This window comes from Polyangiaceae bacterium, from assembly GCA_016715885.1.
Lineage (GTDB): Bacteria > Myxococcota_A > Polyangia > Polyangiales > Polyangiaceae > Polyangium.
This window is the reverse complement of the sequence record JADJXL010000003.1, coordinates 115,344-346,029: the sequence shown is the minus strand read 5'-3', so window position 1 is coordinate 346,029 and position 230,686 is coordinate 115,344. Positions and strand designations below refer to the sequence as shown.

General features: G+C 60.3%; 182 protein-coding genes, 1 tRNA gene and 1 pseudogene (2 of these 184 only partly in view). 90 read left to right on the top strand and 94 right to left on the bottom strand.

Translation table 11 applies throughout. The annotated features are described in order from the left end of the window. Positions 1-1,404, bottom strand: partial view of a DUF4215 domain-containing protein gene (locus tag IPM54_07915; protein MBK9259753.1) — the 5' portion only. Its footprint begins 2,256 nt before the window's first position; 1,404 of the gene's 3,660 nt are visible here — the first part of the coding sequence; it begins with the start codon at positions 1,402-1,404; its stop codon lies beyond the left edge, outside the window. Between the two features lie 218 nt (positions 1,405-1,622). Continuing rightward, entirely contained in the window at positions 1,623-2,720 is a 1,098-nt protein-coding gene (locus IPM54_07910; protein MBK9259752.1) for a hypothetical protein, read from the bottom strand. 271 nt (positions 2,721-2,991) lie between these two features. On the opposite strand from IPM54_07910, the gene IPM54_07905 reads away from it, so the two are divergent. Next, a complete protein-coding gene (locus IPM54_07905; GenBank protein ID MBK9259751.1) occupies positions 2,992-7,032 on the top strand; it encodes a M36 family metallopeptidase in 4,041 nt (1,346 codons plus the stop codon). Between the two features lie 64 nt (positions 7,033-7,096). Here the strand turns inward: IPM54_07905 and IPM54_07900 are convergent, their stop codons facing one another. Further along, positions 7,097-8,044: a hypothetical protein gene (locus IPM54_07900; protein MBK9259750.1), complete on the bottom strand. Its 948-nt coding sequence runs from the start codon at positions 8,042-8,044 to the stop codon at positions 7,097-7,099. A gap of 222 nt (positions 8,045-8,266) precedes the next feature. Between IPM54_07900 and IPM54_07895 the strand changes: the two genes are divergently transcribed. Further along, on the top strand, positions 8,267-8,440 hold the full coding sequence (locus IPM54_07895) for a hypothetical protein (protein ID MBK9259749.1): 174 nt from the start codon (positions 8,267-8,269) through the stop codon (positions 8,438-8,440). Positions 8,441-8,448: 8 nt separating this feature from the next. Here the strand turns inward: IPM54_07895 and IPM54_07890 are convergent, their stop codons facing one another. From IPM54_07890 to IPM54_07880, 3 genes are read right to left on the bottom strand one after another with little or no spacing between them, the layout of a single operon-like run. Next, a complete protein-coding gene (locus IPM54_07890) occupies positions 8,449-9,249 on the bottom strand; it encodes a dienelactone hydrolase family protein (GenBank protein MBK9259748.1) in 801 nt (266 codons plus the stop codon). Further along, on the bottom strand, positions 9,246-10,064 hold the full coding sequence (locus tag IPM54_07885; GenBank protein MBK9259747.1) for a hypothetical protein: 819 nt from the start codon (positions 10,062-10,064) through the stop codon (positions 9,246-9,248). Before IPM54_07885 ends, IPM54_07890 begins: the two co-directional genes overlap by 4 nt. Before the next feature lie 4 nt (positions 10,065-10,068). Then, positions 10,069-12,693, bottom strand: coding sequence for a hypothetical protein (locus tag IPM54_07880; protein MBK9259746.1), 2,625 nt, complete (start codon positions 12,691-12,693; stop codon positions 10,069-10,071). Positions 12,694-12,942: 249 nt separating this feature from the next. On the opposite strand from IPM54_07880, the gene IPM54_07875 reads away from it, so the two are divergent. The 6 genes from IPM54_07875 (at position 12,943) to IPM54_07850 (ending at position 21,395) form a co-directional block, all read left to right on the top strand. Further along, positions 12,943-13,548: a DUF4142 domain-containing protein gene (locus tag IPM54_07875; protein ID MBK9259745.1), complete on the top strand. Its 606-nt coding sequence runs from the start codon at positions 12,943-12,945 to the stop codon at positions 13,546-13,548. Between the two features lie 264 nt (positions 13,549-13,812). Then, positions 13,813-14,622 (top strand): HAD hydrolase family protein, encoded by an 810-nt coding sequence (locus IPM54_07870; protein ID MBK9259744.1) that lies wholly within the window; start codon positions 13,813-13,815, stop codon positions 14,620-14,622. Positions 14,623-14,831: 209 nt separating this feature from the next. Further along, positions 14,832-16,412: a hypothetical protein gene (locus tag IPM54_07865; GenBank protein ID MBK9259743.1), complete on the top strand. Its 1,581-nt coding sequence runs from the start codon at positions 14,832-14,834 to the stop codon at positions 16,410-16,412. Positions 16,413-16,431: 19 nt separating this feature from the next. After that, entirely contained in the window at positions 16,432-17,997 is a 1,566-nt protein-coding gene (locus IPM54_07860; protein ID MBK9259742.1) for a VWA domain-containing protein, read from the top strand. 317 nt (positions 17,998-18,314) lie between these two features. Continuing rightward, entirely contained in the window at positions 18,315-18,641 is a 327-nt protein-coding gene (locus IPM54_07855; GenBank protein ID MBK9259741.1) for a rhodanese-like domain-containing protein, read from the top strand. Between the two features lie 210 nt (positions 18,642-18,851). Then, positions 18,852-21,395, top strand: coding sequence for a serine/threonine protein kinase (locus IPM54_07850; protein MBK9259740.1), 2,544 nt, complete (start codon positions 18,852-18,854; stop codon positions 21,393-21,395). On the opposite strand, the gene IPM54_07845 is transcribed toward IPM54_07850, so the two are convergent. The 7 genes from IPM54_07845 to IPM54_07815 form a co-directional block, all read right to left on the bottom strand. Then, entirely contained in the window at positions 21,396-22,412 is a 1,017-nt protein-coding gene (locus IPM54_07845) for a pyridoxal-phosphate dependent enzyme (protein MBK9259739.1), read from the bottom strand. 13 nt (positions 22,413-22,425) lie between these two features. Continuing rightward, complete coding sequence (locus IPM54_07840; protein MBK9259738.1) at positions 22,426-24,744, bottom strand: GH92 family glycosyl hydrolase; 2,319 nt, start codon at positions 24,742-24,744, stop codon at positions 22,426-22,428. A 98-nt stretch (positions 24,745-24,842) separates the two neighbouring features. Next, positions 24,843-25,838 carry an NAD(P)H-quinone oxidoreductase gene (locus IPM54_07835; GenBank protein ID MBK9259737.1) on the bottom strand — a complete coding sequence of 332 codons (996 nt, stop codon included), beginning with the start codon at positions 25,836-25,838 and terminating at the stop codon, positions 24,843-24,845. Positions 25,839-25,856: 18 nt separating this feature from the next. Further along, positions 25,857-27,446 (bottom strand): ABC transporter substrate-binding protein, encoded by a 1,590-nt coding sequence (locus IPM54_07830; GenBank protein MBK9259736.1) that lies wholly within the window; start codon positions 27,444-27,446, stop codon positions 25,857-25,859. 68 nt (positions 27,447-27,514) lie between these two features. Continuing rightward, complete coding sequence (locus IPM54_07825) at positions 27,515-28,573, bottom strand: hypothetical protein (GenBank protein MBK9259735.1); 1,059 nt, start codon at positions 28,571-28,573, stop codon at positions 27,515-27,517. A gap of 104 nt (positions 28,574-28,677) precedes the next feature. Next, entirely contained in the window at positions 28,678-29,616 is a 939-nt protein-coding gene (locus IPM54_07820) for a hypothetical protein (GenBank protein ID MBK9259734.1), read from the bottom strand. Between the two features lie 56 nt (positions 29,617-29,672). Continuing rightward, positions 29,673-31,097 (bottom strand): serine/threonine protein kinase, encoded by a 1,425-nt coding sequence (locus tag IPM54_07815; protein MBK9259733.1) that lies wholly within the window; start codon positions 31,095-31,097, stop codon positions 29,673-29,675. Between the two features lie 192 nt (positions 31,098-31,289). On the opposite strand from IPM54_07815, the gene IPM54_07810 reads away from it, so the two are divergent. Both IPM54_07810 and IPM54_07805 read left to right on the top strand, forming a co-directional pair. Further along, positions 31,290-32,336, top strand: coding sequence for a Glu/Leu/Phe/Val dehydrogenase (locus tag IPM54_07810; GenBank protein ID MBK9259732.1), 1,047 nt, complete (start codon positions 31,290-31,292; stop codon positions 32,334-32,336). A gap of 257 nt (positions 32,337-32,593) precedes the next feature. After that, positions 32,594-33,376 carry a hypothetical protein gene (locus IPM54_07805; GenBank protein MBK9259731.1) on the top strand — a complete coding sequence of 261 codons (783 nt, stop codon included), beginning with the start codon at positions 32,594-32,596 and terminating at the stop codon, positions 33,374-33,376. Positions 33,377-33,404: 28 nt separating this feature from the next. On the opposite strand, the gene IPM54_07800 is transcribed toward IPM54_07805, so the two are convergent. Further along, positions 33,405-34,697 (bottom strand): aminotransferase class I/II-fold pyridoxal phosphate-dependent enzyme, encoded by a 1,293-nt coding sequence (locus tag IPM54_07800; protein ID MBK9259730.1) that lies wholly within the window; start codon positions 34,695-34,697, stop codon positions 33,405-33,407. A gap of 98 nt (positions 34,698-34,795) precedes the next feature. Next, positions 34,796-35,323, bottom strand: a complete 528-nt coding sequence (locus IPM54_07795; protein MBK9259729.1) for a hypothetical protein — start codon at positions 35,321-35,323, stop codon at positions 34,796-34,798. 162 nt (positions 35,324-35,485) lie between these two features. On the opposite strand from IPM54_07795, the gene amrB reads away from it, so the two are divergent. The 11 genes and pseudogenes from amrB (at position 35,486) to IPM54_07740 (ending at position 47,957) form a co-directional block, all read left to right on the top strand. Next, positions 35,486-36,289 (top strand): AmmeMemoRadiSam system protein B, encoded by an 804-nt coding sequence (gene amrB, locus IPM54_07790; protein MBK9259728.1) that lies wholly within the window; start codon positions 35,486-35,488, stop codon positions 36,287-36,289. Further along, the gene (gene amrA, locus IPM54_07785) at positions 36,264-36,836 is read left to right on the top strand and encodes an AmmeMemoRadiSam system protein A (protein ID MBK9259727.1); all 573 of its coding nucleotides are present in this window, start codon (positions 36,264-36,266) and stop codon (positions 36,834-36,836) included. Before amrB ends, amrA begins: the two co-directional genes overlap by 26 nt. Positions 36,837-36,870: 34 nt before the next feature. Beyond that, a complete protein-coding gene (gene amrS / locus IPM54_07780; protein ID MBK9259726.1) occupies positions 36,871-37,953 on the top strand; it encodes an AmmeMemoRadiSam system radical SAM enzyme in 1,083 nt (360 codons plus the stop codon). Between the two features lie 66 nt (positions 37,954-38,019). Continuing rightward, positions 38,020-38,211 (top strand): hypothetical protein, encoded by a 192-nt coding sequence (locus tag IPM54_07775; protein MBK9259725.1) that lies wholly within the window; start codon positions 38,020-38,022, stop codon positions 38,209-38,211. A 42-nt stretch (positions 38,212-38,253) separates the two neighbouring features. Next, complete coding sequence (locus tag IPM54_07770) at positions 38,254-39,519, top strand: hypothetical protein (protein MBK9259724.1); 1,266 nt, start codon at positions 38,254-38,256, stop codon at positions 39,517-39,519. Further along, positions 39,516-40,967 (top strand): serine/threonine protein kinase, encoded by a 1,452-nt coding sequence (locus IPM54_07765; protein MBK9259723.1) that lies wholly within the window; start codon positions 39,516-39,518, stop codon positions 40,965-40,967. The genes IPM54_07770 and IPM54_07765 overlap by 4 nt, the downstream gene beginning before the upstream one ends. Positions 40,968-41,022: 55 nt before the next feature. After that, the gene (locus IPM54_07760) at positions 41,023-41,979 is read left to right on the top strand and encodes a tetratricopeptide repeat protein (protein MBK9259722.1); all 957 of its coding nucleotides are present in this window, start codon (positions 41,023-41,025) and stop codon (positions 41,977-41,979) included. Positions 41,980-42,102: 123 nt separating this feature from the next. Then, positions 42,103-43,200, top strand: a pseudogene (locus IPM54_07755) (serine/threonine protein kinase). A gap of 1,793 nt (positions 43,201-44,993) precedes the next feature. Then, on the top strand, positions 44,994-46,601 hold the full coding sequence (locus tag IPM54_07750) for an FAD-binding oxidoreductase (protein ID MBK9259721.1): 1,608 nt from the start codon (positions 44,994-44,996) through the stop codon (positions 46,599-46,601). Between the two features lie 117 nt (positions 46,602-46,718). Continuing rightward, entirely contained in the window at positions 46,719-47,225 is a 507-nt protein-coding gene (locus IPM54_07745; protein ID MBK9259720.1) for a hypothetical protein, read from the top strand. 36 nt (positions 47,226-47,261) lie between these two features. After that, a complete protein-coding gene (locus IPM54_07740; protein ID MBK9259719.1) occupies positions 47,262-47,957 on the top strand; it encodes a DUF4215 domain-containing protein in 696 nt (231 codons plus the stop codon). Positions 47,958-47,970: 13 nt separating this feature from the next. Here IPM54_07740 and IPM54_07735 read toward each other — a convergent pair whose 3' ends face one another. The 4 genes from IPM54_07735 to IPM54_07720 form a co-directional block, all read right to left on the bottom strand. Then, a complete protein-coding gene (locus IPM54_07735) occupies positions 47,971-48,897 on the bottom strand; it encodes an SDR family oxidoreductase (GenBank protein ID MBK9259718.1) in 927 nt (308 codons plus the stop codon). Then, positions 48,894-49,766 (bottom strand): acyltransferase family protein, encoded by an 873-nt coding sequence (locus IPM54_07730; protein ID MBK9259717.1) that lies wholly within the window; start codon positions 49,764-49,766, stop codon positions 48,894-48,896. The genes IPM54_07735 and IPM54_07730 overlap by 4 nt, the downstream gene beginning before the upstream one ends. A gap of 259 nt (positions 49,767-50,025) precedes the next feature. Next, positions 50,026-50,592, bottom strand: a complete 567-nt coding sequence (locus tag IPM54_07725) for a hypothetical protein (protein ID MBK9259716.1) — start codon at positions 50,590-50,592, stop codon at positions 50,026-50,028. Between the two features lie 22 nt (positions 50,593-50,614). Next, the gene (locus tag IPM54_07720; protein MBK9259715.1) at positions 50,615-51,124 is read right to left on the bottom strand and encodes a DUF4199 domain-containing protein; all 510 of its coding nucleotides are present in this window, start codon (positions 51,122-51,124) and stop codon (positions 50,615-50,617) included. A gap of 194 nt (positions 51,125-51,318) precedes the next feature. Here IPM54_07720 and IPM54_07715 point away from each other — a divergent pair, with 194 nt between their 5' ends. Then, positions 51,319-52,647, top strand: coding sequence for a peptidylglycine alpha-amidating monooxygenase (locus IPM54_07715; protein ID MBK9259714.1), 1,329 nt, complete (start codon positions 51,319-51,321; stop codon positions 52,645-52,647). A gap of 19 nt (positions 52,648-52,666) precedes the next feature. On the opposite strand, the gene IPM54_07710 is transcribed toward IPM54_07715, so the two are convergent. After that, on the bottom strand, positions 52,667-53,416 hold the full coding sequence (locus tag IPM54_07710) for a serine/threonine protein phosphatase (protein MBK9259713.1): 750 nt from the start codon (positions 53,414-53,416) through the stop codon (positions 52,667-52,669). A gap of 11 nt (positions 53,417-53,427) precedes the next feature. Then, positions 53,428-55,611, bottom strand: coding sequence for a S9 family peptidase (locus IPM54_07705; protein ID MBK9259712.1), 2,184 nt, complete (start codon positions 55,609-55,611; stop codon positions 53,428-53,430). A 129-nt stretch (positions 55,612-55,740) separates the two neighbouring features. Here IPM54_07705 and IPM54_07700 point away from each other — a divergent pair, with 129 nt between their 5' ends. Further along, the gene (locus tag IPM54_07700; protein ID MBK9259711.1) at positions 55,741-56,682 is read left to right on the top strand and encodes a hypothetical protein; all 942 of its coding nucleotides are present in this window, start codon (positions 55,741-55,743) and stop codon (positions 56,680-56,682) included. 97 nt (positions 56,683-56,779) lie between these two features. Next, on the top strand, positions 56,780-57,235 hold the full coding sequence (locus IPM54_07695) for a VOC family protein (protein ID MBK9259710.1): 456 nt from the start codon (positions 56,780-56,782) through the stop codon (positions 57,233-57,235). Position 57,236: 1 nt separating this feature from the next. Here the strand turns inward: IPM54_07695 and IPM54_07690 are convergent, their stop codons facing one another. Further along, the gene (locus IPM54_07690) at positions 57,237-58,190 is read right to left on the bottom strand and encodes a hypothetical protein (GenBank protein MBK9259709.1); all 954 of its coding nucleotides are present in this window, start codon (positions 58,188-58,190) and stop codon (positions 57,237-57,239) included. Between the two features lie 10 nt (positions 58,191-58,200). Here IPM54_07690 and IPM54_07685 point away from each other — a divergent pair, with 10 nt between their 5' ends. The 3 genes from IPM54_07685 to IPM54_07675 all read left to right on the top strand — a co-directional run bounded on the left by IPM54_07685 (position 58,201) and on the right by IPM54_07675 (position 60,265). Then, positions 58,201-58,482, top strand: coding sequence for a hypothetical protein (locus tag IPM54_07685; protein MBK9259708.1), 282 nt, complete (start codon positions 58,201-58,203; stop codon positions 58,480-58,482). Between the two features lie 133 nt (positions 58,483-58,615). Further along, a complete protein-coding gene (pssA, locus tag IPM54_07680; GenBank protein ID MBK9259707.1) occupies positions 58,616-59,212 on the top strand; it encodes a CDP-diacylglycerol--serine O-phosphatidyltransferase in 597 nt (198 codons plus the stop codon). A 132-nt stretch (positions 59,213-59,344) separates the two neighbouring features. Further along, a complete protein-coding gene (locus IPM54_07675) occupies positions 59,345-60,265 on the top strand; it encodes a DNA adenine methylase (GenBank protein MBK9259706.1) in 921 nt (306 codons plus the stop codon). Positions 60,266-60,293: 28 nt separating this feature from the next. Here IPM54_07675 and IPM54_07670 read toward each other — a convergent pair whose 3' ends face one another. Together IPM54_07670 and IPM54_07665 are read right to left on the bottom strand one after the other, a co-directional pair. Beyond that, positions 60,294-60,614: a type II toxin-antitoxin system RelE/ParE family toxin gene (locus IPM54_07670; GenBank protein MBK9259705.1), complete on the bottom strand. Its 321-nt coding sequence runs from the start codon at positions 60,612-60,614 to the stop codon at positions 60,294-60,296. After that, the gene (locus IPM54_07665; GenBank protein ID MBK9259704.1) at positions 60,611-60,853 is read right to left on the bottom strand and encodes an addiction module protein; all 243 of its coding nucleotides are present in this window, start codon (positions 60,851-60,853) and stop codon (positions 60,611-60,613) included. The genes IPM54_07670 and IPM54_07665 overlap by 4 nt, the downstream gene beginning before the upstream one ends. A gap of 118 nt (positions 60,854-60,971) precedes the next feature. Between IPM54_07665 and IPM54_07660 the strand changes: the two genes are divergently transcribed. Continuing rightward, on the top strand, positions 60,972-62,363 hold the full coding sequence (locus IPM54_07660; GenBank protein MBK9259703.1) for an FAD-binding oxidoreductase: 1,392 nt from the start codon (positions 60,972-60,974) through the stop codon (positions 62,361-62,363). On the opposite strand, the gene serA is transcribed toward IPM54_07660, so the two are convergent. Beyond that, complete coding sequence (serA, locus tag IPM54_07655) at positions 62,360-63,607, bottom strand: phosphoglycerate dehydrogenase (protein MBK9259702.1); 1,248 nt, start codon at positions 63,605-63,607, stop codon at positions 62,360-62,362. The two genes, IPM54_07660 and serA, sit on opposite strands and share 4 nt — an antisense overlap. 181 nt (positions 63,608-63,788) lie before the next feature. On the opposite strand from serA, the gene IPM54_07650 reads away from it, so the two are divergent. Further along, entirely contained in the window at positions 63,789-64,388 is a 600-nt protein-coding gene (locus IPM54_07650) for a hypothetical protein (protein MBK9259701.1), read from the top strand. A gap of 168 nt (positions 64,389-64,556) precedes the next feature. On the opposite strand, the gene IPM54_07645 is transcribed toward IPM54_07650, so the two are convergent. The 3 genes from IPM54_07645 to IPM54_07635 all read right to left on the bottom strand — a co-directional run bounded on the left by IPM54_07645 (position 64,557) and on the right by IPM54_07635 (position 72,640). Beyond that, the gene (locus IPM54_07645; GenBank protein MBK9259700.1) at positions 64,557-66,398 is read right to left on the bottom strand and encodes an OmpA family protein; all 1,842 of its coding nucleotides are present in this window, start codon (positions 66,396-66,398) and stop codon (positions 64,557-64,559) included. After that, positions 66,395-68,482, bottom strand: coding sequence for a hypothetical protein (locus tag IPM54_07640; protein ID MBK9259699.1), 2,088 nt, complete (start codon positions 68,480-68,482; stop codon positions 66,395-66,397). Before IPM54_07640 ends, IPM54_07645 begins: the two co-directional genes overlap by 4 nt. Positions 68,483-68,770: 288 nt before the next feature. Then, positions 68,771-72,640 carry a protein kinase gene (locus tag IPM54_07635; GenBank protein MBK9259698.1) on the bottom strand — a complete coding sequence of 1,290 codons (3,870 nt, stop codon included), beginning with the start codon at positions 72,638-72,640 and terminating at the stop codon, positions 68,771-68,773. Between the two features lie 335 nt (positions 72,641-72,975). Between IPM54_07635 and IPM54_07630 the strand changes: the two genes are divergently transcribed. The 4 genes from IPM54_07630 to IPM54_07615 are packed head-to-tail and all read left to right on the top strand — an operon-like array spanning position 72,976 to position 74,102. After that, positions 72,976-73,203 carry a hypothetical protein gene (locus tag IPM54_07630; GenBank protein MBK9259697.1) on the top strand — a complete coding sequence of 76 codons (228 nt, stop codon included), beginning with the start codon at positions 72,976-72,978 and terminating at the stop codon, positions 73,201-73,203. A gap of 11 nt (positions 73,204-73,214) precedes the next feature. Next, complete coding sequence (locus IPM54_07625) at positions 73,215-73,505, top strand: hypothetical protein (GenBank protein ID MBK9259696.1); 291 nt, start codon at positions 73,215-73,217, stop codon at positions 73,503-73,505. 17 nt (positions 73,506-73,522) lie between these two features. Then, positions 73,523-73,789: a hypothetical protein gene (locus IPM54_07620; protein MBK9259695.1), complete on the top strand. Its 267-nt coding sequence runs from the start codon at positions 73,523-73,525 to the stop codon at positions 73,787-73,789. Between the two features lie 16 nt (positions 73,790-73,805). Continuing rightward, complete coding sequence (locus tag IPM54_07615) at positions 73,806-74,102, top strand: hypothetical protein (protein MBK9259694.1); 297 nt, start codon at positions 73,806-73,808, stop codon at positions 74,100-74,102. A gap of 48 nt (positions 74,103-74,150) precedes the next feature. Here the strand turns inward: IPM54_07615 and IPM54_07610 are convergent, their stop codons facing one another. The 3 genes from IPM54_07610 to IPM54_07600 form a co-directional block, all read right to left on the bottom strand. After that, positions 74,151-75,452 carry a sigma 54-interacting transcriptional regulator gene (locus IPM54_07610; protein ID MBK9259693.1) on the bottom strand — a complete coding sequence of 434 codons (1,302 nt, stop codon included), beginning with the start codon at positions 75,450-75,452 and terminating at the stop codon, positions 74,151-74,153. Positions 75,453-75,530: 78 nt separating this feature from the next. Continuing rightward, positions 75,531-75,902 (bottom strand): PAS domain-containing protein, encoded by a 372-nt coding sequence (locus IPM54_07605; protein MBK9259692.1) that lies wholly within the window; start codon positions 75,900-75,902, stop codon positions 75,531-75,533. Between the two features lie 123 nt (positions 75,903-76,025). Beyond that, a tRNA-Lys gene (locus IPM54_07600) sits at positions 76,026-76,101 on the bottom strand. Between the two features lie 208 nt (positions 76,102-76,309). On the opposite strand from IPM54_07600, the gene IPM54_07595 reads away from it, so the two are divergent. Both IPM54_07595 and dut read left to right on the top strand, forming a co-directional pair. Further along, the gene (locus IPM54_07595) at positions 76,310-77,092 is read left to right on the top strand and encodes a S1 RNA-binding domain-containing protein (GenBank protein MBK9259691.1); all 783 of its coding nucleotides are present in this window, start codon (positions 76,310-76,312) and stop codon (positions 77,090-77,092) included. A 2-nt stretch (positions 77,093-77,094) separates the two neighbouring features. After that, on the top strand, positions 77,095-77,544 hold the full coding sequence (gene dut / locus IPM54_07590) for a dUTP diphosphatase (GenBank protein ID MBK9259690.1): 450 nt from the start codon (positions 77,095-77,097) through the stop codon (positions 77,542-77,544). Between the two features lie 192 nt (positions 77,545-77,736). Here dut and IPM54_07585 read toward each other — a convergent pair whose 3' ends face one another. Next, on the bottom strand, positions 77,737-79,152 hold the full coding sequence (locus IPM54_07585; GenBank protein ID MBK9259689.1) for a hypothetical protein: 1,416 nt from the start codon (positions 79,150-79,152) through the stop codon (positions 77,737-77,739). Between the two features lie 96 nt (positions 79,153-79,248). On the opposite strand from IPM54_07585, the gene IPM54_07580 reads away from it, so the two are divergent. Beyond that, complete coding sequence (locus tag IPM54_07580) at positions 79,249-80,163, top strand: SGNH/GDSL hydrolase family protein (GenBank protein MBK9259688.1); 915 nt, start codon at positions 79,249-79,251, stop codon at positions 80,161-80,163. 16 nt (positions 80,164-80,179) lie between these two features. On the opposite strand, the gene IPM54_07575 is transcribed toward IPM54_07580, so the two are convergent. The 6 genes from IPM54_07575 to IPM54_07550 all read right to left on the bottom strand — a co-directional run bounded on the left by IPM54_07575 (position 80,180) and on the right by IPM54_07550 (position 83,746). Continuing rightward, positions 80,180-80,893 (bottom strand): 1-acyl-sn-glycerol-3-phosphate acyltransferase, encoded by a 714-nt coding sequence (locus IPM54_07575; protein MBK9259687.1) that lies wholly within the window; start codon positions 80,891-80,893, stop codon positions 80,180-80,182. Continuing rightward, complete coding sequence (locus IPM54_07570) at positions 80,890-81,264, bottom strand: hypothetical protein (GenBank protein MBK9259686.1); 375 nt, start codon at positions 81,262-81,264, stop codon at positions 80,890-80,892. Before IPM54_07570 ends, IPM54_07575 begins: the two co-directional genes overlap by 4 nt. Beyond that, a complete protein-coding gene (locus IPM54_07565; GenBank protein ID MBK9259685.1) occupies positions 81,261-81,695 on the bottom strand; it encodes a YjbQ family protein in 435 nt (144 codons plus the stop codon). Before IPM54_07565 ends, IPM54_07570 begins: the two co-directional genes overlap by 4 nt. Before the next feature lie 91 nt (positions 81,696-81,786). After that, positions 81,787-82,614, bottom strand: coding sequence for a putative DNA-binding domain-containing protein (locus tag IPM54_07560; GenBank protein ID MBK9259684.1), 828 nt, complete (start codon positions 82,612-82,614; stop codon positions 81,787-81,789). Then, complete coding sequence (locus IPM54_07555; protein MBK9259683.1) at positions 82,604-83,461, bottom strand: DUF692 domain-containing protein; 858 nt, start codon at positions 83,459-83,461, stop codon at positions 82,604-82,606. Before IPM54_07555 ends, IPM54_07560 begins: the two co-directional genes overlap by 11 nt. A gap of 15 nt (positions 83,462-83,476) precedes the next feature. Further along, entirely contained in the window at positions 83,477-83,746 is a 270-nt protein-coding gene (locus tag IPM54_07550) for a hypothetical protein (protein ID MBK9259682.1), read from the bottom strand. Between the two features lie 73 nt (positions 83,747-83,819). Between IPM54_07550 and IPM54_07545 the strand changes: the two genes are divergently transcribed. Further along, positions 83,820-84,773: an SUMF1/EgtB/PvdO family nonheme iron enzyme gene (locus IPM54_07545; GenBank protein MBK9259681.1), complete on the top strand. Its 954-nt coding sequence runs from the start codon at positions 83,820-83,822 to the stop codon at positions 84,771-84,773. A 16-nt stretch (positions 84,774-84,789) separates the two neighbouring features. On the opposite strand, the gene IPM54_07540 is transcribed toward IPM54_07545, so the two are convergent. Genes IPM54_07540 through IPM54_07530 form a run of 3 tightly spaced genes read right to left on the bottom strand, consistent with a single transcriptional unit; the run spans position 84,790 to position 86,756 of the window. Further along, a complete protein-coding gene (locus IPM54_07540) occupies positions 84,790-85,554 on the bottom strand; it encodes a hypothetical protein (GenBank protein ID MBK9259680.1) in 765 nt (254 codons plus the stop codon). 48 nt (positions 85,555-85,602) lie between these two features. Beyond that, positions 85,603-86,037 carry an EVE domain-containing protein gene (locus IPM54_07535; GenBank protein MBK9259679.1) on the bottom strand — a complete coding sequence of 145 codons (435 nt, stop codon included), beginning with the start codon at positions 86,035-86,037 and terminating at the stop codon, positions 85,603-85,605. Positions 86,038-86,093: 56 nt separating this feature from the next. Then, entirely contained in the window at positions 86,094-86,756 is a 663-nt protein-coding gene (locus IPM54_07530; protein MBK9259678.1) for a L,D-transpeptidase family protein, read from the bottom strand. A 122-nt stretch (positions 86,757-86,878) separates the two neighbouring features. Here IPM54_07530 and IPM54_07525 point away from each other — a divergent pair, with 122 nt between their 5' ends. Continuing rightward, positions 86,879-87,874, top strand: coding sequence for a sigma-70 family RNA polymerase sigma factor (locus IPM54_07525; protein MBK9259677.1), 996 nt, complete (start codon positions 86,879-86,881; stop codon positions 87,872-87,874). Positions 87,875-87,882: 8 nt separating this feature from the next. Here the strand turns inward: IPM54_07525 and IPM54_07520 are convergent, their stop codons facing one another. After that, the gene (locus IPM54_07520; GenBank protein ID MBK9259676.1) at positions 87,883-91,281 is read right to left on the bottom strand and encodes a serine/threonine protein kinase; all 3,399 of its coding nucleotides are present in this window, start codon (positions 91,279-91,281) and stop codon (positions 87,883-87,885) included. Between the two features lie 142 nt (positions 91,282-91,423). On the opposite strand from IPM54_07520, the gene IPM54_07515 reads away from it, so the two are divergent. Next, positions 91,424-92,647, top strand: coding sequence for a hypothetical protein (locus IPM54_07515; GenBank protein ID MBK9259675.1), 1,224 nt, complete (start codon positions 91,424-91,426; stop codon positions 92,645-92,647). On the opposite strand, the gene IPM54_07510 is transcribed toward IPM54_07515, so the two are convergent. After that, the gene (locus tag IPM54_07510) at positions 92,644-93,051 is read right to left on the bottom strand and encodes a hypothetical protein (protein ID MBK9259674.1); all 408 of its coding nucleotides are present in this window, start codon (positions 93,049-93,051) and stop codon (positions 92,644-92,646) included. The genes IPM54_07515 and IPM54_07510 overlap by 4 nt on opposite strands. A 52-nt stretch (positions 93,052-93,103) precedes the next feature. Then, the gene (locus IPM54_07505) at positions 93,104-94,474 is read right to left on the bottom strand and encodes a SulP family inorganic anion transporter (protein ID MBK9259673.1); all 1,371 of its coding nucleotides are present in this window, start codon (positions 94,472-94,474) and stop codon (positions 93,104-93,106) included. Positions 94,475-94,880: 406 nt separating this feature from the next. Between IPM54_07505 and IPM54_07500 the strand changes: the two genes are divergently transcribed. Then, on the top strand, positions 94,881-96,374 hold the full coding sequence (locus IPM54_07500) for a HAMP domain-containing histidine kinase (protein MBK9259672.1): 1,494 nt from the start codon (positions 94,881-94,883) through the stop codon (positions 96,372-96,374). Positions 96,375-96,393: 19 nt separating this feature from the next. Further along, positions 96,394-97,863 (top strand): sigma-54-dependent Fis family transcriptional regulator, encoded by a 1,470-nt coding sequence (locus IPM54_07495; protein ID MBK9259671.1) that lies wholly within the window; start codon positions 96,394-96,396, stop codon positions 97,861-97,863. A 20-nt stretch (positions 97,864-97,883) separates the two neighbouring features. Here IPM54_07495 and IPM54_07490 read toward each other — a convergent pair whose 3' ends face one another. Next, positions 97,884-98,489, bottom strand: coding sequence for a hypothetical protein (locus tag IPM54_07490; protein MBK9259670.1), 606 nt, complete (start codon positions 98,487-98,489; stop codon positions 97,884-97,886). Positions 98,490-98,665: 176 nt separating this feature from the next. On the opposite strand from IPM54_07490, the gene IPM54_07485 reads away from it, so the two are divergent. The 5 genes from IPM54_07485 to IPM54_07465 all read left to right on the top strand — a co-directional run bounded on the left by IPM54_07485 (position 98,666) and on the right by IPM54_07465 (position 105,974). Further along, positions 98,666-100,411 (top strand): peptidase M14, encoded by a 1,746-nt coding sequence (locus IPM54_07485; GenBank protein ID MBK9259669.1) that lies wholly within the window; start codon positions 98,666-98,668, stop codon positions 100,409-100,411. Between the two features lie 69 nt (positions 100,412-100,480). After that, positions 100,481-101,827, top strand: coding sequence for a hypothetical protein (locus tag IPM54_07480; GenBank protein MBK9259668.1), 1,347 nt, complete (start codon positions 100,481-100,483; stop codon positions 101,825-101,827). Beyond that, complete coding sequence (locus tag IPM54_07475; GenBank protein MBK9259667.1) at positions 101,824-103,023, top strand: hypothetical protein; 1,200 nt, start codon at positions 101,824-101,826, stop codon at positions 103,021-103,023. The genes IPM54_07480 and IPM54_07475 overlap by 4 nt, the downstream gene beginning before the upstream one ends. Beyond that, a complete protein-coding gene (locus tag IPM54_07470) occupies positions 103,020-103,967 on the top strand; it encodes a GNAT family N-acetyltransferase (GenBank protein ID MBK9259666.1) in 948 nt (315 codons plus the stop codon). Before IPM54_07475 ends, IPM54_07470 begins: the two co-directional genes overlap by 4 nt. A 48-nt stretch (positions 103,968-104,015) precedes the next feature. After that, complete coding sequence (locus tag IPM54_07465) at positions 104,016-105,974, top strand: FTR1 family protein (protein ID MBK9259665.1); 1,959 nt, start codon at positions 104,016-104,018, stop codon at positions 105,972-105,974. A gap of 10 nt (positions 105,975-105,984) precedes the next feature. On the opposite strand, the gene IPM54_07460 is transcribed toward IPM54_07465, so the two are convergent. After that, the gene (locus IPM54_07460) at positions 105,985-106,926 is read right to left on the bottom strand and encodes a metallophosphoesterase (GenBank protein MBK9259664.1); all 942 of its coding nucleotides are present in this window, start codon (positions 106,924-106,926) and stop codon (positions 105,985-105,987) included. A 68-nt stretch (positions 106,927-106,994) separates the two neighbouring features. Here IPM54_07460 and IPM54_07455 point away from each other — a divergent pair, with 68 nt between their 5' ends. The 11 genes from IPM54_07455 (at position 106,995) to IPM54_07405 (ending at position 120,140) form a co-directional block, all read left to right on the top strand. After that, positions 106,995-108,740: a phosphoenolpyruvate carboxykinase (GTP) gene (locus IPM54_07455; GenBank protein MBK9259663.1), complete on the top strand. Its 1,746-nt coding sequence runs from the start codon at positions 106,995-106,997 to the stop codon at positions 108,738-108,740. Between the two features lie 158 nt (positions 108,741-108,898). Beyond that, a complete protein-coding gene (locus IPM54_07450) occupies positions 108,899-109,462 on the top strand; it encodes a hypothetical protein (protein MBK9259662.1) in 564 nt (187 codons plus the stop codon). Between the two features lie 64 nt (positions 109,463-109,526). Beyond that, a complete protein-coding gene (locus tag IPM54_07445; protein ID MBK9259661.1) occupies positions 109,527-110,603 on the top strand; it encodes a polyprenyl synthetase family protein in 1,077 nt (358 codons plus the stop codon). A gap of 6 nt (positions 110,604-110,609) precedes the next feature. Continuing rightward, the gene (aroF, locus tag IPM54_07440; GenBank protein MBK9259660.1) at positions 110,610-111,596 is read left to right on the top strand and encodes a 3-deoxy-7-phosphoheptulonate synthase; all 987 of its coding nucleotides are present in this window, start codon (positions 110,610-110,612) and stop codon (positions 111,594-111,596) included. Continuing rightward, complete coding sequence (locus IPM54_07435) at positions 111,596-112,813, top strand: hydroxymethylglutaryl-CoA reductase, degradative (GenBank protein ID MBK9259659.1); 1,218 nt, start codon at positions 111,596-111,598, stop codon at positions 112,811-112,813. Before aroF ends, IPM54_07435 begins: the two co-directional genes overlap by 1 nt. Next, positions 112,810-113,562, top strand: a complete 753-nt coding sequence (gene ubiE, locus IPM54_07430; protein ID MBK9259658.1) for a bifunctional demethylmenaquinone methyltransferase/2-methoxy-6-polyprenyl-1,4-benzoquinol methylase UbiE — start codon at positions 112,810-112,812, stop codon at positions 113,560-113,562. Before IPM54_07435 ends, ubiE begins: the two co-directional genes overlap by 4 nt. Further along, positions 113,559-114,956 (top strand): isochorismate synthase, encoded by a 1,398-nt coding sequence (locus IPM54_07425; GenBank protein ID MBK9259657.1) that lies wholly within the window; start codon positions 113,559-113,561, stop codon positions 114,954-114,956. Before ubiE ends, IPM54_07425 begins: the two co-directional genes overlap by 4 nt. Further along, the gene (menD, locus tag IPM54_07420) at positions 114,953-116,734 is read left to right on the top strand and encodes a 2-succinyl-5-enolpyruvyl-6-hydroxy-3-cyclohexene-1-carboxylic-acid synthase (GenBank protein ID MBK9259656.1); all 1,782 of its coding nucleotides are present in this window, start codon (positions 114,953-114,955) and stop codon (positions 116,732-116,734) included. Before IPM54_07425 ends, menD begins: the two co-directional genes overlap by 4 nt. Then, positions 116,731-117,636 (top strand): 1,4-dihydroxy-2-naphthoate polyprenyltransferase, encoded by a 906-nt coding sequence (locus IPM54_07415; GenBank protein ID MBK9259655.1) that lies wholly within the window; start codon positions 116,731-116,733, stop codon positions 117,634-117,636. The genes menD and IPM54_07415 overlap by 4 nt, the downstream gene beginning before the upstream one ends. Before the next feature lie 3 nt (positions 117,637-117,639). Next, on the top strand, positions 117,640-118,710 hold the full coding sequence (locus tag IPM54_07410; GenBank protein MBK9259654.1) for an O-succinylbenzoate synthase: 1,071 nt from the start codon (positions 117,640-117,642) through the stop codon (positions 118,708-118,710). Then, positions 118,692-120,140 (top strand): AMP-binding protein, encoded by a 1,449-nt coding sequence (locus IPM54_07405; GenBank protein ID MBK9259653.1) that lies wholly within the window; start codon positions 118,692-118,694, stop codon positions 120,138-120,140. Before IPM54_07410 ends, IPM54_07405 begins: the two co-directional genes overlap by 19 nt. A 14-nt stretch (positions 120,141-120,154) precedes the next feature. On the opposite strand, the gene IPM54_07400 is transcribed toward IPM54_07405, so the two are convergent. Further along, a complete protein-coding gene (locus IPM54_07400; protein MBK9259652.1) occupies positions 120,155-120,415 on the bottom strand; it encodes a hypothetical protein in 261 nt (86 codons plus the stop codon). Between the two features lie 184 nt (positions 120,416-120,599). Between IPM54_07400 and IPM54_07395 the strand changes: the two genes are divergently transcribed. Next, entirely contained in the window at positions 120,600-122,288 is a 1,689-nt protein-coding gene (locus tag IPM54_07395; GenBank protein ID MBK9259651.1) for a glycosyltransferase family 39 protein, read from the top strand. 117 nt (positions 122,289-122,405) lie between these two features. Here IPM54_07395 and IPM54_07390 read toward each other — a convergent pair whose 3' ends face one another. Next, entirely contained in the window at positions 122,406-126,278 is a 3,873-nt protein-coding gene (locus tag IPM54_07390) for a hypothetical protein (GenBank protein ID MBK9259650.1), read from the bottom strand. Positions 126,279-126,490: 212 nt separating this feature from the next. On the opposite strand from IPM54_07390, the gene IPM54_07385 reads away from it, so the two are divergent. Beyond that, positions 126,491-127,699: an adenylate/guanylate cyclase domain-containing protein gene (locus IPM54_07385; GenBank protein ID MBK9259649.1), complete on the top strand. Its 1,209-nt coding sequence runs from the start codon at positions 126,491-126,493 to the stop codon at positions 127,697-127,699. Positions 127,700-127,724: 25 nt separating this feature from the next. Here IPM54_07385 and IPM54_07380 read toward each other — a convergent pair whose 3' ends face one another. Then, complete coding sequence (locus tag IPM54_07380) at positions 127,725-128,195, bottom strand: acyl-CoA thioesterase (protein MBK9259648.1); 471 nt, start codon at positions 128,193-128,195, stop codon at positions 127,725-127,727. A 50-nt stretch (positions 128,196-128,245) separates the two neighbouring features. Between IPM54_07380 and ychF the strand changes: the two genes are divergently transcribed. Then, positions 128,246-129,316 carry a redox-regulated ATPase YchF gene (ychF, locus tag IPM54_07375; protein ID MBK9259647.1) on the top strand — a complete coding sequence of 357 codons (1,071 nt, stop codon included), beginning with the start codon at positions 128,246-128,248 and terminating at the stop codon, positions 129,314-129,316. A 45-nt stretch (positions 129,317-129,361) separates the two neighbouring features. Here the strand turns inward: ychF and smc are convergent, their stop codons facing one another. Continuing rightward, a complete protein-coding gene (gene smc, locus IPM54_07370; GenBank protein MBK9259646.1) occupies positions 129,362-132,961 on the bottom strand; it encodes a chromosome segregation protein SMC in 3,600 nt (1,199 codons plus the stop codon). A 278-nt stretch (positions 132,962-133,239) separates the two neighbouring features. On the opposite strand from smc, the gene IPM54_07365 reads away from it, so the two are divergent. The 3 genes from IPM54_07365 (at position 133,240) to IPM54_07355 (ending at position 135,879) form a co-directional block, all read left to right on the top strand. After that, a complete protein-coding gene (locus tag IPM54_07365) occupies positions 133,240-133,578 on the top strand; it encodes a zinc ribbon domain-containing protein (protein ID MBK9259645.1) in 339 nt (112 codons plus the stop codon). A 144-nt stretch (positions 133,579-133,722) separates the two neighbouring features. After that, positions 133,723-134,814, top strand: a complete 1,092-nt coding sequence (locus tag IPM54_07360; protein MBK9259644.1) for an ACT domain-containing protein — start codon at positions 133,723-133,725, stop codon at positions 134,812-134,814. 21 nt (positions 134,815-134,835) lie between these two features. Beyond that, positions 134,836-135,879 (top strand): hypothetical protein, encoded by a 1,044-nt coding sequence (locus IPM54_07355; GenBank protein ID MBK9259643.1) that lies wholly within the window; start codon positions 134,836-134,838, stop codon positions 135,877-135,879. 20 nt (positions 135,880-135,899) lie between these two features. Here the strand turns inward: IPM54_07355 and IPM54_07350 are convergent, their stop codons facing one another. Continuing rightward, positions 135,900-137,078: a hypothetical protein gene (locus tag IPM54_07350; GenBank protein MBK9259642.1), complete on the bottom strand. Its 1,179-nt coding sequence runs from the start codon at positions 137,076-137,078 to the stop codon at positions 135,900-135,902. A 19-nt stretch (positions 137,079-137,097) separates the two neighbouring features. Next, a complete protein-coding gene (locus IPM54_07345; protein ID MBK9259641.1) occupies positions 137,098-137,967 on the bottom strand; it encodes an N-formylglutamate amidohydrolase in 870 nt (289 codons plus the stop codon). Positions 137,968-138,146: 179 nt separating this feature from the next. Between IPM54_07345 and xerD the strand changes: the two genes are divergently transcribed. Further along, on the top strand, positions 138,147-139,037 hold the full coding sequence (gene xerD, locus IPM54_07340) for a site-specific tyrosine recombinase XerD (GenBank protein MBK9259640.1): 891 nt from the start codon (positions 138,147-138,149) through the stop codon (positions 139,035-139,037). Between the two features lie 55 nt (positions 139,038-139,092). Here the strand turns inward: xerD and IPM54_07335 are convergent, their stop codons facing one another. From IPM54_07335 to IPM54_07320, 4 genes are read right to left on the bottom strand one after another with little or no spacing between them, the layout of a single operon-like run. Beyond that, a complete protein-coding gene (locus IPM54_07335; GenBank protein ID MBK9259639.1) occupies positions 139,093-140,103 on the bottom strand; it encodes a DUF4340 domain-containing protein in 1,011 nt (336 codons plus the stop codon). After that, on the bottom strand, positions 140,100-142,058 hold the full coding sequence (locus tag IPM54_07330; protein ID MBK9259638.1) for a Gldg family protein: 1,959 nt from the start codon (positions 142,056-142,058) through the stop codon (positions 140,100-140,102). Before IPM54_07330 ends, IPM54_07335 begins: the two co-directional genes overlap by 4 nt. Next, positions 142,049-142,771, bottom strand: coding sequence for an ABC transporter permease subunit (locus IPM54_07325; GenBank protein MBK9259637.1), 723 nt, complete (start codon positions 142,769-142,771; stop codon positions 142,049-142,051). Before IPM54_07325 ends, IPM54_07330 begins: the two co-directional genes overlap by 10 nt. After that, entirely contained in the window at positions 142,768-143,838 is a 1,071-nt protein-coding gene (locus IPM54_07320; GenBank protein MBK9259636.1) for an ABC transporter ATP-binding protein, read from the bottom strand. The genes IPM54_07325 and IPM54_07320 overlap by 4 nt, the downstream gene beginning before the upstream one ends. Positions 143,839-144,109: 271 nt before the next feature. Here IPM54_07320 and IPM54_07315 point away from each other — a divergent pair, with 271 nt between their 5' ends. Together IPM54_07315 and pbpC are read left to right on the top strand one after the other, a co-directional pair. Beyond that, complete coding sequence (locus tag IPM54_07315; protein ID MBK9259635.1) at positions 144,110-149,848, top strand: Ig-like domain-containing protein; 5,739 nt, start codon at positions 144,110-144,112, stop codon at positions 149,846-149,848. 128 nt (positions 149,849-149,976) lie between these two features. Further along, positions 149,977-152,289: a penicillin-binding protein 1C gene (gene pbpC / locus IPM54_07310; GenBank protein ID MBK9259634.1), complete on the top strand. Its 2,313-nt coding sequence runs from the start codon at positions 149,977-149,979 to the stop codon at positions 152,287-152,289. Here the strand turns inward: pbpC and IPM54_07305 are convergent, their stop codons facing one another. The 3 genes from IPM54_07305 to IPM54_07295 form a co-directional block, all read right to left on the bottom strand. Beyond that, complete coding sequence (locus IPM54_07305; GenBank protein MBK9259633.1) at positions 152,290-153,156, bottom strand: hypothetical protein; 867 nt, start codon at positions 153,154-153,156, stop codon at positions 152,290-152,292. Between the two features lie 75 nt (positions 153,157-153,231). Next, positions 153,232-155,427, bottom strand: coding sequence for an OPT/YSL family transporter (locus IPM54_07300; protein ID MBK9259632.1), 2,196 nt, complete (start codon positions 155,425-155,427; stop codon positions 153,232-153,234). 43 nt (positions 155,428-155,470) lie between these two features. After that, on the bottom strand, positions 155,471-156,661 hold the full coding sequence (locus IPM54_07295) for an N-acetyltransferase (protein MBK9259631.1): 1,191 nt from the start codon (positions 156,659-156,661) through the stop codon (positions 155,471-155,473). A gap of 304 nt (positions 156,662-156,965) precedes the next feature. Here IPM54_07295 and IPM54_07290 point away from each other — a divergent pair, with 304 nt between their 5' ends. Then, positions 156,966-158,648, top strand: a complete 1,683-nt coding sequence (locus IPM54_07290) for an AAA family ATPase (GenBank protein ID MBK9259630.1) — start codon at positions 156,966-156,968, stop codon at positions 158,646-158,648. Positions 158,649-158,692: 44 nt separating this feature from the next. Here IPM54_07290 and IPM54_07285 read toward each other — a convergent pair whose 3' ends face one another. The 8 genes from IPM54_07285 to IPM54_07250 form a co-directional block, all read right to left on the bottom strand. Next, positions 158,693-159,763 (bottom strand): STAS domain-containing protein, encoded by a 1,071-nt coding sequence (locus IPM54_07285; GenBank protein ID MBK9259629.1) that lies wholly within the window; start codon positions 159,761-159,763, stop codon positions 158,693-158,695. A gap of 78 nt (positions 159,764-159,841) precedes the next feature. Next, a complete protein-coding gene (locus IPM54_07280) occupies positions 159,842-160,882 on the bottom strand; it encodes a hypothetical protein (protein ID MBK9259628.1) in 1,041 nt (346 codons plus the stop codon). A gap of 27 nt (positions 160,883-160,909) precedes the next feature. After that, positions 160,910-162,457 carry a protein kinase gene (locus tag IPM54_07275; GenBank protein ID MBK9259627.1) on the bottom strand — a complete coding sequence of 516 codons (1,548 nt, stop codon included), beginning with the start codon at positions 162,455-162,457 and terminating at the stop codon, positions 160,910-160,912. Between the two features lie 169 nt (positions 162,458-162,626). Next, positions 162,627-163,103: a DUF1566 domain-containing protein gene (locus IPM54_07270; protein ID MBK9259626.1), complete on the bottom strand. Its 477-nt coding sequence runs from the start codon at positions 163,101-163,103 to the stop codon at positions 162,627-162,629. A gap of 111 nt (positions 163,104-163,214) precedes the next feature. Further along, positions 163,215-163,898 carry a DUF1566 domain-containing protein gene (locus IPM54_07265; GenBank protein MBK9259625.1) on the bottom strand — a complete coding sequence of 228 codons (684 nt, stop codon included), beginning with the start codon at positions 163,896-163,898 and terminating at the stop codon, positions 163,215-163,217. Between the two features lie 192 nt (positions 163,899-164,090). Beyond that, on the bottom strand, positions 164,091-164,699 hold the full coding sequence (locus IPM54_07260) for a hypothetical protein (GenBank protein MBK9259624.1): 609 nt from the start codon (positions 164,697-164,699) through the stop codon (positions 164,091-164,093). A 206-nt stretch (positions 164,700-164,905) separates the two neighbouring features. After that, positions 164,906-166,609 (bottom strand): hypothetical protein, encoded by a 1,704-nt coding sequence (locus tag IPM54_07255; GenBank protein ID MBK9259623.1) that lies wholly within the window; start codon positions 166,607-166,609, stop codon positions 164,906-164,908. Positions 166,610-166,706: 97 nt separating this feature from the next. Next, on the bottom strand, positions 166,707-168,023 hold the full coding sequence (locus IPM54_07250) for a universal stress protein (GenBank protein ID MBK9259622.1): 1,317 nt from the start codon (positions 168,021-168,023) through the stop codon (positions 166,707-166,709). Positions 168,024-168,189: 166 nt separating this feature from the next. Here IPM54_07250 and IPM54_07245 point away from each other — a divergent pair, with 166 nt between their 5' ends. Genes IPM54_07245 through IPM54_07235 form a run of 3 tightly spaced genes read left to right on the top strand, consistent with a single transcriptional unit; the run spans position 168,190 to position 172,069 of the window. Then, a complete protein-coding gene (locus tag IPM54_07245; protein MBK9259621.1) occupies positions 168,190-169,515 on the top strand; it encodes a M18 family aminopeptidase in 1,326 nt (441 codons plus the stop codon). Positions 169,516-169,546: 31 nt separating this feature from the next. Further along, on the top strand, positions 169,547-171,277 hold the full coding sequence (locus tag IPM54_07240; protein MBK9259620.1) for an SUMF1/EgtB/PvdO family nonheme iron enzyme: 1,731 nt from the start codon (positions 169,547-169,549) through the stop codon (positions 171,275-171,277). A 33-nt stretch (positions 171,278-171,310) separates the two neighbouring features. Beyond that, positions 171,311-172,069, top strand: a complete 759-nt coding sequence (locus IPM54_07235) for a ribonuclease Z (protein MBK9259619.1) — start codon at positions 171,311-171,313, stop codon at positions 172,067-172,069. 12 nt (positions 172,070-172,081) lie between these two features. Here IPM54_07235 and IPM54_07230 read toward each other — a convergent pair whose 3' ends face one another. The 5 genes from IPM54_07230 to serC form a co-directional block, all read right to left on the bottom strand. Beyond that, positions 172,082-172,390 carry a hypothetical protein gene (locus IPM54_07230; protein MBK9259618.1) on the bottom strand — a complete coding sequence of 103 codons (309 nt, stop codon included), beginning with the start codon at positions 172,388-172,390 and terminating at the stop codon, positions 172,082-172,084. A gap of 933 nt (positions 172,391-173,323) precedes the next feature. Further along, positions 173,324-173,770, bottom strand: coding sequence for a helix-turn-helix domain containing protein (locus IPM54_07225; GenBank protein ID MBK9259617.1), 447 nt, complete (start codon positions 173,768-173,770; stop codon positions 173,324-173,326). Between the two features lie 59 nt (positions 173,771-173,829). After that, positions 173,830-174,849, bottom strand: a complete 1,020-nt coding sequence (locus tag IPM54_07220) for a hypothetical protein (protein ID MBK9259616.1) — start codon at positions 174,847-174,849, stop codon at positions 173,830-173,832. A 37-nt stretch (positions 174,850-174,886) separates the two neighbouring features. Next, a complete protein-coding gene (locus IPM54_07215) occupies positions 174,887-176,305 on the bottom strand; it encodes a serine/threonine protein kinase (protein ID MBK9259615.1) in 1,419 nt (472 codons plus the stop codon). Between the two features lie 178 nt (positions 176,306-176,483). Then, entirely contained in the window at positions 176,484-177,572 is a 1,089-nt protein-coding gene (serC, locus tag IPM54_07210) for a 3-phosphoserine/phosphohydroxythreonine transaminase (protein ID MBK9259614.1), read from the bottom strand. Positions 177,573-177,666: 94 nt separating this feature from the next. Here serC and IPM54_07205 point away from each other — a divergent pair, with 94 nt between their 5' ends. Next, positions 177,667-178,770 (top strand): pyridoxal-phosphate dependent enzyme, encoded by a 1,104-nt coding sequence (locus IPM54_07205; GenBank protein MBK9259613.1) that lies wholly within the window; start codon positions 177,667-177,669, stop codon positions 178,768-178,770. Between the two features lie 42 nt (positions 178,771-178,812). Here IPM54_07205 and IPM54_07200 read toward each other — a convergent pair whose 3' ends face one another. From IPM54_07200 to IPM54_07190, 3 genes are all read right to left on the bottom strand, one after another. Next, positions 178,813-179,415 (bottom strand): hypothetical protein, encoded by a 603-nt coding sequence (locus IPM54_07200; protein ID MBK9259612.1) that lies wholly within the window; start codon positions 179,413-179,415, stop codon positions 178,813-178,815. A gap of 3 nt (positions 179,416-179,418) precedes the next feature. Beyond that, on the bottom strand, positions 179,419-180,504 hold the full coding sequence (locus IPM54_07195) for an acyl-CoA dehydrogenase family protein (protein ID MBK9259611.1): 1,086 nt from the start codon (positions 180,502-180,504) through the stop codon (positions 179,419-179,421). A 186-nt stretch (positions 180,505-180,690) separates the two neighbouring features. Further along, a complete protein-coding gene (locus IPM54_07190; GenBank protein MBK9259610.1) occupies positions 180,691-180,894 on the bottom strand; it encodes a hypothetical protein in 204 nt (67 codons plus the stop codon). A gap of 90 nt (positions 180,895-180,984) precedes the next feature. Here IPM54_07190 and IPM54_07185 point away from each other — a divergent pair, with 90 nt between their 5' ends. Then, positions 180,985-182,196: a hypothetical protein gene (locus IPM54_07185; protein ID MBK9259609.1), complete on the top strand. Its 1,212-nt coding sequence runs from the start codon at positions 180,985-180,987 to the stop codon at positions 182,194-182,196. 2 nt (positions 182,197-182,198) lie between these two features. On the opposite strand, the gene IPM54_07180 is transcribed toward IPM54_07185, so the two are convergent. Continuing rightward, a complete protein-coding gene (locus IPM54_07180; GenBank protein ID MBK9259608.1) occupies positions 182,199-183,047 on the bottom strand; it encodes a rhomboid family intramembrane serine protease in 849 nt (282 codons plus the stop codon). Between the two features lie 294 nt (positions 183,048-183,341). Here IPM54_07180 and apaG point away from each other — a divergent pair, with 294 nt between their 5' ends. Next, the gene (apaG, locus tag IPM54_07175; protein ID MBK9259607.1) at positions 183,342-183,731 is read left to right on the top strand and encodes a Co2+/Mg2+ efflux protein ApaG; all 390 of its coding nucleotides are present in this window, start codon (positions 183,342-183,344) and stop codon (positions 183,729-183,731) included. Here the strand turns inward: apaG and clpA are convergent, their stop codons facing one another. The 3 genes from clpA to IPM54_07160 all read right to left on the bottom strand — a co-directional run bounded on the left by clpA (position 183,732) and on the right by IPM54_07160 (position 188,991). After that, positions 183,732-186,050 (bottom strand): ATP-dependent Clp protease ATP-binding subunit ClpA, encoded by a 2,319-nt coding sequence (gene clpA / locus IPM54_07170; protein MBK9259606.1) that lies wholly within the window; start codon positions 186,048-186,050, stop codon positions 183,732-183,734. Further along, positions 186,050-186,373 (bottom strand): ATP-dependent Clp protease adaptor ClpS, encoded by a 324-nt coding sequence (locus IPM54_07165; GenBank protein ID MBK9259605.1) that lies wholly within the window; start codon positions 186,371-186,373, stop codon positions 186,050-186,052. Before IPM54_07165 ends, clpA begins: the two co-directional genes overlap by 1 nt. A gap of 104 nt (positions 186,374-186,477) precedes the next feature. Continuing rightward, a complete protein-coding gene (locus tag IPM54_07160; GenBank protein MBK9259604.1) occupies positions 186,478-188,991 on the bottom strand; it encodes a glycogen/starch/alpha-glucan phosphorylase in 2,514 nt (837 codons plus the stop codon). Between the two features lie 132 nt (positions 188,992-189,123). Between IPM54_07160 and IPM54_07155 the strand changes: the two genes are divergently transcribed. From IPM54_07155 to IPM54_07145, 3 genes are all read left to right on the top strand, one after another. Further along, a complete protein-coding gene (locus IPM54_07155) occupies positions 189,124-189,867 on the top strand; it encodes a hypothetical protein (GenBank protein ID MBK9259603.1) in 744 nt (247 codons plus the stop codon). A 108-nt stretch (positions 189,868-189,975) separates the two neighbouring features. Continuing rightward, entirely contained in the window at positions 189,976-191,025 is a 1,050-nt protein-coding gene (locus tag IPM54_07150; GenBank protein MBK9259602.1) for a hypothetical protein, read from the top strand. Continuing rightward, positions 191,025-192,167, top strand: a complete 1,143-nt coding sequence (locus IPM54_07145; GenBank protein ID MBK9259601.1) for a hypothetical protein — start codon at positions 191,025-191,027, stop codon at positions 192,165-192,167. Before IPM54_07150 ends, IPM54_07145 begins: the two co-directional genes overlap by 1 nt. 65 nt (positions 192,168-192,232) lie before the next feature. Here the strand turns inward: IPM54_07145 and IPM54_07140 are convergent, their stop codons facing one another. Both IPM54_07140 and IPM54_07135 read right to left on the bottom strand, forming a co-directional pair. Further along, positions 192,233-192,823, bottom strand: coding sequence for an OmpH family outer membrane protein (locus IPM54_07140; GenBank protein MBK9259600.1), 591 nt, complete (start codon positions 192,821-192,823; stop codon positions 192,233-192,235). A gap of 329 nt (positions 192,824-193,152) precedes the next feature. Beyond that, positions 193,153-197,085, bottom strand: coding sequence for a protein kinase (locus IPM54_07135; protein ID MBK9259599.1), 3,933 nt, complete (start codon positions 197,083-197,085; stop codon positions 193,153-193,155). 250 nt (positions 197,086-197,335) lie between these two features. On the opposite strand from IPM54_07135, the gene IPM54_07130 reads away from it, so the two are divergent. The 3 genes from IPM54_07130 (at position 197,336) to IPM54_07120 (ending at position 205,774) form a co-directional block, all read left to right on the top strand. Then, positions 197,336-198,493 carry a DNA alkylation repair protein gene (locus IPM54_07130; protein ID MBK9259598.1) on the top strand — a complete coding sequence of 386 codons (1,158 nt, stop codon included), beginning with the start codon at positions 197,336-197,338 and terminating at the stop codon, positions 198,491-198,493. A gap of 45 nt (positions 198,494-198,538) precedes the next feature. Beyond that, positions 198,539-200,260: a tetratricopeptide repeat protein gene (locus IPM54_07125; GenBank protein ID MBK9259597.1), complete on the top strand. Its 1,722-nt coding sequence runs from the start codon at positions 198,539-198,541 to the stop codon at positions 200,258-200,260. 198 nt (positions 200,261-200,458) lie between these two features. Then, a complete protein-coding gene (locus IPM54_07120) occupies positions 200,459-205,774 on the top strand; it encodes a M36 family metallopeptidase (protein ID MBK9259596.1) in 5,316 nt (1,771 codons plus the stop codon). A gap of 114 nt (positions 205,775-205,888) precedes the next feature. Here IPM54_07120 and IPM54_07115 read toward each other — a convergent pair whose 3' ends face one another. Together IPM54_07115 and IPM54_07110 are read right to left on the bottom strand one after the other, a co-directional pair. Further along, positions 205,889-206,953: a metallophosphoesterase gene (locus IPM54_07115; GenBank protein ID MBK9259595.1), complete on the bottom strand. Its 1,065-nt coding sequence runs from the start codon at positions 206,951-206,953 to the stop codon at positions 205,889-205,891. A gap of 50 nt (positions 206,954-207,003) precedes the next feature. After that, positions 207,004-208,170: a hypothetical protein gene (locus IPM54_07110; GenBank protein ID MBK9259594.1), complete on the bottom strand. Its 1,167-nt coding sequence runs from the start codon at positions 208,168-208,170 to the stop codon at positions 207,004-207,006. Positions 208,171-208,518: 348 nt separating this feature from the next. Between IPM54_07110 and IPM54_07105 the strand changes: the two genes are divergently transcribed. The 3 genes from IPM54_07105 (at position 208,519) to IPM54_07095 (ending at position 211,155) form a co-directional block, all read left to right on the top strand. Beyond that, positions 208,519-208,788 (top strand): hypothetical protein, encoded by a 270-nt coding sequence (locus tag IPM54_07105; GenBank protein MBK9259593.1) that lies wholly within the window; start codon positions 208,519-208,521, stop codon positions 208,786-208,788. Beyond that, positions 208,785-209,816 (top strand): collagen-like protein, encoded by a 1,032-nt coding sequence (locus IPM54_07100; GenBank protein ID MBK9259592.1) that lies wholly within the window; start codon positions 208,785-208,787, stop codon positions 209,814-209,816. The genes IPM54_07105 and IPM54_07100 overlap by 4 nt, the downstream gene beginning before the upstream one ends. Before the next feature lie 67 nt (positions 209,817-209,883). Beyond that, positions 209,884-211,155, top strand: coding sequence for a tetratricopeptide repeat protein (locus tag IPM54_07095; GenBank protein MBK9259591.1), 1,272 nt, complete (start codon positions 209,884-209,886; stop codon positions 211,153-211,155). A 3-nt stretch (positions 211,156-211,158) separates the two neighbouring features. Here IPM54_07095 and IPM54_07090 read toward each other — a convergent pair whose 3' ends face one another. Further along, the gene (locus tag IPM54_07090) at positions 211,159-212,592 is read right to left on the bottom strand and encodes a multicopper oxidase family protein (protein MBK9259590.1); all 1,434 of its coding nucleotides are present in this window, start codon (positions 212,590-212,592) and stop codon (positions 211,159-211,161) included. 149 nt (positions 212,593-212,741) lie between these two features. Between IPM54_07090 and IPM54_07085 the strand changes: the two genes are divergently transcribed. After that, on the top strand, positions 212,742-213,350 hold the full coding sequence (locus tag IPM54_07085) for a hypothetical protein (GenBank protein MBK9259589.1): 609 nt from the start codon (positions 212,742-212,744) through the stop codon (positions 213,348-213,350). Positions 213,351-213,358: 8 nt separating this feature from the next. After that, complete coding sequence (locus IPM54_07080; protein ID MBK9259588.1) at positions 213,359-214,018, top strand: hypothetical protein; 660 nt, start codon at positions 213,359-213,361, stop codon at positions 214,016-214,018. A 75-nt stretch (positions 214,019-214,093) separates the two neighbouring features. On the opposite strand, the gene IPM54_07075 is transcribed toward IPM54_07080, so the two are convergent. Further along, the gene (locus IPM54_07075; protein ID MBK9259587.1) at positions 214,094-215,392 is read right to left on the bottom strand and encodes an adenylate/guanylate cyclase domain-containing protein; all 1,299 of its coding nucleotides are present in this window, start codon (positions 215,390-215,392) and stop codon (positions 214,094-214,096) included. Between the two features lie 33 nt (positions 215,393-215,425). Then, positions 215,426-217,423, bottom strand: coding sequence for a hypothetical protein (locus IPM54_07070; GenBank protein ID MBK9259586.1), 1,998 nt, complete (start codon positions 217,421-217,423; stop codon positions 215,426-215,428). 95 nt (positions 217,424-217,518) lie between these two features. Between IPM54_07070 and IPM54_07065 the strand changes: the two genes are divergently transcribed. The 6 genes from IPM54_07065 (at position 217,519) to corA (ending at position 224,056) form a co-directional block, all read left to right on the top strand. Then, positions 217,519-217,884, top strand: a complete 366-nt coding sequence (locus IPM54_07065; GenBank protein ID MBK9259585.1) for a copper-binding protein — start codon at positions 217,519-217,521, stop codon at positions 217,882-217,884. 233 nt (positions 217,885-218,117) lie between these two features. Then, positions 218,118-219,653 carry a MoxR family ATPase gene (locus IPM54_07060; GenBank protein MBK9259584.1) on the top strand — a complete coding sequence of 512 codons (1,536 nt, stop codon included), beginning with the start codon at positions 218,118-218,120 and terminating at the stop codon, positions 219,651-219,653. Then, positions 219,650-220,522, top strand: a complete 873-nt coding sequence (locus IPM54_07055; GenBank protein MBK9259583.1) for a hypothetical protein — start codon at positions 219,650-219,652, stop codon at positions 220,520-220,522. Before IPM54_07060 ends, IPM54_07055 begins: the two co-directional genes overlap by 4 nt. Continuing rightward, on the top strand, positions 220,519-222,264 hold the full coding sequence (locus tag IPM54_07050; protein MBK9259582.1) for a hypothetical protein: 1,746 nt from the start codon (positions 220,519-220,521) through the stop codon (positions 222,262-222,264). Before IPM54_07055 ends, IPM54_07050 begins: the two co-directional genes overlap by 4 nt. Then, positions 222,236-222,826: a hypothetical protein gene (locus IPM54_07045; GenBank protein MBK9259581.1), complete on the top strand. Its 591-nt coding sequence runs from the start codon at positions 222,236-222,238 to the stop codon at positions 222,824-222,826. The genes IPM54_07050 and IPM54_07045 overlap by 29 nt, the downstream gene beginning before the upstream one ends. A 48-nt stretch (positions 222,827-222,874) precedes the next feature. Further along, a complete protein-coding gene (gene corA, locus IPM54_07040; GenBank protein ID MBK9259580.1) occupies positions 222,875-224,056 on the top strand; it encodes a magnesium/cobalt transporter CorA in 1,182 nt (393 codons plus the stop codon). A 7-nt stretch (positions 224,057-224,063) separates the two neighbouring features. On the opposite strand, the gene IPM54_07035 is transcribed toward corA, so the two are convergent. From IPM54_07035 to IPM54_07000, 8 genes are all read right to left on the bottom strand, one after another. Continuing rightward, positions 224,064-225,008, bottom strand: coding sequence for a hypothetical protein (locus IPM54_07035; GenBank protein ID MBK9259579.1), 945 nt, complete (start codon positions 225,006-225,008; stop codon positions 224,064-224,066). 291 nt (positions 225,009-225,299) lie between these two features. Beyond that, positions 225,300-225,674 (bottom strand): zf-TFIIB domain-containing protein, encoded by a 375-nt coding sequence (locus IPM54_07030; protein ID MBK9259578.1) that lies wholly within the window; start codon positions 225,672-225,674, stop codon positions 225,300-225,302. Between the two features lie 22 nt (positions 225,675-225,696). Further along, complete coding sequence (locus tag IPM54_07025; GenBank protein ID MBK9259577.1) at positions 225,697-226,392, bottom strand: LamB/YcsF family protein; 696 nt, start codon at positions 226,390-226,392, stop codon at positions 225,697-225,699. 86 nt (positions 226,393-226,478) lie between these two features. Continuing rightward, positions 226,479-227,480 (bottom strand): hypothetical protein, encoded by a 1,002-nt coding sequence (locus IPM54_07020; protein ID MBK9259576.1) that lies wholly within the window; start codon positions 227,478-227,480, stop codon positions 226,479-226,481. A 78-nt stretch (positions 227,481-227,558) separates the two neighbouring features. Further along, a complete protein-coding gene (locus IPM54_07015) occupies positions 227,559-228,269 on the bottom strand; it encodes an amino acid ABC transporter ATP-binding protein (GenBank protein ID MBK9259575.1) in 711 nt (236 codons plus the stop codon). Between the two features lie 14 nt (positions 228,270-228,283). Then, positions 228,284-229,846, bottom strand: coding sequence for an ABC transporter permease subunit (locus IPM54_07010; GenBank protein MBK9259574.1), 1,563 nt, complete (start codon positions 229,844-229,846; stop codon positions 228,284-228,286). A 71-nt stretch (positions 229,847-229,917) separates the two neighbouring features. Then, complete coding sequence (locus IPM54_07005; protein ID MBK9259573.1) at positions 229,918-230,388, bottom strand: acyl-CoA thioesterase; 471 nt, start codon at positions 230,386-230,388, stop codon at positions 229,918-229,920. Between the two features lie 6 nt (positions 230,389-230,394). After that, positions 230,395-230,686, bottom strand: partial view of an iron-containing alcohol dehydrogenase gene (locus tag IPM54_07000; protein MBK9259572.1) — the end only. Its footprint extends 1,016 nt past the window's final position; 292 of the gene's 1,308 nt are visible here — the last part of the coding sequence; its start codon lies off the right edge, out of view — the gene reads right to left on this strand; it ends in the stop codon at positions 230,395-230,397.

Here is a 230,686-nt window from a genome sequence, read left to right as displayed (position 1 = left end):
CGTCGGCACGCCGGTGCACGTGAAGCCCGTTTCCGGCGCACAATTCGAATCGCAGCCGTCGCCGCTATCGGCATTTCCGTCGTCGCAGGTTTCCGCTCCCGTTATCAGGCTATCGCCGCACAGCGAAATGACGCAAATGCTCCCCGTGCAGATGTTGCTCGAGCAATCGCCATTTTGCGCACATGCCTTTCCAAGGTCGCACCCCGGACAAGCGCCGCCGCCGCAATCGACGTCCGTCTCCGTGCCATTCATGACCATGTCCATGCACGACGGCACCTGACAAACCATTCCGGAGCAGACGCCGCTTTCGCAGTCACTCGCTTCGTTGCAACCGAGGTTATCAGCGCACTTGTTACACGTCGGTCCGCCGCAGTCGGGCCCCGTTTCCATTCCGTTTTGCACTCCATCGGTGCACGTGGGGACCAGACAAACGCCATTGTCGCAAACTTTGCTTTCACAGTCCGAATTGACGGAACACGTTTCGCCATCGGCGCACGGGGTGCACGTTGGTCCACCACAATCGACGTCGGTTTCGTTGCCGTTCGTGATGTCATCCGTGCACGTCTCGAGACAAACCGATCCCGAACATGCTCCGCCGACGCAATCGGTATCCTGGTTACATCCGAGACCCGGGCCGCAAGGCATGCACGATCCGCCACAATCGATGTCCGATTCAGTGCCGTTTTCGATGCTGTCGGAGCACGTCGGGACTTGACAAACGTTCAACGTGCACACCTTGCTCGCGCAGTCCGCAGCCACGTTGCAAGCGAGCCCGTCGGCACATCCGGCACAATCCGCGCCGCCGCAGTCGACATCGGTTTCCGAGCCGTTTTTCACCACGTCGGCGCATGCTGGCGGAACGCACTGGTTCGCGGTGCACACGAGACTCGTACAATCCGACGGCGCCGTGCACTCGACACACGCGCCCGCTCCGTCGCACACGTTTCCGCCGTTCGACGAACACGTGGCGCCCGCTGCCAAAGGCATATTTTGCGGCTGGCCAAGAGCGCAAAGGTCGGTCGTGCAATCGTTTTGATCGTCGAGGATGTCCGCGTCGTCAGGCTCGGTCGTCACGGTACCTTGACCGTCACACACCTCGCGCAAACAGTCCGCCATCGTTTCATTGCCCGTCGCCGTTCCCGCCGGGGCATCGGCAAACCCGCACACACCCGCGACACATGTTCGAGTTCGACAAACCGTGTCGGTTCCGGGACACTCGTCCGCCGTCGCGCATTCGCTGCCGGCTCCACCCGTTCCACCGGTGCCACCAGCGCCTTCGGGAATCTCCGAACGATCCACACGCGTAATGAACTCGCAGCCTGCAGACGAACCGAGCAGCATGGCAAGGAGCCCAAAGCTAGATGCCGCAAGGGTATTCGAAGCAGAACGTCTCCATCGACTCATGCTGGTTCTCTCCACATCGGCGCTGCGCGCTCAAGACGTACCGACTTTCGCTTGGTCGGCACGGTTTGGACCATCGTGTCCGCACCAGACCACAATCGGAAAAACGGGTCAAGAGGAGAGAGTGGGTTCGGAAGAAGAATCCAGAGGTTCGTCCTCGTCTCGGATAGCAGCGCGCGTCATGCGGCGTACGGCCCGCGAGCGCACATCGCCCGGCTGAATCACGGAAGAGCTTTGCGCCGCAGGTAGAAGAAGTCGCGCGGCGCCGGCTTCGATACGTAGCCGTCTTTGGAGTATGCGACTTTCTCAATCAACGTCGACACCACCTTGGGCGGCGTCGAACGGTCGTACAGGAGAAACCGCGTGTACGACCAGTTGATGTCGAGCTCCGCAATGTCCACCGCCCCAGCCGACTTCATTGCCAATGCGATGTCTCTTGCCCATATCCATTCACCGATGCCGAAAAAAAGCGTTTTTCCTGTCGCATCGAGCCCAATGGCGGTACGACGAATTTCCCGTTTGCCACCAATGGCCGCGCCCCATAAACGCGCGGTGTCTTCGTGAGCGAGGCGCGGATCGAGCGTCCCGCCTTCTGCAAGACACGGCGGAGTTTGGCGGTACGAACGAAGGCGCGATGCGATGGGCAAAAGCGTTCGGTGCGTGGCAATTCGAAGCGAACCATCGTCGACAAAAGCGACCGTACACGCGTCTTCCCGTGCCGGGACAAACTCGTCGCCATCGACTTTCATGCCCCATTGACCGTGCTTGGTCAGAAATCCTCCATTGAACACCGCAATGAGCGACGGAATATCGGCGGCGGGAACGAGCCCCGGTCGTTTCTCCACAGGCACCGTCTTGGACACCGGCTCCTCGGTGCCCGCCATCGGCACGAGATCCACCCGGCGAAGATCCACGGCCAAGACGACCACGAACGCATCTCGTTTGTACGGATGCGGATGAACGGTCGTTCGCGCCAGAGCTCCCGTGCCCGCTGCAGCACCTTCTTCGACGAGCGTGAACGTGCCGTCACCCGGGGAAGCGGTGCGCTGGTGTGGCGGGACGAACGCGGGCGGTGGAAACGGTGGCCCTGACAAACTCGGATCCGGTTCGGCCGGTGGCGGCGTCGTCGGAGGCGCTTCGGGCGGCGCCGCCGCGGCCGACGAAGAAGGCGTTGCGGAAGCGATGGGCACCGCCGTTTGCACGGGTGTGACCACACTCGGACGAGGCGGAGCGGATGTACCATCCAAACCCGCCGGCGCTCGTGGCCCGCAAGCTCCCAAGACAGCGGCACAAAATCCCCAAGTGTACCATCGATTCATGCGCGGGCGCGCATTAGCACGACAAAGGCATCCATGCACCTCGGCAAACGCACCCTGGACATTCCCACACTGCACGAAGATCGCGGAAGATGAAATCTTCCACCATCGTGCGAATGCGTGGGCGAGCCATCGACCAAGCGCCGCTTTCATCTGAAATCAGCGCATGAACCGCTTCCCACCCGGTCGATAAACCGCTACGGCTGGAGACGCTCGGTGCTTCGCCAGTGACTCGTTGCGCGGTGCACTGGCACCTACGTCGTTGGAGGATTCGATGAAGCGTTCTGCTCGTTGTCTTACCATGCTCGGGGCGCTGCTCGGGGCTTCGTTTGCCCATGCAAAAGAGCTGCCGAACTTCGATGCTTCTTATCAAGGAGCATCCAATCGAGGAGCGTTGACGAAACCTGCGCCCATGCAGGTTCTCCGTTCGAATGCAGGCCAGCCCATCTCCGTGACATCGGTGGATCCGCGGCGTGGCATTCCGTCCTTCATTTGGGGCGTTCGTGATTCGTCCGCGCCGATTCCTTTGAAATCCGTGACGGCCCCCGATATAGCGGCTCGCGCTGCTTTGTCGAATACCCTTCTGCGCATTGGTTTGCCCCAGGCAGCCGCCGATTCTGCAGTCATTCGCGAAATCGACGATTCTGGCGAAGGCGGAATCATCGTACGGTTCGCCCAAGAGCTCGAAGGAATCGAGGTTTTTCGCGGTCGAGCCACCGTCATGCTCGATAGGGCCCATCGCATGGTGGCCGCGTCGAACAACCTGCACCCGGAAGCCATCGCAGGCAGCAAGCGGATTTCGCGGACGTTTGCCATTACCCCCGGCGATGCCATCGCGAGCGCGCTCGGCGATCTCCACGAAGTCGTCGTTCCGGTCGAGCGAGTCGTTTCGACCGGACAATCGGGTCGTTACGATCTTTTCGATCTCCTCCCCGTCAATGACCTCGAGTTCGCCGGCCCCGCGCGCATAAAAAAGGTGTATTTCCCATTGGGTGATCACCTCGTTCCTGCCTATTTCCTCGAAATGCGCCCCAAGCCTATCGACGAGCACGACGCCGACGCTTATGCCTACGTAATCGCGGCCGACGATGCGCGGGTCCTGTACCGCGAAAACCTGACCCATGCCGCAGCTTTCAATTACCGCGTTTGGGCGGATCCGAAACATCAAAATCGCCCGCTCGATGGCCCCCAAGCCGATTACAATCCGCATCCTACGGGAATGGCGGATGGTTCGTCGCCCGCGTACATTGCCCCGGTCCTGGTGTCCATGGACGGATTCAATACGAATCCGGAAGGCACGTTCGATCCATGGCTACCTGCCAATGCCACGACCACGAACGGCAACAACGTCGACGCGTATGCCGATAGGTCGCAAGGCGATGGATTCACGCCAAACTCGAACGACGTGCGAGCAACCACGACGGCGCCGGCCACGTTCGACCGGACGTACGACACTTCGTTGTCACCCACGTCGAGCCAAAATCAAACGATGGCGGCGGTCACGCAGCTCTTCTACGTCAACAATTACCTGCACGACTATTGGTACGACTCGGGCTTCGACGAGGCCGCTGGCAACGCGCAAGTGAACAACTTCGGTCGCGGCGGCGCCGGCAACGATCCGCTGAAGGCTGAAGCCCAAGACTACAGCGGCACCAACAATGCCAACATGCAGGCCATGGGCGATGGCCAATCGCCCATCATGCAGATGTACGTGTGGAGTGCCGCGTCGAGTGGCAGCGCGAGCCTTTCGGCGCTCAATCAAAACTTCAACGTCGGTGTCGCAGACTTTGGACCGACGAACTTCAATACGATGGGCGTCCTGTCGACGGTCAACGATGGTTCCAATGCCGATTCGCAAGGCGGAATGAACGGCACGGTCTCCGATGGATGTCAGGCCATTCAAAACAACATCATGGGGAGAATCGCCTTCATCGATCGCGGCGCGTGCACGTTCGAACGCAAAGCGCTCAATGCGCAAAATGCGGGCGCCATCGGCGTCATCATCGCCAACATGCCGAACAGCCAGAATCCCGACACTCCACCAGCGATGGGCCAAGACAACAACATCAACACGCCCATTACGATTGGTGTCCTGTCCGTTTCGGTCACCGCTGGCAACACGCTGAGACAAGGCATCCAGGCGGGCAACGTCAACGCGACGATGACGCGATCGGGCGCCTCCAACGTGCAGCGCGATGGCACCATCGACAACCTCATCGTCGCCCACGAATGGGGCCACTTCATCCACCTGCGCCTCGTTCCTTGCGGCTCCAACATGTGCGGCGCGGAAAGCGAAGGCTGGGGCGACTTCTTCGCGATGCACATGAACATGCGTGAAGGTGACAACCTCGACGGCACCTACGCCATCGGCACCTACGCAACCGCAGCGCTCGGCGACAGCGGCTACTTCGGCATCCGCCGCATCCCGTACTCGGTCGACATGAACAAGAACGCGTTGACGTTCAAGCACATCATGAACAGCGAGCCGTTGCCGAACACGCATCCGGTGCAGCCCATCGGCGCACCCAACGCCGAAGTGCACAACGCCGGCGAAATCTGGGCAACGATGATGTTCGAAGCGATGGTGGGCATCCTGAAGCGTTCGCAGGAGCCGGGCGCTCCCTACACGTTCGAAGAAGGCCGCCGGCGCATCGCGAACTACGTCGTGCGCGGCATGAAGCTCGCCCCGGCCAACCCGAGCTTCCTCGAACAACGCGACGCGATCCTCGCAGCAGCCGCCGCTGCGGACATCGAAGACATGAAGATCATCGCCAACGCCTTCGCCAAACGCGGCGCGGGTAGCTGCGCCGTCTCCCCCGACGTGAACTCGAACGACTATGCCGGCGTCGTCGAAAGCTTTGAGGTCAAAGCAAGAGTCGGCAAGCTCGACGGAGCCATGGATGATTCGATTCAGTCTTGCGACAGCGATGGCAAGCTCGATGCGAAAGAGACGGGGCGCATCACCGTCGAGCTCGCGAACACGGGCATCGCCGACTTGACGGACGCCGTCGTCGACGTTTCCGCATCGAAACCCGGCCTTACGTTCCCCAAGGGCACGCAGGCTCAGTTTGGCTCCATCGCTCCTTTCGCGACTGGAAAAGCGACCATCGATGTCACGCTCGATGACTCTGTGCTGAACATCGACTCGGTGGAACTGAACATCACGGTGACCAGTGCTCAAACGTGCATCTCGAAGACCACCGTCGTCGAAGTGCCCTACATCCACTACGACAACGTGCCTGCTTCATCGACGACCGACACCGTCGAGAGCGACATCGAAGCGTGGACGCGGACGGGCGCGTCGTCCGACGCGGTATGGTCTCGCAGGCTCGATGGGCCGCCGAATCACGTTTGGCACGGCGACAATACGCCTGCACCAACCGATACGTCGCTCGAGTCGCCCACGATCATCGCTGGCGGTGGGCCCGTATCGATTACGTTGAAGCATCGTTGGGACTTCGAAATTGGCCCGCCCCCAGGTGGTGGTGGAAACGTCAATTACGACGGTGCCGTCATCGAAATCTCCACGGACAACGGGCAATCGTGGCAAGACGTCACGGCATTCGGGGCAGACCCGTACAACGGTACGATCACCGATATTTCCGGCAACGTGTTGGGAAATCGCCAAGGGTTTGTCTCGACGAGCCCCGGACATCCGGCCTTCACGACGACGACGCTCAACCTGAACAGCGCCATTGCCAATCAATCGTTCAAGATGCGTTTCCGCATCGGAACCGATCCGGCAGCGGGTGAAACCGGCTGGGACATCGACGAAATCGCGGTGCAAGGTGCAACCAACAAGCCGTTCCCGTCCATCGTGCCGAATGCGACGAATTGCGCGGGATTGCCCCTCGCCGATGCAGGTATGGACGTCACTGTCGCCAGCGGCGTCACCGTGAAGCTCGATGGTTCGAACAGCAAAGATCCCGACGGTGATCCGCTCAGCTACAAATGGGTTCAGGTCGATGGGCCCTCGGTTTCTCTCGACCAACCCGAGAGCGTATCGCCTTCGTTCGTCGCGCCGGACGTCATGACAGCGACGAAACTCACGTTCCAGCTCACGGTCTCCGATGGCAAAGGTTCGTCTTCGGATACCGTCTTGATCACGGTCGACCCGTCTGCGTCGAGCGGAGTGGGAGGAGCTGGAGGTGATGGAGGGGCTGGCACGGGTGCGGGCAGGCCTGGTCTCGTTCTCGACGAGGGCGGCTGTGGTTGCAAGGTCGCGGGTTCCTCCACGACAAACCCGGTCGCGGCCTTCTCGGTGCTCGGCATGATCGGGCTCGTCGCAGCGCGCCTGCGTCGTCGCCGAAGCTGAGCATGCGCGCGGGGCCGCATCCAAGCGATGCGGCCCCGTTCTTGTCAACGAACCGATTGAGCCTCTAGCGAGTGCGGTTGCGCCACTGCTCGCGATTGGGATCACGATCCCGCCGTCGGTTGCGGTCTCGATTGCGCAACCGATCGCGCCTGCGGTCTTCGAGCGGTTCGCCGAACCAACCAATCATGGCCGTTGCGCGAAACGCCGGCGTGCCGATCGCATCGGTAAAGCCCGGTCCTGCCGCCAAACCTGCCCACAAGCCCGATGCAATGCGCACCCGAGCGCTTGCATGAAGCTCGGCGTTGCTCACGCGCCCGCGCAGCAACGTCACGCCTCCAGGAAGCGTGGCGACGCCGTCTTGGAGCGGCGTCGAACCGATGTATTCAAGGCCGATTTGCAGCCGATCCTCTTCGGTCAGATAGGCGAGGGCGACACCATAATCCAAAGAAATCGGACTCGTCGACGCGCGAAGCATTGGACGAATGTTGGCGCTCCAGACCAAACGCCAAATGTGACCCCCAGCAATGAGCTCCGGCGCTAGACGGAAAGCTTCGCCGGTGTACGTATCGTCCGGTGAAGTAGGGATGTAAAACGAGGTTCCCACGCCAATTTGAAGGGGTTGTCGAGCTCCACCCGTGAGCCGCACGCGACCCCCAATACGCAAATCGCCCGCTTGCTGGCCGGTTGGAGACGGAAAATGAACACCACCTACCGTCGGATCATCGCCGGCCTGTGCCAATGCAATGGGCATGTGCGCCGACACGAGCAGGCGATTCCACAATGAAAATGACAGGCCAACGTGCAAAAATCCCTGCGACGACACGACAGCACGCGACCCGGTCGCATCTTTTACGACGAGCGGATTGTGAGCATAATCGAAAAGCGCGATGACTCGCGGCTCGAGATGTCCCCGCGTATAGGGGGACGGCACACCGAAAAATCGATCCCCCGCAGGTGCGGGGTCGAACTGGTTGAGCGCAGTGCTTCCTTCAGCCGCTTGAGCATGCGCCATTCGCGGGCTGCATAGAAGAAGTATTGTAAAGAGGACGGAAGGGCCGAGAAAGCGATGTGGGCGCATTGCGTTCATACGCATACCGCATTGACGCAGAAGTGTCCACCGCAAACTGCGACTGCAAGGAGCCTCGGTGCAGCAATATCCCGACCCTCGAATCCGGCAATCCCCGATATCGACGCGCGTCGGTTTCGTGCGATGGGTTGTGCGGGGGATCCAGCCATGTCGACACGCGACTCGATAGCTCTCGATTCGTCGGACCTTGCCGATCGAGCCATTCGCGACGGAGCGGCGCTTGCCGCGTGGGCAACTGCAGTCACGATGCTCGTAGGTGCCGTCATGGTGGCCGGTGTCGCGATGACCGCATTTCGTCTCCGAATCACGAAATGGATTTAGCCTCTAGCTCACGGGTTCGCTGCGCGTTTGACCGCGGACTCGATGGCTGCCATCCAATCTCGCCGCATGTCGGGGTAGATTGCGTGCGGCACGTTCGGGTATTCAGTCAATTTTGCGGAAAACCCTACTTTAGAGAGCGCGCTTATCGTGTCGCGTGCCCCCGCGATGCGCACGATATCGTCCGCGTCGCCGTGAAATGCGACGACGGGCGGCGCAATTCTTCCCATGGGCCATGACGACGGGAAAAGCGGCGGCGGTAGCATGCCCGCAACGGGAATCGCTTCGCCAATACGATCCGGATGGAGTACGGCGAGCGTGAAGCTGAGCATTCCACCTTGGGAAAAACCCGTGACGATGGGTCTTCCCTGGATCGGGCGCGTCTTTTCGATTTCCGTGATCATCGAGGCAAGGGCATTCGACGCGTGGGTCATGCCTTCCGTTAGAATTTGGGCCTCGAATCCGCCAAGCGCGAACCAATAAAACCCACCATCCGATTCGCGGACGAACATTCCATAAGGCAAAATGAGGCGCGCGCGTGCCGATAAGCCTGCGAGAGATCTCGCGAACGATTCGGGACGATCACCGTATCCATGAATCGCTACCACGACCGGAACGGATTCGGTCGTCTCCGCACCGCCGGTCATTTTTTCGATGTACCGAATGCGTGGTACGACGGCCCCGGCAGACGGCGCTGCAAGTGTCGACGGGGCAGGGGATGCTGCGGGAAGTGGTTCGGCTGGTTTGTCTCGGCTGCAAGCCATCGCGGCGAAGGCGAGCAACAATCCGGATAGCAACATATTCGTTTTCATGCCGATATCGCCTGCTGCCCACGGCCTGCTTGCCATGGAGGTAGAATCGAAGCGCCAAAAAGCACGCGAGAAAAACCGCCCTTTCGAGGTTCATGGTTGCTCCATGCACCCACCCAATCGGCCCACGTGATGTGTTGGTCGCGGAACATGATCTTGCGCAGATCAATGGGTTTTGCCGTAGCTGTCGGCGCGCGTCCACGTACCGTCGGCTCCACGATCGGGTCTTCGTATCCGGTATCCAAGCGATAAATGATTTCGGTTTGATAATTTCCGTCCGGCCAAACCACGAGGCCCTCGTCCGAAATGTCGTACGCTACGTCCTCCCCGAGCACCGCACGAATTTGTTCGCGCACGAGATCGACGCCTGCCACGCGGTAAAACCCTGCGAGCGCATTCTCGAATAAAATTCGTGTCGCATTGTCCGGAAAAACATCGATGAATCCAGGGTCGGTGACACTTGCCACGATGAGCCCGCTTTGTTCTTCGAACGCCACGACCGTGTGCGATTTCGAAAGCTTTTCGCAACCGAGCTCCACCGTGACGCGGTTCGATCCCAATTCGATGCCGACGACGGAAATGGAACCCGCTTGAAAATGCGGACATTCCGCCAAAAGCTCACCCACTTCGCGTTCGACCGCGCGCCGTATCGTCTCCTTCAAGTCTTCCAGCGTCTGCTGTAATCCCCGCAGCGCGCTATGAGCATGCGTTTTCCCCAGCGATTCCGCAAACTCGGCTTGACGAGCGGCTTTGCGCAATTTTGCAAAATGTTTCGGAAGTGTCCCTGAATGAAACCCTGGACGCATCAGCGTGCCCACGGTTTCACCGCGTTGTCCAATGGGAACGGGCTGCAGCTTGCGCGCGCGGTTTTCCCGATACAAACGATAATTTTCTTTGAGCTCCCAAACGAGAAACCCGAATATGCTGGGAAATAAAAATACCGTCGTCCCCGCGATCGTCCCGCCAATCACCGGCCCGAGCGGCGCGAGCGCTCGATTCAAGAATGCCAACATGTCGGCCGCAATCGATAAGGTCATTTTTTGCGCGACCGTCACGACCGGAAAGTGTTTGACCGGGTTGATCTCCGGCTCGATGAGCAGCGTCACGTACAAGCGAATGACGTACGCCACGAAAAACCAGACGAGCCCGAGAAATGCTTTGATGGGAATCGTGGCGCGATGTTCGCCATCGCGGAAACGAAGCCATTCGTCCACTCGGTAGAGCATCCGCTCGGACACTTCGAGCATGGCGCGAAACGTCGCCAAGATGAGCCGAAATATGCCTGGAAGTGCGCGTTTTCCAAGCATTTCCCACCCGCGCGCAAGCTGATCGACCGCGATCTCCTGCACGACCAAACCCACTCGTGTGTTGAGACAAACCGCGGCCGCGGCGAATACCCCCGTCGCGCCAATCACGCTGATCCCACCACCGAGCTGTCGCAGCGGCGTCAAGAAGTACAAAAGAAGCGTCACGACGAGCGGCGCCACGATGGTTTGTCCAATCGTACGAGCCAAACCACTCTCGAGCATGAAGCGAATGGGCCGCAGACCGATGAACCACTTGAAGGCCCCGGACAAACCCGCCCACAATGCCGACCCGAGCTTCGGAAAGCGCGCGCAACGCGACCATGCGTAACGATTCGCTGTGGATCAGGCAGAAGATCACGACGCTCGTGATCACCATCGACGGCCAGTTGACGATCGCCGGTGGCGTCGCTTCGAGCTTCTTCGCCACGGGCGCGATCATGTGCGCCAAACCTTCGAGGCCCACGAACGCGCTGCCAATCGGCAGGATGAAGTAAAGCGTCGCGAACCGACCAAGCTTGGTTCCGAAGAAAACGCTCGACACTTTCTGCAAGATCCGCAGGTAGATCTCGCCTCGGCGATACACGCCGTCGAGCTTCAGATCGAGCAGTTGATCCGCGCGAAGCAGCGCATCGTCGAGCACGATCTCGCGTGGGAACGCGACGTTGCCGAGCTTCAACTGGTTGCGCGACAGCGCATCGCGAAGCTCGGCGATGCTCAGAAATCCGCGACTGACCGCCTTGTCACACAGTTCCTCGACGAGCTTCTTGCTCGCGACGCGCTCGGGCAAACTCTCCGGAGCGAGCCCCACCGTCGCGAGCGTCTCCTGAAGCGCGGGGCGCAGCGTTGCGCGCACGTTGTCCTCGGCGCGCTTCGTCGCATGACGCAAAAGGCGCGCAAGAAGCCTGCGATCGGCCGACGGAAGCTCGGCGTGACGGAGTTTGTCGAGGGCGCTGCGCATGTGCCGCGCGATGCGCAAAGCTCGCGTCGTCGGCAGCTTGCGCACCACGGGGCGTTTGCCCAAGGACAGCGCCCACTTCACGACATCCACGGCCGATGCTCCACGCTCGTGCTCCGTGCACGCTCGCTGCAAGTCGTACAGAAGCCGCGCTTCGACCGGATACCGCAGCGCCTGCCGTTCACTCGCCACGGTTGCCAGCGGCAAGAGCGACGACGTCCACGGAATCGGCGGCGTGTCCTCCGCGCTATCGGGCGGCTTCAACGCCTTTTCGAGACGCGCACCGAGCGCATCGAGGTCTTGGCGAACGAGCGTTCGTAGTGACAACTCTTGATCTTCGCCCGCGGCGGGAAGGGCCGCGAGGCAACACAGTGCGCTGCGCACATGGTTGCCTTCGACGCGAGCTTCAGCGGCCTCCGCGATGAGCTTCTTGGCCTGAATGCTCGTCGTCACTCGGCGCGAAAAAAACGCGGGCAGAATGTCGAGCGCAGGCAACGCCGAATAGGTTGGCGTCGTCGACTCTTTCACTGCTCCGCGTGGCTTCGGTTCTTCGGCTCCTCGAGGCTTGCAAGCAGCCATGAGCCGCGCTGCGTCGACGTCTTCGGCGATGACGGAAAGAGCCTGAGCCGGATGTCGCAACGAGGGGAACGTGCGCGCCACGAGACTCGGCGCGAAATGGTGCAGCTCGAGCAAAAGCGCGGCAAATTCCGTGTAAACCTCGGCGTCTCCACCGGGCGGAAAGATCAACTCGTCGGTGTCGAGCACGCGGCGGATCTCGTCGAACTCCGTTTGTCCGATGCGATCAATGCGAGATCGGATGGCGGCGTCGTCGAGCTTGCCCTGCTTTCGCAACGCTTCGATGGCGACGTGCACGTGCCCATGAAAAGCCGATCGCCAGAGCCACCGTAGGACGTCTCCAGGAGCCGCACCACGCACCTCCGATGCTTTCGGGCGCGGCAGGACAATGACGTGCTCGGGCAGGTGTTTCGCTTCGGTTCCGAGCAGTTGCGGCGTTACGAGTTGAAGGAGTTTGTCGCGCTCGATCCAGTAGCAGTGCGCGTGCGGAACGCCGAGCCGGATGAGCTCGCGATCGCGCTTGATGACGCGGGCGACGATACGTTCGTCGACCGCGATCACGCCCGTTTCGGAACTGCGGAGGCTTCGTTCGATCAGGGACGTTTCCATGCGAGTCGCGGTCGTGTGCACGTGCAGGCGGCCGAAACGAGCGCCTCATCCATGGCAACGCCGCGCCTTATACCACGGGTTGCCCTTCCGGCATTGCCGTACGCAGAGGCGAAGCGGTTCCTGACCAGCAGTGCGGGCTCGGCGGACGATGCGGTCCGCAGATCATGGCTCCATGGGCAATGAGTCGTTTCGTCGGAGTTCGGGGAATGCATCCCGACCAGGGCGAAACGGGTGACCGAGGGGGGACTCATGGCTCTTGGAATTCATCCATTGCAGGGACGCGTGCTTCTCGTCGCAGTGTTTGCACTTTGTGCCGCTGCAGGGTGCGGCACTGGCGGTGAAGTCACGGTGGATAATGGGCGAAATGAGCGGGAACGTGGCTTCGAATCGTTCTCGGCGGGGCAGATCGCCGGAGCCGTATCGGTGATCAATGACACCGAGCAAATGCAGGCCAAGCGAGCGCTGTCTCGTTTGCAAGACGAATCCGTGCGGGCATATGCCGAAAGACTCATTCAGGACCATCAAGCGGCGGAAGCCGAGCTCAATCGGATCCTCGGACAAATGCAAATCAGCGAGCAAGGGAGTCCCGTGCAGGACGAGATGCAATTGCTTGGAGAAAACATGCGCCGGCATATCGAGCGGGAGACGCCGCAGCTCGTCGATCAGACCTTTCTCGAAGTGCAGCTTTTCATGCATCGAAAAAGCATCATCATTGTGGAGCAGCAGCTTCTTCCGCATGCGGGTCAGTCCGAAATGCAAGCGTATCTCGAGAAATTCCTTGGCACCTTGCGCCAGCACCTCGGCCAAGCGGTTCAGCTTCGCAAGGAATTTCCGACGCTCGACCCCGGCATCTGATCGTCTGCGCAGGTCATGAGAATACCCACTCGTGACGATCGGACGAAATATGTCCGATCGTCATAGGGATCTCATCGATCGTTCGACCTCGACATGATAACCTCTCAATGTTCGCTCGATTCTTTCGGAGAGCGATTGACAGAGGAGCGTGCGTGGCGAGGCCCGTTCGCTCTCAGGGCATTCGTCCATTCAATGCCGGCTTGGCCGGTTCGAGAGGTATTGTCAATGCACCCGCTCGGTGATCGAAGGATACACCTGCCTCGCGTGGACGCTCCCAGGTGGCTGGTTTTTTCTGATTTCGACGAAACGTACTTGGCGCACGACGGGTCTCCCGAGCGGCGTCGCGATCGTCGGGCGCTCGAACAATTCCTCATCGAATATGCGCGCCCGCTCGGAATCGTATTCGGTTGGGTGACCGATGGTCCAATCGATTCGGTGGCGGCCACATATCAAGCGCATGGCTTGCGCATCGTTCCTCATTTCGTTGCGAGCTCGTGGGGAGCCGAGCTGGATTTCTTTTCGCGCGAAGAAGGGCGAAGAAGCGCGGCCGAGTGGGATGCTCGTATGGGCGTCAGCGGATTTTCACTGACCCTCGTTACCGAAGCGCGTGACGAATTGGCTCAACATGGCGTGCGCCTCGAAGATCGTAAGGATAGTGGACCGAGAATGGACAGTTTTGTTTTCGTGCCGCCTGTCAAGCAGCGTGCCAATGAACTGGCGGCGCTCGTACATCGCGTTGCCGAAAGGCATTTCGTCGATGTTCATGTTGGCCCTTGTCATCCGGCTCTTGGCGAGGCCGAAGGTGCATACAGTGTCGATTTCGTTCCTCGCGGAGCAAATAAGCGCAACGTCGTCCAATTCGTGATGGAGCGTGTGGGCGCTCCACGCATTCGAACGATGGCTTTCGGCGACGATGTTGGAGACATCGAAATGTTATGTGCCGTCGAGCACGGGTATTTGGTCGACAATGCGACGAGCGAAGCGCGACGCCGATTCGCGCGCACCGCTGGCGCAAGTTACGCGCGCGGCATTCTCGACATGATGGAGCGACGGATTACGGGGAGTGGATCGTAAGCGGGTCTCGAGTTGCGCGCTCGCTTCGCGCGGGTCCAAATTCAGGCCCGGTATCGAATCGCGACACATTTGTCAGACCTGTGCGCTCTTCATCAAGCAGGTTCCCTTCTCGTCGCAGTCGAATATGATTCTGGCACATGCTTTGCTGAGCGCGAGCGCTTGGTAAGCTGCTGACGCTCCGGACCCTCACGCATAGGAGAATCATGCCGATGGAACGAGAACTCGCGCCGCACCGCGCGCTTTACCATCCTCTTTGGTTGGTTTCGCTCGGGCTACTCGTCCTCAACGATCATTTTTTGAAGGGCTCGGGAATTCTCCCGGCCGTCATCACGGGCAAACTCAGCGATTTTGCCGGACTCCTCGTCGCCCCCGCGCTGCTTGCAGTTTTGCTGCGATTGTCGACGCGACGGGCGTTTGTCGTAGCAAACGTCGCGACCGGCGCCGTATTTGCCGGTATCAAAATTTTCCCCGTATTCGCTCGCGTGTTCGAGGCCATTGCGGGACTCGGGCCTTTCGCGTGGCACATCACGGTCGATCCCACGGATCTCGTGGCAGTGCCGGTGCTGTTCATTTCGTACCGCGTATTCGTGAACGCGATGCAGCGACCGCTGCCCGAAAGGCCCATGACGCAGCGTGGGTTGGTCATGGCCGGATCGGTCGCATGTATGGCGACGAGCCAGCCCACCGAGCCCTTCGAGCCCTGTCCCGATCCCATCGCATGCGGTGCGATCCCGCGCGAACAGGCGGCGCTCGTCATCGGAAACGATACCGATGCGCAGCGCCTCATGCGCGTTCGTCCGCTCAAAGACAGCGTGCAGTACCTGTGTAGCGATTTGCTTGCAGATCCTACGAGAGCGCTCTCACGCGAGCTTTTCGGACCGGCGGATGCGTGGCTGCTCGAGCCCAATCGTGGTTTGCCGCTCTTGAACAAGACGTCGACCAATTGCGTCGCGTATCTCGTCGATGCCGACGGTTTGTCCCCGACGCTCATTGCTTGGTCGACGCTCGAGTTCCCGGAGAACTTCGTCTCGACGTCGACGCTTGCGCCCGAAGGCAATACGATGATCAACCTTTCGCTCGATGCGAACGGCAAGCTCGCCTTGGCCGATCATCCTGCCGTATTCGAGGCTCCGGCGCTCGAAGAGGTGCAACCCACGGGCGCATGTGCTCCGACGGATCCTGGCGTCGGCATTGCTTGGTCGACGCCGTTGCCTGGCGCAGGTCCCTTCAAGGTGGTCAGTGTGGAATCGTCGCCCGACGATTGTCACATGATTGTCTTGGAAAACAGTCCGAGCATGTTCATTTGCGTGCCTGCGGCGGCCATGCCGTTTCAGGCTGGTGATTTGCTCGAAGTCGAACCGGTTACCATTTCCGGTGGATCGTTTGCCGAGACGAACGGCGAAGCTCCGATTGCCGAAGGCGTCCGTCTTCGCAGCGGCACGCATATCGTCTTGGCCCTGCGCGGCAACGTTCTTGCGAGATATGGCAACTCCGGCGCCATCGAGCAACTCACCGAGCCGACGGTGGAGGTCGATCGGGCCAGCGGATGCGCCGGTAGTCACGACAAGTGCGGTAGTCTGACGATTCCCGCAGAAATTGCCTACATGGGCGACCACGTCAACACGATTACCTTCCTTCGCGCAGGTTCGAGCCTCGCATTGAAGGATGGTTACGGCACGTTGCACGTCGTTCGCGCCGATGCGACGCCCATTCGCGATACCGCTTGCCCGCCGTTTGCTCGCGCATCGCAGCATTACGAATCCGTTCTCGTCGTTCCCACGATCCCCTGATACCCGGAGGAAAAACGTCATGCTTCATCGAACTTTGCTCTCGACACTTACCACCGGGCTCTTGGCATTGACCCTCGCGGGATGCGCTGCCGACTCCGCCTCGCAAAATGGCGGTGCCCCGGTGGATCCTGGTCCTGGATCGACGGGTATTTCCCAAGCAGGCGCCCAGGATTTCGGTTTGTTCCGACAAATCCTCGACGACGGGAAAATTCCTGGCCCCGATACGCTCGATGACCTCGGGTTTTTCGCGGAACACAAGCTCGATTACCCTGCGCCAAGCTGTGGTAACGACGTGTGTATGCACGGGATGCTCGGGATCATGGGCAACATGATCAGCGGTTCGTCCTGTACGCTCGTGCAAATCGGAATGAATTCGCCCATCGACGTCAATAACTTGCAGCGCCCGCCACTGCACCTCGTGCTCTCCGTCGACACGAGCGGTTCCATGGCCGGCCCCGCGATGGATTACGTCAAACAGGGCCTCGTGGCGATGATTCCTGCGTTGCAACCGAACGACAAGGTTTCACTCGTCACGTATTCGACGAATGCCAAAATCGTACTCGACTACGTCGCCGCATCGGACAGCGCCGCGCTCGACAGCGCATTCAAGAGCATCTACGCCGCGGGTTCCACCAACCTTTACGAAGGTTTGTTCCAAGCCTTCAGCCTCGCGGACAAACACTTCATGCCGGGATACCAAAACCGCGTGCTTTATTTGTCCGATGGTGAGGCCACATCCGGCATTCAAAACTCGAGCAAACTCGTATCGCTTGCCGAAGCGTACGCGAAGAAAGGGATTGGCATCACCACGATTGGCGTCGGAAAAGATTTCGACGTCGGCGTCATGCGAGATCTCGGTGAAGTTGGCGCAGGCAACTTCTACTTCCTCGAAGATCCCAAGGCGGTCGTCGAGGTATTCACGGACGAGGTCAACACGTTCCTCGTGCCCGTCGCGCTCGATGTGAAGTTCGACGTCAGCGTGGGTGGTGGCTATGTCGTACGCGGTGTGTACGGGACAAACGGCTGGGAAAACGCGGAAGGCGGCGGGACCATTTCGATCCCGAGTCTGTTCCTCGCCGGTCGTACGAGCTCGGAAGATCCCATCTCGGAAGGGCGTCGAGGTGGTGGGGGCGCCATGCTCATCGAGCTCGTGCCCAAAGCTGGAGCGATCAGCGTTCCGGATCCGTACGCCGTGGGCAACATCTCGCTGTCGTTCAAGGATCCTGCGACGGGAACGACGAAGACGCAGACGACGAACATCGTCGCTCCGAACACGCCCGATGCACCTCCGGTCGACGGCTACTTCTTCAACGACACGGTGGAGAAGGGGTTTGTCATGCTGAACATCTACGCGGGTTTCAAACTCGCGACGCAACTTGCGGCCGACAGCGATCCGCGCACGGCGCGCCGTACGCTCGAAGCGCTGCGTCCAAACGTGGCCGATTGGCTCGACATCAATCCCGACGCCGACATCCAGGACGACCTGGTTTACATCGACAAGTTCATCGAAAACCTGAAGGTCGTCGAGCAACAGACCGTACCTTACACACCTGCCGATCCGCCCAATCCGTGGCCCGCAGACTGACATACCGTTTGTGTAGCAAGAGTTTGTCCTGGCCAGATCCGGGACTCGCGAGCAGTTCGTCATGAGGCCCAATCGGGGGGTATGGGGGGCAGAGCAGTCGGCCCGTCTTTTGGGCGAAGCCCAAAAGACTTATAGGGCCGCCTGCGAGCCCCCCATCGTGACTAGCCTCGCGTAGCGCGCGTCTCACGCGCGCGGAGCGAGCGTTCAAATCCAGACCCGGATGCGAAGCACGTGGGCTCTGGCCCGCCATGGTCGGATGATCTATGGTTCTTCTCGCGCGTGTTTTTTGCACGCACTGCAAGCAACCGAAGAGGATCATGAACCGTCACCATCTCTTCATCGCACTCGCTGCTGCGCTCGCGATGGGCGCGCCGGCATGCAAGAAGTCGGGCGATTCGTCCTCCGAACATGGTTCGAAGGAAGAAGCGTTCGGCCGCATGACGGTCGACGAGGTCGAGGCGAAGTTGAAGGAGGCCAAAGAGGGCAAGGCGGCCTTCCACGTCTTCGACAACAACGCCAAGAGCGTCTACGACAAGGGGCATCTGCCAGGCGCGAAGTGGGTCGACCACGAAAACGTCAAGGCGACCGACTTGCCCGCCGACAAGGATGCAACGCTCGTTTTTTACTGCGCGAACGAGCGGTGAACGGCGTGCCATGAGGGCGCCGTGAGCGCCCTGAAGCTCGGTTACAAGAAGGTTTTCATCATGCCCGCAGGTCTGTCCGGTTGGAAAAAAGCCGGCAAGCCCGTCGAACCTGCATCCTGACGTCCCATCCCCATCACGCGCACGTACGCCTGCGTTGCGCGCACGAATGCTCCACCTGAAAGTTCTTCCTCCCCCTTCGTTTCGAGCGGTATGTTTGCCCCTGCGACGTTTGTCGCATGGACCATCCGAAAGCAAACGAAGGAGCAGCGCGTGGGGGAAGACCGAGAAAAACGCGAGGTTTTGGAGGCAAAGGCGCCGGACCTCGGCGGCCTCGCCGCACCTTCCTCCGATGCTGGCTTCGATCCCAGACCGCTCGACGTAGCTCCCGTCAGCATTCGTCGCACCGCTGGCACCGTCGTTGCCGAAAAGTTTGCACTCCAACGAGTTATCGCATCCGGCGGAATGGGCACGGTCTTCGAGGCGTGGGACACGTTTCTCGAGCGCAAGGTGGCGATCAAGATCATGCACCCGCAATATGCGGCCGACCCGGCACTCGTTGCGCGATTTCGTCGCGAAGCACGCGCCGCATCTCGCATCCAGCATCCCAACGTCGTCAGCGTGCTCGAACTCGGAAGGCAACGCGATGGCTCGGTGTACCTCGTGCAGGAACTGCTCGTGGGCGACACGTTGCGAGCGCATTTGGAAGAGCGTTGTTTTCTGCCGCCGGACGATGTGCTTGCGATTGCCATTCCGCTGATGAACGGGCTCGCGGCCGCGCACGCGCTCGGCATAACGCATCGCGATCTGAAGCCCGAAAACATCATATTGGCTCGCATGCCGTCGGGGGAAATCATTCCCAAAATCATCGATTTCGGTTTGGCGAAATTGCAGGACGCGAGCAAACAAAGCCTCACGCGCATGGGGACGGTTCTGGGCACGCCCCAATACATGTCTCCCGAGCAGGTATTGGCGAAAAAAATCGATGCGCGGTGTGACGTATGGGCCATGGGCGTCGTGCTCTACGAAATGCTTTCGGGCATTTTGCCCTTCGATGGCGATACCATCGCGGAGACGTTGGCGCTCATTACGAAGGGCCCGTTACCGCCGCTCGATATCGTCGCTTCGCGCCACGCAGCTCCGTTTGCCCCGGTGGTGTCGAAGGCGCTCGCTCGGGATTTGGACGAACGTTACACAACCATTACTGAATTTCGAGATGCGTTGTGCGCGGTAGGCGGCACGGGCCGCGTGCTCGTGGTACGGGCTCCATCGCTGCTCGAACCTGGCGGTCCATCGCCCACGGAAATGATTCCCATGGACGCGGATCCGGTTCTCGACGAAGCGACGCTCGATTTCGACGACATGCCTGCGCCCCCGCTCGGTTCGTCTCGGAAAAACTTGCCCAAACTCCTCACCCCATTGCCGGATTCGCAATCCGAATGGGCCAGAGCTGCAGTAGGCTCGAGACCGCAGCCGGAAGATCCCCTGAAGCTCGCTGAAGAAGCGCTTGCCGTGAATGCTCTGAAAGACGCCATTCGGTGGGCCGAGCTTGCGGTGAACAAGAAAGATGGGGATGAAGATGCGCGCGGTCGAGCGTATCTCGTCGAAACGGTCGCTCATCGATGGCTTGGCAATTACGCCGACGCATTGCGTACGGCCGAAGAAGCCATGGTGCGCGTCGCGCGAGGTGAAACGGTTTGGCACGCCGCTTTTGGTCACCAGGTCATGGCTTATGGGTATCTCGATCGAAAGGATCGTCTGCTTCAATGCGTTGACGAATTGTCGGCGCTCGAGGAAGAAGAGGGGGTCACGACCGAGGCGCACATCGTCAGCGCTTGCCGTTTGTCGGTTTTCGTCATTCGTGCTGGAGTTCCGCAGCTTGGAAAAAAAATCGCTCGCGAGGCACATGCACGCGTTCCCGATAAATCAGCGGCGGGAGCGCTCGTACGTGCGTGGCTCGCGTGTGCACGCGCAGAGATTGCCCTGATCGAATCCGATCCAGCGGCTTATTTGCGGCGGAGCGAAGCGGCCGTGGATGCATTCACCGAAGCGGCCGACGTACGAAATGCATGTCTTTCACGCACGACCGTCGGACACGCGTACATGCTGCTCGGAGCGTACGATCGTGCGAGCTTCGTCTTGCGTCGAGCCATTGCCGTTGCAGAACCCATGCAGCTCGATTTCACACCCATTGCCAAAGCGACGCTTGCGCATTGTTCAGCAAGGCAAGGTCATGCGGGCGAAAGCCTGAAGCTCATCGACGAAGCGCTCGAAATGTGTCGCGCTCGCCATGACAAATCGCGTGAAGCCGAAGTGCTCGCGCTCGCTGCGCGATTGCGGACATTGAAGGGCGAACACGCCGAGGCGGTGAAGCTTGCCCGTTCGGCACTTGCATTGATGGACGCCGAGGGGACGACGGGCAAACGAGCGACCGCACTTGCGGTGCTTGCCGATGCGCTCATTCAACAAGGACAAACCGATGCAGCGCTCGCTCCGGCCACCGAGGCTGCGGCCATTTTGGATCGCATTGGGGGACTACAATCCGCCGAAGCGCTCGTGCGGATCGTACATGCATTGGCGCTTCGTGAAAATGGTCAGGACGCGGAAGGGCGCAAGCGATTGAATGATGCGCGAAACGTGCTCATCGCGACGGCGAAGAAAATATCCGACTCGCGCTTCAGGCGGTCTTTTCTCGATGTTGCGCCCGACCACCAGCGGCTGCTCGATTTGGCTGCGGAATGGTTGGGGCCGGGTTGATCACGCGACGTCTGCGCCCTTGGTCAAAAGCTCCCGCAGCACTTTCTCCGCTACGTTTCGACCCGTCGCCACGGCCACCACACGCGGGTGATTCACGCCCGCGATTGCAAGATCCACCTTGCCCGCCAATAGCGCCGCCGCGCATACCGCGCCCGATCCTTCCACCACGACCCGCTCCTCGCGCACGAAATGCCGCATCGCCTCCTCGATATCGGCTTCGCTCACCAATACGATGTCGTCGAGGTAATGCTGGCAAAAGTCCACCGTCATGGACCCGGCCTCGATATTCCCCGCCAAACCATCCGCCAAGCTCGGCAAATCTTCCACAGAAACGATGCTTCCCGCCGCCCGCGCTCGATGCATTGCGGGATACGCCTCGCTTTGCACGCCAATCACGCGCGTTCGAGGCGCAATGGACTTGATATAGAGCGCAATGCCCGCGGCGAGCCCACCACCACCAACCGGCACCAGGACCACGTCCACATCCGGCAAATCCGCGAGAATCTCGATTCCCACGGTTCCCGCGCCCGCAATCACGTCTGGATCATTGTATGGGGAAACGAATACCAAGCCGCGATCCTGCGCCATTTTTCGCGCATCCGCTTCGGCTACATCGTAATTGCCTACGGACACGACGAGCTCGATGGGATAACGCCACAATGCTTCAAGTTTGGCAGGAGAAACCGATCGCGGTACGACCAGCGTTGCCCGCGCCGAAAGTGCCGTCGTCGCATGCGCCACACCGAGCCCGTGATTTCCGGCGGATGCCGCGACAAACCCTTTGCGAAACGCGAGCGCATCTTCGTCACGCAGACGAAGCAGCTTGTTTGCGGCCCCGCGAACCTTGAACGATCCCGTCGGTTGCCAAATCTCCAGCTTGTGAAACACGTCCGCGGACGTCAGCGCCGATAACGACAAACTCCGCTCGAGCGGCGTGCGAAGCACAAGTCCACTGCGCTCGATCCGCTTTGCAGCAGCGAGCACGTGACGCGGCGATATCATTGCAAGCGGATCCATCAGACGGCTGCTTTCATAAAGAAGTCACCCCGAACGATCCCGGCGTGGGGCTCATGTCGAAGACGAGGGTACCGCCGTGCATGATTTCATCATGCGATATTTCGGGTTTGTCGAGAGGTACGTCGTTCCAGCGAACGGAATTTACGTAGATGTTTTTTGCAGAAACGTTGTTGGCCAAGATCGTCAGCGTTCCCTGCTGCACCTTGATTTCCATGCGCGGGAAAAGGGGCGTACCGAGAATGTACCGTGTCGTTCCTGGTATCGGGTAAAACCCTGCCGCTGTAAAAAGATACCAGGCCGACATCGTGCCGCCGTCATCGTTCCCGGGCAAACCCGAAGGCGTGTCATTGTAATGCGTGAGCGCCGCCCAGCGCGCGTATTTTTGCGTCAAGTCTGCTCGGCCAACCTGCGCAAACGCATAAGCGGCATGAATACATGGTTCGTTGCTGTGCCAATAAGCATTCCGCGGTGCTCCCGATGCAAATCGATCTTCGATGGGACGCTCCGCCATGTCGACCACGCTCTCTTCGAAGAACTGCGTGAGTTTTTCCACGAAGGCCGTTTGTCCGCCAAGCAGCTCCGCAATCCCAGGAATGTCGTGCTGCGCCCAAAGGCTATGCCAACCATTCGCTTCGGCATAATGATCGCTCATGGCATAAGGGTTGTACGGTTTTTCTACGAACGTTCCAGCCTCGTCCCGCGCGCGAATGAATCCCGTTGCCGGATCGAAGAGGTTGCGATGATTGAGCGAATGAGCGCGGAACGTGGCAGCGTCGTCGGCTTTTCCAAGCGCTTCGGCAAGGTTTGCCAGGGCCAGATCGTCGTGCCCGAATTCGAGCGTATGCGATGCGGATCGGCCGATGTTGGCCGGTACATACCCGAATGTATTGTACGGGACTGCCCATTGCCGCCCGCCTCGACCGCCCGGGGGATCGACTTCATCGAGCGCCGCCGCGCGCAAAATGGCATACGCTCCTTCGATATCGACGTCCGTAATGCCTTTGATGAATGCGTCGGCGACGACGACGTCGGCACTTGCCCCCAGCATCGTGCCCGCTTCGCCCGTGGCGATGGGCCACTTCGGGAAGAACCCGGAGATCTCGGCCATTGCATGAAGCGAACGCACGGTATTGCGAGACGCTTCGGGCGTTATGAGCGCGTAAAGCGGCGTGAGCGTCCGGTAGGTATCCCAGAGCGATTGATCGGTCAAAAAGGTAAAACCTTGTGCCGTCTTCACCTGCCCACCATATCGATATTCGCCGTTGACGTCGCTCGATGCGGTGGGCATCAAGAAGGACCGGTAGAGCGACGAATAAAACATTCTACGCTCGGCTTCGGTTCCGCCCCATATTTTCATCGTATCGAGCAGATCGAGCCACGCGTTTGCCGTGTCTTCATGCGTTTTGTCGAAGTCCCACGCCGGCAATTCGGTCTGTCGATTTTCGGCCGCATTTTCGGCAGATACAAAAGAAATGCCGACCTGGAGCTCGATTGGCACGCCATCCGAGATGTCAAACGAAAGGACAGCTCCCACTTTGTCGCCGCTTGCCGTCATTCCTTCCACCGGCACAGCGCCCTCGGAGAAGACCAGTGACTTGGTCCAAGGTGTGCGGCTCACGATGTCGAAGAATACATCGTACCCACCAAACCCGCCGGACATGCCTCCATTATGATGCAGTTTTCCAGTCATTCGCTGCGCTGCACCATCGAGCGTGAACTCGGCATGCGTGATATCACCGCCATTCAAATGGTGCTCCAGGTCGAATACGACATGGCCTTCGGTCGTGCCCTGCGGATACGTGTGCCGATGATGCGCTCCATGCGTTGTCGCCGTCATCTCCGCCCGAATGGAACCTCGGTCGAGCGTCACTGCATAATAGCCCGGCGTCGCAACCTCGGTTGATTTGTCGAAATGCGATTCGTACCCTTCTTGCGTGGTGCGCGTGGCGTCGAAAGAATCGAGCGGCATGATACCAAGCACGCCGTAATCGGTGGCGCCCGTGCCATGGAGATGCAAATGGGAAAACCCTTGGATGTAATCGTCTTCGGCCCAATACCCGGAATAATGCAAAAAGTTGATCGTGCCGAAGGGTCCTCGCGTGTCCGGACCCACCTTGGCCAAACCAAACGGTGCTGCAGCCCCTGGAAAAGCACTGCCATGAGCAAATCCAAATCCACCGCTCCCAATACGGGGATCGACATAGGCGAGCGGATCGGCGACCGCGGACGGCGGCTCGGTAGGAATCGGTTGTGGTTCGAGCGTGCAGCCTTGGGCGCACAATGCCAAGGTCAATGCAGCGAGCAAGGTTCGAGGCGAGTGGCGGACGTGCATACGCGAGGCTCCTTCGAAAGGATGATTGAAAGCAAACATGAATGCGCCCGCTCGTCAACGGCTCGTCGCATCGGCGATTCGCATTGCGCACGAATCCATCATGAACGTGCGGCGCGCACGTCGAGCAGCACCTTACCAAATGATGCGTTCGACGCGACGTATCGGTGCGCTTCGGCAGCATCGGCGAGTGGAAAGACGCGATCGACAATGGGTTTGACCACGCCCCGTTCGAGCCACGGCCCGATATTGCGTTCGAGCATGGTTGCAGCTTCGATTTTTTCTTCGAGAGGACGTGAACGAAGCACCGTCCCAATGAGCTCGAGGCGCTTGCGCAAGACCAAACCGAGATTGATGTCGGCAGTGGCGCCCGCCGACAGGCCCACGAGGACGATACGAGCTCGTAATGCAGCCGCGTTGATGGTCTCCGGCAGGTACGGACCTCCGACGAGATCCAACACCACGTCGACTCCGCCTCCGTTCGTGCACGCGCGGACCGCATCGGCAAACTGCGCGTTCGTCACGACAATCCCTTCATCCATGCCAAACGAGCGGCACCGTTCGAGTTTGTCCGGGGTGCGGCTCGTGCCGATGACGAAACACCCGAGGGCTTTGGCGATCTGAACGCCTGCCGTACCTACGCCACTGCCGGCAGCATGAACGAGCACGCGCTCGCCTGGTTGCAATCGGCCCCGCACGACGAGCGCATCGTATGCCGTGACAAACGCTTCCGGCGCGGCGCCGGCAAGCTCGTCGCCGAGTGATTGGGGTGCTCGGGCAACTTCGCGTTCGTGCACGACGACATATTCTGCATACGCGCCGCCGCCGACGATCCCATACACGCGTTCGCCTGCAGAAAAACGCGTAACTCCATCGCCGACGGCGTCGATGGTGCCGACGTATTCGAGGCCTGGTATGTCGGCAGGCACGCCCGGCGGTGCAGGGTAAAACCCAGCTCGCTGGAGCAAGTCTGCTCGATTCACGCCGGCAAACGCTACGCGAATGCGAACATGACCGAACGGAGGATTGGGATCCGGAACGTCACGAAGCTCGAGAACCTCGGGACCGCCAGGGGAACGAATGACGATGGCGCGCATGACGCAGTATGGATCGATTCAGGGGTCGACGACGTCTTTCGTATTGAGTTTGCCGCCGACGATGTTCCACACTTCGATTTGCCCAGGAGCTTCGCCCGTGTCGGGATTGAAATTGAGCTCGCCCGATACTCCCCTCAGGTCGATCGACACGTCATTGCCGAGCTGCGTTTTCCCGTTGGACCACATTCCAAAATTGATTTCGATGGGCGCGCCTGCCGACAATTTCAGCATTCCCTCGGAGACTTGATTGCCGTCGTAATCATCGTTTTGCCGCGAAGCCCAAATGACACCATAAGCGCCGACGTAGGTCGCGTCATATGCTTGGGCGGTGAAGGAAAAACCCGAGGCATCACGCAGCCATTTCGAATTGTAATTGGCTAGGAAGGTTTCGTACACGGAGCCCGAGGGGCTGGCAGGAGCGGTTCCCGTGGCGCCTTGAATGATGGTCCTCACGTCGGGCGCAAGCGCGGAATCGAGGAGTGCGTCGGCATCTTTCGCACCATCGGTGAAAAAGAACGGAGCGGAAGCCGCAGGCGTCGCTGCGAGAGTTTCGACGACTCTGACCGTATTGCCGGCACGAACCGTAATGACCAGGACGCCATTGGGGGCATAAGCAGTCACTTGCGTCGCCAAATTCGACATGGCGGCAGGATCGTCGAATTGCGCTTCATCGACCGGGAAAATCGCTGACTTGTCGATGCCGTACGTGTCGCGAAAGACATTCGACAACCCCTGGCCGTACGCGTCGTTGCTATAAATGACGGCGACCTTGTTGACGCTCATGAGAGGGCCAATGACGGTCGTGGCCATGACTTTGCCCTGTAAAACATCGCTCGGGCACGTCCGCCAGAAAAGCCCTGGTTTTCCATTACCAAGCGGATCGTCGGCCTCGGTGAGCGACGGACTCGTGGCCGATGCGGAAATCACGACCGTGGGATAATTTTTTTCCTTGAGGCGCGCAATGACGACCAATGAATCGGAGGAGGACAAGGGGCCCACGATGTAGGGAACGCCCAGCGTGCCTGCAAGGTAATCGACGGCTTTGTTCGTCAATTCTTGGCGCTCGGCACCTTGCGCCATGTTCGACGGTCCGCCATTGTCGCAAACGACGACACCGAGCCGTTTGCCTCGGTTCATCTTGCCGCCCTTGTCGTTGATTTCATCGACCGCCAGACGAACCGATTCCGTGAGCACTCGGTCCTTCAATTCACCCAGCGAATAAATGCTGCCAATCACGAGAGGTGCGTCGGGACCGGCAAGTGGCGTGTCCAGCAACTCGTCCGGTTCGGCAATTTCACTGCATTGAGGATCACGAGGGAAGGCGGATACGCAAAACCCATTCACACACGCTCCACCACCTGCATTTCTGCGGCAATCGTGCCCCGTGACGCATGCAGGCGGGTCGCTGCAATACCCATTCGTGCATTGGCTCTTGGGTCCGATCGTCAGTTCACACTCGTCGTTCGAGCTGCAAGGTTCTTGCGCGATATTGCCGAGCGAGCAGCTCGAGATCGACGCAAAAAACGGCACCGCGACGAGCGAAATAAGGGCTGCGTATTTTCGTTCAGCGCGCGCCGAACGGCCAGGACAAACGGGTTTGTCAAGCATCGTAGGTGGTGCCGGCCCGAGTGGGCAGGCTCGTCGAGCGTATCATCCATGCCCGCGCAAAGGGCGGCCTAATGGAGAACCGCGTCGACGCCTTCGTGAAGATCGACAGCCGCTCCTCCCGGTCGCCTTCGCAGCACGACGAGATCCGCCGTTGCACAACCAAGCGCTACGTCCGTAGAGCTCGTCGTGATGATCCACTGAACTCGCGGCAAGGCTCGATGCAGTCGGCCCACGATGGTCCTCTGCCGGAAAATCGGCTGTTCGCTTTCGATATCGTCGAGCAAGACGACGCCCTCGCCCTCGCGCGGATCACGATCGGGCCACGCGGCCGCAAGACTACGCGTGACGAGTGCACCGAACGACACGAGATGGCGCAAGCTTCGCGGGAGATCGTCGAACTCCACACGCCGATTTTCAGGATCCCGAAACACGGGTTCGAGTCGTACGGGATCGACGCCGAGAAAGTGGTAGCCGTCGTCGTCGAGGAGCGCAGCGAGCACGAGCCGCAGCGCATCTTCGAGTCGCGACGCTGTCGGCGGCGTGTCGTCGGCTTGTTGTGCAAGCGCCGAGGCGATGCACGCAAACGAGAGAATCTGCTTGGTCTCGCGAGCCAAGTCCGTGCGCGTCGCATCATCGAAATTCGCAGCGGATCGGACGTCGTATCGCAACAGTGTTCGCTCGGGCGATGTGAGCATCACGGCGGTGCGCGAAAACCAGCGAGCACCCGAGATGGCGACCAGGACAAACCCACGTTCACCCGCGCGACGATCGAAAAGCGTCTGCTCGCGACGGCGCAGAAGTGCTTCGTCGTCCCGCTCGTCGAGACGTGCGTTGGGACTCGCAAGCTTGAGCGGATGCGGACGAGCGGGGTCGTCGTCACCGAGGTGCCATTCGGACACGACGAACGGTGGTCCATCGCTCGATGGCTCCGCCCGCCATGGCTGATGCTGTGCGATCGTGTGACCCGGTCTCGTCGTCGCAATGGCCGATAGAATCGAGGTTTTCCCGACGCCTTCGCCACCAAAGAGCACGACGACGGGCTTCGGTGTTCCCTCGTCGTCGCAGAACGGGATCGTGATGTCTCCAAACGGTCCGAGCGAAACGATACGTAGGCGAAGGAGCAGCACGAGAAACCGAGTGTATCACAAGAGGATACGCCAGGCTGAGCGCGGGTGCGTGCGCCGTGACGCGATCGCATGTGTGGTACGAGCGGAAAGACTCAACGCGTACGTTAGAAAGAACCTTGGATGATTGCGCCGCCGACATCACGGCCAATCCAGGGAACGATCCGCGCCGTTTGTTCCGTCTTTTTCGGAGCGGTGACGATCCCGAAAACCGCGGCTCCGATGCATGCCGCGCCCACGGTTGCGGAAACGACGGTGAGCGCGAGCGATCGGTTCCATCGAGCTTGAAGGTCTTGCGCTTCTTCAGCCGTATAGCTCGGCCCGCATTGGTTGTTGGGACAGTCGCGCTCGACGCGCTCTTGCGTGTCCGCGAAGTCGATGCCGAAGATCACGGCTCCTGCAGCTCCGAGCACGCCAACGCCGCCCGCAGCCCATGCCCAGACGGGAATCTTTCGGCCGGTATCGGGTTTGTCCGAGGTCGGTGGCTTCATGACGAGCTCGACCGGTACGGTTTGTCCTTCTGGAACTTTGATGGTGCGCTTGGCGTCGGCAAAACCGTCGGCAGACGCGACGACGGTGCGATCTCCGGGATTGACGCGGAAAGGCAACGAAAGGGCTGCCGGAGGTACTTCGTCAGAACCGACGACGACGCGTGCAGTCGTTCCATCGGGCAAACCGGAGACGGTGATGACGAGCGACGGGATGCGTTTTTCCAGGTCTTGCGCGATCTTGTTGGCTTCGGCTTGCGCTTGCGAGAACGCTGCATTGTTTGCGGAGTTGTCGAAACGAACGGCTTCCAGGGCTGTTTCGCGAGCTTCGACGAACAGCCCCATGGCCTGCTGCACCTTGGCGAGATCGAGTCCGGTCGTCGGCACGCCCATGATCGAATGCGCGCCCTGACACGACTTCAGTGCTCCATCGAGGTCGTTCTTTCCAAACTTGTCGCGGCAGTCGAGCAGGAGCGTGCGTGCGGTGTCCTTCGCGGCTGCCGAGGGCTGCTTTGCACCTTGGGCGTGCGCGGCACTCGCAAAGGCGAGCGTCAGCACGCACAACCCTAGAGATGCCCCGATTCGCTTCGTCGTGAGATGCATGGAAACGCTTTTCAAAAGCCGATGGTGTCTTTGGGTGGGGGCTTGGCCGGGCCGGTCCTGGGCCCAGGAGGCGCCGGTGGTGTGACGACGCGTGTGGGTTTGTCCGACGCAGATTTGGTCGACGTTGCACTGGCAGCGGCGCTGGCGCTCGGAGCCGTTTGGACTTGCGTCGTTTCCAGAGGAGCCGCAGCGACGGTCGCTGCAGGAAGCGCGGAAACTGCTTGAACGACGGGTTTGTCCGGTTGAGCCGCGGGCTCGGGAGGAACATCGTCTTTCGATCCGGTCGACACCGCTACCAGGATGATCCCCAGCGTGAGCACGACACCAGCCGCTGCACCGGCAGCGACGAGCAGTTGCTTTTTGGTCGCCGAGTTTCGTCGCCCTGCATCGGATGCCGTTCCAGCGAACGTTGGCTGCGGCATGCCAATCATGCTCGAAGCGCCGGCGCTCGAAGGCGTGGACTGCGAAAGGACGGAAGGGTAGTTCGGAAGTGGCGCGCTGATCGGCGGCGGCAACGAAGCTGGTGGCGCCGAAATAGGCGGCAGGGAAGCGGGCGGCAACGGCATCATGGACATCGATGGCATCGGAGCCCGCATCGAAGCGGCATGCTCGAACGCTTCCGCCATCTCCTTCGCCGAGTCGTAACGCTCGTTCGGATCGCGCTTGAGCATCCGGACAAACCACGCATCGATGGTGGGAGGCAACCCGGGTCTGAGCGAGCTTGGAGGTGGAAAGACGCCTCCATGGACCGCGACCGAAAGCGACCCGATCGTCTCACCATTGAAGGGCACGCGGCCGGTGAGCGCGAAATAGGCGACGACTGCAAGCGACCACAGATCCGACTTGTGGCTGACGGTTCGCGCGCTCAGCAGTTGCTCGGGGCTCATGTACAGTGGAGTGCCCATCATCGAGCCCGTCGTCGTCGCGCCTGCCATCGCCGCGCCCTGATCAATCTTCGCAACGCCGAAGTCGAGCAGCTTGATGAAGATTTCTCCGTCGATGTTGCAGAGAAAGATGTTGTCCGGCTTGATGTCGCGATGAACGATGCCGAGGCTGTGCGCGCGCCCCAATGCTTTGGCCGATTGCGTCACGACACGCGCGACATCGGCGACCGGAAGCGGTCCAACACGCCGAACTGCGCGCTTCAAGTCTTCGCCTTCCAGATACTCCATCACGATGTACGGAACACCGTCGGGCATCACGCCGTGGTCAAAGACTTGTGCCACGTGGGGATGTCTGATCTGCGCCGCGGCCTGCGCTTCCGTGCGAAAGCGCTGCATCAGCGTTTCGTCGTCCAGATTGGCGACCGACATGAACTTGATCGCGACCGGCGTGCCGAGCGTGAGGTGGTCGGCAAGCCAAACGCTCCCCATGCCTCCTTTGCCAAGGATGCGCATGAGCTTCAGCGTCGGCGTGACAAGCTGACCAGCCTTCATTCAGACGTCCTTCTTCACGCTAACAGCAAAGTGCATTCTGTAAAAGCTGGTTGACCAAAAGCTTCACGATCGCAGCCTACATCGCTTTCGTTGGGATCCGAAGCTTCCTGTGATCCCAAAGCAGATCGCCGACGATATCGAACCGAGGCCGAACCCACGTGTTCGTCCCGTGAAAGGACCAACGCCAATCTCATGGACGAGCTATTTTCCATCGCTGGCGAAGCAGGCGGAGCGCGCATCATCGCCGTCGCTGACGATGCGTCGGGTTTGCGGGCATTCATCGCAATCGATGACACGACACTCGGGCCGGCCGCGGGTGGCGTACGCACCATGCGATATCCAACGGCAAAAGACGCGCTCGAAGATGCGCTGCGCCTTGCGCGCGCCATGACGCACAAGTGCTCGCTCGCGGGACTCGATGCAGGAGGAGGCAAAGCGGTCGTTCTGCTTCACGATGGGTTACGTCGCGACGCGGCATTCACGCGTCTTGGGCAGGTCATCGAGGAGCTTGGAGGGCTCTTCCGGACCGCGGGTGACCTAGGAACGACAGCGGCCGATCTGCAGGCCATGGCGACTTCGTCGCAATACGTGCACACCGACGAACGACACCTCGCGGCATCGGTTGCTCGGGGCCTCGTGCGATGCATCGACGCATGTGCTGCGGTGCGTGGTGTCGCGTCGTCGGGCCTGTCCGTTGCCGTGCAAGGTGCAGGAAGCATCGGCGCAGGCGTGGCTCGAGCCGTCGCGGCAGCAGGCATGAAGGTCCTGGTTGCCGATGTGGACACGGAGCGCGCGGCACGGGTCGCGAACGAGATCCCGAATGCACGTGTCGTCAGTGCAGAGCGCATCTTGCTAGAACGAGTCGACGTGGTTGCTCCGTGCGCCATCGGTGGCGTGATCACCGACGATGTTGCTCGCGAGATGCACGCGTGGGCCGTCTGCGGAGGGGCGAACAACGCGCTCGCATCGGCAGAAGTTGCACATGTGCTCGCGCGGCGCGGCATTCTGCACGTGCCCGATGCGATCGCGTCTGCGGGCGCTGTCGTAGACGGCATCGGCCGGTCCGTGATGAAGCTCGACGATCCAAGTCCGCTCGTCGATCGGCTCGGGGTCGTGGCTCGCGAAGTGTTGGAAGAAGCGCTGCGCGTGCGAAAAACGCCGGTCGAAGTCGCCGAAGCGCGCGCGATGGAGCGCATCACGCAGGCGCGCACGATGCGGACGCATAAGTGGTCGCCCTGAACGTCATACCGCGAGCCTGCTGAACGGACTGTGCATTGGGTGCGCACTCGACCGCGGAATATCCGCCGCATGTGGAGTCCATGCCGCAGGACCGCGTACGCCTCAACGCACCCCTGCGTGCGCCAACCGGCGAAACGAAGGCTCTGTTCGACGTCGGGCGCGAAGGGTAATTTGCGCACGTTGCGTCAATTTTGCAGGACAACCATGTTTGCGGTGTTTGTCCACTCGCGGTACGCAGTTTGCCCACGGACTCCGGAATGCCGCCTCGCTCACTCGCCCGCCAAATCCTCTCCTTCATCCCCGTCGCTATCTTCGGCATTTGCGCCACCGGCTGTACGTTGTTCGACGAATTTTTCGACGAGAGCGTGAGCCTTGCGGAGTTCGCCCCCGTGAGCGCGCATGTGACCGTCGAGCTTGCGGACGTGTCGCGATCGCAGCTCGTGCTCGAAGGCAAAGAGGGCATGTGCCCGACGATGAAGGACGACATCGAGGCGCGGGTCGACGACAAACCCATGGACGTGTTCATTCGTGGAGGTCAACAGCCAAACTCGCAAGGCGGCTGGATCTGCGGCATGCCCACGTTTCGCCGGAACGTTGCCTCGAGCGATCTCGGCAAAGCATCGACTCGTTTCATCGTCGAGGACGACACCAAGACGATCACGGTCGAAGCGACCGGTTTGCTGCAGGAACGAACGATTGCGCCCACCGTGAAGGATGTCCCCATCGAGGCTGGGGTCGAAACGTCGTTCGACTGGTCGGTCGCGACGGACGAAATCGATCCCGAGCTTTTGCTTGTGGACTTCGTGTACGACGATGCAGCGCTCTCGTTGTCGTCGACGGCCTGGACGCGGGTCGATGGATCCTTGGTGCACATACGTTTGCCTGCAGATGCACCGGCGGGGAAGGGCATGTTGCAAGTCGAAGTGACGGCGAACGTGCCTGTCGAGAAGTGCGATGGAGTGCCTGCGTGTGATGCAAGCGTTCACGCGCGTGCAGAAGTGGAGCTGGAAGTCGTTGCGAGCAAACCGCCGAACCCTTGAGGGTCGGTTCGGCGTCGATCGAGATGAGTCAGCCAGCCAAGAGCGCGCGAAGGCGCGGAAACGCGGAGTGAATGTCGTCCATCGAGACGGCACCGATGCTCAAGCGGAACCAGCCAGTGTCTTCTCGCAGGCCGAAAGCTTGGAAAGGCACCACCGCCAAACCGGCTTCTTCGAGCAAGAGTTTGCGGATGTCTTCGTTTGTCCGGACCGTACGACCACGGATGGTCTTTCCGATCCAGTCGAACTTGGCGGACAGATAGATCGCTCCTTGCGGCGCGATCGCATCCACGGCGAGACCGTCACGTTTCATTGCGGCAAAGCCTGCATGCAGTGCATCGAGCCGCTCTTTCACCTTCGCTTTTGATGCAGCAAGAAACGCGTTCATCGTTTCTGGCGCATCGAGGAGCGCGGCTGTGGCGACCTGTTCCGGTTTTGGTGCCCATGCACCGACGTGCCCCAGAATGTCGGCCATGCGTCGCCTCACGGCTGGCGGCATGAAGCCCCATCCGACGCGCAAACCCGTGGCACAAAACGACTTCGACAAGGCATCGAGAAGCAGCGTGTACGGAGCGACTTCGGGGACGAGTGACACGGGCGTGTAGTGACGCGCATCTCCATGCGTCAGCATCCAGTAGACTTGATCGTACACGAGGTAGACGGGACGACTGCCTTCGCTCGCGCGCCGCTTGTTTTCCTCGACGACGAGAACCGCGATGCGAGCGAGTTCGTCTTGGTCAATCACCGTTCCCGTTGGATTGAGGGGCGAGTTGATGAGCAATAGGCGTGCTTCGCGGATGTGCGGGCGGAAGTGATCTGCCGTCGGGAAGAAGTTCGTTTCGGCAGATACCGGCAATTCGACGGGCTTGGCCCCCGACAAATACGCGTAGTGGTTGTTGTTCCACGACGGCACGGGATAAACGGCGACATCGCCGGGATCGATCAGCGTCCGGTATGCGCCGTAAAGGAGCGGGCGTGCGCCGCCAGCGACGATCACCGATTCGATTGGGTACTTGATGCCGAGCTCGCGTTCGTAATATCGAACGAGCGCCTCGCGAAGCACGAGCACGCCGTCGGACGGTGGATAATTCGTGTGGCCTTCGGCCAGCGCGGCGCGCGTGCCGTCGCAAAGCTCACTCGGGATAGGAAAATAAGCCGGGTCGAAGTCGCCGACGGTGAGGTTGCAGATCTGCGCGCCCTTGGCCTTGAGCGATCGGATTTCTCCGGCAATTTTCAAAATTTCGGAGCCGATGACGCCGCGAGCGAGGGCGGAAAGGCCGGCATCGCCGACCTCCAGCGAGGGAAAGACAGGAGCTGTGGCCATGTGGGCGCGTAGTCTAGCGAAAGATCCGCTCGATGGGAGAGCGACTTCGACGATTCGACGAGCTTGGTTTCTGGTTTGTCTGGGCCGTTCCGATCGAGCTAGACGGCACCGTCGGGAGGAGCAGGAACTGGGTAGTCAGCGGGCGGATTCGGCACGGGGTATGCGGCCGGCGGATTCGGTACGGGGTAGTCGGCAGGCGGATTCGGGACGGGATAATCGGCAGGCGGAACAGGAACGGGATAATCGGCAAGTGCGCCCGGAACGGGATAATCGGCGGGCGGATTCGGGATCGGATAGGTATCCGGCGGAATCGGTGCCGGGGGCGCGGAGGGCTTTGCTTCGGGAGCGGCTGCGGTGCTCGGCGTTTCGTTCGCAGGCGCAGCCGCGGGCGCCTTGCTTTCCGGTGACAGCGGCGGAACGACCACGCTTGGGATTTCCGGCATCGGTGGCACCGTGACGTCGGGAATGGCTGCCATGGGCGGCACGGGCTGTGCGGCCATGTTCTTTGGTGCATTGTTCGACGATTCTTCCGTGCCTTCTGAATTTGCAGCAGCGGAGGCACTTTCCGTCGCGGGTTTGTCCTCGGAGGGAGGGATCGAGGCGGGCGTCGTCTGTTCGTCGCTCATGGCTTCACCGTGCAATGTGCCACGAGCAAGCGTCGCGTGCACGAAATGAGACGAATGCTCAGGTTACAAATGGCGAGCGTGTGTGACGAAAGATCTTGATTCTGCTTGCAACCTATGCATTGGCGATGAGCGGCGTCGAATTTCGATCTATGCTCATGAAGTATGCTTTGCGTTCGACCACCCGCTGTGGCGGGCATGTTTTACCCCGCTGAACCGAGGCGGCTCGCTGCGGATGTCGCGAGCATGCTCGCGTCGGCAGAGGTTTCCCAGCCCGAGCGCATGCCGAAAGCGCTCGTCGTTCCGCACGCCGGTTACGTGTACTCGGGTCCGATTGCGGCGAGCGCATACGCGTGCTTACGCGCCTTTCGCGAAAAAATTCGTCGCGTCGTGTTGTTTGGGCCTGCGCATCGCGTGTATTTGCACGGTTTGGCTCTTCCAGATGCCGATGCATTCGACACGCCGCTTGGGCGCATACGAATCGATGCCGATGCAGCGGCGAGTCTGGGCCTTCCGCGGAATGTGGCGGCACATGCTCGCGAGCACAGCCTGGAAGTGGAGCTGCCATTTTTGCAATCGGTACTTGCATCTTTCGATATCGTGCCCATTGCTGTGGGTGATGCAGGCCCCGAAGAGGTCGCGGGCATCATCGAGAGGCTTTGGGGTGGCCCGGAAACGCTCATCGTCATAAGCTCCGACCTATCTCATTATCTTCCGTACGCTACGGCGCGAGCGGTGGACACGAGGACGGCTGGGAAAATCATTTCACTCGAAGGTCCACTCGGACACGACGAAGCTTGCGGAGCGACCCCCATCAATGGTTTGTTGCTCGTCGCGCGGCGAAGGCGCCTATTGCCTGTGGCGCTCGATATTCGCTCTTCCGGCGACACTGCGGGCAGCAAGGGCGAGGTCGTCGGGTACGGGGCTTTTGCTTTTTACGAGGATGAACGTGGTGAAACAGGAAATTGATGGTACGCGATTGCTGCGATTGGCCCGAGAAAGCATTACGCATCATTTCGGTGGGCCTGCGCCCGAAATTCCCGACGGCGACGTATATCAACAAAAAGCGGCGACGTTCGTCACGGTCATGCGCCATGGGGAGCTTCATGGGTGCATTGGGACGCTGGAATCGCATCGAACACTCGCCGACGACGTCCAGCACAATGCGGTGGCCGCGGCGTTTTTCGATCCACGGTCGAGGCCGCTATTGCCGGGCGAGCTCGGCGCGATAAGCATTGAAGTATCCCTTCTCGGGCCGCTCGAGCCGCTGGATGTTCGGACCGAGGCCGACGCGATTGCAAAAATTCGACCGTTCGAAGATGGAGTGGTGCTTCGGAATGGTCGACAACGCGCGACGTTTTTGCCGCAAGTTTGGGAAAAACTTCCCGATCCTCGTGAATTTCTCGCGCAGCTCAAGTTGAAAGCAGGCATGCCTGCGTTTGGTTGGTCACCTACGATGGAGGTGCTCCGGTATTCTCTCTTGAAATGGAGCGAAAACGCGCGGCCGAATACTTGACGAACCACCGAGTGCGCTCGATGGAGGGGCATTCATGAGCACCGAGACGAACGTGCATCCTGGGCGTTATCAGCATCTTCTGGAAGACGGGCGAATGCAATGCGATTTGTGCCCGCGCGATTGCATTTTGCGTGACGGACAGCGAGGCCTGTGTTTCGTCCGGCAGCGCGTGGGCGACGAAATGATGCTCACCACGTATGGCCGTTCGACGGGGTTTTGCGTCGATCCCATCGAAAAGAAGCCGCTCAATCATTTTCATCCTGGAACGAGCGTTCTGTCGTTCGGCACGGCTGGTTGCAATTTGGCGTGCAAGTTTTGCCAAAATTGGGATATATCAAAATCGCGGGAAATCGACAAGCTTGCGAGTCGTGGACGGCCGGACGCCATTGCGCGCGCAGCCGTCGAGCTCGGGTGCAAGAGCGTGGCATTTACGTACAATGATCCGGTCATTTTTGCCGAATATGCCATGGATGTGGCCGATGCGTGTCACGAAGTCGGTGTGCAGACGGTGGCGGTGACGGCGGGGTACATGCATGCGGCTCCGCGGGCTGAATTCTACGCGAAAATGGATGCGGCGAACGTCGATCTGAAGGCATTTACCGAGGAATTTTATTGGAAGCTCACGGCCGCACATCTCGCCCCGGTGCTCGACACATTGAAATACATTGCGAAAGAAACGAGCACGTGGCTCGAGATCACGACGCTGCTGATTCCGGGGCACAATGATTCGGACAACGAAATCGATGAGCTCACGTCGTGGGTGGCGAAGGAATTGGGAACGCATGTTCCGCTGCATTTTTCGGCTTTTCATCCCGATTATCGAATGACGGACGTGCCGTCGACTTCGGGCTCGACGCTCACGCGTGCGCGCCAAATTGGTTTGGCCAATGGTTTGCGCTACGTGTACACGGGCAACGTACACGACACCGAGGGCGGGACGACGTCGTGCCCTTCGTGCAAAGGTGCGGTCGTCGTGCGTGATTGGTATCGAATACTCGAATATCGGATCGACGAAAAGGGGCAGTGCCGAGCGTGCGGAGCCAAGATCGCGGGACGTTATGGCCCACGAGTTGGCACGTTTGGTCAGCGTCGCATTCCTGTCGTCGTCGATGCGTAGCGGCACGGATCGTGCTGTGGATGCTGTGGATTTTGATCTCGGTCAAACCGTGTCATCATGAGGCGTATGAGCAAGTCACGTAGCAAGGTCGTCGAAGAATCGAAGAAGAAGGCGCTCAAAGCTGGGGCCGTTGCAGCGGGTAGTGTCGTGCTCGCTGCAGCAGGAATGCCCGTTTTAGCTACCGTAGCGGCAGTTCCAGCGGCGGTGTTTGGATGGCAGTGGTGGAAACATCGAGCGGAGAACGGAATTCGTTTTTAGTCCTTGTCCACCCGGCAGTCTCGGCGGTATGCTGCGCGCCGCATGCCTCGAGCTTCGTTCATCGCCGCATCGTTTCTTCTTTTCACATCGTCGGTCATCGTCACCGCGAGCGGTTGCCACATCGTAGCGGGGATCGAAGAGAAGACGTTGGGCGAGCCTGGGCCGCCTGAGCCGGGCGCGCTGCTTTGCGGCCCTGGCGCGCCCGCAAACCCCGCGTGTGCCATGAACACGTGCGACGTGAGCACGAGCAAAGTCGCGAATGAGTGCAATTGTGGAGTTTGTGGCCGCGATTGTGGAGGTATGGGGTGTGAGGCATCGCGCTGTCTCGTCGGTACGATGGCAAGCGTTTCCAAATTCGCTTATGGCGTTGCAACGAATGGCAAGGCCGTCTTTTTTTCGGCGTTCGAGGACACTGGGAATGGCATTTTCCACACGAACATTTACCGAGTCGAGTTCGATGGCACCCCCGGGAATAGCTGGCAATCGCTCGCCGATTTTCAGGGACGAGTTTTTGCCCTGGCTGCCGATTGCGAGAATGTGTATTTTGCCATAGATAATGGATCGGGGCCTCCGACCATTCGGTATGTTAGCGCAGATGCCAAAGACGCAGTGCCAATGGACTTCGTATCCGGCCTCGTTGCGGAAGCCGTGGACGCCATTGCGGTCGATGGTGAATTCGTCTATTGGGTGGCCAATGCTGGCGACGCGGGGGTCAAGGCGTGGCGTAAAGGGGGCGCTGTCGAAACTGTGGTCAATGGGACCAGCGGGAACATCATAACGGGTCTGGCGATCCGCGACGGGTACGTGTATTGGGCATCCCAAAGCGGCATGCCGATGGACGGCAAGATCTCGAGGGCCAAAATTCCCGCGAAGGGGGTCGCGTGGAATCCGGAAACGGTAAAGAACAACGCTGGCAGACCGCAAGGTTTGGCGGTGGACGACGATTCTGTGTATTGGGTCGATTTGAATGCAGTAGGGCAAATGCCAAGACTCAGGAAAGCGTCACGGGAATTTTCGCTTATCCCGGATATTCCGCTTGCCAATGTCCAAATGCCGCAACCCCCCAACTTTCCCGCGACATGGCTCGCAGTCGACGACGAATACGTCTACTTCATCGACTTGCCCGGTAGCGGCGGAGCCATCATTGCAAGGTCGAAGAAGATAATAGCGAGTAAGGAAGTCATTGCAGACAACCAGAACAGCGCGGAAGCGTTCTCCGCACATGCGCTCGTGGCAGATGGCGAACGCGTTTATTTCAGCGCTCCCGCCAGTGGTTCAGACAGTCGTATCATGTGGGTTTCCAAATGACCGAGCCGAACGCCAATTCGCCCATCCTTCGCGCCGGTGACGTCATTGGTGGCAAATACCGCGTCGAACGAGTCATCGGTCAAGGCGGCATGGGTACGGTCGTTCGAGCGCGGCACACGCTGCTCGAGCAAGACGTGGCCATCAAGGTGCTCGCGACCGAGCTTGCGTCGGATCCTCAATATGCGACGCGGTTTCTGCGCGAGGCGCAAACGGCCGTATCCATCAAAGGCGAACACGTCGTCCGCGTGCTGGATGTGGGCACGCGCGAAAATGGCGCGCCCTACATGGTCATGGAATACCTCGAAGGCAAAGACCTCGGGGCCGTCGTCGAAACTTCCGGACCGTTGGCGATTGCCGATGCCGTCGATTACGTCTTGCAAGCATGTGAAGCTCTTGCCGAAGCCCACGTTGCGGGGCTCACGCATCGCGACATCAAACCGTCGAATCTATTTCTCGCTCGGCGTTCGGATGGTTCGCCCCTCGTAAAATTGCTCGATTTTGGCATTGCAAAACCGTCTTCCACGACGACGGACAACCGGCTGACGGCGACGGGAACGTCGATGGGATCGCCGAGCTACATGTCGCCCGAGCAGGTGCGTAATGCGAAAACCGTCGACAACCGCTCGGACATTTGGTCACTCGGGGCCTCACTGCACGAGCTTTTGACGGGTTCGCCTCCCTTTTTGGCGGAAATCTTTCCGGCGCTTTGTGCAGCAATCATCGCCGACAGTCCGACGCCGTTGCGCGAAGCACGCAAAGACGCGCCGCTCGAGCTCGAAGCGGTCATCATGAAGTGTCTCGAGAAAAAGCCCGAGAATCGATATCCAGACGTGGCATCGCTCGCCGTGGCGCTTGCTCCATTTGGCGGGGCGCACGCGCGCATTTCGGTCGATCGCATAGCGAAGATCATCTCTCCGACTTCGGTCGACACATTGTCGGTGCCGCCGCCGCGTGCAGTGATTGCGTCGTCACCATCGATGAATCCCATTGCCGCTTTTGCGGCGACGGCAGCCTCGACGAGCGTGTCCGTGCCAGCGGCAATGCCGGCGCGACGCCGATCTCCTATCGGATTCGTCGTCGCTGGTATCGTGTGCATTGCCGCTGCGGCTGGTATCTTTTTGAGCGTTCGCGACAAACCATCCGAATCTCCACTCGTGCCCGATTCTTCTGCCAAACCGACTTCGGCAGGGAAATCGAGCGTCGGGCCTGCGGTGGTGCCTGCGGGTAGTGCCATTCTGCCACCGTCGTCTGCCGCATCGCCACCGGCCGCTGCAGCAGACGATGCAGGAGCGCCGCCCGTGGCGCTCACCACGCTTCCAACGGCGCTCGCTTCGACGGCCGTCACAGCCGTGACTCGCCCCTTGACGTCAGCGAAACCCGCCTCCTCGAAATCCGGATCGACAACCAAGAAAAACCCTGCTTATGACCCGTTTGCCGATCAGCATTGAGTGGCCGCGTCTCGTGCGCACGTTCGCTATTTCGTTCGTCTGCGTTTCGACGCTGATGTCGACACATGCAATGGCCGAACCAACCGCTGCCGAGCGAAGCTTGGCCACGGCGCTTTTCGATCAAGGCCGCGCGCTCATGGCCGAAGGCAAGATCGACGAGGCATGCATCAAATTGGCAGAGAGCCAGCGTATGGACCCCGGCGGTGGAACGCTCCTGAACCTCGCATTATGCCACGAACGCCAAGGCAAAATCGCTACGGCGTGGACCGAATTTCGCGAGGCGCGCGCCATTGCAAAAAAGGACGGACGTGCCGACCGTGAAGCGGCGGCCGATGCCGCGATCCAAAAACTCGAGCCGCTCTTGTCCCGCGTATCCGTCGTCGTCCCGGTCGAGTCGAAAATCGCTGGTTTGACGGTCGAAATTGATGGATCGCCCGTACCGGAAGCCGGATGGGGCACGGCATTTCCCATTGATCCAGGCACGCATGCCGTGACGATGAAGGCGCCCGGGTATCGCGTATCGAAGAGCAGTTTCGATATTGGTAAAGACCCCATTTCGACGACCGTCAATGTCCCGAAACTCGAAAAAGAATCCGGCCCGACGTTGCCCGTCGCTGGACCCGCTTCGTCGATCGCCGTATCGGCAGGGAAGCCGCCGCGTGGTGGCGCTGGACCCGACGCGTCTTCGAGCTCGATCCGCACAGTCGGATTCGTCGTTGGTGGCGTCGGATTGGCATTGGTGGGAGTCAGCGCGGTAACGGGTGGACTCGCCATCAAGAATGATTCGACGGCCGATGAGAATTGCGATGGAAACGTTTGTGCCGATCCAGCCGATGTCGAGCTGAGCCGGCAGGCGCTGACGTTATCGTATGCTTCGACGGCCACGTTCGGCCTTGGTATGGCTGGCGTCCTCGTCGGTGCGGTCGTGATTGCGGTTGCGCCGAAGAACACTGCGGGAAAGGTTTCTCTTTCCGTCGGGCCCGGGTCCATTTCAGTTGCGGGACGTTTTTAATGGGCAAAGGATGGTCGAGCGGCGACATATGCATTGGATGACGAAGTTCGAGGCAATACGGACGTGAGCAGCGACAAGGTCGACGAGGAGCATCTAGGTGCGAATGACGACAGCGCGGCAGCGATGCTATCGACGCAGCCGACGCTCGCTTCAACGCCTCATCGTATTCGGTCGCTCACCCCAAGGCCTCCGACGGCTTTATTGCGCAGCGATCCCAATGCAGCCGTAAACGCATACGATGCGCCTCCGCCTTCCGTCACGGGGACTGGGCCACAAACCGCCACGCCTCTTCTTTTCGTATGCGATGAATGTTGGTGGACCTTCTCGGATGGCTCGCAGCTCGTATGCGCCTGCGAGCGCTCGCGTCCGGCCGAAGGTTGGCCCGCAATGCCTTATCTTTTTCGTGGCCGCTATCTTTTCGTCGAATTGCTCGGGCGAGGAGGTATGGGGGCGGTTTTTCGCGCCTATGATCAGGCATCGAAAGATCGGCCTTGGGTCGCGGTCAAGGTCGTGCGCAAAGCCACGCCCGAGCTCGAAAGCACACTCACGGAAATGTTTCGCCGCGAAGTTGCCGCGGCCCAGATGCTCGCTCAGCACAAGCAATTCTTCGTGGATGTTCTGGGCTTTGACGACGTAAAACCGGCGTACTTGGCGCTCGAATACGTTCCGTGGCAAACGCTCGAGGAGCTCGTGGCATCGCTGCCGCCCATTGAGCGTCGTTTGCCGTCGGTGCAGGTGGCGCGCATTGGTGTCGCGATTCTGCGCGGGCTCGCCAAAATGCATTTTCATCGCATCGTTCATCGTGATTTGAAGCCTGCCAACATCTTCGTGCGTCATGTACCCGAACGCGAAGGATACGACGTCAAAATCACCGACCTTGGGCTTTGGGCATTCGATCAAGTTCAGGGGGAATCCGATTCCTTGTCCCTCGTCGGAAGACCCGGCACGGCCGGAACGCCCCTTTACATGAGCCCCGAGCAATCGACGGGTGAACCCGTTAGTGCAGCATCCGACGTGCATTCCGTAGGATCGCTCTTATGGCAGCTTGCGACCGGCGACGTGCCTTTTCCCGTGCCCAACGAAGGTTCTTTGCACGAAATGATCGAGCGTCGGGCAAAAATGTTACGCCAGTCCGTCGAGCGGCCTTCGTACATGCCCGAGCAACTGTATCGAACCCTTTTGAAGTCTCTGGCATTCAATCGTGAGGGTCGCTGGGCATCGGCGAATGAAATGCGCAAAGCGCTGCAAGCGTTCGTCGAGCAATACCAATTCGAGCGAATGAGGGATCTCGATGGGGCGCTCGAACGAATCGATGATCTTCTGGCGCGCGTGACCAGCTTGCGCGTCAAAATGACTCCCATGCGCGAGGTTCTCGAGCGGCTCGCATTGCTCGGCGCGGTGCTTCGAGAAGCGCGCGAGCAACGTGGTGAAGCGGAGCCGGCGGTGCTCCGCACGATTGCCAAGAATACCGAAGTTCAGCTCGAAGAAATCACGCGTGAGCTTGGTGCACTTGCGGAATGGTTACGGGTACTTGGCCATAAAAAGGGCACGAGTCTCTTACCGCCACCGCCGCGCGACAGTAGGCCGCGTCAGCCGCCGTCCGAGGAAGGCGATCATGAACGGCACGAGCGGCAGGCGCGTCATTCGATGCGGCGATCGGCTCCGAAGAGCGATTTGCGCGTTCATATCTTATGGGCCATTGCGCTTGTTCTCGTGGCCATCGTGATTGCCTTGTTCGTTCTTCGGCCAGGGGGGGCCCGGGGGGGGGCGCCCCCCCGGGGGGGGGGGGGGGGCCCGCCCGGGGGGGGGGGCCCCCCCCCCTTCCGGGGGGGCCCCGGGGGCGGCCCGCCCCCCCCGCCCCGGGGGGGGGGGGGGGGCGGGGGGGGGGGGGGGGGGGGGGGGGGGGGGGGGGGGCCGGGCCCCCCCGGCGGGGGGCCGCCCCCCCCCCCCCCGGGGGGGGGGGGGCCCGGGCCGGCCCCCCCGCGGGGGGGGAAAAGGGGGGGGGGGGGCGGCGCCCCCCCCCGCCCCCCCCCCCCCCCGCGGGGGGCCCCCGGGGGGGGGGGCCCCCCCCCGCGGGGCCGGGGGCCCCCCCCCCCGGGGGGGGGGCGGGGGGGCTCCCCCCCCCCCCCCCGGGGGCCCCCCCCGCCCCCCCCGGGCGCCCCCCCCGGGGGGGGGGGCCCCCCCCCCCCCGGGGGGGGCGCCCGGGGCCCCGGGGGGGGGGGGGGGGGGGCCCCCCCGGGGGGGGCCCCCCCCCCCCCCCCCCCCCCCCCGGCGCCCCCCCCCCGGGGGGGGGGCGGGGGGCCGCCCGGGGGGGGGGGGGAAGGGGGGCCGGGGGGGGGGGGGGGGGCGGGGGGGGGGCCCCCCGCCGGGGGGGGGGCGCCGCCGGCCCCCGCGCCCGCCCGCCCCCCCCCCCCCCCCCCCCCCCCCCGCGCGCCGGGGGGGGGGGGGGGGGGGGGGGGGGGGGGGGGGGGGGGGGCCCCCCCCCCCCCCCCCCCCCCGGGGGGCCCGCGGGGGGGCCCCGGCCGGCCCCCGGGGCCCCCCCCCCCCCCCCCCCCCCCCCCCCCCCCCCCCCCCCCCCCCCCCCCCCCCCCCCCCCCCCCCCCCCCCCCCCCCCCCCCCCCCCCCCCCCCCCCCCCCCCCCCCCCCCCCCCCCCCCCCCCCCCCCCGCCCCCCCCCCCCCCCCCCCCCTCCCGGAGTTCCTAAGGCCCCCCAAGAAAAATTTTTTTGTTTTTTTTCTTTTCACCCCTTCCCCCCCCACCCCCAAACCCCGCTGATTTCTTTTTTTTTTCCCCCCCGCCCCCCCCCACCGGTGGATAAAACCCCCCCCCGTTTGGACGGCACCCCGCCCCCCCCGCACCCCCCCGCGGGTGAGCAAAAGGGGGCAAGGCGCCACCATATAGGCAGAGTGTTGTTGTCGAAGTCTTGCCCCTTGCCGCGTTTCGTGCGCATTATCTCGAGAGGCGCTAGGATGCGCGCCGGTGCATCCCTATGGACAGAATCGAAGGAAGGTAGAAATGACAAGCAAGGAGCGTAGTCATTGGGCGTGGGGTTATCGCGACCGTTTTCCCGATGATGACATGCGAGATGGGCTTGCGACGCAGATCGGCGCGCTGCTTGGACGCGAATTTACCAAGAAAAGCATTCCCTCCATCGATGATGCTCGTTTGCCTGAGGCTCGCATTGCGCCTCCACCGGAGCTCGCCGAATATTGTTCGAATGACCGGACGGAGCGCATATTACACACATACGGAAAGGCTTATCCGGACATCGTTCGAGCTTTTGCTGGAGACTTTTCGACGGCTCCGGATTGGATTGCTTTTCCTCGTTCGGAAGACCATGTCGTGGCCATTCTGGCCCATTGCTCAGCGGAAGGCATAGCGGTCATTCCTTATGGCGGTGGAACGAGCGTCGTGGGCGGCGTGGAAGCCGTCGTGGGCGAGGGGTATCGAGGCGTCGTTTCGCTCGATTTGCGGCACCTGGATAGAGTGCTCGATGTTGATCCCGTCTCGCGACTCATACGCGTGCAGGCGGGCGCGACGGGGCCCGTGCTCGAGGAACAAATCGCTCCGCACGGTTTTTCCCTGCGCCACTTTCCGCAAAGTTTCGAATTTTCGACCGTTGGCGGTTGGATCGCCACACGCGCAGGCGGTCACTTTGCGACGCTATACACGCATATCGATGACCTCGTATGCTCGATTCGCGCTGTTTCGCCTGCTGGGGTTTGGGAATCGAGGCGCCTTCCGGCCTCCGGAGCCGGCCCGAATCCCGATCGCTTCATGCTGGGATCCGAAGGCATTTTAGGTGTCATTACCGAAGCGTGGCTGAGGGTGCAACAGCGGCCTCGTTTTCGTGCCTCCGCGAGCGTGACGTTTGCTCGATACGGCGACGGCGTGCGAGCGTGCCGGCTTCTCTCTCAATCAGGTCTTTACCCATCGAATTGTCGATTGCTCGATCGTACGGATGCGATGCTTGGCGGCGTGTTCGTCGATGGGGAAGCTGTGCTTCTCGTTGCATTCGAATCGGCGGATCATCCACTTGGTCCGTGGATCGAGCGTGCTCTTGCCATTCTCACGGCCGAGGGGGGAGTTTGTTCGGACGGACCCGTATTGCGGGAAGACGTCGGCTCGGCTGCTTCGGCGGCCGCGACGTACAAGCAATCGTTTCTGCGGGCGCCTTACATGCAGAGCGCGCTCGTTTCCTTGGGCGTCGTCGCAGATACGTTCGAAACGGCGTGCTCCTGGGATCGTTTTGAATCGCTGGATGCCGCCGTGCGGGGCGAAGTCCTCGCGGCGATGCAAAAAGAATGCGGAGGCGGCGTCATTGGACGGCGTTTTACGCATGTGTATCCGGACGGTCCGGCACCGTATTATACATTTTTGGCGCCGGCCAAGCAGGGGCACGAGCTCGAGCAATGGCGCGTCATCAAGGATGCCGCAAGTCGAGCCATTCTTGCAAGCGGCGGGACGATTACCCATCATCACGCCGTGGGTCGCACCCATCGCCCCTACTATCACGCCGAGCGACCCGATGTATTCGCTGCTGCATTGTCCGCGGCCAAACGAGCCGTGGATCCGCATGGAATCATGAATCCCGGCGTGATTTTGAGCTCCGACGAACGCTGATGAAGCAATCGTTTGGCACGGCAATCGCAATGCACCGGACGGAGCACTTTTCGGTGAAACCATTTTCTCGTGCATCTTCGATTCGAATGCTACACATCGACCCTCGAGGGGGTCACGATGTATTCTCATTCGAACACGGTTTCTCTATCGAATAAGGTCGTTCGGGGCATTGCCACCGCATTGCTCCTGTCAGGCGGCCTCTTCCATTCCGCGGACGCTCGTGCAATCGAGCCACGGACGATTCCGCTCGAATCCGACATTCTCGAATCCGCCCCGCCAGAAGAAAGAAGCCCCGAACAGGTCATCGAAGGAGGCGTTGCGGCAACCATGCTCTTCGCGACGCTCGGCCTGGGAGCCGGCATCGTTGCGACCGCGATCGATGCCGAAAGCGAACGCAAACGTAATGACGTCTGCCGCAGTTGCGCTGGTGGATTCAATGATCTGCAGCAAGACATGGCCATGGTGGCAAACGTTTCGTTATTGAGCTTCGTGGCTGCCGGACTCATCGGCGCGGCGACGACCGTGTATGCGGCGACGATCCAGGACGCGCCACCAAAGCCGTCCAAAACGAAGAGCCCCGTGCATATTCGAGCGAGCAGCGGTGGCTTCGTCATTGCATTTTGAACGTTTGCCGGGCGGGCGAGCAAGGGAGGGGTTGTCATGGAGAAAAAACGTATTGCATTGCCGTGGATTTGGCTTGGCATGTGCACCATCGCCGGAAGCGCATGCGTCATCGAAGGAGAATGGCTGCCAGACCTTCCTCCGCCGGGTAGCATCATGGGGGCGGCAACACGTGCGCCCATCTGCGGCGACGGCATTCGCGACATCACCGAAGCTTGCGATGATTCCAATGTCCAATCCGGTGATGGTTGCGACCAAACCTGCAGGGTCGAACAGTGTTTCGTGTGCTCCGACGATGTCGCCGCCGGCCGTAGCATCTGCGGTCCAGCTTGTAATGAGCTTGCTGGGCAATACTGCTATGCAGGGGCGTGCGTGAGCTGCGTGGACGGCATCCAAAACGGCGCAGAAACCGATGTCGATTGCGGTGGCGGATGCGGACCTTGCGACATCAGCAAAAGGTGCACGGGTACCAACGACTGCTCGTCGGGCTTCTGTTCCGGCGGCCTCTGCTGCAACGAAGCCTGCGATGGAATGTGCATTCGGTGCGATTTACCGGACAGCGCCGGCATTTGTGCATTCGTTCCCGAGAGCGAAACCCACGAAGACGAGCTTTTCGTGTGCAATGGTGCGTCGGCGTGCGACGGAAAGGGGGCGTGCAAGAAATTGTCCACCGAAGCATGCAGCGCAGGCATCGAATGTATCAGCGGCAAGTGCTTGAACGGCGCTTGTTTTTGAGGCGCGCAATTCGTCAATCGTGTATCGGAAACGCATCGCGATAATCGCGAATGCACCGCATTTCGGGCATTTCGTGCTGAAACCCCGTTGCTTTGCGGAACGCCGATCCGTCCACGACCACTGGATACTTGATATGGGCCAGCGCGCCAGGCGGCAGCTTTGGCAAGCCAAACCGCCCGAGCATTGCGCGAAAAACCGCTTCCGGAAGCGGCACGGCAGCTCGCCCGGCTCCCTTGACGATCACCGATAGCGGTACGGGCGCTGGTCCCGCGACGTTGTACACGCCTTGCACACGCTTTTCGAGCGCCAAACAGATCGCCGTCGTCACGTCCTCTTCATGCATGAAATGAAAAAGAGGATCAAAGCCGAGCACCATCGGAACGCGCTTGTTTCGTAAGAACGTCGCCAATGTTCCGTGCCCCGTCGGGCCGAGCGTGTACACCATGCGCAGCACGGTCGTCACGAGGTTGGGAATGCGCCAAAGCGCCGTGCACGCATAAAGATCTGCTGCGACGAGGTCCGAAAGTTCGGGAAACGTCGTCACCGCCATCGGCGGATCCTCTTCGACGTGGTAAAGAGGCGAATCCGCGGCGGCACCATAATACGTATGACGTCCAACGAATATCGCGTGCTCGACGCCCCAATCTCGACAATGTTCGAAAACCGCGCGGGTGCCTCCCAAATTGATGCGAAAACGTTCTTCGGTGCGTTCCACCAAATGCGTGACGGTGGCCATATGAATGACCGCTTCGGGGCGCCGTTTGCGAAAAACGTCCTCTGCCGCGCGCTTGCGAATGTCGACGTCGTGCAGCTCGATCCCATCGGGCGCGTTTCTCCACGGCCGGCGATCGATGCCGATGACTTCGTGCCCGTGTTCGAGCAGCCGCTTCGCTACGCGTTGCCCGAGCACGCCTGCAATGCCGGGAATGAGAACCCTCATCGTTGCTCTCCGTTTTTCCCGTCAAACGTGAACGTGGATGATTCTTCGGTGCCGCCGGACCACGAAAGAGCTTTGCGCCGCCGCTGTCTGCCCATTTCGATGAGCCCCGCAATGCGCTGCTTGACCTGTTCGACGTACCCTTCGATGACTTCGTCTTCCTCGGTCCCCGATCCGTCGAACATCATCGGTTCACTGTACGTCAATTCCAAACGTGCCGGAGCTGGTACAGCGAGGCCCCACGGCGTAATGGGCACATACGGCGCCCCAATCAGCCTTCCGAGCGTCACGGAATTGGCAATCGTGGGAATGGCTTCGCCTCCGCCGACGAATCCGAAGGGAATGATTGGCGTCTTGGTTTTCATTGCAAGGCGCATGAAACCCGAACCGAAATGCACGAGCGAATTGCGCTCGGGGTAAAGTTTGGCCGTTCCGCGGGCGCCTTCGGGGAAAATCATGAGCAGTCGTTCGTCCGCCAGAAGATGCTCGGCCGTTTCGACCAGGCCCGTGAGCTGACCGCAGCGTGTCGACCAAAGACCCATGAACGGCGCCCGAGCCATGAACTTTTCCGCCATGCCTTGGGCCAACCGTGGAGGTTCCTTCTCGAAGAAGCATGAGGCAATGACCATGATCCCATCGAGCGCAACGCCGCCCGAGTGGTTGCCCACGAGCATCGCGCGACCTCGGCTGGGAACGTATTCGATCCCTTCGATACCGACCTTGAAGTAATGCCGGTAGAGCACTTGGAGCGCGGTAAAACCCCGAGCAATGTAGTCTTTCGAGGCGCCGTAGGGATCGCAGCCGTAGCTGTTCCAGGGGAGCTCGAGACGATCGACGCGTGCGGCAATTTCCGGATCGATGAAGAGGGACACGACGGTTTCTCCGGACGCAGGGACTTCGCACGATAGACGGAGCCGGAGCGACTTGCAAGGGGGTAGGGGACATAAACGTCGTGAGCGGGGCGCGCCTCCGCCAACGTTCCAATCCAAAGTGTGGCCGTGGTCGAAGGGGGCATTTTTCCGGCGCACGCGGGACCCAAACTCGCCCGCTTCGCGGGCTCAAACAGCGGGACCCCCCACGTGCGCCGGAAAAATGCCCCCTTCGACCTCCTTCAATAAATTTGCAAACAAGTCATCTCGGCGTCCGCACGTCCCCTTGCACGTTCGTGGTCAGATCCCATCCGAGCCACGCGTCATCGAAGGTTGGATCGACAAACCACTTGCGTTTGTCCACGTCGTCCACGATAACCACCCAATCATGATCCCGCAAACCTGGCAATGGCAACATTCGCCCGAATACTTCGGCCCGCGCGCTGTGCACGACGTACGCTTTAGCCGCGATTTTTCCGCGCATTGCTGCCATGTCGAAGATCCGTGCAAAGAGGTGCGCATATTCGATGCAGTTGCCCGATCGACGTGCCGCGCCAAACGCGAATTGCGTGGGGTGCCCCAGACCAAAATGAAGATGATCCCCCGTCAATTTCAGCGAAAGCTGCATCGCATCTTCGACCGTGCGCGGTTTTTCCGCTTCAATCTGAAAACGCACGGCAGCATCGAGCGCCGCGTCGAACCTCGCAAGCGACGGCCCTACGGCATGCGGACCGACGAGACCCACGCGCGCTCGCGTCATGACCACGACAAACACCAAAAGCCCCAACAGGGCCAGAATGCCAAGAACGACGCGGCGGAGCTTACGCAAGGAAACTCCCGTAGGCGAATGATCAGCTCGGATTCGCGGCAGATTTGGTTCTGCGCTCGACCTGAAAGCGCGCGATCGCCGTCAAGATGACCGAGGTCAAAAATCCCATGATCACGGGGCTCAGTGTCGATTGGATGGCATAAACCGTCGGATGGAAGTTCGCTTCTGCGATTTCGCGTTTTTCTCCCGATGCGACCGCAAAATCAATCATTGCCTGGTAAAATCCAGGATTGATGAACTTCGTGAAGAACCACATCGTCGGAGCAGCCAAGGCTCCCGCGACCACCGATATGACCATGCCCGACGTGATACCTTGCCACCATAACACTTGACCCCCTTCGAGCACGTCGCGCCGATGCTTCAGCGCCCGCCACATGAGGTAAATGGGAATGATGGCAAAAAAATTCGTGACGATCGAATGGGATGCAATATGCGTCGTGTGCAATCCCACCTGATACTCGAGCGTGATCCATACGAGCAGCGCAAATGCGACCGCGAGACCATAACGAGCTTCATAAAGATACGACGACATGACGACTCCGAATCATCCTAGCCGCGACGAACCCGACGCGTGACCTGCAACGTGCCTCATCCAACCGTAAGGTGGCAAGAAAAATCCGCTCCGCCCCTAACATCCGATGCACTTCGAATCATGATGTCGGGACTTTACATCCCTTCTCGTGAGGTGTCTGATGAGCTTGCTTGGAGAACAGGAGAAAGTAGCCTATGCGAAGAGTTTTTCCTTCAGGCTTGTGGCTGATTCCCATCTTGGTATGGGGCTGCGGCGGAGGCGGCTCCGCAGTTCCCGGAGGTGGAGGCGGTAGCGGAGGCTCGGGCGGAAGCGGTAGCGGTTCCTCCGATTTCCCGTGTGATGTCAAGGATATCGTCGTCGCGAAGTGCCAGGGCTGCCATTCGGCGCAGCCAATCTACGGCGCGACCATGCCGCTCATGACCCCGGCCGATTTCGCCGCGCCCGCAAAGAGCGACCCCTCGAAAAAGGTCGCCGAGCTCGCAAGCGTGCGCATTCACGATGCGGTAAAACCCATGCCGCCACCTCCCACGGGGCCGCTCGATGCCGGATCGCTCGAAACGCTCGATGCGTGGCTCGCAGCAGGCGCTCCAGCAGGCGACAAGGATTCGTGCAACACGACGAGCAGCAGCTCGGGAAGCAGCAGCAGCGGCGGTTTGCCCCTGTCGTGCACGCCGGATATACAAATTCGAGGCAAGTCCGCTTGGACCATGCCCAAGTCCGTCGGTGATGAGTACGTGTGTGTTGGTGCCGATGTCGTCGTGGCCGAAAAACGGCACATTACCGCCGTCGCGCCCGTCATCGACAACGAAGTGATTGTGCATCACATCCTCCTCTACGAAGTGGATTCGTCGTACAGCTCGACGCCGACGCCTTGCGGCGCAGGCGGTCCAGCCAATGGGCGACTCGTCAGCGTGTGGGCTCCAGGAGGACAAGCGCTCGAATTCCCGCCTGAAGCCGGCATGCCGCTCGAAGGCACCAAGCACTACGTGATGCAAATGCATTACTCGAACTTGATGCAGCTCGACGGACAAACCGATCTCAGCGGATTCGACTTGTGCACCACGACAAACCTGCGGCCCAACGAAGCCGACATCATGGCGTTTGGCACGGTGAACATCAACATTCCGGCGCACGGCGAATCCGACCGTACGTGCGACTTGACCGTGCCGACGTTCGTGCCGCAGATCAACGTGTTCTATTCGATGCCGCACATGCACAAGCTCGGCACGATCATCTCCGGCGAAGTCACCCACGCGGGCGGCGGCATCGTAGAGCTCGCGAATCGGAATCCGTGGAGTTTCGATGATCAGTATTGGGACAAGGTACAGACGACCATCGGCCCCAACGACAAAGTGCGAGTGCGGTGCGCTTGGCAAAATCCCACGGCGCAAAGCGTGGGATTCGGCGAACAGACCGAGGACGAAATGTGCTACATGTTCGTCGCGTATTACCCGCGCATCACGCTTCCGATGTGGAATTGGGGTGCGGCTGCCGCGGCGTCTCAATGCGTGAATACGCCCTGAAGAATCGTCAGGGTAGCGCTCACTTCGATTCGTAAACCTGCCCCGACGGCAATTCCACACAAGACAAGAACCCGCCCTTGCCGCACCGCGTGTCGATTCCGATGACGCTCGGTCCGACCCACACGTCGTCCTTTTCTTCGGGCGTGTAATCCGACAATTCTTCGGGCAAATACTTCGTCGCCGTGTGCCCGAAGATGACCAATTTGCCGCGATATTCACGAACGAAGTCCTTGTCGCGACACCACAAAAGTGCCAGTTTCTTCCGCGTATCGCGCGGGTGTTCGTACCCATCGCGCCCTTTGCTCAGCCCCGCGTGCACATAAATGGCGTGTTCGTCTTCGTAATATAAAAGTAGATCACGCATCCATTCCACGACGTCTGGCGGAAAAAACGTACCCGTCATGAGCGGCTCGAAGTCTTCCTTGGTAAAACCTTCGTCTTCCGCGGGTTGCGGTTTGCCAAGGAACGATCGCAGTGTGGCCAAACAACCATTGGGCTGCGGCAGCGTGAACTCCGGCCAACCTCGTTCGACGACCCGAAGCCAGCCGTCTTCGTGGTTGCCGCGCAAAAGCACGACCTTGGCGCGAGTTTGCCCCGGGAAAGCGCGCAAGAACGCAATGACTTCCGCAGATTTGGGTCCGCGATCAATGTAATCACCAACGAAAACCACCGTGTCGCCCTCGTCGAGCGGCGGTAGGTTCGCCAGTAACTTTTCGAGCGCGTCGAGATCCCCGTGAATGTCACCAACTGCAAAAGTACGTCCAGCCATATCCATCCATGTTAGGGCATCTTCGGCTCTTGTCCAATCATGTGAAACGCAAACGCGATCATGTCGACCGATCGTTCGACACCGCTCTTGATCATGTCCGCGCCTCCGTGACCCGAATGCTTTTCGACCCGCATGAGAATGGGCCGATCGTTCGATTGAGCCGCTTGCAGCGCAGCCGTCATTTTCCACGCATGCATGGGGTGCACGCGGTCATCGGCATCGGCCGAAAGCATCAGAAATGCCGGATACCCAACGCTCGACTTCTTTACATTGTGATACGGCGAATAAGCAAGGAGCGCTCGAAAAATGGATTCGTCGAGCGGTGATCCGTATTCGGCGACCCATGTTTTGCCGTCTCCGAAAAGTGGGTAGCGGATCATGTCGAGCACCGGGACTCCGCAAAGAATGGCACGAAACAATTCGGGCCGCTGAACCGCAACGGCTCCCACGAGCAGGCCGCCATTCGATGCGCCATACGCCACGAGGCGCTCGGGTTTGGTGTATCCTTGTTTGATGAGCCATTCCGCGCCGGCAATGAAATCGTCGAACACGTTTTGCTTGTTCGTCAGCATGCCTGCGCGGTGCCACTCCTCCCCATATTCGGCTCCGCCGCGTAAATTCGGCATCGCAAAGGAACCACCCGCTTCGAGCCATGTATAGAGCAGGGGAGAAAATGTCGGCAATCTGCTGATGTTGAACCCCCCATAACCCGTCATCAACATGGGCGACGATCCGTCGAGCGGTGCGCCCTTGCGACGCGCGACGAACATCGATATTTGCGTCCCGTCCTTCGATGGGTACATGACCTGCTCGACCGCGAATGGAGCCGGATCCACAGGCGCTTTCGATGCATACCACAATTTGCTTTCGCCCGTTTTCATCTTCGTCTCGAAGATCGACATCGGATACGTGAACGACGTAAACGAGTAATATGCCGTGTCTCCGTCTGGCTCACCGAAAATGCCGCTCGTCGAACCAATGTCGGGCAATGCCACATCGCGAATTTTTTTACCGTCGAGCGAATGAACTTGGATGACGTTCGATGCCTTGCGCAAATACGTGAGGGCCAATTGACCACCTACGACGCGCGCATCCTCCAAGACCGCATCCGCCGATTCCGGTACGAGATCCTTCCAATTCGCTTTTTCGGGTTTGGCTGGGTCAATGACCACGAGACGCCCTCGCGGCGAACCCTCCGTCGTCCGCAAGTAAATTCGATTCTCGTGCGCAAATGCGCGCATCGAACCTTCGTACCCTTTCACCAAATCGACCCACCCCGCGCGCTTGTTCTGCTGATCCAAAAACTTGATGCCGCTCACGTCGCCGCCATGAAGCACCATCACGACGAGAAATCGTCCATCTCGCGAAACCTCCAGCTCGAGCTCGGTTTCTGGATCGCCATTTTTCTCGAGGAGCACTTCATCCGATGAAGCAGGTGTTCCTACCGCATGAAACTTGACTTCGGAATGCCCAGGGAGATCGGCAGGCTTGATGTTCGGATCCGTGGGCAAACCAATGTAGTAAAACCCGTCGCTCTTCGGCGTCCACTGCGGATACGCATACTTGCCGCCTTCGATCACGTCTGCTGTCGTGTCTTTGCCCGTTGCCACATTTCGCACGCGAATCGTCCCCGCATCGGCATTGTTCGGATGAACGACATAAGCCACGTACTTGCCGTCACGCGAAGGCTCCCATGCTCCAAGTGACGCGGAACCATCGGCGCTGAGCGACGCCGCATCGATCAAAACGAGCTCCGAGCCAGTGTCGCCGCTGCGAAAATAGAGCGTGGGTTTTTCCTGGGTTGCCAGCTTGCGCATGTAAAACGATCGTCCACCGCGGCGTACGGGCGGCGTCACGAATTCGAGATACGACAGCGCGCGCAGTTGTGCCTCGAGCGCTTCGCGGCCCTTCAGTTTGCCCAGCTCGTCACGCGCCAAATCATCTTGCGCCTTCACCCACGCAGAAACCTCCGGCGACGAACCATCTTCGAGCCATCGATACGGGTCCGCTACGCGCATGCTGAAGAAGATGTCCGACACGTCGTCTTTGCGCGTTGCAGGGTACGAAAGTGCTGGGCGGGCAGGTGACATCGTGGTGACCGGGGACTTCGCAGGCGGTGGAGGCGGCGGTGCAGACGAGCACGAGAGAGCTGCTAGGGTTGGAGCGACAAACCATGCTGCGCGCGAGAGCTTCATCGGGCGCGCATCATGCCCGCACGAGTGTGCATCTGCAACAGGCAGCCGCGCGCGGGTTTACGCGCGAACGTCCGCGACGTGCGCGAGACCTCTTGACGGCAAGCTTCTTCGCGACTGTACTCCGCGCCCATGAAGGGTACGTCGCTCGTTTACAGCTCGCACAATCGCTCCCGTCTCATCCATGATCACTTCATCGTCGAGCGAGCGCTCCGCGGTGAAGACAACAAGCGGATCGTGTTTTTGCCGATGTCGGAAACGCCGCAGAACGGCAACGAGATGGAGCGACAGGAATTCGCTTGGGGGAATTTTCGTTGGTACTTGAGCCAGTTCGAGCGGTTTGGCCTCGAGTACATGCCGTTTTATTGGACGAGCGGTTTGCGAGCGGAAGACGTCGAGGCGCTCTGGCATCAGATGCGCACCGCCGAGGTGCTCATTTTGGGCGGCGGACATAGCGTGACGGGACTTCATCGCTACAAGGATCTCGGCGCGCGATTTTCCGGCGAGCCCGGCAAGTTCGGGCGAATTCTGCATGAACGCAAGGCGCGGGGCCTTCTCACGGTGGGTTTTTCCGCGGGAGCCGATCAGCTTTGCGAGCACATCTTCCGCGCCACGTACGACTCGCACACGGACACCAAAGGGTTTGGCCTCGTGCGAAATACGATGATCACTTTGCATCACGACCCGAGCCGCAACGGCGACATTCACAACTGCGCCGTACGTTTCCGCAATGAACGCGTGTTTGGACTTCCAAACGATTCGGGACTCAACGTCGATTGGGGCATTTTGCCGTCGGGCAACATTTGGCAGGTCTACGAATTCGTCGTCGATCGCACCTGGGACATTCCGAACGAGCAATTCCACATTCGCACACGCCACGGCGGCCTCATCGAGCACTTCGATCCCGAAGGGCGGCATTGGGCATTCGATGCCGGCGATCATCTCGTCCGTATTCAATCGCAGGATGGGCGTTTCGACGAAGGCTGGATCGTCGCGCGCGGCTCGGTGCTGAACTACTGGTCGCGGCAATCGAGTCGTTACAGCAGCATCGGCGAGATTCTGGCGTCGCACTGAGAGGGCTCTTTCTCCCCCTCTCCACCGTGTGGAGAGGGGGTCGGGGGGTGAGGCATTTCCTCTTGACGCGGGCAAACGTTTGTCGTCGAATGCCCCCATGGCACAACCCATCCCTGAAGGTTATCACTCCGTCACCCCCTACCTCGCTCTTGCGGATACCGCCAAAGCCATCGCGTTTTACGAGGCTGCGCTTGGCGCCAAAGAGCTCTACCGGCTTCCCATGCCCAATGGGAGAATCGGACACGCTGAAATCCAGATAGGCAATTCGCGCATCATGATGTCCGACGAGGCGCCCGAATGGGGCAATCGCAGCGCAAAGTCGATGGGAGGCTCGCCCATTGGTCTATGCATTTACACCGACGACGTCGATGCCCTCGCAAAACGGTTTGTCGCAGCAGGCGGAAAGGAAATTCGTCCGCTTGCGAATCAGTTTTACGGGGACCGCAGCGGAATTTTCGAGGACCCGGAAGGGTACAAGTGGACGCTTGCGCAGCACATCGAGGAAGTTTCGCCCGAAGAGATGCAAGCGCGCATGGCGAAAATGGGCGGGTAGCCTATTCCAAATTCCCCTCCGTCGCGACCGTGAAAAACGACCGTGACGGCTTCTTCTTTTCCCTCTCCAAGAAATCGCCCACCTTCGCCAAAACCGTCGCCGTGCGGTGCCCATCCATTTGTTTTGGATGTTTCTTGCCCTGATCAAGATAACACCGCACGAACACTGCATCGTCCGTACGCGGCAAACCTTCGACGTTGCGGATCCACTTCGTCCACACGGGCGGTTCGAGCAAGTATTGTTCGACGTTGGATACGTAAATCGTCGTGACTTTCAAATCGTGTTTTTTCAAATGCGACGCGATCGCCGCAAATGCCTGGTCCCCACCGAAATCACCCACGACGGGGATCACGCGGCCTTCACGCTCCATCGTTTGCACCAGGCGAAATGCAGCGTTCGTTGCCAAAAAGCTTCGTTCGGCACCTTCGGGATCTTTCGCCCCCAAAAGTTCCCTGAGCGTCGGATACTTGCGCCCCGATGATTCTTTGAGCTCAAAACGTAAGTCGAGCTGTTTGTCGAAAAAGACCTGGGCCATCTTCGTGATGGATTGCTTGTCTTTGTCGTCGAGCCGAATCCCCCATTCGTTCGTCATGCGCAAAATGGCTGCATCCACGTTGCTCTTCAGCAATTTCGCATCCGGAGGCATTTTTTCTGCATGCGCTGCCACCGCCGCAAAGTTCGCGTCATCCGAAGGAGCCGTCCCTTCATCGTACGGGCGACCCACGAGAAGCGCGAGGAAATGGGACCTACTGCGAGCTTCCTCGAAGAGATACCGATAATACAAATGCTGCAAGAGATTGTCTCGGCGAATGTCGACGATGATCGCGAGCTTCGGACGCGTCAGTGCCAAGTAGGTAAAATTTTGTTCTGGTCCGACGCCCATGTACACGCCGCCGTCGGGGCGCGCGGAAAGCGCCTTGGCAATTTGAAGGAACGACGTTTCGTTGGAGATCAAATTATCCGAGATGAAGTCGCCTCCCTTCTCGGACAAACTCTGCACGACCTCACCGAATGGACCGAAGCTTGGTGCTGCGGAAGCGCTCGCGGATGGCGATGCGGCCTTGGCAGGAACGACGGAGGCGCTCGGCGTTGCAGACGCGGCTTTGGGCGCAGCGGCGACGCTGCTCGACGCCGGGGGGACTGCGTCGGGCCTCGCGGGGTCGCATGAAGCGAGAAGCGCAGTGAGGAGTGTGGCAACGGTGAAGGTGCGGATGGCGGAGGGTGTGCAGAGGCGCATGGCGGCATGAGTAACGCGGAAGCGGGTGGTCCTCGTCCAGATTTTTTTCGCACGGCACGCTGAGCCTTCGAGCTTGGCAAGAGGGGCCTTGGCGTGGCATGAACGACGCGCACATGAAAAAGCCGCGTAAGCGCCGTTTCTCGATGATTCGAGACTTTCAGGTTGCCGATTTCTTGACTCTTGCAAACGGCTTCGCGGGCATGGGTTCGGTGCTCGCTTCGATGAAGTACGTCGCGACGACCGACGTCACGTTCTTGCAGCTTGCGTTTGCGCTCTTGCCGCTGGCGCTCGTGTGTGACTTCCTCGATGGGCGAGTTGCGCGCGCGCGTCGCGAAGTGTCGATGCTCGGTCAGGAGCTCGATTCGCTTGCGGATTTGGTGTCGTTCGGAGTTGCTCCCGCGGCGCTCGCGTTTGCGCTTGGCATGCGCGGCGGGCTCGATGCCGTGGCGCTCGTGTACTTCGTTGCGTGTGGGATTAGCCGGCTTGCGCGGTACAACGCGACGGCGTCGTCGCTCGCGGATGAAACGGGGAAGGTGGCGTATTTCGAGGGCACGCCGATACCCACGACCTTGGTGCTCGTGCTGCTTTTTGCAGTGCTCGCGGCGATGGGTCGGATCGGACAGGCGCTTCCTTTTGGCGAGGTGCAGGTGGGACCATTCGTCCTTCATCCCATCGTGCTGCTCTATGTGGTGAGCGGCAGCGCGATGATTTCCAAAACGCTTCGCATTCCAAAGCCGTGATCCACGTGAATTCGTTGCAATCACGGAGCGGATGATCAGGGACAAGTTTTTGTAGACGATTGCTCTCGAAAAAAAGTCGCGTGCAAAAGTTTGCCCCTTTGGATGGTCTGCTTGTACCGCTCGGGCATCCCGATGCTCGAAACAGCCATTCGCAAGCTTCCGGCACCCATTGTCGAACCTCTTCCGTCGCATCGTCCCGGGCCCCTCAAGGCTCGAGGGCGAGCGCGTCCCGATATTCGAGAAATCGAACCGGGAAGCGCGCGGCCATTCGTCAAGTGGGTGGGTGGTAAACGACAGCTCATTCACGAGCTCGAACCGCGCATTCCGACGCGTTTCAATACGTACCACGAGCCATTCGTCGGCGGTGGCGCGCTGTTTTTCCACCTCTTGCCGGAACGCGCCATTCTGGCCGACACGAACGAACGCCTCGTGCGGACGTATTTGGGTATCCGAGACGACGTCGAGGCCGTGATCGATTTGCTTTCGTCGTATCCGCATGATCGCGACTTTTTCATGCGTTTGCGGACCATCGACATCGACAGCAAGACGAACGTGGAAGTTGCGGCCTGGTTCATTTACTTGAACCGCACGGGCTTCAATGGCTTGTACCGCGTCAATCGGAGCAACGTGTACAACGTGCCGTTTGGCGATTACAGCAATCCCACGATTTGCGACGCGGATAACCTGCGCAAGTGTGCGATTGCGCTCCGTCACACGGAAATTCACCATGCGTCGTTCGAATCGGTGCTCGATCGGGCGCTGCCTGGGGATTTCGTTTACTTCGATCCGCCGTACGTACCGCTTTCGGCCAGCTCGAGCTTCACGTCGTACACGAAGAACGGGTTTGGCATGCGCGAGCAGGAAAAACTGCGGGACGTTGCGCGTGAATTGAAGGCGCGAGGCGTGCGTGTTCTGCTATCGAATTCGTCGGCACCGGAAGTGTATTCGCTTTATGGGACGGACGGATTCGAGCTTGCAGCGGTGGGCGCGACGCGAGCGATCAACTGCAAAGCGTCTGGTCGCGGTGTGGTGCAAGAGCTGATCATTCGGTGATGGCCTCGAGGAGGATGGCAACGAATGCTCATCCTCCTCGCTTCGGACCTCTACCAACGCGACCATCAAATGCACTCGGGTGGCGCTTCTGGTGTAGTACCGCGATGATCGATGCTTTGCGCTTGTCAAACAACATGAAATAAATCACGTACGGAAATCGATTCAAAAGGGCACGCCGGACATTCTTGTCGATGACAGGAAACTGGAGAGGCATTTCGCGAATTTTCGAGATGGCGTCGCGAACCTCGTCCAAAAATCGCTGTCCGAGACCGTGTTCACGATCCGCGTAGTACCGGGTTGCTTGCCGGACGTCATCCTTTGCGTCGGCTTCAATGACGACGCGAATCATCGACGGTGCGCAAGTTCCGCTCGCAGTTCTGATTCAAACTCCTCCCACGGTTGCCCGCTGTCCGAGTCTGTTTGGAGTTTGGCAAGGCGTTCATCGAGCACCTCCCGGTGCCATGTCGGTACCTCGACTCGATCGCCCTGGGCTGCAATGCGATCCCACAAGAGCTGCACGTAGTCTACCTGTTGATCGACAGGGAGCTCATCAAAGCCGGCCGGCAGTGCTGGGAGAACATACGGCATTTGCCAATGTTACCACGCCGGGCAAACTCGCGCCAGCCTGTAGGAGGGGTTCGCGAAACGTACAGCCGCGAGTTTCCCCATTGCACCATCGTCCGCTCCACGTTAATCCACTCGACGCATGACCGCCCTTCCCGAAGCGTTTGTCGCCGAAGTCGCCCGCACATTTCCGCCCGATTTTCTTTCGATCGATCCTGGCGACTTGACCACGTACGGTCGCGATTGGACGAAAGTCTTCGACCCGCGCCCGTCCGCCATTGCGCTTCCTCGCTCGACGCGAGAAGTGGCGCAACTATTGGCATTGTGCTCGGCGCATCGCGTGCCGGTCGTGCCGTCGGGCGGGCGCACGGGGCTTGCCGCAGGCGCCGTTGCTGCGCGAGGTGAGCTCGTCGTGTCGCTTTCGCGTATGCGTCGCATGGACCCGGTCGACGTGCTGGGAGCGACCGTGCGTGTCGAAGCGGGCGCCGTGACCGAAGAAGTGCATCGGCATGCGGCCGAGCATGGTTTGACCTGGCCCGTAGACTTCGCATCGAAGGGGTCGAGCCAAGTGGGCGGCAACATCGCAACGAATGCGGGAGGCGTGAAGGTCATTCGATATGGTTTGACGCGCCAATGGGTGCTGGGCCTCCGCGTGGTGCTCGCGAGCGGCGAAGTGCTCGATTTGAATGGAGCGCTCGAAAAAAACAACACCGGCATCGATTTGCGTCAGCTCTTCATCGGCAGCGAAGGCATCTTGGGCATCATCACCGAAGCAACATTGAAACTCACGCGTTTGCCCGGACAATTGGACGTGCTTTTGTTTGCCGTGCCGAACCTCGAAGGCGTGTTGTCGCTTTTTCGCGAGGCTCGCAAGGGGCCGTTCGTCATGACCGCATACGAGTTCTTTACGGAACAATGCATGGCGCGTGTGCGCAGGCATCGAAGCGTGCGCGAACCGCTGTCGGCGCCGAGCCCTTATTACGTATTGCTCGAGGTCGAACGCAACGATCGCGACGCGCTGGAAGGCTGGATAGCAGAGCTTTTCGAACGCGAAATCGTGACCGATGGCACGCTCGCGCAACACGCGGGGGAAGCTTCGGCCATTTGGGCCTTGCGCGAAGGCATCAGCGAAAGTTTGAGCGCGACGGGAATGCCACACAAAAATGACATCGCGCTCCCCATTCAGGATCTGGAAGGATTCTGCTCGGAGCTCGAAAGCGTATTTTCGGCGCGTTATCCGGGCTGGGAAATCGCAGTTTTCGGGCACATCGGTGACGGCAACTTGCACGTCAACATCATGAAACCGGACGACCTCGAAAAGGCAGCATTCCTCTCGAAAACGCACGAAGCCGATCACGCCATGTTCGAGCTCGTACGGAAATACCACGGGAGCATTTCGGCCGAGCACGGCATTGGGTTGTTGAAGAAGGATTATTTGACGTATTCGCGATCGGCCGCGGAAATCGAATTGATGCGAACCATCAAGCGGGCTGTGGATCCATTGGGAATCATGAATCCGGGGAAGGTCATTTAGTAAACCACGCGCGTGCGGATGTTCGACGGCAATGCGGCAATGCCTTTGCTCACTTCCGCCGAAACGTCTTGCTCGAGGTCCATGATCAAATAACCAATGGCGCCTTCGGTGGCCAGGTATTGCGTGTCGATGTTGGCATCCAAATCACCTACGATCCGGTTCACGTCGCGAAGAACGCCAGGCACGTTGCGATGGACGTTCAAAATGCGGTGCGTGCCCTTGACCGGCGGAAGCTCGATTTGCGGAAAGTTCACGGCGCCCGTCGTCGCACCCACGCCGGCAAACTTGGCGAGCGCCGAGGCAACCTCACGTCCGATCGCCTCCTGCGCCTCTTCCGTCGATCCGCCGATGTGCGGCGTCAAAAGGACATTCGGTAGCCCCTGCAATTCCGAGCGAAACCCATCCGTGTTCGATTCGGGTTCTTCCGGGTACACGTCGATCGCAGCGCCGGCCAAATGTCCGCTCTTCAGAGCAGCCGCGAGATCCGAAATGACGACGACCGTTCCGCGGCTCGCATTGAGCAAATAACTACCTCGTCGCATTTTGGCAAGTTGCGCTTGCCCAATCATGTTGCGCGTCTCCGGCGTTTCGGGGACGTGCAACGACACGAAGTCAGCTTGTTCGAGCAGCGCTGCGAGCGACGGAATCGACCGGTTGTTGCCCATCGGCAACCGTGGCGCGACGTCGAAATATATGACACGCATTCCGAGCGATTCGGCAAGAACGCCGAGCTGCCGGCCAATGTGACCATAACCGACGATGCCCAGGGTTTTACCGCGAACTTCATAACAGCTCGAAGCGACTTTTTTCCAAACCCCCTTGTGCACTTCGCTCGAACGGTCCCCAAGCTGCCTGGCGAGCAAGATGATCTCCGCAATCATCAGCTCGGCAACGCTGCGCGTGTTGCTGAATGGCGCGTTGAAAACTGGAATCCCGCACGCATTGGCCGCGACCAAGTCCACTTGATTCGTGCCAATGCAAAAACACCCGAGCCCGAGCAGAGACGGGGCGTTTTCGAGCACGCGCTTGGTCACGCGCGTCTTGCTGCGAATGCCCAAAAGCTGCATGCCCTCGAGCGACGCGATGAGCTCGTCCTCCTTCAACGCGCTCGACTTGCGCGTGATCTCGTACGAGCGGCCGTCGCCGTAGGCGTGAAACGTCTCCGTCGCACTGGCATGGATGTTTTCGAGCAGCAAAATTCGGATGTTGGTCGTCGTGAGCGCCGCTTGGTCGGGCTGAGTCATCGTTGTTTCCTCGGTTGCCGCATCCCTTACCCCATGATGAGCGACGGGCCAGAGAGAAAACCGTCAGCCGTGCCATGGGGGCAGAGAAAGTATGGGTGAGTGTGGAATGTTACATTGTTAAGGATGTGCTGACGACACGCAGGATTTGCATGCAGCGGGCAAGCACTGGTAAGAAATGACCATGCAACGTCCTATCGCCTTCCTCTCCGCGGCCGCGCTTCTCGTGGTCTATGCCGCGTGCGCACCCAAGCCGATTCCGTTTCATCAGATGCGTACACCCTCGGGCGACTTCTGCAGCGACATGCCGATTTTCGCCGGCCGAGACCAACCCGAGCGCGAGTTTCACCGGCTCGGTCCAGTCAAGAGCCAGCCTGCTCTGAAGAGTGTTGCGGAGCGGTTGGAATCCCTTCGCAAGGCAGCGTGTGCCGAAGGCGCCGATGCGATTGTCGAAGCATCCGAAGCCGAAGAGCGGCAACCTGATGCGACATACAGCACGATTGCCAGCGGTACTGCGGTCGTGTGGACGCGACGCAGTGACGAGGACGCAAGGCCGCTCGGCTTGGGAGCGGTGTCGGGGAAGAAGGGGGATGATGAAAACAAAGACCCCACGGCTCCCGAAGGTGCGCCGAAAGATCCAGCGCCGATCAATACGGGCGTCGAGGTGAAATCGCCTCCTCCAACGCCATCGGCCACCGCCGAACCGGCTCCTACGACGACGGCAACGAGCGCTCCGGCGACGACCACGAAGACGACGACGAAGACCAAGACCAAGACGAAGTAGTTTTACGCAGCACGTCACATGCGGCGACGACGCGGACGGAAGCGCTCCGTCCGCGTCGCTTTTTGTTTGAGCACAAATCGGTGCGTCATTCCAAACGCGTGACGCGAGCGCGAAGGTTTCTCGAGACGAACCATCGACGTCTCGTCGCGACCACTCGCGCGCTCTGGGCTACTTCTTCGGGGGCGGTGGAGGTGGCGGGGGCGGCGATTTCGGATCGATTGGCTCGGGTGGCGGCAGGACGGTGTTGCCGCTCGGCAAACCGCTGCTCTTGCCACTCGGCAAACCGCTGTCGGACTTGGGCAAGACGTTGCTGCTTCCACTGGGCAAACCGCTTTCGCTCGGAGGAAGTATCGAACCCTTGGGGAAGACGGTCTCGCTGCCACCTAGCGGTGCTGCGGGGCCGAGCGGGGAATCTTTCGGCAAACCCGACGAGCTCGGCGGCAAGATCGAGGGGCCGCCATCGAGCGAACGTGGCTTCAGCTCTCCGAAGCGCGTGATTCGGAACACGACACGGCGGTTTTTCGACGTCATGAACTTGCAGTCGTCCGAGAGCAGTTCGTCTTTTTGATTGCAGGCGCTGTCGTCGTAGATGGGGTTGGAATGACCGTACCCTCGGGCAGTGAGGCGTTCCGGCGCGATCCCCCGGCTGATCATGTACGTTCTGACGCTGTCGACGCGGCGTTGCGACAGGTTGATATTGTACGCATCGCTCGCGCGGATGTCGGTGTGACCTTCGATCTCGAGCTCCGCGATGTCCGGTGAATTTTTGAGCACGCCAACGATCTGATCGAGGATGGGTTTCGATTCGTCCAGGATCGTGTCTTGATCGGTGGCGAAATGCACTGGATCGAGAACCTTGATTTCCTTTTCGGAGCGGTACACGACGGGGCATCCATCACGGGGACCCACGAGGTTCGGGCAATCGTCTTTGCGATCGATGGTGCCGTCGCCGTCGGCATCTTTGTCTGGACAACCGTGGCCTTCCGCTGATCCCGGTTCGTCGGGGCACTTGTCTTTGTCGCCGAGAATGTTGTCCATGTCGGGGTCTTCGCTGTCGAGCATCTTCAAGCGCTTGATGAGCTCTTGCTCGCGCGACCACGACGGCTGCCAAATGATTCCGCCGAATGCGCGAAACACGGGCGCTCCGAATCCGCAATTGGCGCCAAATGCACCGCCGACGGTGAACGTGAAACCGTGGTCCGTTTGGAAGCGGAGAGCAAGCAATGCTTCCGCGGGAACTTGGGACGGACTATCGGGGAATTTGCTGGTGGACACGTGGCCGAATACGCCGCCGAGCACCGACCATCCCCAGCGCTGGACGACGTACATTTCGGCGCCGAGACCGAAATTGGCCATATCGCCGACTTTCGTCCCCGCGAATTGACGATCGGGCCTGAACCACATGCCGGCATTCGCGCTGACGAGCAATCCGAAATTGAAACGATAATCAGCAACGAAACCGAGTCCGCCGGTGACGGCGCCATCGCTGGCAAAGGCATTTTGATCGCCGGTCGGGAGGTTGATGTTTCCCGTCACGGCCATGCCCAGTCCTTCCCGAATGCGGTCTTTCCGATTGAAGTAGGGAATGGCTATTTTCGTGTTGAATCGCAAATCGCCGAGCGCATTGGGCGTGACCGGGCCTTCGCTGCCGAGCAAGCGAAGATTGTCGGACGATTGCCATGCGACGAAAGGCATGGCCATGGTCACGTCGAACCAGTCGAAGAAACCAACGCCGGCGAGAGCCGTGAGTTGGAGGCGCGCACCGACGGCTTTGATCTCTTGGCCCGTCGTAATGGAAGCAATCGCGAGCGGGTCGAGCGAAATATCGGAATAGAAGCCGAAAACGGGGGACTTGTGCCCGATGACCTCGGACTTCTGAACCATGACGAGGTCACGTGGAGCAGCCGATGGCCTGAAGATTTGAGCGTCGAAACGCCCCTCTTCGGACAAAGCCGGCTTCGCTGCGCAAAGCGCCGCGAGCGAAAACAGGAGGGGAAGAGTTCGCTTCACAGTTGGCCTCGACGTGGGGTTTGGGGCGAAGGATGCTTTGGGCAGTCCGAAGCCCCAAATGTTCGAGTTTTGCGGCGACGCAAAAGAGCAAGCGCGGCGGCGGCAAGGACGGCCGAAGCTGGCGCACCGCTGCCATGCCGACCAGGCTGAGCTGCACAAATCGTCGCGAGCGTGCCGCCGCATTCGACGCCGTCCGGCATCGGCCCGAGCGCACACTCTTTGTCCGTCTCGGCTTCGTTCCAGCGGCAATGGTCATTGCCCAAGCAATCGACGTTCGTCTTGCAGCTCGGCCGACACGTTCTCGTTTCCGGATTGCACGTACCACCACACGGACAATGCGCGTCGGCATAACATTCGACGCAGTCCGATCCATTGCAATACGGCGTGAGCGGCCCGCACGTGAGCAAACAGCCGCCGGTTGCGCACGTATTCATCATGAGGTCGCACGTTCCGCCATTGCAATGCGAGTCGTCGGTGCATCGTACGCATTCGGCGGTGGACGCCGTTTGTCCCTTGCAGTACGGCGTGTCTCCACCGCAGGAATCGCAGCGCGTGCCGCAGCGTTTGTCTCGCGTGCACGGCGAACACACGCCGCTCAAGCAGAACGCACCGTCGCCGCAATCCGAATCTTGGCGACATTCGGCGCATGCGGTGCCCACGGGGCCGGGAAGGCAGAACGGGAACCTGGGCCTCTGCTCGCCGTCGATGACGATGGTTTCGAGCGAAAGGCAATTGACGCACGTGTCACCGCAGCAGGTGGGCGTATTGTTTTCAGGCAAGGCGCTCATGCAGCGACCCACGGCCAAATTGCATACGCCGCCCGCGCACTCTGCATCGCTCGTGCATTCGACACAAAGCGGGTCGCCATTCGGCTCGATGGCCGCGCACTTCATCTGCGTCCCGAATTGACCATTGGGACAGCAATTGCACGAAGCCCCGGCACACGAATCCGGTGTCGAACACGGTACGCAATTCTTCCCGTCGCACGCTTCGCCTTTGGGACAATCCGTGTCTTCATTGCATTCGTTGCACGTCTTCGTGATCGGATCGCACGTGAAACCATTCGCGCAGTCTTGGTCCGTTCGACACCCGCCGCATTCGATGTTGCCATTCAAGTTCACGCAAAACGGAGTATCTCCGCCGCATTCCGAGCACGTTGGACCGCAAAGCTTGTTGGTGTCGCAGGGCGCACAAAGAGCGGCATCGTTGCAATAATATCCAGGAATGCAGCCATTGTTTCCCGGCTGGTTCGTGAGCGCTCGGTCGCATTGCTGACACACGTTCAAATCCGGAAACGACGGGTTGCCGCTCAGCGTTTGGAAGAACTCAGTGGGCTTAAAGAGCTCAAACGGTGTCGGTGTTACCTCGCTCAGTTTGACGATGGGCGGTTGGTTCGCCGGTCTTTCGAAATCGACGAAATCACCGACCAGACGGGACATTTCGAGCGCCGCGTGTTCGCCGATTTGAATGTAGAGAATCTCGATCGGATACAAGCCCGCTTTCTGAAACGTTACCGTCTCCGTCACGCGCCAAACGGGAAAACCCACTTCCGCCGGCCGCACCAAGATCGTATACGGTGTCGCATTGGCTCCGTAAAACGTGAGGCTCACGGCATCGTCCGTGTAAAACCCGAAATGAATGGGCTTGTTGACGAGGTCCCCGGTGACGTTGTAATATCCACGCAGGCGCGAACCGAACGCAGTCGTCGTGTCATTGATGAAAAAGTCGCAACCACCTTCGAGGCACGTCGGCAAGACCGAGTTGAGGAAATCGCCGTAACTCTGCTTGAGCCCCGCCGAATTGTTGTTGGACAAATCGAGCAGCGTCCGAACGACCGATTCCACCCGGCTCGCCTTGTGCGCCTCGATGAACGCATTCACCGAACCCACATATGCCGCAGGGTTCAGGAGCCCGAAATCCGCCGTCGGGCTCATCGAAACGGACGAAGCCATACAAAGCCCCGTGCCCTGCCCAGGAAGCGCGTCACTCACTCCCGCGGGAATGACCACGGGTGCAGCCACTGCCGCCCTCGAAGCCAACGCCAAAGCAGCCACCGACGCAAAGATGATACGATTGTTTGCCATGGCACCGCCAAGACCGCAGCCGTCGCAAAGACACGACGCTCTTTCACCCTACCACGACTACACTCTTTGACGCAAGAAGCCTGTTTCCTCGGCCCCGCCATCACCTTGCTCTACATACCCTTCGTGTTTCGCTATAGCTGAAATTGTTTAGCCATGCGGTATCATTGGCGCGATCCGCATAAAGCGCGAACGCTCGCAACGATACATTCAGAATTGTTTGTGTTGGCAAATTACGCGTACCTGCCAAACCATACGCTTGAAAAATGGGTTGTCAGGGCCGAACCGTGTTCACGACGACTCGTTCGCCCACGCGTCCCACAACGCGAGCGTTCGCGCGTGGACGAACACGTTTTCGATGAAGCTCCGTGCGTAAGCAGAATCGCGAATGCGCGCCGCTCGTTCGAGCAAATCCTCGCGCGCTCGAGAAAGCGTATCCCGAGCTTCGACCTTTCGCCCTGCCGCGTGCAGCGCTTCGGCTCGCGTCAGCATCAGCCAGCTTTCCGCGATGAAGTGTTTCATGCCAAACCGGGCGCCATGCGCGAGCGCCGTGTTCGTCAACTCGACCGCTCGCTCTGCGTTGCCCTTGCCAAGCTCAATCACCGCGCGTCCCGTCGGCACCCAAATGGCGCTCGCAGGAACGTCGGTCATCGCTGGCCCCACCTCGTCCAGGAGCGCTTCTGCCGCTGCAAAGTCGCGGCGCCGCAAATGTGCTTGGAGCACAAAGTATTGCGCGTTGATGACGAGGATGCTGTCGCCTTGCGATTTCGCTTGTTCACAAACCGTTTTGCCGAGCGATACGGCTTCGTCGAGCGCGCCGCGTTCGACATGCAGAGCGACCTGATGACAACCAGCGAGTACAGCGGGCAAACTGCTCGCCGTGGCGCTCCGCATCGCACGCGCAAGCTCGTGCTCGGCCTCGGCGTGAGCACCGAGCAGGACGAGGTCGAAACCAATGTGAGCCCAAAGCAAAGGCAGAAATCGGCGATCGCCCGACACCGTGAAGTGAGCGGCGGCTTCTCGATCCAAGGCGAGCGCAGCAAAAGGATCCCGCTCCGCGACGCGATGCCAATACGCACGTGCGTAGTCGAAACGCCCGGCCACGGATGCATCTCGCGCGAGCGACGGGGTCACCATGTCCCTCATTCGCTGCAAAAAACGTTCTGCAACGTCGCGTTTGCCCATGATGAGCAGCGAGATGATCGCCGACGAGTACGCGAACGACAGAACGGGGATCGCATCCTCCTCCGGCACGACGCGGTAAAGCTCGGCGAGGAGCATGTCGAGTGCGTCGCGCCGACGAAGAAGCAGCGCGCTGCTCACGGCCGCACCGATGGCTCGCCCGTACGACTTCGACCCGGGACGCGCGATGGCAATCGCCTGCTTTCCCGCATCGTACGAGCGCGTAGCATCATGGTTCCAGTGCCAAGCATCGGCGCGTATCGCGAGCAGCTCCGCCGCAACTTCGCCCTCGGTTGCCGCGCCTGCCGTTCGTGCACGATCGGTAAAACCAAGCGCTGCGGTAAAGTCACCCGCAGCCAGCGCCAGCTCCGCCGCCTTGACGAAGTACTCCGTTGCGCGTGTCGAGTTGCCCGCGCGTTCGAAGTGATCCGCCAAGATCGCCGCATCAGGCTCTCCCACCGAGACCAACCACTCGGCCGCGAGCGCGTGACCGCGCACGCGATCGCGATCGGTCAGCATCGCGTACGAACCTTCGCGTACGAGCGCGTGCCTGAAGCTGTACTCCTCTTCACGCGCAAAACGGCTCTCGCGACGACGCACGATGAGCTCGCGCTCCACGAGCCGATCGAGCAGCCCAACGCGTCCCGTGGGTAACGCTGCGTCACCGATGAGCGCCGCAACGCCTCCCCACCAAAACGTCTGACCAAATACGCTCGCCGCACGAAGCACTCGGCGCGCTTCCGGCTCGAGCGCGACGAGGCGCGCTTCGACCATGCCGAGCACCGTGTCGGGAAGCGTCTCCCGCCCCTCGGCCACGGCGCGGATGAGTTCTTCCAGGTAAAACGCATTGCCCGCGGCACGATCCACGATGTCCATGATCTCTGCATCGGACGCCGTGTCTCCGAGGAAGTGACGAACCAGTCGTTCGGCAGGCTTTCGCCCGAGCTCGCCGAGACGAACCTCGAGCAGCTCGCGATCCGCCCAGAGTTTTGGGAACAGCTCGTGCACCTCCGGCCGAGCGAGCGCCAAGACCACGAACCTTCGTTCACCCGGCGCGGCCAGCACCGCATCGATGAGTTTGATCGATGCGCGATCCCCCCAATTGAGATCTTCGAGCACACAGACGATGGGTATGTTTTCCGTGTGCGCATCGACGAAATCGAGCCACGCGTCACGAATGCTCTCGGCCATCATCGTCGCATTTTGCCGAGCCGCGTGAACGTCGGGTCGATCGTCGTTCGTGTGAACTCCAATCATTTCGCCGATGAACGCGCGCACCCGCACGAGATCGTCGCCGGACAAGTGCGCGCTGATGAGCGCGTCGAGTTTCGCTTTGCGTGAAGCGATCGGCTCGTTGACGCCAATACCCGCCATCGCACGGATCGCCGAACCGAGAATCGAGAACGCCGAACCCGCCCCAATGGGATCGCCCCGACCAATCGCGATCGCCGGTTCCACGGCGCCACGTTTGAGCTGCTCGACGAGCTCGTGCCGCAGGCGCGACTTGCCCATGCCAGGAGCGCCGATGACCAGCGCTACGCGGGGTTTGCCCTCGTCGATCCCTTCCTCGAGGAAGTCGCGCACGCTTCGGAGTTCTCGCTCACGTCCCAGATAAGGGCTGGGTTTGCCCAGGAGCGTGCGTGTTCCCGATCCGACTTCGTGCTCGCCTCGAAGAAAGATGCCCCCAGGCCCGACACTCACGTCGAAACGAATGTCGAGCAATGCTTGCGTCGATGCATCGATGCGGACGGCTCCCGCTTCTTCACCGAGCTCGAGTAGGTCGGCAGCTCGCTTCGAAATGGACCCCATCGCGAGCCTTCCGGCGTCTTCGTCGCGCGCCGTCACGAGGACGATGCGCGTTTCGGGCGCGAGAGCTCGAAGACGCAGCGCACAACGTGCCGCATGCGCCGCTTGATCCGTCGCGTTGCCTCGACCGACGAGTCCTATGAGCAGCGCTCCGCCCTCGATTTCTTCGACGCGTGCACCGAGAGGTGCGATCTCTTCTTGGATTGCCGCGATGCGTTCACGCGACAAAATCGCCTCGTTTGGGGCTGCGTTCGTTGGAGGCAAGGCCGCCACGATCGACAGCAACTTGCGCTCGCTGTCCGTGATCACTTCGGAACGCGCCGCGTGCATCGGCGTCGCACCACCCTCGATTCGTCCGATCGCCAGAAGCTCGGTCGCCACGGCCGATCCATCGGCAGGGCGCTCGTCCGGGTCCTTCGCCAGCATTCGCGCGACGAGATCATCGAGCACTTCGGGTACGTCCGGACGAATGCTTCGCACGCGTGGCGCATCGGAAAGCAACAGGCTCGCGAGGACCGCGATCGCGTGATCCCCCTCGAATGCAGGACGCCCCGTGAGACACTCGAACAGCACCGCACCCAGGGAAAACACGTCCGCACGCGCGTCCACGGCACGCTTGTTCGCGCGCGCTTGCTCCGGCGCCATGTAGCCAGGTGTGCCTACGATCGAGCCCGTCAGCGTCAGTCGCCGGCCCGCCCCGTGCTCCCGCGCAACGCCGAAATCCAGCACCTTGACCCGCTCGATGTCCCCGTCTTGCAGAAACAAGTTGCTCGGCTTCACGTCCCTGTGAACGACACCCCTCGCATGCGCCACTGCAAGCGCTTCGGCCACGTACGTGGCAAGCGCGACGGCTTCTTCGAGGCGAAGCCCCGTTCGCGTCAGCCGCGTCGCAAGGCTTTCGCCGTCGAGCCACTCCATCGCGAGGTACGGTGCGCCGCCCGGCGCGATCCCGTGCGCGACATATTTGACGATGTGCGGATGCGACAGCGTCTCGAGCACCCGCGACTCCTGCGCGAGTCGCTCGCTGCCTTCGAGGTTCAGCTCGCGCAGAACCTTGATCGCCACCGCCTCGCCAGTCACGCGATCGGAGGCGCGATACACTTCCCCCATGCCGCCTACACCGGCTAAGTGCTCGATGAGGAAGCGCTCTCCGATCAAATCCCCAGGGCGCATTCGCGTCGGAATCATGCCTGCGTCCGGCGACGAATCCAAGGGTTGCGCGCATAAAGCAGGAGGTGGAGCTTGTTATTCTTACTTTTTCTTCGCTACTTGTGGATTCCATGCGCAAGACGCCTTATAAAACCCGCATTGACGCAAGCAGTCGTTGTAATTGAATCAACGTAATCACAAAAGCGTCGGGCGACGAGAGTCGAGGAGGCGGGGGGCAGGGGCTCTCGAGGGGACATAACGTCTCGACGTGACAAGGCCGTGGAAATCGGCGATCGTCTTCGACGATCATCCGCAGGGTTTTACCCTGTCGAAGGTATGTGCGAGGAGAACAGGTGCTCATGAAGAGATGGCTATACGGACCCGCGGTGCTGGTGGCACTGCTCGGTGGGGTGGCGTGTGCGCCGCCGCCGAAGGTCGTGAAACAAATCACGAGCGCACGGGACCAAATCAAATTCCTCGTGGTGCAGGGGAATTCGCAGCAGGTTGTCAAATGCAAGATGGCAGGCGACGGCGCATTGTCGGAATGCAGAACGATGCAGATCGTCCTGAAGGGCGAAGAGGAATGAGGAGGTCTTCGATGTCACGCCTAATGACTTCCCTGTTCGCACTTGGCCTCGGGCTTTCGTGTATGGGGTGTGTAACCCGCACGATCACGCGTTTCGAGGACAACCAAAAGTCTCCGGTGACGGCGCTCGAAATGGTGAAAAACACCAACTATTTCGTCATGCGCAAGGCGGTCTACCAATTCTACTTGTGTCAGGACACGGGCGACAAACTCGTTTGCTCGATTTCGTGTGACGGCAAGAACGACGCAGTTTGTCCGATGGGCGCAGCCAGCGGCAACTACACGTCGACGAACGTTCGCTGAGGCGCAGGAGGGAAAACATGAAATCGATCCGATTTGCAATCTTTTCGCTCCTCGCGCTCGCGGGCGTTGCCTGTGGTCCGCCGCCGAAGGTGCTCACGCAGCAGACGTTCATCGGCCCGGATAACGTGTATCAGGAGCGCATCCAGCTCTCTGGGCAGGATCCGGCTACGAAAAAGCCGCTCTTCAACTTCATGGTGAACATCTGCGACGTCGCAGAGAATGGCACCACGTCGAATTGCAAAGAAACCAGGGTGCTCGATGACGTGCTCCCGGAGAGCCTCTGAGAAGAAGGAGCGAGCAATGAAGAAGCTAGTCATGATTGCAGCCGCTGCCCTCTTCGTCCTCGGTGGCTGTGCCAAACCGGTCCGTTATCGAACGGCGGGCCATTGGACCATGCCGCCCGAGGGCAAGCCGACCCTTTACCAAACGTACCTCGAAGGCAATTGCAGCTCGGGTTTTGCAGGGTTCGGTCAGGGTTGCTCCGACACGAACTCCAAGCTGAAGCGCTGCACGCTGAACGACGACAATACGCTCACGTGCGTCGAGGACGCTGAAGCCAACAAGATGCTCAACAAAGACCTCCCCGAAGCGAATTGACGCGCTCGAGGCGCCAAGGCCCCGCATGCGTCGCGGGGCACCGCGCCTTCACCCATCCCGCTCTTTCCCATTCTTCCTGAGCCACCGAAACAATTGCGGTCGCGACACGTTCAGCAATTGGGCGGCCCTCGTTTTGTTTCCTCCGCTATCGGCCAGGGCCTTGTCCACGGTTTGTCGCGTCAGAACACCGCCGCGTCGTGAAGCGGGCAAGTCCAATTCCGGGCCCAGCAAGCGGTCCACCGTGCTTTTCTTGATACCCGCGTTGCGATCGACGCTCTCGACGAATCGAAACAGCCCGCGCACATTTTCCGGCCAATCGTGGCGCATCAAGCGATCGATCGCTTCGGCATCCATACGCGTGACCGACAAATCGAGTTTTCCGTGAAGCTGTTCCCAACGCGCAGCCAATATGGCAAAGAGATCCTCGGGCCTCTCTTCGAGCGCTGGTAGCGTGAACCTGAGCTGAAAACGCGCAATGAGGTCTCGACGAAAAGCGTCCTGCGTGAGCAGCTCGTGGATGCTTCGGTTCGTCGCACCCATGACGAGGCAATCGACGGGCGGGGGCAATTCTCGCGCGCCGAGCGGTTGAACCTGGCGCTTTTCCAAAAATCGCAAGAGCTTGGGCTGAAGCTCCATCGGTAATGCTTCGATTTCGTCGAGAAAAACCGTACCTCCCGCAGCCGAGCGGAGCAAACCGTGGTACGCCCCGAAACTGCCCGTGAAAGCATGTTTTTCCCAACCAAACATATTTCCCTCGAACGAGTCCCGCGGCACCGCGGCGACGTTCACCAGGACGATCTTCGGGCGCCCGAACTGCCGGGCGACTTCTTCAGCGAGCAACTCTTTGCCCGTACCCGTCGCGCCTTCGAGCAAGACATTGAGCCCCTCGCGATAACCACGGGCAAACAAATCTTGACGAATTTTGCCGAGCGCCCAAGGGCCCACGAGTTTTCCAAGGGGCGGCTCGGGTTTTGACGGACCAGCAAACGCTTCACGATACACGAAAATGGTTTGGCCAAGGCGAACGATGGCCCCGTCGTCGATCTGCATGGGTTCGTCGGGGGCGAGCTTGATTCCATCGACGAACGTCCCATTTTGCGAACGATGATCTCGAATATGAAGGCGTCCGCCGGGACGCGAAAAAGAAATGTGCTCGCGGGATACCTTGGCATCCGTTATGCCGTTATCGTCGAGCCACGCGCGGCCAACGATTTCACCCGACCGAGGAATTTGCAGTGCAACGAGCTTGGGGAATGCGCCAAGAAGCCACGGAGCTCGGTCGGGACCGTCGTTTCCCGTGCTCGGCGTATCCTCTTCGGTGGTGAGTAGGCGTCTGGCGTGCGCGCTCATGAGTGGGCACAATGTATCGAGAAATCAGAAACACGGACGAAGCGTGTGACGAATTGCCGAAGCGCTGCCCGAGCCGATTCAGCCGAGGTTCGTCACGAGCACCCATCGTTCGTCGTCCGATTCGATGACGAATCGAACACGCACGCGCCGGTTGCCCCAGGGAAACGAAAAATCGTAGTCGAAGATGTAGGTCTTCTGGCCCGATGCCGCGAGCTCATCGAGTTTGCCCCGGAACGAAGCGACGTTCGTGCAAGGAGCCACTTCGGTAAAAAAATTGCGCCCGATGACGTCGCGAGCCTTGCGTCGCGCAAGCTGCGCTTCCCATTCGTTGTACGTCTTGACGGTGCCTTGGCGGTCGAGCCGAATCATCCCAAACGGCATCGCGTCGAACTCGGTTTCCGACTTGTTCGCAAGATCCTGCGACGTAATTTGTTCAATGTTCTTGAGCATCGTTCGCAGATAGCACGCGGCTCTCTGCGCGTGAAATGGCCGTGTGTGCTAGGCACTTCCTCACACAGCACTCCAACTCGATGCAGCGAGCGTCGTCGACGGCGACGCTGACGATCTTGACGTTGGTGGGTCGACAGGGACTCGAACCCTGGACCTACGGGTTAAAAGCCCGCAGCTCTACCGACTGAGCTATCGACCCTGGATATCGCAGGAGCAAGCAGCCCCGGACATCGCGGCGCGCACCCTAGCACGAATGGACGTTCGTGGAAGAGCCGATCAAGAAAATGATCGCGACTTGCTGGTGGATTATCTTGCCAAGGAAAAATAACGACACTGCGGTACCACCGGGTCAACTTGGCCCGCGAATGCTCGCGTAGCCGACGAATGCGCGCTAGAAGGCTCGTCCTATGGCCGAACGTGGAGAAGCATCGGAGTCTTTTGGGGCGCTGTTCGAACAGGGTGGGGGAAGCCGCCGGGAGAGAACCCGCCTGATGGTTGGAGATCGCGTCGAAGTGACGATCGTAGCGGTCGGCCAGAGCGCTGTTTTCGCGGATCTCGGGCGAAAGCAGGAAGGTTTTTTCGAGCGTCCGGACGTGACGGACGCCGACGGAAAACTCGCCGTTTCCGTGGGCAGCAAAGTGCAAGCGACGGTCGCATCGATCGATCGGCACACGGGTCAAGTGCGGCTGTCTCCCGTCGCGATTCGCAGTGCCGAAGGCGAAGCGTTTGGCGGCACGATGGGCATGGGTGCGAAAGGACAAACCCCGCTCGTCGTCGAGGGCGCACGCATCAAGGGCACTGTGACCGGCATCGAGCGTTACGGCGTCTTCGTGCAGATTGCGGGCACGCAGGGACGTGCTGGCCGGGGCCTCATTCCCACCGCGGAAACGGCGACGGCGCGCGGTGCCGACTTGAAGAAGCACTTCGCGGTCGGACAGGAGGTCGAAGCGAAGATCGTGAACATCGATGCGGAGGGCAAGATTCGGCTGTCCGTCGCGGCGATTGCGCGTGACGAAGAGCGCAGCTCGTTCGAGAAATTCAAGGAAGGCGCTGGCTCGGAGCAAGCGGCAGCAGCCTCGGACAAACCCACCGCGGACGCGAAGAAGAAGCCGCAACAGCCCGCCAAGAAGCCCGAGCCTCGAAACTTTGGAACGTTTGGCGACTTGCTTGGAAAGAAGATCAAGAAGTGACGGTGTCCGGCGTGGTGCGCGTGCCTTGCAAGCGCGTGGGTTCGATCGACGTTCCTTTGCCCGCGTACCAAACGACGAACGCTGCTGGGATGGACCTGTGCGCCGCGATCGACGACGAGCTCGTGATCGCGCCGGGTGAGCGCAAGCTCGTGCCCACGGGCGTGAGTCTTGCGATTCCCGAAGGTCTTGAAGGACAAGTGAGGCCACGCTCGGGTTTGGCATGGCGACATGGTGTGACGGTGCTGAACTCGCCGGGGACCATCGACGCCGACTATCGAGGCGAAGTGAAGGTGCTGCTCATCAACTTGAGCGACGTGCCCTTTCGCCTCACGCGCGGAGAGCGCATCGCTCAGCTCGTGGTTTGTCCTGTCGTACGCGCCGAGCTCGAGCTCGTCAGCGAGCTCGACGAAACGTCACGCGGCGCAGGCGGCTACGGTTCCACGGGACGTTGACGCGTCCAATTTGAAACCGGGCCAGATCCGGACGCTCGCTTCGCGCGCGTGGGACGCGCGCTTCGCGAGGCTAGTTTACGATGGGGGGGCCGAGGCTCGCCTCCCGGTGTTTTTGCGCTTCGCACAAAAACACGGCGAGGCTCGGCCCCCCCATACCCCCCGATTTAGCCTTCTTCCAAATTGAACGGCGCTCTACGGGCGCGGCACCACGCCGTCGAGCCCGTCGCGTGCGCGCAAGGCTTCGAGCGCTTTGTCGGACCAAACGCGTGCGCGATCGTTGAAGCCTGCGCCGACGGCCTTGCGGAGCATGTCGATCGCGCGTTCGTACGCGCCGTCTTGCGCATGTGCGCGTGCCGCTTCGTACGCGTCTTCGGGGTGAGCTTGCCGTTCGAACACGGTTTCATACAGGCGCGCCGACCAATCGAACGCCGCGTTGTCGAACGCGAGTTGTGCCATCTTCCGCGCGTCGTCTTCGCTCAACGAATCGACGATGTCGTACGCGATGGCTGCAGCGCGAGCGACTTCACCCTGTTCGATGAGGATCTGAATGAGTGGTCCGACGACTTCCTTGCGGTCGTCTCCGCGTGCTCGGGCTGCTTCGAGAACGCGCCGCGCTTGATTCGTTTCGCGCTTGGCAAAGTGCACGGCTCCCAAGAGCGCAGGATCGACCTCACCGAGCTTCTTCGCGTCGTCGACCTTTGCAGATGCGTCGTCGACTTGTTCGGCGAGCAGCGATGCCCACGCGAGGATCTCGAGCGCTTCACGTTTGGCGTTCGGCGGAGGCGCATTTTCGGCGTCGGGATCGCGAGCGAGCAAGTCGTTGCAAAGCGCTCGTGCTTTCGTGATGTCTTCGTCGGCAACGGCTTGCCTTGCGCGAGACAAGATCGAAAGGATTTCACCCGAGATGGCGGGTTCGGCTTCGACCTCGGGTGCGCGTGGACGGAGGTCGGATTGGTCGATGTCCGTGCCACCGACCTGCAAGAGGCGCAGGCTTTGGAAGGCACCCATGCCGAAGATGAACGCTGCCCAGATGCTGCCCGCTTGCAGGAAGTACAGCGCAACGGAGAAGCCGACGACCATCGAGATGATGGCCGTCATTCGCAGGCGCTTGGGACCGAGCGCGTGCTCGAGAACGTGACCGCCATCGAGCGGCAGGACGGGGATCAAATTGAAGATGCCCCAGTACACGTTTACGAACAGAAGCTGCGTCACGGCGAATCGCGCGTAAAACGGAACGGCGCTCATCTGTGCGAGCACGAAGTGGTCGACGGCGAAGACGAGCGCGGCGAGAAAGAAGCCGGCAAAGGGTCCAGCGAGGCTGATGATGATGTGGTCGGTACGTTTCAGCGGCAATAGTGCTCGCCAAACGGTCTTGCCGCCCATCATGTAAAGAGTGATCTCGGGTTGGATGCGGTGGCGCCGAATGGCAAATGCGTGCCCGAGTTCATGTACGAGCACGCTGACCAAGACGACGAGCACCCAAATGAATCCAGGTATGAGCCCGCTCGCCCCGTTCGAAATCTTGAAGAACGGAAGACCGAAAATCACAGCGATGAACCAGAATCCTGGTTCGATCTCGACATCGATACCGAACAGCCTGAAATTCATGCCCTCGATTATCCTAGTGCACGACGGCCTGCGATGGGCCGGTTCATTGCGGCGCGGACGCGAAGTACCTTGGAGTGCGCTGCCCCGAGACTCACGATGCTGAAGCGATCGAAACTCGTCACGGCCCTCGTCGCTACGCTCGCGGGCATCATCGGTGCATGTACCTCGAGTACCTCCACAGCCGTGCAGCCTGGCACGCGCGGACCTGCGATGCACGTACGCGTCTCGGACACAGCAACCGAGCGTGCTCCCGCGGTGGAGCCGCCCAAGGCACTCGCTTCGGCCGCGCCAGCATCGGAGGTGGCCACGGCAGCGCCCGCGTCGTCCAATGTGCCGCGTAGCGACGTCGCTACGGCTGCAGTTGCGCCACCCGTACCGACGGCGCTTCCCATCGAACCTCGCACGGTCGTACTGCACGTGGGTGATTCGTTCGTCATGGCGGGTTTTTCACAGACGTTACGACCGAAAATGAAATCGGTTGGAGCGCTTTACGAAGTCCGCGCGGCTCAAGCTTCGTACACGACGACGTGGCACAACAAGCTCTCGAAGTTGGTCGGAGACTACCACCCGGATCTCGTCATCATCACTTTGGGTGCAAACGAAGTCACCTTGACGGATCCATGGGCGCGCGCCGATGCAGTGGGCCGCCTCGTGAAGATCGTCGGTGATACGCCGTGCGTGTGGGTCACTCCGCCGCTTTGGCGCAAGGACACGGGGATCGTCGACGTCATCAAACAACGCGCCAAGCCGTGTCTCGTCTTCGATTCCGACGCCATCGCAGGGCCCATCTCGCGCCAACCCGACTCCATTCATCCTGACAATCGCGGTGGTGCCGTGTGGGCCGAAGCGTTCTGGAAGTGGCTGCTCGAACATCGGGCGCCACCTCCCATCGAAGGTGAACACCTGCCCAAAGGCTCCGGACGTCACGCGGTCAACCCGTGGCGTCTCCGCGCCGGCCCATCGGATACCGATGCGACAAACCCGCAAAAGACGGCTTCCGTAGCGCTCTGAGCGTAACTGTTGGGGGTCAAACGGATCCGGGAGGCAGTTCGGAGGCAATCGCATCGCGCACGGCGTCGACGAGGTCCTTGCGACGGTTCGGGCCGAACTCTCGAGGATCGATGGGCGGCATGATCGTGACCATCACGTGACGGCCTCGGTGCAAGTCGATCGTTCCGCTTTGAAGTACCTGTCGTGTTCCATCGATCGCGATGGGCAGGATCCGATGGCCCGATTCGAGAGCTACGTGAAACCCTCCGCTCTTGAACGATCCAAGCTTGCCCGTCACGCTCCGCGTCCCTTCGGGGGCGATCCACAAGAGCGTTCCGTGATCGAGCATCGATGCTGAGTCGCGCAGGCTCTGTACCGCTTGATGGCGATCGCCGCGGTTCACTTTGACGAACCCTGCGACATGCATCGCTCGACCGAAGAGCGGAATACGGAAGAGCTCCGCTTTGGCCACCATGCGGATCCGCCCCGGAATGGCCCGATAAAGAACCGGGATGTCGTAGTGGCTCTGATGGTTCGACATCAAAATGAATGTTTCGCTGCCATCGCCCAGATGCTCGCGACCACGCACCACGAGCGTCATTTGCGCTTCGTCGAGCATCTTGTGCGACCACCCGACGAGGCGCTTGTCGAGCGTGTCGGGATCGATGCGTCCGAGCGCCGCGTCGACGACCGTGGACACGGTGATCCCTGCCGTGTGAAGGAGCGCAATGCTCGCCGCGAGCTTGCTCATCTGCGCTTGCGCGGCTTCTTCGCCGTGTCCGGAAAGCGAGCGTTGCACACATCGGTGCATGCGCTGTCGGTGCATGCCTTCAAGCACTCGTCGAGCGTCTTGTATTCGGCCGTCGAGACCGCCGGGTCTTCCGTTTGCTTCGGCGCGATGCTCTGACACGCCTTCGTCTTGTCGCAATAGCCACCAGCGGGACAGTCGGTGTCGTATCGACACTGCACGCAGCGCAGATTGTCACAAAGAACCTTGCCGCCGTCCTCTTCGCGAGCGACGCACTCGGCGTCGGACTTGCAAATGGGAAAGCGCGTGTCGCTCCCACACGCGGGAAGGGCGAACGCCAAACTCGAAGACGCCACAAGAAAGTAAAGCTTCACGGTCCACCTTTCTCGCCCCACACCGTGACGACGAGACGCCGATGATGCGGGTTTGTCCGGTGCTCCCACACGTAAATCGCTTGCCAAGTTCCAAGTGCGAGTTGCCCTGCGGTGATCGGCACGACGAGGCTCGTGTTCGTGACTGCCGCACGCAGGTGCGACGGCATGTCGTCAGGCCCCTCGTCGTTGTGCTCGTAGTGCGCTCCCTCCGGCGCAAGCTTGCTCATCCAGCGATCGAGGTCCCGAAGCACGGCCGAGTCTGCGTTTTCTTGAATGACGAGACTCGCGGACGTGTGCTGCAAGAAGATCGAACACAGGCCCATGCGCACATGGCTGTCGACAACGACTCCATGAACGAGGTTGGTGACGTCATGAAGGCCGCGCCCTCGCGTACGAACATCGAGGAGCTTCTGGTGCATGTTGGAGGTCATCGCAGCGCCCCTCTCGGGTCCGACTACGGTGTCCGAAGTCGAGGGTGATCCGCAACCATGGAGATCAGTCGTTCGCCCGTTCGCCTGCCAATCAGCCGTTCGGAACGATGTCGACGATGATGCCCCACGCTGTCCACGTTCGGAACCAAGAGCCAAGATTCGACGCAACGTAAGCTTGCCGTTCAGCCGGCAAGCCGAAAGCAACGCGTTCGAGCGCCGGGACGAGCGGGATGCCCTCGCCAAGCGCTCCGAGCAGCGCGTAAGCCTCCGGTTCGAGCTCCTCGTAACGCGTGATCAGGTCCTTGCGAAAGAGAACGACGTGGACGGCGCAGGGCGCATCCGGCAGCGTCACGTCTCGACCGCCGACGATGTCGACCCGAAGCAAATGGACCGGGTACGAGAGAGACAAACGCATGACGAGCGGATGCAGGACGATCCGAGTCGTTTGCCAATCGTTCTCGGACAAACCAGCGAGCTTCCCTCCATCGAGCGGTGGGACATCGGGCCCGTCGAAGATGTTCACGAGCGCGTTTTCATACCGCGCCATGTCGACGGCGAGAGCACGTCGATCGGCAGCAAAAGCATCGTATTGCGCGGCAAACGCGGGCACATGAGCACCCAGATCGCGCAGCGATGGCGTCGTTGGCGGATGAGCATGGAGGTAGTCGCGGAAGAACCTTTGCGTGGCGTCCTTGCCAAGGATCCGTCCGAGGCCCGGGTAGTCTTCGCGCAACGCCGCTTCGTGCCGCAGGAAAAACTGCTGGCGATAGATGTCGACTTGTTCCGCGGGGCTCAGCCGATCGTTGCCCGTGACGAAGCGCGCCGACGCTTCGGCCAGCACAGGATCGTTCGGCGTGGGCGTCTCATGCCTGAGCGCGTCCGCGAGAAACGTTTGAACCGAAACGAGATCAGACAGCACGACCTGCGACCTCCTCGTTACGAATCGTTCGCGCGCGTTCGGCTTCGGCGAGCAGCGTTTCGAAAGACGGAATGTCGTCGTCCCACTCGATGAGCGTCGACACGGGACCGACACGCCGAATCGCACGACGATATAGATCCCACACGGGGTCGATGACGTGATCGCTGTGTGTATCGAGGATGTACTTGCCGAAATTGCTGTGTCCGGCGAGGTGCACTTGCACGACGCGATGAGGCGGCACGGCGTCGACGTACTCGCGCGGATCGAAGCGGTGGTTGTACGAGGAGACGTAGATGTTGTTGACGTCGAGCAAGATGCCGCAATCGGCTTCATCGACGACCGCGTTCAAGAACGCCCACTCCGTCATCGTGCTCGATGTGTACGTGAGGTAGCTGGAGACGTTTTCGAGCGCGAGAGGCACTTCGAGAAAGTCTTGGACCGTGCGAGCGCGTGAAGCGACGTGTCGAATGGCTTCTTCGGTGTAGGGCAGGGGCAAGAGGTCGTGGATGTTCACGCCTCCGGCTTGGGTGAAGCAGAGATGATCGCTCACCCACGGACAGCGAACGCGCTGCAGAAGTGCTTTCAAGCCTCGCAGGTAGTCCCAATCGAGCGGCGACGTGCTGCCGATCGAGAGCGAGACCCCGTGTTGTACGACGGGGTAACGATCGAGGATTCGATTCAAGTTCGCGAGCGGTTTGCCGCCCTGAACCATGAAGTTTTCACTGATGATTTCGAACCAATCGACGTGGGGGAACGAAGCGAAGATGGTTTCGTAGTGAGGAAGCCGCAAACCAACACCCACGCCGAGATCTGGAAGGCCTAGCCGTGGGGAGTTTGTCGAAGCCATCTTCGCTCTAGTGACTCACTTCGGTGCGTCTGCAGGCGCGGCGCCATCCGCCGGAGCCGCTGCGCCATCGGCAGGCTTCTCGCCGCCGCACTTGCCGTTCGCCTTGCACCCGTGGCCAGCCTTGCAGCCATTCTTCTCGCCGCCTTCTGCGGGAGCTGCTGCTGCCGGTTCCGTACCGGGCGTCGCGGCACCGTCACCTGCCGCTTGAGCGCCGCCGCCACAACCCGCCAACGCTGCCGCCATGCCGCTCACTGCAACCACTGCCAACGCTTTACCAAAGTCCATTGTAGAGTCTCCTGTTCGAGATTGCTATCGGTCGTAATCTGATGCGATGAACGAGGGCAAGTAGAAAAGCCGAATGAGATCATTTCCTTTCGTATTTCTTCTGGCGATCGCTTCGTGTGATCGCAGCTCGCCCGCACCTTCCGAGGATGCGTCGATTTCCAGTGATGCGGCAACAGATGACGCCGCGGCGGCTGCAGCGGATGCATCGGCCATCGATCCAAACAAAGCCCTTCCACCGAAGCCGGACGATTTTGCGATCATCGAGCCCGAGCTGCCGCCATGTCCGAAAGACATGGTGCGGGTGAAAAAAAGCTTTTGCATCGATCGCTTCGAGGCGAGCTTGGTGGACGCGGAGACGGGCAAAGATCTTTCACCGTATTATGTGCCGGCCCGGAAAAACGCACTGTCGATTCAGGAGTTTTGGGAAAAAGAGCGTTTGTCCGTGGGGCCTCCCGAGGCGCGTGACCTGATTTTACCTCCGCTTCCGGCTTGGCAGAAAAGCCGCAACTTCGAGCCGAAAGCGACGTCGCGCAAGAAAATTGTGCCGCAAGGGTATCTCACGGGGCCGCTGGCAGCGCTCGCGTGCAAGAATGCGGAAAAACGATTGTGCACGCACGACGAATGGCGCACGGCGTGTCGCGGTGAAGCAGATCGACCATTCCCGTACGGGGACAAGTATGCGGCAGGGAAATGCAATATTTTTCGCGAGGCGCATCCGGCCGCAGTGCTTCACGGCAACGCGAGCTTGGGGCATAGCGATCCGCGTTTGAATATGGTGAAAAGCGGGGACAAACCTCTTTTGCGTATGACGGGGGATACGCGCGCGTGCGCGAGCGAATGGGAGGGGGACGCCATTTACGATATGGTCGGCAATATCGATGAATGGATCGACGATCCGGAAGGGACGTTCGTCGGAGGGTTTTACGCGCGATCGAAAAAGGACGGATGCGATTCGGTCGTGAAAGCGCACCCGTTCGATTATTTTGATTATTCGACCGGCGTGAGGTGCTGCAAGGATTTGAAGTGAAGGGCGCGAACGATTCTTACTTCGCCGCCTTGTCGTCCTTCTTCTCTTCCGGTTTGTCCGCGGGTTTGTCCGCAGCCTTCTCTTGGGGTTTGTCTGCGGGTTTGTCCCCGCTTTCCTTTGCTGGAGCCGCATCCGGCGCTTCGGCGTCAGGGGCCTGCGCATCCGATGCTTCGGCGTCCGCGGCACTCGAGTCGGCGACATCAGCATCTTCGACGCCTGCGTCTGCAGCGTCGGCCGCTGGGGCCGCATCGGGCGCGCCCGCGTCAACCGCTTCTTCAGGCTTCGCGTCCTGCCAGCATTCGGGCTTCGGAGGCGCCTCGAATGTGAGCACGTGCGAAGCGAGATCACCCTTCTTCGTCACCAGCGTTGCGGTCTTGTAAGGCACGGCCTCACCGCAGTCGTACGCTGTCGTCGATTCAGTGCGGAGCGACTTCGCCTTTGGCGCATTGACCGCCACCGTCGCGTGCTCGTTCGCGCACTGAGCCCACTCGACTTTGTATTCGGCGTCCTTGTCCGGCAACGCCGTTTTTGGACTCGGATCGCTCTCGGATCGCTTGCCGTAGACGAGCACCTTCGACACGGGATCGTCGTCGTCGAGGATCGTCAGGCGTACCGGGAAGCGCAGTCCACCGCGGAGTTTGGCCCCCGAAGCGCCGATGCTGTAGTCGGCACAGACGGGTTCACCTTTGAGCACCGACGGCACGGGCGGGCCAGAACAACCAAACAGAGGAGCAGCAAGGGCGGCGATGGGGAGCCACGGGCGCGATGTCGAACGAGTCACGCCGGCAACGTCTCGCTAAGCGGCGCGCGAGTCAAGTGCGCACGACAATCAGAGATATTTGCGCGCTAGTTTTGTTTTGCCCAAAGCGAGAATGTGGTCGAAATGCTCTTTCGACACCGGCACTACGCTCAGACGTGACCGCTTGATCAGCGCGATGTCGGAGAGCGCCGGATCGGCACGAATGACCTCGAGATCAACAGGAGACTTCAGCGGCGCGATCGGCTCGATGTCGATTGCGCTCCAATCTTCTTCCGGACTCGTAGGATCGGGATACGCTTCACGTGCCACTCGCGCGATGCCCACCACCGCTTTGCCTTCGTTCGAGTGGTAAAAGAGGATCAAGTCACCCTCTTTCATCGCGCGTAAACTGCCGCGAGCTTCGTAGTTCCGCACGCCCTCCCACATGGTGCGTTTGTCCGCGACCAACTGTGCGAACGAGTATTTGTTGGGCTCGCTCTTCACGAGCCAATGGTTTTTTGGCATTCGTTCGTCGCGACGATACATCCCCGCGCACTCGAGAACCAACCCTTTTCCACTTTTCAGTCGACGATGTCGATCGGCGTACCTTCGGGAACCAGGAGCCCGAACTCGTCGATTTCATCGTCGTCCATCGCGATGCACCCGTGCGTCCAGTCCTCTTGCTTGTGAATGCCACTCAGCTTGCGTGATCCGACGCCGTGAATGCCGATGCCGTGTCCGACGCCGCGTCCCGGAGGCACCTTGCCCTGTCGCTTCAAGGCGGCATATCGTGTTCGATCGTCGTCGTTCGGATAGCTGACGCCGATGAACTGATGATAGAGCGGGCGAAAACGCGTCGTTACGTGATAACGGCCGACGGGTGTCGTCATGTCGCCCTCGAACTGCTTCGGCCCAAGTCCTCCGATTCCGATCGCAACGCGATATGTCTTGAGCACGCGGTTTCCCGCGACGACTTCGAGCTTGTGATCGCTCTTGTCGATACGAACGAGCGTCACTTTGTCCTCGTCACGTTTGTCGCTCTTCGACTTCGACTTTTCGATGGACGAAGCCTCGAGCGAAGCAACCCGCTTCGGCTTGCGCTTCGCTTTGCTCTTCGTCGTTGCGGCATGAACGAGAGACGTTTTCGCCGAGTGGAGCTTGGTTTTCTTCGCTCGCGGAGCACCTGGCGAAGGAGATGCCATGAACACGAACGCGAGCACGAGGAGCGTGACAATGTGTTTCATGCTCGGGTGTCGAGCGAGGTGCGGAGATCGTGACGAGGTCAACTCCTCAAAAAAATAATTTTCGAGGGTGTCACATTCCGGATACGTTCTCCGATGAGGGGTCGATGAGCAGCCCGATGCCGATGGACGCACCGAAGGTCGACGAGCTTCTGGCGGATCCCGAGCTGCGGCGGTTCCTGCTCGATTTCGTCAAGCGGCGCGTATCTGCAGCCGATGCGGACGACATCGTGCAAACCGTCCTATGCGATGCGCTCGTCGCGAAGAACCTTCCGAGCGAAAAGGAAGAGCTGCGCAAGTACTTGCTTGGAATTGCGCGGCACAAGGTCGTCGATGCGCACAGGCGAACGTCGCGTGAAGAAGTTGGTGACCCTCCGGAGCTCGTAGCGAACCCGCCGCCCGTGGAAGAAGAGTCGCTTTTGCGCTGGGCTGAAAAGCAGGCGCCGACGACGGAAGAGGCCCAGAAGACGCTCTCGTGGATGGCGCGCGAAGGTGAAGGGGAGAAGCTCGAAAATATCGCGGCAGACGAGCGCGTGCCCGCGGCGCGCGTGCGTCAGCGCGTGTCGCGTATGCGGCGATGGATGAAGGAGCGATGGATCGCGGAGCTCGCGGCGGTTGCGGCGCTGGGCGTGCTGGCATTGGTGCTCTGGCGCATTCTGCGACAAACTCCTGATGGTCCCGAAATCGTGAAGCCGGACGTGACGGCAGAACCTTTGCGTAATGATGCGCTCGAACGGGCGAAGCTTTTGCGAGCCGAAGCGATCAAGTCGTGCGACGAGGGCGCTTACGACCGTTGCTTGAAGGGGCTCGACGAAGCCAAGCAGCTCGATCCGGCCGGCGATATGGCGCAAGATGTCGTTTGGGCTCGAAAGAAAGCGAATTTGGCGCGTGAACCGCAGCCCACACCGGCGCCGACCACTTCGGAGAAACTCGAAAACAGTCCTGATTCGAAGAGCGATCCGAAGAGCACCGATCTGAAGGCCAAACCTGCACCGGTGCAGACGAACGTCGGGCCAGTGCCGAAATCGAGGCCGAAGCCGAGCCCGAAAGGGAAGCTCGATGAGCCCACGTTCGAGGAAAAACCAGTTTTTCAGAAAAAGGGCGGATTCGAAAAGAAATAATCTCGAAATTATTCTTCTTCGATGATCGGCCACGTGCAGCGTTGGAGCTCTGGGGCAATACGACGCAACACCGCGCGCAGGCCCGTCGCCGACGTCCGATCATTCGGATTGTGCCGCAAACATTGAAATAGGAACATGCCGAGTGACGCGAGCCGGCCGCTCGTGATGCGCCGAATCTTTTGCGGCAAACCGTCGTGAGACACGTGCACGGTGATCATGGCCGCGTCGCTCGACGCATCGAAAAGCATGTTGCCGGAGAGTATTTCGTAGGCCAAGCAGCCGAAACTGTAGATGTCGGCGGTCATGGGTGTTGCGACGGCGCCATCGGGCGCGGCGCCCCAAACTTCGGGCGCGCCATAAGCCGCCGTTGCACATCCTGGACGAATCTGTCGTCCTGCCAAACCGAAATCCACGAGCACCGGTTCGGTTCCAGCACGTAAAACCACATTCGAAGGCTTGAGGTCGAGGTGGCCAATTTTTTCCGAATGCATCGCCTCGAGGCCCGCGAGGATCCCGTCCAACAAGACCAACGTCGTTTCGACGTTCAAATGCCGATTGTCGATCAAATGCTCGCAACGAATGCCATCGATGAGCTCCATGACGAGAATCGGCTTCGGCCGCGCACCTGCATCGAAGGTTACGAAACGCGGAAGATTGATGTGGTCGGGTAGCGACAACAGCGCGCCCGCTTCTTGACGAAACAGCTTCAAAAATTCCGATTCGGAGACGCTACGCGCCGCGGTCGCATCGTAGTCGGGTACTTTGAGCGCAAACTTCTCTGCATTCGGATCGTGCCGCTCTTCGGCGCGTGATACGACGAACACGCTGCCGAGCGATCCGCCGCCCAAACGACGGTGCACATAAAATCCGCCCACCATTCGATGCGGTGGAAGCCACGCAGGGAGGGGAGCTTCGGCCGTGAGCGCGTCGATGTACGGGCGCGCGATGACGATCGCTGGTTGGCTCGGTAGCGTCAACAGTCGGCGAAGGACGATCGCCGTAGCCTGGGCAATTGCACCCGGCAGCCCCGAGCTTGCCGTTGTCACGAGTTTGTCAATCGAAACTTCCAGATTCGGTGCAGCACTGCCATCGCGAGCCATGCCGACGATCGTTGCGAGGCTTTCGCCGCTGAACGCCACGGACGCCGGAGCTTCATCGTCGTCGGTATACGAGAAGCGACGAAGTGCACCCGAAGTGAGTCGGGACAACGTCGAAAGCGCATCCTCGAGTGCGGCGAGGGGCGAGCCCTCCTTGCCTGTTGCATCGGCGAGCGGCGCGAGAGCACGCGCGCTGCGCACGGCGTCGAGGCTTCGAGCGAGCCGGCTGAGCGCTGAGCGAAGCCCTTCGATGCGTTGCGACGTGCCTGCGGGTAGTTCGGAAATGAACTTCGTGAGCGCTGAATGTGCAGCGTCGACGCGGATCGTCGGATCGTTGCCGAGCTGCTCGGGACGAAGCGCCGCCGTGAACTTGCCAAAACATGCGAAGAGCTCGCGCACATCCGGATGGACGCTCGCTTCTGCGATGACCTCGAGCGTTCCGCGATCGCCCGTGCGCATGGAGGCGTAGAGCAGTGCATCGGCAGCATCGACGGCGTTGGCTCGCACGAGCGCGTCGAATGCGCGCGCAACCGTCGCGGCGACGGCACGACGCAGCGGCGACGCGGCTTCGGCGGCAAGGCGGCGCGTCAGAACGTCGCATGTCTCGAGCAGCCGCAACTTGCCTCGACCGCGGTTCTCTTCATCCGTTCCGTCCGTCGCTTCACCATCGACGACGTGCAGAAGTGTGCGCAGGTTTCTCTGGTGAAACGTGAGATGAGCGGCGCCTCCTTCGCGACGTGAAGCCGCCTCGACGCGAAGCAACCATCGCGTCACGCGGTCATCGACCTGATCGAGCCCGAGTGCCGCACCACTGTCGTTTCCGCCCGTGCGCCGCTCGAGCAGCACCAGGCTGCGGAGCAAGCCCGACTCGTACAGATTCATGTCGAGCTCGCGCAGAAGACGCGCCGCCGTGCGACGCGACATGCTCGCTCGCGTCGTGTCTCCCGCGGTCGTTGCTCCAAGAACTTCGAGGGCATCGAGCGTGCTCGACGCATGTTCGATTGCCGTCAGCGCGAGAGCAGCAGCTTCTCGACAACCAATTTCCACGAACGCTGCAACGGCACTACGCACGGCAGCAGCGAGCTCCGAAGGCTCGTGACCTTCCAAGTCGCGCAGCATGCACTGGCCAAGCGCGGTGAGGCCATCGTCGTCTTGTGGCAACGTCAGGCTTTGCGACAGCGCTTGAATGCATGTCGTGCGAGCGCGCGCGCCGAACGCCGTTCCAAGCTCAGCGTTGAGCTCGATGAGGCCGTCGGCGATGATGATCGGATGTGCCTCGGCGATCGCATCGAGCAGCGTTTCGGCCGCTTCTGGCTCGGCATCGATGGCCCGGGGCAAACCCCAAATCATGGCCATCGGAATGCCGGGATCTTTGCGCACGAGGTTCGATGCGAGCAGATCCTTGCACGCAGCGAGGCCCTCTTGCGGATCGAACGCGATGCTCGCGACGAGCGACGTCGCAGCGCGTCGCCACTCGGTTGGTGAAAGGTTTGTCCCGAGCATCCCACGGATCTCTTCGCGAAGACTCGGGATGACACCGGAAAGGAGTCCGCGTGCAACGGAAGCATGACGCCAGACGAGTGTTTCGCGATCGGTGAGCAGCCGTCGGTATGCGTCGCAAACGACGTCGGAGAGCGGAGAATTCCGATTGATCGGTGCGCTGCTCGAACCGATACCGCGGAACAGTCGCAAGGCGTCGTCGTCACCTTGGCTCGCTCGCCGCGCAGCTTCACGACACGCACGTTCGAGAAGGCGAGCGGCTAGACGCCGTTCGGGCAGCGATCCGGTGGCAGCGGTGCCTACCCAGTCTCGAGCGAGCTCGCGGCGTGAAACGAGAGCAAACGCGAGCGGATCGACGGGCACGTCGACGTTGCTTCCGAGCTGCAAAGCGAGTGCGATGCGAGCGCGTACGGGGGCACCATCGAGCGCGCGTGCATTGCCAAGAGCCATGCGTGTCGCGAGCGCAACGAAGGTCGCTGCGTCTCCATCGTAAAGTTGCGACACCACGCGCCTGCCGAGATCGCGTCGTTCCGGACCGAGCGGCAGCGCTCCTGTGATCTCGTAAAGCGCGACTGCGGCAGCGGGTGGCGCAAGCCAGCTCAAGTCGTCGAAAAGTCCGTCTTTCAGTGCGGCACGAATGCTTTCGAGCAGCGCTTCGGGGCGCAATCCATCGAGTGGCGGTGGGCCATCGGTCGACGCTTCGATCGCGAGCGAGGTGATGCTTTGCCGAAAAACCACGCGTCGTGCGCGTGCGTCCGGCTGCATGTGCAGTTCGAGTAGTCCTTCTAGAAAGTCGGCGCGTGCGCGCATGTCCTCTGGCTCGCGTCGGCATGCTTTCGCGAAATGGCGAAATGAGCAAACGTTTTCAGGGCGGTTGCGGACGACAGGCGCAACCTGTAGCGTTCGACGCAATTCGCAGCTTCATTTTGAGGTGCGCCCAGGAGGATTTCGGATGTTGTCTCGTTTTCGTCATTGCGGGATGCTCATGTGTTTGTTTGCCGTCGTCGGAGCGGGTGCCGTCGCGGGATGTGGAGGTGCGGGTGAAACTACGAAGACACCTGTGGCCGAAACGAAGCCAGCAGTGACCGTCGAAGAAGAGACGCCTGATGTGGGGGAAGCGAAGAGCGACGCATCCGTCGACAAGACCGCGCCGGCCAAGGTTGAACCTACGCCACCGAAGGAAAGGTTTGCCTTGCCGAACATCGAAATCGATCGAGCAGAAGACCGCGAAAAAGTTGCGATCGGTGGAAAAGAGGTCTCGGCCGAAGCATGCCTGCTCGACACGACCGTTTCCGAAATGAAACACGAATGGTTCAGCGATGCCATTCGAGGGCTCGTTGCCGCTCCGGATGGTGCGCTGTACGTATTCGACCACGAAAAGAAGGTCCGTCGCTACGTACCCGAAGCGGGGGAAATATGCAAATTGGCCATCGATGCAGCATTTGGCGAAAAAGGCATTTTACAATTTCCAACGGAGCTCGACCGCATCACGATGCTCGACGATGGAACGCTCGTCGGTCTCGGTCGTGGCAAAATCCATAAATACCTCGGTGGAAAGTTCGAATCAATCGATTGCAACGTCGACGATTTGTTTCCAGACGGAAAACTCGGCTTTGACCATTTTGCCGACGAGATTCGTAAAATCGACGTCGCCGCCGAATGCAAAGAAACCGACTGGAAATACAAGGGTTGGGTAGCCCCAAAGCCAGAAAAAGGCAAAAATCCAGAAAAATACAATGTGCAATCCGTTCGCCCGTGGGGCAAGGACTACTTGGTGCACATGACGATTTGGGGAAGCCATTACTTGGGCATCCATTCACCCGACGGTAAGCTCAAGGTCAAACTCGGCCGTGATCGCGACAGGGAAAAGAACGTCAAAGACGGCGAGGATATTTGCTGGGCTGCGAGCACGGAAAAGTGTGCGGCTGGATTGTGCCTGCTCGACTCGAATTGCCGCAGGTTGTCGGCGTGGGACCCGAATAAGGGCACCATGATCGACACCGTGGAGCTCAGCGATTTGCTTGGTGTTTTCTACCCTTGGCCCGTTGCCATCGTATCAGCCAAAGGCGCCATGTACATGGCCGTGTCGCACAAGGAGAAGAAGCCGGAGAATGCGCCCAAAGACGCGAAAGACGTCAGCCACGCGCTGATTTTCCGCATCAAGGGCTTGAACTAGGGCCGCTTCGCGCGGCCCTCGTGGTCGGCCATCCACTTGGCTGTGATTGACCGCGCGAGCTTGTCGGCATCGTTTGCAGAAAGCCCTGTGCCTCGCATGTGGTTGTCGATTTCTGTGCGAAATCGATGACGTGCGAGTGGCTTGCTCGACAAGGCGCTCGCGATCGAGATTGCAAGAAACCCGAGCATGGCGTTTGGCGTGGCACCATCCGTGCCGACTGCCAGCGCGGTCGCTACGAGGAATGCTATCGCCGAGACGACGCGCGCTCGGTAGACCTCGTGGTCGTGGGCTTGTGTCGCACGTGCAATCACTCCCTGTGAAATCGGAACGTCGACGTCCGCGTCAGATGCGACGTCGGCTCGGCCGAACGTCATGCGATCCGCTGTTTGGTAGCTCGTTGCCATGGAAACCCCCGCTGTTATGCAGGAAAAACCTTATTTGACGAACACGCCGAAATCACTCAGCGTCGGCGCCGACTTGTTCCGCGCCTACGGGAATGATCGAGCTCTCCTTGCTCGCCGGTTGCTCGAAGAACCTGCGCAGGGCGAAGTGCACGACGAGCGCCGAAATCACGCCGGTCAAGAAGTCGGTGACCGGCACCATCACGGCGGTGAAAATCATCACGCCCGTATGGAATCGGCCCTGGGTCATGACTTCCTTGATTTCATGCTTCTTGATCATGTTCGACGCGACCCACAAGAGAATGCCCGCAATGCACGCCATGGGAACTTTCTCGAGGTACGGCGCCATGAAGTAGGCCATTGCGAGCTTCAAAACGCCCTTGAAGTAACCCGCGAGCGGCGTCACTGCGCCTGCCTTGATGCTCGTTGCGGTGCGCGCCAGCGCGCCCGTGCAGGGAAAACCATTCACGAGTGGGGTGATGATCTGTACGAGCCCTTGGCCCCAGAATTCTTTATCGGGATTGAACGGCGTTTTCTTGTTGTTCGCGAGACGATCGGCCATCGACGAACACAGAAGGCTTTCGACGCCCGAAACGAAGACGATCGCTATCACGAAGTACGCGAGATCGGCGAATACGGCGAGCGACGTACCGGGAAGCGAAGGTCCGGTGAACACGAAGAAGTTATTCGGAATGCTGCCGTAACGATCGCCTACGAGCGCAATGCCCTGGCCACTCAGCACCGTCGCGGTGACGAGCGTGCACGCCCCGAGCGCCAAAAGTGGCGCCGGAATGAAAATGGATACTTTTAGCAGAAGCCGCGTCATGAAGAACGTGACCGCTGCCAACACGAGCGCCCAAAGATTCGCCGAACCGATGTTCGACACCATGGCTACGACCTTTTTCACCAGGCCGCCAGAGACGCTTGCCATTCCAAGCGCTTCGCTTCCGTTCGACAGCGCAATCGAAACAGCAATTCCGACCGTGAATCCCACGACGATCGACGGAGGCACGAGCTTCGCGTGTTTGCCAAGACCGAGCATGCCGCAGATCATCAGAATGATGCCCGCGATGATCGACGCGAGCACCAAAAACCCGTGCGCCGATGCAAACGTGCCGCCGGAAGACTCACCGTATTTGTTCATGAGCCCCGCGACGACGGGAATGAACGCGGCGGTCGGACCATAAACTTGGTATTTTGATCCACCAAACGTTCGGCCCACGATGCACGCAAGAGCACCTGCGATGATGCCTTGCTCCGGACGCAATCCCATGGCCATGGCAAACCCCATCGCCATCGGAATTGCGGTAAGCGCCACTACGAGACCAGCGCTGAAATCGCGATAGACAGTGGTTTTCCACGTTTTCCGATCGAGATCCTCGAAGCGGTTATCGATCAATGCCATGAAGCCGCGTAAACGCTCCATTACAGTCGGCGGTTGTGCTTGTGCCACGACGTCCACGACGACACCTCGATGTTGCAGAGCGAAAAACCCGTTTCGACCCGCGATTATATTGTGGAGAACACGAAACGCTGATCTTCCAGCGCCATTCTTCAATTGGGACGGTGACCATCCCCTTCACGTAGTGTGCCAATGTGCCGCCGCAGCGTCGCTTCGATGAAGTCGCCACGCAGTTCAGTGCCTGTCGGGATTCTCCGACGCTGAGTGACGGTAATTTCCGACGATGTCGGCGTTTGCCTACGGTGGCTCGAAGACGTCCGTGCTGCACTTCATTTCATTCAATGGATGCATTTCTTCGATTCATGTGTCCTAATGCTCCGCGGAACGATGTGCCGAATCTTCGGCAAACGTTTCTTCCTCGGAGCACTTCATGCGCCTCGTCTCGCGCCTCGTTTTGTCTCACACGCTTCCCGTCGCCGTCGTCGCTTGCGCTCTCGTCGTCGTGCTTCTTTCGCTCGCCCGAGTCACGTCGTCTCTCAAAGAAGTTCGCGACGCAGAGCTCGGTGCGCTCGGGCTCGAAGAAACGATTCACCGCACGGCGTGGGCGGTGGAAGTTGCCATGCGCCACGGAGCGGAGCGGTGCAAGAACGGAGAATCGTCGGCGGTTGCAACCAGTGCCATCAAGCAACGCTTGACCGAGCTCGAAAACCTTCTCGCGTCATCCGGCACGTCGGCCAGCGAAACCATTCTCACGCCGATTCGTGGCTATGTCTCACTTGCCTCACGCGTCGTACAGGCGGATACGTGTCAGTTTCTTCTTTCCACCACGACCCAGCGCGAGCGCGAGCTTCTCGATGAAAAGCTCACCGATGCGTGGATCTCGCGCATGTTCGATTTGCATTCGGCGACGTTACGCAAAGACGAGGAAGTTCGTATCGCCAGTGCCTCGGCGCTCTCGGGCGGCATTGTCCTCGCATTGATTGCATTTCTCACGGCCGCATGGTTGGCGCAGCGCATTGCGCGAACGGTCGCGTCTCCATTGGCATCGCTTTCATCCAGCGCGCGCCGGGTGGGGCAGGGTGATTTCACCGTCGAAATTGCGGCGGAAGGTCCGCGCGAAGTGCGGGAATTGGCCGCTGAAATGGACGCCATGCGGCGCCGTTTGTCGGAGCTGGAATCATTGAAGCAAGGCTTTTTGGCTTCGGTCTCGCACGAAATGCGCACGCCGCTCACGAAAATTCGTGAGGCTCTTGGACTCTTGGCCGACGGTGTCGGGGGCAAACTGGCCGATCGCCAGCAACGCATCGTGCAGATTGCTCAGGTCGCATGCGAGCGCGAGATTCGTACCGTGACGACACTGCTCGATCTGTCGCGATTGCGTGCAGGTGTCCCGATTCAGCGTAATGCGGGGGCATCCGTGGACGAAGTCTGTTGGAGCGCGGTGCGTGACGAGGAAATCGAAGCGCGGGAGCAGGGCGTGAACATCGAAGTCGATATTTCCGGGCAGGCTCCGCCAGCGCTTCTCGATACCGTTCTCCTCGAACGTGCCATTGCCAATGTCGTGCGAAATGCCGTTTCGGTTTCGAAAAAAGGTCAGCGCGTATTGGTGCGCCGCGACATTCTTGCCGAAGGGCCGGACGGAAACCACGGACCTTGGGCGAAAATTACGGTCAAAGACGAAGGTCCGGGCATTCCATCAGAAATTCGTGACATCCTGTTCAATGCTTTCGTCACGCAAGGATTGGACAGCTCGCCCAAACGCGTTGGAATCGGTCTCGGTTTGGCGCTTGCCAGAGAGATCGCTCGCGCGCACGGTGGAGACATCGTGGCCAGCGACGGTGCTACGAAAGGCGCAGAATTCCACATTTGGTTACCCCTTGAAGCCCCAGCATCGTTGACGGAGGCGAACGTGCCCGCTTCGTGATACAAGGAGGGCTCGAGCCATGACGAACGACGCCGAGATCGCAGCCCGCCCGCACATTCTGGTCGTCGACGACGAGCCTCACCTTTGCGAGCTCCTTGCGTATCGTCTCGAGCACCACGGTTACCGCGTCACCACGGAGCTGTCCGCGAAAGGCGTACCCGAAGCGCTCGAACAGGCGAGCATCGACGCCATGATTCTCGATTTACGTCTCGAAGACGGCGATGGATTGGAAGTGCTGAGCGAGGTGCAGAAGCGCTCTCCCGATGTGCCGGTCGTGATTTTGACGGCTCACGGAACCATCGAAACGGCCGTGGAAGCGATGCAACGTGGAGCTTATGGATTTCTGACAAAACCATTTCAGGATTACGAGCTGCTCCAAAAGCTTGCGCACGCCATCGAGAGCGGCCGATTGAAACGCGAAGTAGCCGGTCTTCGTCGTATCGTCGGCGATGCGAGCCAAGACAATCGGCTCCTCGGGACGAGCGAAGTCATCGCCGCGGTTCGCGAACGCATCACGCGCGTGGCTCCTGCCGATGCGACCGTGCTTTTGCTCGGTGAATCGGGGACGGGCAAGGAGCTTGCGGCTCGTTCGATTCACGCGCTCTCCCCGCGAAGATCTCGCCCTTTCATTGCAATCAACTGTGGAGCACTCCCTTCCGAGCTTTTGGAAAGTGAATTGTTCGGGCACGTTCGAGGTGCATTTACCGGGGCGAGTCGCGACAAGGAGGGGCTCTTTGCCGCGGCCAATGGAGGCACGCTCTTACTCGACGAAATCGGGGAAGCTCCGCAGGCCGTGCAGGTCAAACTTTTGCGAGTTCTTCAGGAAAAACGTATTGCCAAGGTCGGTTCGTCCGTGGAAGAGGACATCGACGTCCGAATCGTCGCGGCCACGAATCGCGATTTGCGGGCTGAAGTCACTGCCGGCCGTTTCCGAGAGGATCTTTTTTATCGTTTGCACGTCGTCCCCATCGTCATGCCGCCGCTGCGAGATCGACCGGAGGACATACCGCTCCTCGCGGAAATGTTCTTGCGTCGCGCAGCAGCTCGTTATGGTTTGCGCGAGCCGCATTTGTCTCCAGATGCATTACGCGTGCTCATGGACCATCCTTGGCCAGGAAACGTCCGCGAACTTGCCAATGTCTTGGAGGGCGCAATTTTGCTTTGTCAGGACGAACGGGTTCGCGTCCGCGAGCTTGCAGCCATCATGTCGCCTCCCGCGAAAGTTCCGACATTGGGAAAAACGACGGAATCAGCGGGTTCACTCGACGAGGACGGGCCGGGATCTCTTGCAGGACTATCGGGATCCGATGCGCCCTTGCCGCCCCTTCGTGCGGCGCGCGATTCCTTCGAACGCGCTTATCTCATCGAAGCGTTGCGTCGAGCTGGGGGCAATGTGAGCGCGGCAGCGAAACTCGCTGGACGAAATCGCACTGATTTCCACGACTTACTGCGCAAACACGGGATATCCGCGGCGGAATTCAAAGGATGACGAGCGCGTTCGACGGGCTGTCAAGGAAACGCGCCGAGCTGTTCACAGTGCTCGACGAAAACTCTGTTTTCCCGCGTGTCATTCGGGATGAATACCTGATTTACGGCTGATTTCTCGTACTTGGCCGTTTCGCACGCAGCGCTTTGCCCCGGCCCCACGGCGAACCGCGCGCCTACTTTGATTTCGCACACCGTGACCCGATCCAAATCACTCCATTCGGGACAAATTGCGTTTTGCTCGCGATATGTCTCCACCGGCCCGACGGGCTTTGCAAACGACCACCAACTCCCGAACTCCGTGTATGTTTTTTGGCTGTTCCACACTCGATACACTTTCAAAGGCTTCAACGCTTCGAATACCCGCGCCATGCACAATTTGCCTTTGCCCGTTGCATCGATTGCAGCTTGAGCGAATGGCTCGTCGGTGACTTCTTTTGCGCCGTCGGGCAAGGCATCGATCGTGCCGACGCACGCGACTCCATCCGTCGGTCCGACCGCCGGGAGCGACGTCGTTTTGTCGCCGGCTTCCGTTGGCACGTCGGCGGGGGGTGGCGCAACGACCGCTGCGCCACCACAGCCAATGAAGCTCAATGTGAATGGTACGAAGAGCGTCCAGAGCTTATGCATGCACGCAGGCTACCCGATTGGCTGCCTGCTTGTCATTGAGGATCGTGGTGCGTGAGGTTTCTCACGTTGTTTCGACGGCGGCCCATCTTTTCTGGACGTGACGGCGCATTCATTTATTGACCGCCGCATCCTATCGACACTTGCGCGCTGCAAGCTCGTTTGCAAAGGTGTCGCGCATGTCCACGAAGAGCACCGACATGCGTGAGCGGTTCGAGCAGATGTCCGAGGGGTTTCGATCGCGGTACGTCACGTACGACGAGCTTACTCGGATTGTTCATGCGTGGGCTGAAACGTTTCCGAAATTCGTACGGTTGCGAAGCATCGGTAAAACTCCGGAAGGACGCGACTTGTGGCTGCTCGCGATTGGGCGATCACCGGATGGCGACGGGCCTGCCGTCTGGGTTGATGGCAACATGCATGCGGTTGAGCTGGCGGGTTCGAGCGTTGCGCTCGCGATAGCGGAGGACGCGCTGCGGAATCTCGTTCTTGCTGATGATCCATTGCATGATTTTCCGCCGCACATGCGCGAGCTTCTCCGGCGTGACGTCACGTTTTATGTTTTGCCAAGGATGTGTCCGGACGGTGCCGAGCATGCGCTCGGGAAAGCTGGCTACGTGCGGTCGAATCCGCGCGACGAACGAATGGGTCGAGGTGAACCATTTTGGCGCATGGTGGACGTGGATGGCGACGGCATAGCGCTTTCGATGCGTCGCGAGGATCCTGCCGGGGATTTCGTGGCTTCGGCCGAGGTTCCGAATCTGATGTTGCCGAGGCGTGTCGAAGACGCTGGGCCATTTTATACTATTTATCCCGAGGGGACGATCGAGCATTGGGACGGTTTTACCATTCCCGCTCCCGACTATCTTTCGGACAATGCGATCGACATGAACCGCAATTTCCCCTATCAATGGGCGCCCGAACCTCATCAAAAAGGAGCTGGGGAATATGCGACGAGCGAGCCGGAATCTCGCGCGATCGTCGAATTTACGTCGAAACACCCGAACATTTTTGCTTGGCTCAACCTCCATTGTTTCGGCGGCGTGTACATTCGTCCTGCCGGGGACAAACCCGACAGCAAAATGGATCCGCGCGACTTGTCGCTGTACCGACAAATCGAAACTTGGGGCGATAAAATCGGTGGATATCCCATGGTCAGTGGTTACGAGGAATTTTTGTACGAGGCAGAAAAACCACTGTGCGGTGATGAAGTCGCCTACGCGTATGCGCAACGCGGCGCCGTGGCGCTGGTGTGTGAAATATGGGACTTTTGGAAGCAAGCAGGTTTGCCCGTCATTCGGCCCTTCGTTTGGAATTACCAACGGCGCAGTCGCGAAGATGCCATCAAGATGGCCGAATGGGATCGCGATCATAACAAGAGCAGGATTCTCGGGCCCTGGCGCTCGTTCGACCATCCGCAGCTCGGTCCGGTCGAAATTGGAGGACACGACCCGCGGTTTGGCATTTGGAATCCGCCGCCCGAACGGCTTTCGGAAGTGTGCGAACGGCAATCGAGGTTTTTCTTTCGTATCGCCGCATTGAGTCCGAGCTTGCGGCTCACGGATGCTCGGGCTTCACATATCGAAGGTGACGTGTGGGAGGTTTCGGCCATCGTCGAAAACCTCGGATATTTGCCTACGTTCATATTATCGTCGGCAAAACCGCTTGCGTGGAACGACCCGGTGCGCGCGCGAATTGCGCTTGGTGAAAACATGCACCTGGTGGGCGATGACCACGAATTTCTCGTCGGGCATCTCGAAGGTTGGGGAGCGGTGGACGTGATGAGCACGCCAGGGTTTCCGCGTTCGGGCGGAGCTGCACGCCGCCGCCGAGTGCGCTGGGTCGTACGTGGAAAAGGCACCGTCGTCATTCAGACGGGATGTCCCCGCGTCGGCATGGTCGAAGTGAAGCTCGACGTGAAATGATGCCTGTCGCGATTTCGATCGCAAACTTTCTAGAATCCGTCTCGAACTTGCGCTAAAGCCCTGCCACGCATGTCATCCTCCGAATTCTTTGGTCGTTCGCTCCTCACGCGTCGTCTCGCGCTTCGTGCGGGGTTGGTCTTTTCTCTTCTTGCGCCCGCGTGCGCGCAATCGGACAAACCCGCCGCGCTCGAGCCGGACAAGCCGAAGGCAGCAACTGTCGAAACCAAGCCGGAAGCGAAGCTTGCAGACGACAAAGCGGCCGAAACGAAGGTGGCCGAGGAAAAGGCTGCGGCCGAGAAAGCTGCTGCGGAAAAGGTCGAGGCTGAAAAGGCAGCGGCGGAAAAGGTCGAGGCCGACAAGGCGCTGGCGAAAGAGCCGGAAAAGAAGGTCGCCGAGCCTGACAAGGGCGAAGCCAAGGCCAAGGGGCCCGGCGATGCGGCCGCAAAGGCTGACGCGCCAAAGGCGATCGCCGTGGCGCCGAAAGCAGTTTCGCCAAAGGCGACGAAGATCGATGCGCCGAGGGGCATTCTTGCCAAGGGTGCAGCGGACAAACTCGTGAAAGCGGGTGATCGCCCGGTCGTGAAACTTCTCGAAGCGGGCGCCGCGCCGCGAGCGGTGGCGTCGTACGCATTGGTCAAGGGTGCGGCAAAACCACTTCAGATGGGGATGGATTTGGAGATGGCCATGGACGCGGGCGGCATGAAATTGCCGCCGACGCGCATGCCTCGCATGAACCTGCTTTTCGATTTCACGACGGGGGATCGTTCGGGCGTCGATTGGCCAATTGATGGCAAATTGCGCAAGGTATCGGTCGAACCGAAAGGCGCACAGCAGGATCAAATTGCGGCGGCCCTACGCCCCCAGCTCGGGGCGCTCGAGGGCATTGGAATGAATTATTTTCTTGACGAAAAAGGCCGCTTGCGCGACGTGAAGGTGACGCTGCCTCCGTCGTTGCCGCCGATGGCGGGTCAGATGATGTCCGGAATGACGCAATCGCTCGAATCGATGACGGCGCCATTGCCGGATGAACCCATTGGCGTAGGGGCGACGTGGGAAGTGCTTTCGCGCATCGTGGCCAATGGCGCGGATCTATTGCAAATTACGACGTTTACGCTGGAAAAGCGCGACAAGAATCTCCTGTCGCTCGACGCCGTTGTCCGTCAATACGCGGCCAAAGATGGCGTCAATCCGCCGGGGATGCCTCCGGGCACTGCCGCGCGCCTGGTGTCCTACAAGTGCAACGGGAGTGGAAAATCGGTTTTCGATACGGCGGATGTCGCTCCCCGAAGCGGCTCGACGAGCATCAATTCGTCGATGACCATTGAATTGAAAATCGACGCAGATGGGAAGTCCGAAAAACAGGAGACGTCGGTCGATACCAACATGACTGCATCCTTTTCACGGGCTGCGCCATGAATGAAGTGCCGCAAGCGGGTCGCTTCGACTTTCAGGCTTTTCGAGGCGCCTACAGTCGCTTCGTGACGGGCGATCGCGTCCTTCTGTCGGGGCATTCGCATCAAGCGTGGCCAGACGTGGCGCGTGACGCGATGCTCGAAGCGTACGACGATGCCGCTCGTTTCGTGGACGACAAGTGGTACCAGGCCGTTTTTCCGAAGATGCGGTCCGTGGGGCAGCGAATTCTCGGCAGGTTGGGCTTCGATCCAAATGATGCGATTACGTTCGGCAAAAGCACACACGAGCTGGTGACGCGGCTTCTGTCGTGTTTTCCTCTATCGTCCAATCCGACCGTGGTCACGACGACGGGCGAATTCCATTCGCTTCATCGCCAGCTTTCCCGTTTGTCCGAGGAAGGTCTGCGCGTCGTGTGGGTCGATGCGACCGATCGCCAATCGCTCGCGGATCGGCTCATCCAAGCCATCGTGCCCGGAGTCTCGCTCGTGGCGTTTTCAGCGGTGCTTTACGAGGATGCCTATGTGATGCCGCGTCTCGGTGACATCGTTGCGCGTGCGGTCAGGGTGGGCGCGGTGCCCCTTGTCGATGCATATCACGCGTTCAATGTCGTGCCGCTCGATTGGGGATCAGCACGAGACAAACTCTTCGTGACGGCAGGTGGATACAAATACGCCCAATTGGGTGAAGGCATTTGTTTTTTGCGTGTGCCATCGGATTCGACGTTGAGACCCCTCGATACAGGCTGGTTTGCTGATTTTTCGGCGCTGGAACGCGAACGGACCGGGCGCGTCGAATACGGTCCTGGTGGAGACCGTTTTTCCGGAGCAACCTTCGATCCAACTCCGTTTTACCGAGCAGAGGCAGTGCTCGCACATTGGGATCATTTCGGCTTGACTCCTGCGCGCTTGCGGGCCATTTCGCTCGCTCAGACGCGTAGCATCATCGCCCTCCTGGATGACGCTCGTCTCGGTGAGCGCATCGTCACGTCGCGCGAAGACGAACGACGTGGTGGATTCATTGCAGTGCGTTGTCCTCGAGCATCGGACGTCGTGGCCCGCCTTCGCGAACGTGGAATCTTCGTGGATTCCCGGAGAGATCTATTGCGAATTGGTCCCGCCCCGTATCTTTATCCCGATGAAATCGAGCGCGGCACGCAGGCGGTCGCCGCGGAAATCCACAAGGAGCTTGCGGCTTCGTGACCTATACGTTCGTGCCCGAGCTCGATGAGCGTCTCGTGGCAGAAGCCGCATCGCATACCCACGAAATCTGGTCCGGGGGCTTTTCGCTCGATGGCCACATCGAACGCACGAAGGACCAGTTGCGCCGCGCGGGGCGGGACATTTTGCGTTACGTGGGTCTCGTTGACGAAACGGGCCTCGTCGCGTCCATCAAACGATATGGCCTCGTCGTTCACGCGCCTGGAGTCGGACCAGTGCCGGCCATTGGCATCGGCGCCGTCTACACGCGCAAAGATGCTCGAAGAAAAGGTGCCGCCGCGACGCTCCTTCGATGGCTTTTGGAGGATGCGCGCTCGACGGGACATGCGCTCGCATTGCTTTATTCGGAAATCGGCACGGCGTATTATGAACGTCTCGGATTCGTTGCGCTCCCATCGTACGAGCATGCCGCAAGTGCAATTGATTTTCCCGATGCAACTTCACTCGAAATACGTCCCGCAGGCGCCGCGGACGAAGAGCTCATCATTCGCCTGCACGAAGCTTCGTGGGATCCCAGCGTCGTGCGCATCGTGCGTACGCCCGAGCATTTGCGTTATTTCCGTTATCGCAATACCGCCGACTGCGCTTGGATGTTGCATCGAAATGGATCCGTCGTCGGTTACTTGATCGCGGGTATTCACGACGGAACTCGGGATGACGGAGTGAACGCATCATCCCGCACGTTATGGGTGGACGAATGGGCCGCACCAGGCATTTCGACAGCCGACGTATTCGGCGCCATTCGCGTGATCGCTCAGCGTGAATCCGCCCCGCGTGTTGCCGCATGGCTTTCGCCTTGGCATGCGTTTCCGCCATTCACAGCAACCCCGCGCCACGACACCATTGCAATGGCGTGCCCTCTGAACGCTCCAATCAGCACCATCGATCCGCACCAAACTTTCTTCGGATCGCTCGATCACTTTTGACCCCCGACCCCTTGCACCCTCACACTCCCGGCAGTAGTCTTGTTGAATATGAATATCAAGTTCGCATCTCGTCGCATCCTCGCGATCTTGTTCGCGTTCGCGATCGTGATCTTGTCGCGCGAGCACGTTGCGCGAGCGGACGAGCTTGCGGCTCCCGAGATCGAGGCGCAGCGGCTCGTGCACGTTCTCGGATACGTCGGTGCCGACTACGGCGTGGCGGTCGAGGGCGGGGCCATCACGAACGAGGACGAGTACAAGGAGCAGATCTCGCTGCTCGACGATGGTGCGAAGATTGCCGAACGGATTGCTCCTGCGCGTTCGGCATCGGCGAAGGACGTCGACGTGCCGGCGCTCGTTGCGCGTGTGCGCAAGCTGGTCAACGAAAAGGCCGCCGCGTCCGACGTCGAAGCGGCGACGACCGCAGCGCGACAGGCGATCATCGGCGCGTATCAGTTGAGCGAGGCGCCTGCGCAAGCGCCCGTGCTCGAACGCGGTCAGAAGCTCTTCGCGCAAAACTGCGCAGTTTGTCATGGCACGCTCGGACGAGCCGACACGCCTCAAGCGACGCTTCTGAAGCCTGCGCCGACGAACTTTTGGGATCCGGAAATCGCCGACGCGATGACGCCGTTTCGCGTTGCGAACACCGTGCGTTTCGGTGTGCAGGGCACGGCGATGGTGCCGTTTTCCCAGTTGACTGACGCCGATCGCTGGGACCTTGCGTTTTACGTCGTATCGCTGAGGCACACGGCACAGCCTGCCGACAGTTCACCCACGTATGCGCTCGCGGAGCTCGCTACGCGATCGGACGCTTCTCTTCGTGTGGAGCTCGAAGGTGCAGGTGTTGCGGCGAAGGACATCCCGGCGGTGCTCGCGGATCTGCGCACGCGGGCGCCCTACGAGGATCGCGCGGCGCGTTCTCCGCTCGCGCTTGCTCGAGCGAAGCTCGAACGTGCTCGCGTGGCGATTCTGCGTGGCGATCGGGAAGCTGCTCGTGGGTTTGTCATCGACAGTTACCTCGAAGGCGTCGAGCCGGTCGAGGCACCGCTGAAGGCGGTCGATCCGGCCATCGTTGCGCGGCTCGAAGAACACTACATGTCGATACGTGCAGGGCTCGATCGTGGTGATGCCCCAGGCGACATGGGCACGTCCATCGGATCGACGCTCACGGAGCTTGCGCTTGCAGAAAACAAGCTCAACGATCGGCGCGGAGGAGGGTTTGTCTCGACCGCTTTCTCGAGCGCAGGGATCGTCCTGCGTGAAGGCGTCGAGGCTGCGCTGCTCGTGGCTGCGCTTCTCAGCATCGCAGCGCAGGCGGGTTTGCGAGACAAACGGCGCTGGATCCATGCGGGATGGGCCGTCGCGATTGTCCTCGGCATTCTCACATTCTTGGTGTCCCAACGACTCGTTGCGATATCTGGTGCGAGCCGCGAGCTGGTCGAGGGCATCACGGCGCTGCTTGCGACGGCGGTGCTCTTCTACGTGAGTTATTCGCTGCTCGCGAAACGCGAAGTGCAGCGTTGGATGAAGTTTCTCAAGGAGCACGTGTCGCCTCGAAAAGCGGCTCTTTCGCTCTTTGGCGTGTCGCTGCTCGCGGCCTATCGCGAAGCGTTCGAGACGGTGCTGTTTTACCAGGCGATGTTTGCTTCCGGAGGCAGTGCTGCTGCTGCCGCGTTGGGCGCGCTCGTAGGTGCCGCGGCGCTCGTGGTTCTCGTCATGGCCTACACGCGAGCGGGCAAGTTCGCGCCTCCGCAGGTGTTCTTCCGCGTGTCGAGCTACCTGCTTTACGCGCTCGCGGTCATCTTCGTGGGGCAGGGCATTGCTGCGCTGCAAATGGCGGGAGCTGCTCCTGCGCATCGAGTGCCGGTGCCGAGCATCCCCGTGCTCGGGTTTTACCCGACCATCGAAACGATCGCCGCGCAGTTCGTCCTCATCGCGCTCGCAGTGGGTGCGTACCTATGGAACAAGCGCCCGAGCGATCCCAGCGCCGCAGCGCCGGTTCGTTCGTAGGAACCACGCACTACATCAGTTCGTCCATGTCCGTCCGGTGGACGGGCGGCGCGTCGGGGTAAAGCGGTCGCAAGCCTCGACGCGCCACGTCGAGCGCATTTTTCGCGGGTTCCGCAAGGTCCCACTCGAGATAGAGTTTGTCCCCGTCAAAGCACCCGAAACTCGTTGATACACAAAGCAATGGTTCGCGGTCGATGGCGAATCCCCAGCGAGCGACGTCGTGACCATACACGGCCACCGTCGCGTCCGGATGGATGGCCTTCAGAAAACTCCATGCGCGTTCGGATGAAGTCGTTCGAGCCCAAAGGAGTGCTCCCAGCGTTCCGCGTGCGGCCATTTCTTCGAGCGTCAGGCCGTTCGAATTGTCGAACTGGAGCGCATCGAGCTCATCGATGCTCGTGATGCGCGCGTGTGGAGCCGCGTGCAGCATCACCAGGCCCGCTTGAGGTGCCAGGGCCACGAAAGGCCACGTTTTGAACCATTCACGCATCGCGAGCGTGCGTTCGGCGCCGAGCAGATCTTCGAGGCGCAGCGCTTCGTCCGGAAAAAACTTGGCGACGATGGGGCCGCCTATGTGGGCGTGCTCGTGATTGCCGAGCAAGTAGTGCACGCGTCCCGGGTAGCGCGATTGCAGCTCCAGGGCTCGCTCGAGCACGCCGACCGAATCGCCATGGTAGAAGCTGCCGAGGTATTCGGGCCAGTCCTCTTCGGCAAGCTCGGGACCGTGGACCAGATCGCCCGTGATGACCAGGACGGCTCCGTCGGGCCCTTGTGCGGCCTCTTCGAACACCGTTGCAACACGGTCAAAATCATTCACATGCCCCTGCAAATCAGTGGCCACGATGAGCTTGCCACGGTCCGGGAGCACCACGCTTCGTCGCACGCAGAAACCATACCCCACTTCAGTCGTACGCCCCAGTTTGCCGCGTCGTTTCACGCCTTGGACTGCCAGGCGTGTGCGCGGTTGCGTGCCAAAGCCGAAGTAGCGCCATGCGGGTCTCGGGGCTAGTCTCGCGACCCATGAACAATGCGACGCTTTCCGCGTGGGTAGACGAGGTCGCACGTAAGACGCAGCCCGACCGCGTGGTGTGGTGTGACGGATCCGAGTCTGAATACCGCGGACTCGTGCAGCAAATGCTTGCCGACGGAACTTTGCACGAGCTCGATCAAGCCGCATTTCCCGGTTGCTTCTTGCATCGCAGTCATCCGTCGGATGTGGCTCGTACCGAACATCTCACGTTCATTTGCTCGGAACGTCGTGAGGATGCAGGACCCACGAACAATTGGATGGCGCCTGCTGAAGCGCGCGAGAAAGTCGGGCGGCTTTTCGACGGCTCGATGCGCGGACGGACGATGTACGTGGTGCCCTATTTGATGGGCCCCGAAGGTTCTGCATCGTCCAAAGTTGGTGTTGAAATTACCGACAGTGCGTATGTCGCCGCGAGCATGCGCATCATGACGCGCATGGGCCGAGTCGCCCTCGATCATCTCGGCAACTCGTCGGACTTTTGCCGTGGATTGCACTCGCTCGGAGACCTCGATCCCGAGCGTCGTTTCATTCTTCATTTCCCTGAAGAAAGCCTCATTTGGAGCATTGGTAGCGGATACGGCGGCAATGCCCTTCTCGGTAAGAAGTGCTTTGCGCTCCGCATCGCGAGCACCATGGCCCGTAATGAAGGATGGCTTGCCGAGCACATGCTTATTCTTGGGCTCGAAAATCCGCAGGGGGAGATCACGTACATCTGCGCAGCGTTTCCGAGTGCGTGTGGCAAGACAAACCTCGCGATGCTCGTGCCGCCTCTGAGCCAAGCAGGCTGGAAGATTTGGACCGTGGGCGATGACATCGCATGGCTCAGGTTCGGTGCGGATGGTCGATTGTGGGCGATCAATCCCGAGGCTGGTTTTTTCGGCGTTGCACCTGGCACGGGGCGCAAGACGAATCCGCATGCGCTCGAAATGGTCCATCACAACACGATCTTCACGAACGTGGCGATGACGCCCGAGCGTCATCCGTGGTGGGAAGGCATGGAAGGGCAGCCGCAATCGCTCATCGACTGGCAAGGGCGACCGTGGACGCCGCAATCGGGCGCGCCAGCGGCTCATCCGAACAGCCGTTTCTGCGTTTCAGCGAAGCAGTGCTCGTGCGTATCACCGATGATCGACGAACCGGCTGGTGTGCCCATCAGCGCGTTCGTCTTCGGAGGTCGTCGCGCCAAACTCGCGCCTCTGGTGTACGAAGCACGCGATTGGTCGCACGGGGTTTATCTTGGCGCATCGATGGCGTCGGAGACGACCGCCGCAGCCGTGGGCAAGGTCGGTGTCGTACGTCGTGATCCCATGGCGATGCGCCCATTCTGTGGATACAACATGGCGGACTACTTCGCGCACTGGCTCGACATAGGGCGCGGCAAGCCGGGCATGCCGAAGGTGTTTCACGTCAATTGGTTCCGCCAAGACAGCTCGGGCAAGTTCCTTTGGCCAGGGTTCGGCGACAACTTGCGCGTGCTCCGCTGGATGCACGATCGCATTCGCGGCACGGCCAAAGGACGCGAAACGCCGCTTGGAATTTTCCCAGCCCAAGGAGAGCTCGACACGGATGGTTTGAGTTTGTCCGCGGGAGCCATGGACGAACTGTTCGCGATCGATCGCGCCGAGTGGCTCGACGACCTTGCCGATCAGGAAGCGTTCTTCAACTCGTTCGAGGGCCGCATCCCCGAAGAGATTTGGCGCCATCACCGTTCTCTGCGCGCAGACCTCCAGAAGTAGCGCCTCACGCGCACGCCTCATCCCAACCCACTCTCCACGCCGCATCGCGTCGGATCATCGCGCAAATTTTTCTGTGCAAATTCGCGGGGTCGCGTCTTGACCCTCTGTGCTTTCGCGGCTACTTGTACTTTCAAAATATTTTGAAAGTTCAGCGAGACATGACCGAGCGTGAGACCAGCGTGACCGGGGAAGACGAAGCCGAGCTGCTTGCCGCCGACGCCATTGGCGACGTCATCGAGCACTGGGGATTTCGTCGCGTGCTCGGTCGCGTGTGGACCATCCTCTTCATCGCAGGGGAACCACTGCCCGCGGCGACCATCGGCGAACGTTTGAGCTTGTCCGCCGGCGCCGTGAGCATGTCTCTCACCGAGCTTCAGCGGTGGGGCGTCGTGCGGCGCGTGTTCAAGCCCGGTGAGCGTAGGGAATTTTTCGAGGCTGAGACGGACTTTTGGAAAATGATTTCCAAAGTCTTCTCCGAGCGTGAACGGCTTCTCGCCGAATCTGTGCGCTCACGGCTCGAACGCGCGGTGGATCTGCTCGAAGCACGTAGTCGTTCAGGCGCAAACGATTTGCGAGCCGATCGAGTTCGGCGACTGCTCGCGTTCGTCATCACGGCAGAGGTCGCGCTCGACGGATTCATTCGGTCGAGACAGGTGGATTTCGCGCCTTTTGGGGATCTCATTCGATTCCCACTTCGCGTCGTGCGCAAGCGTCGCGCCTGAGAAGTTTTTTGAGGTCCAAGCATTCGGTTCGGTTGGGACGAGTCCCCTGCCGACGGGAGAACGTATGTCGATTGCAACATACCCCATCAAACGCGTCGCTCCGCCTTCCCACGACGTCGTGGGAAGCCTCGAGCGGGGATGTGTCGATCATGGAATCGATCCCCTCGCTCATCGATTGGCAGATTTGCGCGCGTTCCTTGCTGGCGATCTCGACGAGGTCGATCGTGCGATTGCGGCTGTCGGTGCAGGAGGAAAAACGCGTGCCGAAGCGAGCGTTCGTCATCTGCTCGCGCAGGATGGAAAGCGCATTCGCCCCATTTGCGTCGCGCTTGCGGCGCACGTTGGACGCGGGTTCACGGACGCCGCGCGCACGTATGCGGTAGCCGTCGAGCTCGTGCACAACGCGACGCTCCTTCACGACGACGTCGTGGATTTGGGCGTGCGCAGGCGCGGTGCAGAAGCGGCGCGCATGATCTACGGCAATGCGGCGAGCATCTTCGGTGGCGATTGGCTCCTCGTCGAAGCGCTTCGGGACATCCAGCGTGTTGGCAATGCCGACGTGCTCGGTCGCATGCTCGACGTCGTGCGCGAGATGGTCATCGCTGAATCGATGCAGCTCGAACGTCGAGGCAAACTCGATACGAACGTGAACGAATATTTCCAAATCATCGAAGGAAAGACCGCATCGCTGTTCCGTTGGGCAATGTTTGCCGGCGCCGTTGCAGGCGGAGTTTCCGACGCTGCACGTGATGCGCTCGTCGATTACGGTCGAAAGGTCGGCGTTGCGTTTCAGGTCGTCGATGACGTGCTCGATGTCGCGGGAGACGCTGAAACGACGGGCAAGACGCTGCTTGCGGATCTTGCCGAAGGAAAGATGACGTACCCGATGTTGCGCGCGCTCGAGCGACGTCCGGATCTCGCTCCAATGCTCGAAGTTGCATGTGCGGGAGGCGATGTCGCACCCGAGCTCGGAGCACGAATCGCAACGGTGCTGCGCTCGTCTGGCGTCATCGAAGAATCGGTCGAGCTTGCGCGCCGGCTGTGCCACGAAGCCATTTCGGCGCTCGAAGTCGTCCCGGAGGGGATTGCCAAAACTGCGCTCGTTGCCGTTGCACGCGCGACGCCGGAGCGGAGGAGGTAGGCCGCCATGATCGTGTCATTGAGAAGCGACGCGGATGCGTCCGGTGTTCTACGGGAGCTCACGTGCCGAGGGCTTTGGGTTTCACGTGTGGAACGAGGCACCTCCGGAGGCTCGGTGCATTACGTGATCGCGCCGCATTCGCAGCCGGCTGATCCCATGGATCTGGCGAGGATCGACGGCGTGCTCGAAGTAACAGCGCCGGCGCCCGCGCATCCGCTCGTGTCGGCGCAAGGACCGGTCGTCGATGTGCGCGGCGTGCGAATCGGTTTGTCACAACCGATCTTCATGTGCGGGCCATGCAGCCTCGAGTCCGAAGACCAGGTGCGCGAAACGGCAGCCGTTCTCGCGGGTAGTGGCGTGTCGTTCATTCGCGGAGGCGCGTGGAAGCCGCGCACGAGTCCCTATTCGTTCCAGGGGCATGGCGACAAGGCACTCGAATGGGTTCGTCGCGCCGCCGATGCAAACGGGCTGCTCGTCGTCACCGAAGCGCTTGGCGAAGGCCACGTATCTGCCGTCGCCGAGTATGCAGATCTCGTGCAAATCGGCTCGCGCAACATGCAGAACTTCTCGCTGCTCAAGGCGATCGGGAAAACGGGCAAACCCGTTCTGCTCAAGCGCGGCATGTCCTCGACCATCGACGAGTGGCTTCTCGCGGGCGAGTACCTGCTCGCGCATGGCACCAAAGGCGTGATCTTTTGCGAGCGTGGAATTCGCGGATTCGATGATTCGACGCGCAATCTGCTCGACCTAGGGGCCGTGGCGATTCTGCGTCACGTGCATCGATTGCCGGTGATCGTCGATCCATCTCACGGAGCGGGGCGGCGCGATCTCGTGCTTCCGCTCGGGCGCGCTGCGCTCGCCGCGGGAGCTGCAGGGCTGATGATCGAGACGCATCCCGACCCAGGACGAGCACTTTCCGATGGACCACAGGCGATACCTCTTGCCGAGCTCGGAGCGATGGTCCGCGAGCTAGGACAAACGGTGGTGCGATGATGGAACCGATTATTTCCAGCCGAATCAGTGGGTTTTACCGTCATTCACCAGAGGCACGTTTGTCCAAGCTGCGCGAGATGGAGCTTCTCGATGCGACGTCGAGCGAACATCTTGCACGTGGTGGGAGCATCGATGTCGAGCTGGCGGATCGCTTGAGTGAAAACGTCATTTCGACGCACGCGTTGCCGCTTGGATTGGGCCTGAACTTTTTGATCAACGGTCGCGACGTCCTGGTCCCCATGGCGACGGAAGAACCGAGCGTCGTCGCCGCAGCGTCGAATGCAGCGCGCATGACGCGTCATTCGGGAGGGTTTGTCGGAGAAGCCGATCCGCCCATCATGACGGCGCAAATTCAGCTCGACGACGTCCCCGAACCATACGCTGCTGCAGCTCGCATTCTCGAAGCGAAAGCACGCCTCTTTGCGATGGGTGACGAAGCGATTCCGCGCATGGTGGCTCGAGGTGGCGGAGTTCGAGATCTCGAGGTGCGTGTGCTCGATGAAGCGCTCGGCATTCTCGTGGTTCACGTGCACGTCGACGTCGGCGATTGCATGGGTGCCAATACCGTCGATTCGGTCGCCGAGGCGATGGCGCCCGGCGTGCAGGATCTCGCGGGCGGAAGGATGGGTTTGCGCATCCTGACAAACCTGCCGCTGCGTCGTCTCGTGCGCGTGCGCGTGTCCGTGCGTGACGAAGACGTTGGAGGTGCGGAGCTTGCGATGGGAATCATGCGAGCGAGTCGGTTTGCCGAGCTCGATGTTTTTCGCGCCGCCACGCACAACAAGGGCTTCATGAATGGTGTCGACGCCGTTGCGCTCGCGCTGGGTCAAGACTTTCGCGCCATCGAAGCCGGAGCACACGCGTATGCCGCGACGAGCGGAACGTATCGACCGATCAGCACGTGGAAACGTACGTCGGATGGTCTCGTCGGAAGCGCTGAATTGCCGCTCGCGGTTGGCACGGTCGGTGGTTTGTCGCAGGCACATCCTGGTGTTCGTGCCGCGTTCGACATGATCCGGGTCAACTCGTCCGGAGAGCTGGCGATCGTGATGGCGTCGGTTGGGCTCGCGTCGAATTTGGCCGCACTTCGAGCGCTTGCAGGGGAGGGAATTCAGCTTGGGCACATGCGCCTGCATGAGCGCAAGCGTGCGCTCGAACCAAATGAGCAACCGCTGCGATCGGCAACGAACGGACGACACTCGGAGGGTTCGCCATGAACAGTGCAGACAAACCCGAACATGCCCCGACAAACCTTGGTAGCGGTGCGATGTTCGATGCCATTGCGGCACGTTACGACACGTTGAACCGCATTTTGTCGCTTGGAATGGATCAAGGCTGGCGTCGCAAGGCCGTCGCCGCCCTTGCGCTCGAACCGAACGCCAAGGTTCTCGACCTTGCTACAGGGACCGGGGATCTTGCGATTGCGATTGCACAGACGCATTCCGACGTAACGGTCGTTGGTGTCGATCCGTCGAAAAACATGCTGGCGGAAGGCATTCGCAAGGTGGACGCGGCTGGGCTATCGGGACGAATCGAGCTTCAGGAAGGCGATGCGCAATCGCTTTCGTTCGAAGACGAAACGTTCGACGGAGTGACCATTGCGTTTGGCATTCGAAACGTGCCGGATCGAGCGAAGGCGCTGCGCGAGATCGCTCGCGTGACGCGCCTTGGTGGTCGAGTCGCCGTGTTGGAATTGTCGGAACCTCGAGGCGGCATGCTCGGCGTGCTCGCGCGGACGTACGTGCACGAGATCGTTCCGCGCGTCGGGGGATTTCTTTCGGGCGCAAAGGAATATCGTTATCTCCAGAAATCGATTGCTGCATTTCCTCCGGCTGACGAATTTGCGCAGATGATGGAGGATGCGGGTTTGACCGTGCTCGAAATGTCGGCGCTCACGTTTGGCGTGGCGCACCTTTACGTGGGCACGCCCAAGCGAGGAGCGGCGCGCCGTCCGGAGGCGTCGTGATCGAGCTCGTCGCTCAGGCCATCGAGCGTTTGTCGCAAAGCACCGCGGGAGCCGATGATGTCCTGGCGATTGCCGTCGCGGCGCCGTACGTGCCGCCGACTCGACTCGTCGCTGCGTGCTCGGGTGAGCTTTCGGTGTCGTTTTGGCACGGATCACCACGCACCGGCGAAACGCCGTTGGCGCTCGTGGGGTTTGGCGAGGCTACGCGTATCGATGGTCATGGGCCGGAGCGAATTGCGCAAGCGGCAGACGGCACGCGCCGGGTATTTGAAACGCTACGCGAAGAACGTACGCGTGAGGCATCCAAGGCGCCTGGACCGTTCTTCTTGGGAGGTTTGTCTTTCCGACCGAATGCCGAGCGAGAGCCTTGGTCTGCGTTTGCCGATGCGAGTTTTTCGCTACCGCGATGGCTTTACGTTTGTCGAGGTACCGAGGCTTGGCTTTGGTTGTGCGTGCGGGCCGAGCGCATCGAGTTGGACAGGCGAGTCGTTCTCGGAGAGCTCGAGACGCTGGAAGCAGCCATGAAAGGCGCAGAGCAGCTTCGCCAACGGGCTCGAGCGTCGGATGTGCCAAGCGTCGTGGCGCGTTTGGATGTCGCCGATCGAGACGCTTTTTGTGCGCTGGTGGCCGACGCCATCGCGTGCATTCACACGCGTGCGACGGACAAGATCGTGGCGGTTGCATCGAGTCGCGTGACGTTCGACGAACCGATCGATGCAGCAGTGGTACTTCAACGTTTGGACGAGGCATATCCGGATACCACGCGATTTGCGATTCAGCGGGGCGAGCGAGTGTTTGTCGGGGCCTCGCCCGAGCGGCTCGTTGCGCGGCATGGGCGTCATGTCGATAGCGATGCGCTTGCAGGAACTGCGAGGCGCGGTGCGGATGACGCAACCATCGTACGCGCGCTTCTTTCGAGCTCGAAGGATCGGCGTGAACACGCACTGGTCGTCGAATCGATTGCTGCGGTTCTGGCTGCTCGATGTTCGTCGCTCGATGTTCCGGAAGAACCTCGCATTCGCACGCTGCGCAACGTCCACCATTTGTGGACGCCCATGCGTGGGGTTTTACGCAATGGAACCCATGTGCTGTCGCTCGTCGAAGCGCTGCACCCGACGCCCGCCGTAGCTGGCACGCCGCGCGACCGCGCAACGGCGTGGATTGCCGAACATGAGCCGACGTCGCGAGGTTGGTACACGGGAGCCGTTGGATATTTCGATGCCGCGGGCGACGGCGAGTTTGCCGTGGCTATTCGTGCAGGGCTCGTGGGCAAACGTGATGCGTTTCTGTACGCAGGCGCGGGCATCGTCGAAGCATCCGATCCACCTGCGGAATACGCGGAAACGCGCGCGAAAGAAGCGCCCATGCTCGCGGCGCTCGGGATCGTCCCATGAGCCGCGATCAATTCGCTTGGATCGAAACGTTCATGGAAACGCTTGCGTTTGCAGGTGTGCGTGACGTCGTGGTTTGTCCAGGATCGCGCTCTACGCCGCTCGCGCTTGCTGCCGACACGACCGAGGGCTTCGTTCGTCACGTTGCGGTGGACGAACGCGCTGCCGCCTTTTTTGCGCTGGGTCAAGCTCGAGTGAAGGGTCGTCCGAGCGCTGTGCTTTGCACGTCGGGTACCGCCGGAGCGCACTTTCTTCCGGCGATCATCGAAGCGTCGCAAAGCCACATCCCACTGCTCGTGCTGACGGCGGATCGTCCGTGGGATCTCGTCGGTGTCGCAGCGCCGCAGACGACGGATCAACACGCGCTTTTTGGCGTGCATGTGCGAGCTTTCTTGGAGCTTGGCCTGCATGAGGCATCGCTGAAGGATGGTGTTGCGGCTCGAGTCGCTGCGCAGGCGGTTTCGGGAACACTTTCGCCTACGCCGGGCCCCGTACACGTCAACGTTCGTCTTCGCAAACCGCTCGAACCGACGAAACCATGGCCGCATTCGGCGACGAGGTTCGGTGCGAATGTGGCGCGTGGGAAGACGCGGGTGTTCATGCCAAAAGTGGCGCCGTCTCCCGAGGCCATCGACACGTTGGTCGAACATGCGTCGCGGGCGCGTCGAGGTCTCATCGTTTGTGGACCCGCGAAGCTCGATCGTCCGAACGAACCATTGCGTGATGCGGCGGTGGCTCTTGCGCGAGCGACAGGGTTTGTCCTGCTTGCGGAAACCACGAGCCAGGCGCGGTTTGGAAAGACCGACCCCAACGTCGTAGAGTGTCCGGCATTCGATGCGATCCTGCGCGATCCACCGTTGTGCAAGGCGCTCGAGACCGATCTGATTCTCGAGCTTGGTGCTCCTCCCACGTCGAGCAACTATGCCGCATACGTCGAACAGCACGCGGCTGCTCCAAGGTTTGTCATTGCCGCTCACGGCTGGAACGATCCCGCACAAGACGCTACGGCGCTCGTGCTCGCAGATCCCGCCGAAGTTTGTCGAGCTGTAACCGATCGTTTGTTATCGCATACGGTCGCCCCGGATCCTCGGTGGGCGTCTGCTTTCCGGCGCGCAAACGCATTGGTGTGGTCATTCGCGGAAAAACACGCGGGAGGCCCTTCGCTGACCGAAGCACTCGTTGCGCGAACGGTTGTTTCACGATGTCCAGAAGGGGCCTTGCTCGCGGTAGGAAATAGTTTGCCCGTGCGCGACGTGGACTTGTGGGCACCCGCCCGGCAAACGCGCCTCGATGTGCTGCATCAACGTGGCGTCAGCGGAATCGATGGGCTCGTTGCCGGAGCTTCCGGTGCGGCGAGCGTTGCCAATCGGCCCGTGGTGCTGCTTCTGGGTGATACGAGCATGCTGCACGACCTTTCGAGTTTGGTGCTCGCGCGGCACGTGCCCGGGCCGCTGGTCATCGTCGTCGTGCAAAACCAAGGCGGGCGAATCTTCGAGCGATTGCCCGTCGTGCACGCTGTCGATCGGGAGCGTTTCGATAAGTACTTCACGATGCACGAAGCGGTTGATCTCGGGCACGCGGCGGCCGCGTTTGGAATCGGGTTCGTCCAGACAGACAATCACGAAACGTTCGTTCAGTCCTTCGACGAGGCATTGCGAAAGCCGGGAGCGACGCTGATCGAGGCGGTGGTGCCGCCGGAAGACGGCACTGCGCGGGCAGCTCGGTTTCGCGCGGAAGTCGCGGAGAGGCTTCGTTTCTTGTGTGAGGAGGTGTCGCGATGACCGAGGTGCGTGCGGGATCGCTCCGGGCGTGGATTCTTGCGTCGCGACCGGCAACGCTCACGGCGGCGATCGTACCGGTGCTCGTTGGGAGCGCAGTCGCGCATGCGGTGGGCGGTTTCCGATTGCTTCCGGCGCTCGCGGCGCTTGTCGGCGCGATGCTGATTCAGATTGCGACGAACTTTGCGAACGACGTGTTCGACCATGAAAAAGGCGCGGACACGGAGGATCGGCTCGGGCCGACGCGCGCGACGGCGTCGGGGCTTTTGACGGCGCGTCAGATGCGCGCGGCGCTCGTGACGACCCTCGCGCTCACGCTGATTCCCGGTGCGTACTTGGTGTGGGTCGGTGGTTGGCCAATCGTTGTCATTGGCATTGCGTCGATGCTCAGCGGCGTCGCGTACACCGGCGGCCCGTATCCGCTCGGTTATCACGGTCTTGGCGATGTGTTCGTTTTTGTCTTTTTCGGGCTTGTCGCCGTGTGCGGCACGGTGTTCGTCCAGGCAAACTCGATTCCGCTCCTCGCATGGCTTGCAGCGTCCGCGGTCGGAGCGATTGCGACGGCGATTCTCGTCGTGAACAACGTCCGCGATCGCGAGACGGATGTGAAGGCAGGCAAGCGGACGCTTGCGGTTCGTCTGGGAAAACGTGGGGGAATCATCGAGTACGTGGGGCTGTTTGTCGTGGCGTATGCCGTTCCCGTGTTGGCGATTGTCCTGACGAACGCAGGTCTTTGGGTGCTTTTGCCGCTGATGACTGTGCCGCTCGCGGTGCATCTCGCGATTGCGCTTGCGACGAAGGAAGGACGACCGCTCAACGCTGTTCTGGGACAAACCGCCATGCTCTTGCTCGTGTACGGCGTGCTGCTTTCCGTTGGGCTGGTGCTTTCGCCGCGAGGAGCTTGAAAAGTGCAGATTCGAGGTGGCGCAGCGATCCCCTCGTTCGTCGGCGACAGACCGTATGTGCGCGTAGGAATTCGAGACGAGAGGAAAACGCTCGGCATTGGCGAAGCTACGCCGTGGCCCGCGGAATTTGCGGATGTCGTGGCGAACATGGCCACGGCGATTGGCAATGCGCTGCCCGAGCTTGGACGACTTGATTTGGAAGAGCTTCCGCCGCTCGAAGCGGTTTCGCACGCGCTAAAACCCGCGGAGGCGTTCTTGGGGCGTTGGAGAACTGCACGATTTGCACTCGAAACGGCCCTCTTGGATGCGGTCGCTCAACGACTCGAGCTTTCGCTCGCTGCGTGTTTGTCATCCTTTTCGGGGCACGAACAAGTGCCGTGCAATGCGCTCTTGGATGCGGCCACGGATGACTTGCCGGTTCGCGCCGCCGCATTGAAAGCGCTTGGTTTCAAGGCGCTCAAGGTAAAGCTCCGTGCGCGAGATGCTGCGGGGTTCGACCGCGAGGTCGCTGCGCTGCGCGAACTGCGAAAAGTTTGGTCAGACGAACTTCGTTTGGATCCAAACGGTATGTGGACGCTTGTCGAAGCTCGAGAAAAGCTGGAACGATTGAGCGAATTTGCGCCGCGATACGTCGAGCAGCCGGTGGCGGCGGAGGAACTGGGCGAGCTTGGAAAAACCGCGACCCCGTGGGCTGCGGACGAATCGCTGCTCGTGCCGGGTTTGCCCGATCGATTGGCACGTGATGGGACGTGTGCGGCATTCATCCTGAAGCCTGCGCTTCTTGGTGGCTTTGCGCGGGCGCTCGAGCTGGCAAACATGGCGGCATCTGCGGGATTTGCAGCGATCACGACACACGCGCTCGATGGTCCCGTGGGCATCGCAGCGGCCGTCGAGTTTGCGCGAGCGCTTCCGGAGCAGCCGCCCGCGTGTGGTCTTGCCGCGCATGACGGTTTGTCGCGGTACACAGCGTTGGCGTCCCCGCATCACGTTTGTCCGGCGTACGTCACGCGTGCGGCGCTTCCTGGATTGGGTTTTACCGAGGAGGAGCGGAGACGATGGCTAGGGATGGCCTGAGCATGCTCGATGCGGCGTACGAGCCCGGCGTGGCTGAGCTTCCGGCCATTTTCGAGCGTGGAAACGTCATCACGTACGGGCAGCTTGCGGCGCGTGTTCGTCAGCGGGCGCGTGATCTCGCGGCGCGCGGAGTGGGCTTGGGCAGTCGCGTCGCGCTTCGAGCGACATGCGACGTGGAGACGATCGTTTCGTTCTTCGCGCTCATCGAGCTGGGAGTGGCGCTCGTGCCCATTCATCCAAGGCTCACGGATGCAGAAGAGCAGGCGCTCGTCGATGATGCTCACCCGGATCTGCGTTTGTCTGGGCCAGTCACCGAATCTTTGAACACCGAACGATTGCCCGAGCCGGTGACGGGCGCGGATGTGCCCGCGGCGATCGTATACACGTCGGGAACGACGGGGCGCCCGAAGGGCGCGGTGCTTTCGCGGAAGGCGTTTGTCGCAAGCGCACGTGCGAGCGAGACAAACCTTGGGTGGCATTCGAACGATAGGTGGCTCGTGTGCATGCCGCTCGCGCACGTTGGAGGCTTATCCATTCTGACGCGGTCTTTGTTGGCACGTAAACCGATCGTATTGGAACCGCGATTCGACCCTGAGGCCGTTCTGCGCGCGATTCGACGTGACGGAGCGACGCAGATATCGGTTGTCCCGACGATGCTCGATGCTCTTTTGGAAGCCGATCGTGACGGGGACTTGGCGCGACTTCGGTTCGTGCTCGTGGGTGGAGCTGCGGCGTCGCCAATATTGCTGGAGCGAGCTGCGGAGCGCGGATTGCTTGCGCTTACGACGTACGGGCTCACGGAGGCGTGTTCGCAAGTGACGTGTCAGGCATTGCGACAGCCGGGCACGCTGGAGCCTGGGTCGGGACGCGCATTGCCTGGGGTGGAGCTGCGTATCGTGCGAGAAGATGGAGGCGCGGCGCTTGCCAATGAAGTGGGATTCATTGAAGTGCGGGGGCCGAATTTGATGAGTGGATACTTTGCAGGCCCGGACAAACCGCCCACGATGCCGACGACGGATGGATGGTTTGCCACGGGTGATATGGGTGCGGTGGATGAATTGGGGCGGTTATTCGTGCATGCGCGGCGCACGGATCTCATTGTGACGGGCGGGGAAAATGTGTATCCGGCAGAGGTGGAGCAGGCGCTGGAGCAATGTGCGGGCGTTGCGAGCGCGGTCGTATTTGGCGTGCCGGATGCTCGTTGGGGGCAGATTGTTGTGGCGGCATTGGTCCTGAATGAAAATGGTTTGCCCGAGAACGAACGAGCCATGAATGTGATTGCCGAAGCATCGAATCGATTGGCGCCTCACAAGCGCCCGCGATTGGTTGCAGTATTGCCAACATTGCGGAGAACGCCGTCAGGGAAAATCGACCGAATGGCGGTTTGTCGTGACGCGATGCCGCGCTTGGTAACGGTGTCGAGTCGATAACGTTCACGGCACGGTCAAGCACGTGGCAATGGTTCCGCCTGCGACTCGTGGTTGCTTGCATCGCAAAGCGCGATGGAGTAAAAACCGAACCGCTCGGGTTTCTTTTCGATCTCGATCACGAACACACCTACAACATGCCGCCTGAGATCCGAACCGTAATCATCGACTTCTCGGACGTGCACCTGGTCGACCACACCTTCCTCGAGCGGATCCACGTCATAAGCGAAGAGTGGCAGACGGCAAAACTCGAGCTCCGTGGGCTCGATGCGCTTCAACCCTCATCGGACCACCCCCTTGCGGCCCGACGAAGAGTGGCAGCTTCCTGATCATCTGCGGCGTAGCGGTATTCGGTCGCACCACGACGCGAGGCGCCGGCCGATGCAAAGCAAAACCGATGGAGTCTCGCTGTGCACGTGGTATCGGTCGATGCTCTCGTCGTAGGGGGCATGGGCCCGTATCATGTCGAATCGCAAAGACGATCTTTCCGTAAAATACTCGTGGCTCGTGCTTTGTGCGGCCATGGTCGTGCATGTTGCGTTGGCATTGCCTCAAGCGATGCTGCGGCGGGATATTCGTCACGACGAGGCGATTACGCTGACGGTGGCTACAGGCCACCAAGCAGAATACGTCGATGCCATTGCGAGAGAAACGCCCCCGCATCTTGCCTGGGCGCCCGCAAAGGACTGGCAACGGTTTCTATCGATGCCGGCCGATCATCCACCGGAGCTCGGCGTCATCGCACGGGACCTTGCCCACCGCGACATTCATCCGCCGCTGTACTTTTGGCTGCTTTCGCTCGTAGCTCGAACGTTCGGAACCACGTTGGCCGTAGGCCTCGGACTGAACGTGCTGCTCGATTGTCTCACGATATTGGCGACGTATGTTCTCGGTAAACGAGCTTTACGAAGCGAACGCGCGGCCATTTTGGCCGCATGTCTATGGGCTATTTCGCCCGGGCCTCTCGAGGCGAGCCTCGAAATGCGACAATATGCCTTGCTTGGGCTGCTCGTACCAGCCCTAGCTGCAATTGCGACGTATGCGTTCGATTCGAAGTCCCGCTTCGGACCCCTGCATGTCGGCACGGTGACGATCCTTTGCGCGCTCGGTATTCTGACGCATTATCATTTTCTGCTGCTCGTTTCGGCAATCGTGCTCGTCGGTATCGTGTCACTTGGCGAAAAATACATCGCACGGATGCAAAAACGTCCTGTTTTCGATGCGTTGGCTCGTCTTTTACCGTTCGACGCGTCCGGCGTCTCGCCCGGCGCACGCAGAAATGCACTTGCATTTGCTTTATCCTCGATGGTGGGCCTGATTCTTGGATTGGCAGTCCATCCTTTCGTTTCCGAAATCATGCGGCGACAAGGAATTCAGGCACAATCATTCAAATGGCAGGACATACCGGTCCGCATCGGTGGCGTGATGGTGGGAATGGGTCGCTTCTTCGTGTGGAGTGTTCCGCTGATAGTCGTATGGATGGTGGTGCTCGTCCTGGCGATTGTCTTTGCAATACGTGCTCCCAAGGGGACGCTGACGAATTACATGCAAACGTTCGACCCGCAAATGAGACGTCTATCGTTATGGCTGGTATTGTCCTTCGGTGCCCAGGCAGCCCTTTTTCTGGCGTTTCGGAGTCCGGCCGGAGCCATGCGGGCCAAGTACCTGGCTCTAAATTATTCGCTATTCGCCTGCGTCCTCGCCGGATTGCTCACGCACCCGTCAATGCCGCGCCATGCATTGCGCATCCTTGCGGGCGTGATGTGTGTCTCGTCCATCGTCGCCCTTGGAACCGAGGTGCGTCGGGCATGGCAAATCGACGCGTCGATGCCTGTCGTCGTCTCGGCTCCGCGGATCATCGTCGATACGGTTGCTCGTGGCTCATTGCCAGTTGCTTTGTGGAATGTGCCGCGCGATACGCTCGTATTTGCGGCAACGCAAAACGAAATCCTCGCGCGTCGAGAACAAGTGTTTTGGGACCTCGAGCCAGGAACGCTGGTCGTGGTCGATCGTGAGCGGGGCACTCAGAATGGGCTCACCACGATGCTCGAAGCCTTATCGAAGCGATACCGTATCGAAGAAAGTCGTCCCGCCGTGTTTGGCGATCGGATCGTTTATACAATCCAAGAACGCACGCCGATCGAGCCATGAGCTACGATGATTGCGGTGGGATTGACGTAGAAAAGTGGCACCTACACGCCTGTCGATTGAAAGGCGGTTTGTCGATGCGTGATACCGCTCTTGAAAGCGGTGTCGAGTCGATAACGTTCACGGCACGGTCAAGCACGTTCCGAGCATGCGCATGCCATTGGGATTCGGATCGCCGACCGATGTCGCAGAAACGGTGTTGTATTCGCTGTCCCAGTTTTTCCTGTACACCAAGTCGTAGACGCCAGGCAGAAGACTGGATGTCCACGTGGGGCCGTTCAGGGAATAATTGCCGCCGCTGTAATTGAAGTATGCGGCAGAGTGCATTGCGGTCGTGTCGTCCGCGACCAAGTAGAACGTCGCTCCGCTGTAATAGCTCATGGGCGGCAAGGGCTGCCCGCCGAGCGTGATCGAGCCGGAAAGGCCAGTGATGGGCACGTTGATATCGAGCGTATTGGCGCCGGGGGCGATGGTCACGTTGGCATCGAGAATGCGCATGCCATTGGGGTTGGGATCACCGACGGACGTCGTCGAAACGGTGTTGTACGTGCTGTCCCAATTTTTGCGATACCAGAGCTCGTAATTGCCTGGCAGAATGCTTGCCGTCCACGTGGGACCGTTCAGCGAATAATTGCCGCCGCTGTAGTTGAAGTAGGCGACGGAATGGAGCGCGCCCGTGTCTTTGGCTTTCAGGTAGAATGTAGCGCCACTGTAATAACTCATTGAAGGCAATGGCATTCCACCGAGCGTAATCGTACCGGTTACCGTGGCGACGGGTACGTCGATATCGAGCGTATTGGCACCAGGTGCAAGAACGACGTTCGCACTGAGCATGCGCATTCCGTTGGGATTGGGATCGCCGACGGACGTCGAGGTAACGGTGTTGTAGGAGCTGTCCCAATTTTTGCGATACCAGAGCTCGTAATTGCCTGGCAAGATGCTGGCCGTCCAGGTTGGTCCATTCAGTGAATAATTGCCGCCGCTGTAATTGAAGTACGCGACGGAGTGCAAAGCTCCGGTGTCCTTGGCTTTCAGATAGAATGTCGCCCCGCTGTAGTAGCTCATGGGCGGCAATGGTTGTCCACCGAGCGTAATGGTGCCGGATACCGTTGCATTGGGCAGGTCGATGTCGAGCGTATTGGCGCCGGGAGCAATGGTCACGTCATCATCGAGTATGCGCATGCCATTGGGATTCGGATCGCCGACCGAGGTTGTCGTAACGGTGTTGTAGGAGCTGTCCCAATTTTTGCGATACCAGAGCTCGTAATTGCCCGGGAGGATGCTCGCCGTCCACGTGGGGCCATTGAGCGAATAGTTGCCGCCGCTGTAATTGAAATAGGCGACGGAATGGAGCGCGCCCGTGTCTTTCGCTTTGAGGTAAAACGTAGCTCCACTGTAATAGCTCATGGGAGGAAGCGCTTGGCCGCCAAGCGTGATTGCTCCGGACACCGTGGCATTGGGAACGTCGATATCGAGCGTATTCGCGCCTGGCGTGATGGTGACGTTGGCATTGAGTCTGCGCATGCCATTGGGATTGGGATCGCCGACGGACGTCGAGGTAACGGTGTTGTACGTGCTGTCCCAGTTTTTGCGATACCAAAGCTCGTAATCGCCTGGAAGCAGGCTGGCGGTCCAGGTGGGTCCATTGAGCGAATAGTTGCCGCCGCTGTAATTGAAGTATGCGACGGAATGCATTGCGCCGGTGTCCTTGGCTTTCAGATAGAATGTTGCCCCGCTGTAGTAGCTCATTGCGGGCAAAGGCTGTCCACCAAGCGTGATCGCACCGGAAACGGTCGCATAGGGGACGTCGATATCGAGCGTATTGGCGCCCGAGCCGAGAATGACGCTCGGCTGAAGCAATCGCATTCCATTGGGATTGGGATCGCCGACGGATGTCGCGGAAACGGTGTCGTACGTGCTATCCCAATTCTTGCGATACCAAAGATCGTAAACTCCGGGTAGGATGCTGGAGCTCCACGTGGGGCCGTTGAGCGAATAATTGCCGCCGCTGTAGTTGTAATACGCGACGGAATGCAGCGCTCCGGTATCTTTCGCCTTCAAGTAGAACGTCGCCCCGCTGTAATAGCTCATCGAAGGCAATGCCTGACCGCCGAGGGTAATCGTCCCGGTAACGGTTCCGAATGGCACGTCGATGGTACCAGGCATTGGGGACATATTGTTGGCGCAATCGAGGCTCCCCGAGCAGCTTGCCGTGGGCATGCCTTGGCATGCGCCGGCAGCATCGCATACATCATTCTGCGTGCAGAAAATCCCATCATTGCACGAGCCGCCCGCGGGCTGGGTAATGAGAGGAAAACCCTGCAAAGCTTCGCTACACGCGCCATAAGATGCGCAAGGTCCAGGCGCGGGGGGCGGGGAGGGGACGTTCGAGTGAATGCAGCCGTTTGCGTCCGCATTGGGGTTCGTCGGAGCACAACTTTCGGTGCCCGTGCAATAAAGATTGTCGTTGCAGAGTGAATTGGTTGCCGTGTGGTAAGGAGCTCCGTTTTGGCAGGCGTCGATCGTGCACATCACGCCGTCATCGGGAACGATAGTGTTGTCGACGACGTGCGAGCAACCGGTGACGGCATTGCAATCGTCGATCGTACAAGGATTGCTGTCACTGCAATTGATGGGGGCGCCGCCGCCGCACATGCCTGCCTGACAAATTTGGCCTGACAAGCACAAGGTCGTGGAACATGCCGCTCCATCCGGCAGCGTCGTGTAAACGCACACGCCATTGACGACCGAATCCGTCGTGCATGGATTCTGGTCATCGCACATGGGCGTGTAGCATTCAGCCATTCCGCCATTGTTCTGACAGGCTTGGTTTTGCGCGGCGCATGGATTGGGCTTACAAGGATCGTCCGTGCATACTCCTGTGCCGTCGTCGTGATATCCGGAATCGCACGAACACACGGCGAGTGGACCATTCGGCATGCAAATCGTCTTGTTTGGCTCGACGCACGGATTCGGTAAACACGGGTCCTGCGTGCAGCCGCCCATACCATCGGAGTGATAACCTGCGACCGTGTCGCAATCGAGGCACGAGCTTCCGACATACCCTGGATCGCACGTGCAAGCGATGATGCCCCCTGCGTCGGAACACGTTCCATGGCCATTGCAACTGCCGGGCATGCAAACTTGGTCGACGACGCATGCACCGTTTTCTTCGTGATATCCCACATCGCAACTGCAAACGGGCGTACCGTTCGGCGACGAACAAACCGTTTTGTTGGTTTCTTTGCAAGGATTGGGCAAGCATGGGTCTTGCGTGCAGCCGCCCATGCCGTCCGAATGATATCCGCCGACGTCGTCACACATTCCGCAAAATGGGGGAGCCCACCCGGGATCGCACGTGCAGCTCACGCTTCCGCCTGCGTCCGTGCACGTGCCGTGTCCGCCGCACGTGGATGGCATGCACGTCGCATCCGGCACGCAAAAACCATTTTCTTCATGCGTTCCTGCACCGCATTCGCACACAATCATTCCATCTTGCACGGTGCATTGAGGTTTGTCCGACGAGCATGGGTTTGGATCGCAAGGCGTATTCGTGCATCCGCCCATTCCATCGGATATGTACCCTCCTTGCGTATCGCATTCTTGGCAATTGCTCCCGACATAACCAGGCTCGCACGAGCATACGAGCATGCCGCCCGAGTTGCTGCATGTTCCATGGCCATTACACGTCGTTGTCGTGCACGTCGTATCGGCAATGCACGCGCCCGATTCATCGTGATACCCGGGATTGCATTGACACGTCGCCGAGCTTCCGTCGGCCATGCAGATGCCGCGATTGGATTCCGCGCACGGATTCGGAACGCAAGGATTGGACGTGCAACCGCCCATGCCATCGGGATGCTCCGACGGAGGGCATTGGCTCCCCGCATCTGGCAAGGGCGAGTTTGGAGTTCCATCATCGCCACAACCCGCTGCAAACGTGAAAAGGAGCAGAGCCCCGAACGGGGAAAGAAGCGATATGGAACGATTCATTGGAGGCCTCGGTGCGGGAATGAATGTGCGTCGAGAGCGTACGTGAAAAAGCACGAGTTTGGCACCGTGTCGGTGGTCAGTGGCGATGTTCAATGTAATTTGTCACACGGTTCGTTGTAGGTCTACGAATGGCCGTCGTTGGCATTCATTTGTCGTGATGCAGATTGGTTTTTCCTTGACGCCCGCTGTTGACTGGTATGGCTGTCGCCATCATGCAGCAACCGACCTCGGCCACGAGCCGCAGCGAGCTCGCGGCCGCCATGCGCGAATCGCTCGACGTCGAAGCTCGACGCAACGAAGTGCGCGTGGGCGTCGTGCGCTTGTCATCGTACGTGCTCGTCTTTGCAGTCGATGTCGTGCTCTATTTCAAGGAGCTGCGGCCAGCGCAGTACATTGCCGGATCGGCGCTTTGGGCGTTCGTGTCAGCCGCGCTGCTCGTCGCGATGAATCGTTTGCCCTACGTGCGGGTGTACTGGTTCATCGTTCCCCTGTTCGACTTTTTCCTCATCCACTCACTGCTCTCGTCACGCATCACGAACATGGGCATGACGACGTCACTGGCAGCCGTCTCTGCGCTTGCATGCGGGCTTTTTGCGGCGACGGGCGGGATCCGGTTCGATCGTCGTGCAGCGGCGTGGTCGACCTTCCTCGCAGTCATGTTGCTCGTGCGTTTGTTCAGTGATCACGCGTCGCACATGCATCTCTTGTACTCCGGAGTGGCGATCGTCATGACCGGCATGCTGAACGTGTGGCTCGCCGAGCAGGTGCGTCGCGCGATGGAGGCGACGCGAGGGCAGCTTCTGCTCGACAAACTGCTGCCAGGCGTCGCTCGTGCCGCTTTGAAGGATCCGCTGTCCCTCTTGGATGCACCGCGGTCGGTCGAAGCCACGCTGCTCGTCACGGATCTGCGAGGTTTCACGTCGCTATCGGAGAAGATGGAGCCTGGCGACGTGTTCGAAATGCTGAACCAATTGCAAGGCGCGCTTGCCGAAGCTGTGCACGCGTGTGGCGGCATCGTCGACAAGTTCATGGGTGACGGGATGCTCGCGGTCTTCGGCGCGACGGACCCATCTCCGGATCACGCGCGTCGAGCGATCGATGCGGTGCACCGAATTCGAGCGGCGCTCGAGGAACAAAACCGCACGCACGCTGGCGGGCAGCTTCGTATCGGCATTGGAGTGCATTCGGGCACCGTCGTGGCTGGTTGCATGGGCGGCGGCAGCAGGCTCGAATTCACCGTGATCGGTGATGCCGTCAATACGACCTCGCGCCTCGAAGCCATGACGAAAGACAAGGGCGTCGATGTGCTCATCAGCGAGGAAACAGCGTCACGCGTGCCGGATCTACCGCTCGAAGATCTGGGCATGGTCGCCCTTCGAGGCCGTCAGCAAGGGCTCCGCATTTTTACGTTGAAGGTTTGACCTCCAAAAATTCGAGGTCAAACGATCAGGTTTCCGGTTTGCCTGGAGTGCGCGTGAGCGCCTGCATCAATTCTTCCGGCACCGGTATTGGTCGAAATGTCGTTGCGTCTACGCACGCGTGCACGACTTGACCTACGGCAAGCATGTGACCGGCCTCGGATCGTGCGCGATAACCCAAGACACTCGACTTCGCGCCATGTTTCACGCCGACGACTTCCACGACGATCGGATCACCGAAGCGCATCGGTCCCAAGTAATCCGCTTCGGCATGAACGATCGGCAGTTTCCACGGTTTGTCACGAAGCATCTGGGGCAAAGCGATTCCTACGGCGGACAACCTGTTCACAAAGGCGTCGTGAAAGTATTCGAGAACGCGCGCGAAGAAGACGATGCCGGCGGCGTCGATGTCCTGAAATCGCACGAGGCGCGGTTCGGAATAGAGGACACTCGTGCTGCCCGTCAGCTCGTCTCTGGTGAAGTGGGGCCTTTCGCTCATGAGTGCCCAGCGTACTTCAAGCGTGGTGGCGTTCTAGCGAACTGCCGTTCGTGAGCTACTATCGCGGCCCCGTCGAAGTGAGGGAAGTAATGCACGTTGGAATTTGCGGTTATCCCGGCTCAGGAAAAACAACGGTATTCAGAGCGCTCGCTCCTGGAGGCAAAGCCGATCGGGAAATCGCGTACGGCAACATCAAGGTCCCGGACGAACGCGTAGATTTTCTCGCTTCGCTCTTTCATCCAAAAAAGACGACGTACGCGGAAATTACGTTCGTCGATGTCGGCAGTGGTTCGCGCTCGGGCGGCGCGTTTCCTCCGGCCGTTCTGCAAGGTATGCGCAACGCCGACGTCATCGTGCACGTCGTTCGTGGGTTCGAAAATCCATCGCTCACGACGCCTCCCGATCCATCGCGTGACGAAAAAGCGTTCGATGAAGAGTTGTTGATTTTGGACCTGGGGACGCTCGAAAAGCGTCGGGATCGCTTCAAGAAAGAAGCCAAGAAAGGGCTCGAAGTCGAAGTGAACGCGAAGATGATCGAGCACCTCGAGAAGTCCGAGCCCCTGCGGACGCTCGAGCTCACCGAAGACGAAATTCGTGCACTTGGGCCTGGAATTCAGCTTCTTTCGATGCAGCCGCTCATCACGCTCTACAACCTCGCCGAAGAGGTGTGGAACGATCCTTCGAAGGCGTCGCTTCGCGAAACCGTGCGCGGAAACGCTTTCGTGCGTATGGCGCTGTGCGGGTCGATCGAAGCTGAAATCGCCGCGCTTCCTGCGGAAGAACAAGCGGATTTCCTCGAAGGCCTCGGCCTCGGCGAACCCGCGCGCAACGTGTTCATTCGCGAGACCTATCGCTTGATGGACTACATCAGCTTCCTCACGGCAGGCGCCGACGAATGTCGCGCGTGGCCCATTCGTCGCGGGACGAACGCAAAGCGAGCTGCTGGCAAAGTGCACAGCGACCTCGAACGAGGCTTCATCCGTGCGGAGATCTATCGCCCAGAAGACTTGAAAGTGGCTGGCTCCGAAGCTGCTTTGAAGGCGCAAGGCAAGATGCGCCTCGAAGGCAAGGAATACATCGTCAAAGACGGCGATGTCGTCCACTTCCGCGCGGGGACGTGACGGAGTTTGTCATTCTGAACAGTGCTTGGCGTGCGCGGCATAAGCTCACGCCACGGCTGCAGCCGGCGCCGTTTCCTTCGACTTCGCGTTCTCGTTGACGCGCACGCTCACGAGCTTCGACACGCCGGGCTCCTGCATCGTCACGCCGTACAGCACATCCACCGACTGCATCGTGCGCTTGATGTGCGTGATCAGGATGAACTGCGACTGCGACGTCATCGATCGAATCGCTTCGTTGTAACGAGCGACGTTGGCTTCATCGAGCGGCGCGTCGACTTCGTCGAGCACACAGAACGGCGACGGCTTGAACTGGAAGATGGCGAAGATGAGGCTCACCGCTGTGAGCGCTTTTTCACCACCGCTCATCAACTCGATGTTGCCGAGCTTCTTGCCCGGCGGCTGCGCCAAAATCTCGATGCCCGTTTCGAGCATGTCCTCCGGATTCGTCAGACGAAGCTCCGCTGCACCACCTCGAAACATGCGCGGGAAGAGCGTTTTGAAGCGCGTATTGATGCCGTCGAACGTCGTTTTGAACAAACGCTTCGACTCGCGATTCATCTGCGCGATGGCCTTTTCCAAGTCGGCTACCGCGTTGTCGAGGTCTTCCTTTTGCTTGGCGTAATACGTGTACCGCTCTTCGGCTTCCTTGAACTCGCGCATCGCATCGAGGTTCACGGGGCCCATGCGGTCGAGCAATTCGCCGAGCTCCTGCATGCGCGTCTTGTGCTGCGCCTCGATGGGACTGCGCTTGTGGTAGTCGCCAACGACCGTGTGGAGCTCCAAACCGCGGAACTTTTCGCGCACTCCATCGAGCAAGTGCTTCTCTTCGATGTCGAGCCGTGCCAGCGCCATCTCGTGATGCCGCAGTTTCTCCGTCGAATCGGCGAGGTCTTGCCGCAGATCCTTGAGCTCCGCGTCCTTCGCGGTGAGGATTTGCTTGGCTTCGTCGAGCTTGCGTCGTGCTTCTTCGAGCGCAGCGTGCGCCTTCTGCGCTCGGCTGACCGCGCCGTCCAGCCCTTCGCGCGACAGCATCATCAGTGCAGCAGCTTCGCCCGCACCTTTCGCGCATTCCGTTCGCTCGTTGTCGAGCCGTTTGATGCGCCCGGACAGCTCATCCACGGAACGCGCGAGCCGCTCCACGGTGCTCCCGACACTCGTCACGCGCTCCCGTACGCGCGCAAGGCGAACCTTTCGCTCCGTCACGACCGACTGCTGCGCAAGCACGCGTTCGCGCCATTCCGCGGCGAGCTGCTCGGCGCCCGCCAGTTGCCCCACGACCTCTTCTTGGGACCGCTTGCCTTCGTCGAGTTTGTCCTGCGCTTCGCCTTGTTCCCCGCCCGTGTTCTCGAGGTTGCCGATGATCTCCTCGAGATCCCGCTCGACCGTTGACCTGCGCTTCTGCGCCGCGATCACCTGTTCATCGACGCGGCGCAGGTCCTTTTCCGCCGTGACGGCTGCGATCTCGCTCGCATGCGCTTCGCTGCGTGCACGATCAACCGCTGCCGTGAGCTCTGCAACCTGCTGACGCTCGGCTTGTTGCGCTTCGAGCAGCGCCGTGACCTGGTCACTCAGATTCGCGACCACATCGTGCAGCTCGCGGATTTCGCGCTTTTGCTCGAGCAATCCCGCTGCAACGGCGTCGCCTGCACCGCCGCTCACCGTTCCATCAGGACGAACCACCGTTCCGTCGAGTGAAACGAGCGTCGCGCCATTGGCTACCGGTGCGAGCCGAACGGCCGCAGCCGTCGAACGAACGACGAGCGCATCGCCCACGAGCGCGCGCACGAGAGGCTCGTCTTCGGGGGAATGACGAAGCTTTTCGAAAAGAGGGCCAACGACGTCTTCGTCTTCGAGTGGTTGTCGCGACGCACCCGCCACGTAAGCGGGCCTTGCTGCAACGAGCATTGCGCGACCCTGCTTCTTGGCGGCAAGGTCCGCGAGAAGCGTTGCAGCGCGTTCCGTGTTCGTCACGACAATCGCCTGCAGCCGTTCCCCAAGTAGCGCCGCGAACGCCGTGAGCAGCTCTGGCGGCGCTTCGATGCGATCGGCAACGAGGCCTGCGAAGGACGGATCCTTCGTCTTCAGTAGGCTCTTCGTGCCCGCTCCAACGCCCTCCAGCCGCGCGTGAACCTCTTCGAGCGCCCGCAATCGATTGCGCTTCTGATTCAGCTCGTTCTTCGCTGTTTCGACCTTCTTGTCGCTCGCAACAGCCTGCTCCCGAAGCGTTTTCGCTTCTGCTTCCAGGCGCGTGCGCAGCTCGATCGACGCCTGCTTGCGTTCGGCAACGCTCGCGACGTCCGCTGCAAGCTCCGTGCGCTTCGCTTCGAGGTTCTCCGCGTCGTAAACCAAACGCTGCAGCTCGTCCTCGAGTTTGTCGCGGCGCACGAGCATGTCCGACAAGCGCCGCTCGTACCCGGTCAACGTCGCTTCTGCGGCGGCCACCTTCGCGGCTGCATCCGCCGCTAGTTTGCGCAAGCGCGATGCTTCCGAGTCCGCTTCCTTTTCGCTGAAACGCAGGTCCTCCAGCCGCTCGTGCTCATCGAGCGCTTCGGTACTCTCGCGTTGCTCGTCGGCTTGCACCGTCGCGAGCTGCTCTTCGAGTTGCTTTCGTTCGACCATCAAGTCGGCGATGGTCTTTTCGAGATCCTGCTGTTCTGTCGTGGCTACCGCGCGACGTTCTTCGAGGTGCCGGTGTTTGTCTTTGGCGCGGAGCAGCTCTGCCTGATGCGTGCGAACGTCGTTGTCCGCAGCAAATGCCTCGTTTTGAAGCTTGTCGGCGTGCTCTTCCTGCTGATGAACCGCTAGGCGCTGCACTTCGAGCTCGGCATCGCGAGCAGCGAGAGCCGTGCGCGCAGCGAGGACTTTTTCCGCAAACTCGGCCCGGGCAAACGCATCGCGCTTTCGCAACGCAATGATCTCGAGCAGCTTGTGTGATGCTTCGTGAAGCATCAGATCTTCGAGTTCTTTGCGGTAGGCGACGTAGCGCTCCGCCTTGGCAGCTTGGCGCTTGAGCGACGACAGGCTGCGTTGGATTTCGGACACGATGTCGCCAATACGCAGCAGGTTTTGCCGCGTTTGCTCCATCTTCAGCTCGGCCTGCTTCTTACGCGCCTTGTACTTCGTGATGCCCGCGGCTTCCTCGATGAGCATGCGGCGATCCTCGGCGCGCGCCGACACGATGAGCCCGATCTTGCCCTGTTCGATGATCGAATACGCCTTGGTGCCGACGCCCGTACCGAGAAACAGATCCGTGATGTCCTTGAGGCGGACGATGGTTTTGTTGATGAGATATTCGCTGGTCCCGTCGCGATAAAGCCTTCGCGTAACGGCAATTTCGGCGTAATCGCGGTACTCGATGGGCAGCGTTTGTGCGGCGACCTGATCGCTGTTGTCGAACGTCAACGTGACTTCGGCCATGCCGTGCGGCCCACGCGTTTCGGAGCCGTTGAAGATGACGTCCGACATCGCGCGACCGCGCAAATGCTTGGCGCTCTGTTCACCCATGCACCAGCGAATCGCATCGACGATGTTCGACTTGCCGCAGCCATTGGGCCCGACGATGCCAATCACGTCTTCGTCGAAATGGATGGCCGTCCGGTCGACGAACGACTTGAAGCCAGCGATCTCGAGCTTACGGATGCGCATTCGCGGTTCCCACGAGCAGCCCGTCGATGGCTACATGGCGTCACATAATGCCACGTACCGCCACCGAAGGCCTCCAAGGGTTACACCTGGCAGGTGTCTGCGGCAAGCTCGTCCTCGTCCGCGCGTCGAGATTGCGGTCGAGTTGCAAGCATGGCCCCATGTCAAAAATGTGTACTAGCATACAATTGCATGAAAAAAGATGCGATTTGGGGTCAAGGAGGTTGACAGACCCAAGTGCAAGTCATACCAGCGTGCTGGTTTTCAGAGAGGTGTTGCACATGCCCACATACGAGTACGCCTGTAAATCCTGCGCTCACGAGTGGGAGGCCGAACAGTCCATCAAGGAAGATCCGCTCAAAGAGTGCCCGAAGTGCCATCAAGAAACCGCTCGCCGGCAGATTTCTCGAGGAACCGGGTTCATTCTCAAGGGCGGCGGCTGGTATTCCGACCTCTACAGTTCCACGAGCAACAAGCCGCAGGGAAGCTCCGGAAGCTCGGGAAGTTCGTCAGAGGGCGGCGGCTCGACGACGGACAGCAGCTCGTCGAGCTCTTCATCGAATACGTCATCACCGTCATCAGGCTCGAGCAGCACATCCGCAGCGGCAGGCGCAGCCTGAACTTGGCGTGAGCATGCCCCTCGATGGGGTGTCACGGAGCTCCTGACTCGAGCGTGAAAAGGGCCGTGCTCATCGAGGTGCGCAAAGCTCTCCGTCCATGGCTGGCGCTACAGCCCGGCACGCTGAGTGCTACGGTGGTCTCTCATGGACGAGAGAAAGCGGCTCGACGAACTGCGTGCACAGCTCGCGGAGCTTGATCACCAGATTCTGCGGCAGCTCGAACGCCGCGCACGTATCGCCCAAGACATCATCCGACAACGGGGAGGTATTGCGCGGTTTGCCCCCATCGCGGATGGTCCGCATCTGCAAGCTCTGGAGCAAGCCGTTGCTCCGCCGCTTTCTCCCGCAGCCGTGCGCGAAACGTTCGTCGCCATCGACGCGGCGTGCAGGCTTTTCGAAGTGGCTCCGCGCGTCATGTTCGTCGGCCCTGAAGGCGGTTTTGGCTGGATGGCCGCGCGTGATCATTTCGGATTCGGCGCCGAGTTCATTCGCAGCGAAAGCACCGCGACGGCGCTCGAAGAGGTCGCTCGTTCGCGTGTCGAGTTTGCCGTGGTGCCGTATGAATCGCTCGAAGATGGCCCGATTTTCCCAACGATCCAGACCATCGCTTCGAGTGGTCTTAAGCTCGTCGGTGAACGCGAGTTAGCGCAAAGTCTCGTTCTCGCAGGTGCAGGTTCGGACGCGACCAACATCGAAAAAATCTACATTGCGCCGCAAGATCACGCGGCCTGTGCGGGATACCTCGAAGCTAATCATCCTCACGCGCAGATTGTGGACGTTCGTTCCCCGATCGTGGCGATCGAGATGGCCGAGACGAACCCAGGCAGCGGCGCTGTCGTGCCGCGCGGAAGTTTGGATCCCGCATCGAAACTCGTCGTTGCCAAGGAAAACATCGGCGATCACGGCCAAGTACGCATGCGCTATGGCGTCGTTTCACGCCTTCCTGCGCCTCGTTCGGGCTCCGATGCGACCGCGCTCCTCTTTGGCGTTCACGATCGTCCGGGCGCACTTCACGAGCTCCTCCAGTACTTCAAGGACAAGAATTGCAACTTGCGCCGCATCCAGTCGCGCCCCGTGCCGGGTGAGGGTTGGCAGTATCAGTTTTACGTCGAGGTAAGTGGGCACGTGACCGATCGCAACCTCGTTGCGGCGCTCGAAGGCATCAAGCGCGAAGCAAAAATGCTGATCATCGTCGGTTCTTTTCCTCTCGAGCAGCCAGAGCGAGTAACGTCGTAGCGGTCCAACCCGCTACTCCCGATGATTGTTTCGCGTCGATCTCGTGCACATTTCAGTGCGGCTCTTGCCGTGCTCACCACGGTCACGGTCGTTTCCACCGGCTGCAGCGGTGCAGATGAAAACCTGATTTTGGTCGGGGCCAATCAAGTCGATCCGCTCGCGATCGATCGCGATCCCATGGCGCTCTTGCCGCGTGCACCCGTCATGATCGGGTATCTCGACGCCGCTGAGATGTTTCGCTCGAGCCTCGGCCCCGACGTGAACCAAATCGTGTCGATGGTCTTGCCGCTCGGTCCCGAGTCGAACTTCGTTCCATCGCGCGACGTCAAGAAGGTTTATGGCGGCATTTACGCGATGCAGGGAGCGGACTTCTGCGCGGTGCTTCAAGGCGATTTCGATGTCGATTCGATTCGTCGTGCAGCGGAGGCGCGTACGACGGTCGCATCGAAAGTGCCGCTCGTGCGAAACCGCTACGCCGACCTCGATCTCTACACGGCGGGCAACATCGGCTTCGTGATCCTCACGCCGCACACGGTTCTTTCGGGCAATGAAACGGGCATGCGTCGAGCGCTCGATCGGTTGCGCCGCGACAAACTCACTCGTTCGATTCCTGGGTGGATGGCCGAGTTGTCGAATACGCCCGGCGCGGCGTTCACCCTCGCGGGCGATCTCGGCGGTCAGTCGGCCGTCGATGCTGCAACGCAGAAAATGCCCTTTCTCATGGGCCTGCAGAAGGTCCGCGCGATCGGCAACTTCAAAGAACCAGGTATGAATTTCGCGGGGTCGTTCACGTACGCCGATACGCCCTCTGCAGCAGCAGGCGCAGTTCAACTGGCGGATCTGCAGAAGCTCACGGGATTCATGAGCCTCTTGTCATCCTTGGGTCTCATGGGAACCGTGCCGACGATGCGTGTCGAACAACGCGACAACGACCTTGCGTGGACCATGCCTGTCGACACGTCGTTTGCGCGCTTTTTGCTGAGCATGCTCACGGACGTCACGCGCAAGGCGACGTCCGGCGCTCCGCCTTCGGGTACGTGGGTTTGGCCGCTGCTCAATCGCTGAGCTTCGCGTCGATCAACCAACTACACCGACCACTCGGACTTGTTTTTCCGGGCACGCGATGGTTCTGGCTCGGCCGCATGCAGATCGATTCTGCGTGCATCCCCGGACAAACGCGATGCGAGCAGTTGGAAGAGCCCGAGCGCAGACAATCCTGTCGCCGCGACGAACGCCACGCTTCCAAGCACAGTCGTCAAGATGCTTTGCCACGCGTCGAGCGTTCCTGGGTGACTCAGATCCGACAACAGCAGCTCCGTGCCGAGACCGATGAGCACGCCCAGGCCCACGTAGGTGCCTGCGCCCGTCGTCTCCTTGCCCATGAAGCCCACGAGGCCCACGAGGGTCACGACGAGCGCCACGATCGAGCCTGCGGTCGATAGATCCGGTTCTCGGAACGCGAGGCGCATCGCGAGCAATGCGATGAACGGCAGAGCGATGAGAAACGCGCCTCCGAGCAGCCATCGAGCTCCGGAATACGCGCGGTAGCGAGCGCGAAACAGCAGTGCTCCCGGCAGCGCCGTCGCTGCAATCGCGCGCGCAAGACCAAGGCCTGGGGCGTCTCGAGCGATGAAGGCCGCTGGCCCCGTTCCACCAAGCCCCGTGATCACCACCAGAAGGCCAATCACGAGCATGGCAAATGCACGCTGCCGGTAGGTCACTCGCGTGAGCGCCGCGACGAGCGTGACGCCGCCCAGGAAGAACGACAAACCCGCGGTGAGCGTGCCTCCAGGGCGCAATTCAAGCAACGGCAGTGCACCAAGTCCGGCAAACCCCACGCCCACGATGGCGCACCAAAATCTCGCTACGTCACGTGACGGTTCGAGCGGCGCGAGGTCATCCATGAGCGCTTCCGAAGCCAACAGTGGCTTGACGGGCGCGTCGTGCGGAGCGTTCTCGACGTGAAGCAATGAGGGCCGATTCGGAGGTATTTCCGTCGGATCCGCCGGCGGCGGTTCGCCTGCGGGCGACGGGGAGGTTGTCTGTGCAACGTCGACAGACTTTGCGCGCGGCGCGCTCGCGGGAGCTTCCACATCAGCGTCGTTCGACAGAGTTTCCGTCGCGGCTTCTGCGTCCGGTAATGGCCCCGTCGAATCGTTTGCCGCACGAGCATTCGGCGCGGCAGAAGCATCGTCCGTGACCATCGCGATGGGCGATGGCTCGGGTGCTGCCGATCCTTCGATTTCCGCTCCAGAGCTCGCCATTGGGGCTTTGCGCGGAGAATCAGATACCACCCGCAGGATGCGCCCGGAGGGCATCTTGCGTAGTGGGGCTTTCGGAGAAGGCGAGTTGCGCGACAAGGGTGCGGGCGAATTCTCGCACAACTCGGAACCCTTGGGGATCTCTCCGATGGTTCGACTCGTCCATGTAGAGGCGACGTGAAATTTCAACCTGGATGGCATGAATTTTGTCGACTGGCTTACCGTAGTGCCCCGTTGAAAAGCCGCCACGGTACGGATCGTCGTGACGAACCGTAAATCCGAACGACCTCGCGTGCCAGTCAACAAGGTCGATCACGGCAGGCGCAGCGGTCGTTCGTCCGCGCGTACCGGGGACGATATCCGCACGCATTCCAGGGGATTCAGCGTGACCTCGGCGCGCCAAGCTTGGCATCGAGTGCGCACATAGCAGTACGGCGAAGCCGAATCGAGCACGCTTGCGTGCAAGTGTCTCCGTAACGGCGCGATGATAGGGGCGGTAGACGGCATCGAGGCGTCGTTCGAGCTCTGCCCGCGGCAAACGGCGCATCAGAGCAGGGTCTCCATCGGTTGTGAGGCGCCAGATGAGCCCTCGAGGCCACGGTGCGCGTCCACCACCTTCGACGGAATCCTGATCGACATCGCTGTCACCCCGATTGAGATCGACCACGTAGCGGCTCGTTTTGGCGACGATGAGCGTTGCACCTTCTGCTGGAGCGTCCGCGACGAGCTCGTCGACATACAGGTCCGCATCGCGCGCAATGCTGCGTGCTGGAGCTGAGGTGTACGCAAGTGATTCGGCGTCGAGCAAAAGTCCGGCGTGCGGAACCTCGACGACCACCGGACTCTCGCCACCCCTGGGCTCGATGACCTCGAACGGTGAATCGATCACGATGGACCTTGTCTTTTTTCCCTATGGAGCGCGCTGTGGCGAAGCGTTCGTTTGCGAGCGCATCGTTTGCTACCGATACCCCGAAAAGACAAACGTCATTCGAGCACATTTCGCGCGCCGCGCACACCGTTGCTTTGTTCGGTTTTTTGCGGTCGGCGCCTCTCGAGCGCTAGGCTCGGCGCGTGAATTTGCACGGCTGGGTCGACGCTTATCTGGATCACCTGCGGGTCGAACGAGCCTTGTCTCCTCGAACGCTCGAGGCATACGCGCGTGATCTCGCGAAATTGTGCGCTCTCTGCGAGACCCACGGCGTCGATTCTCCGACAAACCTCGATCCGACGATTCTTTCAGCCTACATGGTCGAGCTTGGTCGCCAGGGAATCGGAGCGCGATCGGCGTGTCGCCATCTTTCGGCGGTGCGTGGTTTCATGAAGTTTTTGCTTCGAGAACGCGTGCTCTCGGCCGATCCAGCGTCGCTCGTCGAACGGCCGCGCACGACGCGCAAGCTTCCGCGTGTGCTTTCCGTCGACGAAATCCGATCGATCCTCGATGCGCCCGACAGCACGACATTTCGAGGCCTGCGAGATCGAGCGATGCTGCACGTGATGTACGCCGCAGGTTTGCGCGTAAGCGAGCTCGTGGGCCTGCGGTTGAGTGACATCGACAAGAAGCAAGGTCTCGTTTTGGCGCTTGGAAAAGGCGGCAAACGTCGCATCGTGCCGCTCGGCGAGCTCGCTCTCGATGCGATCGACGCGTACTTGAAAGCCCGCGCAGCGCATCCCAAGGCCGCGGCAACGCAGGCACTTTTTCTCTCGCCCCGGGGCAAACCCCTCACACGTCAAGGCGTGTGGAAGTTGCTGGGTGTCTACGCGCGTGGGGTTGGTATTTCCAAACCCAGCTCGCCGCACAAGTTTCGTCATTCTTTCGCAACGCATCTGCTCGAAGGTGGAGCCGATCTGCGTAGCGTTCAGGCGCTTTTGGGACATGCCAACATCGTGACGACCGAGATCTACACGCATCTCACGGACGATCACGTGCGAACGGTGTACCGCAAGACGCATCCTCGTTCTTGACCTCCCCCTCTCCACGAAGCGTAGCGGAGTTGGAGAGGGGGCTGGGGGTGAGGAGCTACTTGAGAATCGAGCCGAGATCTTGCTCGATCTGTTCGGCGGTTGTCGCGGGGACTTTGGCAAAGAGGCGCGTGCGTTCCGTGCGAACGAGGTAGTCGGGTTTGCCCGCAGCTTCTGCAGCCGGGATACGTGCGATCTCGACAAACCCGAGCTTGCGCGAGCCAGCCGAATAATCGATGCGCAAGATGTCCTGTTTGTCCGAAGGCGTCGTCATCACGTACTCGGTGGGTCGCAAACGATCGACTTTGGACATCCAGTTCGCGATGGTTTCGTCCTTTTGATCCGCGGCCGTTGGATCAGCCCAAAAGCGCTTGCCTTCGGGCCCACCACGCACCACTTGCCGCGTCTTGTCGCCGGCTTTCACGTCGGCCGACGTCACCTCGGCTTCTTTCCACTCGTGAAGATCGCGCTCGACGAGCCGTGATTCGGCCGTGTCGAGGTCGCGCACGGCGTCACCGTCGATCACGTACAATTCGCCGGAAGCCGGATCCCGGACGTACCGATCGCCTCCGCCCGGGGTTGTCCCGCCAACCACGATCTTTCGCTCGGCGCCCTTCAGCGTGACGACGAGCGTGCCTTCTGGTTGGTCAAGGCCAAACTCGGCGGCCCGATCTTCCGGAATGCGCCCGAGCGCGCGCAAGGCCTTCAGCGGCGCCATCGCTTCGACGAGCTTTTGCGCCGCACCTACCGCGACAAACTCGGTCTTCCCCTTGGGCGCCGGCGGTGGGGTTGGCGCTGCTGCGCTCCCTGCAGGAGGAGGCGTCGCATTTCGCTCGAGCGCACCGACGTAATACGCGCCGAGGTCGTCTTTCTTCGCTTCGAGCGTGACCTTCTTCGTCTTGCCGTCGAACACGACACGTTCGACATCGGCAGCGCGTCCGGTCCACACCGTTGCTTCGGTTTGCGCGAGCGCTTTTGGCTGCTCGTCACGCATCCACATCTTGGCTGCGCCGGCTGATGCCAGCACGAAGAGCCCGACGTGAACCAATAACCCTCGTCCCAGGTTCATGCCTGCCTCCGCACCGCGCGGCGCGTGCGCCGCGTCACGAGAATCCCTGCGCCAAGCAAGAGCGCCGGTGCTCCAATGATCGTCCCGTAAAACCAGAAAACGTCCTTCTGCTTCGTGTGTTGGATTCGCACGTCTTCCGGCGTCGCGATCTCGCCACTGTAGCTTTCGTCGCCGTTCAGCCAGCGGACGGCGTCGACGAACAGGATCTGGTTCGTCTCGGCAAACCCGAGCGCGAGGTCGCTGATGCAGTCCGCGTCGGAAAGCATGAAGATTCGCGTCTCGGCAGGGCCTTTGACCTTGTCCTTGTTCACGTCGTCGCCGAGCGGCTTCGATACTGCAGCGCCCAGGTTGAACGTCGCCTTCTTCTCGTCGCCATCCAGCTCGAAGTTGCCGTTCTTGTCGCCGAACGTTCCCGCAGACGAACGCAGAACGAAGTCCACCTTTGCATCCGTCTGCTTCTTTTCGAGCGACCCCGGGATCGGCATGAGCACCACGGCACGCGCCGACACGCGGCTCAACGTCGACACCGACGCGTGCGACGAGAACCGATTCGTGATGAGGTTCGCCTTGTCCGATGCATTGCGGTGACGCGGCACGAAGAACTGATCCGTCGTTGCAAGCGTGGTCGGATCGAATGCGAGCCCCGCGATGTTCGCGAGCGGCCCCATGTCGCCTTTCGCTTCGGGATCCAGCGCGATGAGCAGTTTGCCTCCGCGCGCTGCATACCGTTCGAGCGACGAAACCTCTTCCGGCGTGAATGCTTGCGTTGGCCCGTGCACGATGACGAGCGATGCATCTTCCGGCACGTCGTTCGCCAATCCTTGCGGCATACCGAGGTCTTTGACCGAGTAGTTCTGGCCTTCGAGCAACCGGCGCAGGAGCTTCGCCGAGCGACCTTCCGCTGCCGACGTCGAACCTTCGTTCACTTCGCCGTGCCCAACGGTCACGTAGGCCGTGCGAGCGTCCTTCATCGCTTTCAGAAGAGCTTTTTGGAAGTCGGCATCGAGCGATTTCAGCTTGGATGCCGCCTTCGTCATCTCTTTGTCGAGCGTGAGGGTTTCACGCGACGGACCCTTCAAAATCACGAGCACTGCGTCCTGCGTGACTTTGTTGTCCTTGGCGAGCTGCGGATACAGCAATCGATCGTAAAAGCCGTACTTGAAGTTCGGGGCGCCTTTCGCGATGTCCGCGAGGTACGCATCGACCTCGATTCCGACGTCGTTGAGCGGCGGAAAGAACGCTCGAACTTCGACGGGCTCCGTCGTGCTCGAAATGATTTTCTTGGTCGATTCACTCGCCTTCGCCGTGCGGAAGTACGAGCGATCCACCTTGATTTCGAGCTCACCGGCCGCGTACGTGAACAGGGCCGAATAAGCCGCAGCAAACGCCAGGGTCAACCCCGCGGCAGCCGCAGCGTAGATCCGGCGCACTTCGACGCGTGGAGCTCGCCGCATCGGAGCGAGAGCAGCTTCGCCGAACACGATGGGCGCGATTGAAAGGCCAGCGAGCACGATCCACGCAACGGTCGTTGCTCCATCGAAGCGAGCGCGTTTGTCGGGGGCTGCGTCGGCGATGCCCACGAGACCTCGACCAACCTCCGTGTTCGCGATGAAGTACAGGCCGAGCGACACGAGGCCCACCGCAGAGAAGATGCCGAGCGTGCGTTCGATGCGCTTTCGTTCGGCGTCCTTGTGCCCTGCGATGAGCGAGAACCGCAGCGCGGTCGTGCCGATCGCGCCAGCAACTCCGAGCCCCGAGAGCGCCATGCGCGCCGTGTCGATCGTTCCGAGCAGGCGTTCTCCGATGAACACCAACACGAGCGACACGACGAAGCCAGGTCCGAGGTACGGAGCGAGTTTGTCCAGGGATCCCGGGCCAGACGGCGCGGGCGTTTCCTTTGCGGGCTTGGCTGCTTCTTTCGGCGAAGCCGCCGCCTCTTTGGGTTTCACCGCCATCGCCGTGCCTCCAGCGTTTTGGTGGCCGCGAGCAGGAAGAAGAACGTTACGGCCACGTAATACACGACGTTCTCGAGCTTCAATACGCCCGTCATGAAGGGGAATTGCCGCTGATGATGCAGCGCCAGTCCCGACAGAAATGCACTCACCGGGGGATCGGCGACCTTGGCGAGCAGCCACAAGGTCACCATCACTGCGAGCACCACGCCGCCGAGGATCGCCGCCATCACTTGGCTTTTCGACAGCGACGACGTGAACATGCCAATCGCAAGCGCGGCCGAACCGAGCATCAAGATGCCCGTGTAACCAACGACGACGTGCCCGACGCTCACCTTGCCGTTCACGAACACCAAAAGCGGCATGTACACGCTCAGCACCGTGATGAGCGCGATCATCGCGAATGCTGCGAGGTACTTGCCGATGACGATTTCCACGTCGCGAATCGGGGCCGTGTTGAGCAGCACGAGCGTTCCGCGTTCACGTTCACCCGCGAGCAGCGGGATCGACATGAGCACCGCGACGATCATCGTCACGCCGCTCGCACCGTTGAAGAACTCCCGCAGAACATCGGCGGACATGCGCGTCCCCGACAAACCCATCGCACTGAACCACACGCCTTCGATGAGCAGTGCGGCTGCCGCGATCGCCCAACCCAGGAGCGATCGCGTGTACGAGCCCATTTCTCTGCCCGCGACGAGCAGCGCATTTTTCATGACCCGCTCCCGTCCTCTGTTTCGGATGCTGCCGCCTTCGCTTCGGCCTTCGATTCAGCCGCTGCGGCACGTTCCTTCTTGCCTGCTTTTTTGCCCGTTTTCTTGCGAGCAGCCGATGTCGTCGCCGTTTCGGCCGGCGACCCAGCCAGCTCGAGAAACACGCTTTCCAGCTCTCGTTCGCTGCGACGAACCTCGAGCAGCCCGATTCCTGCTTCGACGAGCGCCTTGCAAACCGCCTCGCGAACGTCCCCCTCCGCTTCGATACGCAGCGTGAAGACGTTTTCCCCCGTCTCCGTCGCTCCCTCGATCTCCGCGCCGACCACGCCTTTCACCGCGCGTGCCGTATCGAGCGCCTTGTTTTCGTCTCCGCGCGCCGTCACATCGACGCCTTTTTGACGAAGCAGCTTCGCACTCAGCTCGGCCTCGGTGCCGCTGGCGGCGATTTGGCCGTCACGAATGACGAGCAACCGATCACACGTCTCGCTGATCTCCGACAGAATGTGGGACGAAAGAAGGATCGTGTGGTCGCCCTTGAGGCTCCGCAGAAGTTCGCGGATTTCGACGATTTGTTTTGGATCCAAACCACTGATAGGTTCGTCCAGGACCAAGAGACGCGGCTTGTGCACGATGGCTTGCGCGATGCCCACACGTTGCTTGAAGCCGTGAGATAGCGATGAAATGAGCTGATCGCGCACGTCTTCGAGCGCCGTCGTTTCGATCACTTCCGGGACGCGTTTATCCGCGTCGGCGTACGACATTCCGCGCAAACGCGCTGCAAAGTGCAGATACGCGCGCACCGTCATGTCGCCGTAAAGCGGCGGCGTGTCGGGTAAGTAACCGATGCGTGCCCGCACTTCATGCGGACTTTCGACGACATCGATCCCATCGACTTTCACCGTTCCCGATGACGGGAGCAGATCGCACGCGAGAATGCGTAGCGTCGTGGTTTTTCCTGCCCCGTTGAGACCAAGCAAGCCGACGATTTCGCCAGCTTCGATCGCGAACGACAGCGGACCGACCGCCCGACGTTCGCCGTAATATTTGTAGAGGTCTTCGATTTCGATCACGACAAGAACCTCGTCATTGGGGCCGCGAGTCGCGGCCGCAAACGGCGCCCTTATAACAGAAGCGCCCGCCAAACATTCCCCCGTTGCGAAGGCGTCGTGCATGGCACGTCCACCCCGCCTCCGCCCACCAAAAAGTACTGCCCTCGCTTGGGGATGCGCCCGACGTCTGTGCAGGACATCCCGACGACTTCAGGGCTTTCGGATTGAATTGCCCTGGATCCAGCCGTTTCGCTTGCCGCCGAATCCCTGACGCGACAAGAGCGGCATCACGATGCCTGTGCGTTTTCGCCTCCCTGGTCGCCGCGTCTCTTTCCTCGCGATCTCCGCTTTGGCGCTCGGATTTGCCTGCTTACCAGGCAATCGTCCCCCGGATGTCGCTCCGCGCGGCACGCTGGCTCCCGGGGCGGGCGAAGGTTCTGCCGCTCCGGATTCCGGCGCATTCGCCGTCGTTTTCGCTTCGCCGCGAGGTCAAACCGTCGACCCGTCCGAAATCAGCATCGTGTGGAACCGGCCCATGCGCCCGCTGGAGCTTGCTGGCGCCGAGTCTCCGGCTCCCGTGAAGATGACGCCCGCCGTGCCGGGACGATGGTCGTGGGTCGGAACGTCGGCCGTCACGTTCGTTCCGGAAAAACACCTTCCGCGAGCGACATCGTTTGTGGTCGAAGTACCTGCGGGCACGAAGGCGCTCGATGGATCCGTATTGGAAAAACCGTTCACGTTTCGCTTTTCCACGGTGCGGCCCGCCGTCACGTCGATCGAGCCTTACGAAGGCACCGATGATCTCCGGCCGGATGCGAAATTCACTCTGCGCATCAACCAACCCGTCGGGCTCCGGGAGCTCGAGAAGGCCATCACGCTCACGGCGGGCGAAAGCAAGGTCGGCGTCAACGTCAGCAAGCCCGATGCAGGCAACGATCAACTCTTCGACATAAGGCCTCGTTCGCCGTTGCCGCTCGGCGCCGCCATCACGCTCGAAGTGAAGGATCTTCAGGGGCAAGAAGGAAGTCTGCGCTCTGAGAAGGCGCAGCAGTACTCGTTCAGCACCTACGGGCCGCTCGCCGTCAAAGAAGTGTCCTGCGACTACGGCACGCCGCACAGGCAGTGCGCACCCGATGGAGGCGTGTCCGTTACGTTCACGACCCGCGTGAAGATGGGTGATCTGAAACGGGTTTTGAAGTTCGAACCCAACATCAAGGTCGCGTTTCCCTCGTGGATGGACGACGACGACGCAGTTCGCGGTACGACGGTTTACGGAGCATTTCCTGCCGGCAAAAAGCTGAAGCTCTCGATCGCCGGATCACTCAAGGACGAACACGGACAAACCCTCGGAGCAGACGTTCGGCGCGACCTCGCCTTCGACGACCTTTGGCCCAAGGCAGACATCGGCTTGCGTGGAAGCGTCTTCGAATCGGTTGCTCGTCGTGAGATCCCGATCGATGCAGTCAACGCCAACGACCTCGAGCTCGTCGTTGCACCGCTCACGGCGTCGGATGCCATCGCGCTGCAAGACGACAAATACGATCCCGGACATTTTCCGCGGTTCGAACGCATCGCATCGTTGCCGAAAGCAAAAATTACAAAATTGCCTCCAAACGCCGCGAAAAACGCCACGTCACGCTTCTCGGTAAAACTCGACGACGTGCTCGGTGGCAAGGACGTGCGAGGCACCGTCGCGCTCGGCATTCGCTACACGGGCTGGCCCGGTTCGGATCACGCGCGAGCACTCACGTCGACGGCAGTCGCGAAAGTGACTGATCTTGCGATCAGCGGAAAACTCTCGACGCGCGGGTCGCTGCTTTGGATCAGCCGGTTGTCGAACGCCGAGCCGCTCGCAGGGGCCGAAGTGACCATCGAACGCCCTGACAACGCGCCCGTCGGCCCCTTCCGTACGGATGCATCGGGGTTTGTCACTCTGCCCTCGAATGTTTTCACCCCCAACATGTCCGGCACCGAGCGCGGCGTCGTCGTCGTTCGTCACGGCAATGATTGGACCTACAAACACCTCGAAGACACGCTCGATGGATGGCGCTTCGATGCGCGTGTCGACACGAGTGAAGATCGACCGTTCGGCTTGGTGTTCACCGATCGCGGGATCTATCGGCCCGGCGACACCGTTCACATCAAGGGCATCTTCCGCAAAGAGGGCAATCCTGGAACCGTGACGCCCGCCGGCGTTCCCGTTGAGGTCAAGGTCGAGAACCCCGAAGGCGAAGAGATCGAGACGCGCACGGAAACGCTGAGCCCCTTTGGAACAGCGTCCATGGACGTCGTCGTGCCTCGCACCGGCAGACTCGGGACGTATTCGATTCGCGCCATCGTTGGCGAAGGAAACGGCAGTTACGGCGATGTCATCGGGGACTTCGAAGTTGCCGAATATCGTCCAGCCGAGTTTGCCGTTTCGGTTGAGAGTGACAAACCCAGCTACATCCGCGGCGACACCGCGCGATGGATGGCTCGCGGCGATTATCTGTACGGCGCACCGATGTCCGCAGCCGACGCAAGGCTCACGGTGACGCGTGGCGAAGCATTCTTTCGCCCGCCGAACACGGATGGATTCAGCGTCGATGACAGCATTTTCCAAGCGGATTTGGACGACGCGTCTCTGCGCGAAAGCACCGTGGAAAGCCGCGAAGCGAAACTCGACGCGAAGGGCACCGCAACCATCGATGCAAAGCTCGCACTTCCGGGACAGGTGGGTGCGGAACGCATCACGGCCGAGGCCGATGTAACCGATGTCTCGCGTCAGTCCGTAGCAGGCAGCACGACGGCCATCGTTCATCCCGGCGAGTTTTACTTGGCGCTTCGATCGGCGACCGATCTCTTCATCGACGCGGGCAAACCCATCGATCCCGAAGTGTTTGCCGTGGATCCCAAGGGTACGCGCGTGGGTGGCGTGTCCGTGAAACTCGAGCTCGTGCATCGATCCTGGGACGTTGCACGCAAGGCCACGACGGGAGGCGCCACGCACACCGTCGTCGAGCCTGTCGACAAAGTCGTCGAGACTTGCAGCGTCACCACGACGACGGCGACCAAACCTGCATCGTGCAAGCTCACGCCGGCGACGTCCGGGTATCACATCATTCATGCAACGGCGGTGGACCCTCGGAAAAACCCCGTGGCTGCATCCGAGCCGCTGTACGTCTTCGGAGGTGCGGGCACTGCGGGTTTTGGCGATTCCGATCGCCTCGCGATCGAGCTCGTTCCTGACAAGCAAAGCTACGAGATCGGACAAACGGCACGCGTCCTCGTGAAGAGCCCGTTTGCGTCCGCAGAGGCACTCGTCACGATCGAACGAGCCGGCATCTTGTCGCAGAAGCGTATCCAGCTCAAAGGACCGATGCCCACGATCGATGTGCCGATCACCGAGGATTACCGCCCCAACGCGTTTGTCTCGGTATTGCTCGTTCGAGGACGAACGAAGCCGGTTCCTACGAAGCCGAAGGATCCTGACGTCGGTGCTCCCGCGTTCCGCATGGGGTACGCGTCGCTCTTGGTCAACCCTGAAAAACGCCGGTTGAAGATCGCGCTCGCGCCGAACAAGACCGAAGCCAAGCCAGGCGAAAACGTCGACGTCGACATCAAGGTGACCGATCACGCGGGCAAACCTGCTCGCTCTGAAGTCACGTTTTACGCGGTGGATGAAGGCGTACTGTCGCTCGTCGGGTACAAGACGCCCGATCCGATCGGCGTCTTCGGAGCTGCGCGCCCGCTTCGCGTTGCGTCGCTCGAAATGCGCGCCGCGCTTGCACGCGTGTTCCGACCGTACGGAGATCTGGGCGTCGACAAAGGCTTGGATGGTGGCGACGGCGCGTCCGGTATGTCCGTGCGTCGCGATTTCCGATCCAGCGCGACGTTCGTGCCCAACGTCGTCACCGACGATTCCGGGCGTGCCCGCGTGAGCTTCCGCTTGCCCGATACTTTGACCACGTATCGTCTCATGGCCGTGACCGCGGCCGAGGACGATCGCTTTGGCTTCGCAGAAAACCGCGTCGTCGCTAGCCGTCCGCTGATGGCGCGTCCCGCATTGCCGAGGTTTGTCCGGGCCGGTGATTCGCTCGAAGCAGGCGTCATCGTCAGCTCGAAAGGCGCCGGGCGCATGACCGCGACCGTGCAGATTCAAGCGACCGGTTTGACCTTGCGTGGTGAAGCCTCTCGCACCGTCGATCTCGTCCCCGGCACACCCGTCGAAGTTCGCTTTCCGCTCGACGCTCCAAAGGTTGGTACGGCCAAACTTGCGTTCGTCGTTCGAGCGTCGGATGGCGGGAAGACCCTCGAGGATGCCGTTGAAGTCACGCGTGACGTGCGCGTGCCACTGTCTCCCGAGGCCGTTGCGCTTTATGGCGACACGACGACGGCATCCGCAGAAAAACTCGGCGATCTGTCGGCCATTCGCAACGACGTCGGTGGCCTGGAAGTCAGCATGTCGTCAACTGCTCTCGTCGGGCTCGGAGGCGGCGTGGAGCAGCTCGTCGAGTACCCCTACGGATGCACGGAACAACTCGTCAGCAAGCTCGTGCCGCTGTTGCCGCTGCGCGACCTCGCGCGCGATTTCTCCATTCCGCTTCCGAAGAACACAGACGCGATCATCGAATCGACAGTCGCGCAGATCCTGAAGAACCAGCGTTCTGACGGAGGATTCGGCATGTGGGCCGACTCGGATAGGTCGAACCTGTGGGCGACGACGTACGCGCTGTGGGGACTCGGCGAAGCGAAACGCCGCAACGTCGCCGTTCCTGAGAGTTCGCTCGATGCAGCGTCACGTGCCGTCACGCGATGGCTCGAGAGGCTCGACGACGAATACATGCGCGCAACGGCGCCGTTCATCCTCGATGTGCTCGCGGAAAACGGGCGCCCGGATGCGGGCCGCGTGAACCGGCTGTTCGAATCGCGCAAGACGCTTCCTCTATTCGCTCAAGCGTTTTTGCTGCACGCGATGACGGCCTCCAAGGCCGATCAAAAGAGCATCGACACGCTGGTGACCGAGCTCGAAGGTTCGCTCCGACTCGATGCAAACGTGGCGCGCGTCGCGACGAACCTTGGCGATCGTTACGCCGTGCTGATGGACTCCGATACGCGAACTGCGGCGCTCGTTTTGCGTGCGATTCTTGCGGCAAAGCCGAATCATCCGCTCGCAGCGCGTTTGGCGATGGGCCTTCTGGCAGATCGCAAAGGCGGAACATGGCGCAACACGCAAGAGACTGCGTGGTCGCTCGTTGCGCTCGCTGCATACCGGAGCGCGCAGGAAAAGATCACGCCCAACTTCATGGCGCGTGTGTTCCTTGGACAAACCGAGATCGCAACGCATCCATTCAAGTCATCGACTGTAGATCAAGCGCGTACGACGCTACCTGCAGAGCGTCTCGTGTCGGCTGGTGGAAGTGCTCTTGCGTTCGACGTCGATGGTTCTGGCCGGCTCTTCTACGAAGCGCGGCTGCGATATGCGCCCAAACAATTGCCAAACTCAGCGCTCGAACGAGGCTTCTTCGTGCAGAAGACGCTTCGTCCGGTCACGCCGGAGAGTTTGTCCGCGGCGCTGGCCGGCCCGACTCCACCCACGGCTACGTCGTTTGTCGGAGGAAACCTGGTTCTTGCCGAGATCGTCGTCGTCGCTCCTTCACCTCGCCAATACGTCGTCGTGGATGATCCGCTTCCTGCCGGTTTCGAGCCTGTCGATGCACGTCTGGCCACGACGAGCGCGGGCCTCGATGTCGACGCCTACTCCGGCGATGATGGTGATCCCGAAGATGCATTCGGCGAACCCGGCGGATACGACGATGTCGCCACGCGGCGCGCATTCCTGTCGAGTCGCTACGTTCGAGAGCTGCGCGACGATCGAGCCGTCTTCTTCATCGATCGCATGCCTGCTGGCATGTATCGCTATCGCTACCTTGCGCGAGCCACGACGCTCGGATCGTTCGTCCTACCGCCCACGCGCGCCGAAGAAATGTACACGCCCGAAGTGTTTGGTCGGACCGCAGCGGGCACGATTCAAATCACTGCAAACAAGTGAGAAGTGAGTCGCGCTTGTTCGGACAAACCGTGCGCCGCTTGTGGCCTCGCACGAGGCGTCATCGGATCGAGCTGGCGGTCGCCTTCCTACTTTCTCCCGCCCTGTGTTTGGTGCTTGCAGCAGCGCTGATGCCGCTTCCTGCAGCGTTGCGAGCGGCTGAATCATCAGCCGAGGCATCGACGGTCTTTCTCGATCGGCACGGTGGAATGCTGTGCGAAGTGCGCGCGACGGACGGTGTACGAGCCCGTCCGGTGCGCCTTGCTGAAGTGGGTGACCGAGTCGTCGCGGCGCTGCTCGCGGCCGAGGACAAACGTTTCCACTCTCATCCAGGCGTGGATCCGCTCGCGGTAGCGCGATCTATCGGCCAGTTCGTGTGGTCGCGTCGTGTGGTGTCCGGTGGATCGACGCTTACGCAACAGCTCGCGAGAAACCTCGTCCCGCGTCCGCGTTCGGTCGTTGGAAAATTGCGAGAAATGGCGCTCGCTTTGCGGATCGAAGCGTCGCTGTCGAAGGATCGAATTCTCGAGGAATATCTCAATCGAATTTCATTCGGCCCGGCGATTCGCGGTGTGGAAGCTTCGAGTCGGTACTATTTCGACAAACCAACGCGCGATCTTTCATTGGCCGAAGCAGCAGCGCTCGCGAGCATGCCGCGTGGCCCGACGCTGTACGATCCGCGCCGCGGGACGGCTCGGCTTCTGCGCCGGCGTGATCGCGTGCTGCAGAGGATGCTCGACGCGGGCTTTGCCACGCCGGACGATGTCGATCGCGCGCTCGCGGAGCCGCTCGCGATCTCACCTCGGGGTGCGGGGCAGGGGATTCCGCACCTGCGCAGGGCGATTCTGTCAGCAGGCATCTTGTCGCCCTGGGGACCGCTCTCGGGCCGAGCTTCGACGGTGACGACGACGATCGATCGAGGTTTGCAGCGCGAGGTGGAAATCCTTGCAGTTCAAACGATTGAGCGACTCGCGCCGCGCAACGTGTCGGCCGCGTCGGTCGTGGTGCTCGATAACGCGACCGCGGAAGTGCTCTCCTATGTTGGATCCCCGAACATCGACGACGAAGTGCGGCTTGGGCACAACGATGGAGTCCTTGCGCGCCGTCAGCCGGGGTCGGCGTTGAAGCCTTTCGTGTATGGGCTCGGAATGGAGATGCTTGGGTTTTCGGCGGCCAGTGTCGTGCCGGATGTGGACGTATCGTTTCCCGAGCCCGAGGGCGATTATCATCCGCACAATTACGACGGGCGATTTCACGGACCCGTGCGCGTGCGCGAGGCGTTGGCGAATTCGTTCAATGTTCCTGCGGTGAATGTAACGGCGCGAATTGGCCCCGAAAAACTATTGAAAAAACTTCACGATGTGGGGTTTTCTTCGCTGGATCGGTCGGCGCGTGAATACGGATTGGCGCTTGCGCTCGGTGATGGTGAGGTGCGCCTGCTGGAGCTTGCGGCCGCGTATGCAACGCTCGCGCGGGGCGGCGTGTACATGCCTGTTCGTGCCGTGCGCAATGCAAAATCGAAGAATGGCGACACGCTCGCCGCTGGCGAGACAGAACCCCATCGCGTCTTCGATGAACGCACGGTATTTGTCTTGACGGACATTTTGAGCGATCGACATGCGCGTTTATCGAGTTTCGGCGAGGACAACGTGCTCGAATTCGATTTTCCCGTTGCGGCGAAGACCGGCACGTCGAAAGGATTTCGCGACAATGTCACGGTGGGTTTTTCCTCGCGAATAACTGTTGCCGTGTGGGTCGGTAATTTCGACGGATCGCCGATGAGCGGCGTGAGCGGTATTTCCGGGGCTGGACCGCTTTTTCACGATGTCATGCTCGCCGCTTCGAGGGTTTTTCCTGGCGAGTCATTCAAGCGACCAGAAGGACTCGTCGATGTGCAGGTGTGTCCTCTTTCGGGCGGCCGTCCGACGACGGATTGCCCGCATCAGCGAACCGAGGTCGTGCCGCGTGGAATGCAGCTTTCGCCGTGCGACATGCACGAGCGCGTACGCATCGACAAACGCAATGGTTTGCGTGCAGGACCCGCATGTGCGGACGCATTCGTAGAGGCGCGCGTGTTCGAGCGATATGCGCCGCTGTATTCGGCATGGGCCGAAGGAGCAAAGCGTCCGCTCGTCCCGGTCGGCTCATCGCCGTTTTGCCCGGACGATTCTCGAGTCGTCGCTACGGATCGGATACGCATTGCATATCCACCGGACGGGTCACGGTTTATTCTGGATTCATCATTGGCCTCGCGCGAAGCCATTCATGTGCGAGCGGATGTTCCGCGATCGGCGCACAGCGTGCGCATTTTCATCGATGGACGCCCGCATTCCGTAACGGCTCCGCGGTGGAGCCATTCCGTGCCGCTCGTGCGTGGCAGGCATGAAGTATACGTGGAGGCAGATGGGCAGCGTTCGGACGTGGTGGTGTATGAAGTGGAATGATCACGGAGGCGGCTGGGCGAATCGCCTGTCGCCCGGGAACGGCGTCGCCGATTCGCGCAAGCGAAGATCGTCATCGACGATTGCAGGCTCCGGCGGGATCTGAATACCCAGCGCACGCAGGCCCGCGCGGTCGTTGTATCGAAGCTCGACTGTCTGCGTTGGGCTCGCGCTGTCGCGAATGAACGCCGTTTGACGCACCCGAGATTCGTGTTGCTCGCCGAATTGCGTTCCAAGACCCGGACGATCGGTCGGTTTTTTGGCAGCCGATGACCTGCCCTCGCCAGCTCTGGGCGCGGCGCTCGGTGCGGCGCTTCTCGGGCGTGGTCGGGGCACGATTTCGATGGGCTGCTCCACGCGTTCGCGGAAAATCGCGACACCAATCACGCCGACGTTGCGATCTTGCCCCGTTCGACCAGCGTACGAATCGGGCACCGACGTGAAACGAAATGCCGCGACCGAATTCATCGACGTGCGAAACCCATCAATCGTCACGCTCCCGAATGCTGGAACGACGTATCCTCGCTTCGACAACGTTGCCGTTTGGCCATCGATGGCATCGAGACCATCGACGGAAACGACGGCTTCGACGCGATTCGCCGTCGGATTCGTGACGCGAATGCGATACCGCTGTCCGAGACTTCCCATGACGTACTTTTTTCCGTTGTGGAAAAACATGGGCAGGTTGTTCATGCCGTCGTCGATGAGCTCGGCTTGAAATTGCGCTTGCACCGGAGGCGGACGCCAGGGCGGCGGGCGGCGCGTAAGGCGGCTAGGGGAGGGTTCGTCGGCTAGGGCGGAATCGGTGGAGGCGAAGGCGATGAAGCCGAGGCCGGCGATGGCGAGGAGGGGTAGGGTGCGACGCAGCATGGCGGTTGAGACGCGCGAGCTTTGGGTTCGATCTCAACTTTTTTCACATCCCGCCCATGTCCAGTGCCAGCCCATTCAATTCAGCACGAAATTGTTGAGCGCCTGCACGATGACCCCGATGATGCTTTCGCCCGCGATGAGCCCGGAAGCGACCGGGATGATCATGTCGTCGTACTTTTTGCCCTGCTTGGCAACCACCGCGCCGACGACCGCACCGAGGAACATCGCGAGGCAGTAATAGAACGGCAGGATGAAGCCAAGGCCCACGCCGGTTGCTGACGGCAGGTATTTTTTGTATTTGGGCAAGAGGCGTTCGGCGAGCACGAGCACGATACCCACGACGATGCCGACGACAATCGTTTCGCGAGCGAACGGATGCAGGTTGCCAATACCAACTTTGAAGATTTCCGCAACGGCTTTCCATTGTTGTGCAGCGGGCGCGGGAAATGCCGGGTTGTCTCCCACGAGCACCTGCGCGCGGGGAACGAGAATGAAAAAGCCAATCGTCGTCGCAATCGTTCCGGGAACGATACCGAGCAATTGGGCGATGAATTGGCGTCGAGGGTTTGCTCCGAGCAAATAGCCCGATTTCAAATCCGTCAAGAGGTCGGCGCTCGCGCTCGATGCGCCCGCGGTAATGCCCGCCGTCATCAAGTTTGCCGTGGCGCTCTGCGGAATCAATCCGCCATAGATGAGCTGCATGATCTTGCCCATGGCGCCGGTCGGCGTGATGTCGGTTTCACCCGTTGCGCGACATGCAACGAGCGCCAGGACGAACGTGAGGAATACAGCAAGAATGCCGAGGTGCGGCGGAACATCGAAAAACTTCCATGCAATGCCCACGATGCCAATCGTGGCCACGGTCCCGCCCACCGTGAACCAATGCATCGGGACCTCCACGTCGCCGTGCGATCCCCCATCACGAGCGGCTTTGCCAAACCCTTGAAATGCGCGCACGATGGTCTTCCATTGCAGCGCGAAATTGAGAATGCCCGACGAAACGAGCATGGGAGCGCCGAACCACAATCCGATTTCTTTCCACGCTTTACCCGGGGCCGTCACGGCGAGCACCGATTGACCAAGCGGATTCACCCACGATTCAAACAGGCCCATCGGCGCGAGCACCGCGATGAGAATCAACCCACCCGCAATCATGGATAGCGTTATCCGAACGCCCACGAGCGCACCGGCGGCGACGAGCGCTACGCCGTGATCCAAAACGACGTTCCAGCTCGACCACGCTTTGGCCTTGCCACCAGCCGTGACCGTTGGGAGCCAATCGAAAATGGGCGTTTGTCCTGGAACGAGCGCCGTACGCGTCAGTTTGCCGGCGGCATCGACAGCTCCGAGCGACGCGGCCAAACCTTTGAAAGCATTGAGCTTCAAAAGGTCCAAATCCTTGAGCAGCGGAATGAAACTGGAAATGGCAGCGGCTGTCATCAACGCTCGGCCTTTGGCACCAGCAGCCTCCACAGCTGTGATAGGTTGTGCCCTAACAGCACCTGCGATACTTGGTGCCGTAGCAACCGTGATAGCTTGTTTCGTAGCAGTCGCGACACCTTCGCTGTACAAGCTTTTCAACGTCGTTGCAGCCGCCGTTCCCGTCGGGAAACGCAGCCGTTCTTGATTGATCATGTTGCGCTTCATCGGAATGGCGAGGACCGTACCGAGCAGCGCCAAGAAAAAGGTCCATGCGGCAAGCACCGCCCACGGCAAGTGCGTCCCTTCCGGCCTTTCCGGCGTAATGCTGAGCATTAAAAGCGCCGGAATTGCCGACACCATCGTACCGCCCGTGGCATATCCTGCGGCCGACGCGGTCGATGCCATGCAATTGTTCTCGAGGATCGTCATGTGGGTCTTAGCGATACCAACCCGGACGAACGCTCCCCAAATCGTAAACGACAGAATGGCCGCGGTGATGCTCACACCGAGGTGCCAGCCTGTTTTCAAACCGACGTAAAGGTTGGTGAAGGCAAGGAGAAATCCGAGACCGCTGCCCATCGCGATGGCGCGCACCGTGAGTTGCGCGGCGCCTCCGCGGTACGCTTGGGCGTACCATTCCTCTTCGGACAGTTGTCCGACGGCATCGGGCGACAGCTCGATCGGTTTGCCCTGTTCGATCTCCGCTGCCGTCACCGGAGCTCGCTGAAAGAGCGGACCTTCGTCGGGAGGAGCGGCAGTAGGCGCCCCTTGGGCCTTGTCTTCTGCGGTTTCCCCCTGGTTCGTTTCGACGACCTCGTTCGCGTCGACGGCCTTGTCGGTCTCGCTCATGGCCGTTACATATCACGATCTCACGGTTGCAAGATCGTTTCGTTCATCGAAACGCGATCTCAGGGTTCTGCACCTCGCGCGCCAGCACTTCGCGCTCATTCGGCAGGTAGTTTCGAACGGCAGCGTCGAGCCGTGGATCTTGGATGTGGTGGAGACTGTGGGTGATTGTCGGCTCGAACCCACGCGACATCTTGTGTTCACCGCCGGCGCCAGGTTCGAACCGACCGAGCTTGCGCAAAATGCATTGCTCGATCGAGTGGTAATAACAAACGTTGAAATGGAGGAATGGCCGGTCTTCGATGGCGCCCCAGTAACGGCCAAACAGCGCATCCTTTCCGACGAAGTTCCACGCACCTGCAATGGGCCGGCCTTCGTGACGAGCCATCACGACCTCGACGCCGTCCCCGAGTTTGTCCACGATTTCCTCGAAGAACGCGCGATTCAGGTATTGCCTGCCCCAATAAAACTTATTCACGGTGCTCGTGTAAAACCTGTATGCAATGTCGACTATCTCCGGCGTGATGTCTTTGCCGCACAACGTTTCGATTTCTATGTTTTGCGCAGCCATTTCCCGTCGCTCCCGCTTCCATTGATTGCGCCGCTTCGACGAAAAACGCCCCAAGAAATCATCGTACGTTACATATCCGTGGTTTTTCCAATGAAACTGAATGCCGTACCGCTCGGCCAAACCGGTCTGCGCAAGAAGCGATGCTTGCTCCGGCGAAGGAAAAAGTACATGCGCGCTCGATACCTCGATCTTGTCGACGATGCGCCGTAATGCTTCTGCAAGTGCACGGGCGAGCGTGAGCTCGTCTTGACCATCTGCAATGAATAGACGAGGCGCCGTCGCAGGCGTGAATGGAATGGCGACGATGAGCTTGGGATAATACTGAATCCCTGCTCGATGCGCCGCATTGGCCCAAGCGTGATCGAACACGAATTCGCCTTCGCTGTTGCCCTTGAGGTACACAGGCGCTGCGCCAACCAGGCGATCCCCGTCGTGAAACGTCAGATGGTGCGGCATCCATCCGACCTCGGGACGAACGCAACCCGTTCGTTCGAGCGCGTCGAGGAACGCCCATGAAAGGAACGGCGCTTCGGAGACGCCACGCAAGGCGTTCCAAGCGTCTTCGGGCACTTCGCGGATCGATTCGTGAACGCGGACTTCCAGCACCCGGGGCAGTGTCGGTGGTTTGGCTCGGGAAATCAAGGGGCGCTGAGCGTCATGGCTCATCTAGCCGCTCGGCGAAGCCGGCACCGTTCGCCTGCCCAGCCCACTCGCTTTTCATGAACGCGGGGAGTGCTTCGCGAGCGGCATTGTCGCTCGTGTCGTCATTGCTCTCTCGCGACCGCACGCGAACGTGGAGGAAATATCCTCAATCGCCTCCGAAAAAATCTGGCGCTGGAATTGAAAGACGATCCTTCATTGCCGCGCGATCTCGAGGGGCAAGTCTTCGGCTACTTGGGTCCTCGAACCCACCGCTGCTCCGACAAACTTTGGCTTGACATGGCTCGCCGCGCGATGAGAGTGTTCTTGCATGAGCGCGTTCATTCCGGGCATTGGCGAGTCGGACTTCCGAAACTTCCGCGAAGCGGGTTTTGGTTATGTCGACAAGAGCTTCTTCATCAGCGACATGCTCGCCGACCCGGCGCTCGCGCTGCGCTTTCCAAGACCTCGGCGGTTCGGCAAGACAATCAACCTGTCGATGCTCCGGTATTTCCTCGGCAAGTCCAAGGAGGACCTGTCGCACTTGTTCGAGGGCCTGGCGGTCACGCGTGACGCGAAAGCGATGCAGCATTTTCAAAGGCATCCGGTCATTTCGGTCAGCTTCAAGGACGTCAAGGCGGATACGCTGTCCGGAACGATGGCGGGCATTCATGCTCAATTAATGACGGCGCTCATCGAACATCGTTACCTGCTCGACGATCCGCGTATCGATCCAACGCTCGCCCGACTCATTCGCCGCGTGCTCGATGGCGAAGTGACCCATGATGAGCTCCCGTATGTATTCCAGTGGCTTTCCCAGGCGCTTCATGCGCATCACGGCGAACGGGTGGTCATTTTGATCGACGAATACGACACGCCGGTGCAATCGGGCTACATGTACGACTTCTTCGACAAGATCGTCTTGTTCTTCCGCAGCTTCTTTTCTGCGTGTCTCAAAGACAATCCGGCCCTGTTCAAAGGTGTGCTGACGGGTATCTTGCGGGTGTCGAAGGAGAACATGTTTTCGGGCCTCAATCATATCATGGCGTATTCGATCATCGACACGAACTACAGCACGGTGTTTGGGTTCACCGAGGACGAAGTGGCGGCCATCATTCCGCCGGAGCGATTGCAAGACGTGCGCGATTGGTACAATGGGTACATCTTTGGCGGGCACGTCATTTACAATCCCTGGTCGATTCTCAATTACATCCGTGAAGGCTTGCTCAAACCCTATTGGGTCAATTCGGGTTCCAGCGATCTCATCGACTACCTCGCGGCCAAGCTTGGCCTCGGCTTGACGAAAGTATCCGAGGCGCTCTTGCAAGGCGAAGCGATCGACATGCCGATCGATTCGAATATCGCGCTGCGGGACATCGACAAGAACGAAGATGCGTTGTGGAATTTTTTGTTGTTTGCGGGGTATTTGAAGCCGGTACAGTTCGAATTGGTGGCCGGCCGATATTACGGCAAGCTGGCCATTCCCAATCGGGAAGTGAAACTGGTTTTCGAAGACATGTTCCGCAATTGGCTGTACAAGGCGGCGCCGTCGCGCGACTACATCGATGATCTGGTGCAAGCTATTTTTGCGGGCGATGCGGAGACGATCCAAGAGATCCTCGAGGACATGTTCTTGCGCATCTTGTCGTACCAGGACGCTGCAGGACGCCAGCCAGAAAAGTTGTATCACGGCTTGATCTTGGGATTGCTCGTGCATTTGGAAAACGAATACGATGTGCGCTCGAATCGGGAATCAGGGCGGGGACGAGCGGATGTGCTGATACGCCCGAAAACGCCGGGCAATCCGGGGGTGGTCATGGAATTCAAGGTGCTCAGGCGGAGCGAAACGCCCGAGCAGGCACTCGTGCACGCGGCCAAGCAGGTACGGGATCGCAAGTATGCCGAAGACGTGCGGGCATCGGGGGCATCAGTCGTGCACGAATACGCGATGGTCTTCGACGGGAAAAGGGCGTGGGTGCGCAAGGTCGAAGCTTTGCTCGACGCGGCACCGTAGAGCGAGCGGCCGGGAGGCTTTGACCTCGGCTGTCAGCGCCAATGTCAGCGTTTCGCCTTTCGCGCCGCCGCGTTCGGTTGAGCTCGCTTCAGCCCCACGACGTCACGCAAGGCATCGGCGAGCGTTCGCAGGACGCGCACCCCGCCAAATGAAACATCGAGCTCTACCGCGCGACGCGCGAATTCGGGCGATAACCCCACGACGGAACATTCGGTGCCGAGGAGCTTCAAGGCGGTCACGGTCGAGCCGAGCCGTTCGGCGACTTGATTGTCGACGGAATCGAGGCCCGTCAAATCGAGCACGACGTGCGAGGCCATTTGATCCACGACCCGCTGAAGCAGCTTCGCATTCAGCAGTTCTGCACGCGTTTCGGACAATGCACCGACGACGGGGACCACGAGCACGCCGTCCCATACTTGCAGAATGGGTGAAGATAGCGAACGAATGAGGGCTTCTTTTTCGTCGAGCTCTCGGTGCTTTTCGCGCAGCTCCGCCGTGGCCGTCTCCACTTGCGCCGTCAGCCGTGCTTCGGCAGCGCGAATTTGTTCGGCCCGCAGCCGCTGCAATTCTTCGTCGAGCGTCCGATCCCACGCGCGTACGGAAAACGTCACCACGGGCGGGTCGGAATCCACGTCGACCTCTTCATCGGCCCAGCAGCGTTGCCCCAGCGCATGGCCGAGAATGCCAATGACTTTGCCTTGAAGGAACGGACAGCCCCAAAGCCGCCCGCCTGCCTTTTGCATGCGCAATTCCCAGGGATTGATTACGCGCACTTCGGCCGTACAAGACTCGATATCGAAAAACGGCATTTCAAAGGATCCCCACCCCGCCGTACTCACCGCCTTGCCCCACGCCAGAAACCCCTCGACGAAATTCGAGCCGAGCACGGTCACCATCGAGTTGTAGTCTTCATCGGTTCCCAGACTGGACGAATGCGCGACGAGCATGCGGAAAAGATCGACGCCGATCTCTTCCACCAAAGGCTCGAGCAAGCGGAACATCGACGGGTTGGCCCAAAACAGAACGGACGAGAGCCCGAAGAAGGAAACATCGCCGGCGGGCGGATCCCAAACGATCGGTACATCGTTAATCGTGATGGAGGGGCGGTCAGCCATAAGCGTACGCGACCCTATCAGATGATCGATGACAATCAAGGAAAATATTTTATCACGTTCGCCGCAAACCTACGTCGGCTACCAGCGCCCCCGCACTTCAATGGCACCGAGCCCCATGCGCAGAGCTGCTTGCACACCATTGCCCGATTTCTTCGCGTCTGCCGGCGCCGTCGCAACGAGAATGACGCCAGTCAACGCGAGCGCGCCTCCAACGACGAACATCGCCGTCGATGCATTGCCGAATTTTTGCGCGTCGAGCCGTAAGGCCGTACCAATCTCGTCACACGCACTGGTCTCGTCGCAATGCCCGTCCTCTTTGCTATCGGCATGCTTCGACAAGGCCAATCCGCCGAGCACCGATCCCGCCACCAATGCCGCTCCGCCTACGCCAATACCTACGAAACCTGCAATGCGGCGTCCGGACGGCGGTGGTGGTGGCGGCGGCGGTGGCGGTGATTCGTCGGACTTCCAGTCGGGCGTCACCGATACGTCCGTCAATTTGCCCATCGACGCTTCATGTCGCGCGGTCCACGTATTTTTGCCCGACGCTGAAACTTGAATGGTAATCGTCCCAGGATCGACGACCATTTCGTTGCCCCATTCCGCTTCGGGGACATCGACCCCATTTTGGGAAATGGCGAGCCCAGGAGCCTTCCTGATGCTCGACGGCACATTGATTCGAAGTCGCGGAACGATGGCTTCGAGCTTTTTGATTTCCACGGCGCTCGCGGCCGCAACCTGCGCGCTTGCTGCGCCTGCTGCGCCATCCGCCTTCGATTGCGCGTCGGCCCATTCCTTCGCAAGTCGAAATTGCTCGAGCGCCGTCGCAGGTTTGCCCACCGCGACATGACACAACGCCAAAGCCATTCCCGTCGTGGGACGCTTGGGTGACAATGCGAGCGCCTGTTTGAACTTCAAACATGCTTCCGCATACACGCGCTGAGCTTCAGCATGTTGACCCTTGCCCTCGAGTTTATCGGCTTGCTCCATGGCATTCTTGCCGGCCATGTGAAGCGCCTTGGCTTCGTCGTCTTGCGCAAACACCGGTTCGGGCAATGCGGTGAGCAGGAAAAATGCAAACGCACATCTCGCAACGGCGTTGATTCGATTCTTTGTCATGGCAGCTCGAGCATTGCGAATCGTAAATCAGAAGTCGGGAACTTTGCTGGTCGGCGGTTTCGTCACCGGCGGCTTTGTCTCGACGGCTTTGTGCGTCGTTGGGATCGGCGCCGACGGTGCGACCCCAACACTCTCTTGTGGTTTTGCGACGCTCTCTTGCGGTTCGGCCACGGGTTCTTCCACCACTCGCTCAACCGTTGCCATTGGCATTGCGGACACGACAGGCGCGAGATTCTCGGGCGGCACAGTCGATCGCACGACCACGGGGTCGTCGGATGCGGTAGAGAGCGCCACGACCCATCCGGTCAGGCCCACGGCGATGATCGCACCGACCGCGAGACCAGCCACGAGCCACGTTTTCCCTCGATTGCCCGAAGATGTGCCATTCGGGCCACCCCATGCTCCATCGGTTTGTCTTGGCGCTGGTGCTGGCGCGGAAAAACCTTGTGACCTTGCCGGTGCGATGGGTTCGGATTGCAGCGGCGTGGCGACTGTCGGCACGTACGGCAAATTGGCTCCGAAAGGTAGGGGTTGCGCGGCAGTCGTTGCATTCGTGACGTTGAGGCGCGGCAATCCGTGCGGACCTATGGGAACTCCCATAGCTTGTGGACCTGGCGCGACCGGTCTCTGCTCCTTGACGGTTGCCATGTCCACGTGATCAGGGCGCGAATACGCGGGTGGAGGTGGGAGGCCCGAGGGGGCGTGGGACCAATTTGATGATATGAACGGGTGCAATGCCGCCATCAAATCGGGCACCGAGGCGAATCGGCGATGGGGTTGTTTTTCCAAACAGCGCAATACGATGGCATCGAATTCGCGTGGAATGCCCGGGCGTACATGGCTCGGAGGCACAGGCGCATTCGTGAGCACCTTCGTCACGAGCTCGGTCATGCTTTCCGCGATGAATGGAACCTCGCCCGTGACGAGCTCGTGGAGGATGATGCCCAAAGACCAGATGTCGCTTCGAGCGTCCGTCATTTTGTTATTGGCCATCTGTTCGGGGGCCATGTACACGGGCGTTCCGATGATGGTGCCGGTTTTTGTGAGGGCAGGACCGACTTTGTTGGGGTCGAGGTCCTTGGAGATGCCAAAGTCGAGGACCTTCACGCATGGCGTACCATTGGGCCTGCACGTGAGAAACATGTTGGAAGGTTTCAAGTCGCGATGGACGATCCCGAGGGCATGCGCTTCGGCAACGGCTTCGCATGCTTGATACGCGTAGAAGGCAGCTTCGCTGACGGGCAATGCGCCGCGTTTGTCCAAGATGGCGCTGAGGTCGTCACCCGTGAGGTGTTCCATGACCATGTACGGTGAGCCGTCTTCGAGCGTTCCGACGTCGTGGACGCGAGCGACGTGTTCGCCTTTCAAACGTGCGGCCGAACGAGCCTCGCGCATGAAACGCTCGCGGGCGTCGGGGTACATGAGCGCTTCGGGCAGCATCATTTTGATGGCGAAGAGTTCGCCCAAGTGTTCATGCCGAGCGGCGACGACGAACCCCATCCCACCTTTGCCGAGCACCCTTTCGACACGGTACTTGCCGAGCAGGATCGAGCCAACTTGCGGCGCTACATGCATGATCGAACTCCGCGACGCGCGTTTGGGCGATGCTACCAGAGGTTGCGCGGAGGTGGCAAGTTATCGTGCTCTTGGTGATGGATCGAGAAGGCGCGACGAGCATGCCGTCGTGCTGCAAATGGGAGAAAGGGCATGCCGCGCATCCTGCCAAACCCTTCAGGGTTTGGCATCATTCGCTCACGCACCGAACATGGGCCACGTTCGCCACCACACCGCTGTAGCTCGAGGAGCCAACGGTGAAGTCGACGATCCACACCTCGGTTGCAGGTGCCTTTGCCCACGGCGACGACGTCCAGAAAGGCGTGATTGGCGTCGTGGGTGTGTCTGGAAAGGCCGTCGGGTCGATGGCCGGCTTCGCCCGCGTTCGATCTGCGATGGTTTGCAATTCCTTCATGCTGGGCAAACGCCAAGCTTTACCTTCGATGTTGAGGTTGGCGCAATGGGTGTTGGCGTCGGCCCAGGTGACCATACCCGCAGAAATCGGTCGTTCCCATGTCAGCTTCGTTTTCGTGTCGTAAACGGTTTCGGTGTTCAAGGTGTAATGGCCGTCAGGAGCATCGGCATGGCCGTGATTGGCCCAAGACGCAGCGACGGCCCAAGCGGCAATGATGAATATCCGATTGAAATGACGGGAAGGTCTGCTCATGTGCGTGACTCCTTCATGAGCTCGAGGTCGAAAAAAGGGTAATGGGCAACTGCATCGTGTTCTTTTGCTTGGAAGCGTCGAATCGCCGTAATGGCAAACAGCTCATTGTCGTCAACGCACACAACGCACCTGATACTCGTCGCCCTTGTCGTTGGAGCTCGTCTGGCCCGTATTGAAGCTGATGAACCACGCGCTGTTTGGGGCAGACGTGTCCTGCGTAGCCGTCCAGAACCAGTCTGCAGGCGTATTCGGAAACGCATCCGTGTCGATGGTTGGCCCTGGGCTCGCCTTGGTGAAATCCACGAGGGATGCGAGCTCGATGGCCGTTGGTAGCCGCCAATCGGTATAACCAGCATGTTCGGAACCATTGCAATAGGTCTTGGCGGTAGCCCAAGAAAGGGAACCTGCGTCGAGGTCTCGTTGCCACATCAAGTTGGTGACGGTGTCGGTGACGACACCTTTGCCCGTATTGATTTCGTAGCTGGCTGGATTCGGCAAACCGGCCTCGGGAGGATTGGGCATGGGCCAATTGGCCCACTCCGGGTCGTGTGGTGCATCTGGTGGTGCATCTGGTTCCGCGTCCGGTCCTGCGTCTTGGCCGCCGGTTCCGCCCGTGTTTTGGCCGCCGGTTCCGCCCGTGTTTTGGCCGCCGGTTCCGTCCGTGTTTTGGCCTGGGTCCTTCGGATGCGGATCGTCGATCCCTGCAATTTGCACGCACGCTCCGACCATGAGCAGCGTCCCGACAAACACGGCCACGCGTCCACCCATCGCCGTTCGTCCCGTTCGTCCAAACAAGGCCAGCCTCCTCGATCGCGCTGCCTACCGTACGCCCGTCGCGCCTTCATTTCATGCTACACGGCGTGCTGCATATCATGCAAGTCAGATGGATGCGTGCCGTGTAAACCCGCCGAGGTGGGTCTACGCAACATTTCCGACATCTACAGCGCCCAGGCCTTTTGCGAAGTCTTCGACGTGCGTTCAGGCCCATCAATTGTTGATCGCGCCTTGGGCGATCCAACGACGCACGATGTCGCGCTGCGCCTGCGGAAGGATTGCGGCGTCTTTGGGCATCGCCACACCGCAATCGACGTCGCATTTGACATCGGCACACGTGAGCGTGCCGTCGATCTTGTGCATCAAGAAGCTCGTTTGAGGGCTGAAGCGATCGACGATCTTCATCGTCGTCGCCTTCGATGAAAAAACATCTACATTTTGCTCGAAAATCTTTGCGATTTGCATCGTCGATGCAGATCCTGCCATGGCGTCTGGGCCCAAGTAGGGTTGACCCTTCGGAGGCGATTCGTCTCCATGACACGCAGTCGACGCGCTGCACGACTGGCGCAAAATGGGTAAGACGTCGGCTTTGAACATCACCGTCGGTGTCATATCTTCGAAGCTTGCGTAGTCGAAGCAAGTGGCACCTCCACCGCCCCCTGCGCCACCGTCACCGCCACCGCTACCACCACTACCACCACTACCAGCACCACCACCACAGCAACTATCGGCCGGATTCGCAGCCGCTCCCAACACCATGAGAGCAAAGGCTCCGATCTTCGTGAGCGCCACAAATGCAAAGTTTTTCGATGGTTTCCGCATGGTCAGCATCCCTCGTATCGCAACGCTAGCAGAAGTCGAGCATCGAACGTCAACGTTGATCGAGCTCGTCGGCAATGATTTGGTCTGCGAGGGGTAGGGCAAAGAAGTCGCCATTGGGGGAGTCGACCGCGTAGCCTGTGTAGCGCTATGCCGCCATGCAGCAATGCGTTATTGTTGGCCAGTCGTTGCTGATGGTCCTTGGACCTTCAGGGCGGAAGCTTGGCAACGAAAACGTCGACGCCGCCCGTGGCCATTAGCGGTCCCGTGCCGAAATCGACGCTGCTGACGAAGTCCCCGGTAATATAGGTATGCCCCGTGGGATCGAAGGCGATGCCCTGACCCACCTGATTTGCAGAATCGCCAAACCGCGCGCTCCACAGGTGTTTGCCATCCGCGCCGCCAAACTTGGCTACGACGATGTCGAGTCCACCGGCGCTCACGAGTGGGCCATTGCCAAAATCGATCGTGCTGCTGAAATAGCCAATGACGCCCACGTTACCCCATTTATCGATGGCGACCCACCGCAAGCCGTCATGCCCGATGCCGCCCATTTTCTTGCTCCAAAGATGGTTGCCGCTCGAGTCGAGCATGGCCACGAATCCGTCGTCACCTCCAGCGGATGTCATGGGATTGCCGCCAAAATCGAGCGTACCCGTCATCCAGCCAATCACGGCAATGTCGCCGGCTTGAGAAGTGGCGACGCCAATGCCGATCTGATTGCCTGCGCCACCGAAGCGCTTGCTCCAAAGGTGATTGCCCGCGGGGTCGAGCTTGGCGACGAAGACATCCTGGCCCGCGGCGCTGGTGAGGGGACCACCGCCAAAGTCTGCTGTGCCGCTCAGAATGCCCGCGATGATCACGTTGCCTGACGCGTCTACGGCCACTGCACTGGTTTGCTGGAAGGCTCCGTCGCCGAAGCGTTTGCTCCAAATGCAGTTGCCTGCCGGGTCGAGCTTGGCCACGAGGGCGTCGTAGTCGCCCGCAGGCGAAAGCGGACCGCAGCCGAAGTCGACCACGCCCGCAGAATAACCGGCGCTGATGTATACGTTGCCGAGCTCGTCCACGTCGCATTGATATGCGGCACCAACGCCTCCGGCCTGTCCATATTGCTTGCTCCAAAGGTGGGTGCCGTCTGCCGCATACTTGGCCGCATAAATGCTGAAGCCCCACGGGCTCGATAACGAACCGCCGCCGAAGTCCACGGTTCCATAAAAACCTCCGGCATTGACGGTGTTGCTCGAGCCGTCGAAGCTGACGTGATTGCCTGCCGATTCGTGTGTGGCGCTGCCGAATGCCCTCGACCAAATGAATTGGCCCGTCGGATCGAGGTTGGCGAGGAACGCGTCGTTTTTGATTGCTTGCGGGAGCATTCCGCCGCCGAAGTCGACAGCATTCTGGTACGATCCTGTGAAGGCAACCTTGCCTGCTGAATCAACGGCGATGCTATGGCTGGATTGGTCCTGAGCGGCGCCGAAGCGTTTGGCCCAAATGGCGGCGACCGACACGCAGCTCCCGCTGCCGTCGCAATGCATATCGATGCCGCAGGGCGTTCCAATCGAAGAAGGCTCGTGAATGCAAGTCCCCGTCGGGCAGGTGTCGTCGGTGCACGCATTGCCGTCATCGCAATCGACGGAGGCATTTGCTTCCGAGCACGACGGTTCGCCCCCGCCTGAGCCACCGGTTGCGCCGCCAAAGCCGCCAGCAGCGGTTCCGCCGGAGCCTCCGGTTGCGCCGCCAAAGCCGCCAGCAGCGGTTCCGCCTGAGCCACCGGTTGCGCCGCTGGAGCTACTCGTTGGTCGCCCTCCGGAGCCGCCTTGTCCTTGACCTTGTTCTGTGTCGATGCAGGCAATGGGGAGCAGCGCAGCGACGAAAACGGGGAGCCATTGGGCGCGTGGCAATGAAAGCTTCATGTCGGGGGAGACCTCCGGCAGCTCTTCGTTGCCCAAGGGCGGTGATTGTTCAGGCGATCGATGGCAGGGCGTTGCGCCATGAGTGCTGCATCGCGCATCATTCCCGTGGCCGAGGCACGACGAGAACGGGGCAAAGACTCTTGGCCACGACTTCCTGCGCGACCGAGCCCATCACGGCTGCATTCATGCCAGATCTTCCATGCGATCCAAGGCAGATGACACTCGCATGGACGCGCTCGGCAAGCGCGACGAGTGTCTCGGCAGGACGTCCCGCGAGCACATGGGTTTCCGTGTGCACACCGCGAGCGTCGGCTCCAGAGGGAACGCGCTCGAGCAAGCGGCGATGCGTCACGGGATCAGGTACGGCGTTGCCGGAAGTATTGAATGGCCCTGCATCGATGCAATGCACGAGGTGCACGGTGGCGCCATTCGGCGCGAGCGAATACGCATAGGGCACGGCGGCATCGCCAAGCGGTGAAAGATCCGTTGCCGCAACGATGACACCGCTCGTTCGGGTCACGACGGGCTGTTCGTCGACGAGCGATCGCGGCACGCAGACGATGTTCGTCGACGTTGCGCGCAGAATGCCTCGCGCGATGGAGCCGTACCAGACTTGTTCGAGCCACGAATGCCTGCGACATCCGACGACGACCAAATCTGCGCGCTCGCTTTCGGCCAATACGGCCAAATGCGTTTCTGGTCCGGCGGTGCCTGCGTGTACGAGCACTCGGTCGGGCGTGGCGCAAGCGGCTCGAGTTTGCTCCGCAATTTCGCGTTCGATGGCGGCAATGGCTGCAGGCGGTAAGATTTCCGGATCCACTGGCGGAGCGAGGCCCAGACGTGCCGTCGTTTCGTCCGGAGACGCGACGGAAACGATGGATAGTTCTACTTGGCCAAACCTCCGTAGTGATTCGGCAAATCGCAATGCTCGCGTCGATGCGGCACCCAAATCGGATCCGACCATCACGTGCAAAGGTCGATCACCACGAAGCCATGCATCGAATGCGTCTGGTGCGCGCACCACCAACAAGGGTAAGCGCACTTGTCGCGCGAGGCTTTCGGCCGTGCTGCTGCGCAATCGACTCATGACCCGCAGCGGGCTCGATACGACCACCATGGAAGCGACGACGCGTTCGGCTGCGGTCGCGAGGGCGTCGGGAATCGATCCGGCGGCGAGCTCGTGCTCGACCTCCACGTGCTCGTCGGCGTGCAATCGTTCCGCGGCCTCGACGAGCGCTTTGCGTGTGGGCGCGAGCAAGTGTTCTTCGGCGGTTCCCAGGACGAACGGCGCACGAGAATCGGTCGACACGTGCACCATGTGTACGCGTGTTGCAATGCGCGCGGCCATCTTTGCTGCAATGCGCGCCGATCGGTCAGCCGCGGGCGAAAAGTCCGTTGCAACGACGATGGTCATGGCGGTAGTGTCGGTGGTTTGGCGCGCGAAATCAAGGGGTAGCGACGACATGGCCCGAGATTGTGATGAGTTCATCCGGCGTCGGGTTTGCCTTCCCATCAGAAGGTCCTCACCTTCGACGATGCTCCTCGCCCTTGGTGCGTACTTCTGGTAACCTCGGCGCGCCATGAGCCTCCAAGACACCGCCAGCGCGCAAAAAGACCTGCGCAACCAGACGCTCGCCGCCGCACGTGATCTCTGCGCTTTCGTCGACCGTTCACCGAGTCCCTACCATGCGGCGCGTGAAGCCGCTCGCCGGCTCGAAGCGGTGGGTTTTACCGAGCTCGACGAGGAAAACGTCTGGTCCATCGCTCCAGGGGACAAGAAGTACGTTTTACGAGCCGGGACCATCGTGGCATTCGTCGTCGGCAGCGAGCATCCGGCCGCGGCAGGGTTTCGCATCATTGGAGCTCACACGGATTCGCCAAACCTTCGCGTGAAACCCAATCCGGACGTCGCGAAAAGCGGTTATCAACAAATTGGCGTCGAGGTGTACGGCGGCGTCATCCTCGCAACGTGGACCGATCGCGATTTGTCGCTCGCTGGACGAGTTTTTTGCCACCGATCGAGCGGTCGCCCCGAAGCTCGTCTGCTCGATATTGGTCGCGTCGTGGCGCGCGTACCGAATTTGGCCATTCATTTGAATCGATCGGTCAACAAAGACGGCCTGGTGCTGAACGAGCAAAAGCACATGGTGCCCATTGCAGGGTTGGGGAAAGAAATCGACGTGCGCGCGCTCGTTGCGCGAGAGCTCGATGAAAAGCCCGAAACGATCCTCGGTTGGGATCTGAGCTTGTACGATACGACGAAAGCGACACTGGGCGGGCTACAGCAAGAATTCATCATGTCGTCGCGCCTCGATAACTTGGCGAGTTGTCATGCGGCGACGACGGCCCTTGCGGCCGAAAACGGAAATGGTCCTGCAACGCGCATGATCGTGCTATACGATCATGAAGAATGTGGGAGCCGTAGCGCGGCGGGCGCTGCGGGTACGGTGCTCAAGGACACGCTCGCTCGAATTGTCGAGGCGTATCCGGGAAACGAAAAACAAGCGATGCAGCGGTCGATATCGCGGTCGATCCTGGTCAGCGCCGACATGGCTCACGCGCTGCACCCGAATTACGCCGATCAGCACGAACCGCAGCATCAGCCGATGCTGAATCGGGGACTGGTCATCAAGTCGAATGCGAATCAATCGTATGCGACCGACGGTGGGACTGCGGCGTTTTTCGAGAGCGTTTGTCGTGACGCGGGGCAGTGTCCGCAAAAGTTCGTGGTCCGTACCGATTTGCCCTGCGGAAGCACGATTGGTCCCATTACGTCGGCGATCCTTGGCATTCGTACGGTGGACGTCGGCGCGCCGATGCTGAGCATGCATAGTTGTCGCGAAATGGCCGGTACGGAGGACGTATATTGGTCCGTCGAGACGTTCCGCAGGGTTTTCCGTGGGTGAACAAGGGCCATCGGGGTTTGGTGAACGAGACATGGACGACAACGAATCGACAGGCGCGAAAAGCGGCGTGAACGATACGATCCGAGACGCCGAGCCCCCGAAGCACGCGACCGAACACGGGCAAGCTACGATTCCGCGCGGGCCGCTGCAATCGGGGCCAGATTCCTCGGCAATGGCGACGGGCATGTTCGTGGAAATGGCACGCATCTCGACGGCACCCGATGCGTCGTCGAGTCCGTCGAGTCCTCCAGCCGCTTCGAATTCGACTTTGGTCGGCGCGCCTCTCGAGGAAGCGTTGCGTTCATCCGGATCCTTTCCGCCCCAAAAATTGCCGGCAACCGTCGTGCAAACATCGGTCGACGTGCCCGCATCGGCCATCGTGAAAACCGTGACGGACGTGCCTCGCGGGATGACGTCGAGCCCGTCGATTGCACCGCCGCCGTTGCACAACAAACCTTCGCAGGGCATTCCAGTGCTTCCCATTGCGCTCGGCGCAGGAGCGCTCGTCATGGGCATTGCGCTTTTCGCCATCGTTTGGGGATCGTCGAAAGGCACGAAAGAGGAGGCGCCGTCGGTTCCCGTGCCGATGGCCAATGCAGCAGATTCGCTCAATGCATGGATCCGGGTCGAGGGTGCTCCTGGCAAGGTGATCGGCGTGAGTGGGAATGACGTTCCTCCGTCGGTACGAGGTTTTCGTCCAGCGCAGCAGGTGCTTGCGGCGTCTGCACCATTTGAAATTCAACAGCACGAAGTCACATGGGCCGAGCTCGATCCGTGGCTCGAGAAAAACCCTGCGCATTCGTTTCCGAAGGCGACGACGGGATTGACTTCCGCCGACGCTCACAAGTCATTGCCTGCGTATGGAGTGCCGTGGACGACGGCGCTCGAATATTGCCGTTCGATTCGCGGAACGCTGCCGACCGAAGAGCAATGGGAGCTGGCTGCTCGTAGCGCGTCGATGAAAAAGTTTCCGTGGGGAAATGCCGCGCCCGATTGGTCCAAGGTGCATGCCTTCAAGGGGGAAATGGCGGGTCCGGCGAAGGTGATGTCGAACGAACAAGATCGCACGGAGGGGGCGCCCGATAAAGCGATTCATGATTTGGCGGGGAACGTGCAAGAGTGGACGTTTTCGGTTTGGCGCGAAGATACTCCAGACATGGACGAGTCGTGGGTGCAAGCGCAAGGAACGACGGCGTATGCGGTACGGGGATTTCCGCTGCATCGTGACGCTCCGGGGCGAAATGACGAGCTGACGATTGCGCATCGCGATTGGGTTTGCGCGACGGGGGATTGCTCGGCACTATCGTCGGGGGCTTCGCCAAAAGAACGGGCTCGCACGCCGAAGCTGGAGTTGTGGGCGAATGCAGATTCGACGCAGCCGGGGGCGCTCGAATGGAGGCGTGTCATCGAGAAGCCGGCCGTGATGGCGGCGTTGACGAGGTGTTTTTCCGGAGCAACTGCGACGACGTTGACGGTCAAGGCATCACGAGAATCATTTTGCAAGCGACCTGAACATGTGCCCTCGAACTCGACGTGCGAGGGGTCGCCCGCACTCTTGGGGGCGCTTGCGAAAGTATCGGGCGGGCTGCCGGAAACGACGTTGAAATGCGTAAACTATGCATTGCATGACGCTTCTGCGACGAACATCGGACTGAATTTGCCCGAAGCCCAGTATTCCTACGCCGCGTACCTGTCGGCGGATCCGCGCGAAGCGTTGCGGCACATCGGATTCCGATGCGTCCGCGAAGCGGCGAAGCGGTAGCGCGGAAGTTTTCAATTGCGTGACGCCGCGAGCGTGAGTCAGAATGCCGCCATGTCGCTTTCCGTACGCGTCATCGGGGTAGGCGATGCCTTTACCGATCGTTACTACAATGCGTCGTTTTTCATCGAGTCGGCGTCGACGCGGCTCTTGGTCGATGCACCACCGGCGCTCGGCAAGGCGCTCGGGGACCTGGGCACTCGTGGAGGTGAGCGGATTGGACTGGGTGACGTGGAGCGCGTGGTGATTACGCACTTGCACGGCGATCACATGGGGGGCCTCGAACAACTGCTCTTTTTTCGGCGTTTCGTGGTGGGGAAAAAAGTCGAGCTTTACGCGGCACGGGAGGTTTTGGCGGGCTTGTGGAGCACGCGGCTCGCGGGCGGAATGGATACGCTGATGCATGCCGACGGGTCACGCTCGCATTTGACGCTGGACGATTATGCAGATGTGTTCCCGCTGGAGCCGGGGAAAAACCGCATCGGCGACCTGACGCTCGAGTGGCGTCCGACGATACACCATATTCCCACGTCAGCGCTTCGCGTGTCGAGCGGTGACAAAACGTTCGGATACAGTGCCGATACGGCATTCGATCCGTCGCTCATCGAATGGCTTGCCGAAAGCGACGCATTTTTTCACGAGACGAACCTCGGAGTGCATACGCCGCTCGCGTCGCTCGTGGGTTTGCCCGCGGCGGTGCGCGGCAAAATGCGGCTCATCCATTATCCGGATTTTCACGACGTCGCGCGCTCACCCATCGTGTGTACGCACGAGGGTGAGCGCATCGAGTTGTGAAACCGGCCTTATTTAGCGATGATGTTCGCCGCCGCGAGCTTCACCGCCTTTGCGACCGATTTGCGCCATATGGGCTCGGTCGCTCGAAACGGCTTCGCCGCCCTTGCGGCCGATCTGAGCCATGTGTTCGCGGTCCTGGCTGACCCTTTCGCCGCCCTTTCGGCCGATTTCGGCCATGTGTTTGCGGTTCTGGCTGACGACCTCACCGCCCTTTTTCCCGGCCTGACGCGCTTCGTCGGGCGTGAATTCGTGAGCGGTGCCCTTTTCATGCGCAGCGCGACCGCCTTTGCTCGCAATGGCACGTTGTTTTTCCCGTTCCATTGCCGCGAAACCACGCTGTGAAGCGGGTTTTCGCTCCGTCGGCGGCTGCTCGGATTCGGGAGCAGGCTGCTCCGAGCCGCTTGCTTGCTCCGCTTGTTGCGCTTCGGCTGCGAGCATTTCTTCGTCGCCTACCGGGAGCGGCTCTTCTTTGGTTTGGCTGGTAGCGTTTGCATTTTCGATTCGTTCCTGGCGGTCCTGATCGCTCATGAAACCCCTCCTCCGACGACGCTGCTCGAAGAAACGAGACAGTGTCCAAATGGTCTTGCTGACTGCTGTTGTGCCGATTGAAATGACGTCAAGCAGTGCTCGGTGGCGCGCGGCGAGGAAAATGATTTTTCGGCTCGCATACGCACCGTTTTCCAATGCGTTGCCATGACGAACGGCCGAGGCCGGCCGAACTCATGCAATTTTCGGTCATCGTCGATAACGAATCGTCCGCGGGCAAACGAACCGTACGGTGACGTATGGTTCGTCCCGCCCGCTCGATTGTCTCGTACTGCGTAGTTCATGTTCAATGCAGCTCATCTTCAAAGGTGAGGCCAAGCCGAGATCCCGTAGGGGACGCTTGGCAGGGAAGGAATTGCGCTGCCGCTCGTCCGGTGAAACTCGGTGCGCTTTTTACCTCGCGCACTTTGCGTTCCGAAGCGGTGAATCAGCGAATTTGGAAATGGGTTTGCCCCGGCGCGTAGGTTTTTCCTGAGAATCGAAGTAAGGGCTATGCCGTATGCCCCGACGAACGGGAGGAAAGGTGAGCGAGGATCCAGAAGAACACCGGATTGGGATCAGTGAACAAGGAGCGATTGGCAGGGTCGAACAGGGCGACAAACCCTACGTCGACGGCAGGAGCGGCGTCGAATGGACGAAGCGCAACGTCGTCAGAGTGCAGGGTGATGTGCGGCAGCGGTGCCGATGTCGTCGGAGGAAGGTGAGCAGCTATTTCGCGGGGGTGAGCCTATCGGGAGCGATCTCGAATTTGCGCCAGATGCGGTGGACGGTAGAGCGGCTGAGACGGGTGGCTTTGGCCATCATGCGGCGGCTCCACGGATGAGCTCCCTTCGGTGTTGGCTCGAGTGTCCGAAGCAGGACTTCGGCAACGCGTGCGTCTGAGATGCGACGCGGTGCGCCCGACCGAGGCCGGTCTCCGAGGCCAGCAAGGCGGTCTTGGACAAACCGCTCGAGCCACTTGCGAGCTGTGCTCGGACGTACGCCAAGACGCGTGGCAATGCGGCGAGCGTCGAGGCCGCTTTCGGCAACGAGAACGATGTTCGCACGTAGCGCACGCTTGCTCGTTGTCGCGTCGAGGCACGAACGCGCGGAAGCCCAAGCTTCGAGCGTGCAGCGTTCCTGAAGCGTGAGGCGGAGAGGAGGAGTGGGTTCCATCGCCCTGCACCAGTGTTCAGGGGGAGGGAAACCTGAGAGAAAGTGAGGGGGCGGGAATTTTAAAATGTGCCGCGCAAACCGGCCGAATTCAGGCCCACCCAGGGCTCGATGTGGACGGTGCCCGCCTTCTGCGGTTCAGCCGGCTTGGTCTTTGCCGAAAGGGCGAGCAGCACGATTCCGGTCGCGATCCCGACTCCGCCAACGACGAACCCCGCCACGGAAAGATTTCGTTGCAGGACGAAGGAATCGTACTTGGTGCGGAAACCGGAAGAAAGGCAGTAATGATCGCTCGGGAACGTAGCGCCACTCGGGCACTCTGCGTCGAGCGCCTCCTGGCTATCGAGTGCAGCGAGGCCCGCGGCAACACCGACGAACGCGAACGCACCGCCCACGCCGAGCGTTACGAACCCGGCCACGCGCTTGCCATTCACTGGCTTCGACTTGTCCGGCGGCGTTGCCGGATCGTTCGATTGTCCCGTATTCGTATCGCTCTTGGGTTCGAGCTCGAGCACTACGCGCGCGAGTTGCCTTTCGCTAATCACCACATCTTCGAGGTCCGCGTGCGTTTCCGTGCTGGCCCCAATTTTGTGCTCACCAGGGTTGACGAGCGTTTTGACACCGATGAGGGCCTTGGGAACGGGTTTTCCGTCGAGCGTCACGGTCGCGTTGTCAGCCCCCGGGCCTTGCACGGCGATCTCGATGGAAGGGATACGAGGCGTGAGAGCCTGCAATTCGCCTCGTGCCGTCTCTTGCGCGACGCGGAACGCTTCGGACGCTTTGTCGTCGAGTGGCGTGTTGATGCAAAGCCGATATCGCTCGGCGGCCTCGACGAGACGACCGAGTTTGTCGAGGGCTCGGGCGGCATGCAGCGTGATCGTTGGGGCTTGGATGATTGCACCGGCACGATCGAATCGATCGAGCGCTTCGACGTATTTGCGTTGCTCGAAGAACGTCATGCCTTCGTCTGCGAGTGCTCTGGCAGTGGCACGCAATTGATCATCGATCGGCTGGGCTCCCGTCGGCGCTGCATAGAGCATCGTGCTTACGAGCACCGCACCGATCATCTTCGACAACCGCATCGTTTTTCTCACGTTCCTTCGAGTTTGTCCGCGTGGGTCAGAAGCCCCATCCCTGCGATTTCTTCGTGGTCGTCTTCTTGGTCGAAATCGGCTTCGTCAAGAGCGGTTTCGTCGTCGGCGCCGTCGCAGAAGGCGCCGCATCGGTCACCGCAGTGGCGCTTGGCGCAGCTTCAACAGCATCGGCTGGAGCAGAATCGGCTGGAGCTATCTCCGATGCAGACGGCGCTGCGGAAGCCATCGACGGTGTTGCCGTAGGTGTAGCTCCGCTCTCGGCAGGCGAGGGGTTCGACGCCGTTTGTCCACCCATCGTCGCAAACACGCCGATGCCAACACCTACCGCAATGAGCGTCGCGACAGACGCCACGATGACCGCCGATCGCACGCCTTTGTTCGGCGCAGACGTGACGGCTGCAGCCACACCCGGATGGGTCATCGTGTTCGGATTGAGAACGTGCGTTCGCGCGATGCTTGCTCCATCAACGCCAGCTAGCGACACCCGATCTTGCGGAGGCACGACGATGCGCGGCATCGATGTGCCCGTCACGCCGAGGCTGAAGATGCCTGAACCATCCGGAACGAGCAGGAAACGAAGGGATTCAGCAAGCTCACGAGCGGACTGAAAACGCTCGTTCGGCTCTCGTGCACACGCCTTGGCAAACCATGCGTCGAAACCATCCGGAATGGGCACGCCCGTCGTCGCAACGACTTGCGACGGAATGGGCAAGGGACGAGCGCAGATCTGCACGATGAGATCACCGAGAGCTTCGCTGTCGAACGGACGCACGCCACAGATGCACTCGAACGCGATGACGCCGAGCGACCACAGATCCGCTCGATAATCGATCGACTTGTTCCCAAGTGCCTGCTCGGGACTCATGTAACAGGGAGTTCCAACGACTGAACCGGTCCTCGTGGAGACGCCACCTTCCGCACCAAGCGCGCCAGTCGTTGCTTTTGCGATGCCGAAATCGAGCACTTTGGCGACTTCTTCATCGTCGTTTTTCACGAGAAACACATTGCCGGGCTTCAGATCGCGATGGACGATGCCTGCTTCGTGCGCTTTGCCAATGGCACGCGCAACGTGCGTAATGACCGTCGCCGTCATGAGCGGCGGGAGCACGCGCATGCGCTCGAGGCGATCCTCGAGCGTCTCGCCTTCGAGCATTTCCATCGCGATATACGGCAGTTGGCCGTCGTAGCCGTGATCGAGGATCTGCACGACATGCGGGCTACGTAGCGCCGCAGCAGCTTTCGCTTCGCGAAAAAACCGCTGCACGACTTCGCTATTGGAATGAGTCCCCGGCCCGAGCAGATCCAGGTCGATCAGCTTGACGGCAACATGCGCTCCAAGCGTGACGTGCTCCGCTCGCCACACCTCGCCCATCGCTCCTTTGCCGAGCAAACTGATCAGCCGGTACTTCCCGGCAATGACGGCTCCGGGCCCGAAGCTACTCATACGGCACGGAGCTTACCCCAAAAGCCGGCCACGAAGGAAGCTTCATGCGAAAAAGTGAGCACGAAGAAAGCACGAGTGCAACGCAAGGGCAGCATCGGTCCCGCATGCCGAAACTCGCGCAGAGACCGATGCCCAAGAATTCTGCTGACTTATCGCACGGTCCAAGCCTTCGCGAAGGTCATCCCACGCGTGATGCGAAGGCTTTCATGAAGGCAACCAAACACTCGACCGACGCGAGCTCAATCGCGTTGTAGAGCGACACGCGGATACCGCCGGTGCTGCGATGCCCCGCAAGACCCACCATGCCCTGCTTTGCCGCTTCCGCGACAAACTTCTTCTCGAGCTCCTCGGTCGGAAGTCGAAACACGACGTTCATGAAACTGCGACTCTCACGCTCCACCGGGGCGCGATAATAGTCCGCCATCGCATCGATCGTGTCGTAAAGCAGCCCTGCTTTTTGCCTATTTTTACGCTCGACCTCCGCAAGCCCACCTTGCTCTTTCGTCACCGCAAGAACGTTGCGCACGAGGTAAATCGCAAACGTCGGAGGCGTGTTGTAGAGCGAGTTGTTGTCCGCGAAGGTGCGGTACTGAAAGATTTTCGGGATGTCTTTGCGCGCCGAAGCAACGAGATCCTTGCGCACGACGACGACCGTCACACCCGACGGCCCAATGTTCTTCTGGGCACCGGCATAGATGAACGCGAAGCGACTGACATCGATGGGACGCCACAGAAAATCGCTCGACATGTCCGCAAACAGCGGCGCACCAGACGTGTCCGGAAACGCATGCCACTGCGTGCCGAATAGCGTGTTGTTCGTCGTCATGTGGACGTACGCCGCTCGAGCATCGATCGCGATCTCTTCCTGGCGAGGCACTCGGACATAACGTTTGTCTTGGACAGTGGTCGCCGCAATTCGGACATCACCGATGCGCTGCGCCTCTTCGTAAGCCTTTTCCGACCACCCGCCCGTGATGATGTAGTCCGCCTTTTGGCCCTGACCGAGGAAGTTGAGCGGAATCATCGCAAATTGATGACTCGCACCGCCCTGCAAGAAGAGCACGTCGTAGTCGCTCGAAATGCCAAGAAGCTCTCGCAGTAGCGTGATGGCTTCTTCATGCACTCGCTCGTACGCCTTGCCGCGATGGCTGTGCTCGATGATCGACATGCCCGTGCCCTCGAAGTCGAGCATTTCGCGCTGTGCACGTTCGAGCGCAGCGAGCGGGAGTGCAGCGGGACCAGCATTGAAATTGTGCACGCGAGTCATGTGAGCGTCCTCGATTCGTAGGGGCCTATAGCACGGCCACGGCTCTGATCGGCGGGCGAATGCAGTGCACCTCCGAACCCGGTATGGTGAGGCCATGTCCGAAGCGGAAGTGCCCGCATCGAAGCCTGGTCGAGCTACCGAGAGCCGGCTCGTCGCCGAGTATCCGCGGCTTCGCGACGCGGTGCCGTGGATCCCGCTTGCCACTTGTCCAACTCCGGTCGAACCGTGCACGAACATCTCGAGCTACCTTGGGCGAAGCGACGTGTGGATGAAGCGCGACGACGCCATCCATCCAGTGTTTGGAGGCAACAAGATCCGCCGCTTCGAACACTTGCTCGCTGATGCGAAAAATCGCGGCGCGCAGGAGATCATCACCGTGGGAGGACTCGCATCGACGCAGGTGACCGCGACGATCCTCCTCGGAAAAACCCTCGGGTTTGGAGTGACGAGCGTTCTGTTCGACCAACCTCTGACGTCGTTCGCCCGGCAATCCCTGCTGATCCAAGCATCGACCGGAGGACGGATGCTCTACGGAGGTAGCTATGCGCGTACGGCGATCGTCACGATCCGCAAGCTTTGGCAATCGAGACGATCGGCATATTTCGTTGCGCCTGGAGCATCGGGACCCCTCGCGAATCTCGGCTACGTGAGCGCCGCGTTCGAGCTTGCCGATCAAGTTGCCCGCGGCGACATGCCTCGGCCCGATGTGATCGTCGTGCCTGCGGGGAGCGGAGGTACGGCGGCCGCACTTTGCCTCGGCGCGACGCTCCTCGGGTGGAACACGACCATCGTCGCCGTGCGGATCACCGATCGGATCGTGTGCAATCGAGCAACGCTCGGGCTTTTGGTGGAATCGACGAAAGCGTACCTATCCAAAAGGATCGGTGGGCTTCCGCGTCGAACTTCGTCCAAAGCGCGCATCGAGATGGATCACGCGTGTGCAGGGCGCGGTTACGGGCACCCGACAAACGAGGCGATTGCCGCTTGCCCCGAGGTAAAACGCCTCATCGGAGCTCCGGGGGAGATCACGTACAGCGGCAAAACACTCGTGGGGTTGCGTCGCGCGTGCGCATCGTATCCCGGTAAAACGATTTTACTTTGGAACACGTTGTCGTCCGTCTGGCCCACACCCACGGTGCGTCTTGACGAACTCGACCCACAGTTTCAGCGGTTCTTCGAAGGCGAATTGGCGATCTGAAGGAATCGCGCGTTTACCGCGGCACGCGGCAACTTTCGGGATCTACTTGGCGCGGAAGCCTTCGACGAACTTGTCGAAAGCGGGTTTGGCAGACTCGACCGTTTTCTTGGGACCGGTGAGCTTGAAGAACGTGAGCGATCCTTGCGTCTCGACGATGGCGCCGAGCATGGCCCAATTGGGCTTGCCGCTCGCTGCCGGCGCACCCGGCATGGCCATCCCAGAGAACGTGCCGTGCAGCTCGACGACGGTTACATCGAGGTCGCCGACCTTCATTTGCTTGCGTCCGATCGTGTCGTCCTTGCCGCGTTCGAACTGGCCCGCCCAACGCTGGACGTTCTGATCCACGGTGCCTCCCGCTTGCGACACGGTCATCTCCGCATCTTCGGGATCGCCTTCTGCGCGCGGAATTTTATACGTTGCTTTGCGCATGGGGCTCGGGTTGTCGATCTTCTGCCAACCTGCAGGAGCCTCGTACACGACCTCGGTAGGGCGAGCTGGCGCGGCTGGTTTGCTTGCCGTATTCGCCGCAGGGGTCGCAGGGGCAGGGCGTTCCGGGGCTGCGTTTGGAGTAGGCTCGGGTGGTTTGTCGCATGCGGCGAGGGCAAACACGAGGGCAAACGTGGAGAGGCGAGCGAGCGAAAGCATGGGTCAGTAACCTTCCGTCTTGCAGATGATTTCGTTCATGATCTCGCGGGTTCCACCGCCGATGGGAAACAGGCGCGCATCACGATAGAGCCGTTCGACGAGCGTTTCACGCATGTAGCCGTAGCCGCCGTGGATCTGCACGGCCTCGTCGCACACGAAGCAGCACATGTCCGTGGCCGTGTTCTTGGCCATGGCCGCGAGGCCCGTGACCATCTCACCTCGAAGATGACGTACGACCGCTTCGTTCATGAGGGCGCGGGCTGCAAGGATACGCGTGACCATCTCCGCGAGTTTGTGGCGCAAAACCTGAAATCCCATGAGGGTTTTTCCGAACGCTTTTCGCTCCCGCGCGTAACGAACGGATTCGTTGTACGCGAGCGTCGCGATGGCGACACAATTGGCCGCAAGCATCAATCGCTCGACGGCAAAGTTCGTCATGATGGGGACAAACCCCATGTTTTCCTCGCCGATGAGGTTCGCTGCGGGCACACGGCATTCTTCGAACACGAGCTCAGCGGTATCCGATGCCCACCAGCCCATCTTCTGAAGCTTCTTGCCCACGGAAAAGCCCGGCGTTCCACGCTCGATGACGAGCAGCGAAATGCCGCCGTGCCCAGGACCTCCAGTACGCACGGCCGTCGTGACGAAGTCGGCTCGGCAGCCCGATGTGATGAACGTCTTTGCGCCCGTGACGACGTAGTGATCGCCGTCGCGAACGGCTCGCGTGGTGAGAGATGCGACGTCGCTGCCGCCACCAGGTTCGGTGATGGCCAGCGCGGCGATCTTGTCGCCGGAAAAGACGGGCGGCAAAAAGCGTCGTTTTTGTTCCTCGGTGCCGAAGTTCAAGATGGGAGGCAGTGCGATGGCGTGGCTGCCGAGACCCACGGCGGTGCCCACGGAAGTGCCGGCGATGATCGTTTCTTCGGCTGCAGCGAGCATGTGTGACAAGTCGCCGCCACTGCCGCCGTACGCTTCGGGATAGCCGACACCGAGAATGCCGGCCTCACCGGCCCGCCTGTACAGCTCGCGAGGAAATTCGTTCGCTTCTTCCCAGGCGTGGGCAAAAGGCTTGATGTCCTTTTCCGCCATTCGGCGAATTTGTTCGCGTAGTTGTGCGTGATCGGTGGATTCGTGGAGCGGGGCAGGGAACGTCACGACGAGTTTGTCCTCGGTGGCAAGGTAAATCGCAACCCACGCGGCCACGAGCGCTCATGTGCCCGCCGCTGAGTACGCTTTCGACTTTTCAGGCTCCGAACCGGAGCCTCGCTAGTGGCCTCAACCACCGCCGCCAGCAGGCGCTGCGCCGCCAGGGGCAGGAGCAGCCGCGCTCGGCGGAGCGGCTCGATTGGCACCAACGGCCGCCGGTGGAGGCTCGGCTTTGATGGTGATCTCGTTCGGGCGAGTAAGGTCGGCGCACGCCGATGTGGCGAGCGACGCGACGGCGAGAGCAATCGTCGCGAGACAGCTTCGGGAAAGCACGTCGAGAGCCTAGCAAACCCTTGCTAAGTTTTCACCCGCGTCGTGTCCAGTGTCCCGTCCGAGCTGCGATCGTGCTACCAAGGGCGGCGCATGGAACCCGTCTTCCGCCGCGCATTCAACGCCGCCTTCGGACCCGACACCTACGCCGACTTCATGCGTCGCTTCGAGCAGCGCGTCGGCACGAAAGTCGCGTATCGCGTCGCCGAAACACCGCTATTTCTGCCCGAGGGCTTGCGAACGTATCTCGCGCGATCCGCAACCGAAATCGTGCAGCAGATCTCGCAGCCCGCCGTCATCGAGAAGATGAAGCGAGCCATCCCAGCGCATGTCGATACGCCAGGCATGGATGACCTGCCGAACTGCACGCAGGTCGACTTCGCCATCGTGCGCGGTCCCAGCGGAGAGCTCGAAGGACGAGTCGTCGAGTTGCAGGCATTCCCATCGCTTTACGCATTGATGGTCCTGCAAACGGACGTGATGGCGGAAGTGATGAAGTCCATGCCGGGGCTCGATCGCAAGTGGTCGATCTACTTCGGTGGAGTCGATCGTGATCAGTTCATCGCGCGGCTTCGTCACGTGGTGCTTGCGGGCGAAGATCCGTCATCGGTCGTGTTGCTCGACATCGACCCGCCAAACCAAAAAACGTATCCGGACTTTTTGGCGACGAAAGAGCTCGTCGGAATCGATCCGGTTTGTCCGACGACACTCATTCGTGACGGGCGAAAGTTGTTGCGCAAGGTCGACGGCAAACTCGTACAGGTCCGTAGGATCTACAATCGCGTCGTCTTCGACGAGCTCGAAGCGCGCAAGATCGAGCTTCCGTTTCGCTACACCGACGATCTCGACATCACCTGGTGCTCGCATCCGAACTGGTACTGGACATGGTCGAAGTACACGCTGCCGTACATCGATCATCCGGCCGTTCCGCGAGCTCGTTACTTGTCGGACATCACGGAAGTGCCGAAGGATCTCGAACGGTATGTGCTCAAACCGTTGTTCTCGTTCGCGGGGTCCGGCGTCAAAGTCGACCCGACGCTCGAGGACATTCAATCGATTCCGGACGAGCAGCGACCCGGATGGCTCTTGCAGGAAAAGATCACCTACGAGCCTGGGCTGCTGATGCCCGACGGTGCAGGTGTGAAGGCCGAAGTGCGCATGATGTTTTTGCGTGCGCCCGAGGAACCGACGCCGCGGCTGGCGCTGAATCTGGTGAGGCTGTCGCGCGGTAAGATGCTCGGTGTCGATCAGAACAAGGATTACACGTGGGTGGGCGGGTCGATCGGGATCTGGCCTGCGGATTAACCCTAAAATGGCCAGATGAGTCTATAGGGCACCGCGAGTCGCCAAACCCCAAAGCAAAGCCCGACGGTGAGCAGGCCGAACGTAACTTGAAGCCACGAGCGCGACAGCGGTCGGGTTTTACGCAGAACGAGCGACACTGCCAAACCAGTAACAATCCCGCCAAGCAGGCCGAAAAGATGCGCGCCGAGGTCCGATTGAGGACTTGCTCCGAGCGCTCCGAGAAGCGCGAGACCTCCCACGATGGGCGCAACGATGTCGATCCACGTGCGCTTTCGCCCCTGCGCATGATGATGATCGAGCACCACCTGCGTCGCCGCCAATATGCCTATCGCCCCAAAAACCGCCGTCGATGCTCCAATGGAGCGATGATCCCCATTGCCCATCGCGCGATGCGCGATCGCGTTCGCAACGTTGCCCAATACGCCCGACGCGAGGATCGCAAGCGCTGCACCACCAGGACCGAGCCTCCGTTGCACGGCTGCACCGAAGACCGATCCTGAAATGACGTTGCCGAGAACGTGGGACTTGTCGGCGTGAAGCGTGAGCGCCGTGAGCGCGCGCCAAGGTTCGGTGCCAATCACGAGATCACTCTCGGCGCGACCTCGCTGAAACCAGATCGAGTTTGTCGAAACAGGACCCGTGACGAGGAAAAACAGAGCGAGCGCCGCGAATAGAAGAGGAACGATGATCGAAGGTGCATGACGCGGCCTTTCGCGAACACGAGGCGGAGGCCAGTCACGATTCTCGACTTCGTACCGATCGATCGCCGTCGATGCTCGCGCGTAGTCTTCATCGTTCACGAGCAGCACCCAGCCGCCGGGGATGTACCGAGGCGTGTGCCGAATCGACATGGACTGGAGAACGAGCGCCCAGTCGCGAACTTTGCGTTGATCAACCGGTCCGATCGCAGTGAGACCGGGCAGGGGGGTGGCGGACGGACCAGCGTTCGCTGCAGCGGGGCGAGGTGCATCAGGAGTGGGAAAAGCACCAACTTTGACCAAAGGATGATGAGTAAGGGCGGTATTCGTGGCCATGGAACCTGCCTCGTCGTCGGCGTCGCTCACAGTCGAGCCAACGTGGGGACGACCATTCGACCTGTCAACGTGCTCAGCGCACTTGTGCGCAGAACGGACGCGTGGCACGGCATGGACGTGTCCATCGCCATCACCAACGGAATCCGCGTCTCCGTCTCTTCGGTCTACGTGCCTTCTCAGTCGTCACCGACCGAGAAACGATACGTATTCGCATACACCGTGCGCATCGGGAACGAAGGAACCGACGTCGCGCAGTTGCGATCGCGTCATTGGGTCATCACCGACGCCAAAGGCAAAGTGGAAGAAGTGCGCGGGCCGGGTGTCGTGGGCAAACAACCGGTGCTGAGACCTGGTGAGCACTTCGAATACACGAGCGGCTGCGTGCTCGAAACGCCGCGCGGAACGATGCACGGCACGTATCAAATGCACCGGCCAAGCGGCGAACAATTCGACGCGGAAATCGCAAGGTTCGAGCTCGCGATGCCTTACAGTCTCAATTGATTACGCGTCGGCTGCCTGGGCAGCTTCGGGTTTGTCCGAGGTGGGTTTGTCCGGAATGAATGTGAAGTGGAGCTTCTCGTCGGCCAAGTCGACGACCACTTTCCCACCTTCTTCGAGCTCGCCGAAGAGCATCTCGTCGCCGATACGCGGCTTGAGCTCTTGCTCGATGACGCGACCGAGTGGCCTTGCACCGAACAGCGGATCGTAGCCTTTTTGCGCGAGGTACTTGCGCGCAGCTTCCGTCACTTCGAGCGTCACGCCCTTGTCCGCGACGAGCGCTCCGATCTCGCGCACGAACTTGTCGACGATGCTCACCATGACGGCCGGATCGAGCGGTTTGAACATGATGCGCCCGTCGAGCCGGTTGCGGAACTCGGGGCTGAACGTGTTCTTGTAAGCGCGATCGTCGTCTCCTGCGCTGCCGCGATCACCGAATCCAACGCGAGCTTGCGTGAGGTCTCGCGCGCCCACGTTGCTCGTCATGATGAGCACCACGTGCCTGAACGAGCTCTTCTTGCCGTTGTTGTCGGTGAGTGTTCCGTGGTCCATGACCTGCAAGAGGATCTGGAAGATGTCCGGGTGCGCTTTTTCGATTTCGTCGAGCAAGAGAACGGCGTGTGGCGTTTTCGCAATGGCCTCCGTCAAAAGGCCTCCGCGATCGAATCCGACATAACCGGGAGGAGCACCAATCAGGCGTGAAACCGTATGGCGCTCTTGGTATTCGCTCATGTCGAAGCGAATGAATTCGATGCCCATCGTTTTTGCGAGCTGCTTGGCAAGCTCGGTTTTTCCAACGCCGGTAGGTCCCGTGAATAGAAACGATCCAATGGGTTTTTCCGGGGTACGAAGACCCGCGCGGGAAAGTTTGATGGCGCTTGCAAGCTGCGCGACGGCCTCGTCCTGGCCAAACACGACCCCTTGCAATTCTTTTTGGAGATCTCGCAATTGCGCTTTGTCCGACGTGGATACTTGGCGCGGCGGGATTTGAGCCATTTTTGCCACGACGATTTCGATGTCCGGCACGCCGACGGTGTATCCATCCCCATGCGCGAGGCGCGCGGCAGCGCCGGCTTCGTCGAGCAAGTCGATCGCCTTGTCGGGCAAACGGCGGTCGCGCAGATACCTGTCGCTCAGCTTGGCGGCGGCCTCGATCGCTTCGTCGGTAAAACCGACCTTGTGAAATTCCTCGTAATGCTTGCGCAGACCCTTTAAAATGAGCGCGGTTTCTGCAACGCTCGGTTCGACGATTTCAATGCGCTGAAAACGCCGGGCAAGCGCGCTGTCGCGTTCGAGGTGTCCGCGATATTCTTGGAATGTGGTGGCACCAATGCAACGCAATCGACCCGATGCAAGCGCCGGCTTGAGCAGATTCGACGCGTCCATCGTTCCGCCGCTCGCCGCACCTGCACCGATGATCGTGTGGATTTCATCGATGAAGAGAATGGCGCCCGGCTGTTTGTCCAAGGCCTTCAATACACCCTTCAATCGATTTTCGAAATCACCTCGATATCGAGTGCCGGCAATGAGGGCGCCCATGTCGAGCGCATAGATGGTGGAATTCTTGATGGGATCGGGGACGTCGTTCTTGACGATTTTTTGCGCCAAACCTTCCGCAATCGCCGTTTTCCCGACGCCTGCATCGCCAATCAGCAGCGGATTGTTCTTGCGCCTGCGCGCGAGCACTTGAATGGTGCGCTCGAGCTCGAGCGATCGACCCACGAGCGGATCGATACGTCCTGCTTCCGCTTCCTTGTTGAGATTCACGGTGAATGCCGCGAGCGGGTCGCGACGCGCGCCCTCCCGCTCTTCGCCATCCGCATCGGGATCCGCCGATCCCATGCCTTCACTCGCATCCTCGGGCGCCGCTTCCTGATCGCCATCTTTCGTGACCCCGTGCGAGAGAAAATTCACGAGGTCGAATCGAGTGAGATTCGCTTCTTCGAGCAGGTCGGTCGCCGCCGAATCACGTTCGGAGAACATCGCGACGAGGACGTTGACGCCTTTCAGCTCCTTCTGGCCGCTCGTTTGTACATGCACCGCCGCTCGACCCACGACGTTTCTGAATCCGAGCGAAAATTGCGGCGATTGATCGACGTGCTCCGGCAAAGGGTCGATCTCGTCGTCGAGGAATTGCTCGAGACGTTTCTTCAACTTCCCCGGTTGTCCTCCCGCCTTGCGGATGATGCGGGCGATCTCTTCGTCGAACGTGAGCGCGTACAGCAAGTGCTCGACGGTGACGTATTCGTGACGCCGGGCGGCAGCTTCACGAGTGGCCAGACTGATCGCGATTTCGACTTCAGGACTCGTACGCATGTAAATTACTCGGGCTCGGTGGACAGCCGAAGTGGCATGCCGTGTTCTTTGGCGAAGCTGTGAACTTGATCGACTTTCGTTTCTGCGATGTCCTTCGAGTACACTCCAGCAACACCCTGCCCCTTGTGATGCACGCTGAGCATGATGTGCGTCGCTTCCGTCTCGGACCGATGAAAAAATTTCATCAGGACCACGACCACGAAGTCGGTCGTCGTGTAGTTGTCGTTGTGCAGAATGACCTTGTAGCGACGGACCTTGCCGACCTTTCGTTTCGGCTGGATGGCCAGGTCGCCTTCGAAGTCTTCACGCTTGCTCGGATCGTTGGGCATGGCTGCGGGACGCGCAAGGATAGCAGCCCGCAGACATTGTGCCTTTCATTGCCGCGGAAGGCCTGAAAGCGAGCATGGAATGAGCGGGAAACGGTGAATGGTGACTATTCGCCGCCGGCGGTCGTCGGCTGAAGCTCGATGGGGACGGGCGCGATGTTCCAAATGTCCTCGGCGTATTCGCGCACCGTGCGGTCGCAAGAAAACCTGCCGACTCGCGCGATGTTGAGCGCCGCTTTGTAACTCCACGCTTCCTGATTCGTGAATGCGTCGGCGACGGCACCGTGCGTGTCCGCGTACGCTCGAAAGTCGCTCATGACCATGTAACGATCGGGGCCGAGCAATTCGTCGACGATGGGACGGAAGAGCTCGGGCTCGTCGGGCGAGAAGAAACCGGAAGCGATGAAGTCGATCGCTTCGGCAAGCTCCTTGTCCTCGACATACGCAGCGCGGCCGCGCGTGCCGGCCTTTCGTTTCTCCAGAACTTGCTCGGCGGTCATGCCAAACAGGAAGAAATTGTCAGGACCAACCGCTTCGCGAATTTCGACGTTGGCTCCGTCGAGCGTGCCGATCGTGAGCGCGCCGTTCATCGCGAGCTTCATGTTGCCCGTCCCCGACGCCTCCATGCCCGCGGTGGAAATCTGTTCGGACACGTCTGCCGCTGGAATGATCTTCTCGGCGAGCGATACGCGATAGTTCGGGAGAAAGACGACGCGCAGGTGCGGCACGCTGCGGTCTGCATTGACGACGGAAGCGATGGCGTGAATGAGGCGAATGATGAGTTTGGCCTGCTTGTAGCCGGGGGCGGCTTTTGCGCCGAAGATGAACGTGCGAGGAACCACGCGCTCGCCACGCTTGGATCGCAAGTAGAGCGCGACGATGTGAATCGCGCAGAGGAGCTGCCGCTTGTATTCGTGCAGTCGCTTGATGAGCACGTCGAAAATCGACCGCACGTCGACTTCGATGCCGAGCTCGCTCTTGATGAGCTTTGCGAGCGCTTGCTTGTTGGCCAACTTGATCGCGCGCAGTTGCGCCAGAAATTCCGGGTCTTTCGCGGCAGGCTCGAGCTCCGAGAGGCGATCGAGATTCGTGACCCAGTTCGGTCCTACGCGTGAAGTGATGAGCGCTGCGAGCTTGGGATTGCACGTGAGCAGCCACCTTCGAGGCGTGACGCCGTTGGTTTTGTTGGTGAAGCGCTCGGGCCAAAGCTCGTAGAAGTCCCGTAGAAGCTCGTTCTTGATGAGCTCGGTGTGCAGCTTCGCGACGCCGTTGATCGAGTGCGAACCGACGACGGCGAGGTGCGCCATGCGCACCATGCGCTCGGGCCCCTCCTCGAAGATGCTCATGCGCGCAGCGCGGCCTTGATCGTAAGGAAACGCGACGGTGACCTCGCGCAGAAAGCGCCGGTTGATCTCTTGGATGATCTCGAGGTGTCGTGGGAGCAATCGTGCAAAAAGGTTTGCAGGCCAGCGCTCGAGCGCTTCGGGCATGAGCGTGTGGTTCGTGTAGCCAAACGCTGCGACGGTTTGTGTCCACGCGGCGTCCCACGTGAGACCATGCTCGTCCACGAGCAGGCGCATGAGCTCTGCGATGGCGATGGCCGGATGCGTGTCGTTGAGCTGCATGGCGACTTTTTCGCCGAAGTTCGAGAAGTTCTCGTTGGTCTTCGCGTGGCGCCAAACGATGTCGTGGATGGAGCAAGCGACGAAGAAGTACTCTTGGCGAAGCCGCAGTTCCTTGCCGGCGTCGAAGTTGTCGTTCGGGTAGAGCACCTTGGAGATGACCTCGGACGCGTTTTTGGCTTGTACGGCGCGTACGTAGTCACCGGCGTTGAACAAGCTGAAGTCGAAGTCTTGGTGCGCGCGCGCGGCCCAGAGCCGCAGCGTGTTGACCGTGGCCTTGCGAAAGCCGGCGATGGGCGTGTCGTAGGGGACGCCGAGCACGTGATCGGACGGATGCCACACGACGCGGAAGCCACCTTTGCCGTCGTGGACCATTTCGGTTCGTCCTCCGAAACCCACGGTGACGGCGTATTCAGGGCGTTCGACTTCCCAAGGATTGCCGAACTTGAGCCACTCGTCGGCGCGTTCGACTTGGCAACCGTTGCGGATCACTTGGTCGAATATTCCGAACTCGTAACGAATTCCGTAGCCGTAGCCGGGCAATTCGAGCGTGGCCATCGAATCGAGGATGCAGGCGGCAAGCCTTCCAAGGCCCCCGTTGCCAAGGCCCGCGTCGGGCTCCTGTTCGACGAGGTCGTCGAGGTCGATGCCGAGATCTCGCAGGACCGCGCGGTACGTGTCCTCGATGTCGAGCGCTTGAAGGTTGGCTTGGAGGGCTCGTCCGAGGAGAAACTCGGCGGACAAGTAGTAGGCGCGTTTGGCGCCCTTTTCGTAATACGTCCGCTGCGTTTGGGACCATCGCTGCACCAGACGATCACGCACGGCAAGCGACAGAGCGACGAAGCGGTCGAAGTTCGTAGCGTTCTCGATGTCCCGAGCGCGCGAGAATTGGACGTGATCGGTGAACGCGCGACGGAGCACGACCGGATGCATGCCGGTGCGGTCGTCTTCGACGCGGATGCGCGTGGGCGGAAGGTGTTCGGTGAACGCTGATGTCATGACGGCGCCATCATAGCCAAACATTCGCGTCGCGCTGCTCAGTGGGCACGCCGAAGATTGCTCATTCGCGGACAGGCTGTGGTAGGACGGAAAATGAGCGGCTCGAACCTTGGGGCCGGTAGAGGAGCCTTGATGCAGACGCATGGAAAAACGCTCGGTGCAGTGATGTTCGGTTCGCTGCTGGCCGTGGCGATCTCGAGCGTTGGTTGCGGTTTGTCCGAGAAGAAGGCCGAACCCAAGCTCTTTGGGCAAGCCTGCGCAGCCGATGCGGACTGCGAGTCGCAACAATGCGCGGCTCACGGGCGCGTCTGCACCAAGACGTGTGCGCACGACAAGGAGTGCGGCGACGCGTTGGTTTGTCGGGGCCTCGATAGCGGCACTGGGATGCAGTGTGGCAAACCGGAAGGATCGAAGGTTGGTTCGGCCTGCCAAACCGCGGCGGAATGCGATCACGGGCTTTGCGTGAAGAAGGCCGACGCGGCATCGGAGCCCGGTTTCTGCTCACGTACTTGTCAAGGCCCCGGCGAGTGCCCGGATGGTTACAAGATTTGCGATAGCCTTGCCGATGGGGCGAACAAGCTTTGCTTGCTCGGCGACGACCGGATTCCCATCGGGGACCGCGCGCAGTTTGTCGCTCCGCAACAGATTGGAACTCCAACGAAACCCGCGACCTCGACCGCGGCGACGGCATCGGCGGCGCCTACCGCGTCTGCAGCGCCCTCGACGACCGCTGCAGCTTCGGCGGCTCCGACGACGACACCTCCGGATGCTGGGCCGCCGCCACCCGCGGATGCTGGCCTGAACACACGCCCCTCCATTACGCTCGATGGTGGCAGACCGCGGATCAAGCTCGATTTGGGGAAACGTTCTCCGTAACGATGCACCCGGGTGCAGCGATCGCGGAAGTTTCCGCTTCTGGCAGGTTCATGTACTATCGCGCTGTTCGGGGCCGAATCGGTTTCACCGGCGTCGGAGTGAAGTTCGATGAAAAAATCGCAGCGAAGTACTGACGCGCTCGGATGGCGCGTGCGTGTGGGACGAACGGCGGTGGTGGGCGCTGTCCTTGCCGTCGGGCTTTTGTCGCACACGAGCGCATCTGCACAATCTGCGGAGGAGCTCAACAAGGCGCGTGCGATATTTCGCGAAGGTTTGGCGCTGAGCGCGGCAAACAACTGCGCCGGAGCGCTCGTGAAATTCAAGGCGGTTGCGTCGGTGAAAATGACGCCGCACGTGGCGTTCAACATTGCGGAATGCGAGGAAAAATTAGGAAAACTCGTCTCCGCGCTCGGCAATTATCGCCTCGCACAAAGCGCAGCGGCGGGCGACAAAAGGGCGAAAGACGTCGCGACCGCCGCGGTGCCGCGTATCGCGTCGCTCGAAGAACGCATTCCCAAGTTCACGATCAAGCGTGGAAAAGGCGCCGAAGCAGCGCTCGTGGAGCTCGATGGCAACGAGCTCGGAGCGACGCAGGTGGGCACCGAAATGCCCATCGATCCGGGCCCGCACACGATTATCGGCAAAATCGGTCAGCGCGAGATCTTCAACGAGACGATCACGATTGCCGAGAAAGAAAACAAGTCACTCGAGGTCGTTGCCAAAATCGACAAGCCTCTCGATACGCCACCGCCGCCACCTCCGCCGCCGCCACCGCCGCCGCCACCACCGCCGCCACCGCCGAGTGGCCCGAGCATTCCGGGCATCGTGCTCACGGGTCTGGGCGTGGCGTTTGTCGGAACGGGCCTCGGTTTGTTCCTTGGACCGCGGCAAAGCACGATCGACGAGCTCGACGAATTGTGCGGCGGTGACACCACGTGTCCGCCGTCAGCGAAATCGACGGCGGATCAAGGCAGGCTCTATACGGGCATTGCTCAGGGAGCCGTTGGTGCAGGAATCGTCAGCATTGCAACCGGGGTGATTCTGCTCGCGACCCACGGGTCGAAGAAGTCGGAGCCTGCAAAAGCCGAGACAAGCGTGAAGTTCATCGGTGCTGCGCCCGGCGCGATCGGTGGCATCAGCGTCGTAGGGAAGTTCTAATGGACTATCGAACACGGCTCATTCTGCTTGGCGCGCTGGGGATCGCCGCCGCGCCCATGGCGTGTCTCTACCCGGACTACACCTTCAACGAGCCCGAACCTGGCACGACGGGAGGTGGTGCTGGTCAAGGTGGTCAAGGTGGATCTGGCGGTCAAGGCGGGGGCATGCCGGGCGTGGAAGACTGCGACAACGGCACCGACGACGATGGGGATTCGCTTGCCGATTGCGCCGATGACGATTGCACTACGGGCTACGCGTGTGTGCCGAGCCCGCCGCTCAATTGGTCTGGGTACGTAGCCTTGTTCGACGGCCAAGAAGCCGACCAACCGGCGTGTCCGTCGACGTTTCCGTCATCGTTTCCGGGATATCGCAACCTACTTACGCCGCCGCATTCGTGTAGCGCTTGTTCCTGTGGCAGTCCGGCAGGACAAACCTGCGACTTGGCCGATGTCATCACGGTGTCGGACAAGAATTGTGGATTCGCACCGCAAACGCCGAATTCGATCAATCCGCCGGCAAACTGGCAGGGCGAATGTTATGGCCCAGCGGGGTTGCAGGGCGGGCAGTCATGCGCCGGAGGTCCGTGCAATTCGTCGGTGACGACCGCCAAGCCCACGGTGACAGGCGGAAGCTGTCCACCAAGCGGCGGCGTCGAGGACAAACAGCCAGCGCAATGGGAGGCTTTCGGGTTGGCTTGTTCCGGTGCACCTCAAGGAGGCGGATGCGGTGCAGGGAACGTGTGCCAGCCGAAATCGGCTACGCCATTCCGCAGTGGGCTGTGCGTGTACAGAATGGGCGAGCAGAGCTGCCCCGTCGGAGAGTTCTCACAGCAGTTCATTTACTACGAGAGTGCGACCGACAATCGTGCTTGTTCTCCGTGCGAATGCGAGGCGCCCGCAGGAAGCACGTGCGACGCCACCATCAAGATTTATAGCGACGCAGCCGTGAACACGTGCACCACGGAGATCGCCTCGTTCATGGCAGGCGGTTGCGCAAACCTGATGGGTAACCCCACGGTTTTCGGGCGAGCAGCGACCGTTACGGCCCCAACGGGCGGCTCGTGCGCCGTCAAAGCGGGCGGAGGTCAAGCCACGGGCGCGCTCACGCCGACCAACGCAACGACGTTCTGCTGCATCCCTTGAGGACAAACCGCTGCTGCATGCGGCCCAGAAAAACCGCATGCAGCACGTGAGTTTTGCGGGAAGAACTACTTCTTCTTCGGCGCAGGCGCCGCAGGTTTGGGTGCTGCGGGAGCCGTTCCAGGCTTCGGCGCAGGCGTTGCCGGCGCAGGTTTGCCCGCAGCCGGTCCGCCATCACCGCCCATGTTGTACATCTGGATCGCTCGATCCGTGATCTCGAGGTCGGCACGCATGTAGGGCACGGCGGACTTTTCGAGCACCATCTCGTAGCCGTCTTGAGCTGCGATGCGACGCACGATGCCGATCACGCGCTGCTGAATCGGAAGCATGACCTCGCTCTGCTGCCGTTGCATTTCGCGTTGCGAGTCCATCTGCATCGCCTGAATTTCGACGATGCGTTGCTGGAGATCCGCTTCGCGTTGTGCGCGCTTGTCGTTCGAAAGCTTGCCCTTTTCCTTCTCGTACGCATCGCGATCGCGCATGAAGTCGCGCTGTTTCGCTTCGAGATCGCCCTGAAGTTTGGCCTGAATCTTTTTCAGGTTCGCCTGGGCGCGCAAGCCATCCTCGGTTTCGAAAATCGCGCGTGCCAAGTCGATGACCGCGATCTTCGTATCCGCGGCATGAGCAGTCGATTCGGCAGCGAAGAAACCACCCGTCATGGTGGCAACAGCGACGGCCAGTGCAGGGATGCGCAATCGGGACAACCAGGACACCGGGCGAGCGGAGCGTTCGAGTACGGACTTTTCAGCGAGCATCACGGTCGGGCCTAGCCTCTCCCTCGAGCCGGCGCAAGATTTTCATGCACGGAAAGCGCCTTCAGTTCGATGTGAGGCAAGTCGGGGGGTATGGGGGGCAGAGCAGCCGGCTCGTGTTTTTGCCGCAGGCAAAAACACTCAAAGAGCCGCCTGCGAGCCCCCCATCGTAAACAGACTTCTCGCGAGCGCGTGTCTCACACGCGCGAAGCGAGCGTACAGATCCAGACATCGTGTCAACCACTCGAGGCGTGCGGGTCCTGGAAGTAGCGCCCGAGCCGGTGATAAGCGAGCTCGGCAATGCGGTAGACTTCCTCGTTTCGCCGGACGAATGCGTCGCGGTGGTGAGGCTGTCGGATCGACATGACACGCTCGCAAAGCGCCGTGAACGCCCCGTCGAGCACAGCGTTGGCTTCTTCCTCTTCGCCGCTGGCCAAAAGCGCTTCGATGAGCGTGAGCCGGATGAGCTCGTCCCACTCTTCGACCGGTGCCACCGCGAGGCGATTGTTCGCATCACGCGCCGTCTCCGTGGCCGCTTCGATGGCGCGCCGAGCGAGCTGAACTCGAGACAGAGCGAAGATCGCGAGTATTTGCAGGGCCGGCTGGGCGCGCGTTTCTTCGATGGCCCATCGGGCGAGGTTCAAGGCCGTGGCCAGATCACCTGGTGCACCACGCCAAACCAAGAAGACGATTTCATAGATGCGCGTATTGACGCGGAGGCGCGCGGCGCTCGTGTCGTCGGCGATTCGCGCCGCCTGGCGCTCGTGATCAATGCCGAGATCGAGATTGCCGAGGCGTGCGTAACTCATGCCGAGGTTGTGCAAGGCAAACGCCTCCAAGATGCGCATGCGACGTGCGCGAGCATCGAAAAGCGCACGCTCGAGCATCGCTTGCGCCTCCTCGAACATGCCGAGGTGGTTCAATGACGAACCCACATTGAGCCTGCCGCGCGTGGCGAACGTGACGTCACCGATGCTCTCGGCTGCCTCGATGAGCTGACTGCCCGTGATGAGAACCTCCGATGGGTCGTTCATGTGCGCGACGGCAAAAAGTCGCGCATCGAGGGCGCGCACGAGCGCATCGGCAGCTCCCGAAACTTGCGCCGTAGCCACAGCCTCGTTGGCGACTCTCATGGCTTCCGCAGGCTGAAGACAGTCCACGAGCCCACGAACACGCACGGCCATCAGACCTGCGCATATCGCAGGCGACATCGCTGCCGTGTACGCTGGATGCAGCGAATGGGCGGCACGCGCATCACCCTCCGCTGCGCGCCCCGTTTCAATGAGCGCCGCTGCAACGAGTCGCTGCGCTTCGCCCCACATGTCCGATCCAGCAACGGTCAACTGGACCGCTTCTTCCGCAGCCGCGATGCCATCGAGCAGCCGGCCCATGACGTTCGAGCACTGAGCTTTGGCGAGAAGTAGCTGCGCACGTACCGCGCCCGTCGCACCACAAGCGATCCCGCGATTGGCAAGCTCCAGCGCGGTTTCGAGCTGCGCACCGTTGCTGTACGCCTGCTTCGTCGCACGCGCATACAGGCGCGCCGCACGCTCGTGATCACCACCGGCATCGGCATGCTTGGCAATGAGACCCGCGTCCACGTCACCCACGGACTCGAGCCATTGGCCGACCGCGAGATGCAGTACCGCGCGGTCTTCATCGAGGATCGCTTCGTACGCCGTGTCCCTCACGAGCGCCTGACGGAAAATCCATTCGTCGTCGCCCGAAATGCGCGATTCCGGCTGCTTCGCAACAATCTCCGACGTGACCAGCTCGAACAGCTCGCCATCGACGTTGCGCCCCACGAGCGCACGTACACCGCCAGTCCAAAACGATTGTCCAAACACCGACGCTGCACGAAGCACTTCGCGCACATCGGCTTCGATGCGATCGAGGCGAAGCTGCACCACCGCTTGCACCGTGAGCGGCAAGTCGTTTCGGCCTTCCGCAGCGCACCGTACGAGCTCCTCGAGGAAGAGGGCGTTTCCATCGGCACGTCGAACGAGGTTTGCCCGAGCAGCAGCATCCATGCCGGGCAGCGCCGCCGCTACGAGACGATCCGCTGCAAGAGGCGACAGTGGTGCAAGCGTCAGGCGCGTGATGTTCCGGCGGTCCCAGATCGATCCGAGCCGCGAACCCGAACCCATGTCCGCTCGGCCGAAGGCAAACACGATGAACCGCAAATCCTGGCAGCCCAAGAGCCAATCGACCATGTCGAGCGTCGTGTCGTCCGCCCAGTGCACGTCTTCGAGAACGAGCACCTGCGGGGCGCGTTCCGCTTCGTTGCGAAAGTAGGTTTCAAGGGACAAACGCAGCCGCGACTGCATGAGCTCGGCACTGGCGCGAGCAGCTCGCAAAGGCTCGTCGCCATCGTCGGGGAATGGCACCCCCGCGAGCTCGCCGAGAAAACCCGCGATGAATCGCTGGCCTGCGGGCAATCGAGATGCGACGTGCCGTTTGCACTTGAGGATCTGATCGGTGACGTCCTCGCCGTCGTGTATGCCCATCACGGCCCGAAGCGCCCTGCCGAGCGCGGACAAACTCGACGTTTGGCTCAGCGGATCACCGCGACAAAGCATGATGTCGGGGCGACCGGGAGATACCTCGAGACGCTGCACGAGCTCACCGCGAACGCGACTTTTCCCAATGCCGGCCGGACCGACGACCAGCGCTCCACGAGGAGCCGCATCTTCGACGAGCTCGCCATAAACGCCCTGAAGCAGCGCGATTTCCTTTTCACGTCCAACGGTTGGAGTCGGCCGTCCGAGGAGCTGACGCGCAACGTAGCCACGCGTGTCCTCGCGCAAGAGCACGCCTCCGCGCGCGTCGTTCTGAAGGACAAACCTACCTTCGAGCGCGCTTGCGGCGTTCGAATCGACGCGAACGCTGCCTCGCGCCGTCAGATCGATCTGCGCAACCGCACGCTCCAGCGCTTGGCCGGCCAATTCCTGCCGACCTCGAATGGCCAGGCCAATCGCCACGGCCGCACGACCGTGGGGCATCGATTGCGTGAGCACGAGCGCGGCACGAGCTGCACGCATCACTTCGTCTCCGCGCGATTGCTCCACGCCCAAAACACCCACGAGCTGCCGCTCGCCGAGCAGTGCCTCGAGGCGAGCATCGTCGCCGAGAACTTCACGCACGCGGCGTTCGACATCCGGCTCGAGGCGTGCGCCACCCAGATCGAAAAGCATGACGGCAACGACGCGACGCTCGGCAGATCCCGGTCGCGATGCGGGCACATCGATGCCCGTTTCCGTGATGGTCGTCGATGAGGGTGGTTTGACCGGTACAGCTCGAATCGCCGACGCGCTGCGATCGGTCGCAGGTGGATCGTTGTTCAGTTGCCCCACTCGCGCGAGAGCTCGCGCAAGCTCGCCCCCGTTCTCGAATCGGTCTTCACGCGCTCGCGCGATGGCGCGCAAAATGACTTCCGCGAGCGCCTGGGGCACGTCGAAGCGAATCGTTTGCGGATTGGGTGGATCCTCGAGAACGAGCCTGCTGAGCAGCGCGATCACATGCTCGGTCTCGAAAATGTTTCTCCCTGTCACGAGGCGAAAGAGCGCAGCACCAAGCGAGTAAACGTCGGCGCGCGCATCGATGTCGTCCACACCTCGAGCCTGTTCGGGCGACATGAAGTGAGGCGATCCGATGATCGTTCCGCGCTCCGTTTGGTACTCGTCGGGTTCCGCGGGTTTGACCACGCCGAAGTCGATGAGCTTGATCGCGGTTCCTTTGCCTCGAACGAGAAAGATGTTCGACAGCTTCAAATCGCGATGAACGACGTTGCGAGCGTGCACTGCGGCCATCGCTGCCGACGAGCGGCGTATGACCTCCACGGCATCACGCATGCCCAAAGGAGCGCGGCGCTGACGTTGCCCGACGTCTTCGCCATCGAGCCATTCCATCGCGAAGAAAAAGCGCCCGTCGGACCACGTTCCATGCGCGACGTACTGCACGATGTTGGGATGTCGTAGGTCGGCGAGGATCGAGATCTCTCGGGCAAACCTAACGCGCTCTTGGGGCGTTGCGCTGTCGCGAAGGACCTTCAGGGCGACGTGTTGTCCCGTCGCTTGATCGAGCGCCTTGTAAATGTCTCCCATCCCGCCGCTTCCAGCGCGGCCTACGATCACGAACCGATCCGCCGCATCGCTTGATTCGGGAAACATCGGCACCGATTCCCAGAGTACGTGAAAAGTGCCAGCGATGGGGGAAATTCCGAGCGTTCCGAAGCTCGCCCACAGCGCTGGCGCTGCCGCGACGCGTTCAGGTGACGAAACGTCCGCGTTGACGATCGTAGCGGTTCGTCCAAGCAAGCGTGGCGTTTTCGCCCATGTCGTGGGGTCGCGCCATGAAGCTGCGCCACCGCAAATGCATATTTCAGTGGACGCAGCGTTGTTGGCTGTGCAGTGGTGCGTCATGGCTGCACCGCTGAAAGATTTTTTCGACGAACGACTCGTACGTCGTATTGCAAACACGATCGCCGCTGTTCATTCGGATTTTCCGACGGAAAAGTTCGTCGCTCAATCGATGGTCGGATTGTCGAAGCTCGAGCTCCTCGACCGCGGCAAACACGTCGCCGATGCGCTCGCGAAGACGCTTCCCAATGATTACGAGCAAGCGGTCGACATTTTGTTGCGCTCGCTCGACGTGCCAACGACGCGTGAAGACAGTGCGATGGCAGGTTTCTTTTATTTGCCGCACGTCACCTTCGTCGCCAGATGGGGACTCGAACACTTCGATGCGTCCATGCGCGCCCAGCACGCGCTCACGCAAAGGTTTTCCGCGGAATTCTCCATTCGATATTTCATCCTTCGTGATGCAGACCGAACACTGAAGGTCCTGCGAAGCTTTGCGAACGACGAGAGCGAACATGTTCGGCGGCTCGTTTCCGAAGGCACTCGGCCGCGTTTGCCGTGGGCCGTGAGGCTTCCGGCATTCATTGCAAATCCCGCTCCCGTGCTCGAATTGCTCGAGCTCTTGCGTGACGATCCCGCGCTTTACGTGCGGCGATCGGTCGCGAACAACCTGAATGACATTGCAAAAGATCATCCGGATCTCGTGGTGGACGTATGCAAGCGGTGGAGCGTCGATGCAACGCCCGAGCGAAAATGGATCATTCAGCATGCGCTCCGCTGGCTCGTAAAACGTGGCTTTCCCGGAGCCATTACGCTTCTTGGCGGAGCCGCTCGCCCCAAAGTGCGCATCGAAGGCGTGAACATCGAGCCCTCGCGAGCACAGCTCGGGTCGGTCGTTCGATTCGCATTCGATGTCGTCTCCGAAGCGACGAAAAACCAAAATCTCCTCGTCGATTACATCGTTCATCACCCTGGTGCATCGGGTAAGACGAGATCGAAAGTTTGGAAATTGCGACGTATCGAGCTCGAGGCAAAGGGGCGTGCTAGGCTCGAGGCCAAGGTATCACTCGTGGATCGAACGATTCGAAAGCATTACCCTGGCACATATCGCATCGACGTACGCATCGGAGCGACCGACTTGCCACTTGGTTCATTCGACGTCGCGGCGCCTGCCGTGAGCAAACCGCGTCCTGTAAAGGCGAAACGCGCGAGCGCTTGACGCCCTGCCAATGTTCGCTTTTCGTCGTCTCGTGAGCGTCATGTCATGTCTTCGCCCGTAGGTGCCAATAGACCGTGGCTTTTCGGGCCAGCCGTCGATCTTCTCTTTGGCTGCGGGATTGGTTATGCCCTGCTCGTGGTGGTCCTTGCCGCGTTGGGGCTCGGCATGGATCGCATTCACGGATGGCTGCCGTTCGTCATTCTCGTCACGGGACTACCGCATTATGGCGCGACGCTGGAACGAGTGTATTCGACGCCCGCGGCGCGCAAGCGGTACGGACGATATTCACTTCTGTTTGGTTTGCTCGTGTGGGGCGCGTTCGTCGGAACGCTCGTATCCGGAAAAGGTGCAACGGCGCTCGTCACGCTGTACCTGACGTGGAGTCCGTGGCATTACGCGGCGCAAAATTTTGGCCTCGTGATGATGTTTCTGCGTCGAGCGCGCGCGGAAGTCAGCCCCACGTTTCGGCTGCTCGTCAAAAGCTCGTTCGTCCTGTCGTTTTTGCTCGTATTCGTCAACATCCACCGGGGGTCTTCGGCGTCGGTCAATGATCCCTTGTATGCCGCGCCATCGGCCCGAGATGCCGTACGATTCGCGCCTCTCGGAATTCCCGATGCTTTGTCGAACGTTTTGGTCGTTGCGTTCGGAGCTGCATACCTCGTCGTCACGATTGCGTGTTTGGTACTGGTGTTCAAACGAACGCCCTCTGGCGCACGTGCGCCGATTTTGGCGCTTCTTGCAAGTCAAAGCGTGTGGTTCGTCCTGCCCGTCGCGCTGGGGCAGTTTGTCCCGGAATGGGTTGGGCCAATGGGGCCCGTGGCGCTCGCATTCATCTGGGTAGCGATTGCTCACAGTGTTCAATATTTGTGGATATCGCTTCATTTTGCGCGTGCGTCGGGACGGACCGATACGACGTATCGGTCGATTGCGCGATATTTCTCGTTTGCGGTGTTTGCCGGTGCGGCGCTGTGGGTTTTTCCAGTGCTCGCTTCGGTCAAAGGGGGCCTCACGCGGATGCCCCACGAATCGGGGCTCGATATGGTCGTCGCGGCCGCCGTGAACTTGCATCACTTTTTGCTCGATGGAGTCATTTGGAAACTTCGAGATGCTCCGGTGAGGGAAGCATTGGTCGACGAGCAAACTCCTCCGGCGAATGAAAAATCGTCGCGCGTGGGTTTGTCCTTCGGGCGCGTGCTGCTTGCATCGGTCGGAACGATTGCGGTCGCGTCTTGGATCATTGCGGCATGGGAGCAGGAAGTGGGTCGACGCCATTCGGTGGCCAAAGGCGATCTCGCGCGTCTCGAAATGGCGGCACGGCGGCTGACGATGATTGGGCGTGATGGCCCGCGCATTCATCAAGCCATTGCAAAAATTCATAAGAACCGCGGCGAGTACGATGCCGCGCTCGTTCGCTACAGGCGTAGCATCGAATTGTGGCCGACGGCTTCGGCGTGGGTGGGTATTGGCAAGATTCACGAAGTCCGAGGCCAATTTGCCGAAGCGCGCAATGCGTACGAAGCTGCTTTGTCGGTCGAGCCGAATCACGCGAGCGCTCTCGACGATCTCGCGCACGTCATCGCGGCGCAGGGCGATTTGGAGGGAGCAGTGCGGATGCAGCGGCGCGCCATCATTGCGGCGCCCGATCGAATGGACCTGCGGCGTCGTTATGACGCATTGCTCGTCAAGCTCCCCATCGCAGCAGACGACGCTACCGAGGAAATCATCGTCGACGTGTACGATGCAGGCGTGGTCGATTCGGAGCGGTGAATTCCCATCGAAATATTACCGTGGATGTCTGATGCCTGGTCGCTCGCGCGATGCGTCAAAAACCTGACGGACAGTTCCGGTTGGTCTTCGCAAAAATGGTGTACGAATTTCAGGCGTTTCCGTTAGTCTCGTCCGATTCGTGCTTGCGGACTTTGCCCGTATCTGCAGGACAAACTCGTTCGTCTGGAGTCATTGCACGTGATGAAGCGTCACATACGTTTTTTGCCGCTCACCCTCGCGCTGTTCGGAGCAGGTAGCGCTCACGCTGGGCCGCACGAGAACATTCACAAGGCAATGGATGCAGCGCCGCTGCCGAATGTTTCGCCGCGCGTCGATTCGCCCGTAGGGAGGGTCGCTTCGATCGATGAAAAGCGTGGAGTGCCCACGTTTTTATGGGTGACGCCGCCGGAAGCCGCGCGTTTTTCTTCGCGCACGATGACGCAACCAGCAGAGCGTATCGCCCGAGATTTCGCTCTCCAGAACATGGGTCTCTACGGTTTGTCCGGGCCTGCGATCGACACGATGTACGTGCGGCGTGTGGACGATTCGGGCCGCGGGGGAATCATCGTCGTGCTCGCGCAGAGGGTCGATGGCATCGACGTTTGGCAGAACGAGATGAAGGTGCTGCTCGATCGGCAGGGCGATGTGATCGCGGTGGGTGGCAACCTGCATGCGGATGCAATTTCGACGGCGAAAGGCGGCGCGAAGCGATCGTTTACGGTGGCGCACGATCAGGCGGTAGCGAGTGCTTTCGTTGCGCATACCGATATCCGGATCCAGGGGTCGGACTTGTTGGATACGGGCCGTGAGCAGAACGGCTACAAGTATTTTGAGCTCAAAGAGACGGCCGAGACGAAGAGGCAAGGGCTCGTGTTTGCGAACGCGGCGCGCGTGAAGAAGGTGTTTTACGCGATGCCGGAACGCCTCGTGCCGGCGTACTACCTCGAGCTCGATCTGGCGAAGGTGGGTTCGACGAGCGCGGATCTCTGGGGTTATGTGGTGTCTGCGGAGACGGGTGAGCTTCTCGAGCGGGATCATCTGACGCAGGATGTGGCGTTCAACTACAGGGTGTGGGCTGATACGACCGCGCCAAACACGCCGCTCGATGGTCCGATTGCGGATTGGACGCCGCATCCGGCGGGTGCGCCGACGGGGGCGGTGCCGCCGTTCATTTTGCCGACGATGATATCGATGGAGGGATTCAATACGAATCCGCTCAATGTTGCTGATCCGTGGCTTGCGTCGAATGCGACACAGACGCAAGGGAACAACGTCGATGCGTATGCGGATCTCAATGCGCAGAATGGTTTTACCGCGGGCGACATTCGAGCGAACACGACGAGCGCGAACACGTTCGATTATACGTACGACACGGCGCTTGCACCGAATTCTTCGCAAAACCAGATCAAGGGATCGGTGACGTCGTTGTTTTACCTAAACAACTGGCTGCACGATTATTTTTATGATTCTGGGTTCAACGAGGCCGCGGGCAATGCTCAGACCAACAATTTCGGTCGCGGCGGAGCTGGGAACGACGTGCTCCTTGCGGAGGCGCAGGATTACAGCGGCACGGACAATGCGAACATGAGCACGCCGGCGGACGGGGCGTCGCCGCGAATGCAAATGTACGTCTTTACGGGTGCGATCAAGGGCAACCTCACGGTTCAGCCGCTCAATGTTTCAATGGGCAATCAGGTTGCCGCATTCGGCCCGAATCCATTTACAACCACGGCGCAGTTGATTCTTGGCGATGATGGCACGGGCCCCGACGTCAACGATGCATGCGAAGCGATTACGAACAACGTGTCGGGCAAAATCGTACTCGTCAATCGTGGTACGTGTACGTTCGAATCCAAGGTGCTCGTGGCGCAGCAGGCGGGCGCCGTCGGTGTGCTCATAGCGAACAACGTCGCCGCGGGATTGCCTGCGATGGGGGACGATGTCAATACGACGGGCGTTACGATTGGATCGCTCGGGATTTCTCAAGCGGATGGCGATCTGCTGAAGGCCGAGATGCTGAATCAGACGCTGACGGTGACGATGTCGGCGAATCCTCAAAAGGTCAATCGCGACGGGACGCTCGATAATCAAATCGTGGCGCACGAATGGGGGCATTATCTTCACCGAAGGCTCGTGACGAATTGCCCGACGATCATTTGTGGCGTGAGCCCCAATCAGTATCAATGCAGTCAATGCGGTGGCGAGGGTGAGGGGTGGGGTGATTTCGTTGCGCTGCACATGACGCTGCGCGACGGTGACGATGTTACATCGGGCACGTTTGCTGCGGCGATTTATGCATCGGATGCGTTTGGCGATGGTGCCTATTTCGGAATTCGGCGATTCCCGTACACGCGTGATTTTTCGAAAAATGGGCTCACGTTCAAACACGTGACGGATGGGGTAGCGCTGCCTGCGGGACCGCAAAATCCTTCGTGGCCCAACAACTGGGAAGTGCATAACTCGGGCGAAGTGTGGGCTGTGATGGTGTTTCAGGCGTATACGCAGCTCATTCTCAACGGTGGTCATACGTTTGCCGAAGCGAAACGGCGGATGGCCGATTACATCGTCGGCGGTATGAAACTTACGCCGAACAACCCGACGTTCACGCAGCAACGGGACGGCATTTTGGCGGCAGCTCGCGCGGCCGACATCAATGATGCGATACTTTTGGCCGATGGTTTCGCGGCGCGCGGGGCTGGCACGTGTGCGGTATCTCCGCCGGCGAATTCCACGACTGGCTCGGGCGTCGTCGAGGATTTCGACAACTCGGGCATCATGCAACTTGCTGAAACAACCGTTACGGAGACGACTGGTTGCGACAATGACGGCGTGGTGGATACCGATGAAAGCGGCACGGTCAACGTGTCGGTTTTCAATTCGGGAATGGGCTATTTGCTGAATACGAACGTGACCGTGACGTCGAGCACCGGGGCGGTGACGTTTCCGGGTGGCAATTCGGTGATCATTCCGAGCATTGCACCGGGCGCGACGGGGGTGGCCAGCGTGCCGGTGGCGCTCGCGGCGGGCACGACGGCGATTACGGATGCCGATTTCGCGATTACGGCGACGAACGCGTCTGCGTGCACCACGACGGTGAACGGAACTGCGACCGCGCAGATGAATTTCGATAATGTGCTGAATAGCTCGACGATAGAGGAGTTCGAGAGTCCGCTCGGAACGTGGACCGAATGGGGCGCGGCTGGATACGAGACATTGGCGACGACGTTATGGTCGCGGGTGCGTCAAACGACGCTCGATTATCGATACCAAGGGGCCAACCACACGACCATATCCGATACGGCGCTCGAATCGCCGAATTTGACGGTGGGCTCGGGCAACCTGACGATTACGTTTGCCCATGCATTCGATTTCGATTACACGAATCCGCCGCTCAGGTATTATGATGGCGGCGTCGTCGAAGTGTCGAACAACAACGGCATGACATGGACGGACGTTGCCAATCTTGGCGCAGCACCTGGATATTCGGGGACGCTTCAGAACGGTACGGGCAATCCGCTTGCAGGCCGACCAGCGTATTCGCGTCGCAATGCTGCATGGCCGAATACGAACACGGTGACGTTGAATCTCGGGACGCAGTTTACTGGGCAAACGATAAGGATTCGTTTCCGCATTGGAACGGACAACGTCGTCCGAACGGCGGGCACGCAGGGTTGGTTCATCGATACAGTCAATGTGAACGGAATTACGAACGTTCCGTTCCACACCATAACGACCGACCCGCTCGGATGTTCATTGTGCGATGGTGTGATGTGCGACGACAACAATCCGTGCACGAACGATTCGTGCGATCCTGGTACGGGCAACTGCGTCGTAGCGAACGTATCGAATGGAACGTCGTGCGATGACGGCAATGCGTGCACGCAAATGGATACGTGCCAAGCGGGCGCGTGTACCGGGGCAAACCCGGTGACGTGTACGGCGTCGGATGCGTGTCACGTTGCGGGCACGTGCGATCCTGCGACGGGCGCGTGCAGCAATCCGACCGCGCCGAATGGAACATCGTGCAATGACGGCAATGCGTGCACGCAAATGGATACGTGCCAAGTGGGCACGTGTACCGGGGCAAACCCGGTGACGTGTGCGGCGTCGGATGAGTGTCACGTTGCAGGCACATGCGATCCTGCGACGGGCGCGTGCAGCAATCCGACCGCGCCGAATGGAACGTCTTGCAATGACGGCAATGCGTGCACGCAAATGGATACGTGCCAAGTGGGCGCGTGTACCGGGGCAAGCCCGGTGACGTGTACGGCGTCGGATGAGTGTCACGTAGCGGGCACGTGTGATCCTGCGACGGGCGCGTGCAGCAATCCAACTGCGCCGAATGGAACGTCGTGCAATGACGGCAATGCGTGCACGCAAATGGATACGTGCCAAGCGGGCGCGTGTACCGGGGCAAACCCGGTGACGTGTACGGCGTCGGATGCGTGTCACGTTGCGGGCACGTGCGATCCTGCGACGGGCGCGTGCAGCAATCCAACCGCGCCGAATGGAACGTCGTGCAATGACGGCAATGCGTGCACGCAAATGGATACATGCCAAGCGGGCGCGTGTACCGGGGCAAGCCCGGTGACGTGTACGGCGTCGGATGCGTGTCACGTTGCGGGCACATGCGATCCTGCGACGGGCGCGTGCAGCAATCCGGAAGCTCCAGAGGGCACGCCGTGCAGCGACAACGACGCATGCACCCAGATGGATTCGTGCATAGCAGGTATGTGCACTGGGGCAAACTCCGTAACGTGTACGGCATCGGATCAATGTCATGTTGCGGGCACGTGCGATCCGGCGACGGGCATGTGCAGCAATCCCCAGGCTGCCGAGGGCACACCGTGCAACGATAACGATCTCTGCACGCTCATGGATGCGTGTGTAGATGGCACATGCACGGGAACGAACACCATTACGTGCGCCATGCCGGACGAATGCCATGACGCGGGCGCGTGCGACCCAATGCTCGGGTTCTGCGTGTACCCGGTAAAACCCGATGGGACGCCGTGCCCCAATGGCACATGTCAATCCGGTACTTGCATGACCGGCACGGGTGGCGCTGGCGGTATGGCCGGTGCCGGTGGAATGGCGGGCGCCGGTGGAATGGCGGGCGCCGGTGGAATGGCGGGCGCCGGTGGAATGGCGGGCGCCGGTGGTATGGCGGGCGCCGGTGGAATGGCCGGTGCCGGTGGTATGGCCGGTGCCGGTGGTATGGCGGGTGCCGGCGGTATGGCCGGTGCTGGCGGTATGGCCGGTGCTGGCGGTATGGCCGGTGCTGGCGGTATGGCCGGTGCCGGTGGAATGGCGGGCGCTGGTGGTTCCGCGGGTGACGGCGGAATGGCCGGTGCTGGCGGCGCTGGCGGCCGCATCGTGACGAGCGGCGGCGGTTGCGATTGCTCTACGACATCGTCCAGCAGCGCCCCGACAGGCTCGGCACTCCTCTTCAGTCTGGGAGCGCTTCTCGCTAGGCTGCGTCGTCGCCGAAATGCATCGACCGCCCGCGTCTGACAACCGCTAGCAATCCCCTAATAACCCCCCAATGCACATGCAATGAGCGTCGCCTGGAGCACTCAGGCGACGCAGCGCCTCATTGCAAATCGGAACGACCGCCGATGCCGGCCTTCAATCGACCCGTATGACGCCGACTTGTTCGATCTTCCCGGGCGGCCTCACGTCCACCGTGAGAAAATGCCGCCCAATCCCGTCCATGCGCTCGGGCAAAGCCCCTCCACCGCCCGAAATATGCGCTGAGATCCCCGCATTCTCGAAGGCGTAATACGAATGGATATGCCCATACAGCGTCAAATCCACGCCACCTGCTGCAAGCTTCGTGAGCAACTTCGTCGCCTCGTTACGGCTCGCAAACGAACCATTTCGCGCGCCCACCGGGTCGATGGGTGCAATGTGCATCGTCACGACGTGTAGTTTGTCGCGGCCTTCATCGAGCCACCCGTCGAGCTGCGAATACACGAGCGGGTCGATCGTCGCACTGGCCGAATCGAGCATCGTGAATTGCACCGAACGGAATGCGAACGAATAATTCCCTCGGCCAAAATAATCGTGATAGAGATCGTCCCGCGTGCCGAGCTCGTGGTTACCCAGCGTCGCATAGCAGGGAAACACGAGCGACTTCATCATCGCTTGGAATGTATCGAGCTCCTCCGGCGAACCTCGACGCGTCAAATCACCACTGATGAGCGCGAACCGAATGTCCGGCGTTTCATTCATTTTTGCATAAAGCTCCTGCACGCTCTCCACGGCTTCTTGCACGTCCGCATAAACCGCAAATCGCCACGGTTTTTCGAGCGTTTCGTCGGGCGCTCCGAGCTTCAACGTGACCGGTTCGCCAGCCGGAAGCTGAAATTGCCATGTTCGCTCCGTCGGATGTGGGCTCGCAATGACCTCGACTGCCAGCGGCTCGGTTACGCCCGACGTCGCGGCAAGCATTGCGTCAGCGAGCACGTTTTCGATGCGCACTCGAAACACGCCGCCCCCTCCCGTCGTCCCTGGATCTATTCGAAACGACACGCTCGGGGCGCTCGCCCATAAATGCAGCTCGGCCTCGTCGATGTTTCGTACGGCTGCGAGCCCGCGCTCCACTTCGACGCGCAATCCCCCATGGCTCGCCCGCCCAATCTCCAAGTCTCGCGCCGCACGACCCGATCCTACGTCGAGGCACGATGACATACTTGGAGCTCCAACGATGACCACGGCTCGCACGAGCCAATTCAATTTCTTCACGGGTTTCCTCCGTAACGGAATAGCAAGCTGAGCTGCCCTACGTACGCCGAGCCGCCGTGTGCATCGAACGCCACACCCCATCGTCGCGACGTGTACACGCGCCCTCCAACACCGAAACTTCCAATGACGCCGCTTCCAAGTCCGGGCGTTTTCATTCCGCCGGCAAACCCATCGTGCCGATGCTCGTAATACGCTGCGAGCTCTCCGCGCGGATAACCCGAATGCCCAAGATAAATGCCGAAGGCGAATCGAGGTGTGAGCAGATCGTTCGCTTCAATCCCGATTCCTGGATACCGATGCCCAGCGTAGGCAAGACCCAGCCCGAGCTCGGCGAATGATCCGCGAAGCGTCGGCCCCACGCGCACGAGGTCCAGCCTCCCGGCGAGGTTCACTTCGCCGGTCGTCACGGAAAACCCGTTCGAGGCGTAATCGTGGTTTGTCAAGGCGAACTCGACGTCCACGTACGATCCGTCCTTGGCAGGTTCACTTCCACGCGGACCTGGCCCGAAGAACCGGTAAGCGATCGCGGCGCGAGTGCGCGCATTCGCATCGTCGAGCGCGAAGTAGCCCGATGTCGAGACGCGCAGCTTTCCCATGCGCACGTCGAGCCCCGGGGTGACGAAGAACTGGTAGGCAAAGGTCGGATCGTTCACGTACATGAGGCCAATTCGAGATTCGAGCGATGGGAGCGTGACGGGAGGACTTCCGGTGCCGCCTTCGGGAGCGAGCACGCCGTAGATGTCGGCGAGAGCTGGGATGATGAGCAGTGCGCCGCCCGTCACCATGCCGAAGACCATGGGTGCGATGAACCTGCGCGTTGCGCCCGTAACGGCCGTTCCGCCCAAACCGCCGAGGGCCAGTGCCACTCCAAGTCCTTCGGCTCCAAGCAAAGCGAGTCCCGTACGGGTTTGTCCGGCGATCAAGTGGCCGCTGCCATGCACGGCGATCCCGGGAAAAATGGATCCTGCAACGGACAAACCTTTGCGCAGACGCGTTGGTTTGTCAGGGACGCATGGAGGTGGGGTGGTTTGTTTGGAACAACGATTTGGGGGTGGCTCGGGGTTTGCCCCATGCGCGGATCGAGCGCCGAACAACGTGCTGCTAGCGCACAGGACGAGAACACTCGTTGCACGTCCAAGGATCCTGTCGAAAGACATTGTCACGACTGGTTAAGGTCATCGAGCATCGTAGGTCGAGGACAATTTCATGCTTCAGACGATCCGTCGATTCACGGCAGGGCAGTTGGGGAACGAATCGCGCAGATGGGTCGCTCGGGCAAACGACCTCGACCCCAAAAAATCAACTTGTTTTCCAGGAAGAACCGTTGTTCACTACGGCTCCTGGTTGCACGTACCGCGAGGCGATGGATGAAGAGAACCAACCAAGCGGCAGTGTTTTCGATAGCGTTGCTTCTTGCCGCACTTGCCGCTTCTTGCGAAGCCGAACCACCCAGCACTGGACCATCCAGCTCCGGTAGCGGCGGCGTTGGCGGGGAAGCTGGATCCGGCGGCATGACCACTTCGAGCTCCAGTGGAGGAGCCGGAGGTACCGCGGGAGCCGGAGGCGCTGGTGGTGCCGGCGGCGCTGGTGGTGCCGGTGGCGGTGGCCAAAATTTCGGTCCTCCCGCGACGGAGACCGTCAATGGTGGCCAGTTTATGAAAAGCGATAACTATTCGATGGTTTACACGATCGGTCAACCATCTCAAATTCAGACGACGACGAAATCACCCAGCTATCGCATGCAGGGTGGCCTCATCGGGGCGACCGGGAGCTTGCCATGAGCACAAGGAACACGATCAAGCATCTCATTTCGGCTTCGATTGCTGCGGGCGCGTTGCTCGCTGGCATCCCCGCAGCGCAGGCCGTGCCGAAAACGATCACCCATCAAGGTCGGCTCTACGATGCGAACAACATGCCCGTCACGGGCACGATTGAAGTCACCTTCAAGATTTATGCGGGCAAGGATGACGTTGACTCGATATGGACGGAAACCCACTCCATAACGTTCGAGGAAGGGTATTTCTCGGCGACCTTGGGTGAGGTGACGCCCTTCGACCAACCCACGGGTCCCGTCTTCGATGGCACCGCTCGCTACATGGGAATCACCGTCGGCGCCGACACTGAAATGACTCCACGTGCCGTCGTTCAAAGCGTTCCCTACGCGATGATCGCAGGCGACGTGCTTGGCGACATTCATCCGGCGAGCATCACCGTCAACGGTAACGAGATCATCAACAGCATGGGCGAATGGACCGGTCCATCCGCGAACATCGTCGGACCGGAAGGCCCGGCGGGTCCCACGGGGCCCGCGGGCGCCGATGGCGCCGTGGGTCCAACCGGTCCAACGGGGGCGACCGGTCCGACCGGTCCGACCGGTGTCGTGTCAACCACGACCGTTGCAGGACAAATCGGCGCCATTGCTGCTGGTGGCGGCAACGCTCCGTGGGTATTTGCCGGCTCGACGGCGACGGTCACGGTGCAACCTGGTCAGCGCATCACGGGCTCGGCCGTGGCCGTGTTCGGTCATGGCAGCAACAACACCGTGCCTGTTTCGTTCAGCCTGTGCATCAGCGCCGTTCCCGCCGGTTCCCCGCTCGATGCGTTCTATACGACAAACTACCCGGACGGCACGATTCTCGCTCAGCCCACCAAAACCGCACTTTCCGCAGCAGCATCCATCGCGCCGCAAAACGTGCCCGCTGGTGGCGCGAACTTCAAAGTGGGCTTTTGCGTCAAGAACAAGTCCACCAACAACGTCACGCTCGGCTCCAACGATTACGTCAACGGTTGGTTCATTGTCACGAACTGACCTGGTCACGTCGCGGTAGCCATCGTAAAAAGCGGCGCACGCTGCTCGTGTTTTCCCGACACCAAGAATGAATCTCCAACTCGTCGCTTACGTGTTCGAGCGGGCGGGGCACCTCTTCTGCCTCGCGCTCGCACCATCGTTTCTCCCACCGGAACCAGCGCCGTCCGCCCATTCAGGCATCGGCGCGTTCATGTCCGCGACGGCGCTCGCGCTCGTCGTCGTTGCAGCGTTTCGTTTGCGCTCAAAGGTTCCGTCGCCAAAAGCATCCGTTGCTGCCGGCCTCATCGCGTTCGCCGTTGCTGCAGCCGTTGTTGGTGGAGCCGTCACTCGAGGGGAACACGCACCACTAGGCCGAGGCATCTTCGTCGTGGCCATCCCGCTTTGGAGCGGCCTTGCGCTCGCCGTGTGGGTCGCTCTGGGCCGATACTTCGACGACCGTGACAAGACGAAACGCTTGCTCGCGGCCATCGTCACGCTTGGCGTAGGTGCGGCACAGCTCGCAGCGTCCGCCTCGTGGTTGTTCTCGGTCGAGCGCATGTGGTGGGTGACGTTGGTTCGCGAGGGCGATACGTCACGAGCGCTCGTCGAGCTGACGAAGTCGACTGCTGGTGCGCGCGACGTGTCGGCGATGCGAGCTATTGTCGATCGGTGTCTCGGGACAAACCCGACGAGTTGCGCGTGTCTGTCCAAACGGTCGGATCTTGCGAGAAAGTCACGGGATTTCGACGCTGCTCTTGCGGACGCGCAGTTGGCGGTTTCGACGTGTCCTGCCGATGGGGGCGCGCAGCTTGCCTTGGTCGCGGCGCTCGTGTCGAAAGGCGACGCAGCTCGAGCCGAGCAAACGGTGCGTGCAGCGCTTGTGCAGAACGGCCAAGACCCGCGGCTTCATTACGCGCTCGCTGTGGCGCTCGAAGGGCAGGGGCGGCTTCCGGACGCTGCTGCTGCGGCGAAGCAAGCAGCGGACCTTGGTGGAGGGCGCGATGCCGAGCTTTTTGCCGCTGCGCTTTCGATCGTCGGCGGTGACTTGGATGGTGCGAGCAACCTCCTGAAAAAGCTCGTAGCGGCGTCGCCGAACGATGCGGAAGCGCACTACAACTTGGCGCTCGTTGCGGACAAGAAAAACGACTACAACCGCGCGCGAGAAGGCTACTTGGCGGCGCTCAAAGCCGATCCGACGCTGGCGAATGCTCGTTACAACCTCGCGCTGCTCACGTTTCGTCGTGGCGTCATCGAAGAATCGCGCCATCACGCGCGCAAATTTGCCGAGATATCACCGGGCGATCCGCGCATCGCCGATCTGATGCGCCGGCTCGACGGAGCCAAACGCCCGAGCCCTTGATCCTCAGGGCATGTGGTCGTGCTCGACGTGCAGCATCCCCATCATCCCCGCGTCGGCGTGATCGAGGATGTGGCAATGAAACATCCACATGCCGGGCCGATTGTCGTACGTCACGACGAACCTTTTCGTCGAGTGTACGGGAACGTCGATCGTGTCTTTCCACTCCATCGGATGGACCGGTGCGCCGGATTCGTCGAGCGCTTGGAAAAAGAAGCCGTGCAAGTGAAATGGATGCGCGAAGTCCATCGAGTTTTTTACGACGAACAGTTGCGTTTCACCGACTTTTGCCGTGATCGGCGTGCTTTCCCACGACGGGATCCCGTTGATTCCCATCGCGAGCTGTCCGTTTTGATCGTTCTGCGTAAGGTCGAGCGAAATGTTTGTCGCGGCTGAAGCATCGATCGGCGTGATCGTGCGAGAGAGCTTGGGCAGCGGTTCTGGAGTCACCGCGGGTTCATTGGCAAAGCGGATCCGAAACAGCTCTTCCTCGGGCCGATTGAACGTCGTTCCGTAGCCGCGATCGTAGGGTACCCAGCGCACGGGAAGCGTCGTTCCCGGCGCGCCACGCGGGACGACCAGCACATCGGCTCGCTCGCCTGGCGTGAGCACCAGCATGGACGACTCGATGGGCGATTCGATTCGCCCGCCGTCGCCTCCGATCCGCATGAACGAGTGGTCGGTCATGGCAAGCTGGTAGTAGCGGCTCTTGGCGGCATTTACGATGCGCCACCGTTGACGGCGTCCGGCGCGTGCTTCGATGATCGGATTGCGTCGCCCGTTGACGAGCAGGACATTGCCTTCTCGGCCGAACAGCGTTCCGAAATCTCCTCCTGAATCCGGTTTTTCCAGCGCTCCTTCTTCGTCGACTGCGATGTCGGACAGCACGAGGATCAGCTCGTCGCCCAGATCTTCGGGTTCGTTCGGATCATCCACGAGAATCGCGCCGTAAAGTCCGAAACCGACTTGAACGGCCGAATCGACATGCGGGTGGTACCAATACAAACCCGGGTCGGGCAAGACAAACTCGTACTCGAAAGACGTACCTGGCATGATTTCCGGTTGCGAATGGCCTGGCGCTCCGTCCATTGCTGCAGGGATTCGCAATCCATGCCAGTGGATGGTCGTTGGCGCGGGCAAGTCGTTTTGGAAATGAACGATCAGCTTGTCGCCAGCGGTAACGCGGAAAAAAGGTCCTGGCAGCACGCCGTCGTAGGTCCAGGCGGGCGTCGGCTTTCCTGCGATGATTTCGACGCTTCCAACGCGAGCGGTCAGATCGGCTTCGAAGATATGCGGATCGGCGTTCTTGTCCCGCGCCGATTGCAGTCGCACGGAAGCGTTCCAGCCGTCGGGTTGCCCGGGAGCTTCCGATGGGCTACTGCAACCGATTGCGCTCGCGACCAGCCCGAGAAGCACCGACTGAGTGTGCGTCCTTGTCATGAGTCAACCGTACCGCGCTCGCGGGGCGAGTGCTTGCGCGGAAAATTATTACGGGTTGCCGTTGCGTAAGGTGAAATGAAGGACTCGCGCAGCAGAAATCACTTTACGCCGGCCCGCAGCGGTGCAAAAAAGACAGAATGGATCTGCGCTTGGCCAAGCCGCTCCTCGGCTTCAGTGCTCCGCTTGCCGTTGCCGTGCTCTTGACGGGTTGTGGCAACTACACGTCCGACTATGTGCCGCCGAAAGATGGGCGTGCGCGTGCCGTGTGGGACAAGGATCGAGTGGTTGCGTCGTTGCCTGATGATGCCAACAACGCAGCGTGTTCCGCGGCCATATATGACGTTCAGGAAGATCCGACGCGTTATCGCACCTATTATGGCGGATCGACCAACATCATCATTTGGCGTCCGTGGATTGTCGTTACGGGCAGCAATCGGGTTGCCGCGTCGCCATCGACGGGACCGCGTGCACCCGCGACGGCAAGCGTGCGAGGCGGTGGAGGCAGCAGTGGCGGCAGCGTGGGATCCACTGGAAGCAGTGGTGGATCGAGCGGCGGGGGAGGTGGCGGAGACATTGGCAAAGCGGCTGTCGTATTGGTCGTCGTTGCGATGCTCACGCTGCCGTTCATTACGCTCGGATTGGGTCTTGGAAGACCCGAGCCATCCAAGGAAGTTGCTGAAGAAATCGACAAGGTAAATGCGTACAACGACCTTGCCCGATTGTCCGGATCGCCGTGCGCAGTTGCGGGGGCGAAATGAATCATCGCATGACACTTTCGGTCTTGGGTTTTTCCGCTCTGTTTTTGGCGGGATGCGGATCGGGTTTGACCGTGGTCGAGCCTCGGGTGCTTGCGCCGCACGAGCTTGCATTGCGGTACGACAATGAATTCCAAATCCTTTCGCCGGAAGGTGAAGTGGCGAGCGGCATTCGTTATCATGGTTTGACCGACTATGTGCATTGCGTGCCCGATGCTGCAAGGCACGCGCAAGCGGCAGAATCGTCGGGTGATGCGGCCGTAGGGCTCACGGTGGCGGGTATTGGCCTCGGTGTGGGCGGTTTGGCGGGCCTTGGCGGGCTTGCCTATTCGGAAAAACCCGAAGTGATGGCTGCTTTTCTCTTGTCGGGCCTTGGGGCCGAAATCGTGGGGCTCGTGCTGACCGCCGTCGGTCGAACCTACAAAGTCGACGCCAATGGGCATGCCGTGGATGCCGTCAATTATTACAACGATGCCGTCGGTAGCCGCGGCGGGCGTTGTGGACCGAATGGTGCCGAAATGCCCGAGCCTCCGCCGCAACAGGCGCCTCCCGCGGCTCCTGGTCCCATTCTCCCGGTGCCCGTCGATCAGATTCCTCCGCCGCCACCGGTCAAACCCTGGCCCGTCCAAACCACACCAGCTCCGCCTGATCGAATCTTGCTTCCGGATTGAAACCGGGTCGGGATTTGGGATGCTCGCTTCGTGGGCGCAAGCGCCCGTGATGCCCCCCAAACCCCCCGATTCGCGTTATGCAATCTTGTACACTTGCACGGGCGCTTCGCGACCTTTCACTTCGGTCTTTTCCAGCGCTTCTGCCGTCACATCCATTGGTGCGGCATGCTCCCAGACGGCGTCCGACACAAGCACCTGCGCGCCGAATTTCTTCGTCAATTGCTCGATGCGCGATGCGAGATTCACCGTATCGCCAATCACGGTGTATTCCTTGCGCGATTGCGCTCCGACGGTGCCGGTAATCGCTTCCCCCGCATGGAGACCAATGCCTACTTTGGTGGGCGGAATCTTCCCCGCCGATACCATGGTTTCTACCTCCGCGACAATCTCGATGGCCGCCGAAATCGCCTCTCGACACGGATTGCCTTCGGCCACCGGAGCCCCGAAAACGGCCATGAAACCGTCCCCGAGGAACTTGTTCACGATACCTCCGTGACGATTCACGATGGTCACGAGCGGGTCGAAGAGCACATCCAAAAAGGCGACCACTTCCTTGGGTGGAATTCGTTCTGAAAAACTCGTAAAATTGCGGATATCCAAAAACATGATGCAAACGAACTTTTGTTCGCCGGCAAAATCTCCTCCGCTGCGTAATAGTGCCTCGGCGACTTTCGGAGAAACATGCGTGCCGAACATTTCAATCGCCCGGTTTTTCTCCTCCATCGTTTCAATCGCATGCACCATCCGCCGTCGCAACTCGCGCGCGACGAATCCCGCCATGATCCCGCCCAGAATGAAGATAATTCCCTTGACCAAAAGCGGTACGGGCGAAATCAATACGGATGGGTTCGGAATGGTCGTCGTTTTCGAGAATTCAACGAGACCCGCAATGACGAATGCCAATGCGGATGCAACACCCGTAAAAACAGATAATGCAAAATCCAATTGCAAAATCGTCAGCAGCACGAAAATGAGATACAAGTACGTCGGCGGTGACGTAAACGCGAAAATGGGATCCACGACCCACGCGAACGCGAGCACGAACAAGGTCACGTAAATGGCCTCGAATACGCTGTTCGCGAACCGCACCCCGCGCGGCATTCTTTGGCCGCGAGCGAGCAGTCGCGCAATCAACTGCCGCGTCACGAGGCCGTAAACGACGGCTCCCGACCCCGCCACCACCGTTGCCACGACGAGCCTGTCAAAAGTATCGGCAGCAAATGCGCCAGACCATTGCGTACCCATGCGCAACGTCGCGTACACGAACGGCATCCCGCACGCGATTACGATTGCCAAAATGGTTTGTCGCAGCTTCTCCGACTCGAGAATCCCCCGCTCGATCTGCTCCTCCAGTGCTCGCTGGCGCTGGTCCATCCGCCGAGCTTACACCATCACGCGCGCCCGCGATCAGAGATCCATTCCGAGCAACCGGCCCTCCGGCTTCGATGCGTCGAGCAGAGGCTCCAGCAAATACGGCGCCTTCTGCATGTCCTTGGGCGGCGGCGCCGTCGTCGTCACGATGTACTGAAACGGCGCGGACATGCCCGGCGTAGCCTGATCCTCGATGTGTTTGGCGTAGAGAAAAAGCCGCTCGTAGATGCGCCCATCCATGTCAGCTTCACGTGGCCCATCGTGCACCAACATGCCCGGCGATGCGCCATGACCGTCTACGCCGAGCTCGAGCGCCGCAAGATCGAACGCGAGCAGCTTGATCGTCTCCATCGCCGCTCCATCACGCTCGCCACGATCCTCCACATACAGCTCGATGCGACGGTTTTTCACGAGCGTCTTCGCTTCGACGTGCTCGCCGAGAAGCGCCCTCACCACCGTGCGAAAACGATCCGAAATTCTTCCTTGAGCATCCTGCCTCTGGCGCTGCAGCGTCGCTTGCCGCTCCACCGATGCCTTCAAAAGATCCAGCACTCGTGCGAGGCGGTCCGAGTTCTGCTGCGCCTCGTGCTCCGCCTTCGCCATGTAGCCGTAGAGCCTTTCGAGCTCCTCGATCGCTGCACGCTCGGCAGCAATTCGCTCGCGATCGGCCGCAAGATCTGCGCGCTTTTGCGCATGCGCGGATTCGGCCGCCTTCTGCAGGCTACGCGCTTCATCGAGCGCGCTTCGTGCTTCGTCGATCGCTGCTGCAAGCGCCGCCGCATCTTCCTTCGTGCTCGACGGCGGAGGTTCGCTCGCCTCGTTCGCCTTCTTTTCATGCGCCGCAAACAGCTTGCATCCCTTGGAGCGCGCGACATCCATCGGCACTCCACACACGTTCGTCAGCGCATCGGACGGCACCGTCACAAGGCGCGCTTCACGCGTTCGCGACCGCTTTTTCTCCGCGCGCGGCGCCTCCAGCTCACGCAAGCGCTGCGCACACGCGCCCGACGCTTCCGCCGCTGCCCGCGCGTCCGCTTCCGCTCGTTCGACTGTGCTTGCCGCTTCTTCGAGCCCTCGTTCAATCTCTTCGATCGCTCGCCGCCGGCTCGTGACACGTTCGCGAAAACGCATCGCAAACAGAGGTCCCGCGTCGACCGCCGAATCCTCGATGCCCAATAGATTCGCGAGTCTCCGTCGGTCTTCCACCACGCGGTCCAGAAGGCGCGGAGCCGTTTCGTCGAGACCTTGTTTTTCCTGCGTCAGGTCCTCGAAGTGCCGCTGCGCTTCGCCCTCTTCGTCCGACATCAGTCCGCACAAAGCACGAAGCACCACGTGTCTGTCATCCATCACGATGCGCGGACTCTCCGATTCGCTCGACGGATCGCGCCACTCCACGAGCCCCGCGAATCGAGCTTCCTGATCGCGCGTGACCCATGCGAGCACGTGTTCCCACATCATGGGTGAACGCGCGTGAGGTAGTTCCTTCACGGGCACCGGATCGATCACCACGCGACCAAGTGCCGCGACAAACTCTTGGTAACCTCCGCGTCCTCGTTCTGCGAGCGCTTCGGCGATCGTCATTCCTTGGACTGCAAACGGATGCACGCCGAGCCCGAACGGCCTGCCGACGACCCATCGTTCGTTGCCGACGAACACTTCTCCGACGACCCATCCGTTCGGCAGAGCTTCGCGGATTTTTTCTTGAGCGCGCGTCGTGCCGAACCGTTGTTCGCCGAGCAAGTACCGGATCATGCGGCAAAACGTGGTTTTTCCCGCCGTGTGCCCCGTGATTTGACCATCTCCCAGTCGGTTCTCCAGGCCCTCGGGAGCAGGCGGAGCCCAGAGCACGTTGAGCCCTCGACGAAGCCGGATTCTCCGCAGAAGCGACGCTTCGGACGCATCGAAGTCGCGCAAGAAGTGAAGCTCGGACACCCAAACGAGCGGATCGGGTCGCCCCTTCGGTGTAGGTGCCGAGGGAGGTGCTGGTGCTTCAATCGCGAACAAATCGAGCTGCGTCATCCGGCGCTTACTCATGGCCCGCCCCATACCACGACGTACCGGCGATCGCCCAACCTGCTGTAGGGGACGCGCGCATTTCTCTTTCTCATCCGGGGTGGTACACCACCGCCATGCTCGTTGACTCTGCCAAACGCTCGACGTCTTTGGTCCTTGCAATTGCGACGATTCTTCTCGTCGTGCCCGCGCCAGCTTGCTCGCGATCGCAGGATCAGCCGAGCGCTGCGCGTACCGCACCCAGCAGCGCGCCAAGCCAAACGTACTCGACGCGCGGCAAAGTACGCGCGATCGGTGAACGCAAGGACAACATCACGATCGCCCATGAAGAGATCCCGAATTACATGAAGGCGATGACGATGATGTTCGAAGTAGAACGACCGGAGATTCTGAACGACGTGAAGGTCGACGATCAGATTTCGTTCACGTTCTCGGATCGCGACGGGCGGCTCTACGTCGAGTCGATCACCAAGACCAAGTGATTGAGGGCCCGGGAGAAGGCCATATTTTCCGGCACTCGCGGTTCCCCCAAACTCGCCCGCTTCGCGGGCTCGAACAGTGGGACCCACCACGAGCGCCGGAAAATATGGCCTCCTCCCTTCACAAGAATCTCGTGCGAAGAGTGGGTTTGTCTTGGTGAAATGAGTTGGTCAAGACCAACGGTTCTTTCCACTCTTCCCAAGTCCATCGAGTAGCGCCATCATGGGCCGCTCCGATGGATCCTCACCGCCTCGTCGCGTCGTTTCTCGATGGTCGTGCTCGCGTCGGTGCCGAAGGATCGCTCACGCTCGGACCTCGGCGCAGTGCGAACCTTGCGGGCAAGCTTCGTCGCGCGTACCGGTGGATCGTCGAACAAGCGCTCGTGTGTCCGTACCTCGATTTGGATCTGGGCGAGGTGAAGTCGCTCGGACGCGGGGAAGCTCGTATCGATCTCGCAGGAGCGGGCTTTGCGTCCTACGTGCTTTTGCCGCTTTGCAACTTGGCAACGTCGCAACGTTTGCTGTTTGTCGGGGCACCAGGACGCGGAAAAACCACGATGGCCACGCTCATGGCGGCGCTCGCCGGAATTCCTCGCGACGAGATTCGACGCATCGTGCAGCATGGTCATCCGCAACTCACGACGGCTGATCTATTGGGAAGTCCGCTTCCTTCGAGCCTCGTGAAGGCCGAACAAGCAAGCGAGGTCAAAGTCGAGTGGCGCAAGTGGATTGGCAAACGCGTCAAAATCATCGACGAATACAATCGCATTCCGACGAAAACACAGTCGGCGCTTTTGTCGCTGTTGGCGGAAGGTTACGCAGAGAGTTTCGAACAAGTGGCGCTTGCGGGTAAATCCGCATGGTTTCTCACGGCAAACGATGATGCAGGTGGAGGGACGTTTCAGGTCATCGAAGCCCTGAAAGATCGCATCGATCTCGTCGTGCGAGCGCCTCCGTTTCATGCGCGATCGCTCGATGTTCTCGAAGAGCGCGTGAGCGATCCTGCGGCGCCTGAAGCTCGAGTGCCCACCGATGTGGTGTTCACGGCGGAAGAGCTCGATCAAGTGGAAGCCGAAATTCGAGGCATCCCAGTGCCGGCGCCGGTGCTCGACATTCTTGGTTTTTTCGTGGGACAACTCGATTTCTGTCGCAGGGCTTCGGATGTGCTCGAATATCGCAACAAGGACACGCTCCACTTGGCGGGGAAAAAAGTTGCCAACGTGTGCAACGAAGATTGTCCGCTCGACAAGAACGCGCACATTTGTACGCAAACGGAAAATGGCGTTTCCGCGCGGGCTCTGCAAGCGATCTTGTTGTTTGCGAAAGCCATTGCGTATTTTCGTGGGACCATGGAAGTCAGCGTCGCCGACGTGCGACTCGTGCTCCCATTTGCCCTTTTCGACAAGCTTCGCGTGAATCCCCAAAGCCCATACTTTTACAAGCCTGAAACGCGCGTCTTGCTGCTCGATCGAAGCACGTGGATTCAGCGGCTCTTCGATCAATCGACCACGCAATATGCAACGTACGCTCCGCTTCGTGAAATGGTGCTTGCCCTGCGAAAAGAGGCAGAGAGTGCTGCGCAAACGCTGACGACGGCCGACATCAAACGGCGCATTGGAAAAGTGCAACGCACGCTTGAAGAATTGCTCACCCGAGCCGACCTTTCGGGGCCCATTTATGACGATCTCGTGCTCTTGAAAAACGTGCACGAAAATTACCAGCGCAGACTCGCAGCCGCCGTGCGCCTCGAACGTGAACAAGGTTCGTCATGACGACCGATCTGGAAACCATCGTCGAGCATCACGAGCGTGAAGGAGAGCGCCGTTTTTCGCGCTGGGATGGTGAATCGTTCCGCGCGGTCGTATTCGGTCCGGGCAAACGTCTCGCCGCGGCCATCGATGGATCGCCCGATGCCGCGCAGGTTTTTCTTGGATGGTTGCGGCTCGTAATGGAAGCCATTGGACTCGGCTACATTCGACCGGGTATCGTGGCGCCCGAGGACAAACTCGCGTTTGCGCCAGAAAACCTACTCGAGCTCTTGCTACTCGATTTGATTCCGGGCAAATTGGGCGCATGTGCGCCTACGGGGCGCGTCGCTCTTTTGGCCAAAGCATGGAATTTGGGCGAAGGATTGCTCGGCGAAGCCCCGTGGCTCAATGTATGTGCTGCTTCGGCAATGGCCAATGTCGGTTCGCTCGTGGACATCGAGGGCCGGCTCTTGCGCGTTCTCGATACTGCGCTTGCTCCGCGCACTCGTTCTTCATTTCAGGGGCCATATGCCGTGCGCACGCTCGATTTACGAGACGTGGATGGCGCGTTTTTGCCGGGTCGCATGCATTTTGCGCAGCCCGCGCTCGTGTGCGTGCACGATCGCAAAAGACCGGCATTGTCCGCGGGCGTATTGCTTGGCGCTCGAAATGCCCCGAGCCTTGCATTTCGTAGCCCGTGCCTTGCCGATAAAGTCGCGGCAGATCCAGGGCTGCCCACGGTGTCGCTCACGCAAGCGGGCCTTTGCGTGGGTGATGCGCGTGTGCCGCTTCCGTATTGGACGCGAGGTCATGCGGTCATCGCATCGCGCGCGGGGCTCGTCGTGGCAAGCGCGCTCGATTCGCAACGAATTTGGATTGTGGAGAGCCCGTGAAGGACGAGCGAGCGCGCGCCCGCCTCGATGCTCTCGTCGACGCGGCGTTCCCTCGCGCGCTTTCGCGATATTCGCCCTATTTGCTCATTCGTCGCCCCATCATCGACGAAGACGGAAGCATGCTCGCGCGCATTGATCTCGCGTCACGCACCATTCGCCTCGGAGCTTTGGCGATCGCGGAAAGCCAGCTCGAAGATTCGCTCGAAGCGCTCATTGCGCACGTGATTGGCCATCATGTCGGATATCCGGGAAGTCCGGTTGCGCATGCGCGTCTATTGCTTTTGGAGCGTAGCTTTTTGCCGAAATTGCCGCGCACGCTCACCGTGCCATTGTACGAGCTCTTGATTGACGAACGGCTTGCGAGAACGTCAACAGCAGATGCGCCCATCGAAGATGACCTTTGCCGCATTCTGGCTTCCCGCGCGGCGCTCGCTCCGGATGATGCGCTTTTTTTGTTTCAATGCGCTGTCGTCGAAGAAATGTGGCAACGCCCTGAAGGCGAAATACTCGGAAAAGCCAAAGCGGAATTCGACCGTGACTTTCCGCATCATCGGCTGGATGCGCGTCTCTTGGCACAAAACTTATTCGGTTATGCGCCGGATCTCACGCTACAATACCTTTACTTTGCGTCCATCGCATTTCCGTACGCGCTCCAAAGCTCAGGTCAGGACCAAGGAGCCGATGCGGGGACGATGGACGGGCAACCTACGGCGGAGGAATGGGCCGAGGCGCTCTTGCCAAAAAAAGCCGAAAAAACGGCCATTGAAAAAGCCATCGAAGAAAAGTTCTTTTCCGACAAACTTGCGAAGGCATTGAAGGAACAGGGGTTGTCGCAACGTGCGGGTGGTGTGCCAGGCGAAGGGAATGATAGATCGAGGCTCGTGACGGACGTCATGGCCGCGCATTATCGCCGCGAAGCGGAGAAGCATTTGTTTACGCCTCCGACCGTGTCGACATGGTCCGAGGCGCTCGTACCGACGACGGTCGAAGAATGGGAACCAGGGGAAGCGGTTGCGGATATCGATTGGCTCACGACGCTTCGCCTGCGCGGCGAGGTTTTGGGTAGCGCAACGCCGCTCGTGCGCGAACGTATTGCGGACGAAGAAGGCACGGTCGTGCCGGCGTTCGAGGGGCGAACCGAGATATACCTCGACGTGAGTGGTTCGATGCCGGATCCGACGCGCGAGCTCAATGCAATGACGCTCGCGGCGCAGATCCTCGTGACGGGGACCTTGCGTGCCGGAGGTGCAGCGCGGGCGCTACTTTATTCGACGTCGCACGAAAAAGCGTGGGAATTCTGCCGTTCAGAAACCATTCTGTCGAAATTCTTGATGCGATACATCGGCGGAGGAACGGAATTTCCATTCGACGTGCTGGCCGCATCCGTGGAAGAGCAGCGTGATTTGCAGCCCATTCGCGTCATCATCACCGATACCGACTTCGACGCAAATTACGACAAACGGCTGGAAAACAAGATCATTTTCAAGCGCGCTGCGGAGCGTTCCCCGGCGCTCGTGCTGCTCCTGCATGCGCCCCGCCAAGAGCGCGTTCGAATCTATGAACAGCTTGGAGCACGCGTCGTCGCGGTTCGTACATTAGCGGACTTTCCGCGCATGGCTGCAGCGCTCGCACATTCGCTCTTCGATCCTGGAACAAGTGCAATGCAGCCGGAAGGGATTGACCCTGCCAAACCCAGTAGCGAGGACAAACGCCGTGTTTTTCAAAAAAAGCTCGCTCGTTGAGCATGCCGCGCCTCCCGTGGAAGCGACGCTTTTGCCCGAAAGCGTTCCATTGCCGCTCGAAAGGATCGTCGTGGCAATGTCGGAAGTGCTCGGGGAATTCGATGTCGCGACGGCCGACATGGATGTAGCACGGGCAAAATTGGCGGATATTTGTCGGGATTTGTCGCTCGATCCGATGGATCCGCTGGAAATGGACATGCTCGCGGCAAACTTCGATCGTGGCGCAATCGAAAGAATGGCGGTCATCGTGTCATTGCTGGAACGCGGCGCCATCGATCGCGAAATGTTACGGCGAATTTTTGACAAGCGAATTCGTACGGCGGTGAAGGGTGGGGTCGTCGAGCCTGCGCGAGTGTCATCGTTCGTCACGTTGGAACTGTTGACGCAGAGCCAGCTTCGTCGGGAAGAATTGGCCCGGCGCGTGGTTTTGGGGTTTGGCGCGTCGGTGCTCGGGGAAAAACTTGCAGAATCACGCGCGGCGCTCGAACGATTGGATTATGGGCGGCTGATGGAGGAGTCGAATCGGGCGCGGAGGGTGCTGAAAGAGCAGGGGAGTCGGTAGCGGGTGGTGTTGCGGAACTTGTTTGCGACTTTCGACTGACCTTGTACCATGCGCCCCATGTCGGAGAGTGCCAGAGCAACGGACGCGCCGCCCCCGCCGTCATCGCGGGGAGGAACCGGGCGTCGCCAGCGGACGAGTCTGATTTTTTCGAACGAACCTGCGCCCGGTGCTCCGCCGGGAACGCTCGTCGTGCACGACACCGAGCCGCCGAAAATTTACATGATGGACTATTGCGACAAACGCGTCGTCGAACGGTGGATCGATTCGGTCGAGGAATGCGTCGAGTATTTGCACGACGAAGCGACGAGCATTACCTGGATCGACGTGCAAGGTATTGGCCACAAACCCACATTCGAAAAACTCGGCGAAATATTCAAAATTCATCCCTTGGCGCTCGAGGATGTGGTCAATGTACCGCAAAGGCCCAAAAGCGACGTGTACCACGGCCAGCACGTGATCATTTCTCGCATGGCGCAAATGAATGCAAAGGATGCGATCGTGACGGAGCAAGTCGCAATCGTGTTTGGTAAAGGGTTTGTCCTAACGGTTCAAGAAGAACCCAGCGCGGACGTATTCGAGCCCGTGCGAGAACGTATTCGAAAGGGCCGAGCGCTCATGCGGCTCGGTGGGGCGGATTATTTGGCATACGCGCTGCTCGACGCGATCATCGATGGGTTTTACCCGGTACTCGAGAAGATTGGCGACAAAATCGATGAAATCGAGCTCGAGGCTTTGAGGGGGAAACGGCACACGGCGCGTCGCATTCACGACATCAAGCGTGATTTATTGCAGCTTCGGCGAGCCATTTGGCCTCAACGGGAGCTCGCGAACTCGCTCCTTCGTGACGAATCGCATCATATCCAGGAAAATACGCGGCTGTATTTGCGCGACACGTACGACCATGCGGTGCAAGTGATGGATATGGTGGAGACGTTTCGCGAAATCGCGTCGGGTCTCATGGATGTGTATTTGTCCGGCATGTCGAATCGCATGAACGAGATCATGAAGGTCTTGACCATCATTTCGACCATATTTTTGCCGCTCACGTTCATCGCCGGCGTGTATGGGATGAATTTCGACACGGAAGTATCGCCGTACAACATGCCGGAGCTGAAATGGCGTTATGGTTATCTCGCGTCGATCGCGTTCATGGCGCTCAGCGTGTGCGGGCTTTTCGTATTCTATTGGAAAAAGGGATGGCTGGGGAATGGGCGGGATGACAAGGAGTAGCAGCCGGCTACTTCGGGGGAGGTTCGGGTGGAGCGATCGTCGTGGAACCAGCGCCCCAGAATGAAAGATTTCCGGGGGCATTCGGTATCGGAATCTCGCCGGAAATGATGAGTTGCCCATTGACGAACGTCATTTCGAATAGCTGCCCGTAATCGGTGAAGCCGTAGACGCTGCCGGCCCAAAACGCGATGCCAAATACGGAGCCATATCCGGTGGGGCCCCAATTCTTCACGAGCGCCCCGGTTTTCGGATCGACCTCGATCAAGCAATCGCCGCAGCCATTGCCATTGACCGTCAAATACGTGCCGCCGCCTTTGACGGATACGATGTCGCCGCTCGAGCTGAAGCCGCTGCCGATGTTACCGATTTGCTGCACTTGACCCGACGTCGTGCTGATACGCACGTAGGTCGAACCTTGATACCCCACCAGCACATCGTTGTTCGGATCGAGCGTTCCTGCGGGAACGAACGATAGTGAATTCGGGTAACTCCCGTTTGAAATCAACGTGCATTTGGCGTTTGTCTTGTCAATCCAATACAACCCACCAAACGTCGTCGCGATGATGTTCGAATCCTTGTCGATCGCCAAATCGATGACGCTCGAACAGCCTTGGAAGTTACCGATGACGGTGACTTGTTTCGAATAAGGTTCGAGCTTGTAGAGCGTGCCCGCGCTGTGTCCGAAGACCTCGCCCGGTGTTTGCGGGTCGGGCATGCCGCCATCCGTCGGGAAATTGAAGCCGCCTTCGCCGCCGGATCCAGCTTCGCCTGCAGCGCCGCCTTGGCCTGCAGCGCCACCTTGCCCCGCGGAACCTCCAGCGCCGCCTTCACCGGCTGCGCCGCCTGAATTGCCGAACGTACCTCCAGGGGGCGTCGCCGAGCAGCCGACGACGACGATGCTCAAGGTGATTCCAAGGCCTAGACCCAATGGAAAAATGGTTGCGTTGCGCATGCGAAGGACCTCCACGATTGAAGAAAGCGAAGTCTGACTTCTTAGACCAGCCCGTTTGTTTCGCCAGCGCAAGACAAAAAAAGAGCGCCTGCTCGACGGTGGGGGGGGAAAACCGGAACAGGCGCTCGGCCAATGCATGTTGCAACTCGCGGGCCAACCCGATATCAATGAAAATTCGCTGAATTACGCCAGGATGACGCACTCGGGCATTTCAATTTTGCAACGCGGAACGTGTCGGGATTTCAATTTCGATTCGCAACGCGGGTGCTCGCCGAGCTTCAAAGGCACGTTTCAAGTTCGCGGCCTTGCAAAAACATCTCGAATGAAGTCGAAGATGGTGTGGTCTTTGTAATCACGAAACTCGCCGGCATCGAAATAAACGCCGCCGCACGTGGAACACGTTTCGTACCAAAGATGCGATTGCGCCGGGTCCACCATGCGCACCATTGGCGTACCGTCACGCGGGCAGCACACGTGGCGTATCGTGTTGTGTTTTCGACCCAAGACGGGGTCGCCCGAGTCGATCACTTCCGACCCGCGCATGGACTTGAGCCGTTCGTTCTCCCGGCTATCGAAGAAAAGGCCCTTGCATTTCGTGCATCTATCGACCTCGATGCCCTCGAAAACGATGATCTCCATGGATGACTTGCATTTGGGGCAGTTCATGGGCGAAACCGGCGAGGCGCAGTCAACGCGACAAGAGACCTTGGTTTTCGAGCGTCGTGCGTACTTTGCCCGCAATGTCGACGGCTCGACTTTCGTCTCCGTGAACGCCAATCGCATCGAAACGGCTGGTGCGCGCGAGGCGCAGCGCGTTTTCGCCTGCTACGGCTGGATCGTGGACGAAATACCCCGGGTCAGAGGGCGGCAAAAGCGTACCATCGGGCCGGTAGCCTCGATCCGCATAGGCTTCGCGCAGATAATCGAGGCCCCCCGTTCGCACGTAGTCGAGCATGGGGCCTTCGAACGGTCCGATGAACGGCACGTCCATCGACAAACCCTCGAACGCTCCATCGAGGATCGCATCGGCGATGGTGCGATTCGCGGTAGCGGCTTCGAGCAGCGAATCGGTGGCCTTGATGGCGAAAATGCGCGCCCCTTGCCACTCGGCCACGCGAAGTAGCGCAACGCATTGATCGCGAACCGTGTTCCGAACGTCTTCCGGATCCGGTTCGGCTCCGATCGGGCCGCCATGGGATGGATACGACACGAGCGCGACTATCTTTGCCCAAGATTCCTTCGCGTACGTGATGGCCCGCTTGATCGTACGGTCATCGACGCCCGGGCCACCGCAAGCAATGCTCGCCATGGTGGCGAACTTGAACATATCCCGGGGCTCATCCGCTCGCAGACCCGCGGTGACGTTTAGGCTGACCGCACGCATGGGGCCGGAGAGTATCTCAACGCGCGCCCGTTGGGTAGAGGCATTGTGAAAGACCAGCGGGATGCCGACGTCGCGTCACGATTTGGTCATTTCCGAGCGCGTTGCGTACGCTTGCATGCGGCTCGGACTCCCGCGAGCGCGAGCGCAACGAGCGCCCACGGCGCGGAACCATTGGCAGATTGGCTCGCTTGGTAACTGCAACTGCCACTGTCGTCACCGCCGCCGACGCCAACGCCCCAGTCACAAGGTCCGCCCTTGATGATGTCCGACTCACCCCACGTTGGTTCTGATGGAGGAGAAAATGCCATGCTCCCCGCTTCGGTGCGGGTATAACACGCGTTGCAGAGCACAATGGGTTCGGGGCCGTCATTGCCGGACAAGTCCTTCGTGGACAAACGGAAACACACGTTTGTCGGAGTCGCACCCTGAAGGGCGTCGGTCGTGACTCGATATCCCCAGACAAACTCGGGCGTCGATATGACGGAGCTCTTGCTGCCAAGCGGTTTGGTGAGCGCAGTATCGGCAAATGCTTCGACCTGAATGATCGAAGGAGCTTCCTCTTCGTTCGCCGGGATGGTCTGCGCGTGCACCCATATCCCCATATCGCTGTCGGATTGACAATCACCACCGCCGCTCTTGAAGTCCGGATAATCGTGGACGCCATATTCAGCGGAAACGACGCCTTCGGGCGCCACGAGATCATCGGCTCGTGCGGTGAACGTGAACGATTCCGGGGCACAACCCGCACAAAATGCCCCGCTAATCGTGACTTTTTGCTCGGGCATGGGCTTGGGCGATACTCGCACGGCCAATGCGGCAACATGGGTCGAAAAGGAGGATGAGGCATCGACGAGCGTTGCAGGAGCGCCGTCGACGGTGACCGTGACTTGTTCGAGCGAGATGCTGTAGCCATCGAAGAGCACGATGCCGTTGGCTGGATACCACGCGCCATCGGCTGGAATGTGCGACGTCAAGCCCGGCTGGGGCGCGCCACACGCGAGCGCATCGGCAGGCATGATGGCAGCCGTTGCGGCGAAGGTGGATGCAAGGACGAGAGATTTGAAGAATGAGCGAGTCAAGTGATGCATGCGACGACCGTATCATGACGGGCGCACGACATGAAGATGGGATTGGAGTCGAATTGGAGACTTGGGGCTGGGCGGTCCCTACGCAGCCGCGTCCATCGCATCGATGACGGACTTGGGCGGTCCTTTGGTCGCAACACGGCCTTTGTCGAGCACGAAGACCACGTCGGAAGCTTCCCGCGCCACTGGCAAATCGTGCGTGACCACGATTTGCGTCACACCCGTTTTCGCTACCCGTCGCAACGTTCGCCCCACTTCGTGCTTCAATGCCGGATCGAGCGCGCTCGTCGGCTCGTCATAAAGCAGCACGCGAGGCTCCATGCAGAGCGCTCGGGCAATGGCCACCCTTTGCTTTTGCCCTCCCGACAACATTTCAGGGCGCACCTTTGCCTTGTCCGCAATTCCGAGCTCGCTCAGCAGCTCCATGGCTTGATCGATGGCTTGCATTCGTGGAACGCGGCGCACGAGCGTGGGCGCCAAAATGCAATTTTCCACCACGGTCATGTGCGGAAAAAGCTCGAATGACTGAAAAACGAGCCCAATTTTGCCGGCAAACGATCGCGCAGAATCGCGATGCCGACCGGCTTTGAACGTCACCCCGCCCACGGCGATCGTGCCACCATCGAAAGGATCGAGGCCCGACAAACAACGCAGCAACGTGGTTTTTCCGGACCCACTTTTGCCAAGAATGCTCGCAATCTGGCCCTGAGGTATATCCATGCACAGGCCGGAAAGCGCGGGAGTGGGAGCACCGGGATGCCTTTTAACGAGATCGACTACGCGAATGGACATCGATTCCCACCTCCTCAAATGGCCCGCTGCTCTTTCGCTCCAAGGCGTTGCTCGACCATCCGAGACAACCGCGCAAAAGGAAGACTCAAGAGCAAATAAAACAAAGCTACGACGATTCCAAGCCCCAAGTGATCACGCATCGAGCTTGCAAGGCTCGTGTACGTCTTGGTCAACTCCGTCAACGTCACGACGGATACGAGCGAACTGTCCTTCAGCAGTGCAATGAAATCGTTCGTCGTCGGCGGAAGCGCTACGCGAAGCGCCTGCGGAACCGCGACGTGCCTTAGCGTTTGTAGCCGAGACAAACCCAGCGTACGCGCCGCGTCCATCTGTCCCGCCGGCACACTTTCGAGCCCCGCACGATAATTTTCAGCTTCGGCCGCGGCATAATTCAATCCGAGCGCAATGACGCCCGCAACGAACGGAGACAATGTCAAACCAAGCTCAGGGAGGCCGAAATACACCATCGTGAGTTGGACGAGCAGCGGTGTGCCGCGAAAAACCTCGATGTACGTCACGGCCAGCGCTCGCAGGGGCGAAGGCCCATAAACGCGCGACAGGGCCAGCAAGATGCCCAGCGAAACGGCGACCATCATGGACAGAAGCGAAACGACGAGCGACAAGAGGGCCCCGCGAGCAAAGAGGCTCAGCGTCGCCGGGTATCGTTCTCGCACACGTGTCCAAAAAGGCAATGGCTTACCGACGGCTGCGCGCCACGCATCGTGCGCTTCCGCTACGTTCGACTTGGGCGGAGGTCCACCCAGAAGCCTTGCCGTTGGTTCATTCCAAAGCCCCCAGCGCGCAAAAAGCGTGGACAAGGTGCCGTCTTTCGCAAGCTCTTCAATGGCTCGATCCACGGCCTCGCGCGTTTCGACGTCGTCTTTGGGAATGGCCACGGCATAAGAAACTTCGCCAAAGGCGCCATCGACGACTTCGAGCGCCGGATCGATGGCGCCATAATAAAGCGTAATGGGATCGTCCAAAAGGACCGCGTCCGTGCGGCCTATCTTGAGATCATCATAAATCTCGTTTTGCCCGCCTTCGTACGTCCGGACATCCGCCCCTGCTCTTTGGAGAAGCCGCGCCGCAAGCGATCCCGGCAATGTGCCAACTTTGCGACCTTTGGTGTCTTCGAGCGTTCGGGGCGCGTTTTTGTCGCCTTTGCGCACCGTGAGCCGTTCGGCAGCAATGTAATAAGGCCGGGAAAGATCGACGATGCGCTTTTTTTCGTCGGCAATCTCGACACCATTGATGACGACGTCGAAATCACCACGCGCAAGGAGCGCCAAAAGCTGCTCCCACGATCCCTGCACGGGCCTTGGGCGAATACCTAATTTCTTCGCCAATGCCGCAGCAAAATCGACCTCGAATCCGATGAGGTGATTCGGATCCATCGGATCCTGAAAAACATAGGGCGCTCCGCCTTGAGAATCGTTTCCCCAACGAAGCTCGCCACGACCCCGCGCCGCTGTGATGGCGCTTTGCCCAGAACCTTGCTCCGCCCGCGCATCCGGCGCCCCCAGCACCAAGACGAACAAGGACAGGACAACCATCAACAACAAGCGCAGCTTGTTCATCTTTTTCTTCGATCACCCTCGCGGATCTTTGCCACGTTGCAGGATGGTCGTGGCAAACGCAAGGATTATTTTCACCCGGCTGCCGCGAACGTCAGGCGTTCGAGCGCCGCGCGAAGCTCGTCCGGAATGGGCACCGGTCTTCGAGACGCACGATCCACGAAAACATGCACGAAATACCCCTCGGCTGCCGCTGAAGCTTCGCCCTGCGGGAATAGGCCAATCTCGTAACGCACGCTCGACCGTCCGAGCTTTCCAACCGCGAGACCCGCATCGATGTCCGCCGGAAACGTCATGCCGCGCATGTACCGGCAATGCGATTCGGCAACGACTCCAATCACGTTCCCCGCCGCGATGTCGAGTCCTCCCTCGGCAATGAGATACCGATTGATGACCGTGTCGAAATACGAATAGTACACGACATTGTTCACGTGGCCGTATATGTCGTTGTCCATCCAGCGAGTCTGAACGACTACGATATGCGGATACGCCGCGCGATCGCGAGGTGCAGTCGAGTGCGGAGAATGCTTCGTCGCGTCCGTCATGACCGATCACCAATAAGAAAGCGCCGAACGGAAGAGCGTCACGACGAAATCTTTGCCCACCACCATCGGCGCATTCGATACAAGGCGCGTTTGGACGATCGTACCCGCCGCGAGCGCGTCGATATCGTCCGAACCATATCCAACTCCACCAACTCCATTGGGCATGCCTGCCGCTTGCATCATGCGACAAACCTGGCTCGCGAGAACTTCACCCGCATCGTCACGCCATGCACCTCGCACGTCCGCTCCAAGCAGCTTCGCCGCTTCGATGTGCCGTTCGGGGTTCGTCGCGCCGAAC

Excerpts from the sequence above, each read along its gene's own strand:
- IPM54_07585 (MBK9259689.1), bottom strand. The coding sequence starts at position 79,152 with ATGAATTTCAGGCTGTTCGGTATCGATGTCGAGATCGAACCAGGATTC.
- IPM54_07865 (MBK9259743.1), top strand. The coding sequence starts at position 14,832 with ATGGAACGAGAACTCGCGCCGCACCGCGCGCTTTACCATCCTCTTTGG.
- IPM54_07100 (MBK9259592.1), top strand. The coding sequence starts at position 208,785 with ATGAGCACAAGGAACACGATCAAGCATCTCATTTCGGCTTCGATTGCT.
- menD (MBK9259656.1), top strand. The coding sequence starts at position 114,953 with ATGAGCCGCGATCAATTCGCTTGGATCGAAACGTTCATGGAAACGCTT.
- IPM54_07630 (MBK9259697.1), top strand. The coding sequence starts at position 72,976 with ATGAAGAGATGGCTATACGGACCCGCGGTGCTGGTGGCACTGCTCGGT.
- IPM54_07615 (MBK9259694.1), top strand. The coding sequence starts at position 73,806 with ATGAAGAAGCTAGTCATGATTGCAGCCGCTGCCCTCTTCGTCCTCGGT.
- IPM54_07535 (MBK9259679.1), bottom strand. The coding sequence starts at position 86,037 with ATGCCAAAAAACCATTGGCTCGTGAAGAGCGAGCCCAACAAATACTCG.
- IPM54_07705 (MBK9259712.1), bottom strand. The coding sequence starts at position 55,611 with ATGAAGCTCTCGCGCGCAGCATGGTTTGTCGCTCCAACCCTAGCAGCT.
- IPM54_07380 (MBK9259648.1), bottom strand. The coding sequence starts at position 128,195 with ATGAGCGAAAGGCCCCACTTCACCAGAGACGAGCTGACGGGCAGCACG.
- IPM54_07220 (MBK9259616.1), bottom strand. The coding sequence starts at position 174,849 with ATGCGGTTGTCGAAGATGATCGGTGCGGTGCTCGTAAGCACGATGCTC.
- IPM54_07185 (MBK9259609.1), top strand. The coding sequence starts at position 180,985 with ATGGAACCCGTCTTCCGCCGCGCATTCAACGCCGCCTTCGGACCCGAC.
- IPM54_07465 (MBK9259665.1), top strand. The coding sequence starts at position 104,016 with ATGAATATCAAGTTCGCATCTCGTCGCATCCTCGCGATCTTGTTCGCG.
- IPM54_07095 (MBK9259591.1), top strand. The coding sequence starts at position 209,884 with ATGAATCTCCAACTCGTCGCTTACGTGTTCGAGCGGGCGGGGCACCTC.
- IPM54_07060 (MBK9259584.1), top strand. The coding sequence starts at position 218,118 with ATGGATCCTCACCGCCTCGTCGCGTCGTTTCTCGATGGTCGTGCTCGC.
- IPM54_07010 (MBK9259574.1), bottom strand. The coding sequence starts at position 229,846 with ATGAACAAGCTGCGCTTGTTGTTGATGGTTGTCCTGTCCTTGTTCGTC.
- IPM54_07005 (MBK9259573.1), bottom strand. The coding sequence starts at position 230,388 with ATGACGGACGCGACGAAGCATTCTCCGCACTCGACTGCACCTCGCGAT.
- IPM54_07455 (MBK9259663.1), top strand. The coding sequence starts at position 106,995 with ATGAACAATGCGACGCTTTCCGCGTGGGTAGACGAGGTCGCACGTAAG.
- IPM54_07140 (MBK9259600.1), bottom strand. The coding sequence starts at position 192,823 with ATGACGGGTGGTTTCTTCGCTGCCGAATCGACTGCTCATGCCGCGGAT.
- serA (MBK9259702.1), bottom strand. The coding sequence starts at position 63,607 with ATGACTCAGCCCGACCAAGCGGCGCTCACGACGACCAACATCCGAATT.
- IPM54_07405 (MBK9259653.1), top strand. The coding sequence starts at position 118,692 with ATGGCTAGGGATGGCCTGAGCATGCTCGATGCGGCGTACGAGCCCGGC.
- IPM54_07335 (MBK9259639.1), bottom strand. The coding sequence starts at position 140,103 with ATGAACCTGGGACGAGGGTTATTGGTTCACGTCGGGCTCTTCGTGCTG.
- IPM54_07575 (MBK9259687.1), bottom strand. The coding sequence starts at position 80,893 with ATGAGCAAGCTCGCGGCGAGCATTGCGCTCCTTCACACGGCAGGGATC.
- IPM54_07890 (MBK9259748.1), bottom strand. The coding sequence starts at position 9,249 with ATGAAAACGAATATGTTGCTATCCGGATTGTTGCTCGCCTTCGCCGCG.
- IPM54_07360 (MBK9259644.1), top strand. The coding sequence starts at position 133,723 with ATGGACGAGAGAAAGCGGCTCGACGAACTGCGTGCACAGCTCGCGGAG.
- IPM54_07760 (MBK9259722.1), top strand. The coding sequence starts at position 41,023 with ATGTCGACACATGCAATGGCCGAACCAACCGCTGCCGAGCGAAGCTTG.
- amrA (MBK9259727.1), top strand. The coding sequence starts at position 36,264 with ATGAACGTGGTGAAACAGGAAATTGATGGTACGCGATTGCTGCGATTG.
- IPM54_07240 (MBK9259620.1), top strand. The coding sequence starts at position 169,547 with ATGGACGACAACGAATCGACAGGCGCGAAAAGCGGCGTGAACGATACG.
- IPM54_07500 (MBK9259672.1), top strand. The coding sequence starts at position 94,881 with ATGCGCCTCGTCTCGCGCCTCGTTTTGTCTCACACGCTTCCCGTCGCC.
- smc (MBK9259646.1), bottom strand. The coding sequence starts at position 132,961 with ATGCGCATCCGTAAGCTCGAGATCGCTGGCTTCAAGTCGTTCGTCGAC.
- IPM54_07685 (MBK9259708.1), top strand. The coding sequence starts at position 58,201 with ATGAAGTCGCCTCCCTTCTCGGACAAACTCTGCACGACCTCACCGAAT.
- IPM54_07795 (MBK9259729.1), bottom strand. The coding sequence starts at position 35,323 with ATGAGCGACGAACAGACGACGCCCGCCTCGATCCCTCCCTCCGAGGAC.
- IPM54_07855 (MBK9259741.1), top strand. The coding sequence starts at position 18,315 with ATGAACCGTCACCATCTCTTCATCGCACTCGCTGCTGCGCTCGCGATG.
- IPM54_07245 (MBK9259621.1), top strand. The coding sequence starts at position 168,190 with ATGAGCCTCCAAGACACCGCCAGCGCGCAAAAAGACCTGCGCAACCAG.
- IPM54_07515 (MBK9259675.1), top strand. The coding sequence starts at position 91,424 with ATGTTGTCTCGTTTTCGTCATTGCGGGATGCTCATGTGTTTGTTTGCC.
- IPM54_07025 (MBK9259577.1), bottom strand. The coding sequence starts at position 226,392 with ATGCGTGCGGTCAGCCTAAACGTCACCGCGGGTCTGCGAGCGGATGAG.
- IPM54_07845 (MBK9259739.1), bottom strand. The coding sequence starts at position 22,412 with ATGGATCCGCTTGCAATGATATCGCCGCGTCACGTGCTCGCTGCTGCA.
- IPM54_07745 (MBK9259720.1), top strand. The coding sequence starts at position 46,719 with ATGTATTCTCATTCGAACACGGTTTCTCTATCGAATAAGGTCGTTCGG.
- IPM54_07840 (MBK9259738.1), bottom strand. The coding sequence starts at position 24,744 with ATGCACGTCCGCCACTCGCCTCGAACCTTGCTCGCTGCATTGACCTTG.
- IPM54_07135 (MBK9259599.1), bottom strand. The coding sequence starts at position 197,085 with ATGTTTCCCGAATCAAGCGATGCGGCGGATCGGTTCGTGATCGTAGGC.
- IPM54_07740 (MBK9259719.1), top strand. The coding sequence starts at position 47,262 with ATGGAGAAAAAACGTATTGCATTGCCGTGGATTTGGCTTGGCATGTGC.
- IPM54_07195 (MBK9259611.1), bottom strand. The coding sequence starts at position 180,504 with ATGGCGGAAAAGGACATCAAGCCTTTTGCCCACGCCTGGGAAGAAGCG.
- IPM54_07480 (MBK9259668.1), top strand. The coding sequence starts at position 100,481 with ATGTCATCCTCCGAATTCTTTGGTCGTTCGCTCCTCACGCGTCGTCTC.
- IPM54_07695 (MBK9259710.1), top strand. The coding sequence starts at position 56,780 with ATGGCACAACCCATCCCTGAAGGTTATCACTCCGTCACCCCCTACCTC.
- IPM54_07620 (MBK9259695.1), top strand. The coding sequence starts at position 73,523 with ATGAAATCGATCCGATTTGCAATCTTTTCGCTCCTCGCGCTCGCGGGC.
- IPM54_07850 (MBK9259740.1), top strand. The coding sequence starts at position 18,852 with ATGTTTGCCCCTGCGACGTTTGTCGCATGGACCATCCGAAAGCAAACG.
- IPM54_07635 (MBK9259698.1), bottom strand. The coding sequence starts at position 72,640 with ATGCGCCCTGGGGATTTGATCGGAGAGCGCTTCCTCATCGAGCACTTA.
- IPM54_07715 (MBK9259714.1), top strand. The coding sequence starts at position 51,319 with ATGCGAAGAGTTTTTCCTTCAGGCTTGTGGCTGATTCCCATCTTGGTA.
- IPM54_07305 (MBK9259633.1), bottom strand. The coding sequence starts at position 153,156 with ATGCTGCGTCGCACCCTACCCCTCCTCGCCATCGCCGGCCTCGGCTTC.
- IPM54_07130 (MBK9259598.1), top strand. The coding sequence starts at position 197,336 with ATGGCTGCACCGCTGAAAGATTTTTTCGACGAACGACTCGTACGTCGT.
- IPM54_07030 (MBK9259578.1), bottom strand. The coding sequence starts at position 225,674 with ATGAACTGCCCCAAATGCAAGTCATCCATGGAGATCATCGTTTTCGAG.
- IPM54_07225 (MBK9259617.1), bottom strand. The coding sequence starts at position 173,770 with ATGGAACCCACTCCTCCTCTCCGCCTCACGCTTCAGGAACGCTGCACG.
- IPM54_07300 (MBK9259632.1), bottom strand. The coding sequence starts at position 155,427 with ATGAGCGAGACCGACAAGGCCGTCGACGCGAACGAGGTCGTCGAAACG.
- IPM54_07665 (MBK9259704.1), bottom strand. The coding sequence starts at position 60,853 with ATGCCGTATGTTCTCCCAGCACTGCCGGCCGGCTTTGATGAGCTCCCT.
- IPM54_07660 (MBK9259703.1), top strand. The coding sequence starts at position 60,972 with ATGACCGCCCTTCCCGAAGCGTTTGTCGCCGAAGTCGCCCGCACATTT.
- IPM54_07325 (MBK9259637.1), bottom strand. The coding sequence starts at position 142,771 with ATGAAAAATGCGCTGCTCGTCGCGGGCAGAGAAATGGGCTCGTACACG.
- IPM54_07910 (MBK9259752.1), bottom strand. The coding sequence starts at position 2,720 with ATGAATCGATGGTACACTTGGGGATTTTGTGCCGCTGTCTTGGGAGCT.
- IPM54_07105 (MBK9259593.1), top strand. The coding sequence starts at position 208,519 with ATGACCACTTCGAGCTCCAGTGGAGGAGCCGGAGGTACCGCGGGAGCC.
- IPM54_07550 (MBK9259682.1), bottom strand. The coding sequence starts at position 83,746 with ATGGACTTTGGTAAAGCGTTGGCAGTGGTTGCAGTGAGCGGCATGGCG.
- IPM54_07770 (MBK9259724.1), top strand. The coding sequence starts at position 38,254 with ATGCCTCGAGCTTCGTTCATCGCCGCATCGTTTCTTCTTTTCACATCG.
- IPM54_07260 (MBK9259624.1), bottom strand. The coding sequence starts at position 164,699 with ATGCGGAAACCATCGAAAAACTTTGCATTTGTGGCGCTCACGAAGATC.
- IPM54_07650 (MBK9259701.1), top strand. The coding sequence starts at position 63,789 with ATGCAACGTCCTATCGCCTTCCTCTCCGCGGCCGCGCTTCTCGTGGTC.
- IPM54_07385 (MBK9259649.1), top strand. The coding sequence starts at position 126,491 with ATGCAGCAACCGACCTCGGCCACGAGCCGCAGCGAGCTCGCGGCCGCC.
- IPM54_07205 (MBK9259613.1), top strand. The coding sequence starts at position 177,667 with ATGTCCGAAGCGGAAGTGCCCGCATCGAAGCCTGGTCGAGCTACCGAG.
- IPM54_07200 (MBK9259612.1), bottom strand. The coding sequence starts at position 179,415 with ATGCTTTCGCTCGCTCGCCTCTCCACGTTTGCCCTCGTGTTTGCCCTC.
- IPM54_07675 (MBK9259706.1), top strand. The coding sequence starts at position 59,345 with ATGCTCGAAACAGCCATTCGCAAGCTTCCGGCACCCATTGTCGAACCT.
- IPM54_07125 (MBK9259597.1), top strand. The coding sequence starts at position 198,539 with ATGTCTTCGCCCGTAGGTGCCAATAGACCGTGGCTTTTCGGGCCAGCC.
- IPM54_07330 (MBK9259638.1), bottom strand. The coding sequence starts at position 142,058 with ATGGCGGTGAAACCCAAAGAGGCGGCGGCTTCGCCGAAAGAAGCAGCC.
- IPM54_07485 (MBK9259669.1), top strand. The coding sequence starts at position 98,666 with ATGTCCACGAAGAGCACCGACATGCGTGAGCGGTTCGAGCAGATGTCC.
- IPM54_07495 (MBK9259671.1), top strand. The coding sequence starts at position 96,394 with ATGACGAACGACGCCGAGATCGCAGCCCGCCCGCACATTCTGGTCGTC.
- IPM54_07555 (MBK9259683.1), bottom strand. The coding sequence starts at position 83,461 with ATGGCTTCGACAAACTCCCCACGGCTAGGCCTTCCAGATCTCGGCGTG.
- IPM54_07115 (MBK9259595.1), bottom strand. The coding sequence starts at position 206,953 with ATGTCATCGTGCCTCGACGTAGGATCGGGTCGTGCGGCGCGAGACTTG.
- IPM54_07255 (MBK9259623.1), bottom strand. The coding sequence starts at position 166,609 with ATGAAGCTTTCATTGCCACGCGCCCAATGGCTCCCCGTTTTCGTCGCT.
- IPM54_07435 (MBK9259659.1), top strand. The coding sequence starts at position 111,596 with ATGGAACCGATTATTTCCAGCCGAATCAGTGGGTTTTACCGTCATTCA.
- IPM54_07900 (MBK9259750.1), bottom strand. The coding sequence starts at position 8,044 with ATGGCGCATGCTCAAGCGGCTGAAGGAAGCACTGCGCTCAACCAGTTC.
- IPM54_07605 (MBK9259692.1), bottom strand. The coding sequence starts at position 75,902 with ATGCTCAAGAACATTGAACAAATTACGTCGCAGGATCTTGCGAACAAG.
- IPM54_07065 (MBK9259585.1), top strand. The coding sequence starts at position 217,519 with ATGCTCGTTGACTCTGCCAAACGCTCGACGTCTTTGGTCCTTGCAATT.
- pbpC (MBK9259634.1), top strand. The coding sequence starts at position 149,977 with ATGCCGCTTCCTGCAGCGTTGCGAGCGGCTGAATCATCAGCCGAGGCA.
- IPM54_07815 (MBK9259733.1), bottom strand. The coding sequence starts at position 31,097 with ATGAAGGCTGGTCAGCTTGTCACGCCGACGCTGAAGCTCATGCGCATC.
- IPM54_07165 (MBK9259605.1), bottom strand. The coding sequence starts at position 186,373 with ATGCCCAACGATCCGAGCAAGCGTGAAGACTTCGAAGGCGACCTGGCC.
- IPM54_07765 (MBK9259723.1), top strand. The coding sequence starts at position 39,516 with ATGACCGAGCCGAACGCCAATTCGCCCATCCTTCGCGCCGGTGACGTC.
- IPM54_07525 (MBK9259677.1), top strand. The coding sequence starts at position 86,879 with ATGGACGCACCGAAGGTCGACGAGCTTCTGGCGGATCCCGAGCTGCGG.
- IPM54_07700 (MBK9259711.1), top strand. The coding sequence starts at position 55,741 with ATGAAGGGTACGTCGCTCGTTTACAGCTCGCACAATCGCTCCCGTCTC.
- IPM54_07390 (MBK9259650.1), bottom strand. The coding sequence starts at position 126,278 with ATGAATCGTTCCATATCGCTTCTTTCCCCGTTCGGGGCTCTGCTCCTT.
- IPM54_07180 (MBK9259608.1), bottom strand. The coding sequence starts at position 183,047 with ATGTCGATTCGGCACACGCCTCGGTACATCCCCGGCGGCTGGGTGCTG.
- serC (MBK9259614.1), bottom strand. The coding sequence starts at position 177,572 with ATGACTCGCGTGCACAATTTCAATGCTGGTCCCGCTGCACTCCCGCTC.
- IPM54_07020 (MBK9259576.1), bottom strand. The coding sequence starts at position 227,480 with ATGCATCACTTGACTCGCTCATTCTTCAAATCTCTCGTCCTTGCATCC.
- IPM54_07775 (MBK9259725.1), top strand. The coding sequence starts at position 38,020 with ATGAGCAAGTCACGTAGCAAGGTCGTCGAAGAATCGAAGAAGAAGGCG.
- IPM54_07055 (MBK9259583.1), top strand. The coding sequence starts at position 219,650 with ATGACGACCGATCTGGAAACCATCGTCGAGCATCACGAGCGTGAAGGA.
- IPM54_07350 (MBK9259642.1), bottom strand. The coding sequence starts at position 137,078 with ATGGCGAGCTCTGGAGCGGAAATCGAAGGATCGGCAGCACCCGAGCCA.
- IPM54_07735 (MBK9259718.1), bottom strand. The coding sequence starts at position 48,897 with ATGAGGGTTCTCATTCCCGGCATTGCAGGCGTGCTCGGGCAACGCGTA.
- corA (MBK9259580.1), top strand. The coding sequence starts at position 222,875 with ATGCGCCCCATGTCGGAGAGTGCCAGAGCAACGGACGCGCCGCCCCCG.
- IPM54_07595 (MBK9259691.1), top strand. The coding sequence starts at position 76,310 with ATGGCCGAACGTGGAGAAGCATCGGAGTCTTTTGGGGCGCTGTTCGAA.
- IPM54_07580 (MBK9259688.1), top strand. The coding sequence starts at position 79,249 with ATGCTGAAGCGATCGAAACTCGTCACGGCCCTCGTCGCTACGCTCGCG.
- IPM54_07895 (MBK9259749.1), top strand. The coding sequence starts at position 8,267 with ATGTCGACACGCGACTCGATAGCTCTCGATTCGTCGGACCTTGCCGAT.
- IPM54_07905 (MBK9259751.1), top strand. The coding sequence starts at position 2,992 with ATGAAGCGTTCTGCTCGTTGTCTTACCATGCTCGGGGCGCTGCTCGGG.
- IPM54_07415 (MBK9259655.1), top strand. The coding sequence starts at position 116,731 with ATGACCGAGGTGCGTGCGGGATCGCTCCGGGCGTGGATTCTTGCGTCG.
- amrS (MBK9259726.1), top strand. The coding sequence starts at position 36,871 with ATGAGCACCGAGACGAACGTGCATCCTGGGCGTTATCAGCATCTTCTG.
- IPM54_07670 (MBK9259705.1), bottom strand. The coding sequence starts at position 60,614 with ATGATTCGCGTCGTCATTGAAGCCGACGCAAAGGATGACGTCCGGCAA.
- IPM54_07520 (MBK9259676.1), bottom strand. The coding sequence starts at position 91,281 with ATGCGCGCACGCGCCGACTTTCTAGAAGGACTACTCGAACTGCACATG.
- IPM54_07295 (MBK9259631.1), bottom strand. The coding sequence starts at position 156,661 with ATGAGCCATGACGCTCAGCGCCCCTTGATTTCCCGAGCCAAACCACCG.
- IPM54_07075 (MBK9259587.1), bottom strand. The coding sequence starts at position 215,392 with ATGGACCAGCGCCAGCGAGCACTGGAGGAGCAGATCGAGCGGGGGATT.
- IPM54_07800 (MBK9259730.1), bottom strand. The coding sequence starts at position 34,697 with ATGGCCACAGCTCCTGTCTTTCCCTCGCTGGAGGTCGGCGATGCCGGC.
- IPM54_07215 (MBK9259615.1), bottom strand. The coding sequence starts at position 176,305 with ATGAGTAGCTTCGGGCCCGGAGCCGTCATTGCCGGGAAGTACCGGCTG.
- IPM54_07450 (MBK9259662.1), top strand. The coding sequence starts at position 108,899 with ATGACCGAGCGTGAGACCAGCGTGACCGGGGAAGACGAAGCCGAGCTG.
- IPM54_07365 (MBK9259645.1), top strand. The coding sequence starts at position 133,240 with ATGCCCACATACGAGTACGCCTGTAAATCCTGCGCTCACGAGTGGGAG.
- IPM54_07270 (MBK9259626.1), bottom strand. The coding sequence starts at position 163,103 with ATGAGCAGACCTTCCCGTCATTTCAATCGGATATTCATCATTGCCGCT.
- aroF (MBK9259660.1), top strand. The coding sequence starts at position 110,610 with ATGATCGTGTCATTGAGAAGCGACGCGGATGCGTCCGGTGTTCTACGG.
- IPM54_07710 (MBK9259713.1), bottom strand. The coding sequence starts at position 53,416 with ATGGCTGGACGTACTTTTGCAGTTGGTGACATTCACGGGGATCTCGAC.
- IPM54_07155 (MBK9259603.1), top strand. The coding sequence starts at position 189,124 with ATGCAGACGCATGGAAAAACGCTCGGTGCAGTGATGTTCGGTTCGCTG.
- IPM54_07750 (MBK9259721.1), top strand. The coding sequence starts at position 44,994 with ATGACAAGCAAGGAGCGTAGTCATTGGGCGTGGGGTTATCGCGACCGT.
- IPM54_07625 (MBK9259696.1), top strand. The coding sequence starts at position 73,215 with ATGTCACGCCTAATGACTTCCCTGTTCGCACTTGGCCTCGGGCTTTCG.
- IPM54_07835 (MBK9259737.1), bottom strand. The coding sequence starts at position 25,838 with ATGCGCGCCATCGTCATTCGTTCCCCTGGCGGTCCCGAGGTTCTCGAG.
- IPM54_07720 (MBK9259715.1), bottom strand. The coding sequence starts at position 51,124 with ATGTCGTCGTATCTTTATGAAGCTCGTTATGGTCTCGCGGTCGCATTT.
- IPM54_07145 (MBK9259601.1), top strand. The coding sequence starts at position 191,025 with ATGGACTATCGAACACGGCTCATTCTGCTTGGCGCGCTGGGGATCGCC.
- IPM54_07315 (MBK9259635.1), top strand. The coding sequence starts at position 144,110 with ATGCCTGTGCGTTTTCGCCTCCCTGGTCGCCGCGTCTCTTTCCTCGCG.
- IPM54_07545 (MBK9259681.1), top strand. The coding sequence starts at position 83,820 with ATGAGATCATTTCCTTTCGTATTTCTTCTGGCGATCGCTTCGTGTGAT.
- IPM54_07860 (MBK9259742.1), top strand. The coding sequence starts at position 16,432 with ATGCTTCATCGAACTTTGCTCTCGACACTTACCACCGGGCTCTTGGCA.
- IPM54_07355 (MBK9259643.1), top strand. The coding sequence starts at position 134,836 with ATGATTGTTTCGCGTCGATCTCGTGCACATTTCAGTGCGGCTCTTGCC.
- IPM54_07510 (MBK9259674.1), bottom strand. The coding sequence starts at position 93,051 with ATGGCAACGAGCTACCAAACAGCGGATCGCATGACGTTCGGCCGAGCC.
- IPM54_07810 (MBK9259732.1), top strand. The coding sequence starts at position 31,290 with ATGGACGAGCTATTTTCCATCGCTGGCGAAGCAGGCGGAGCGCGCATC.
- IPM54_07150 (MBK9259602.1), top strand. The coding sequence starts at position 189,976 with ATGAAAAAATCGCAGCGAAGTACTGACGCGCTCGGATGGCGCGTGCGT.
- IPM54_07275 (MBK9259627.1), bottom strand. The coding sequence starts at position 162,457 with ATGCATGTAGCGCCGCAAGTTGGCTCGATCCTGCTCGGCAAGTACCGT.
- IPM54_07230 (MBK9259618.1), bottom strand. The coding sequence starts at position 172,390 with ATGGAACGGGAAAAACAACGTGCCATTGCGAGCAAAGGCGGTCGCGCT.
- IPM54_07490 (MBK9259670.1), bottom strand. The coding sequence starts at position 98,489 with ATGCATAAGCTCTGGACGCTCTTCGTACCATTCACATTGAGCTTCATT.
- IPM54_07015 (MBK9259575.1), bottom strand. The coding sequence starts at position 228,269 with ATGTCCATTCGCGTAGTCGATCTCGTTAAAAGGCATCCCGGTGCTCCC.
- IPM54_07805 (MBK9259731.1), top strand. The coding sequence starts at position 32,594 with ATGCCGCCTCGCTCACTCGCCCGCCAAATCCTCTCCTTCATCCCCGTC.
- IPM54_07070 (MBK9259586.1), bottom strand. The coding sequence starts at position 217,423 with ATGAGTAAGCGCCGGATGACGCAGCTCGATTTGTTCGCGATTGAAGCA.
- IPM54_07565 (MBK9259685.1), bottom strand. The coding sequence starts at position 81,695 with ATGACCTCCAACATGCACCAGAAGCTCCTCGATGTTCGTACGCGAGGG.
- IPM54_07090 (MBK9259590.1), bottom strand. The coding sequence starts at position 212,592 with ATGACAAGGACGCACACTCAGTCGGTGCTTCTCGGGCTGGTCGCGAGC.
- IPM54_07610 (MBK9259693.1), bottom strand. The coding sequence starts at position 75,452 with ATGAGCGCGCACGCCAGACGCCTACTCACCACCGAAGAGGATACGCCG.
- IPM54_07395 (MBK9259651.1), top strand. The coding sequence starts at position 120,600 with ATGTCGAATCGCAAAGACGATCTTTCCGTAAAATACTCGTGGCTCGTG.
- IPM54_07280 (MBK9259628.1), bottom strand. The coding sequence starts at position 160,882 with ATGACAAAGAATCGAATCAACGCCGTTGCGAGATGTGCGTTTGCATTT.
- IPM54_07290 (MBK9259630.1), top strand. The coding sequence starts at position 156,966 with ATGAGCGCGTTCATTCCGGGCATTGGCGAGTCGGACTTCCGAAACTTC.
- IPM54_07445 (MBK9259661.1), top strand. The coding sequence starts at position 109,527 with ATGTCGATTGCAACATACCCCATCAAACGCGTCGCTCCGCCTTCCCAC.
- pssA (MBK9259707.1), top strand. The coding sequence starts at position 58,616 with ATGATTCGAGACTTTCAGGTTGCCGATTTCTTGACTCTTGCAAACGGC.
- IPM54_07530 (MBK9259678.1), bottom strand. The coding sequence starts at position 86,756 with ATGAAACACATTGTCACGCTCCTCGTGCTCGCGTTCGTGTTCATGGCA.
- IPM54_07505 (MBK9259673.1), bottom strand. The coding sequence starts at position 94,474 with ATGGAGCGTTTACGCGGCTTCATGGCATTGATCGATAACCGCTTCGAG.
- IPM54_07035 (MBK9259579.1), bottom strand. The coding sequence starts at position 225,008 with ATGCGCAACGCAACCATTTTTCCATTGGGTCTAGGCCTTGGAATCACC.
- IPM54_07875 (MBK9259745.1), top strand. The coding sequence starts at position 12,943 with ATGGCTCTTGGAATTCATCCATTGCAGGGACGCGTGCTTCTCGTCGCA.
- IPM54_07080 (MBK9259588.1), top strand. The coding sequence starts at position 213,359 with ATGACACTTTCGGTCTTGGGTTTTTCCGCTCTGTTTTTGGCGGGATGC.
- IPM54_07880 (MBK9259746.1), bottom strand. The coding sequence starts at position 12,693 with ATGGAAACGTCCCTGATCGAACGAAGCCTCCGCAGTTCCGAAACGGGC.
- IPM54_07830 (MBK9259736.1), bottom strand. The coding sequence starts at position 27,446 with ATGCTTGACAAACCCGTTTGTCCTGGCCGTTCGGCGCGCGCTGAACGA.
- IPM54_07160 (MBK9259604.1), bottom strand. The coding sequence starts at position 188,991 with ATGACATCAGCGTTCACCGAACACCTTCCGCCCACGCGCATCCGCGTC.
- ubiE (MBK9259658.1), top strand. The coding sequence starts at position 112,810 with ATGAACAGTGCAGACAAACCCGAACATGCCCCGACAAACCTTGGTAGC.
- IPM54_07640 (MBK9259699.1), bottom strand. The coding sequence starts at position 68,482 with ATGGCAAACAATCGTATCATCTTTGCGTCGGTGGCTGCTTTGGCGTTG.
- IPM54_07285 (MBK9259629.1), bottom strand. The coding sequence starts at position 159,763 with ATGGCTGACCGCCCCTCCATCACGATTAACGATGTACCGATCGTTTGG.
- amrB (MBK9259728.1), top strand. The coding sequence starts at position 35,486 with ATGCTTTGCGTTCGACCACCCGCTGTGGCGGGCATGTTTTACCCCGCT.
- IPM54_07250 (MBK9259622.1), bottom strand. The coding sequence starts at position 168,023 with ATGACCATCGTCGTTGCAACGGACTTTTCGCCCGCGGCTGACCGATCG.
- apaG (MBK9259607.1), top strand. The coding sequence starts at position 183,342 with ATGGACGTGTCCATCGCCATCACCAACGGAATCCGCGTCTCCGTCTCT.
- IPM54_07475 (MBK9259667.1), top strand. The coding sequence starts at position 101,824 with ATGAATGAAGTGCCGCAAGCGGGTCGCTTCGACTTTCAGGCTTTTCGA.